This window comes from Halobacillus sp. Nhm2S1, assembly GCF_019599545.1.
GTDB lineage: Bacteria > Bacillota > Bacilli > Bacillales > Halobacillaceae > Halobacillus.
This window is the reverse complement of sequence record NZ_JAIEZV010000003.1, coordinates 1-230,686: the sequence shown is the minus strand read 5'-3', so window position 1 is coordinate 230,686 and position 230,686 is coordinate 1. Positions and strand designations below refer to the sequence as shown.

The 230,686-nt window shown below is 42.0% G+C and carries 260 protein-coding genes, 3 pseudogenes and 2 riboswitches (1 of these 265 cut by a window edge); of the genes and pseudogenes, 214 read left to right on the top strand and 49 right to left on the bottom strand.

Going from position 1 to position 230,686, the window contains the following annotated elements:
• From K2225_RS12985 to K2225_RS12945, 9 genes and pseudogenes are all read left to right on the top strand, one after another.
• A pseudogene (locus K2225_RS12985) lies at nt 1–579 on the top strand (long-chain-fatty-acid--CoA ligase); it begins 996 nt to the left of the window's first position.
• Nucleotides 580–874: 295 nt separating this feature from the next.
• Nucleotides 875–1,258, top strand: a complete 384-nt coding sequence (locus K2225_RS12980) for a rhodanese-like domain-containing protein (RefSeq protein WP_220585154.1) — start codon at nt 875–877, stop codon at nt 1,256–1,258.
• A 12-nt stretch (nt 1,259–1,270) separates the two neighbouring features.
• Nucleotides 1,271–1,633, top strand: a complete 363-nt coding sequence (locus K2225_RS12975; protein ID WP_220585153.1) for a rhodanese-like domain-containing protein — start codon at nt 1,271–1,273, stop codon at nt 1,631–1,633.
• A gap of 101 nt (nt 1,634–1,734) precedes the next feature.
• Nucleotides 1,735–2,031 (top strand): hypothetical protein, encoded by a 297-nt coding sequence (locus K2225_RS12970; protein WP_255574523.1) that lies wholly within the window; start codon nt 1,735–1,737, stop codon nt 2,029–2,031.
• Nucleotides 2,032–2,150: 119 nt separating this feature from the next.
• Nucleotides 2,151–2,906, top strand: a complete 756-nt coding sequence (locus K2225_RS12965) for a polysaccharide deacetylase family protein (protein WP_220585152.1) — start codon at nt 2,151–2,153, stop codon at nt 2,904–2,906.
• Nucleotides 2,907–3,102: 196 nt separating this feature from the next.
• Nucleotides 3,103–4,368, top strand: coding sequence for an ammonium transporter (locus K2225_RS12960; protein WP_146812953.1), 1,266 nt, complete (start codon nt 3,103–3,105; stop codon nt 4,366–4,368).
• 26 nt (nt 4,369–4,394) lie between these two features.
• On the top strand, nt 4,395–5,360 hold the full coding sequence (locus tag K2225_RS12955; RefSeq protein WP_220585151.1) for a DUF294 nucleotidyltransferase-like domain-containing protein: 966 nt from the start codon (nt 4,395–4,397) through the stop codon (nt 5,358–5,360).
• On the top strand, nt 5,357–6,079 hold the full coding sequence (locus K2225_RS12950; RefSeq protein WP_220585150.1) for an exonuclease domain-containing protein: 723 nt from the start codon (nt 5,357–5,359) through the stop codon (nt 6,077–6,079). Before K2225_RS12955 ends, K2225_RS12950 begins: the two co-directional genes overlap by 4 nt.
• A gap of 77 nt (nt 6,080–6,156) precedes the next feature.
• Nucleotides 6,157–7,203, top strand: coding sequence for a PLL family lectin (locus K2225_RS12945; protein ID WP_220585149.1), 1,047 nt, complete (start codon nt 6,157–6,159; stop codon nt 7,201–7,203).
• Between the two features lie 45 nt (nt 7,204–7,248).
• On the opposite strand, the gene K2225_RS12940 is transcribed toward K2225_RS12945, so the two are convergent.
• The gene (locus tag K2225_RS12940; RefSeq protein ID WP_167356029.1) at nt 7,249–7,386 is read right to left on the bottom strand and encodes a hypothetical protein; all 138 of its coding nucleotides are present in this window, start codon (nt 7,384–7,386) and stop codon (nt 7,249–7,251) included.
• Between the two features lie 124 nt (nt 7,387–7,510).
• On the opposite strand from K2225_RS12940, the gene K2225_RS12935 reads away from it, so the two are divergent.
• The 5 genes from K2225_RS12935 to K2225_RS12915 all read left to right on the top strand — a co-directional run bounded on the left by K2225_RS12935 (nt 7,511) and on the right by K2225_RS12915 (nt 9,147).
• Nucleotides 7,511–7,705 (top strand): hypothetical protein, encoded by a 195-nt coding sequence (locus K2225_RS12935; protein ID WP_220585148.1) that lies wholly within the window; start codon nt 7,511–7,513, stop codon nt 7,703–7,705.
• A gap of 70 nt (nt 7,706–7,775) precedes the next feature.
• Entirely contained in the window at nt 7,776–8,252 is a 477-nt protein-coding gene (locus tag K2225_RS12930; RefSeq protein WP_220585147.1) for an HIT family protein, read from the top strand.
• Entirely contained in the window at nt 8,245–8,703 is a 459-nt protein-coding gene (locus tag K2225_RS12925) for a hypothetical protein (protein WP_220585146.1), read from the top strand. Before K2225_RS12930 ends, K2225_RS12925 begins: the two co-directional genes overlap by 8 nt.
• 11 nt (nt 8,704–8,714) lie before the next feature.
• Nucleotides 8,715–8,876 (top strand): hypothetical protein, encoded by a 162-nt coding sequence (locus tag K2225_RS12920; RefSeq protein WP_220585145.1) that lies wholly within the window; start codon nt 8,715–8,717, stop codon nt 8,874–8,876.
• A gap of 7 nt (nt 8,877–8,883) precedes the next feature.
• Complete coding sequence (locus tag K2225_RS12915; RefSeq protein ID WP_220585144.1) at nt 8,884–9,147, top strand: hypothetical protein; 264 nt, start codon at nt 8,884–8,886, stop codon at nt 9,145–9,147.
• A 56-nt stretch (nt 9,148–9,203) separates the two neighbouring features.
• Here the strand turns inward: K2225_RS12915 and K2225_RS12910 are convergent, their stop codons facing one another.
• Complete coding sequence (locus tag K2225_RS12910) at nt 9,204–10,202, bottom strand: LLM class flavin-dependent oxidoreductase (RefSeq protein ID WP_220585143.1); 999 nt, start codon at nt 10,200–10,202, stop codon at nt 9,204–9,206.
• 157 nt (nt 10,203–10,359) lie between these two features.
• Between K2225_RS12910 and K2225_RS12905 the strand changes: the two genes are divergently transcribed.
• From K2225_RS12905 to K2225_RS12880, 6 genes are all read left to right on the top strand, one after another.
• A complete protein-coding gene (locus tag K2225_RS12905) occupies nt 10,360–10,842 on the top strand; it encodes a hypothetical protein (protein WP_220585142.1) in 483 nt (160 codons plus the stop codon).
• Nucleotides 10,843–11,169: 327 nt separating this feature from the next.
• Entirely contained in the window at nt 11,170–11,862 is a 693-nt protein-coding gene (locus tag K2225_RS12900; RefSeq protein ID WP_220585141.1) for a DUF1538 domain-containing protein, read from the top strand.
• A complete protein-coding gene (locus K2225_RS12895; protein WP_220585140.1) occupies nt 11,859–12,629 on the top strand; it encodes a DUF1538 domain-containing protein in 771 nt (256 codons plus the stop codon). The genes K2225_RS12900 and K2225_RS12895 overlap by 4 nt, the downstream gene beginning before the upstream one ends.
• Nucleotides 12,583–13,311: a P-II family nitrogen regulator gene (locus tag K2225_RS12890; RefSeq protein WP_220585139.1), complete on the top strand. Its 729-nt coding sequence runs from the start codon at nt 12,583–12,585 to the stop codon at nt 13,309–13,311. Before K2225_RS12895 ends, K2225_RS12890 begins: the two co-directional genes overlap by 47 nt.
• A 4-nt stretch (nt 13,312–13,315) precedes the next feature.
• Complete coding sequence (locus K2225_RS12885) at nt 13,316–13,843, top strand: GNAT family N-acetyltransferase (RefSeq protein ID WP_220585138.1); 528 nt, start codon at nt 13,316–13,318, stop codon at nt 13,841–13,843.
• 69 nt (nt 13,844–13,912) lie between these two features.
• A complete protein-coding gene (locus K2225_RS12880) occupies nt 13,913–14,311 on the top strand; it encodes a hypothetical protein (protein WP_220585137.1) in 399 nt (132 codons plus the stop codon).
• A gap of 37 nt (nt 14,312–14,348) precedes the next feature.
• Here the strand turns inward: K2225_RS12880 and K2225_RS12875 are convergent, their stop codons facing one another.
• Nucleotides 14,349–14,534, bottom strand: coding sequence for a hypothetical protein (locus K2225_RS12875; RefSeq protein WP_146812968.1), 186 nt, complete (start codon nt 14,532–14,534; stop codon nt 14,349–14,351).
• Nucleotides 14,535–14,855: 321 nt separating this feature from the next.
• On the opposite strand from K2225_RS12875, the gene K2225_RS12870 reads away from it, so the two are divergent.
• From K2225_RS12870 to K2225_RS12830, 9 genes and pseudogenes are all read left to right on the top strand, one after another.
• Nucleotides 14,856–16,136, top strand: coding sequence for an ABC transporter substrate-binding protein (locus K2225_RS12870; protein WP_220585136.1), 1,281 nt, complete (start codon nt 14,856–14,858; stop codon nt 16,134–16,136).
• Between the two features lie 114 nt (nt 16,137–16,250).
• A complete protein-coding gene (locus tag K2225_RS12865; protein WP_220585555.1) occupies nt 16,251–17,159 on the top strand; it encodes a carbohydrate ABC transporter permease in 909 nt (302 codons plus the stop codon).
• On the top strand, nt 17,156–17,989 hold the full coding sequence (locus K2225_RS12860) for a carbohydrate ABC transporter permease (protein WP_220585135.1): 834 nt from the start codon (nt 17,156–17,158) through the stop codon (nt 17,987–17,989). The genes K2225_RS12865 and K2225_RS12860 overlap by 4 nt, the downstream gene beginning before the upstream one ends.
• Nucleotides 17,990–18,065: 76 nt before the next feature.
• A pseudogene (locus tag K2225_RS12855) lies at nt 18,066–19,082 on the top strand (LacI family DNA-binding transcriptional regulator); the annotation flags it as partial.
• A gap of 30 nt (nt 19,083–19,112) precedes the next feature.
• Complete coding sequence (locus tag K2225_RS12850) at nt 19,113–20,459, top strand: GH1 family beta-glucosidase (protein WP_220585133.1); 1,347 nt, start codon at nt 19,113–19,115, stop codon at nt 20,457–20,459.
• Between the two features lie 148 nt (nt 20,460–20,607).
• Entirely contained in the window at nt 20,608–23,571 is a 2,964-nt protein-coding gene (locus K2225_RS12845) for a carbohydrate binding domain-containing protein (protein WP_370632757.1), read from the top strand.
• Between the two features lie 226 nt (nt 23,572–23,797).
• Nucleotides 23,798–24,814, top strand: a complete 1,017-nt coding sequence (locus K2225_RS12840; RefSeq protein ID WP_220585132.1) for an acyl-CoA dehydrogenase family protein — start codon at nt 23,798–23,800, stop codon at nt 24,812–24,814.
• Between the two features lie 75 nt (nt 24,815–24,889).
• Complete coding sequence (locus K2225_RS12835) at nt 24,890–25,243, top strand: hypothetical protein (protein ID WP_220585131.1); 354 nt, start codon at nt 24,890–24,892, stop codon at nt 25,241–25,243.
• Nucleotides 25,240–25,557, top strand: a complete 318-nt coding sequence (locus tag K2225_RS12830; RefSeq protein ID WP_220585130.1) for a hypothetical protein — start codon at nt 25,240–25,242, stop codon at nt 25,555–25,557. The genes K2225_RS12835 and K2225_RS12830 overlap by 4 nt, the downstream gene beginning before the upstream one ends.
• Nucleotides 25,558–25,596: 39 nt before the next feature.
• On the opposite strand, the gene K2225_RS12825 is transcribed toward K2225_RS12830, so the two are convergent.
• Both K2225_RS12825 and K2225_RS12820 read right to left on the bottom strand, forming a co-directional pair.
• Nucleotides 25,597–26,103, bottom strand: coding sequence for a GNAT family N-acetyltransferase (locus tag K2225_RS12825; protein ID WP_220585129.1), 507 nt, complete (start codon nt 26,101–26,103; stop codon nt 25,597–25,599).
• Nucleotides 26,104–26,114: 11 nt separating this feature from the next.
• Complete coding sequence (locus K2225_RS12820; protein WP_220585128.1) at nt 26,115–27,089, bottom strand: glutathione S-transferase family protein; 975 nt, start codon at nt 27,087–27,089, stop codon at nt 26,115–26,117.
• A 209-nt stretch (nt 27,090–27,298) separates the two neighbouring features.
• Here K2225_RS12820 and K2225_RS12815 point away from each other — a divergent pair, with 209 nt between their 5' ends.
• The gene (locus K2225_RS12815) at nt 27,299–27,865 is read left to right on the top strand and encodes an RNA polymerase sigma factor (protein ID WP_220585127.1); all 567 of its coding nucleotides are present in this window, start codon (nt 27,299–27,301) and stop codon (nt 27,863–27,865) included.
• Nucleotides 27,858–28,661, top strand: a complete 804-nt coding sequence (locus K2225_RS12810) for an anti-sigma factor (protein ID WP_220585553.1) — start codon at nt 27,858–27,860, stop codon at nt 28,659–28,661. The genes K2225_RS12815 and K2225_RS12810 overlap by 8 nt, the downstream gene beginning before the upstream one ends.
• A gap of 50 nt (nt 28,662–28,711) precedes the next feature.
• Here K2225_RS12810 and K2225_RS12805 read toward each other — a convergent pair whose 3' ends face one another.
• On the bottom strand, nt 28,712–29,314 hold the full coding sequence (locus tag K2225_RS12805) for a hypothetical protein (protein WP_220585126.1): 603 nt from the start codon (nt 29,312–29,314) through the stop codon (nt 28,712–28,714).
• Between the two features lie 288 nt (nt 29,315–29,602).
• On the opposite strand from K2225_RS12805, the gene K2225_RS12800 reads away from it, so the two are divergent.
• The 4 genes from K2225_RS12800 (at nt 29,603) to K2225_RS12785 (ending at nt 32,510) form a co-directional block, all read left to right on the top strand.
• Nucleotides 29,603–30,346 carry a L,D-transpeptidase family protein gene (locus K2225_RS12800; RefSeq protein ID WP_220585125.1) on the top strand — a complete coding sequence of 248 codons (744 nt, stop codon included), beginning with the start codon at nt 29,603–29,605 and terminating at the stop codon, nt 30,344–30,346.
• A gap of 293 nt (nt 30,347–30,639) precedes the next feature.
• Nucleotides 30,640–31,140 (top strand): GNAT family N-acetyltransferase, encoded by a 501-nt coding sequence (locus K2225_RS12795; protein WP_255574518.1) that lies wholly within the window; start codon nt 30,640–30,642, stop codon nt 31,138–31,140.
• A gap of 78 nt (nt 31,141–31,218) precedes the next feature.
• Nucleotides 31,219–31,920: a hypothetical protein gene (locus K2225_RS12790; RefSeq protein WP_220585124.1), complete on the top strand. Its 702-nt coding sequence runs from the start codon at nt 31,219–31,221 to the stop codon at nt 31,918–31,920.
• A gap of 50 nt (nt 31,921–31,970) precedes the next feature.
• A complete protein-coding gene (locus tag K2225_RS12785; protein ID WP_220585123.1) occupies nt 31,971–32,510 on the top strand; it encodes a GNAT family N-acetyltransferase in 540 nt (179 codons plus the stop codon).
• 129 nt (nt 32,511–32,639) lie between these two features.
• On the opposite strand, the gene K2225_RS12780 is transcribed toward K2225_RS12785, so the two are convergent.
• On the bottom strand, nt 32,640–34,598 hold the full coding sequence (locus tag K2225_RS12780) for an alkyl/aryl-sulfatase (RefSeq protein ID WP_220585122.1): 1,959 nt from the start codon (nt 34,596–34,598) through the stop codon (nt 32,640–32,642).
• 261 nt (nt 34,599–34,859) lie between these two features.
• On the opposite strand from K2225_RS12780, the gene asd reads away from it, so the two are divergent.
• Entirely contained in the window at nt 34,860–35,645 is a 786-nt protein-coding gene (gene asd, locus K2225_RS12775) for an archaetidylserine decarboxylase (RefSeq protein WP_220585121.1), read from the top strand.
• A gap of 21 nt (nt 35,646–35,666) precedes the next feature.
• On the opposite strand, the gene K2225_RS12770 is transcribed toward asd, so the two are convergent.
• Complete coding sequence (locus K2225_RS12770) at nt 35,667–35,843, bottom strand: hypothetical protein (protein WP_220585120.1); 177 nt, start codon at nt 35,841–35,843, stop codon at nt 35,667–35,669.
• A gap of 334 nt (nt 35,844–36,177) precedes the next feature.
• On the opposite strand from K2225_RS12770, the gene K2225_RS12765 reads away from it, so the two are divergent.
• A complete protein-coding gene (locus K2225_RS12765; RefSeq protein ID WP_220585119.1) occupies nt 36,178–36,762 on the top strand; it encodes a Crp/Fnr family transcriptional regulator in 585 nt (194 codons plus the stop codon).
• Here the strand turns inward: K2225_RS12765 and K2225_RS12760 are convergent.
• Together K2225_RS12760 and K2225_RS20210 are read right to left on the bottom strand one after the other, a co-directional pair.
• A complete protein-coding gene (locus K2225_RS12760; protein WP_370632764.1) occupies nt 36,742–37,137 on the bottom strand; it encodes a DUF4386 domain-containing protein in 396 nt (131 codons plus the stop codon). The two genes, K2225_RS12765 and K2225_RS12760, sit on opposite strands and share 21 nt — an antisense overlap.
• Nucleotides 37,046–37,462, bottom strand: coding sequence for a DUF4386 domain-containing protein (locus tag K2225_RS20210; RefSeq protein ID WP_220585118.1), 417 nt, complete (start codon nt 37,460–37,462; stop codon nt 37,046–37,048). Before K2225_RS20210 ends, K2225_RS12760 begins: the two co-directional genes overlap by 92 nt.
• Before the next feature lie 247 nt (nt 37,463–37,709).
• Between K2225_RS20210 and K2225_RS12750 the strand changes: the two genes are divergently transcribed.
• The 16 genes from K2225_RS12750 (at nt 37,710) to K2225_RS12675 (ending at nt 52,185) form a co-directional block, all read left to right on the top strand.
• The gene (locus K2225_RS12750) at nt 37,710–38,207 is read left to right on the top strand and encodes a GyrI-like domain-containing protein (RefSeq protein ID WP_220585117.1); all 498 of its coding nucleotides are present in this window, start codon (nt 37,710–37,712) and stop codon (nt 38,205–38,207) included.
• 123 nt (nt 38,208–38,330) lie between these two features.
• Nucleotides 38,331–39,146: a lipid II flippase Amj family protein gene (locus K2225_RS12745; RefSeq protein ID WP_220585116.1), complete on the top strand. Its 816-nt coding sequence runs from the start codon at nt 38,331–38,333 to the stop codon at nt 39,144–39,146.
• Nucleotides 39,147–39,165: 19 nt separating this feature from the next.
• Nucleotides 39,166–39,708, top strand: coding sequence for a P-loop NTPase family protein (locus tag K2225_RS12740; RefSeq protein WP_370632756.1), 543 nt, complete (start codon nt 39,166–39,168; stop codon nt 39,706–39,708).
• 197 nt (nt 39,709–39,905) lie between these two features.
• Entirely contained in the window at nt 39,906–41,267 is a 1,362-nt protein-coding gene (locus K2225_RS12735; protein ID WP_220585551.1) for a copper amine oxidase, read from the top strand.
• Nucleotides 41,268–41,348: 81 nt separating this feature from the next.
• Nucleotides 41,349–42,008 carry a class F sortase gene (locus tag K2225_RS12730; RefSeq protein ID WP_220585114.1) on the top strand — a complete coding sequence of 220 codons (660 nt, stop codon included), beginning with the start codon at nt 41,349–41,351 and terminating at the stop codon, nt 42,006–42,008.
• A 237-nt stretch (nt 42,009–42,245) separates the two neighbouring features.
• Entirely contained in the window at nt 42,246–42,899 is a 654-nt protein-coding gene (locus K2225_RS12725; RefSeq protein WP_220585113.1) for a DUF429 domain-containing protein, read from the top strand.
• A gap of 108 nt (nt 42,900–43,007) precedes the next feature.
• The gene (locus K2225_RS12720) at nt 43,008–43,778 is read left to right on the top strand and encodes a putative hydro-lyase (protein WP_220585112.1); all 771 of its coding nucleotides are present in this window, start codon (nt 43,008–43,010) and stop codon (nt 43,776–43,778) included.
• A gap of 91 nt (nt 43,779–43,869) precedes the next feature.
• A complete protein-coding gene (locus tag K2225_RS12715) occupies nt 43,870–44,814 on the top strand; it encodes a ribose-phosphate diphosphokinase (RefSeq protein ID WP_220585111.1) in 945 nt (314 codons plus the stop codon).
• A 153-nt stretch (nt 44,815–44,967) separates the two neighbouring features.
• The gene (locus K2225_RS12710; RefSeq protein WP_220585110.1) at nt 44,968–45,312 is read left to right on the top strand and encodes a PadR family transcriptional regulator; all 345 of its coding nucleotides are present in this window, start codon (nt 44,968–44,970) and stop codon (nt 45,310–45,312) included.
• Nucleotides 45,299–46,333 (top strand): HAAS signaling domain-containing protein, encoded by a 1,035-nt coding sequence (locus K2225_RS12705; RefSeq protein ID WP_220585109.1) that lies wholly within the window; start codon nt 45,299–45,301, stop codon nt 46,331–46,333. The genes K2225_RS12710 and K2225_RS12705 overlap by 14 nt, the downstream gene beginning before the upstream one ends.
• 737 nt (nt 46,334–47,070) lie before the next feature.
• Nucleotides 47,071–48,654, top strand: coding sequence for a BCCT family transporter (locus K2225_RS12700; protein WP_220585108.1), 1,584 nt, complete (start codon nt 47,071–47,073; stop codon nt 48,652–48,654).
• A gap of 354 nt (nt 48,655–49,008) precedes the next feature.
• Entirely contained in the window at nt 49,009–49,596 is a 588-nt protein-coding gene (locus K2225_RS12695) for a hypothetical protein (protein WP_220585107.1), read from the top strand.
• A gap of 190 nt (nt 49,597–49,786) precedes the next feature.
• Entirely contained in the window at nt 49,787–50,131 is a 345-nt protein-coding gene (locus K2225_RS12690; protein WP_220585106.1) for a hypothetical protein, read from the top strand.
• A gap of 160 nt (nt 50,132–50,291) precedes the next feature.
• Nucleotides 50,292–50,960, top strand: coding sequence for a type 1 glutamine amidotransferase domain-containing protein (locus K2225_RS12685; protein WP_220585105.1), 669 nt, complete (start codon nt 50,292–50,294; stop codon nt 50,958–50,960).
• Nucleotides 50,961–51,021: 61 nt separating this feature from the next.
• Nucleotides 51,022–51,303 carry a putative quinol monooxygenase gene (locus K2225_RS12680; protein ID WP_220585104.1) on the top strand — a complete coding sequence of 94 codons (282 nt, stop codon included), beginning with the start codon at nt 51,022–51,024 and terminating at the stop codon, nt 51,301–51,303.
• Between the two features lie 15 nt (nt 51,304–51,318).
• Nucleotides 51,319–52,185 carry a LysR family transcriptional regulator gene (locus K2225_RS12675; protein ID WP_220585103.1) on the top strand — a complete coding sequence of 289 codons (867 nt, stop codon included), beginning with the start codon at nt 51,319–51,321 and terminating at the stop codon, nt 52,183–52,185.
• 46 nt (nt 52,186–52,231) lie between these two features.
• Here the strand turns inward: K2225_RS12675 and K2225_RS12670 are convergent, their stop codons facing one another.
• Entirely contained in the window at nt 52,232–52,801 is a 570-nt protein-coding gene (locus tag K2225_RS12670; RefSeq protein WP_220585102.1) for a DJ-1/PfpI family protein, read from the bottom strand.
• Between the two features lie 186 nt (nt 52,802–52,987).
• Nucleotides 52,988–53,482 (bottom strand): GNAT family N-acetyltransferase, encoded by a 495-nt coding sequence (locus tag K2225_RS12665; protein WP_220585101.1) that lies wholly within the window; start codon nt 53,480–53,482, stop codon nt 52,988–52,990.
• A gap of 212 nt (nt 53,483–53,694) precedes the next feature.
• Between K2225_RS12665 and K2225_RS12660 the strand changes: the two genes are divergently transcribed.
• The 11 genes from K2225_RS12660 to K2225_RS12610 all read left to right on the top strand — a co-directional run bounded on the left by K2225_RS12660 (nt 53,695) and on the right by K2225_RS12610 (nt 60,671).
• Nucleotides 53,695–54,558, top strand: coding sequence for an AraC family transcriptional regulator (locus K2225_RS12660; RefSeq protein ID WP_220585100.1), 864 nt, complete (start codon nt 53,695–53,697; stop codon nt 54,556–54,558).
• Between the two features lie 112 nt (nt 54,559–54,670).
• Entirely contained in the window at nt 54,671–55,045 is a 375-nt protein-coding gene (locus K2225_RS12655; protein WP_220585099.1) for a YhfM domain-containing protein, read from the top strand.
• Entirely contained in the window at nt 55,042–55,431 is a 390-nt protein-coding gene (locus tag K2225_RS12650) for a VOC family protein (RefSeq protein WP_220585098.1), read from the top strand. The genes K2225_RS12655 and K2225_RS12650 overlap by 4 nt, the downstream gene beginning before the upstream one ends.
• A gap of 12 nt (nt 55,432–55,443) precedes the next feature.
• A complete protein-coding gene (locus K2225_RS12645; protein ID WP_220585097.1) occupies nt 55,444–55,944 on the top strand; it encodes an NUDIX hydrolase in 501 nt (166 codons plus the stop codon).
• Complete coding sequence (locus K2225_RS12640) at nt 55,928–56,437, top strand: GNAT family N-acetyltransferase (RefSeq protein WP_220585096.1); 510 nt, start codon at nt 55,928–55,930, stop codon at nt 56,435–56,437. Before K2225_RS12645 ends, K2225_RS12640 begins: the two co-directional genes overlap by 17 nt.
• On the top strand, nt 56,430–56,855 hold the full coding sequence (locus K2225_RS12635; RefSeq protein ID WP_220585095.1) for an NUDIX hydrolase: 426 nt from the start codon (nt 56,430–56,432) through the stop codon (nt 56,853–56,855). The genes K2225_RS12640 and K2225_RS12635 overlap by 8 nt, the downstream gene beginning before the upstream one ends.
• Entirely contained in the window at nt 56,852–57,856 is a 1,005-nt protein-coding gene (locus tag K2225_RS12630) for an SDR family oxidoreductase (RefSeq protein ID WP_220585094.1), read from the top strand. The genes K2225_RS12635 and K2225_RS12630 overlap by 4 nt, the downstream gene beginning before the upstream one ends.
• A gap of 92 nt (nt 57,857–57,948) precedes the next feature.
• On the top strand, nt 57,949–58,782 hold the full coding sequence (locus K2225_RS12625) for an alpha/beta fold hydrolase (protein ID WP_220585093.1): 834 nt from the start codon (nt 57,949–57,951) through the stop codon (nt 58,780–58,782).
• Between the two features lie 8 nt (nt 58,783–58,790).
• Nucleotides 58,791–59,573 (top strand): SDR family oxidoreductase, encoded by a 783-nt coding sequence (locus K2225_RS12620; RefSeq protein ID WP_220585092.1) that lies wholly within the window; start codon nt 58,791–58,793, stop codon nt 59,571–59,573.
• Nucleotides 59,574–59,593: 20 nt separating this feature from the next.
• A complete protein-coding gene (locus K2225_RS12615) occupies nt 59,594–59,947 on the top strand; it encodes a VOC family protein (protein WP_220585091.1) in 354 nt (117 codons plus the stop codon).
• A 10-nt stretch (nt 59,948–59,957) separates the two neighbouring features.
• The gene (locus K2225_RS12610) at nt 59,958–60,671 is read left to right on the top strand and encodes an alpha/beta fold hydrolase (protein WP_220585090.1); all 714 of its coding nucleotides are present in this window, start codon (nt 59,958–59,960) and stop codon (nt 60,669–60,671) included.
• 122 nt (nt 60,672–60,793) lie between these two features.
• Here K2225_RS12610 and K2225_RS20080 read toward each other — a convergent pair whose 3' ends face one another.
• Complete coding sequence (locus tag K2225_RS20080) at nt 60,794–60,925, bottom strand: hypothetical protein (RefSeq protein ID WP_255574507.1); 132 nt, start codon at nt 60,923–60,925, stop codon at nt 60,794–60,796.
• A 107-nt stretch (nt 60,926–61,032) separates the two neighbouring features.
• Here K2225_RS20080 and K2225_RS12605 point away from each other — a divergent pair, with 107 nt between their 5' ends.
• Entirely contained in the window at nt 61,033–61,836 is an 804-nt protein-coding gene (locus K2225_RS12605; RefSeq protein WP_220585089.1) for a metallophosphoesterase family protein, read from the top strand.
• Entirely contained in the window at nt 61,778–62,185 is a 408-nt protein-coding gene (locus tag K2225_RS12600) for an NUDIX hydrolase (protein ID WP_220585088.1), read from the top strand. The genes K2225_RS12605 and K2225_RS12600 overlap by 59 nt, the downstream gene beginning before the upstream one ends.
• Nucleotides 62,186–62,234: 49 nt before the next feature.
• Here K2225_RS12600 and K2225_RS12595 read toward each other — a convergent pair whose 3' ends face one another.
• The 3 genes from K2225_RS12595 to K2225_RS12585 all read right to left on the bottom strand — a co-directional run bounded on the left by K2225_RS12595 (nt 62,235) and on the right by K2225_RS12585 (nt 65,327).
• Nucleotides 62,235–62,912 carry an NAD(P)H-dependent oxidoreductase gene (locus K2225_RS12595; RefSeq protein WP_220585087.1) on the bottom strand — a complete coding sequence of 226 codons (678 nt, stop codon included), beginning with the start codon at nt 62,910–62,912 and terminating at the stop codon, nt 62,235–62,237.
• 73 nt (nt 62,913–62,985) lie between these two features.
• On the bottom strand, nt 62,986–63,624 hold the full coding sequence (locus K2225_RS12590; RefSeq protein WP_220585086.1) for a YczE/YyaS/YitT family protein: 639 nt from the start codon (nt 63,622–63,624) through the stop codon (nt 62,986–62,988).
• Between the two features lie 146 nt (nt 63,625–63,770).
• On the bottom strand, nt 63,771–65,327 hold the full coding sequence (locus tag K2225_RS12585; protein ID WP_146813018.1) for an ABC-F family ATP-binding cassette domain-containing protein: 1,557 nt from the start codon (nt 65,325–65,327) through the stop codon (nt 63,771–63,773).
• 104 nt (nt 65,328–65,431) lie between these two features.
• Here K2225_RS12585 and K2225_RS12580 point away from each other — a divergent pair, with 104 nt between their 5' ends.
• The 5 genes from K2225_RS12580 (at nt 65,432) to K2225_RS12560 (ending at nt 70,198) form a co-directional block, all read left to right on the top strand.
• Nucleotides 65,432–66,328 carry an NAD(P)/FAD-dependent oxidoreductase gene (locus tag K2225_RS12580; RefSeq protein WP_220585085.1) on the top strand — a complete coding sequence of 299 codons (897 nt, stop codon included), beginning with the start codon at nt 65,432–65,434 and terminating at the stop codon, nt 66,326–66,328.
• 173 nt (nt 66,329–66,501) lie between these two features.
• Nucleotides 66,502–68,016: a potassium/proton antiporter gene (locus K2225_RS12575; protein WP_220585084.1), complete on the top strand. Its 1,515-nt coding sequence runs from the start codon at nt 66,502–66,504 to the stop codon at nt 68,014–68,016.
• Nucleotides 68,017–68,572: 556 nt separating this feature from the next.
• Nucleotides 68,573–68,998 (top strand): DMT family transporter, encoded by a 426-nt coding sequence (locus tag K2225_RS12570; RefSeq protein ID WP_146813021.1) that lies wholly within the window; start codon nt 68,573–68,575, stop codon nt 68,996–68,998.
• Between the two features lie 16 nt (nt 68,999–69,014).
• Nucleotides 69,015–69,710 (top strand): Crp/Fnr family transcriptional regulator, encoded by a 696-nt coding sequence (locus tag K2225_RS12565; protein ID WP_220585083.1) that lies wholly within the window; start codon nt 69,015–69,017, stop codon nt 69,708–69,710.
• An 11-nt stretch (nt 69,711–69,721) separates the two neighbouring features.
• Nucleotides 69,722–70,198 (top strand): DMT family transporter, encoded by a 477-nt coding sequence (locus tag K2225_RS12560; RefSeq protein WP_220585082.1) that lies wholly within the window; start codon nt 69,722–69,724, stop codon nt 70,196–70,198.
• A gap of 31 nt (nt 70,199–70,229) precedes the next feature.
• On the opposite strand, the gene K2225_RS12555 is transcribed toward K2225_RS12560, so the two are convergent.
• The 4 genes from K2225_RS12555 to K2225_RS12540 all read right to left on the bottom strand — a co-directional run bounded on the left by K2225_RS12555 (nt 70,230) and on the right by K2225_RS12540 (nt 74,057).
• A complete protein-coding gene (locus tag K2225_RS12555; RefSeq protein WP_220585081.1) occupies nt 70,230–71,120 on the bottom strand; it encodes a manganese catalase family protein in 891 nt (296 codons plus the stop codon).
• A gap of 12 nt (nt 71,121–71,132) precedes the next feature.
• Nucleotides 71,133–71,360: a YuzF family protein gene (locus tag K2225_RS12550; protein WP_146813025.1), complete on the bottom strand. Its 228-nt coding sequence runs from the start codon at nt 71,358–71,360 to the stop codon at nt 71,133–71,135.
• Nucleotides 71,361–71,599: 239 nt separating this feature from the next.
• Nucleotides 71,600–73,441 carry a terpene cyclase/mutase family protein gene (locus K2225_RS12545; RefSeq protein WP_220585080.1) on the bottom strand — a complete coding sequence of 614 codons (1,842 nt, stop codon included), beginning with the start codon at nt 73,439–73,441 and terminating at the stop codon, nt 71,600–71,602.
• A gap of 115 nt (nt 73,442–73,556) precedes the next feature.
• Nucleotides 73,557–74,057 (bottom strand): peroxiredoxin family protein, encoded by a 501-nt coding sequence (locus K2225_RS12540; protein ID WP_220585079.1) that lies wholly within the window; start codon nt 74,055–74,057, stop codon nt 73,557–73,559.
• A gap of 260 nt (nt 74,058–74,317) precedes the next feature.
• On the opposite strand from K2225_RS12540, the gene K2225_RS12535 reads away from it, so the two are divergent.
• From K2225_RS12535 to K2225_RS12515, 5 genes are all read left to right on the top strand, one after another.
• Nucleotides 74,318–74,929 (top strand): hypothetical protein, encoded by a 612-nt coding sequence (locus tag K2225_RS12535; RefSeq protein ID WP_220585078.1) that lies wholly within the window; start codon nt 74,318–74,320, stop codon nt 74,927–74,929.
• Between the two features lie 69 nt (nt 74,930–74,998).
• Complete coding sequence (locus tag K2225_RS12530) at nt 74,999–75,424, top strand: DUF4871 domain-containing protein (protein ID WP_220585077.1); 426 nt, start codon at nt 74,999–75,001, stop codon at nt 75,422–75,424.
• Between the two features lie 13 nt (nt 75,425–75,437).
• Nucleotides 75,438–75,617 (top strand): hypothetical protein, encoded by a 180-nt coding sequence (locus tag K2225_RS12525; RefSeq protein WP_220585076.1) that lies wholly within the window; start codon nt 75,438–75,440, stop codon nt 75,615–75,617.
• Nucleotides 75,618–75,640: 23 nt separating this feature from the next.
• Nucleotides 75,641–75,940, top strand: a complete 300-nt coding sequence (locus tag K2225_RS12520) for a hypothetical protein (protein WP_220585075.1) — start codon at nt 75,641–75,643, stop codon at nt 75,938–75,940.
• Between the two features lie 13 nt (nt 75,941–75,953).
• Nucleotides 75,954–76,397 (top strand): GNAT family N-acetyltransferase, encoded by a 444-nt coding sequence (locus K2225_RS12515; RefSeq protein ID WP_220585074.1) that lies wholly within the window; start codon nt 75,954–75,956, stop codon nt 76,395–76,397.
• A 162-nt stretch (nt 76,398–76,559) separates the two neighbouring features.
• Here K2225_RS12515 and K2225_RS12510 read toward each other — a convergent pair whose 3' ends face one another.
• Nucleotides 76,560–76,922: a VOC family protein gene (locus K2225_RS12510; RefSeq protein ID WP_220585073.1), complete on the bottom strand. Its 363-nt coding sequence runs from the start codon at nt 76,920–76,922 to the stop codon at nt 76,560–76,562.
• A 346-nt stretch (nt 76,923–77,268) separates the two neighbouring features.
• Here K2225_RS12510 and K2225_RS12505 point away from each other — a divergent pair, with 346 nt between their 5' ends.
• From K2225_RS12505 to K2225_RS12475, 7 genes are all read left to right on the top strand, one after another.
• Nucleotides 77,269–77,613 (top strand): MerR family transcriptional regulator, encoded by a 345-nt coding sequence (locus K2225_RS12505; RefSeq protein ID WP_220585072.1) that lies wholly within the window; start codon nt 77,269–77,271, stop codon nt 77,611–77,613.
• Nucleotides 77,610–78,068, top strand: coding sequence for an SRPBCC family protein (locus K2225_RS12500; protein ID WP_220585071.1), 459 nt, complete (start codon nt 77,610–77,612; stop codon nt 78,066–78,068). Before K2225_RS12505 ends, K2225_RS12500 begins: the two co-directional genes overlap by 4 nt.
• A gap of 120 nt (nt 78,069–78,188) precedes the next feature.
• Complete coding sequence (locus K2225_RS12495) at nt 78,189–79,055, top strand: cupin domain-containing protein (RefSeq protein ID WP_220585070.1); 867 nt, start codon at nt 78,189–78,191, stop codon at nt 79,053–79,055.
• Between the two features lie 237 nt (nt 79,056–79,292).
• Complete coding sequence (locus K2225_RS12490) at nt 79,293–79,670, top strand: hypothetical protein (RefSeq protein ID WP_220585069.1); 378 nt, start codon at nt 79,293–79,295, stop codon at nt 79,668–79,670.
• Between the two features lie 233 nt (nt 79,671–79,903).
• Complete coding sequence (locus K2225_RS12485; protein WP_220585068.1) at nt 79,904–80,953, top strand: HEAT repeat domain-containing protein; 1,050 nt, start codon at nt 79,904–79,906, stop codon at nt 80,951–80,953.
• Nucleotides 80,950–82,371, top strand: coding sequence for a glycosyltransferase family 2 protein (locus K2225_RS12480; protein ID WP_174787799.1), 1,422 nt, complete (start codon nt 80,950–80,952; stop codon nt 82,369–82,371). The genes K2225_RS12485 and K2225_RS12480 overlap by 4 nt, the downstream gene beginning before the upstream one ends.
• Nucleotides 82,372–82,467: 96 nt before the next feature.
• Nucleotides 82,468–82,938 carry a GyrI-like domain-containing protein gene (locus K2225_RS12475; RefSeq protein ID WP_220585067.1) on the top strand — a complete coding sequence of 157 codons (471 nt, stop codon included), beginning with the start codon at nt 82,468–82,470 and terminating at the stop codon, nt 82,936–82,938.
• Nucleotides 82,939–82,967: 29 nt separating this feature from the next.
• Here the strand turns inward: K2225_RS12475 and guaC are convergent, their stop codons facing one another.
• Nucleotides 82,968–83,951: a GMP reductase gene (gene guaC / locus K2225_RS12470; RefSeq protein ID WP_146813040.1), complete on the bottom strand. Its 984-nt coding sequence runs from the start codon at nt 83,949–83,951 to the stop codon at nt 82,968–82,970.
• A gap of 129 nt (nt 83,952–84,080) precedes the next feature.
• On the opposite strand from guaC, the gene K2225_RS12465 reads away from it, so the two are divergent.
• Nucleotides 84,081–84,623 (top strand): GNAT family N-acetyltransferase, encoded by a 543-nt coding sequence (locus tag K2225_RS12465; protein WP_220585066.1) that lies wholly within the window; start codon nt 84,081–84,083, stop codon nt 84,621–84,623.
• Between the two features lie 40 nt (nt 84,624–84,663).
• On the top strand, nt 84,664–86,100 hold the full coding sequence (locus K2225_RS12460; RefSeq protein WP_220585065.1) for an MDR family MFS transporter: 1,437 nt from the start codon (nt 84,664–84,666) through the stop codon (nt 86,098–86,100).
• Nucleotides 86,101–86,138: 38 nt separating this feature from the next.
• Here the strand turns inward: K2225_RS12460 and K2225_RS12455 are convergent, their stop codons facing one another.
• Nucleotides 86,139–86,777: a FusB/FusC family EF-G-binding protein gene (locus K2225_RS12455; protein ID WP_220585064.1), complete on the bottom strand. Its 639-nt coding sequence runs from the start codon at nt 86,775–86,777 to the stop codon at nt 86,139–86,141.
• A gap of 268 nt (nt 86,778–87,045) precedes the next feature.
• On the opposite strand from K2225_RS12455, the gene K2225_RS12450 reads away from it, so the two are divergent.
• From K2225_RS12450 to uvsE, 8 genes are all read left to right on the top strand, one after another.
• Complete coding sequence (locus tag K2225_RS12450) at nt 87,046–87,882, top strand: alpha/beta fold hydrolase (RefSeq protein WP_220585063.1); 837 nt, start codon at nt 87,046–87,048, stop codon at nt 87,880–87,882.
• 63 nt (nt 87,883–87,945) lie between these two features.
• Nucleotides 87,946–88,230, top strand: coding sequence for a hypothetical protein (locus K2225_RS12445; RefSeq protein ID WP_146813045.1), 285 nt, complete (start codon nt 87,946–87,948; stop codon nt 88,228–88,230).
• 204 nt (nt 88,231–88,434) lie between these two features.
• Nucleotides 88,435–88,884: an NUDIX hydrolase gene (locus tag K2225_RS12440; RefSeq protein ID WP_146813046.1), complete on the top strand. Its 450-nt coding sequence runs from the start codon at nt 88,435–88,437 to the stop codon at nt 88,882–88,884.
• Nucleotides 88,885–88,895: 11 nt separating this feature from the next.
• A complete protein-coding gene (locus tag K2225_RS12435) occupies nt 88,896–89,159 on the top strand; it encodes a hypothetical protein (RefSeq protein ID WP_220585062.1) in 264 nt (87 codons plus the stop codon).
• A gap of 109 nt (nt 89,160–89,268) precedes the next feature.
• Nucleotides 89,269–89,949 carry a DUF421 domain-containing protein gene (locus tag K2225_RS12430; protein ID WP_220585061.1) on the top strand — a complete coding sequence of 227 codons (681 nt, stop codon included), beginning with the start codon at nt 89,269–89,271 and terminating at the stop codon, nt 89,947–89,949.
• A gap of 362 nt (nt 89,950–90,311) precedes the next feature.
• Complete coding sequence (locus K2225_RS12425; RefSeq protein WP_220585060.1) at nt 90,312–91,220, top strand: DUF6612 family protein; 909 nt, start codon at nt 90,312–90,314, stop codon at nt 91,218–91,220.
• Nucleotides 91,221–91,277: 57 nt separating this feature from the next.
• Nucleotides 91,278–91,916, top strand: coding sequence for a class D sortase (locus K2225_RS12420; protein WP_220585059.1), 639 nt, complete (start codon nt 91,278–91,280; stop codon nt 91,914–91,916).
• 465 nt (nt 91,917–92,381) lie between these two features.
• Nucleotides 92,382–93,350, top strand: coding sequence for a UV DNA damage repair endonuclease UvsE (gene uvsE, locus K2225_RS12415; protein WP_220585550.1), 969 nt, complete (start codon nt 92,382–92,384; stop codon nt 93,348–93,350).
• 18 nt (nt 93,351–93,368) lie between these two features.
• Here the strand turns inward: uvsE and K2225_RS12410 are convergent, their stop codons facing one another.
• Nucleotides 93,369–93,572, bottom strand: a complete 204-nt coding sequence (locus K2225_RS12410) for a hypothetical protein (RefSeq protein ID WP_220585058.1) — start codon at nt 93,570–93,572, stop codon at nt 93,369–93,371.
• Nucleotides 93,573–93,828: 256 nt separating this feature from the next.
• Entirely contained in the window at nt 93,829–94,176 is a 348-nt protein-coding gene (locus K2225_RS12405) for a hypothetical protein (protein WP_220585057.1), read from the bottom strand.
• Between the two features lie 307 nt (nt 94,177–94,483).
• Here K2225_RS12405 and K2225_RS12400 point away from each other — a divergent pair, with 307 nt between their 5' ends.
• Nucleotides 94,484–95,095, top strand: a complete 612-nt coding sequence (locus K2225_RS12400; RefSeq protein ID WP_220585056.1) for a hypothetical protein — start codon at nt 94,484–94,486, stop codon at nt 95,093–95,095.
• 107 nt (nt 95,096–95,202) lie between these two features.
• Nucleotides 95,203–95,631 carry a hypothetical protein gene (locus K2225_RS12395; RefSeq protein WP_220585055.1) on the top strand — a complete coding sequence of 143 codons (429 nt, stop codon included), beginning with the start codon at nt 95,203–95,205 and terminating at the stop codon, nt 95,629–95,631.
• Nucleotides 95,632–95,746: 115 nt separating this feature from the next.
• Here the strand turns inward: K2225_RS12395 and K2225_RS12390 are convergent, their stop codons facing one another.
• Nucleotides 95,747–96,934 carry an acyl-CoA dehydrogenase family protein gene (locus tag K2225_RS12390; RefSeq protein ID WP_146813056.1) on the bottom strand — a complete coding sequence of 396 codons (1,188 nt, stop codon included), beginning with the start codon at nt 96,932–96,934 and terminating at the stop codon, nt 95,747–95,749.
• Nucleotides 96,935–96,946: 12 nt separating this feature from the next.
• Nucleotides 96,947–98,134 carry a CaiB/BaiF CoA transferase family protein gene (locus tag K2225_RS12385; protein WP_220585054.1) on the bottom strand — a complete coding sequence of 396 codons (1,188 nt, stop codon included), beginning with the start codon at nt 98,132–98,134 and terminating at the stop codon, nt 96,947–96,949.
• Nucleotides 98,135–98,370: 236 nt separating this feature from the next.
• Here K2225_RS12385 and K2225_RS12380 point away from each other — a divergent pair, with 236 nt between their 5' ends.
• From K2225_RS12380 to K2225_RS12335, 10 genes are all read left to right on the top strand, one after another.
• Entirely contained in the window at nt 98,371–99,540 is a 1,170-nt protein-coding gene (locus tag K2225_RS12380; RefSeq protein WP_220585053.1) for an aminotransferase class I/II-fold pyridoxal phosphate-dependent enzyme, read from the top strand.
• A 5-nt stretch (nt 99,541–99,545) separates the two neighbouring features.
• Nucleotides 99,546–101,192: a thiamine pyrophosphate-dependent enzyme gene (locus tag K2225_RS12375; protein WP_220585052.1), complete on the top strand. Its 1,647-nt coding sequence runs from the start codon at nt 99,546–99,548 to the stop codon at nt 101,190–101,192.
• Complete coding sequence (locus K2225_RS12370; protein ID WP_220585051.1) at nt 101,189–102,685, top strand: aldehyde dehydrogenase family protein; 1,497 nt, start codon at nt 101,189–101,191, stop codon at nt 102,683–102,685. The genes K2225_RS12375 and K2225_RS12370 overlap by 4 nt, the downstream gene beginning before the upstream one ends.
• 18 nt (nt 102,686–102,703) lie before the next feature.
• Nucleotides 102,704–103,858: a saccharopine dehydrogenase family protein gene (locus K2225_RS12365; protein WP_370632754.1), complete on the top strand. Its 1,155-nt coding sequence runs from the start codon at nt 102,704–102,706 to the stop codon at nt 103,856–103,858.
• A 300-nt stretch (nt 103,859–104,158) separates the two neighbouring features.
• The gene (locus K2225_RS12360; protein WP_255574502.1) at nt 104,159–104,461 is read left to right on the top strand and encodes a hypothetical protein; all 303 of its coding nucleotides are present in this window, start codon (nt 104,159–104,161) and stop codon (nt 104,459–104,461) included.
• Between the two features lie 674 nt (nt 104,462–105,135).
• On the top strand, nt 105,136–105,351 hold the full coding sequence (locus K2225_RS12355; protein ID WP_220585049.1) for a hypothetical protein: 216 nt from the start codon (nt 105,136–105,138) through the stop codon (nt 105,349–105,351).
• A gap of 7 nt (nt 105,352–105,358) precedes the next feature.
• Nucleotides 105,359–106,336, top strand: coding sequence for a hypothetical protein (locus K2225_RS12350; protein WP_220585048.1), 978 nt, complete (start codon nt 105,359–105,361; stop codon nt 106,334–106,336).
• Nucleotides 106,323–107,048, top strand: a complete 726-nt coding sequence (locus K2225_RS12345; RefSeq protein WP_220585047.1) for a hypothetical protein — start codon at nt 106,323–106,325, stop codon at nt 107,046–107,048. The genes K2225_RS12350 and K2225_RS12345 overlap by 14 nt, the downstream gene beginning before the upstream one ends.
• A 508-nt stretch (nt 107,049–107,556) precedes the next feature.
• A complete protein-coding gene (locus K2225_RS12340; RefSeq protein WP_220585548.1) occupies nt 107,557–108,411 on the top strand; it encodes a protein kinase family protein in 855 nt (284 codons plus the stop codon).
• Between the two features lie 871 nt (nt 108,412–109,282).
• Nucleotides 109,283–109,834 carry a hypothetical protein gene (locus K2225_RS12335; protein WP_220585046.1) on the top strand — a complete coding sequence of 184 codons (552 nt, stop codon included), beginning with the start codon at nt 109,283–109,285 and terminating at the stop codon, nt 109,832–109,834.
• 582 nt (nt 109,835–110,416) lie between these two features.
• Here the strand turns inward: K2225_RS12335 and K2225_RS12330 are convergent.
• A complete protein-coding gene (locus K2225_RS12330; protein WP_220585045.1) occupies nt 110,417–110,668 on the bottom strand; it encodes a PH domain-containing protein in 252 nt (83 codons plus the stop codon).
• Between the two features lie 293 nt (nt 110,669–110,961).
• Here K2225_RS12330 and K2225_RS12325 point away from each other — a divergent pair, with 293 nt between their 5' ends.
• From K2225_RS12325 to K2225_RS12080, 50 genes are all read left to right on the top strand, one after another.
• Nucleotides 110,962–111,540, top strand: coding sequence for an NUMOD4 domain-containing protein (locus K2225_RS12325; RefSeq protein ID WP_255574500.1), 579 nt, complete (start codon nt 110,962–110,964; stop codon nt 111,538–111,540).
• A gap of 267 nt (nt 111,541–111,807) precedes the next feature.
• The gene (locus K2225_RS12320) at nt 111,808–112,638 is read left to right on the top strand and encodes a GNAT family N-acetyltransferase (RefSeq protein WP_220585044.1); all 831 of its coding nucleotides are present in this window, start codon (nt 111,808–111,810) and stop codon (nt 112,636–112,638) included.
• 146 nt (nt 112,639–112,784) lie between these two features.
• Nucleotides 112,785–112,973, top strand: a complete 189-nt coding sequence (locus K2225_RS12315) for a hypothetical protein (protein ID WP_220585043.1) — start codon at nt 112,785–112,787, stop codon at nt 112,971–112,973.
• Between the two features lie 133 nt (nt 112,974–113,106).
• Nucleotides 113,107–113,265, top strand: a complete 159-nt coding sequence (locus tag K2225_RS12310; protein ID WP_220585042.1) for a hypothetical protein — start codon at nt 113,107–113,109, stop codon at nt 113,263–113,265.
• 244 nt (nt 113,266–113,509) lie between these two features.
• On the top strand, nt 113,510–114,553 hold the full coding sequence (locus tag K2225_RS12305; protein ID WP_220585041.1) for a DUF2332 domain-containing protein: 1,044 nt from the start codon (nt 113,510–113,512) through the stop codon (nt 114,551–114,553).
• A 171-nt stretch (nt 114,554–114,724) separates the two neighbouring features.
• Nucleotides 114,725–115,216 carry an NUDIX hydrolase gene (locus tag K2225_RS12300; RefSeq protein ID WP_220585040.1) on the top strand — a complete coding sequence of 164 codons (492 nt, stop codon included), beginning with the start codon at nt 114,725–114,727 and terminating at the stop codon, nt 115,214–115,216.
• 200 nt (nt 115,217–115,416) lie between these two features.
• Nucleotides 115,417–115,884, top strand: a complete 468-nt coding sequence (locus K2225_RS12295) for a GNAT family N-acetyltransferase (RefSeq protein WP_220585039.1) — start codon at nt 115,417–115,419, stop codon at nt 115,882–115,884.
• Between the two features lie 620 nt (nt 115,885–116,504).
• Complete coding sequence (locus K2225_RS20075) at nt 116,505–116,723, top strand: NUDIX domain-containing protein (protein ID WP_255574499.1); 219 nt, start codon at nt 116,505–116,507, stop codon at nt 116,721–116,723.
• Between the two features lie 353 nt (nt 116,724–117,076).
• The gene (locus K2225_RS12285) at nt 117,077–117,565 is read left to right on the top strand and encodes an RNA polymerase sigma factor (RefSeq protein WP_220585038.1); all 489 of its coding nucleotides are present in this window, start codon (nt 117,077–117,079) and stop codon (nt 117,563–117,565) included.
• Nucleotides 117,562–118,470 (top strand): zf-HC2 domain-containing protein, encoded by a 909-nt coding sequence (locus tag K2225_RS12280; protein ID WP_220585037.1) that lies wholly within the window; start codon nt 117,562–117,564, stop codon nt 118,468–118,470. The genes K2225_RS12285 and K2225_RS12280 overlap by 4 nt, the downstream gene beginning before the upstream one ends.
• A 366-nt stretch (nt 118,471–118,836) precedes the next feature.
• The gene (locus K2225_RS12275; RefSeq protein WP_220585036.1) at nt 118,837–119,460 is read left to right on the top strand and encodes an NUDIX hydrolase; all 624 of its coding nucleotides are present in this window, start codon (nt 118,837–118,839) and stop codon (nt 119,458–119,460) included.
• 363 nt (nt 119,461–119,823) lie between these two features.
• Nucleotides 119,824–120,375, top strand: coding sequence for a uridine kinase family protein (locus K2225_RS12270; protein WP_220585546.1), 552 nt, complete (start codon nt 119,824–119,826; stop codon nt 120,373–120,375).
• A gap of 697 nt (nt 120,376–121,072) precedes the next feature.
• Nucleotides 121,073–121,429, top strand: coding sequence for a hypothetical protein (locus tag K2225_RS12265; protein WP_220585035.1), 357 nt, complete (start codon nt 121,073–121,075; stop codon nt 121,427–121,429).
• A gap of 174 nt (nt 121,430–121,603) precedes the next feature.
• Nucleotides 121,604–122,362 carry a class I SAM-dependent methyltransferase gene (locus tag K2225_RS12260; protein WP_370632763.1) on the top strand — a complete coding sequence of 253 codons (759 nt, stop codon included), beginning with the start codon at nt 121,604–121,606 and terminating at the stop codon, nt 122,360–122,362.
• Nucleotides 122,363–122,479: 117 nt separating this feature from the next.
• Nucleotides 122,480–123,271, top strand: coding sequence for a class I SAM-dependent methyltransferase (locus tag K2225_RS12255; RefSeq protein ID WP_220585033.1), 792 nt, complete (start codon nt 122,480–122,482; stop codon nt 123,269–123,271).
• A gap of 92 nt (nt 123,272–123,363) precedes the next feature.
• The gene (locus tag K2225_RS12250; protein ID WP_220585032.1) at nt 123,364–123,915 is read left to right on the top strand and encodes a GNAT family N-acetyltransferase; all 552 of its coding nucleotides are present in this window, start codon (nt 123,364–123,366) and stop codon (nt 123,913–123,915) included.
• A 155-nt stretch (nt 123,916–124,070) separates the two neighbouring features.
• The gene (locus tag K2225_RS12245) at nt 124,071–124,625 is read left to right on the top strand and encodes a class I SAM-dependent methyltransferase (RefSeq protein ID WP_220585031.1); all 555 of its coding nucleotides are present in this window, start codon (nt 124,071–124,073) and stop codon (nt 124,623–124,625) included.
• 142 nt (nt 124,626–124,767) lie between these two features.
• Nucleotides 124,768–125,178, top strand: a complete 411-nt coding sequence (locus K2225_RS12240) for a GNAT family N-acetyltransferase (RefSeq protein ID WP_220585030.1) — start codon at nt 124,768–124,770, stop codon at nt 125,176–125,178.
• 2,431 nt (nt 125,179–127,609) lie between these two features.
• Complete coding sequence (locus tag K2225_RS12235) at nt 127,610–127,837, top strand: DUF3953 domain-containing protein (protein ID WP_220585029.1); 228 nt, start codon at nt 127,610–127,612, stop codon at nt 127,835–127,837.
• Nucleotides 127,838–128,189: 352 nt separating this feature from the next.
• The gene (locus tag K2225_RS12230; protein ID WP_220585028.1) at nt 128,190–128,693 is read left to right on the top strand and encodes a hypothetical protein; all 504 of its coding nucleotides are present in this window, start codon (nt 128,190–128,192) and stop codon (nt 128,691–128,693) included.
• Between the two features lie 253 nt (nt 128,694–128,946).
• Nucleotides 128,947–129,222, top strand: a complete 276-nt coding sequence (locus K2225_RS12225) for a hypothetical protein (RefSeq protein WP_220585027.1) — start codon at nt 128,947–128,949, stop codon at nt 129,220–129,222.
• Nucleotides 129,223–129,348: 126 nt separating this feature from the next.
• A complete protein-coding gene (locus K2225_RS12220; RefSeq protein ID WP_220585026.1) occupies nt 129,349–130,080 on the top strand; it encodes an alpha/beta fold hydrolase in 732 nt (243 codons plus the stop codon).
• 166 nt (nt 130,081–130,246) lie between these two features.
• The gene (locus tag K2225_RS12215; RefSeq protein ID WP_220585025.1) at nt 130,247–130,471 is read left to right on the top strand and encodes a hypothetical protein; all 225 of its coding nucleotides are present in this window, start codon (nt 130,247–130,249) and stop codon (nt 130,469–130,471) included.
• 236 nt (nt 130,472–130,707) lie between these two features.
• Nucleotides 130,708–131,535, top strand: a complete 828-nt coding sequence (locus K2225_RS12210; protein ID WP_220585024.1) for a CPBP family intramembrane glutamic endopeptidase — start codon at nt 130,708–130,710, stop codon at nt 131,533–131,535.
• A gap of 213 nt (nt 131,536–131,748) precedes the next feature.
• Nucleotides 131,749–132,357 (top strand): ArsR family transcriptional regulator, encoded by a 609-nt coding sequence (locus tag K2225_RS12205; protein WP_220585023.1) that lies wholly within the window; start codon nt 131,749–131,751, stop codon nt 132,355–132,357.
• Nucleotides 132,358–132,431: 74 nt separating this feature from the next.
• Entirely contained in the window at nt 132,432–133,685 is a 1,254-nt protein-coding gene (locus tag K2225_RS12200; RefSeq protein ID WP_220585022.1) for an MFS transporter, read from the top strand.
• A gap of 139 nt (nt 133,686–133,824) precedes the next feature.
• Entirely contained in the window at nt 133,825–133,980 is a 156-nt protein-coding gene (locus tag K2225_RS12195; protein ID WP_220585021.1) for a hypothetical protein, read from the top strand.
• Between the two features lie 666 nt (nt 133,981–134,646).
• Nucleotides 134,647–135,192, top strand: coding sequence for a sigma-70 family RNA polymerase sigma factor (locus tag K2225_RS12190; protein ID WP_255574496.1), 546 nt, complete (start codon nt 134,647–134,649; stop codon nt 135,190–135,192).
• Nucleotides 135,185–136,519, top strand: a complete 1,335-nt coding sequence (locus tag K2225_RS12185; RefSeq protein WP_220585020.1) for a hypothetical protein — start codon at nt 135,185–135,187, stop codon at nt 136,517–136,519. The genes K2225_RS12190 and K2225_RS12185 overlap by 8 nt, the downstream gene beginning before the upstream one ends.
• A 353-nt stretch (nt 136,520–136,872) precedes the next feature.
• Complete coding sequence (locus tag K2225_RS12180) at nt 136,873–137,346, top strand: hypothetical protein (protein ID WP_220585019.1); 474 nt, start codon at nt 136,873–136,875, stop codon at nt 137,344–137,346.
• 270 nt (nt 137,347–137,616) lie between these two features.
• Nucleotides 137,617–138,243: a DJ-1/PfpI family protein gene (locus K2225_RS12175; protein ID WP_220585018.1), complete on the top strand. Its 627-nt coding sequence runs from the start codon at nt 137,617–137,619 to the stop codon at nt 138,241–138,243.
• 356 nt (nt 138,244–138,599) lie between these two features.
• Entirely contained in the window at nt 138,600–139,058 is a 459-nt protein-coding gene (locus K2225_RS12170) for a hypothetical protein (RefSeq protein WP_220585017.1), read from the top strand.
• Nucleotides 139,059–139,410: 352 nt separating this feature from the next.
• The gene (locus tag K2225_RS12165) at nt 139,411–139,938 is read left to right on the top strand and encodes a hypothetical protein (RefSeq protein ID WP_220585016.1); all 528 of its coding nucleotides are present in this window, start codon (nt 139,411–139,413) and stop codon (nt 139,936–139,938) included.
• 244 nt (nt 139,939–140,182) lie between these two features.
• The gene (locus K2225_RS12160; protein WP_220585015.1) at nt 140,183–140,365 is read left to right on the top strand and encodes a hypothetical protein; all 183 of its coding nucleotides are present in this window, start codon (nt 140,183–140,185) and stop codon (nt 140,363–140,365) included.
• A gap of 177 nt (nt 140,366–140,542) precedes the next feature.
• The gene (locus K2225_RS12155; RefSeq protein WP_220585014.1) at nt 140,543–141,052 is read left to right on the top strand and encodes a GNAT family N-acetyltransferase; all 510 of its coding nucleotides are present in this window, start codon (nt 140,543–140,545) and stop codon (nt 141,050–141,052) included.
• A gap of 383 nt (nt 141,053–141,435) precedes the next feature.
• Nucleotides 141,436–141,711 (top strand): hypothetical protein, encoded by a 276-nt coding sequence (locus K2225_RS12150; RefSeq protein WP_220585013.1) that lies wholly within the window; start codon nt 141,436–141,438, stop codon nt 141,709–141,711.
• A 112-nt stretch (nt 141,712–141,823) separates the two neighbouring features.
• A complete protein-coding gene (locus tag K2225_RS12145) occupies nt 141,824–142,267 on the top strand; it encodes a pyridoxamine 5'-phosphate oxidase family protein (RefSeq protein ID WP_220585012.1) in 444 nt (147 codons plus the stop codon).
• A gap of 288 nt (nt 142,268–142,555) precedes the next feature.
• The gene (locus tag K2225_RS12140) at nt 142,556–142,870 is read left to right on the top strand and encodes a Rossmann-fold NAD(P)-binding domain-containing protein (RefSeq protein ID WP_220585011.1); all 315 of its coding nucleotides are present in this window, start codon (nt 142,556–142,558) and stop codon (nt 142,868–142,870) included.
• Between the two features lie 11 nt (nt 142,871–142,881).
• Entirely contained in the window at nt 142,882–143,535 is a 654-nt protein-coding gene (locus K2225_RS12135; protein ID WP_220585010.1) for a hypothetical protein, read from the top strand.
• A 124-nt stretch (nt 143,536–143,659) separates the two neighbouring features.
• Complete coding sequence (locus K2225_RS12130; RefSeq protein WP_370632753.1) at nt 143,660–144,406, top strand: metallophosphoesterase family protein; 747 nt, start codon at nt 143,660–143,662, stop codon at nt 144,404–144,406.
• A 265-nt stretch (nt 144,407–144,671) separates the two neighbouring features.
• Nucleotides 144,672–145,253, top strand: coding sequence for a hypothetical protein (locus K2225_RS12125; RefSeq protein ID WP_220585008.1), 582 nt, complete (start codon nt 144,672–144,674; stop codon nt 145,251–145,253).
• Between the two features lie 141 nt (nt 145,254–145,394).
• Nucleotides 145,395–145,940, top strand: coding sequence for a hypothetical protein (locus K2225_RS12120; protein ID WP_220585007.1), 546 nt, complete (start codon nt 145,395–145,397; stop codon nt 145,938–145,940).
• A gap of 301 nt (nt 145,941–146,241) precedes the next feature.
• On the top strand, nt 146,242–146,493 hold the full coding sequence (locus K2225_RS12115; RefSeq protein ID WP_146813070.1) for an ATP F0F1 synthase subunit C: 252 nt from the start codon (nt 146,242–146,244) through the stop codon (nt 146,491–146,493).
• Between the two features lie 209 nt (nt 146,494–146,702).
• Entirely contained in the window at nt 146,703–147,008 is a 306-nt protein-coding gene (locus K2225_RS12110) for a hypothetical protein (protein WP_220585006.1), read from the top strand.
• A 303-nt stretch (nt 147,009–147,311) separates the two neighbouring features.
• The gene (locus K2225_RS12105; protein ID WP_220585005.1) at nt 147,312–148,070 is read left to right on the top strand and encodes a DUF4397 domain-containing protein; all 759 of its coding nucleotides are present in this window, start codon (nt 147,312–147,314) and stop codon (nt 148,068–148,070) included.
• A 368-nt stretch (nt 148,071–148,438) separates the two neighbouring features.
• On the top strand, nt 148,439–148,942 hold the full coding sequence (locus K2225_RS12100; protein ID WP_255574493.1) for a hypothetical protein: 504 nt from the start codon (nt 148,439–148,441) through the stop codon (nt 148,940–148,942).
• A 201-nt stretch (nt 148,943–149,143) separates the two neighbouring features.
• Nucleotides 149,144–149,998: an MBL fold metallo-hydrolase gene (locus tag K2225_RS12095; RefSeq protein ID WP_220585004.1), complete on the top strand. Its 855-nt coding sequence runs from the start codon at nt 149,144–149,146 to the stop codon at nt 149,996–149,998.
• Nucleotides 149,999–150,101: 103 nt separating this feature from the next.
• Nucleotides 150,102–150,470: a YobA family protein gene (locus K2225_RS12090; protein ID WP_220585003.1), complete on the top strand. Its 369-nt coding sequence runs from the start codon at nt 150,102–150,104 to the stop codon at nt 150,468–150,470.
• A 64-nt stretch (nt 150,471–150,534) separates the two neighbouring features.
• Nucleotides 150,535–150,837 carry a hypothetical protein gene (locus K2225_RS12085; RefSeq protein WP_220585002.1) on the top strand — a complete coding sequence of 101 codons (303 nt, stop codon included), beginning with the start codon at nt 150,535–150,537 and terminating at the stop codon, nt 150,835–150,837.
• Between the two features lie 317 nt (nt 150,838–151,154).
• Complete coding sequence (locus K2225_RS12080) at nt 151,155–151,673, top strand: hypothetical protein (protein WP_220585001.1); 519 nt, start codon at nt 151,155–151,157, stop codon at nt 151,671–151,673.
• A gap of 152 nt (nt 151,674–151,825) precedes the next feature.
• Here the strand turns inward: K2225_RS12080 and K2225_RS12075 are convergent, their stop codons facing one another.
• Complete coding sequence (locus K2225_RS12075) at nt 151,826–152,959, bottom strand: S8 family peptidase (protein ID WP_220585000.1); 1,134 nt, start codon at nt 152,957–152,959, stop codon at nt 151,826–151,828.
• A gap of 452 nt (nt 152,960–153,411) precedes the next feature.
• Here K2225_RS12075 and K2225_RS12070 point away from each other — a divergent pair, with 452 nt between their 5' ends.
• Both K2225_RS12070 and K2225_RS12065 read left to right on the top strand, forming a co-directional pair.
• Entirely contained in the window at nt 153,412–155,814 is a 2,403-nt protein-coding gene (locus tag K2225_RS12070) for a M14 family zinc carboxypeptidase (protein ID WP_220584999.1), read from the top strand.
• A 203-nt stretch (nt 155,815–156,017) separates the two neighbouring features.
• Nucleotides 156,018–156,497 carry a GyrI-like domain-containing protein gene (locus tag K2225_RS12065; RefSeq protein ID WP_255574490.1) on the top strand — a complete coding sequence of 160 codons (480 nt, stop codon included), beginning with the start codon at nt 156,018–156,020 and terminating at the stop codon, nt 156,495–156,497.
• Nucleotides 156,498–156,576: 79 nt separating this feature from the next.
• Here the strand turns inward: K2225_RS12065 and K2225_RS12060 are convergent, their stop codons facing one another.
• Nucleotides 156,577–157,626: a homocysteine S-methyltransferase family protein gene (locus K2225_RS12060; RefSeq protein WP_220584998.1), complete on the bottom strand. Its 1,050-nt coding sequence runs from the start codon at nt 157,624–157,626 to the stop codon at nt 156,577–156,579.
• Nucleotides 157,627–157,812: 186 nt separating this feature from the next.
• Nucleotides 157,813–157,917: riboswitch (SAM riboswitch) on the bottom strand.
• A 411-nt stretch (nt 157,918–158,328) separates the two neighbouring features.
• On the opposite strand from K2225_RS12060, the gene K2225_RS12055 reads away from it, so the two are divergent.
• The 3 genes from K2225_RS12055 to K2225_RS12045 all read left to right on the top strand — a co-directional run bounded on the left by K2225_RS12055 (nt 158,329) and on the right by K2225_RS12045 (nt 160,107).
• Nucleotides 158,329–158,805: a hypothetical protein gene (locus K2225_RS12055; RefSeq protein WP_220584997.1), complete on the top strand. Its 477-nt coding sequence runs from the start codon at nt 158,329–158,331 to the stop codon at nt 158,803–158,805.
• 162 nt (nt 158,806–158,967) lie between these two features.
• Entirely contained in the window at nt 158,968–159,231 is a 264-nt protein-coding gene (locus tag K2225_RS12050) for a hypothetical protein (protein ID WP_220584996.1), read from the top strand.
• A gap of 168 nt (nt 159,232–159,399) precedes the next feature.
• Entirely contained in the window at nt 159,400–160,107 is a 708-nt protein-coding gene (locus K2225_RS12045) for a GDSL-type esterase/lipase family protein (protein ID WP_220584995.1), read from the top strand.
• Between the two features lie 40 nt (nt 160,108–160,147).
• On the opposite strand, the gene crcB (K2225_RS12040) is transcribed toward K2225_RS12045, so the two are convergent.
• Both crcB (K2225_RS12040) and crcB (K2225_RS12035) read right to left on the bottom strand, forming a co-directional pair.
• Nucleotides 160,148–160,510 (bottom strand): fluoride efflux transporter CrcB, encoded by a 363-nt coding sequence (gene crcB, locus K2225_RS12040; RefSeq protein ID WP_220584994.1) that lies wholly within the window; start codon nt 160,508–160,510, stop codon nt 160,148–160,150.
• The gene (gene crcB / locus K2225_RS12035) at nt 160,510–160,884 is read right to left on the bottom strand and encodes a fluoride efflux transporter CrcB (RefSeq protein ID WP_220584993.1); all 375 of its coding nucleotides are present in this window, start codon (nt 160,882–160,884) and stop codon (nt 160,510–160,512) included. Before crcB (K2225_RS12035) ends, crcB (K2225_RS12040) begins: the two co-directional genes overlap by 1 nt.
• A gap of 128 nt (nt 160,885–161,012) precedes the next feature.
• Here crcB (K2225_RS12035) and K2225_RS12030 point away from each other — a divergent pair, with 128 nt between their 5' ends.
• The 4 genes from K2225_RS12030 (at nt 161,013) to K2225_RS12015 (ending at nt 165,120) form a co-directional block, all read left to right on the top strand.
• Nucleotides 161,013–162,152, top strand: coding sequence for an FtsW/RodA/SpoVE family cell cycle protein (locus K2225_RS12030; RefSeq protein WP_220584992.1), 1,140 nt, complete (start codon nt 161,013–161,015; stop codon nt 162,150–162,152).
• A gap of 546 nt (nt 162,153–162,698) precedes the next feature.
• Complete coding sequence (locus K2225_RS12025) at nt 162,699–162,995, top strand: hypothetical protein (RefSeq protein WP_220584991.1); 297 nt, start codon at nt 162,699–162,701, stop codon at nt 162,993–162,995.
• 362 nt (nt 162,996–163,357) lie between these two features.
• Nucleotides 163,358–163,864, top strand: coding sequence for a GNAT family N-acetyltransferase (locus K2225_RS12020; protein WP_220584990.1), 507 nt, complete (start codon nt 163,358–163,360; stop codon nt 163,862–163,864).
• 356 nt (nt 163,865–164,220) lie between these two features.
• On the top strand, nt 164,221–165,120 hold the full coding sequence (locus K2225_RS12015; RefSeq protein WP_370632752.1) for a metallophosphoesterase: 900 nt from the start codon (nt 164,221–164,223) through the stop codon (nt 165,118–165,120).
• Between the two features lie 154 nt (nt 165,121–165,274).
• On the opposite strand, the gene K2225_RS12010 is transcribed toward K2225_RS12015, so the two are convergent.
• On the bottom strand, nt 165,275–165,664 hold the full coding sequence (locus tag K2225_RS12010; protein ID WP_220584989.1) for a sporulation protein: 390 nt from the start codon (nt 165,662–165,664) through the stop codon (nt 165,275–165,277).
• A 467-nt stretch (nt 165,665–166,131) separates the two neighbouring features.
• On the opposite strand from K2225_RS12010, the gene K2225_RS12005 reads away from it, so the two are divergent.
• The gene (locus K2225_RS12005) at nt 166,132–166,386 is read left to right on the top strand and encodes a hypothetical protein (protein WP_220584988.1); all 255 of its coding nucleotides are present in this window, start codon (nt 166,132–166,134) and stop codon (nt 166,384–166,386) included.
• Between the two features lie 30 nt (nt 166,387–166,416).
• On the opposite strand, the gene K2225_RS12000 is transcribed toward K2225_RS12005, so the two are convergent.
• Complete coding sequence (locus K2225_RS12000; protein WP_220584987.1) at nt 166,417–167,034, bottom strand: acetate uptake transporter; 618 nt, start codon at nt 167,032–167,034, stop codon at nt 166,417–166,419.
• A 121-nt stretch (nt 167,035–167,155) separates the two neighbouring features.
• Between K2225_RS12000 and K2225_RS11995 the strand changes: the two genes are divergently transcribed.
• From K2225_RS11995 to K2225_RS11970, 6 genes are read left to right on the top strand one after another with little or no spacing between them, the layout of a single operon-like run.
• A complete protein-coding gene (locus K2225_RS11995) occupies nt 167,156–167,779 on the top strand; it encodes a pyridoxamine 5'-phosphate oxidase family protein (RefSeq protein ID WP_220584986.1) in 624 nt (207 codons plus the stop codon).
• Between the two features lie 14 nt (nt 167,780–167,793).
• Entirely contained in the window at nt 167,794–168,345 is a 552-nt protein-coding gene (locus K2225_RS11990; RefSeq protein WP_220584985.1) for a GNAT family N-acetyltransferase, read from the top strand.
• Entirely contained in the window at nt 168,345–168,527 is a 183-nt protein-coding gene (locus K2225_RS11985) for a hypothetical protein (protein WP_220584984.1), read from the top strand. Before K2225_RS11990 ends, K2225_RS11985 begins: the two co-directional genes overlap by 1 nt.
• Nucleotides 168,528–168,536: 9 nt before the next feature.
• The gene (locus tag K2225_RS11980) at nt 168,537–168,971 is read left to right on the top strand and encodes a hypothetical protein (RefSeq protein ID WP_220584983.1); all 435 of its coding nucleotides are present in this window, start codon (nt 168,537–168,539) and stop codon (nt 168,969–168,971) included.
• Between the two features lies 1 nt (nt 168,972).
• Nucleotides 168,973–169,209 (top strand): hypothetical protein, encoded by a 237-nt coding sequence (locus tag K2225_RS11975; protein ID WP_220584982.1) that lies wholly within the window; start codon nt 168,973–168,975, stop codon nt 169,207–169,209.
• A 17-nt stretch (nt 169,210–169,226) separates the two neighbouring features.
• The gene (locus tag K2225_RS11970; protein WP_220584981.1) at nt 169,227–169,484 is read left to right on the top strand and encodes a hypothetical protein; all 258 of its coding nucleotides are present in this window, start codon (nt 169,227–169,229) and stop codon (nt 169,482–169,484) included.
• 135 nt (nt 169,485–169,619) lie between these two features.
• Here the strand turns inward: K2225_RS11970 and K2225_RS11965 are convergent, their stop codons facing one another.
• Nucleotides 169,620–169,913, bottom strand: coding sequence for a hypothetical protein (locus K2225_RS11965; protein ID WP_220584980.1), 294 nt, complete (start codon nt 169,911–169,913; stop codon nt 169,620–169,622).
• Nucleotides 169,914–170,121: 208 nt separating this feature from the next.
• Here K2225_RS11965 and K2225_RS11960 point away from each other — a divergent pair, with 208 nt between their 5' ends.
• The 4 genes from K2225_RS11960 to K2225_RS11945 all read left to right on the top strand — a co-directional run bounded on the left by K2225_RS11960 (nt 170,122) and on the right by K2225_RS11945 (nt 173,705).
• Nucleotides 170,122–170,661 (top strand): GNAT family N-acetyltransferase, encoded by a 540-nt coding sequence (locus tag K2225_RS11960; protein WP_255574488.1) that lies wholly within the window; start codon nt 170,122–170,124, stop codon nt 170,659–170,661.
• Between the two features lie 210 nt (nt 170,662–170,871).
• Entirely contained in the window at nt 170,872–171,141 is a 270-nt protein-coding gene (gene rpsN / locus K2225_RS11955; RefSeq protein ID WP_220584979.1) for a 30S ribosomal protein S14, read from the top strand.
• Between the two features lie 228 nt (nt 171,142–171,369).
• Nucleotides 171,370–172,509, top strand: a complete 1,140-nt coding sequence (locus K2225_RS11950) for an NAD(P)-binding domain-containing protein (protein ID WP_220584978.1) — start codon at nt 171,370–171,372, stop codon at nt 172,507–172,509.
• 11 nt (nt 172,510–172,520) lie between these two features.
• A complete protein-coding gene (locus tag K2225_RS11945; protein WP_220584977.1) occupies nt 172,521–173,705 on the top strand; it encodes a GTP-binding protein in 1,185 nt (394 codons plus the stop codon).
• Between the two features lie 38 nt (nt 173,706–173,743).
• Here K2225_RS11945 and K2225_RS11940 read toward each other — a convergent pair whose 3' ends face one another.
• Nucleotides 173,744–174,355, bottom strand: a complete 612-nt coding sequence (locus K2225_RS11940) for a class I SAM-dependent methyltransferase (RefSeq protein ID WP_220585540.1) — start codon at nt 174,353–174,355, stop codon at nt 173,744–173,746.
• Nucleotides 174,356–174,446: 91 nt separating this feature from the next.
• Nucleotides 174,447–174,959, bottom strand: a complete 513-nt coding sequence (locus tag K2225_RS11935) for a peroxiredoxin family protein (RefSeq protein ID WP_220584976.1) — start codon at nt 174,957–174,959, stop codon at nt 174,447–174,449.
• A 239-nt stretch (nt 174,960–175,198) separates the two neighbouring features.
• Between K2225_RS11935 and K2225_RS11930 the strand changes: the two genes are divergently transcribed.
• The 9 genes from K2225_RS11930 to K2225_RS11890 all read left to right on the top strand — a co-directional run bounded on the left by K2225_RS11930 (nt 175,199) and on the right by K2225_RS11890 (nt 180,483).
• Nucleotides 175,199–175,621, top strand: coding sequence for a cytidine deaminase (locus K2225_RS11930; RefSeq protein WP_220584975.1), 423 nt, complete (start codon nt 175,199–175,201; stop codon nt 175,619–175,621).
• A gap of 64 nt (nt 175,622–175,685) precedes the next feature.
• Nucleotides 175,686–175,892, top strand: a complete 207-nt coding sequence (locus tag K2225_RS11925) for a hypothetical protein (RefSeq protein ID WP_220584974.1) — start codon at nt 175,686–175,688, stop codon at nt 175,890–175,892.
• A 361-nt stretch (nt 175,893–176,253) separates the two neighbouring features.
• Nucleotides 176,254–176,622, top strand: a complete 369-nt coding sequence (locus tag K2225_RS11920) for a hypothetical protein (RefSeq protein ID WP_220584973.1) — start codon at nt 176,254–176,256, stop codon at nt 176,620–176,622.
• Between the two features lie 30 nt (nt 176,623–176,652).
• Nucleotides 176,653–177,069, top strand: a complete 417-nt coding sequence (locus tag K2225_RS11915) for a hypothetical protein (protein ID WP_220584972.1) — start codon at nt 176,653–176,655, stop codon at nt 177,067–177,069.
• Complete coding sequence (locus K2225_RS11910) at nt 177,066–177,407, top strand: hypothetical protein (protein ID WP_255574487.1); 342 nt, start codon at nt 177,066–177,068, stop codon at nt 177,405–177,407. Before K2225_RS11915 ends, K2225_RS11910 begins: the two co-directional genes overlap by 4 nt.
• Nucleotides 177,408–177,426: 19 nt before the next feature.
• The gene (locus K2225_RS11905) at nt 177,427–178,176 is read left to right on the top strand and encodes an SDR family NAD(P)-dependent oxidoreductase (RefSeq protein WP_220584971.1); all 750 of its coding nucleotides are present in this window, start codon (nt 177,427–177,429) and stop codon (nt 178,174–178,176) included.
• Between the two features lie 17 nt (nt 178,177–178,193).
• Nucleotides 178,194–179,129, top strand: coding sequence for a hypothetical protein (locus K2225_RS11900; protein WP_255574486.1), 936 nt, complete (start codon nt 178,194–178,196; stop codon nt 179,127–179,129).
• Nucleotides 179,130–179,158: 29 nt separating this feature from the next.
• A complete protein-coding gene (locus K2225_RS11895) occupies nt 179,159–179,632 on the top strand; it encodes a GNAT family N-acetyltransferase (RefSeq protein WP_220584970.1) in 474 nt (157 codons plus the stop codon).
• Nucleotides 179,633–179,961: 329 nt separating this feature from the next.
• The gene (locus tag K2225_RS11890; RefSeq protein ID WP_220584969.1) at nt 179,962–180,483 is read left to right on the top strand and encodes a GNAT family N-acetyltransferase; all 522 of its coding nucleotides are present in this window, start codon (nt 179,962–179,964) and stop codon (nt 180,481–180,483) included.
• Between the two features lie 144 nt (nt 180,484–180,627).
• Here the strand turns inward: K2225_RS11890 and K2225_RS11885 are convergent, their stop codons facing one another.
• Nucleotides 180,628–181,170, bottom strand: a complete 543-nt coding sequence (locus K2225_RS11885) for a hypothetical protein (RefSeq protein ID WP_220584968.1) — start codon at nt 181,168–181,170, stop codon at nt 180,628–180,630.
• A 226-nt stretch (nt 181,171–181,396) separates the two neighbouring features.
• Between K2225_RS11885 and K2225_RS11880 the strand changes: the two genes are divergently transcribed.
• Entirely contained in the window at nt 181,397–181,759 is a 363-nt protein-coding gene (locus K2225_RS11880) for an ASCH domain-containing protein (protein ID WP_220584967.1), read from the top strand.
• A gap of 52 nt (nt 181,760–181,811) precedes the next feature.
• Here K2225_RS11880 and K2225_RS11875 read toward each other — a convergent pair whose 3' ends face one another.
• Nucleotides 181,812–183,575: an ABC transporter substrate-binding protein gene (locus K2225_RS11875; RefSeq protein ID WP_220584966.1), complete on the bottom strand. Its 1,764-nt coding sequence runs from the start codon at nt 183,573–183,575 to the stop codon at nt 181,812–181,814.
• Nucleotides 183,576–183,672: 97 nt separating this feature from the next.
• Here K2225_RS11875 and K2225_RS11870 point away from each other — a divergent pair, with 97 nt between their 5' ends.
• The gene (locus K2225_RS11870) at nt 183,673–184,938 is read left to right on the top strand and encodes an MDR family MFS transporter (RefSeq protein WP_220584965.1); all 1,266 of its coding nucleotides are present in this window, start codon (nt 183,673–183,675) and stop codon (nt 184,936–184,938) included.
• Nucleotides 184,939–185,049: 111 nt separating this feature from the next.
• Here K2225_RS11870 and K2225_RS11865 read toward each other — a convergent pair whose 3' ends face one another.
• From K2225_RS11865 to K2225_RS11840, 6 genes are all read right to left on the bottom strand, one after another.
• Nucleotides 185,050–185,829: an energy-coupling factor transporter transmembrane component T family protein gene (locus K2225_RS11865; RefSeq protein WP_220584964.1), complete on the bottom strand. Its 780-nt coding sequence runs from the start codon at nt 185,827–185,829 to the stop codon at nt 185,050–185,052.
• A complete protein-coding gene (locus K2225_RS11860) occupies nt 185,816–187,438 on the bottom strand; it encodes an ABC transporter ATP-binding protein (protein ID WP_220584963.1) in 1,623 nt (540 codons plus the stop codon). The genes K2225_RS11865 and K2225_RS11860 overlap by 14 nt, the downstream gene beginning before the upstream one ends.
• Entirely contained in the window at nt 187,435–188,013 is a 579-nt protein-coding gene (locus K2225_RS11855) for an ECF transporter S component (protein WP_220584962.1), read from the bottom strand. Before K2225_RS11855 ends, K2225_RS11860 begins: the two co-directional genes overlap by 4 nt.
• Nucleotides 188,010–188,612, bottom strand: a complete 603-nt coding sequence (locus K2225_RS11850; RefSeq protein ID WP_220584961.1) for a YkoF family thiamine/hydroxymethylpyrimidine-binding protein — start codon at nt 188,610–188,612, stop codon at nt 188,010–188,012. Before K2225_RS11850 ends, K2225_RS11855 begins: the two co-directional genes overlap by 4 nt.
• A gap of 91 nt (nt 188,613–188,703) precedes the next feature.
• A riboswitch (TPP riboswitch) is annotated at nt 188,704–188,806 on the bottom strand.
• 117 nt (nt 188,807–188,923) lie between these two features.
• Nucleotides 188,924–189,154 (bottom strand): hypothetical protein, encoded by a 231-nt coding sequence (locus K2225_RS11845; protein ID WP_220584960.1) that lies wholly within the window; start codon nt 189,152–189,154, stop codon nt 188,924–188,926.
• A 181-nt stretch (nt 189,155–189,335) separates the two neighbouring features.
• Entirely contained in the window at nt 189,336–189,857 is a 522-nt protein-coding gene (locus K2225_RS11840) for a DUF420 domain-containing protein (protein ID WP_220584959.1), read from the bottom strand.
• 274 nt (nt 189,858–190,131) lie between these two features.
• Here K2225_RS11840 and K2225_RS11835 point away from each other — a divergent pair, with 274 nt between their 5' ends.
• Nucleotides 190,132–190,557, top strand: coding sequence for an RDD family protein (locus tag K2225_RS11835; protein ID WP_220584958.1), 426 nt, complete (start codon nt 190,132–190,134; stop codon nt 190,555–190,557).
• 5 nt (nt 190,558–190,562) lie between these two features.
• Here K2225_RS11835 and K2225_RS11830 read toward each other — a convergent pair whose 3' ends face one another.
• Together K2225_RS11830 and K2225_RS20070 are read right to left on the bottom strand one after the other, a co-directional pair.
• Nucleotides 190,563–190,859 carry a hypothetical protein gene (locus K2225_RS11830; RefSeq protein WP_220584957.1) on the bottom strand — a complete coding sequence of 99 codons (297 nt, stop codon included), beginning with the start codon at nt 190,857–190,859 and terminating at the stop codon, nt 190,563–190,565.
• Nucleotides 190,856–191,014: a hypothetical protein gene (locus K2225_RS20070; RefSeq protein ID WP_255574483.1), complete on the bottom strand. Its 159-nt coding sequence runs from the start codon at nt 191,012–191,014 to the stop codon at nt 190,856–190,858. Before K2225_RS20070 ends, K2225_RS11830 begins: the two co-directional genes overlap by 4 nt.
• 183 nt (nt 191,015–191,197) lie before the next feature.
• Between K2225_RS20070 and K2225_RS11820 the strand changes: the two genes are divergently transcribed.
• The 3 genes from K2225_RS11820 (at nt 191,198) to K2225_RS11810 (ending at nt 193,149) form a co-directional block, all read left to right on the top strand.
• Entirely contained in the window at nt 191,198–191,857 is a 660-nt protein-coding gene (locus K2225_RS11820; protein ID WP_220584956.1) for a carboxymuconolactone decarboxylase family protein, read from the top strand.
• A 458-nt stretch (nt 191,858–192,315) separates the two neighbouring features.
• Nucleotides 192,316–192,612 (top strand): hypothetical protein, encoded by a 297-nt coding sequence (locus K2225_RS11815; RefSeq protein ID WP_220584955.1) that lies wholly within the window; start codon nt 192,316–192,318, stop codon nt 192,610–192,612.
• 309 nt (nt 192,613–192,921) lie between these two features.
• Nucleotides 192,922–193,149: a WYL domain-containing protein gene (locus K2225_RS11810; RefSeq protein ID WP_220584954.1), complete on the top strand. Its 228-nt coding sequence runs from the start codon at nt 192,922–192,924 to the stop codon at nt 193,147–193,149.
• 94 nt (nt 193,150–193,243) lie between these two features.
• Here the strand turns inward: K2225_RS11810 and K2225_RS11805 are convergent, their stop codons facing one another.
• Nucleotides 193,244–193,432: a hypothetical protein gene (locus tag K2225_RS11805; RefSeq protein ID WP_220585579.1), complete on the bottom strand. Its 189-nt coding sequence runs from the start codon at nt 193,430–193,432 to the stop codon at nt 193,244–193,246.
• Between the two features lie 443 nt (nt 193,433–193,875).
• On the opposite strand from K2225_RS11805, the gene K2225_RS11800 reads away from it, so the two are divergent.
• From K2225_RS11800 to K2225_RS11760, 9 genes are all read left to right on the top strand, one after another.
• Nucleotides 193,876–194,094 carry a hypothetical protein gene (locus K2225_RS11800; RefSeq protein ID WP_220584953.1) on the top strand — a complete coding sequence of 73 codons (219 nt, stop codon included), beginning with the start codon at nt 193,876–193,878 and terminating at the stop codon, nt 194,092–194,094.
• 388 nt (nt 194,095–194,482) lie between these two features.
• On the top strand, nt 194,483–195,208 hold the full coding sequence (locus K2225_RS11795; RefSeq protein WP_220584952.1) for a DnaD domain protein: 726 nt from the start codon (nt 194,483–194,485) through the stop codon (nt 195,206–195,208).
• Nucleotides 195,205–195,537 (top strand): hypothetical protein, encoded by a 333-nt coding sequence (locus K2225_RS11790; RefSeq protein ID WP_220584951.1) that lies wholly within the window; start codon nt 195,205–195,207, stop codon nt 195,535–195,537. Before K2225_RS11795 ends, K2225_RS11790 begins: the two co-directional genes overlap by 4 nt.
• On the top strand, nt 195,527–196,765 hold the full coding sequence (gene dnaB, locus K2225_RS11785) for a replicative DNA helicase (protein WP_220584950.1): 1,239 nt from the start codon (nt 195,527–195,529) through the stop codon (nt 196,763–196,765). Before K2225_RS11790 ends, dnaB begins: the two co-directional genes overlap by 11 nt.
• A 197-nt stretch (nt 196,766–196,962) precedes the next feature.
• Nucleotides 196,963–197,949 (top strand): helix-turn-helix transcriptional regulator, encoded by a 987-nt coding sequence (locus K2225_RS11780; RefSeq protein ID WP_220584949.1) that lies wholly within the window; start codon nt 196,963–196,965, stop codon nt 197,947–197,949.
• An 81-nt stretch (nt 197,950–198,030) separates the two neighbouring features.
• A complete protein-coding gene (locus tag K2225_RS11775; RefSeq protein WP_220584948.1) occupies nt 198,031–198,768 on the top strand; it encodes an Rv1352/Rv1906c domain-containing protein in 738 nt (245 codons plus the stop codon).
• A gap of 95 nt (nt 198,769–198,863) precedes the next feature.
• Nucleotides 198,864–200,345, top strand: a complete 1,482-nt coding sequence (locus K2225_RS11770; RefSeq protein ID WP_220584947.1) for a type I restriction-modification system subunit M — start codon at nt 198,864–198,866, stop codon at nt 200,343–200,345.
• Nucleotides 200,338–201,672 (top strand): restriction endonuclease subunit S, encoded by a 1,335-nt coding sequence (locus tag K2225_RS11765; RefSeq protein ID WP_220584946.1) that lies wholly within the window; start codon nt 200,338–200,340, stop codon nt 201,670–201,672. Before K2225_RS11770 ends, K2225_RS11765 begins: the two co-directional genes overlap by 8 nt.
• Nucleotides 201,669–204,617: a type I restriction endonuclease subunit R gene (locus tag K2225_RS11760; RefSeq protein ID WP_220584945.1), complete on the top strand. Its 2,949-nt coding sequence runs from the start codon at nt 201,669–201,671 to the stop codon at nt 204,615–204,617. Before K2225_RS11765 ends, K2225_RS11760 begins: the two co-directional genes overlap by 4 nt.
• Nucleotides 204,618–204,657: 40 nt before the next feature.
• On the opposite strand, the gene K2225_RS11755 is transcribed toward K2225_RS11760, so the two are convergent.
• A complete protein-coding gene (locus tag K2225_RS11755) occupies nt 204,658–205,389 on the bottom strand; it encodes a M48 family metallopeptidase (protein WP_220584944.1) in 732 nt (243 codons plus the stop codon).
• Between the two features lie 196 nt (nt 205,390–205,585).
• Here K2225_RS11755 and K2225_RS11750 point away from each other — a divergent pair, with 196 nt between their 5' ends.
• The 15 genes and pseudogenes from K2225_RS11750 (at nt 205,586) to K2225_RS20065 (ending at nt 230,229) form a co-directional block, all read left to right on the top strand.
• Nucleotides 205,586–205,837 carry a helix-turn-helix domain-containing protein gene (locus tag K2225_RS11750; protein ID WP_220584943.1) on the top strand — a complete coding sequence of 84 codons (252 nt, stop codon included), beginning with the start codon at nt 205,586–205,588 and terminating at the stop codon, nt 205,835–205,837.
• Between the two features lie 525 nt (nt 205,838–206,362).
• Nucleotides 206,363–210,625, top strand: a complete 4,263-nt coding sequence (locus K2225_RS11745; protein WP_220584942.1) for a hypothetical protein — start codon at nt 206,363–206,365, stop codon at nt 210,623–210,625.
• Nucleotides 210,615–210,803, top strand: a complete 189-nt coding sequence (locus K2225_RS11740) for a hypothetical protein (protein ID WP_220584941.1) — start codon at nt 210,615–210,617, stop codon at nt 210,801–210,803. The genes K2225_RS11745 and K2225_RS11740 overlap by 11 nt, the downstream gene beginning before the upstream one ends.
• Nucleotides 210,803–212,806 carry an AAA family ATPase gene (locus K2225_RS11735; RefSeq protein WP_255574480.1) on the top strand — a complete coding sequence of 668 codons (2,004 nt, stop codon included), beginning with the start codon at nt 210,803–210,805 and terminating at the stop codon, nt 212,804–212,806. Before K2225_RS11740 ends, K2225_RS11735 begins: the two co-directional genes overlap by 1 nt.
• Complete coding sequence (locus tag K2225_RS11730) at nt 212,803–213,246, top strand: hypothetical protein (RefSeq protein ID WP_220584939.1); 444 nt, start codon at nt 212,803–212,805, stop codon at nt 213,244–213,246. The genes K2225_RS11735 and K2225_RS11730 overlap by 4 nt, the downstream gene beginning before the upstream one ends.
• Before the next feature lie 36 nt (nt 213,247–213,282).
• Nucleotides 213,283–213,606, top strand: a complete 324-nt coding sequence (locus tag K2225_RS11725) for a nucleoside triphosphate pyrophosphohydrolase (protein WP_220584938.1) — start codon at nt 213,283–213,285, stop codon at nt 213,604–213,606.
• Nucleotides 213,593–216,043: a DEAD/DEAH box helicase family protein gene (locus K2225_RS11720; RefSeq protein ID WP_220584937.1), complete on the top strand. Its 2,451-nt coding sequence runs from the start codon at nt 213,593–213,595 to the stop codon at nt 216,041–216,043. The genes K2225_RS11725 and K2225_RS11720 overlap by 14 nt, the downstream gene beginning before the upstream one ends.
• Before the next feature lie 258 nt (nt 216,044–216,301).
• Nucleotides 216,302–220,639: an AAA domain-containing protein gene (locus K2225_RS11715; protein ID WP_220584936.1), complete on the top strand. Its 4,338-nt coding sequence runs from the start codon at nt 216,302–216,304 to the stop codon at nt 220,637–220,639.
• Between the two features lie 715 nt (nt 220,640–221,354).
• Nucleotides 221,355–222,638 (top strand): sigma-70 family RNA polymerase sigma factor, encoded by a 1,284-nt coding sequence (locus tag K2225_RS11710; RefSeq protein ID WP_220584935.1) that lies wholly within the window; start codon nt 221,355–221,357, stop codon nt 222,636–222,638.
• Nucleotides 222,628–225,921: a DEAD/DEAH box helicase gene (locus tag K2225_RS11705; RefSeq protein ID WP_220584934.1), complete on the top strand. Its 3,294-nt coding sequence runs from the start codon at nt 222,628–222,630 to the stop codon at nt 225,919–225,921. Before K2225_RS11710 ends, K2225_RS11705 begins: the two co-directional genes overlap by 11 nt.
• Before the next feature lie 873 nt (nt 225,922–226,794).
• Nucleotides 226,795–227,007 (top strand): hypothetical protein, encoded by a 213-nt coding sequence (locus tag K2225_RS20205; RefSeq protein WP_370632751.1) that lies wholly within the window; start codon nt 226,795–226,797, stop codon nt 227,005–227,007.
• 285 nt (nt 227,008–227,292) lie between these two features.
• A complete protein-coding gene (locus tag K2225_RS11695) occupies nt 227,293–227,565 on the top strand; it encodes a hypothetical protein (protein ID WP_220584933.1) in 273 nt (90 codons plus the stop codon).
• A 142-nt stretch (nt 227,566–227,707) separates the two neighbouring features.
• Nucleotides 227,708–229,042: a D-serine ammonia-lyase gene (locus K2225_RS11690; RefSeq protein WP_220584932.1), complete on the top strand. Its 1,335-nt coding sequence runs from the start codon at nt 227,708–227,710 to the stop codon at nt 229,040–229,042.
• A gap of 668 nt (nt 229,043–229,710) precedes the next feature.
• A pseudogene (locus tag K2225_RS11685) lies at nt 229,711–230,094 on the top strand (DUF4260 domain-containing protein).
• 12 nt (nt 230,095–230,106) lie between these two features.
• Nucleotides 230,107–230,229, top strand: coding sequence for a hypothetical protein (locus tag K2225_RS20065; RefSeq protein ID WP_255574478.1), 123 nt, complete (start codon nt 230,107–230,109; stop codon nt 230,227–230,229).
• Nucleotides 230,230–230,686 lie beyond the last annotated feature (457 nt).

The window sequence follows — 230,686 nt, the reverse complement described above, 5'->3', positions numbered from 1 at the left end:
TATCGCTTGAAAGCGAAAGCTGGTTACAGCATGATCGGCAGCCAAGTGAAGGTGGTAGATGAGTTAGGAGAAGAAGTTCCGAGCGACGGATCTTCTATAGGGGAAATCGTAACAAGATCAAACAACGTGATGGAAGGGTATTATAAGAATGTGGAAGCTACCAATGAAGCGATTAGAGACGGGTGGCTCCATACAGGAGATATGGCAGTGGTTGATGATGGTGGGAATATTGAAATTGTCGACCGTAAAAAAGATGTGATCATCAGTGGAGGAGAAAACATTTCTTCCATTGAAGTTGAAGCGGCACTGTATGAACACCCGGCGATTCTTGAAGCGGCTGTAGTTGCCGTTCCAGATGAAAAGTGGGGAGAGGTACCCCATGCGGTAGTTGTGGTGAAGGAAGGAGAAACCCTCTCAGAAGAAGAGGTGATCCTGTTTTGCCGGGAAAAGCTGGCTCATTTCAAAGCACCAAAAAGCGTTTCTTTCATTGAAGAACTTCCGAAGACAGCATCTGGAAAGATTCAGAAAGTCGTCATTCGGAAAAAGTTTTGGAAAGACCAAAATCGAATGGTCAATTAAATAAGACTTCTCTTAGCCTGAAGCCGGCGAGCTTCAGGCTTTTTTTGTTCAGGAAAGGATAAAAAGGATTACCTGGTCCACTAACTGGGATCTCTGGACTCTACGTTTGAAAAAGATAGTGCCTTTCCTTCGTTATCTTGCGGTTTTGTTGTTTGCTAAAAGATCACGAAGTCTTTGTTCTGGAAAATAGGCTTATTCTCTGATTAAATATTCTGTGGAAACAGAGACCTTAATGTTGACACATATACCTTGTAGGGTATAAAATGTTTTTAGTTCAAGACAAAGGAGGAACATCATGTCATTAGTGATGATCGTAACGTTAATCGTCGGAACGGGGCTTTTTATGCTTCACCGTTATCTCCCGGTCTCTCACGTGAAAAAGATGGACATGTCCGAAATAACTGCTGAAAATGATGACATGGTCGTTCCTGTTGATACGAGGGATTATCAAACGTCATCTCATGATAAAATGGAGCATGCGGTTTGTCTGCCGCTGGCTTATTTAGAAAGACATCACCAAGATATACCACAACGCCCGATTGTTTTAATTTGTTCAGATGAAGTCGAAAAGAACTTGGCAGCGAGACTGCTTAAGAGAAAAGGTCATGAAGTGATCGGTTATACCATCCCGGTTAAACACCAGGAGTGTCGAGCGATGCCGTGCATGATCGAAAAATAAGGGGGGAACCACATGGAAGCGATTCTCCCTTGGGGGATTGGATTGTTCCTCGGATGGTTGGTAATCAAGAAACTTTTACCCGTAAAAGGTGTTCAACATACAACCGTCCAGGAAGTACAGACGCGTTTAAAAGATAAAAATGTGCAATGGATTGACGTCCGGACGCCAGGTGAATTCCGAGCGTATCACAAAAAGCCATTTAAAAACCTCCCTCTTTCCGATCTTTCAAAACGAACGGCGGAATTGGACCGCGATAAAGAAGTCGTCTTGATTTGTCAAAGCGGAATGAGGAGTATGAACGCAGCGAAAGTATTGAAAAAACAAGGTTTCGAAAAAATCACCAATGTAAAAGGCGGAATGAGTGCCTGGGGTTAAGGAAGCATTTGAGGAAAAGATCAGAAGAAATCTGGTCTTTTTTTATTTTTCTGAAACTTCCTCCTCAGGTCCCTCGTAGACGTAGGTAGTGGGGTGAGGATATGTTTTGGATGTATATAATACTTGGTACCGCTGTGGGTGTCGGCATGTTTTTATTCTTCAATTGGTTGATGGGTTACCGGAAAGGCCATATCCAAATTGATTTTGATGAACGCTATATGGATCACCAAGAGTATATTCAGGCGATTGGTGAGGAACTAAGTGAAAGAGGGCACAAGGTACACTATAAAGGGGATCATGTTTTTATGGTGGACGGAAAACCGTATGTTTTCTTTGAAAGAAATGTTCCCATGGGTGGCGTTCCTTTGCAGCGGACGATATTAAAACCTAAAAAATAACACCTTTAAACCAGTTCCTTCAGGGGACTGGTTTTCCTGTGGGTGGACTTTCCGTTTTTTAGCTGGGATAAGACAGCTATTAACCCACAAACTAATCAAAAAGGAAAGGGGTGTTTCACTTGAAGGCATTCACCCTGTATCTTTTCATCCTTCTATGTATTTTTCATGTGAGTGTTGTAAGCGTTTACGCGAAAAACCATCCTAGGAATTATTATGAAGAACAAGGGACGGCGATTTGGGATGTGCCTATTTCATCGAAGTATATAGCCCTTACTTTTGATGATGGTCCCAGCTCAGAGTACACGCCTGAAATTTTGGATATTTTACAAGAGCATAATGCGAAAGCTACCTTTTTCGTAGTAGGCTCAAGAGCTCAGGAGAATCCTTCGATCATCAAGTCGATGGTGAAAAGTGGTCACGAACTTGCCAATCATAGCTTTCACCACCCGGATTTTACAGGCATAACGAAAGAAGAGCTGATTCATGAAATGGACAACACGTCAGAAGTTCTGGAAAGTTTGACAGGGGCTCCGCCAAGGTTGTTTCGTCCACCTGGAGGCGTGTATAACGATATTATTGTGAATACAGCTAATGAAGAAGGTTATATGGTCGTCATGTGGTCCTGGCACCAAGATACAAGGGATTGGAAAAGTCCCGGCGTCCATAATATTGTAAAAACCGTAGTTAACAACACGAGGAACGGGGATATTGTCCTTTTTCACGATTTTGGAGGCGATCGTTCACAAACGATCGAGGCGTTAAAGCAGATTCTCCCTAAACTGAAAGAGGAAGGCTATCAATTCGTTACCGTCTCCGAATTACTTCAAAAACATACAAAGTATAACCTCCTTCATGGAGTTAATGGTGTAGAATGATTGACGATCCCAAAATATTGGGATCTTTTTTTGTCTTAAGAATGCGATGGTGGAGGGGTTTTAATCAACTTCGGAAATTTTGATCATACCTTATGTTAAGAAACCTGACATTTATAGTTGTGTAAATATTGCGACTTTGATACAATGCTTAATAACATAAAATGTTATAAAATCTAACATAAGGGGAGTTAAGAGAATGGATGCTACTTTTTTGATGAACAATCTTTGGATCATCGTATGTACGATCCTGGTTTTATTAATGCAAGGGGGCTTCATACTACTTGAAGCAGGATCGACACGAATGAAAAACGCCGGCCATATTGCAGGGAAAACGGTTTTTACAGTCGGTATTGTTTCCGTTGTATTCTGGGCATTGGGATACGGACTGATCTATGGGGAAGGAAATGGATTTATTGGCTTTTCTAATTTCTTTTATGGGGATGCAACGACGATGGGAGAAGGGTTAGCGGGATCCACAGACTTCCTTTTCCAGTTAGCGTTTGCGGCAATTGCCATGACAATTGCTTTTGGTGGTTTTGCTGAGAGGGCCAAACTTGTTGCCTACGTTATTTTCGCTATTTTATTCTCTATTCTGGTTTATCCTGTTATTGCTCACTGGATTTGGGGAGGCGGCTGGTTAGGTGAACATGGAAAGCAGGACTTTGCCGGTTCAACGGTTGTCCACTTAACAGGTGCTATGGCAGCATTAGCGGCTACGATTATCCTGAAGCCTCGTATCGGAAAATACAATAAAGATGGTTCTTCTAATGAAATTGCTGGCCATAACCAGGTATTTACTGCCTTAGGTGTTCTTCTCTTGTGGGTCGGCTGGTTCGGTTTTAATGCAGGAAGTACATTCGGAGTAGCGGATGCATTCTTTGGTTATGTAGCTCTTAACACCCAATTGGCTGCTGGTGCTGGTGCAATCGGCGCGATGCTGATGGTTTGGGCAGTGACTGGTAAAGCAGATGTACCGACAACGTTGAATGGTGCCCTTGCAGGTCTTGTTGCGATTACAGCCTCTTGTGCATTCGTTGAACCTTGGGCAGCCGTTTTAATTGGCTTGATCGGTGGTGGAATTGTATTCTTCAGCATGCGTTTCTTCGATAAAAGAAGAATTGATGACCCGATTTTCGCTCTCTCTGTCCACGGTGTCGTAGGTGTATGGGGAACGTTGTCCAATGGTTTGTTTGCCACGCCAGAACTTGCTTCTGTAGGTCGTCCTGGGTTGTTTTACGGTGGTGGATTAGAACAGCTTTGGGTACAAACGATGGGGGTTGTGAGTAGTGGATTGTATGCGTTTATCGTGTCATTCATTATCTTGAAAATTATGGATAAAGCAATGGGTGGTCTTCGTGTATCTGAAGAGGAAGAAATCATGGGTCTTGACTTAAGTGAACACGGCGGTTATGGCTATCCGGAAAATTTGACGCCTCCAAAAAAGACAAAATCAGGAGCGTAAAGACGTAATCATAAAGGATGGAATCGATGTTTAAGACATATGAAGAAATCAGAGTATGGCGGGAAGACATGATTGAATCTGTGAGTGATGATCATTTGCAGTTGAATGCTTTTCACGATCAATTGATCCACCATACTTTCCATCTGGCAAAAGAAAAGGTTGAACGTGAGCAGGGGCCGACCCCTGCTCCTTTTGCATTTTTTCTGATGGGAAGTGCAGGAAGATACGAGCAGTCGTTATGGAGTGACCAGGATCACGGAATTCTGTTTGATGGGGAAGAAAAACATCAGGATTATTTTTTATTACTGGGAGAAGAAATCAGAGAAGGGATGGCTATCGTCGGTTATGAAAGGTGTGAAGGGAATGTAATGGCTTCCAATCCTCTATGGTGCCAACCCGTGGACATATTCACCCGGCAGATCTCGGAATGGTTAAGAGAAGCAGAGTGGCAGTCCCTCAGGCATTTTCTTATTTTCTTCGATTCTCGCGTGTTGGTGGGGGAATCAGAACTCTTGCTCAATGTCAAAGAGGCTTCTTTTGCAGTGATTGATGAAGAGCCGGAGCTTTTGAAAAGGTTGATGGAAAATGTCAACTATGTAAAAAAAGGTGTAGGAGTTTTTGGACAGTTGCTGCCGGATTACAGTGGCGAGAAGAAAGGTCATTTCAACTTGAAACAAACGGTCTACTTTCCATACATTAATGCTTTAAGAATCCTGTCCCTTTTTCAACATGTTACAAATTCTTCAACGATATCAAGATTCGGGGTGCTGCGTTCCCTCTACCCCTCTCTTTCTGAATATGAAAATGGTTTCCGGCAGTTCCTTCAGCAAAGATTGGAATTGAAAAAAGATGCTGAAAATTATCAAAATGTCCACGTAGTTAAAGTGGAACAATTATCAAAAGAGGAAAAACAGCAGTTGAAAAAGCAGGTCAAGAGCGCTCAAAAGCTGTATCAAATGGCGAAATCCATCATTAAAGAGGATCGCACATGAATCCGTTTGTACAATTTGTAAAGGACTTGTCCGGGAAAATCGGTGGTGGCCTTTCTTCATTGAATCAAAATGATCCATCAAATATGGCCTATTTAAGGAACTTGGAAAGAGAGATGAAGAATGAGAACACTCTCGCCCTCCCTTTTGATGATTTGAGTATTACGGTTTTTGATTTGGAGACGACCGGCTTTTATCCATACAATGGCGATCAGATTTTATCCATAGGAGCTGTGAAAGTAAAAGGAGACCAAATTGTTGATAACCGGACCTTCTATACTTTGGTTGGGACAGATGCTGAGCCATCCAAGGAAATCGCAGCCTTGACGGGAATTACAAGGGAAATGGTTGAAGGTGCTCCTCCTCTGCGTGATGCTTTAAAGAGCTTTTTCGATTATGTGAAGGCAGATTTACTTGTCGCTCATCATGCCAATCATGAAAAGCAATTTATGAATCATGCGACATGGATCGCTTTGAGAAAAAGGTTCCAGCATAGAATTGTTGATACAGCCTTTTTGACAAAGGTTCTTCATAAAGAGGAAGCGTTGACGACTTTAGATGAATGTTGTGAGCATTATGGAATTGATATAAAAAAACGCCACCATGCGCTTTATGATAGTTTGGCAACCGCTGAGTTATGGGTGGCCTGTACAAAAGAATTAAAGAAAGAAGGATTCTCTAATTTGAACGAAATTTATGCAAGGCTCGCCACGATGGAATGAGTGCCTGGACCTCTTCATGTTCTTCTTTTTTTCAGCATAAGATTGAGAGGACACCATGAAGGGGGGATCACAGCATTATGTATCCATATGGACCTTATTATTATGGTTATGGAGGACCGCAGGATTATTATGGTTACCGGAGTTATCCTGAGGAAGGTTATGCTCTATATCCATACGTTCCTTATCAGCAAGGCTATTACGGCCAATCCGCGTTCCAAGCATATCCTTATCAAGGAAACAGGTCATTCCATCAATGGAGGGACAATTGGAAGAGGTGGGAAGACCTCGGTTCACCTCCAAGAGGGTTCAGAGGTTCCCCTTCTGTATCTTCCTGGCAGACGAATCGGCTGGATTGCTTTGTGAGGGGAAGCGATAACCGTCTCTGGCATAAATGGTGGGATGGATCGAGGTGGCAGGAGTGGGAAGACTTAGGCGCTCCGCGTGGAGGCGTAAGAAGCTCGCCTGGGGCTGTGTCGTGGGGGCCGAACCGAATTGATTGTTTCGTAAGAGGGACGAACGATCGGATGTGGCACAAATGGTGGGATGGGTCCAGATGGAGAGAATGGGAGGATCTCGGATCACCGCCTCCTGGATTTGATGGATCCCCAGCTGTATCTTCCTGGCAGAGGAATCGTCTCGACTGTTTTGTCCAGGGAGACGATAACAATCTCTGGCATAAATGGTGGGATGGATCCAGGTGGAGAGACTGGGAAAACCTTGGTTCGCCGAGGGGCGGGGTCCGGAGTTCTCCGGCGGTTGTATCATGGGGGCCGAATCGGATTGATTGTTTTGTCAGAGGAAGAAATGATGTCATGTGGCACAAGTGGTGGGACGGGGTACGCTGGAGTGAATGGGAAGATCTAGGTTCACCAAGAGGTGGGTTTGATGGAGCTCCTGGGGTATCATCTTGGGCGCAAAACCGTCTGGACTGCTTTGTGCGTGGAGATAATAATCAGCTATGGCATAAATGGTGGGACGGTAGACGCTGGAGAAATTGGGAGAATCTCGGCGCGCCAAGAGGTGGTGTACGTTCCTCGCCAGCAGCTGTCTCATGGGGAAGGAACCGGATTGACTGCTTCGTGCGTGGGGCGAATGATCACATGTGGCACAAGTGGTATTCATAATAAAACAAGCAAAAACCTGAGGAATGTTCCTCAGGTTTTTGCTGTTTATTCATTCGCTCCAGGACCTTGCTTGGGCCGGTTCTTATTGGTGCGGTGACCGACTTCTTCTTCAATTGGCAGGCTTTCTTTCGGTGTTTTATTGTTCGTTTTCGCTGCGTTCATTTGTGATGTTCTTTTTCCCATCAACATCTACCTCCTCTTATGAGCATAGTTTGTATATAATGGAGAGAGGTAAAACGAGGAAATTTTTTCATCCATGAAACCTTCTAATAGAAAGAATCGTAGGATAGACAGGGAGGCGGCACCATTGAGCCATTGGTTGAAAAGTAAGAAACAAATGTTGAAAAGGCGTAGGCAAAAAGCGGAGGAATCCAGGATTTTCGACGTGCTGTTTGAATTATTGATTTGGTTCCTTGAGCTGATCATTTCCCCAATACGACTGGTCGTTTGGTTCATGAAAGGGATCGGAAGGTTCATCGGGCTTATTTTCGATATTCATTAATAAAACTTTGGTTATCTCGATTTCGAGCCTTTCATATTCGGAATTTAAGATAAAAAATTAGGGGGATGACATGCGTACAATTACATTATCGAATGGAGAAACCGTGGAAGTGGACTGTCTTAGTTGTGCTTTGACCAGTGGCAAGGTCGAACCTGAAGGGGGAGTCATTGCTGAAACGGAACATTTTCACGCACATCAGGATGTAGCTTATCCAATTAGAGGATTAGTCATAGTCGCTTCCAAACGGCATATCAAGGGCTTGGATGAATTGACAGAAGAAGAACAACACGATTATATTACTTTCATTGCAAAGATCAGGAAGGCGCAAAGGGAAGTTTTAGGGATTGAATCTGTGTACTACTTTTATAACGAGGACACGACTCACCACTTCCATTTATGGATGGTGCCCCGTTATGATTGGATGTATGAATTCGGACGTTCGGTGGAATCTGTCCGTCCAGTTTTGCTTCATGCGAGGAAGAACGAAAAGGATCATACAAACGTGTTGGAAGGCATTCGCATGTTAACAGAGGTATTGAATGAGTAAGGTGATCTTCATGCTCTTCAGCGCTCTCCTTTTTTCAAACACAATGGCCCATGCTTCCGGTCCATTTGTTATCAGTGAGGAAGGCGCAGCCGGCTATTATTATCAAGTGACTAAAGAGGAAAATACATTCACATGGTTGATTGGCGGGAAGGACGATTTAATGACTGTAATAGAAACAGAAGAAAATGAAGGTCGTCTTCATTCATTCCGGACAGGTGTAGAAAATGCAAACAGTCAGTTGTCTATTCTCTGGATTACGGGCGTGTTTTTTGTCGTCGGCTCAACTCTCACCCTTTATTCATTTAATAAGGAAAGGCGTATGATTAAGGAAGCTTTACCTGTGATCATCGCAGCTCTGTGTATTCCTATTTACATATTGTTTACCGCTTCCATTGATTTAGGGCATGCATTGCATGAAACGGAGTATTATTTTCAATCGCTTTTGAAATAGGGGGGAACGGCATGGACAGTATTTTTATGGTGTTCGTTGCTTTTGTCATCTGTTTTAGTATCAGTTCAGTCCTCAATGTATTATTGAAGACGACGAAAAAAAGAGATTGGGCTGTATCGACCTTGTTGAGTTTTGCATTAGCTCTATTTCTTGGAGGGTTTATGGGAGGTTGATGTGAAGGTGGATTGGATAAGAGGCACGGGGCGTCTGCGAATACTAACGGTGTTACGATTAATAGTCGGCCTGCTTGTCATAGGTTTGAGTGTGTATGGATTATGGACAGAGGATTTTCGAGCCCTGCCTTTCATGCTGTTGATGTTAGGGTTCTTAATGTTTGTTACAGGAATGGTAGAAATCGAAAAGCGTAGAGGAGCCTATTCAATTCCCCACTTTCTCACTGCTACAGGAGTTTTTGTCTTTCTATTTTATACTTATGTCATGTAAAGGAAGTCCCTCTGTATGGCAGAGGGACTTCTCTTTAATAACAAATTTTTCAACCATTATTCACTCATAATCTCAGATACAATTTCATAGGAATGCAAACGTGCGCTGTGGTCATAGATTTGGGAAATGACCATGAGTTCGTCAGCCTCGGTTTCCGCCTGGAATTTCTCCAATTGGTCTCTCACCGTTTCTTTACTGCCGATAATGGATGCGCCCAGTTGCTGTCTTAGAGCAGCTTTCTCTTGTGCTGTCCATACTTCGTCCATGTCATCAACCGGTGGCTGGAGTAAGTGATTCGTATTTCGTACGAGATTCAGGAATTGTTGCTGCAGGGACGTCGCCAATCTTTCAGCTTCTTCATCCGTATCTGCGGCAATAACATTGACACCTACCATGACGTAGGGTTCATCAAGCACCTCTGAAGGCTGGAAACTGGAACGATACAGATTCAAGGCGCCGCGTGTATTGTTCGGTGAAAAGTGGCTGGCAAAAGAAAACGGCAGACCAAGTTGACCTGCAAGTTGTGCGCTGAATCCACTCGAACCGAGCAGCCATACCGGGATGTCCAGTCCTTCTCCTGGAATTGCGCGAATATGGTGATCGCCGGCAAAATAGCCTCGTAATTCATCTAGCATAGCAGGGAACTCATTAGGATCGGAGTCCAAGTTTCTCCGTAAAGCCCGTGCGGTCATCCCGTCCGTTCCTGGAGCACGTCCAAGACCTAGATCCACACGTCCGGGAAACAGGGTTTCCAGTGTGCCGAATTGTTCTGCGACGATGAGTGGTGCGTGATTCGGAAGCATCACTCCACCTGAACCGACTCGGATAGAATCCGTATTGTGCAGCACATGACTGATGGCAACGGATGTTGCGGAACTTGCGATGAAAGGCATGTTGTGGTGTTCAGCCATCCAGTACCTTGTGAACCCCCACTTTTCCACATGTTGAGCAAGGTCCACCGTATTTCGGAAAGAATCCGCAGGCGTACTCCCCTCGATCACAGGGGCAAGGTCGAGAACTGAGAATTTTGTATTTGTTAATGCTTTTACAGACATAGGATAACCTCTTTTCTAATTCGCTTATAATAGACGGGCATGATTACCCTTCTCTTCTATAACAACACTTATCATATCAAGTGTATTTCGTGACTCAAAATAATTTGTTTGAAACATATTCCAGAATCAGACGTCTACTTTCATAAGGAGGGAGACGATGCGGGTATTGATTGTACTCTGTTGTTTACTTTTCCCATTTTTCTATTTATCTACAACGGCTTCAGCCACATCATGGGCCTACCCTTTTGTCGTCTATGATGGTTTCATTTATGTTGTGGAAGAAGAAGCGGCAGAGGTGAAAGTGGGGAAGAGGATTGGCGAGGTGACCGCTTATTCGGATATGCGCCAGTATGATGGGAATTTCTCTAATGTTTTTGAAACAGGAACGGGCTATTTTAAAGTTCTAGGCTATCCCACCACACAAGTGATTGCTGTTAAGGTACGTAAGGGCGTGTTTAGAAAAGCAGAACGAGAAGCTGCTTACACCTACGTGAGTGAAGGACAGGAAGTGGAGAGCTCTTTTCTGGAAAAAGGGAAACCTGTGGAGCAGAACGACCTCATCTTCGGTACGGTCGTGTTTGTAAGCTTTCTCGCCTTCATTGCTGGTGCGCTCTATCTTTTTCAACGTAAAGGGGCGTGAGGATTTAACGCCGGCATGTAGTTATGCTGAACCCATGAAGGAGGATAACTTTGCTGAAAAAACTGAAGAACTTATTTTCACGAAAGTCTTGTGCGATCTGTAAGAAGAAGCCTGTGGACCCGAAGTCGTATTACAATGACGAGGGGGAAGCGGTGCTCGTCTGCAGGTCATGTGTTCCTTATGCTGAACGAAGGGCTATGAGAAAAAGGTAAGTCTATGAACTTTATCATCATTGCATGATTTTGATGATATAATAAATACAGAAAAACTTTCCAGAAACGGAACATCTATATACAAGCTCCTCAACTATTCCGAAGGAGGCTTTAGATGGACAATATTAAAGAGACGTTTCTTGAAGTCGTCCTCTCCATACTTCCCATCACCATCGTCATTACCATCCTTCAATTCACTCTTGTCTGGCTTCCCTTGGACATGTTCTTTCAATTCCTCATCGGTGTTGGGATGGTGGGAGCCGGCCTGGTGTTGTTTTTACTCGGTGTTAATGTCGGTTTGTTACCCATTGGTGAAATGATCGGTTCTGCGTTGTCTAAAACGAAGAGAGTCTGGCTGATTGTTTTTTTCGGATTTCTTCTCGGTCTTGTTGTGACCATAGCAGAACCTGACGTCCGTGTGCTTTCTTCCCAGGTCGATCAGGTCTCAGGCGGACAGATTCCTATGGACATTCTTATCCTTTCCGTTGCGATCGGGGTAGGTGTGTTCGTCGCCCTTGCTATGTTCAGGATTATCTTCAGTATCAACATCGTTTACCTGCTAGCGGGAGGATATGCGCTTGTCTTTCTCCTGGCGGCCTTTACACCAGATGTTTTCGTCCCGATCTCTTTTGATGCTGGGGGAGTAACCACAGGCCCATTGACAGTGCCGTTTATCCTTTCTCTCGGTGTGGGTGTGGCTGCGGTCATGCGGGGAAAATCTTCATCGGGTGATGGATTTGGACTTGTCGCCTTAGCTTCGATCGGCCCGATCTTATCTGTTCTCCTTTTAGGGGTGATTTATGGGTGAACATTAAAATCTTCGATGGTTTCTGGAATGTCCTGTTTGATGTCGCGACAGCACTCATTCCACTATTCTTCTTATTCCTTCTCTTTCAATTTGCTTTTCTTAAGCTCCCATGGAAAAAATTACAGGACATCCTGATTGGCTTCTTTTTGACCTATGCAGGGCTTTCCCTCTTTTTGCAAGGGGTTCATATCGGTTTCTTGCCTGTCGGAAGCATGATGGGAGAGAAGCTTGGGACGATTGAACATACGTGGCTGCTGGTTCCGATTGGCTTTGTCCTTGGTTTTGTAGCCATTTATGCAGAGCCTGCGGTCAGTGTGCTTACCCATCAAGTTGAAAAAGTCTCAGGCGGCTATATCCCTCAGAAATTATTACTTTACACCCTCTCATTCGGGGTCGGTCTATCGATCGCTCTATCCATGGTGCGCATTTTAATAGGTATCCCGATTTGGTACTTTGTGGTCCCTGGTTACCTGTTCGCCCTGATCATCGTCCGCTTTTCTAATAAAACATTTACATCGGTCGCTTTTGACTCTGGAGGGGTCGCTACAGGCCCGATGACCGCCACATTTATACTGAGTCTATTCGTAGGCATTGCCTCTGTTACAGAAGGGCGTGATCCACTGTTGGACGGGTTTGGTATGGTGGCTCTGGTGGCTTTGGCACCGATTATTTCTGTCCTTACACTAGGTGTGATTTACAGGAGAAAGGAGCAGGAACAATATGACAAAGAACAAATCCGGACAAAAGCTCATAGTAACGATCGTTAAAAAAGAAAAAGCTAAAAAAGTCGTCCATGCCTCGACTCTTGCAGGTGCCCAGGGAGGGACCACTTTTTTTGGTAAAGGCTTTAGAATGGATGAAAAGAAACGTTTTCTTGGCATACCTGTGGAACGGGAACGGGAAGTGATCTTAACTCTCGTTTCTAATTCTATCTTCGAGTCGGTCATGGATGCGATCACGCAAGCAGCAAAATTGAACCGACCGAGGCATGGCATAGGCTTTGTGATCGATACGAAGAACATTAGTGGCATCAATCATATGCTCGGCCTGGGACTTGAACCAGAACAAAACGCAAGTGAGGGTGTGATGCAGGTGGAGAAGCAGAAATTGTCCTATGATCTTATTGTGACAATTGTTAATAAAGGGGATGCGGAAAAAGTCGTAGATGCTTCTAAAGAAGCAGGCGCTGAGGGCGGTACCATCATTACAGGGAGAGGGACAGGTATACATGAAAAGGCGAAGCTTTTCAATATCCTCATTGAACCTGAAAAAGAAGTGGTGCTGACATTGATTGTCAAAGATAAATGTGATGGAGTTCTGCGTGCCATTGAACGTGGAGCCAGACTGGATGAGCCAGGCAGAGGAATTGCCTTTGTGCTGGATGTCGAACGAACGGTAGGGATCAACCATCTATTAAACCAACAGTGGAGTGAGGAAATGAAGGAGTGAGAGCATGCAGGTTAGACCGGAGAAGAAAGAGGACTTCCAAGCAATCGAACAAGTCATTATGGCAGCATTTGAAAACGAGGAGATGAGTGATCAAACCGAACATCAACTAGTAAGGAGGCTGAGGAATTCGGATGCCTATGTCCCTGAACTTTCCATTGTAGCTGTAGAAAAAGGTGAAATCATAGGTCACCTCATGCTGACAAAAGTAACGATTGGGGAAAATGATTCTTTGAGATCCTTGGCCCTCGCCCCTGTGTCTGTTTATCCTTCTTATCAAAATCAAGGGATCGGTAAAGCATTAATCGAACACGCATTGAAAAAATCGGGGGAGAAGGATTATGAATCTGTCATCGTCCTTGGACATCCAGGTTATTACTCTAGATTCGGTTTTCAACCAGCCTCCCAGTACGGCATAGTGCCCCCTTTTGAAGTTCCTGATGAAGCATTCATGGCCTTTGAACTTAAAAGAAGCGCTTTGACGAAAGTTTTTGGGACCGTTCATTATTCCAACGAATTTTTTAAACAATCATGAGCCTTACGAAAAAAAGAAGTTTCCATTTTGGATGATGGAGAGAATGCAGGGGACCAAGGAGGAGAGAGCTTGAAGGGAAAGTTTCTCATCTTTATGTTTGTCGCGTTTGTCCTTCTTGCCGGATGTAATTCAGAAAAAGAAGAGCTGATGGAAGAAATAACTTCAGGGGTGGAAGGACGTTATAGTGTGCTGGCTTTCAAAAGTGAAAACGGGTCCAGCGAGGCGTTTCAAAATGAGATCAATCAAATATTCAATGATCCTGAAGTATGGGAGAACCGGCTTTATTCATTCAACATTCTAGAGGAAGTGCCGGAAGAACCTTATGATTATAAGAAACTTCTGAATATCAACGAGTTGCCGCAATATATCGTTTTAGATACGAAAGAAGTGGTTTTCCGTACGACCCACATCAAGGATTTGGAAAGTTTTTTATTGGAGGGAGTCCAACAATCATCTCACGAGCATTAGAAAACGGAAGCTCCTCCGCTTCCGTTTTTTTGTGCTTTTAAAAAGGCTTCGTATGTTTAGGGTCTGCTGATTTTTTGGCAGCTCCTTGATCATAATACATTTCTTCATAGGCTTCTTTGTTTTCATTTGCCATATTGACTTGAGGCTGAGCTTTTCTTTTTCTGTCGAAATAGATGGAAAGGGCAATCAATACGATCGGGATTAAAAGTAAGAGCCATAACATGTTTCGTTCCTCCTCAATGTTTTTGGCTTACAGTCACCCTATTCCCCTTCTATCAGCTTTCATGCTGTTTATGACAAGAAATGCGTCTAAGGAACTGCTCCATGTAATAAATGAAATATATCCTTTATAAGAAATATTAGGAAACCGGTTTACAAAAAACGTGTTTAATTGTGAAAAAATTTGAAAAAAAGTATTGAAAACGGATACATTAGTGGTTTATAATCAAGCTAACCTAATAAATCAATTGATTTTTTTTAAACATTAACGAAACCGGTTTCGTTAATGTAGGGGGAAGAGAAATTAGGCAGGAATACGAAAGGAATGGTGAAAGTGAAAAAGAATTTATTCGTCGTTATGATGTTGGTCTTATCGATGTTCCTTTATGCGTGTAGTAGTGGCGAGGAAGAATCTGCTTCAGGTGAAGGCAAAGTCACTCTTGACTTCTGGGTTTTCGGAGCTACCAACTATGAAGATTTAGCGAAAGAATATGAAAAAGAAAATCCAAATGTCAAAATCAATATCAAGAACTCTGAGCTTGGCGATCACCACGATAGTTTGTTCACATCGATTTCAGCTGGAACAGGCGCTCCGGATTTGACGATGATCGAGGTCGATCAATTGGACCGCTACCGCGAAGCGCAAGATCGTTTTGTTAACTTGTACGACTTAGGTGCAGATGAGATTCAGGATCAATACTTAGATTGGAAATGGCAAATGGCTGAAAATGGAGAAGGAGATTTCTTGTTCGGTTTACCGACAGACATAGGTCCGAAAGCGATGTACTTCCACACAGAAGTGTTTGAAGAAGCTGGACTACCAACTGATCCTGATAAAGTCAGTGAAATGATTTCAACTCCTGATCAATTTGCAGATGCAGCGACAACGGTTTTAGAAAAGACTGGAAAACCAATGGTCGACAGTATGGAAATGGCGTTCCGTGCAAACATGGATGCTCTTGAAGTCAGCTACTTCAACCGTGATGGTGAACTATTGATCGGTGAAGCAGATAACGGAGTAAAAGAAGCTTATGACTATGCGGTTGAACTACATGATAAAGGTGTCGTAGGTTCATTCGAAATGTGGACACCAGAGTGGGCGAATGCCTTGAACCAAGGTGGGTTTGCTGTTGAGATGGCTCCTGCTTGGTTGAAAGGTTACATGACTGAAAACGCTCCTGAAGGCGCAGGTAAGTGGAGAGTAACGACGCTTCCAACAGACTTCGCAGGAAACTGGGGAGGTTCTTATGTAGCGATTCCTTCTGAGACGAAACATAGTGAAGAAGCGTACAAGTTTGCTAAATGGATGCTTTCTCCTGAAAACCAATTGGAGTCCTTCGTGGAAAGTGGTTTGTTCCCATCTGCTCCAGAAGTGTATGAAATGGAAGAATTTGTGAACAATTCTGATGAGTATTTCGGCGGACAGAACACAGCTGCTTACTTTGCAGAAGCGGCAAAAGAAATTCCTGAAGTTTACAAAGGACCAAAATATGTAACTGTAAACAATGAAGTATTGACAGCTCTACGAAATGTTCAAGAAGGCGCAGATCCTAAAGAAGAATGGGAAGCTGCCGTTAAACGTATTGAAGGTTTAGTGAGCCGCTAAAGGTTTTAAGGGCTGGATGGATTCCATCCGGCCCTCCTACATAAAGGAGGGAATCATGTGGAGAGTGTACAAAAACGTCAGCAAGCTTCAAAAGTGAAAAAATCCACTACCCAAATGTCTGAAAAGAAAAAAGATATGCTGTCCGGATATTTATACATTGCACCGTTTTTCATCATATTTGGCATCATCGGTCTTTATCCAGCTGTTTTTAGTATCGTACTAGCTTTCCAGGATTGGAATGGACTTGGAGAAATGGACTTCGTAGGGTTGAGCAACTTTGTTGTCGTCCTTCAGGATCCTTTGTTTTGGAAATCACTATATAACACCGTCATTATCGGTTTGATGGGGACAGCTCCCCAATTGGTCGTCGGAATTATTCTAGCCTACTTCCTGAACATGGCCGTCATTCGTTTTACGAACTTCTTCCGTGTGACGATCTTTATGCCTTATATCACATCGATGGTAGCCGTTGCTTTAGTGTTCGGTGTATTTTTCAGTAGTAGTGAGACAGCTTTAGCTAACTATGTCATCGGTCTATTCGGAATGGATCCTGTCAGTTGGAAAACGTCTGAATGGGGAGCGAAAATCGCGATTTCCTTAATGGTTTTCTGGCGATGGGTTGGATATAACACGATCATCTATTTAGCAGGATTGCAAAGTATTCCGAAAGACTTGTATGAAGCAGCAACGATTGACGGTGCTGGTAAGGTTCAGCAATTCCTTCACATTACGATTCCAATGCTGAAGCCTTTCATTATCCTTACAGTTTTCATGTCCACCGTAGGAGCTCTTCAATTGTTCGCAGAACCAGCGGTATTCTTAGGTTCTTCTGCATTCAACCGAGATGAAGCCATGACCGTTGTTATGTATCTTTATCGTGATGCCTTTAACTTAGGTTCATTTGGAACAGCTTCAGCAACAGCTGTATTACTACTCATCATTATTGTGGGTGCAGCAGCATTGAATACGTGGTTGACTTCTGGAGTCGGTCGTAAGCAGAAAAGGAGGGCCTTTACAAAATGAGAAAATCTAAAGGGTTGAAAAAAGGGACGCTTCCCGTTTATATCATCTTATGGATCGCCTCTATTTTATCCATTTTTCCTTTCTATTGGATGTTTGTCATGGCGACCAGGCCGAGTGCTGCTTACAATTCCATTCCGCCGACACTCCTGCCAGGTGATCAACTTGTAGAAAACTTCATGAAAGTCCTGGATACGATTCCATTCTTTCAGGCGATGTGGAATACCATCCTTTTATGTACCACGGTAACCCTCGCTGTATTATTGATCAGCTCTTTGGCTGGATTCGCATTCGCGAAGTTTGAGTTCCCAGGTAAAAACTTTTTCTTCATCCTAATTCTATTGACTATGGTGATCCCTCCTCAGTTGGGATTGATTCCACAGTTCTACCTCGTTTCCCAATTAGGATGGTTGGATACGTTACTTGGGGCAGGGGTTCTGTTCTTGCTGAACCCATTGGGCATCTTCTTAATGCGCCAATACATCAGTGAATCTGTACCTGATGAACTGATGGAAGCAGCAAAACTTGATGGATGTTCAAACTTCAGAATTTTCCGGAGTATCGTGCTTCCAATTATCAAGCCTGCTTTCGCAACTCTAGGAATCATCGTGTTCACGCTTGTGTGGGGAGAATTCTTATGGCAGTTTACCGTATTGCGTGACCCAGCGTCCTACACATTGCAAGTAGCGCTTGCATCATTGAATAACGCGTTCCGTGTTGACTTTGGTATGTTGCTTTCAGGTGTATTCTGGGCAACTGTTCCATTGATCATCATCTTCTTGATTTTCAATCGCTGGTTCATTTCAAGTATTACAGAAGGGTCGATCAAGTAAATCTATGCCATCCACTCGTAATTGTTGATACAATAGATGGTAATCACAGAGCGGCTAGCTTTTAAGGAGAGAACAAGAGATGGATTTAACAATTCGTGACATAGCAAAAATGGCAGGTGTTTCTCCAGCCACTGTTTCTAAAATCATCAACAATTATGGAGGCATCAGTGAATCGACACGAAAGAAAGTCTATAAGATTATCGAAGATACAAAATATCAACCTACGTTTTCAGCCAAATCTCTGGCTACGAAAAAATCGAACCTGATCGGTTTGATTTATGCGGGTAAGATCAATGTTGATTTTACTCACCCCTTTTTCAACGAAGTTGTCAATTCATTCAAAAGAGCTGTAGGGGCTTTAGGTTATGACTTGCTATTGTTCTCTAACGAAAAATTCTATAAAGGAGAAAGCAAGTATTTAGAAAGGTGCAAGCATTTCCATGTTGATGGATGCCTGGTCATCGCCGGTGATGAAATTGAAGAGGCTGTCCATGACATTGCGAAAAGCGAGATTCCTTGTATCGGAATTGACTTGAAGCTGGAAGGTCCAAGGTCCAGCTATATTATGACAGACAACGCAAAGATCGGGGCGAAAGTCGTCGAGTACCTGTATTTGAATAAAGTGCGCAATATTGCGTACATCGGCGGGAAGCAGGATTCTCTTGTTTCGAGTATCCGGAACATCGGCTTTATTGATGCCATGAACCAATTCGGACTGACGATCAGCAAAGACTGGATCTATTACGGCGACTTTTTCGAAGACAGTGGATATGAAGGAATGAAAGAAATTCTAAAAGGGGACCGACTTCCAGAAGCGGTTTTCGCAGCTTCCGATATGATGGCTCTTGGAGCATTAAAAGCATTGAAGGAAGTAGGATTGTCTGTTCCTGAAGATATCCAATTGATCGGTTGCGATGATATCGAAGCTTGCCGATACAGTGATCCACCATTGACGACTGTAAAACAAGACAAACAAAAACTAGGAAAACTAGCGGCGTATATGCTTGAAGATTTGATCAAGGACGATCACGACATCCAGGATGTCAAAGTGGACCCAGAGTTGGTGCCACGAGCTTCTACCATAGAACGCTAGACTCCTAAAGATTAACTGGAGGTAAAGGCAATGACAACGATTCAATTTCCTGACAAATTAAAATGGGGCGCAGCGACTGCATCCTACCAGATTGAAGGAGCTGCAAACGAAGGGGGACGCACCGCATCTATTTGGGACGTGTTCTCCCACACCCCTGGTAATGTGAAGAACGGGGATCATGGTGATCGCGCGTGTAACAGTTACCATATGTATAAAGAAGATGTGCAGCACTTGAAGGACCTCGGTGTCGACTTGTATCGCTTCTCGATTTCATGGTCACGCGTCATTCCTGATGGGACTGGAGAACTGAACCCAGAGGGTGTCGAGTACTATCGCAACTTGATTCAGGAGCTGATTGACAACGGAATTGAACCGATGATCACGCTCTACCACTGGGATCTTCCTCAAGTGCTGCAGGAAAAAGGCGGATGGGAGAATCGCGAAACGACAGAAGCATTCTTGGCCTATGCGAATGCGATGTTCCAAGAGTTCGGCGGTCAAGTGAAAAAATGGCTGACGATCAATGAACCTTGGTGTGCATCCTTCTTATCAAACTATCTAGGTATCCATGCCCCAGGAAAAACAAGTTTGCAAGCGGCCGTAGATGTTTCCCATCACCTGTTGCTCGCTCACGGAAAAGCGGTTCAGTCTTTCCGCGACCTTGTACCGGATGGAGAAATCGGATACGCACCAAATGTCGGTTGGCTTGAGCCTTACAGCCCGAATCAAGAAGATATCGATGCATGTAAACGTGGAATGATGTGGCAGAAAGAATGGTTTATGGACCCCGTGTTCAAAGGTACATACCCAGAAACTTTGGTGAAGTTGTTTGCGGAACACGACGCGACCTTGAACATGGAAGAAGGCGACCTTGAAATCATTTCCCAACCGATCGATATGATGGGAATCAACTATTATACAGGAAGTCTCGGCCGCTACAAGGAAGACGGAGGGTTGTTCCAAGTCGAAGAAATCGCTCTGGATGAACGACGCACCGATATCGACTGGCCGATCTATTCGGAAGGTTTTTATAAAACCCTTACGGACCTTCATCAGACTTACGGAGATGTCCCGATTTACATCACAGAAAACGGCGCCTGCTATAACCATGGCGTAGAGGAAGATGGAAAGGTGCACGACAAAGAACGTGTGGACTATCTTAAACAACACTTGACCGCTTTGAACCGCGCAATGGAAGCAGGCGTACCGATCGTCGGGTATATCGTCTGGTCCCTTCTTGACAACTTTGAATGGGCGGAAGGATATGAGAAGAGATTCGGAATTATCCATGTGAATTTCGAGACATTCGAGCGTACGAGAAAAGACAGTTATTACTGGTACAAAGACACCGTAGAGAACCACAAGTTTGAAAGATAAAATTTTTTGACCTTTAGGGAAACCGGTTTCGTTCTATTTATTATAGAAAGATACTCGTTTCCCTTTTCTTTTTTAAGACCTATGTCTTTATGAACCGATACTTCTTAGATTGACTACATACAGCTCAAAATTTAAAGGAGGAAACAGAGTGAAAAACACTTTTTATTGTTTGATCGTCCTGTTCATCGTTTTAGGAAGTTTTACCCCTGTTCATGCTGAAAAGTCAGATGGGAAAAAGGAAGAAGGAATGCAGTGGTATGAAGAAGGGCTATTTGACGGGTTGAACAACAAGAAAAATGAAAGCGCATCCATGAGTTATCAAGAATATGCCGTTGTGTTAAGTCATTTGTTTGGCGTGGATGAGAAAGAAGTCATCCAAAAAACAAAAGAAGCAACGGATGATGCGGTCAATCTGCGTTCTGCCACTAAACAAGAAACTGCGAAGAATATTTTTGCCGAATTTCTCCCTAACCAGTTGGAAGAACCACTTGATCAATGGGAAGGTTCGGACAAACCGCTGAAGCGTAAAGACCTCCTACGATTGGTAGATGGTTTCGTTGATGCCTATTATAACGAGACCGGAGAATTCAAAGGGCAAGAGGTCAAAGGGGATGCATGGATTAATGCTTCAGGCGTTACAATCTCTGGGTCTACCATTGATGGAGATTTGGTGATTGCCAGTGGCAAGGGCATCCGTTTAAATGAAGTCACTGTGTCCGGCACGGTTTATATCAATGAAGAGATTCAGAATCAAGTGTCCACTGTGAATTCAGATTTGAATCGTATTCTTGTCTATGATGCTTCTGAAAAAGCTTCCGATTGGTCGCTCGTTTGGAACGATGAATTTTTAGCGAATGAAATTGATCCAGATAAATGGACTTACGATATTGGAAACTGGATTGTTGATGAAAACGGAGATGGTGTCGCTGCTGGCTGGGGAAACAATGAGAAAGAATATTATACGGATTCCAGCGAAAACTCCTATACCGAAGATGGTCACTTAGTCATCAAAGCTAAAAAGGAAGAAGAACCGGTTACAGATAAGTTTGGAAGCTATGATTATACATCTGCGAAATTGAAAACCAAAGGTCTTTTCAGTAAGAAGTATGGAAAATTCGAAGCTAAAATGAAACTTCCTGAAGGTCAAGGGTTCTGGCCGGCATTCTGGATGATGCCGGAGGAGGATGTGTATGGACCGTGGCCGACTTCCGGAGAAATCGATATCATGGAAGCCGCTGGAGGCGACACGAGTAACATCGGAGGAGCAATTCACTACGGAGAAGAATGGCCCAATAACACGTACACAGCGAAAGATTATCACTTCCCTGAAGGAGAAGACTTTACAGACTATCATACGTATTCCGTCGAATGGGAACCTGGTGAGATTCGCTGGTATGTGGATGGCGAACTTTATCAAACCTTGAACGATTGGTTCAGTAAAGGGACAAATCAAGGAGATCAGTATGCGTATCCTGCTCCATTTGATCAGGAATTCTATATGATCCTGAACCTTGCCGTCGGCGGATGGTACGGTGGTGATCCAGATGAAACGACAGAATTTCCAGGCAAAATGGAAGTCGACTATGTGCGAGTATATGAATTGACGGGAAGAGATTACAGAGAGCCGGTCGAACCTGTCGTGGAAGAAGAGACACTTCCGGAAGATGCTAAGCAGCCACTAGAAGATGGGAACCTTATTTATGATCAGAATTATGAAAAAGAAATCAATGTCGTGGATGCTCCAGAAAAAACACTAGATCCAACCTATTGGAATTTCCTTAAGCTCCCTCAATTCGAAGGTGTAGGAAATCTAACCATTGAAGATGTAGATGGAGAAAATTTTGCGAAAACGGAAATTACAAATCCGGGGAATGCGCTGTGGTCTTTGCAGCAAATCCAAAAGCTTCCGGTTCTAAAAGGACACACGTACAAGGTATCGTTTGATGCAAAATCCAATACGACCCGGAACATCATGACAAAAGTATCCGGTGGAGCCGAAAGAGGCTATGCGAATTACTCCGGTGAACAAACGTTGGGATTGACGGAGAACCTTCAGTCTTATGACTACACATTTACGTTCAAACAGGATACAGATTTAGCCGCGCGTCTGGAATTCAATCTGGGTGGCAATGGAACAGCACCGGTATGGATTGGCAACGTACGTGTGGAGGATATTACCGATCAAGTCGGTGAGGACACTTCAAAGCCTGCATTGGGTGATGGCAACCTCATTTATAACGGTACATTCGACCAGGGGGATATGACTCGTTTGAACTATTGGGAACTGTCCTCGCAAAATAGTGCGGATGCGAGTGTAGTCGTACCGGAATCTTCTCGAAAAGCTGAAATCACCGTTGAAGAAGAAGGTCAGCAGCCCGGAGACATTCTTTTCTCTCAAGGCGGCATTCCGTTTGCAGAAAACCAGGAATATGAATTGACATTCGATGCGAATGCATCAGAATCAAGAGATATTCAAGTGGAAGTGGTCAGCGAAGATGGCTCTGTCCAGTACTTCAGTGAAGAAGCGGTTTCATTGACGAAAGAGGTGGCGGAGCATACGTTAGAATTCCAACTTCCTGAGGAGCTCTCTGGTGAAGTTGGCCAGCTGAGATTTCTTCTAGGTGGAGATAACGGGGATGTGACGTTAGATAACATTCGTATGATTCAAACGTCCGTCATCGTTGCTCCGATCAATTTCCAAAATGGTGACTTTTCACAAGGAATGGAACCATGGGGAAGTTATATACACTCTGATGCGAATGCGGATGTTAGCGTTGTTGATGAAGAACTGAAAATAGCGATCGAGAATGGCGGCAATGAAACTTGGAGTGTTTTAGCAGAGCAGGCAGGTCTTTCCCTTAGCAAAGGGGCTGCCTACACCTTATCTTTTGATGCTAAATCAACCTTAGCCAGGGACATCGAGGTTACTCTCGAAAACGCGGCTTATACGCGTTACCTCAGTGAGAAGGTTTCCTTAAATGAAGACATGGAACATTATGAGTTCGAGTTTGAGATGGTTAAAAATGATGTTACTTCTTTGAAATTCTTGATGGGACAAGTGGCAGATGCCCATGACATCTATATTGATAATGTAGAACTTGAAGTAAAGTGAAAATAGTAGACACGCTCTTCTTTAGAGGAGCGTGTCTTTTTTATGCGGGGATTGAGGTGGTCTTGATATGTAAAGAGGAGGGAATGACGAGGTCGAAGGAGAAAGTATACGATAAACGGCAGCCCTCCTGCTGGCGGAGGACCTGGCGAATCGAATCAAGGAGGCTGATTCTATCCCTGTCATAAGTGAAGATCTATTAAAGCTTGTTGAAAAGGATTCGAAGTTGATGGAGAAGAGGGGAAGTCTTGCACCCGAAATAATGGAGGAATTGTATCGTCAAAGCTCTTTTCAATTGTTGGTGCCAAAGCAACTTGGAGGAAGGATCTCAACTTTACCTGAAACATTGAAAATATATGAACAGGCCTCATTTATTGATGGGAATCTTGGCTGGTTATTGGCGGTATGTACAGGGAATATGTACCTTCTAAAATCGCTGAGAGAAGACATTTACAGGAAGTATTTATCGAATGATGACACCGTGCTATCAGGAAGCGGTTTTCCAACAGGATCTGCGAAACCTGTTCCTGGGGGCTATCAGATCAATGGAGAATGGAAGTTTTGTAGCGGGTCTGCCATCGCTTCGTATTTTATGATGAATGCAAAGGTAGACAATGGGGAAGGGGACACATCGACAGAAATTCGTAGTTTTATCTTTAAAAAGGAACAAGTAAAGGTCATGGATGATTGGAATGCCTTCGGCTTGAAAGCGACCAATAGCCACACCCTTATCGTTGAAGATGCATTTGTCAAAGATGAGTGGACGATGGCGTTTCATTTGTATGGATCCAATTATGAAGACCCGCTCTTGCGTTACCCATTTTTTCAATTCGCCAAATCCCAATTTGCGTCGATCAGTTTAGGCATTGCTGGAAAATTTATTTTAGAATCAAAAGTGATAGCAGAGAAATTTAAAGATGAGTGGAGGGAAAGCGGTCGCTATGATTTTGTCCTGAACAAAATTCAGGCGGCGGAAAAGAGACTGACCGATACGAAAAACTCGTTTGATCGAGTCATTTCTCGAACCTGGAATCTGCATATCCAAGGGGAAGAGCTTCCTGAAGTTCATTTGAAAGAAGTCAGTCAAGTATGTGAAAATGCAGCAAAAGAAGCCTTGAAATCAGCACAGTCAATCTATAATTACTTAGGCATCACAGCTGTGTTAGAAGATACAGTCATTAATAAAACCTACAGAGACTTGCATACGGCCTGCCAACACGGGTTAATTGTATCTTTTAGAGATTGATAATTAATAAGAGCAGCTGCCCATACCCTCATTAACGCCTGCACATAGGCTAAGGATAATGAAGGAAAGGGGCGATTGATTTGGATCGAGTCTATCATCACGGTCATGGCACCTTTATTCCAGGGTACGGGTACCATCATGGCCATGGTACGTACATCCCGGGGTACGGATATCACCATGGTCAAGGGATATATTCTCCAGGGTATGGATATGAACACGGGCACAGCTCCTACTCACCCGGATATGGTTACCACCAGGGCCATGGAAGTTATCATCCATGGCATGGTGGATATCATCACAGTTATGGTGGATTTTATTAGTCAATATTATAGAAAAAAGGAACTTTCCATGCAGGAGAGTTCCTTTTTTTATCGTCTTCTGCATAAGATGCTTGTACCTGGACTTTTGTGGAAGGTGGTGATGGTATGAGAAAGTTTTATCCCTTCGTTCTGCTTTTAGGTGTTTTTGCTTTTATCGGTTATATGGAATCTCCCAAGATGAAACCAGACGATTCCTTACATTACCCTGTCAGTACGGAAAAGAATGAAACAGAAGCGGTGACGACAGATGTGGAAGATAATTCGAAGCTGAGCATGGAGTTGGAAATGGTCCACGAGGGGACGAAAGTGGTGGATGGGGCGAAAGTAGAAGCCTATCGGGAATACGAAATCTATAAGGATCTCGAGGGGAATATTGTAAAAGAAGTCCCAACGGAATATTATAATTATGTAAGATATGAATGAAAAAAAGGTCACCTCGACATGGGAGGTGACCTTTTGGTTTCATATGGATCGCCAGAAAGCTTTCACGATAATCCCGTCATTGGCAGGTTCGAAGTCGTGTTGCGGCAGCCGCTCGAAGCCATAACGTTCATACAAAGCGATGGCATCTTTCATGAAAGATCCTGTATGCAGGCCGATTCCAGAATATCCTTTTGCTTTTGCTCTTTGGATACATTCTTCTATCAAAGCAGAAGCGATCCCTTTTCCGCGCGCTTGTGGGATGACCGCAAGAACACGGATTTCAGGATAATCCAGTTCATCCACATACCCCTCATAAGCGTCTGTCTTAGCTGGAAAAAGGGCGACGCTTCCTAGAATGTTTCCATTCACTTCTGCAACGATTAAATCCACGCCTGTTTTTTGATCAGCTTCAGAAGAGATCGCCTTCTTCAAAGCTTTCCAATGTTCTTCCGGAATAGAACTGATATGGTCTTCATAAGCCACAAGTCTTAGTTTTCGGACCTCAAGAAGATCCTCTTTTTTAGCATTTCGAATCGTAATGTGCATGTCGTTCTCCTTTAGTAGCGAAACTTATCTTTTGTCTTGCTTAATTTTTCACGATGATGAGGGGTTTCCCACCCGGACAAGTCAGGACCTTTAGGGAGGATCTTTTCTTCTGTTCGGTCTGGATTGATGGTGATTGATAAATGATAATGCTGCTTGATGGCATGAAAATCTGTGGTATCACCAAACCCTTCTGTCTGATACAGGTCACGGGCATACCCCCAAAGGTTGGGAAATTCACGAATCAGATTTCGATTTGTATTAAATCCATTGTAATAAGCCACATCAAAACGTGCAAGAGTTGTATAAAAGCGTACGTCCGCATCCGTAATATAGTCTCCTAGGAGAAAGCGATTTACAGATAAATGTTTTTCAAGCTCATCGAGGCGTGCAAAAAGCTGATCATATGCTTGTTCATAAGCATCCTGGGATTGAGCGAAGCCACATTTGTACACACCATTATTGATGTCATGGAAAATGACCTCGCTCCACTGGTCGATTGCTTCCCGCCATTCTTCTGGATAAAGATCAGGAGCCTCTTCTTTATGTAAAGGAGCCCAGACCGTTTCGAAATATGTGGTCAAGTTGAAATAATCATTGTTGACGGCTTTTTTCTTGTCAATATCGACCATCACGGGTACTGTGGGGCGCCCGTTATAGTCTGCATCTGCACGGAAGTAGACTTCACTTACATATTGAATTCCTAGTACTGGGTCTTTATGGTTCTCATCTAAAGAAAACTCCCAATCCACACGGTCAATTTGCGGGCGAAGAGGGCTTGCGGTTCCTAGACTGATTGAAGAATCAAGTCCAAGGATTTTCCGGACGATGACTGCACGGTGGGCCCATGGACAAGCAGGAGACCAAAGGAGACGGTATTTGCCGGATTGTACGGGAAGCTCTTCACCGAAAGGAGCAGTGAAGCGGTTCACCTGGCGTTTGAAGGAACCGTCCTGATCGATTTCTGCAGGTTTATTGTTCGAACTCATGGTACATCCCTCACTTTCAAGATCATGGATCGTTATCTTGTTTATCGCATGTTCTTCTTCAAGAATCAATAAAAATGCTTTGGTATTAGAAAATTTCAAAGGATAGGGTGATCCGATTGTTCATTTCTTTCGTATGCTTTGTGAAACGTGAAAGATCTCCTTTGAAAAGATATACTAGAGAGACATGGCAAAAATAAAGGGGAATTTGAATGAGCAAACCCACGGACTATGAGTTATACGAACAAATCCGTAATAAAGATAAAGCTGCTCTCGAAACCCTCTACAACCGATATGAGAAGTTATTATATTCATTTGCTTATCGAATGATGAAGGATCAGCAAGCTGCAGAAGAAGTGATGCAGGATGTTTTCATCAAGTTGTGGAGAGGGAGAGGAGCAGGTCAATACATGAAGGAGCGCGGCAAGTTTTCAAGCTGGTTGCTGACCATCACCCGAAATGCCTCCATCGACTTGATCAGAAAAAAGAAAGTCCAGGAAGTGGAGTGGGATCAGAGGGATTCAATGAATGAAGAAATGCCCGGTGTCGAGGAGGTCGTCACAAATAAAGAAGAACGCGACCAATTGCGTAAAGCCATCGATACTTTGCCTGATGAACAACAACGCATGATCTGCCTTTTTTATTTCCAAGGATTATCGCAACGGGAAATCGCTGAAAGATGTGACATTCCCCTTGGTACAGTCAAAGGACGGGTCCGGCTCGCATTGAAAAAATTGCGCGAGCATTTGGATGAGAAAGGGGGGACCACCGATGAATGACAAACAGTGCGAGAATGTTCTTGATTACTTGAATGACCAGTTGAGAGAAAAAGAGCAAAAAGAGTTCGAACAGCATTTACGGGAGTGTCCCGAATGTCAGAAAGAAGTTCAGGAATTAGAAAACCTGATGGGAGATCTTCCTACCTATATGAAAGAAGCGACACCTCCGGCTGGCATGAGAGAACGTATATTAGATGGTGTCTTCAATGATGAAGAAGAAAATGGATATGAAGCGGAAGAAAAACAGACGCCGGTCCTCTCACCTAAAAAGCCGAACAAATGGAAAGTTTGGACTGGTGCGCTGGCGGCAGGTCTTCTTTTATCCGTAGGTGGAAATATATTCGCTGGCCTCCAACTTCAGCAGCTTTCTTCACAAAATGAAGATTTGGAGTCGAATCTTTCTGACCTTCAAGTGGCTTTATCTGAACTTGAAGATCGTGAAAGTGAGGAGGGTGATACGGTGACACCGACCAAGCGGACGCAGCTTGCATCAACAGGTGAAGCCGGATCCGGAGTTGCGACTTTAGTGGATCGAAACATCGGTTCTGAACTGCTTGTCCAAGTGGAAGAATTGAGTCAGCTTGAAGGGGAGCAGGTCTATCAAGTCTGGCTGATCGAAGGTGAGAATCCTGAACCAGCAGGTGCATTTACGACAGATGGCGAAGGGAATGGTGCGGTGACTTTCCGGATTGATGAAGAAAATCAGAAATCTTGGGATGCCATCGCCATCACCAAAGAACCACAACCCAATAACCAGCTTCCTGAGGGAGAAGTTGTACTACAAGCAGAACTATAGGGAGTTTTAAAGAGGCCGGCTCATGGAGCCGGTCTCTTTGTTTTAATGATTTATTCTGGTTTTCTTGCCCATATATTCACTTGTAAATGAGTAACCATCACTTTTATAGTGGGTTCTTCTTTCCCATTGATTTTCTTTGTATGTTTTGGAATGGGTAAATGAAAACCGAATTGGTCCCCATCCTGATTATCGAATCCAGAAGAGCCAGAAGGAGACCCCTCAATAGTCTTTCCATTATACATGGCTTCAGCTTTTGCTTTGAAATGAGAGGTAAGGCCGTTGTTACTCCGAGCATGTTCCAAACCAGAAACTAATGTCGCGCCATCCGCATCATAACTCCCATTTGAACTGAAAATGACTTCGTATCCTGAATCACTACGTGTTACTTTCGTTACATGAATTTGATTCTCACTATCCTCAAACAGCACTTTTCCTTCGTTACTTTCTAAATCATCCACATTGATTTCAACTGTATATTCCCCCTCCAGAGGAAAGGTCTTATGATAGAAATCATTCATGTTTCTCGTTACATAGCTGATTCCTTTAGATTGTAAATGGAAGCCTTCGATGAACCGTGGAACCAGCAGGATGCCGACGGCGATGATGGCAATGAGGATGTATAGCGTATTCAACTGAAATAGTCTTCTTATCAAGGGTCTTCCTCCTCATAAAACGGAATGATCGTCCAGTAAGACAAAACAATCCGGAATTCTTGTGTCTATTTTACCATAAAATTACAATTTATTTATTTCAAGTAGGGAAATCGGTTACGTTTTGGGATTACGTCTTCCTTTACTATTTTCAGTTTGTTGAACCCCTGAATAAGTCGCTTATGCTACTTGAAAATTTATATATTTCGACAGCCGAGTTCGACAATGATTTCCTCAATCTCCGGAGTATAATGTTTCCATATCAACGAAGGAATTGATGGAGGAAAGAGGATGCTGTTAAAAAAACTTGTATTTGTCCTGGGGATTGTATTGTTGAGTTCTTTTTTGATGACAAGACCGGCAGAGGCTGCTGAGAAGGAAGCCATCATTATTAACAAAAGTAATAATCAACTGGCTTTTTATGAAAATGGGAAACTGCAGAAAGTCTTTCCTGTAGCAACAGGAAGAACGAGAAATATGACACCGGAAGGAAAATTTACTCTTGTAAATAAAGTTAAAAACAGGCCATGGTATAAAGAAGGAATCCCCGGGGGCGATCCAAGGAATCCTCTAGGCGCAAGATGGCTTGGGATCAAAGTACCTGGCGACTGGGGTCATACCTCAGGGAATGTTTACGGAGTCCATGGAACCAATCAACCTTCTTCCATTGGAACTTATGCGTCCAGTGGCTGTATTCGAATGTATAATGAAGATGTCATATGGCTCTTTGACCGTGCGGATAAGAATATTCCCGTTTATATCACAAGTTCTTCCGCATCATTTACGGCATTGGCGCAAAATTATGGAGTGGGATCCACTAAAGCAGTCGCAGGATATGAATTCTTCAATGAAACGCTAAGGTATGGGAGTAAAGGAGATTCAGTGGCTATACTTCAAAGAAAACTCAATATTACAGATGATGGGATGTTTGGTCCGCAGACCTTAAGAGCAGTGAAGAAGTTCCAAGCATCGAAAGGATTAGTAACTGATGGGATTGTTGGTCCAAAAACAAGAAAAGCGTTATTCAATAAATAGTTGAGAGAGTCTTTTTAGTAAGGAGCATCCTAGACTTTCAATCACATAGGCAGGAACTTTTCCATTAATCAACTATATTCACTACCCTTTTCAGAAGCTAAGTATTCCTTGGAATGCTTAGCTTCTTTCTTTATGAACAGCGGCGATAGGACCGAACAGCCGAGAGAGCAGGAGAGGGAGCTTAAATCATTGCTTTTTCATTTTTTTGTAACTTTTTACATAATAAGGTCGTCTTATATTGGAGAGGGACGGTAATTACGCTTTCTTAACAGAAGTAATATTAGGAAGGGGAGATGGATTTGTTATCTACAGACCGGACAATGATGAAAGAAATTCAAAGCATGGATTATGAAGAGGTCAAAGAACTCTATTTGAATCCAGTGGTTAGGAAGTACCTTGGAGGACCGCGGGAAGAGGATTGCTTGGATGCACTCTTCGAAGGGATGCAGACATCTGATGTAAACGCTCTCTATTTAGTGGTTCGTGAAAAAGGAACTAATCATTTTATTGGGTTCGTTTCACTTGATCCTTATCATGACGGGGATAATATCGAGCTTTCTTATCAATTCCTGCCTGTTTGGTGGGGGAAAGGATATGGTTCTGAGGTTGTGGAAGAAGTCGTAGACTATGCTTTTAGTGAGCTGAAACTTCACAAAATCACCGCCGAAACGCAGATGGCCAATGTGTATTCCTGCAGGCTTTTAGAAAAAACAGGGATGAAACTGGACAAGACCCTCGTCCGCTTTGGTGAAACACAATGTTTATACTCTTTAAGTCGAAGTGACAGGCGTTGATCTACATAGACTTTTGAACGATGGTGAACGAAATAAATCGTGGCACCTTATGAGTTGATAAAAGAAAGGAATGACAATATGAAGAGTTCAAAAAAACACTTATATATTCATCTGATTTTAACCTTCATTGTAATCGTGACTGTTGGATGTCAAGACATAAAGGGAAAAGAAACAACTTTAATTACCAGTGATGATGAGTCTGGTGTCGACCAAGGAGCAGCAGAGACGGAGTCAACGATAAACGATAGTGATCAAACAAAATCGACCGAAGAAAAGGGTGCATCTTCAAAAGGGTCCGGGGAAGACGGTGCAAATACTGTCACCTCAAGTGAAGAGAATTCTAATCAACAACCAGGAGTGGAGAAGGTGGATTTGAGTTCCTACACATCCAGTGAAATAGAATGGGCAAGAGTTTGGCATCAACTAGCTCCACACCAACAGATCGACAAGATGTATGTTAGAAAGATTCCTGCTGGCAGTCTAATTAATCCTAACCACGAAGAGAGTGCTGTCTATCCTGAGGATGTGGTTCAGTTAGAAGGGACTCGCTTAGTCGATGGAGCCGTCACTTATAGTGGTAATGGAGATGGTACTGTGAATGTCTACAATGTACCTGCCCGGTGGAATGAGAAGCTGAATGGGGAAGTGGATATAGTGGAGATTGAAAAAGTGACGGAAGATGTAATCAAAAGCACCAAGCAAGTGGAGATCGAGCCTGTTTCCAATGAGGACATCATAGAGCTGATTAAAAAGATAGAAACCGTCCCTCCAGGACAGTGAATTGCGATAAGGATCTTGCTAAGAAGAGTATAAGAGAAAGGGGGGATTTCATGCTATTTGAAAATGATGATTTAATCGTCAGGAAACTAGTGAAAGAAGATTGTTATATATTATCAAAGTGGCTTTCAGACCCTCGAGTACTTCAATATTATGAAGGGAGAGATCAGCCTTTTAATCTGAGTAGAATGGAGAGTGAATTTATATCCTCCGGGGATGAAAAGACTCAGGACCTTGTCCTTTATCAAGGGGTGAAAATAGGATATATCCAATTTTATAAGTTAGATAAAGAAATGAAAGATCAATATGGGTACACGGATCAAATCATCTATGGAATGGATCTATTTATTGGAGAAGTGATGTATTGGAACAAGGGGATCGGCTCTTTGCTTGTTACGTCAATGGCTGGTTATTTACTTGAGAATCAATGTGCCGACAGAGTGGTCATGGATCCGCAGGTAAGAAACGAGCGGGCTTTAACCTGTTATGAAAAATGTGGTTTTAGAAAAGTAGAGCGACTTCCAGGCCATGAGCTTCATGAAGGGAAGTTGGAAGATTGTTGGTTAATGGAAATCCAAAAGGAAAGTATCTGATAAATTAGGGAAGTTAAAAGTGAAAAAAATAAGAATCGTGCAATGAACGTATCCTTTATCAAGCGTTCCAGAACCGGAACTAAAAGAGGCAGGTTCTTTTGGAACTGCCCCTATTTCCTGTGTGAATGTCTAACAATCACTGATTCTTTTTCTATTCAGAGGCGTCATAATCGGGAAGTCTGTGTCTATTTGATCTAAAGCCCATAAGAACTGATGCCATTTCTGAATATCTCCTATGACTTTGATGGAAGAAGGGGAAGGTCGGTTGTTCGTGGTCGCTAACTCATATAGGGTTTCTTTGCTCATGATGACCTTCACTTGGCCCTCTTTTAATTCGTTAGATAAGTAACGGAAAATACCTCTTTTGATTTCCGTTAAGGCTTCTGCCTTTCGATCAGGAATAATGAAGTTTAATTTGAAATCATACTCTCCGGCAATCAACCCGTTTATACGGATACTTAACATGTTCAACACTTGTTCAAGGGTCATCATATCGAGAACTTCTGTTGTGATGGTAGACTGCTGAATTGGAATGATTCCGTACCGCAGTTCTTGTGCTCCCATCAGGTATTCATTGCGCCAGGGACCAGATTCTGCGATGTAGCCAAGCTGCTCCAGAGCGTCCGCACAGAGGTATTTGGCTTTCTTATTAGAAGGGTTTGCGAAGATGACGTGCTTGGTGACTTCAGCCACCCATTGGTAATCGCCTTCTCTAAAGCTTTCTTTTGCTTTTTTGATGACTTCATCCTCTCCACCCATGAAATCCACATATTTTTTTGAGGACTCTTCAGGGAGGAGCTTGTTCAAATCAACAGGATTTCCGTTATACCATCCCATATACTTTTGGTACACTGCTTTAGAGTTATGGTTGACCGTTCCGTAAAAAGAGCTGTTAAACCACTCGTCTTTTAAACTTTCAGGAAAAGTTACCATTCTTCCTACTTGATCGATGGTGTAGCCTTGATTGATCAACCTTAGTGTCTGATCATTAATATATTGATACATATCCCGCTGTTTTTCCATATAATCGATGCAGTATTCTTTACCGTGCCTTGGCCAATTATGGACTTCAAAAACAGATGTCATCGTGTCTCCAAATAGTTCAATGGCCTGCTGAATGTATTTAGCCCAGGCGACGGGATCCCGCACTTCAGCTCCGCGTAATGTATAGATATTATGAAGCGAAGCTGTACAGTTCTCTGCAATACACAGGCTCTTTTCTTCAGGAATATAAGTGTTCATTTCAGCGGGTGCTTCTGTATCCGGGGTAAGTTGGAATTGCATTCTTACACCATCAATGACTTTCTCGACATAGGGTTCATTCTCTAGAGGTGAAATTTCTTCAGCAGAATTAACCAAAGTCACAACACCAGTAGACACATACTTTCCGATGCCACTGTCTACTTGACCTTTTTCCCCTCGGGGCAGCACCTCGCCATACATGTAAAACCCTCGTCTCGACATGGCAACACCTGCGGTTACATTCTCTTCCAGGGCTGCACTTAAAAATCCGCTTGGTGCATAAATTTTCACATCATCCGTGGTGCCGCTATTAAGGACGCCATCCACACCGCCATAATGATCGACGTGTGAATGAGAAAAGATGATGGCACTAACCGGAATTTCACCAAAATAGCTGTCAATCAATTCAAAAGCGGCTTCTGCTGTTTCTCTGCTGGTAAGACAGTCAATTACAATCCAGCCAGTCTTTCCGCGGATGATACTCAAATTAGCTAGATCGTATCCTCTCACCTGATAAATGTTTTCTGTCACCTGAAAAAGGCCGGCGTTTAAATTCAGCTTTCCCTGATACCATAGTTTTGGGTTTACGGATGGAGGAAGTTTGTCTTTCAGCAGGAATTCATAGCGTTTTAAATCCCAAACAGGAAGGAGCGAGTCATCTGGTTTGATTACGGGGAGGGAGACGGTCTTCAATGCATTTCGTGCCGCCCACTCTTGTTCAATCTTCAGTTTTTCCCAGGGGATGTTCTTTTTTATTAATTCATTGATTTTCTGGGTCTTTCTCGTGGCATCCTTGCGTAAAGGGGTGAATATTGGCCCCTTCTTCTCCTTATCGTTTTGTTCCATGAGATGTCACCTCCATGACCTATAGTATTCAGGTGGAAATTCCTCCATTCATGGTTATGTAGGCTGGTGCAGATGTAGACAACCTTTTAAAAGATGGGGTACTGATTATTGTTAATGTTATCGCACTCATCATGTAAATGTTAATTTCTGTTATGTGGTTTAAAATAGCATGCCATTAAGTGGACGTTTTCCAGATGTATGAAAATGGGAATGATAGATGGTATCGAATGAAGACAGTTGAAGTTGTGTGGAGGGAGTTTAGTGAGAAAACATTTGTATCGAGGGATCATAAGGTTGCTTAATTCAAGAAGGGTGGGCAAGTTTATTGAGGGAGCCAGTCGTGCTTCAGTCACGAGGTGGTTGGTGCCTTTTTATGTGAGAATGTTTGGAATTAGAACGGATGAACTGGAAAAACAACTGAGAGAGTACAATTCATTGCAAGAGTTTTTCGTCAGAAGACTAAGGGCAGAGGCACGACCAGTTCGGGGTGGTGAGGATGAAATGATCAGTCCTGTTGATGCGAAGGTGGAACAGTTTGGTGAGGTACAGGATACGTTGATAAAAGTGAAGGGCCTTACTTATTCCATCCAGGACCTGCTGCAAAATCAGGAGATGATCATGAGATATCAGAAAGGTTCGTTTCTTGTATTGTACCTCAGCCCGAAAGATTATCACCGGATTCACTCTCCCGCCCATTCTGTTGTAGAAAAACAGTTTGAACTTGGAGGAACCTCTACTCCTGTAAACAAGTGGGGGTTGACTCTAGGGAAATCCCCGCTAACGACTAATTATCGAATTGTCACCGAATTAAAACAGAAGGATGGGACGTATCTCGCTCTTGTGAAAGTAGGGGCGATGTGGATCAATACCATTGAATTGACTCACCCCCACTCCCGCCTCAGTAAAGGAGAAGAAGTCGGCTTTTTCAGCTTCGGGTCAACCGTGGTGCTCTTGTTCGAAAACGGGAAAGTAAACCTTCACCCAGATTTGAAAAGACAGGGTTTCGTTAAAGTGGGAGAACCAGTGGCCAGAAAAAACATAGTATAGATGGGAATTTTTGAATGGGAGTCACTGCTTTTCTTCCTGTTCTTGTTGCTTTTTCTGTAATTCTAACTTTTTCTCTTCCAGTTCCAGCTTTTTTTCTTCAAGCTCCAAAGTCTTCTTTTTCAAATCGTAACGGATGACAAAATATAAAAAAATAAATGTCATTCCAACAATAACTGAAATAAATAGAAACAGGTCCAAACTTAGCTCCTCCTATATGAAAAATTTCACAGCATCGAGCTTGTATCTTCGCTTAATAAAATATACGTAAGAGTCGTTGTATCATACTCATTGTATTAAACGAAACCTTTCCGTAAGTTGGATGGGGAACTGTAAGCGTCAAAAGTCACCGTCCACTTGAAGAAGAAGGAGGGATAGAACCTACACAATTCCATCCCAACGTTGTTTTCCACTAATGATCCACCTTAACACAGCCTTCCTTTCAGAGCCAAAGCAGATGGAGCATCTTCCTATAAGAGTCTGAACTTGCTATATTCTTAATATGGAAGAAAAAATGACGGAGAGGAAAGGTTTTATGAAACAGATCCTCATCAACTATATGAAAAAGTATTCTGATCTGAGTGAAGCAGAATTAAATAAAATGGCTTCTGATGTCACCATCGTTCCTTACCAGAAAGGGACTGTATTATTACAGCAAGGAGAAATCCCTGCTCAATGTTACTTTATTTTAAAAGGCTGTATCCGGAAGTACACCGTGAACGAATCAGGAAAAGAAACGACCGTCAATTTTTATACAGAGGAACAGAGTGTGACCATCTTCAATCAGCATGCCGCGGATCAGGTTTCCAAGTATTCATTAGGGTGTGTAGAGGATTGTGTCTTGGTCGTTGGGGACTTATCAATGCAACAAGCTGTGTACGACGAAACCCCTGGCCTGGAAACCATGATCCTTAAAATGATAGAAGGCGATATGGGGGCCATGCATGATGATTATGCTGCGTTCATATCTTCCACTCCCGAAGAACGGTATCAATCCCTTCGTGAAAGAAGGCCGAATTTATTAAAAAGGGTACCGCAGCACCAGCTGGCAAGCTACCTAGGGATGACCCCTGAATCCTTGAGCCGAATCAAAAAGCGATTAGGAAGCTCCCAAATATGATGGCCGAGTGCTGGATTTGACTTTGATCCCTTTGACTAACAGCCACATCCCGAATCCTAATTCGCCCATCATCATCGGAAGGCTAAGGATGGTCTCGATGGCGGCTGTTGAAGTTTCATACTGAGGAAATGCCTGGTACATGGAGTGGATCAGTAGGTAGCTCACACCAGCTAAGATCAATAAGCCACTCAGCACCTTCGGAATGAAACAAGCTTTGGAGGCTGCAATCCCCGCCATGATTAAATGGATCCCGAATACGATTAACCCGAGGGACCATATTCTCTCAAAACGAAGAATGTTGTCCATCACCTGTACGGCTGCCCCTGAATCGCTTTGAATGACTTGGCTGACCTTCCATAAGTGGAAAACAGCTATGGCAAGAATGATGGTATAGAGGAGGCGGAGAACTCCTGCCAATAAGGCATAAAAAGGGATGGACAGGTTTTAAAACCTTGTAAAAAGCCCAGGTTACAATAAGGTCTGTGAAGATAATCACCAACCAGCCTCCAATTCCTAAATGAAGTAAGGAAAGAGAGGACTGTAAAAGGTCATACGTTCGATTAGCATCTTCCTGGATCACCAACGAGCTATGGACGTAACCATAGGAGAAGAAAGCGGCAAGGGTCATGAAAATCAAACTTACTCCAGCGATGATGGCTGGTTGTCGTTGGAAATCTTCATTTTTATTCAGTTTTTTCATCAGAATCAGGATCCTCCTTGTTCGTTTGATTGTATTTTACCTTCTCCTAAGAAACATCACATTGATTTAAGTCAATGAAGTTATGAATTCTAAAGTTTTCATTTAGAGTCTTATTGAAGGTTTGGTCTCAACATGCAGGAATATAAAGATGCTTGGAGAAAAAGTTTTATGAGGAAAGATTTCCTAAGGAACATTGTCTATATCTTTCATGGAGTTAATCATGTTGTCACTATTGGAGGTGAAAAAAATGGATCCGAAAATTATAGCACTAGAGGAAAAGAAGTTGATCGGAAAATCGAAGCGGATGTCGTTAGAAGAAGACTCCACTCAAGAACTTTGGAAAAGTTTTATGCCGCACCGTCAGTCGATTTCCCATCGAACTGATGAAATGCTCTACAATCTTAAGGTTTTCGATCAGGGGTTTGGCCCTAATAGTTTTAGTTCTTCCACAACTTTTGTTAAATGGGCGGCTGTGGAGGTTGATCGAATAGACCCTGAAGAACGGCCGGCGATGGAAACCCACCTTTTGAGTGGTGGTCTTTATGCGGTCTTTCTGCATGAGGGGCCCGCCAGTGAATTCAACCATACCCTGCAATACATATTCAAAGAGTGGCTGCCCTCTTCATCGTACGTCTTGGATGATCGGGAGCACTTTGAACGATTTACGGAAGATTATCGTCCAGCTGACCCTGAAGCTGTGGAGGAAGTATGGATACCTGTTAAATATCAGGGTGCAGAGCATTAAGAAGCACAGCACAAGGAAGTGCAGGAGAAGAGTGTCATTATACTAGTGAAGCCGGATTGGAAATCTCAATTCACGTCTTCCTCTTAGGGAAGACTCTCATGCGTAAGGATAGGGAGTCGTTGTATGGAATTCATAACAGAGAAAGTCCTCTATATCGCTTTGTTTATTCTGGTCATTCATACCATTGAAACACTGGCCTATGCGGTAAGACTGTCCGGAGCTAGAGTAGGTTTAATCGCTTCCGCATTATCTCTATTCAATTTGATGGTCATCGTCTCAAGAATGGCCAATATGATGCAGCAGCCGTTTACGGGGAGTTTGATTGACACCGCTCCCGCGGCAGATCCTCTCTCCTTTGTAGAAAGTCAATACAGGGTCATTTTGGGAGCCTCCACGGTGGGGACGATTCTCGGGATGATTCTACTTCCGACCTTTGTGGCCTTGTTTTCACGGTCAATCATTCGTTTATCAGAAAAAGGGGGATCGATCCCTTCCTTGTTTCGGATGCTTTTTTCCATCGAATACATAAAAAGAGGGTTGCACCAAATCCACCTTCCCAACAGAAAGTACCTGAAGGGTTTTTCATTGGACCATATCCCGAAGCGGTTGTTTTTCATCAATATGATTGTGACATCGATTTATACCGTGGGTGTTTTGTCAGCATTGTACGCGGCCCTGCTGGTTCCAGAAAGAGCCTCTACAGCCATCATGGCTTCTGGTTTGATTAACGGAATCGCCACTATTCTATTAGTCATTTTCGTTGATCCTAAAATCTCCGTCATGGCCGATGATGTTATTAATAAAAAGGGAGATTATAGCAAACTGAAAAATGTATCGCTTATGATGATCACATCCAGACTGTTCGGAACGCTTTTGGCGCAGCTCGTTTTCATCCCGGGTGCAAAATACATTGCCTGGTTCACAAAGTTTATCGTGTAATGGGAAAAGGGGGAGTTTGGTGGGAGACATAAAGAAAATACATATCATCGGTTCGGTTGCGAGTGGGAAGACGACATTGGCAAGAAAGCTATCTGGAGAATTGAACCTTCCTTATCATGAGCTGGATAATGTCGTTTGGAAAAGGCACCAGTCGGGCGATATTCGAAGAACAGAAGAGGAGAGGTCCGAGTACTTGAAGGGTATTGTCGGGATGGAAGGATGGATCATGGAAGGTGTCCACAATGAGTGGTGGGTGGAAGAAAGTTTCCGTCATGCGGATGTCATCATTTTCCTCGATACGAACTACAATGTCCGGACTTACCGGATTATCAAGCGGTTCATTTTACAAAAGTTACGTTTGGAGAACGCTCATTATACACCTACCTTCCGAATCTTCCTTAAGATGTTCAAGTGGAATAAGTATTTTGAAGAAAACGGGAAACCACACTTTTTTCAAGCTTTTGAGGAAGTTCAAGATAAAGTGCTCAAGGTGAGTACAATTAAAGAGTTGGATCAGAGACTAACTTCTCTTCGATCGAATTCTTCCGTAGAAAATAAGTGATGCAGCTTTTGAAAGCGCCTATGGAAAGCCACAGGAAAATGGTGGTTTTCTTTTTTTATGAAGAAATATTTGTTGATATAACAAGGGTTGTAGCCTTTTTAAAAACTTTTTTTGTTTTTTTGTGATCCAAAATGAATCTCCTCTCGTTAGCTTAGTGAAATCAAAATTAAGAGGAGTGGTTGGAAATGAAAAAACAAATCAATTGGAAAAAGTCTTTGATCGCTTTGCCGATGTCCGCAGCACTTATGTTGCCGACAGCCACGGTTACGTTTGCAGATGATCATGGAGATCACAATCAAAAAATGTCAGATGTAACGGTATCAACGCCGGCTGCTGATTTACGCGCAACCCTTGATCAGTCCCTTTCCGAGCACGCCTACCTTGCCGTAGTGACCATGCAGAAAGGAATAGAGGGAGCTGAGGATTTTGATGCAGCAGCGGCTGCCCTTGAAGGTAATACACAAGATCTGACCGCAGCGATTGCTTCCGTTTATGGAGATGAAGCAGGACAGCAATTCGAATCCATGTGGTCGGAACATATCGGATACTTTGTTGATTACGTAAAAGCGACAGCGGAAGAAGATGAAGCTGGACGTGAAGAAGCGTTAAGCAATTTGGACAACTATCGTGAAGATTTCTCCATGTTCTTGGAGACAGCAACTGATGAGCGTTTAGAAGCATCCGCGTTGGCTGAAGGCCTTCAAATGCACGTGAATCAGCTTGTCGGTGCTTTTGACAATTATGAAGAAGGGGACTTTGATGAAGCCTATCAAAAACTTCGTACAAGTATCGATCACATGTACGGAGTAGGAAAAGGTCTATCCACAGCCATCACCGACCAATTCCCGGATAAATTCGAAAACACGAACCCGGCGACACCAGCCGCTGACCTTCGTGCAGACTTGAACCATTTGCTATCTGAACACGCAGCTCTTGCCGTTCTTGCCATGCAGAAAGGCGGAGATGGTGCGGAAGACTTTGAAAATGCCGCAGCTGCGCTCAGCAATAACACCGAAGATCTTTCTGCAGCCATCACCTCTGTCTATGGAGAAGAAGCGGGACAGCAGTTTGAGGAAATGTGGTCTGAACACATCGGGTACTTCGTCGATTATGTAGAAGCGACAGGTGCAGGAGACGAAGAAGCAAAAGAACAGGCCCTGACCGCTTTGGACGGCTACCGAGCAGATTTCTCCCAGTTCCTTGATACGGCGACAGAAGGTGGACTAGAAGCAGAAGCGACAGCAGAAGGTCTTCAAATGCATGTCAACCAATTGACTGGGTCTTTCGACAGCTATGTAGAAGGTGATTTTGATGCAGCCTACGACCAGCTTCGTGAAGCCTATGCTCATATGTATGGAGTAGGTGAAGGACTATCAGGTGCCATCGTAGCGCAAAACCCTGAAATGTTCGCTTCCAACATGCCTTCTGAAATGCCTAAAACCGGTCTTGGTGGAACAGCTGATGATGGAATGAATGCTTGGATGATTGCGTTCGCAAGTATGGCCGCCGTCTTATTCGCCACAGCGATCGGAATACGCAAAAGCAAAAACAATGCCTAAGAGGTAATTACCAAATATTCCTACCCCTGGTCATACAGATATTTCCAGGGGTAGTTCATTATAGAGGAAAGGTGAATGGAGATGTACAAGTGGATGTCACTGTTGTTGCTCTGTTTCTTGTTTGCATGTTCCAGTGCTCAAGAGTCTGAAGCAAGTATGGACGCTGAACAAAAGGAAGCAAATGCTTCAGAGCAGACACAAGAAAAGGAAAGTTTAAGAGAAACGTATGATTCGCAGAAAATAAATGCATCCTCTACAGCTGAAACAACCGATAAAACAGCCATTACACCGAAGACAGTGATCATACCTGCCATTAATGTTGAAGCGAATATCGAAAAGGTAGGCCGTTATACGAATGGGCAGATGGGAGAGCCGGAGAGTGTGGATGGTGTGGGGTGGTACAAAGATGGCTATCAGCCAGGAGCGAAAGGAAGTGCCGTCCTTGCCGGCCACGTAGACAGCCGCACGGGTCCTGCGGTATTTTACAATCTGGAAGATTTGCAAGAAGGTGATGAGATCATCGTCACTGATGAAGAAGGAACAGAACAAACCTTTATCGTACAAAAATCAGAGGCCTATGATCGGAAAAACGCTCCACTGAACAAGATTTTTGGGTTTTCTTACCGAAGACAGCTGAACCTCATCACTTGCACAGGGGAATTCAATAAAGAAGCAGGAACACATGATGAACGGTTGGTCGTCTATGCCGTTCATGAAGATGATGTGAATCCTGCAGGTTAAACAGGTATCTATTATTATAGATACCTGTTTTTTCTGAATGAGTTTTCATTGTAGCGGATTGCTTTCTTAAATACTGATATAATGGCTTAAATGCTGATCTACAGCTAGAGATACTGATATATAGCTAGAAATACTGATATGACCCTGGAGATGATAGTGATAATCATAAGCTCCGATATTCATTCTGCTGATATCAGATGGGCTGATCGATCAGCTACCGTTAAAGGAGATAAGCAGATGCAATACATAGGAATTGATTTATCCGGACCCAGCAACACTAAGGACACCGTACTCGTTCATTTTCAAAAGCAGAGAGACGAGCTCCATTTCAAAAAATATGAGACGCCGATGAATGACCATGGGTTAATGACTTACATAGAATTTCTAGCGAATAACGATTCCGTCACCATCGGCATGGACGCTCCTTTATCCTATGAAGACGGGGGAGGGGATCGGGAAAGCGACCGGTCTTTGAGAGCTTTCGTAACGAAGCTCGGCATGAAGGGAGCATCCATCATGCCGCCAACGATGATGCGCATGGTGTACTTATCATTGAGAGGGATACGTTTGACAAGGGAAATCGAACGCCTTGCAACCAAACACGAGGTTCATATCGTAGAAGTTCATCCGGGAGCTGCCCTTGGTGCAAGGATGGAAAGGATCGATGATGTTCTTCACTACAAGCAGGACCGCCCTACCCGGAAAAGGATATGGAGTTGGTTCGTAACACAACAATTAATTGGTATTCCGGAAGAAATGGCCGAGGAATCCCACACCATCGATGCCTGCGCTGCCGCACTTGCTGCCTGGCATTGGCAGGATCCGAATCTTGAGCCGGCTTGGCTGTGTAAAGCTTGTTTACCTCTTCATCCTTATGATTTTTGTTGTTAACCTTTTGGTAATGAACGTTTGGAAACTCTAACGGGAGGGTCATGTATAATAGAACTTAAGATGCTGCAAGAATAGACAAGGTTAGATAGAAAAGGAGACTAGATCATAATGGAACCCTATAAAGTAAGAACGGCGATACGAAAAGAAGAAAACTCCGGTACAACATCCGGCTTCTGTGAAGGATATATTCAAACCAATATGGTGACTCTTCCGAAAGAATATGCCTTCGACTTCCTATTGTTCTGCATGAGGAACCCGAAACCGTGTCCCCTGGTGGAAGTGATGGAAGCAGGGCAGACAGCACCCCAAGTGGCGGATGCAGATATCCGGACAGACTTGCCGCGTTATCGGATTTACCGGGATGGAAAATTTTCTGAAGAGGTCTTGAATATCTCAGACGTGTGGAGGGAGGATTTTGTCACTTTTCTGATCGGGTGCAGTTTCACTTTTGAAAAGGCGCTCCTTGATGGCGGCATTCCTTTATTTCATCAAGAACAGGAAAAAGTCGTCCCGATGTTCGATACCACTATTCCTTTATATCCGGCCGGTATCTTCCAAGGGAATATGGTCGTCAGTATGCGAGCGATCCCGAATCATCTAATTGATCAAGCGCTCACTATTTCCGAGCGGTTTGAGCAGTCTCACGGAAGCCCTGTCCATATCGGGTCACCTGAAGAGATCGGCATCACCGATCTGCACAACCCGGATTATGGGGAAGCGGTCGATTTTGACCCTGCAGAAGCCACTCCCGTGTTTTGGGCATGTGGAGTTACACCACAAAATGCTGCACTCCAAGCGAAACCATCCATTATGATTACCCATGCACCAGGTCATATGCTGATTACCGACCAATTGGACCCGAACTATAAAAATGGGTAACTCTTACCAAACGAGGTTTCGAACTTGCAACAAAGCCCCTCTAGTGATAAGTTTTTCTTAACGAAACCTTTACAAAACAGGAGCGATACATATGGATACACAATCACAGATGAAGCTTTTTACATTAAACTCCAATGAACCATTGGCTCAGGAAATGTCAGAGATCCTGGAGGTCCCTATAGGGAAAAGCAAAGTCGTCCGTTTCAGCGATGGAGAAGTCCAAATCAACATCGAAGAAAGTGTCCGTGGGGACGATATCTATTTGATCCAATCTACATCCCAGCCTGTCAATGAGCATGTGATGGAAATGTTGATCATGGTCGATGCCTTGAAGCGGGCTTCTGCCAAAACCATCAATGTCGTCATTCCTTATTACGGATATGCCCGTCAGGATCGGAAAGCACGGTCTCGTGAACCGATCACAGCCAAGCTGATTGCCAACCTTCTGGAAAAAGCAGGCGCGGACAGAGTCATCTCTCTGGACTTACACGCACCGCAGATTCAAGGCTTTTTTAATATTCCGGTCGATCAGCTGCAGGGAATTCCGATTCTTGGGGAATACTTCAATACGAAAAACATTGAAGACCTTGTCGTTGTCGCACCTAATACAAGCGGCTTGAACCGGGTAAGGAAAATGGCCAACATCCTTGATGCCCCGCTTGCATTCATCGATAAGCGGAAAGCAGAGCCTGGTGAACCAGAAATCCGTGATGTCGTTGGAGATGTGGAAGGCAAAAATGTCCTTATCGTTGACGATATGATGGATACAGCGGACACCGTAACCGTGGCAGCCGATATCCTCCACGAAAATGGAGTCAATGACATTTATGCCTGCGGAACACATGCGGTCTTATCCGATCCGGCCGTCATCAAAATTGAGCAGTCACCGATCAAAGAATTGGTCATTACCAATTCCATCTTCCAGCCAGAAGAAAAACAGATTGATAAAATGACGATTCTTTCTGTCGCTCCTTTATTATCAGATGCCCTGCTGCGCGTTCAACGCGAAGATTCTGTGAGTGTATTGTTCGACTAATAAAAATAATTCAAAACACCTCTTACAAAAGAGGTGTTTTTTTGTGAGCCATTTTATTCAGCATTTTATATATACAGTTGCACATATAATACTGTATGACATACACTAAGTATAGATAGTGTTTGTCGTACAGTATATGGAGGAGTGAATATTTTGAGTCAACTACTGAACTCACTGCTGACCGAACAGCGGAGGGGGAATTTGACATTAGCGGTTTTAAGTCAGCTGCGTACCCCACAATATGGCTATTCCCTCGTCAAACGATTGGAAGATTCGGGCATCACCATCGAACAAAGTACGTTGTATCCTTTGCTCCGCAGGTTGGAAAAAAAGGATCTGGTCACGAGCAGCTGGGATACTTCAGAGTCTCGTCCTCGGAAGTATTATGTTTTGAGTGATTATGGGGAAGGTGTTTTTCAAACATTGAAGGAAGAATGGAAACAAGCCACGAATGAATTGTTCCGTTTATTGGAGGAGGAGAACAATGAAATGGATTGATGTCTACTTACAAGAGGTCGAACGCCGGCTTCCGGAAAAGAACCGGGAAGACATCCTACTTGAAATCCGGTCTACCATCGAGGATATGCTCCCGGAGAATTCTACAGAGGAGGAGGTCAAAGGTGTCCTTCAGGAATTGGGCGATCCTGTAAAACTTGCGCAGGGATATAGTGAAAAACCCATGCATCTTATTGGGCCGCGCTATTATGATACGTATATTTCCCTTATCAAAATGATCCTGCCTATTGCGATTACGATTTCTTTAATCACGCTCGTCGCTGAGAATATTATAGGATCTGTCGATGAAGGCAGCTTGATCATGATGATTCTTGCCATTGTCGGGGAAGGCGTCTGGCGGGTGATTTCTGTCGGCGTGCAAGTCTTTTTCTGGATTACGATTATTTTCGCCCTGATTGAACGTGTGGACCTCGGCATAGATGACGAAGATCTAAGGTCTCAACGTAAAAAGTGGAGAGCAGAAGATTTGAAAAAAGTCGCTCATGTCCCTAAAAAACGTGCGATCTCCCAATGGGAAGTGTATGGTGCTTTTCTATGGACAGCGATCTGGGGCACCGTTTACTTCCACGCCGACCAATTGCTGGGGATCTATGAAAACCAAGGCGCAGGACTCACCTTCGTCACCCCGGCTCTGAATCAAGATACCCTGCTCAGCTATTGGCCTGGAGTCGTCCTGGTCATTGGCCTGGAAATCGCTTTGAGCCTTTATAAATTATTGAAAAAAGAATGGACCAAAGGCCTCGTATGGTTCAATACCGTTCAGGAATTCCTATCCATAGGGATTTTCGTTTGGATCATTACAAATGAGAGGCTGTTTCAACCAGCGTTCATCAACTATATCGCAGACCTTTTCGGGGTGAATGCAGCGCAAGTCGAAAGCGGCCTCACTTGGAGGATCGCTGCGATCTTTATCATTTTCGCTGTGTGGAATATCATTGACGGTTGGGTGAAATATAAAAAAGGAACGAAGAAGACGAAGGTGAGCCATGAACTTGTTAAATGAGACGGATAAAAAGGTGACCCGGGATCCGGGGTCATCTTTTTTGTGTGACAACCAAAATATTCCAGTGAATGATAATGGTAAAAGAGGTTGATATGTTGGGTCTATGGCTAATGATCGAGAGGAGTGGGGGCTTTGAACGATCGAACAAAATGGATGGTATTAACATTATGTACGTTAACGATTATTATCGGGATTTTTTTTAGTAGGGACGCAGTCTTATTTCAATATCAAAGAAATCAATAATGCCAGTGATCAATGTTATGAAATCGGCGGGACTCCAGAAGTTGAAAGTGATTTTATGGCTATGAATGATTCATTTGAATGTCATACCGCGGATGGCTCAGAGTAAATAAGGCTTTTATGGAAGTGCAACAATCTTTACTTCCCTTTTTGGTGGGATGGAATACATACTTCTAAACAGTTCATGTTAAGACATGGTCTGTTTTTTTGTGTTTTTCATTCTTTTACTATAAAAGGCTGCCAGCTCATATATTTAATGCTCACAGTTAACTAGAGTCCCACAGCTTTCAAATGCTTACGAATCCTATCCATCCTTGCTCTCCTTCGATTTGACGAGTTGTACGAACATCTCTATAATTAGTCCCTATGTGTTAAAAGGTCTCAAAACAAGAGGAGTATTCGTTTTCTGAACGTCTAAAGAACAAAGCCATTATATATTCGTCATTGATATAAAAATATATTAACTATCACAGGTTAGAAAACCTAGGAGGAAAATAATGAACGAAAAAACGAATAGGAGAACGAGAATTGACTGGGTCACATTCACGATCAGCGGAGGCTTTCTCGTCTTATTTTTACTATTGTCTCTTTTAAACAAAGATCTGATGGGAGAATGGATTTCAAGCTCGTTCAACTTTTCTGTTACATTCTTTGGTGCCTTTTGGCAACTGCTGCTGCTTGCGACATTTGTAGTAGGCGTGGCGCTTGCCCTATCGAAATATGGAAAAGTGAAATTAGGAAAAAAAGATTCACCGGAAAACGGCTGGTTCCGCTGGGTTTCCATGATCCTTTGTACATTACTAGCAAGTGGGGGCGTTTTTTGGGCAGCCGGAGAACCAATCTATCATTTCTTAACGACACCACCGCTTTTTGCAGATGAGGGGATGACAAGTGCACAGGCTGTGGTCCCTGGTTTAGCCCAAAGCTTTTTCCACTGGGGCTTTACCGCATGGGCTTGTTTAGGAACAGTAGCTACAATTGTACTGATGTATGCGCATTATCATAAAGGGTATCCGTTAAAACCACGGGCGATTTTGTATCCGATGGTAGGAGAGAAAATTTTCAATAAGAAAAGTGTTATCGGAGCTACAGCGGATATTGTTTCTGTCATTGCTGTAGCAGCAGGAACCATTGGGCCGATCGGCTTCTTAGGTTTACAAGTCGGTTATGCTCTCAATTATTTATTCAATATCCCGGATACCCTGTTCACTCAGTCACTCGTGATCATTTTCCTTGTGACCATCGCTGCCATTTCTGCAGCTTCAGGTGTGGATAAAGGGATTCAACTGCTCAGTCGTCTGAACGTAGGATTTGCTGTTGTTCTGATGATCGGCATGCTCATTCTAGGACCCACTATGTTTATCATCGATTCATTCATCGCCGCAGAAGCTTTTCAACTTCAGAACTTTCTGCGTATGAGTCTTTACAGAGGCGATAGTGGCTGGCTCGGTTATTGGACCGTCTTCTTCTGGGGCTGGTTCCTCGGTTTCGGCCCAGCGATGGCGATGTTCATCAGCCGTATTTCCAGAGGTCGTACAATTCGAGAGCTGATTCTTGCCGTAGCGATCCTCGCTCCGATCGTAAGTAACTTCTGGTTTGCCGTTGTCGGAGGATCTGGATTGTTTTACGAGCTGGAATCACCGGGTGCTGTTTCTACAGCCTTGAATGAAACAGGCATGCCTGCCGCTGTCATGGCGATTATGGAACAAGTACCGTTCGGCATGGTCATGGCTGCTGGATTCTTAATTGTTACGATCATCTTCGTCGCAACCACAGCCGATTCAATGTCGTATTCCGTCGCTGTTACAATTACAGGAGATACCCATCCGCCGCGTGTCCTTCGCGTCTTCTGGGCCCTGTTGTTTGGAGGGATCGCAGCAGCTCTACTCGGTATTGGTGAAAGCAGTATCCAAACACTGCAAAACTTTATCGTTGTTACCGCTGTTCCAGTTTCCCTTCTATTGCTTCCACCTGTCTGGCTGGCACCGAAAGTCGCGAAGCAGATGGCGAAGGAACAAGGACTGATTACGGAAAGAAGTGTACCTGTCTCTGTTGAGGAAAAAGAACGTAAAACATCATAAATGAAGCCAAGCCGCTATTCTATCGTTTGTCTCAGATAGAATAGCGGTTTTTTTTGCAAACCTGTTCGACATGATGGTTCCAAATGGTTGTGTGACTTGTGTTTAATTTTTCTCCAGACCTTTGGGCAGGGGGGAGGTCTGCGGATGATTTAGATACATACGCTAATTAGTGGAGATGGAGTATCTTTTTCTGACTAAGTTTGTGGGTCAGGCTTTTATTTCTATTTTTCTAAGGTAGACCGTTTTACCCTATGATCTTCATTACTTCTTGGAATATGGTACAAGGAAGTGATAACTTTTAAGAATACTAACAAAGTAAGATTATTATTATGGATAATAGTTGGAGTTATTATTTTGGTTCTCCCTATTTTAACCAACCAACTTATGACGTTCCGTTGGTTCAAAGTTGTCGGTGATGAAGAAACCTGGATCGCTTTCTACGGGAGTTACATTGGTGGAATCATTGGAGGACTAATGACTCTCGCAGGTGTTCTGCTCACATTCAATTACCAAAGACATAATAAACAACAGGAAGATGAAGTGAATGAACATAAAGCGCTTCTCATGCTCTATCCGAAATTTCTTTTGATCAGATCAAATTTAAAAAACATTCGATTTTCTTTGGAAACCAATCATCAAATGATCGAAAAAGGACACGAGTGGAATCAGCTCGAACGCGACATGTTCAAATGGAGAATAAGCAGGCTGGCAGAAAAGCTTAACTTTCTGGAAGAAATAGATTCTAGTAAGCTTCTCCCAGAAACCATTGTAAAACTCATGGATTTGAACAGAGAATTGGAAAATATATATGTTGCCGTCTCCGTATTAGAGGGGAATTTTGAAAGTGGGTTTCCACCTGAAACATGGGAGGAATATTCTCGTGGAGTTCAGGGTGTTATGGACCTGTTGGATTTAACCATTAAGGACTTGATTATTCGTTAAAGAGTCGGTTCCACCGAATTAGAAATGGATGAGTGATCTCCTAACCAGGGTGTCTTACAAAGAATTCCTTCCTATTCTTTCTCAAGAGATATGTTCTTAACTTGAGTGATACGGGAAGTCGTATCGTAGGTTTCTGCCTTTTCCTATTAGGGAAAATGATTTTTATAAAACCTACTCAGGAGGAATCACAATGCCCAACGAAACCAAACAAACCTTTCACATCACAGATTACAGCGACTTTAACCGTGTCTGTGTAGAAAATGACGGACTCGCTTTCCCAGAACTTAAAAAAATGATGGAAGACTACATACTAAGTCAGGCCACCATGGAGTTCAAAGAATGCTGGATCCAGGATCAGCAGGTGGAAGAAGGGGAAGTCAGAACGGTCCAGGTCAATTTTGTGGATACGAACTCTAATAACTTTATCCGCCTTTGGGGTTCGAAAAACAATGAAACCGAAGAAGTGTTGAATATGAAAGTGGATGCGATTGATTTGAATACGGAAGAGCTTGTCTATGAGCGTCAATTGGTATAAAGGATAGAGGAGGCTGACCGTTGAGGCCTCCTCTTTTTTATGAAAGTAAAGTATAAATATATTTATACATAACCCTATATTTACTAATTTGTATTATACCTGAAGCCGCTCTACAATTAGACTCGTAAACAAATTCACTTTCTCAGGAGGAATGAACAAAATGAGTAAACATATACTGATGGTCGTTACGACGGCGGATAAAATGAATGAGGAGTTGGACACGGGTCTTTGGCTTTCTGAATTTGGGGAAGCTTACGTAGAATTTGCGAATAAAGGGTATGATATTACTGTCGCAAGCCCGAAAGGTGGAAAAGCACCGGTGGATGATCGTAGCCTGGAAGGTGGCGAAACGCCCCAGGAAATTCTCGATACGGCGAAGTATTTGGAAGATACCGTGAAAATCGATGACGTGAAAGACGTTTCCAAGTTTGATGCGATCTTCTTGCCTGGTGGTCATGGGACGATGTTCGATCTACCGGATAACAAGAAACTGCATGAAACCATCCGTGATCTTTATGAAGCGGACAAAGTGGTGGCGGCGGTTTGTCATGGTCCGGCAGGTCTTGTCGGTGTGACGCTATCCGATGGTTCTCCGATCGTAAAAGGCCAAACGGTTACGGCGTTCACGGATGAAGAGGAGCGTGCAACGACATTGGATGCGTATATGCCTTTCTTGTTGGAAACACGTTTGCGTGAGTTGGGTGCAGGCTTCGTAGGTGAAGATAACTGGGCAGACCACGTGCAAGTATCCGGCCACCTGATTACAGGCCAGAACCCTCAGTCAACGATCAGCGTTGCAAAAGAAGTCATCAACAAGCTTGAAAGTTAAAAGAATACGGGGAGCCTGTGAGTTTAACTTGCAGGTTCTTTCGTGCTAAAGGAGAAGAGTAATGATTACAATCAATGCAATAATTAAAGCAAAACAAGGTCAGGAACAAGCGCTTTTTGAGGAAATGAAAAAAGCTGTTGAACCATCACAATCAGAAGAGGGTTGTATGGAATATACTCTTCATCGATCGTTGGATGATGAAGGCACCTTTGTTTTTTATGAAACGTGGAAAGATGAAACAGCCTTGAAGGCACACATCGAATCGGATCATTATCAAGCCTATCGAAAGGCGACAGCTGACTTGACCGACTCACGGGCCGTTCATAAACTTCAAAAAGTGTAAGAGGTATCTGAATCCATGATTGATTTTGAATGGTATCGCAGTTTCATCAGTATTTACAAGCACGGTTCCGTGTCCGCGGCTGCCAAAGCGCGCTTCATGACCCAACCGGCGATGAGTCAGCATTTAGCCGCACTGGAGTCAGAAGTCGGAGAACCTCTCTTTACTAGGGCACCAAGAAAAATGGTTCCGACGGATCGAGGAAAGGAATTGTACACGAAACTCGTGCCACTCATTGAGAATCTGGAAAGCACCACACAGGAAATTAAACAGACATCTAATCATCCGTCCGAGATGCCGCTCCTCAAGCTGGGTTCACCGGTAGAGTTTTTTACAGGGAGAGTTCTGGAGAGAATCAGGTCCCTGGATATCCGCTACCTTGTCCATTTTGGTACGGCGCCTACGCTCTTGAACCAGCTGATTAACGAAGAAGTTGATCTAATCATGACACCGCAGAAACAGACTGTTACAGGAATTGAATACACTCCATTGGAACTGGAGACATTCGTTGTCGTGGCACCGAAAAATATGAAGGTGGAGGAAGAATGGAGTGACATCGAATCCTGGCTGCACGAACAGGCCTGGCTGAGTTATGGACTGGATCTTCCAATCATTCGGCGATATTGGCGTGAACATTTCAACAAACGGCCGGATATTAAAGCGAAACATATCATTCCCAACCTCCAGTCGATTCTGAAGGCGATTGAAAAAGGGATGGGGATCAGTGTGCTGCCGTTGTACTTGATTGAAGAAGCGGTAAAAGAAGGGAAGGTACAGATTCTCTTTCCTGAAGTATCTGTAGAAAATGCTCTTTACGCTGCTTACCGGATTGACCAGCGTGATGAGCCGACGATCAAGACTATGATCCAACAATGGAAAAAATAAGACCGTGTCCTCCTCATGCTAGAGAAGACACGGTCTTTGCGTTGTTTTATGAGTTGACGGTTGATCCTTTAACCTGCTTCACGAACTCTTTCATAATCGAAGGCAGGTCTGGCCATGCGTGTCCGGAAATGAGGTTGTCATCGACATAACTCATTTCATCCATGTATTCGGCACCGATACTCTCTACTTCAGGTCGACATGCGTGATAGGCGGTCATCTTACGTCCTTCAACAACATCAGCGATTGTCGTCAAAACAAGGCTGCCATGGCACATGACGGCAATCGGTTTTTCGGCTATGAAGAAATGGCTGACGATTCCCGGAAGATCATCGTGCATGCGAATATGTTCAGGAGCGCGTCCTCCAGGAATGATCAGCGCATCATAATCATTCGGGTCGACTTGTTCGAAAGTCATGTTTGAGTCAATCATGTATCCTTTTTTCTCGGTGTACGTTTCCCAGTCTTCAAAATCGTGGATAACCGTATTTAATTTCTTCTGGTGAGGTGCGGCAATATCGACATCAAAACCTTCTTCCAAGCAGCGGAAATAAGGATAGTACACTTCTAAAGCCTCGACAGCATCTCCGGTGACGATCAACACTTTCTTTGCAGTCATCTTTCACCCTCCTAAAGTAGATTTACATAAGGTGTAGTACCCTTATTTTCATCTTTGATAACCACATTTTTACATCAATCCCAAGCACATGGTGAGGCTTCATGGCTTGCTTGTGATAGTCGGAGCGTTCCCTGTTAGGAGAGGAAAAGCATCCTTATTTTGATGTTTGAGTCACTGTATTTCGGATTAATTTAATGCATACTGATAAAACTTTTTGTCAACTTGTAATAGAGGGAAATTCTCAGGTAATTCCTCAGGACTTATACTCGTAAAACCATTCTTTTCGTAAAATCGATGGGCCGTTAGAAATTGTGGAGTCGTTCCAAGAAACACTGATTTTATGGAGTTCTCCTTCATCCATGTGATGGCACGGTCCAATAATAGATGTGCCGTATTATATCTTTTTCCTCTGAAATCTTTATCTACAAACATTTTCCTTAATGCGACTTGGTTATTTCCTATATCTAATAGACTAATGGTACCAACAACCTGATCGTTAAAAACAGCCACCCAAAAGTTTCCATGACCCGTTTGATAAAAATTTTCTATATCAAACAAATCCGGCTGCTCTTCCTTTGTGATCGGAATGTTATATTCCTGCTGTTGAATTTGAAGAATTAAATCCACGACTTGAGCTTGATGCTCATTAGAATATGGTTTCACAACGGGGAACTTATCCATAAAATACACCGCCTCTATAATAAACTCCTTTTTATTCTACTATAGAATACTTACTTAAAACGCACTGGATCCAACTAAACTTTATAAAGAAGATGAACCTGATCTTCGTTTTTTTCCAATACCTTAGGTGAAAAAAACTGACACAAGGAAGCACTCGCTGTCAAGTTTTCATGGTAATGTATGGATAGAATGAAACGGAGGGAGGAGACGCCATGACTTGGATCCAGTCGATGCAGAAAGCGATTGACTTCATGGAGCAGCACTTATTGGAAGACATCTCTATGGAAGAAATCGCACAGACTGCTCATACATCACCCTTCCATTTCCAGCGCATTTTCAGCCTGCTTACAGATACGACGGTCGTGGAATATTTGCGCAGGCGGAGATTGACGCTCGCAGCGCAGGAATTGAGAAAAGGGGGGTGTAAAATCATCGATGTCGCTTACACATATGGCTATGAAACTCCCGAGTCTTTTTCCCGGGCGTTCCGGAAGCAGCATGGCATCTCACCACGAGAAGCGCGTAGTTACCGAGGGAAAATGACCGCATACAACCGCCTCGTCATTCAGGTGAATTTAAAAGGAGCTGATCCGATGGAGTATGAAGTGGTAGAAAAAAATGCGTTTCAAGTTGTCGGTGTGAAGGAGCAGTTTTGTTGTGTTGGAGAAGAGGAGAATGTGAAAGGGATTCCTGAGATGTGGGATAGAGTGAATGGGGATGGCACAGACCTGAAGTTGTTGAAGCATAACAATGGTCCGGTTAAAGGTCTGCTTGGTGTCTGTGAAGATAAGAATGAGGATAAACCGAACCATATCGATTATTGGATCGCGGTCGCTCATGAAGGCGGAGAAGTCGAGGGCCTGGAATCTTTAGATGTTCCAAAAGCAAAGTGGGCGGTTTTCGGTGTTCGTGGTGCCATGCCGCATGCTATGCAGGAAACGTGGAAGAAGATCTATTCGGAATGGTTTCCATCGAGCGGCTATGAAAATGCCGGTGGTCCAGAACTTGAAGTCTATCACGATGGGAACCCGAACAGTGAAGATTATTACTCGGAAATATGGATTCCAGTCAAATAAGTAGGAAGAGCACAGTCCTTTGTCGCACTGTGCTTTTTCTTATAGAATAAAGGATTTTATTGCCAAAATGTAGAAGATAAAAAGTATCAATCCTATCAAATGGAGGGAAGTCGTGAGATCATTTTTTCTGTTTCTCGCTGTTTTCCTAACCTCATGTTCCCCACTTTCTGCACGCATGCCTGGGGAAGTGACCATTCATGAGATGGAAAGTTTTGAAGAAGAGAAACAAGGCGAAGCATTCGTCATCTCTGATAAAGTAGATATTCGCAAATTTCAAGCGGGAATCTGGGGTGCAGGCAAGGAAACCGGGGCTGTTGACCTTCCGCATCCTGAGTTTTCTTTTACATTAGGGAAAGAGTCTTATTTATTATGGTTGGAGTCAGGATTCATCATGAACCAAAAGAATACCCATATCCTTTACAGGTTAAAGGAACGGGATCGTGGAAATTTAAAAAGGGTCATTGTGGAGAGGAAGGGCAGACCGTGAGCTTTTTTACAGGAGTCTATCAAATCAATGTGAGAGTAAAAGAAATCAAAAAGGCTGTGGAATGGTACGAGGACATCCTTGGTTTACGTGTTTTGAAAGATCACGGAAAGACCGTTGTTCTGGAGCATGATGGGGGGGTACCTGTTTGCCTAATTGAAAAGCCTCCGCATATAGAACTTCCTGACAACCTGGAAGGAACACATCCTGTATTCAGCATTTCTCCAGGCAACGTAGAAGATTGCAAAACAGCCCTGCAGGATCGTGGTGTCGTGGTCTTAGAGGGTGGCAGTAAAGGCCATTTCAAATTCAGAGATTTGGATGGAAATCTATTAGAAGCTTATTTACCGGGGCTTTATGAGGAAGACCGGTTCAAGCCGTATCGTTGAGGAGGGGAAGGTTTGGAAGTCGGATATACCATATGTTTCATCAAGCGTGAAGATGAATTGCTGCTGTTGAATAGAAACTCGCCTCCCGTTCAGGGGATGTGGAACGGTGTAGGAGGAAAAATAGAGGATGGAGAGACGCCCCTTTCCTGTGTGCAGCGTGAAGTGGCAGAAGAAACAAATCTGTTCCTTGAAGAACATCTATTCGAATATAAAGGGACCATTTCCTGGGCAATAGATGGGGAGAGATCAGGCGGAATGGAGGCGTTTATCGTGACGGTCCATGATGATGACCTCTATCCTGTGCCTGTCGAAATCGATGAAGGCATTTTAAGTTGGAAAAAAGTGTCCTGGATCCTTTCAGGAGACAATCATGGGATTAGTCCGATGATCCCTTATTATTTACATACAGTATTGAATGAGAATCAAGAAGTTCATCACCATTTTACAGTAGATCATGGAAAAATCGTTGAATACGTCAAAGGGGAGGAGAGATGGCATGTTGTTGTTCCGTGAGCTGAAACAAGAAGACTGGAAAAAGATCCATACCTATGCATCAAAACCGGAGGTCTCCCAATATCAGCCGTGGGGACCGAACTCTGAAAAGGATACACAGGACTATGTCCAGCACTTGGTCCATGAAATCAGGCAGCCCGAACCCCAAAAACATGCGTGGGCCATTTTACGTGAGGTGGATGAAGAGCTCGTAGGTGTTGCGGAATTGACGATTTTGGATACCTATCATCAAGTCGGCGAAATAGCTTACATCCTACATCCCGACGAATGGGGCCGGGGCATGGGGACAGAAGTAGCGAAGAAGTTGATTGGCGACGGATTCCGAACTTTCCAGCTAAAGCGGATCCAGGCGACTTGTCATCCTGAAAACAAAGGTTCGATCAGGGTGTTGGAGAAGTGCGGCATGGAGATGGAAGGGCGTTTGCGAGGGCACTTGAAAATGAAAGAGGGGCGTCGCGATTCCCTGCTCTATAGTGTGTTGACCGATGGATAAGTGGCGAGGGGCGGCAGCTGTCTGTATCAATGATAAGAACGATCTTTTGATGGTCCTTCAGGGTAAGCCGGAAGAAAAGAAAACCTGGACCGTGCCTTCCGGAGGGGTGTTTGAAGGGGAAAGTTTGGAACAGTGCTGCGAGAGGGAGACGTTTGAAGAAACAGGGTATTTCATCCGTGTGGGTGAAAGGCTGCAAACGAAAACAGGAAGGATCGGGAAGACGGATATCCATGTCGAATACTTTTTCTGCAGGGTCATTGGCGGAGCTATGCAGATCCAGGACCCAGATCATTTGATCCATGAGATTCGCTGGGTTTCAAAAGAAGAGCTGACTGAATTGCACCTTTCTTTTCCTGAAGACCAGCCCTTTTTAAATCAGATGCTGCAAAAACAGAAGGAAGGAGTGGATCGAACATGAAGCTGCTTGTCATTGGCGGGACGAAATTTCTCGGAAGGCATATCGTTGAATCAGCTTTGGACGAGGGTCATGAGGTGACGTTATTTCATAGAGGGAAGACCAATCCGGGTTTATTTGAAGAGGTGACCAATATTTTCGGAGACAGGGAAAAACGAGAGGACCTGGAAAAGCTGGGCGAGCAGAAATGGGATGCGGTCATAGATACGTGCGGGTATAAACCTTCCACCGTATCGAAGAGTCTGGATGTCCTTGCCGCCTGCACGAAGAAGTACGTGTTCATCTCCACGATATCTGTTTATCCGGATTTGACCGCTGTTCATAATTTGGAAGAGACGGTGGAACCGATGACATTGACTCAGGAAGAACTGGAACGAGCGGAACAAACAGAAGCGTTTGAACCAGCCTTATATGGGCCTTTGAAAGCACATTGTGAGCAGGAAGTCCAAAACCGGATCAAAGATAAAGGAATCATCATCCGCCCGGGATTGATTGTCGGTCCTCATGATCCGACTGATCGTTTTACATACTGGCCTTCAAGGATTGCGGAGGGAGGGGAAGTGCTTGCTCCTGGTAGAAAGGATCAACAGATTCAGTTCATTGATGTAAGAGATTTAGCAGATTGGATGGTCCATCTGTCTTCTACTGAACAAACAGGTGTCTTCAATGCCAACGGGCCTGAAACCAAGCTGACGATGCAACATTTACTGGAAACGTGTGCCTCGACGCTTAATAAAGAGGTGACTTTGACATGGGTACCCGCACAGTTTTTGATAGATGAAGGCCTACAGCCGTGGAAAGACCTTCCCGTCTGGATTCCGACAGAAAAAGATTTCAGTCAGTATGTGTCGAAAGCGATTCAGTGTGGGTTGGAATTCCTTCCGTTAAAAGAAACCATCTTGGACACGTACCACTGGGACCAGCAAAGAGTGGATGGTGTTAAAGGTGCAGGATTGACAAGGAATCAAGAAGCCGCCGTTTTGAAAAAGTGGCATAGACAATGAATTAGTCCATGGACTTTCAATTAAATCGTAGAAGGCTATTATAGAGAAAGTAAAAGTATGGAACCCATGAGCAAAACATTTAGGAGGACCGTATGGAACGTTATTTTATAAAAGTACGGGACAAAAAAGTCCGTGTTACCGAATGGGGAGAAAAAAGTCATCCCGTCATTTTCTGTTTACATGGACTAGGATCGACGAGTCTCAGCTTTATCGAGATTGCGGAAGCCTTGCAGAACGAATACCATGTCATCTCTATAGACGTCCCTGGACATGGGCAGTCAGACCCTTTTGACACAGGGGAAGAGTATGAAATGAAAGCAATGGTTACCTGGTTGAAGGACGTACTCCATGAGTTGAACCTTGAAAAATTCTATTTTCTATCTCATTCATGGGGATGTTTCCTCGCTTTATTCTACGTTGATGCTTATCCAAACGATGTGTTAGGAAACATCCTTCTGGATGGTGGATATCAGACGAAGCGTTTGGGAAATCAAACCGTCGAAGAGGAAGTGGCTTTTTATGAAGAAGACTTCGAAGAATCGGTGGAAAGTTGGGAAGCGTTTTTAGATCACGCCGTCTTCGCACCGGGTGCCCGACGGTCAGATTCATTGAAGCTCGCTGCAGAGGACCTCGCTTTGAAAAAAGGTGGCAGGTTTTATTGGCATGCCAGAGGCCGAACCGCGGCGGCGATGGTACGAGCGATACACAAAGATGAAACTGCAGACCTTTATCACCGACTGCCTTCGGACTTGCTTTTATTACGAGCCACTCAACCGGAGAGTATGGAGACGCAAAGGAAGAAAACCGCTTCTATTTTTGAAAAAGAAACTGGGGCGGAAGTCGTGGAGGTGCCGGAAGTTTCTCACATGCTGCACTGGGATCGTCCCCAACTGGTCGTGCAATACATAAGAAATCAATGGAGTTGAAACATCTTATGAAAAATCTAAAGAGGAAAGTTGCCATTGTCACAGGCGTGAGTCGTGAGAATGGAATTGGAACAAGTACGTGCTCTAGACTCGCTGAAGCAGGAGCGGATATCTTTTTTACTCATTATCGTTCCTATGATGAAACAGATGGAGAAGGAGTAGAAGAGCATTGGCCGGAAACGCTTGCGAAACAGCTGGATGAAAAAGGGGTTCGAGTCGCTCACATGGAAGCGGATTTGAGGGATGAAGACCTACCGCAGAAGTTATTAGAAAAGGTAGTAAAAGAAATTGGCGTGCCCTCGATTCTCGTCCATAATGCTACATACAGTGTGAACTCGAACTACAAGGATTTGACTTCAGACCTGCTGGATCATCACTATGAAATCAATAATAAAGGACCGATCCTGCTGACACAGGCCTTCGCCAAATTATATGAGAAAACGTTCCAATCTGATGAAGAAGAAGGAAGCATCGTCTTTTTAGTATCTGGAGGTCCGGACCCTGATCATCTTGCTTATATAGCTACAAAGGGTGCTTTGAAAGCGATCACCCCGCCTTTAGCCACAGGACTCGCGCCCATCGGAATCACTGTGAATGCCGTCGATCCTGGCCCGACGGATACGGGTTGGATGGATCAGGAAACGAAAGAAGGTCTTCTGCCCTTATTCCCTAAAGGGCGTCTCGGAACAGCGGATGATGCGGCCAAGCTGATTCGATTCCTGGTGAGCCCGGATGCTTCGTGGGTCACAGGGCAGGTTATCCATTCGGACGGTGGATTTTTAGGTCGATAAGAATAAAGGAGGACAATCCGATGAAAAGTCCGATTCAAAACGAAGTAGGAGCCATTTTTGTACCAGTCAAGGACATTGAAAAAGCACGTGACTGGTATTGCGATTTGCTTGGTGTGCCAGCGGAAGAGGACTTTCCAGGCGGTCACCTTTACGTTTTACCCATGAAACATGCAAGGGTCGTGCTGGATAGCAAGATTTATTCAAAAGAAGCGGTGTTTAAAGCCCCGGCCTTTCATTTCAACACAGCAGACATCGAGGCTGCTTATACGTATATGAAAGAAAAAGGAATCAATGTGGTTTCTGACATTCAATTCGGCCATTTTTTCAATTTCAAGGACCCAGATGGCAATCTACTGATGATTTGTAAATGCTAGGAGGAGAACGATGATTTTACATACAGATGTGGTCGGAGACGGGGAACCACTCGTCTTTCTGCACACCGGCTTACAAACGGGTAAAACGGACTTTGATAAGCAGGGGGAGTATTTCTCCTCGAAATACCAGGTAATTTCGCCTGATTTACGGGGGCATGGGGAATCTCCGTCTGAAGATTCGGATAACTATTTTAATCAGGCAGCTGATGATCTGGCAGCAACGTTAAGTTCTTTAGGAATCAACCATGCTCATATCACTGGGTGTTCATTAGGAGCACTCTTAGCCATCTTTCTAGCAAAAAGACACCCTGAATTTGTGCGGACTTTGGCGATTTCAGGAGTGACTCCACTCAAGCCGGAAAATTGGAAATCTATGAATGAAGAAGAGTCAAAGTTCCGCCTGAACCTATTAAAAGACGAAGAGACATGTGCCTATTTCGATTCTCTCCACGGAGAAGGGTGGCAACGGTTTATTCATATGGGGCAGGACGACGATTGGTACCCATTTGAAGCCATCCGTTCCATACAGACACTGACCATGCCCATCCTGTATGTAATCGGAGAAGGGCTAGAGCATGAGGTTCACGGCTTGATGGATTACAAAGAACAATCGGATTCTGTTCATACAGCCGTTCTACCTTTTGCATCTCACTTGGTCCATACAGAACAACCTGATTTATACAATAAGACGTTGGAAGTGTTCCTTTCCAATTACGAATCCTAGTGGCGTTTACGGCATAGAATGAAGAAAAACCGAACGGTCAATGTTCGGGTTCAAATGGTAATTATGTGATTCTTCTAATGTTAATCGTACGAATATCCGTCATGTGGGTGGACTGGTCTTTATCATTGATCCATAAAAAGGAAATCATTGTTCAGGTCGAGTGCTGCATTGTCTGAAGTGAACTGGACGAAAACGCCTGTGCCAATGGACCTTCCTGCTGAAAACACTTCAATGCGGTCTCCTGTGCGAAACATATCGATCACCTCCTTCCATCAAAGAAGGATATCCTATGAAAATTTATCGTTCATAGCTTGGACGGGTGTGTACAATTCTCTGTTAAATAAGGAAGGAGGTTCTAGGGATGAAACGGCTGGCTGTAATGACGGATGTGCATGGAAACATCTATGCCTTGCAGGCCGTCCTCCGCGACTTAAAAAAACAGCGTATAGATAGCACATTTTGTACGGGTGACCTGATCGGGATCGGGCCTTTTTCCAATCAAGTGTGTGAAAGGCTGTATTCTTTGAAGGACATGTATATTGTCAGAGGGAATCATGACGAAGCTGTGCTTGCTTTAATGAAAGGTGACCCTTATCCTGAAAGTAGGATTGATGTGCAAGAGCATCATCAGTGGGTGGCCGATCATTTGTATAAAAGATATGCGAAGTGGATCGAAAGCCTGCCAAGACAGATGGTGAAAGAGATCGAAGGACGGTCGTTTCAGTTTACTCATTATCCGATGGACGCGAAGTCGAGTGTGCTTCCCATCAGTGAAGACCCGTTTGACCAACTGGTACCACCGAATGGAGAAAACTTTTCGCAGTTGGAAGAGTTAGAAGCAGAGACGGTGCTATGCTTTGGTCATGACCATGATGTCCACCATTTTTCCATGAACGATCGAGTATTTTTCAATCCAGGGGCTTTGGGTTGTAACAACGTACCTTATGCACGCTATGGAATCATTGAAGTAGAGGATGGAAATGTCCGATTCATCAAGCGTCAAGTGCCTTATCCCATGGCTACATATTTAGAACACTTAAATCGGATCGACTTCCCGCGTAAGGAAGTGATTCTGAAGCTTTTTCAAAAAAATAGGAGGACCCATCATGACCCCACCGAAACATATCGTATCAGCAGCGACCATTATAACGAATCAAGAAAATGAAGTGCTTCTAATCAAAGGACCGAAGCGGGGCTGGGAGATGCCTGGAGGTCAAGTGGAAGAAGGCGAATCTTTAAAAGCGGCCGCGATCAGAGAAACGAAGGAAGAATGCGGATTGGAAGTTGAAGTCACAAGGTTTTGCGGTGTATTCCAAAACGTCGATCGCTCCATCTGCAACACGCTGTTCTTAGGAAAAGCGGTAGGAGGAACGCTCAGGACGACAGATGAAGCGTTGGAAGTCGGTTTCTTTCCCTTGGAGGAAGCACGTGAAATGGTGACATGGGGCAACTTCTGGGAGAGAATTGAACTCTGTTTAGATGAAAGCCGTCAGCCATTTTTAGTGGATTTTTGATAGTTCAGTTGAAAAAAAGGAACTTCCTTCGAGGAAGTTCCTTTTTTATTTATTCCACCCATTTCACGACATCGTCGAAAGAACGGCGTGATTTTTCAGGCTGCTCCTGGGCACGGTAGCCGAACGCACACATAACGGAGATCTGGAAGCTTCCGTCTTCGAGAAGGCCTTCATTTTCCAGGAGTTCATTCATTTTGTCCATATTGAAACCTTCAATCGGGCAGGAGTCGATGCCGATTTCGGCTGCAGCTGTCATCATGTTGGATAGAGCAATATACGTTTGTTTTCCAGCCCAGTCATAAAGAGGGCGGTCGCCTTCAAGAAGGTCGAAATCTTCTTTTTGGAACTCTTCGATCCGGCTCAAATATTTTTCCAGGAAATCATCGGGCAGCTGTTTGACGTTCTTAAAGTGATTTTGCAAGTATTCGGAATCATACTGAGTATCTTTCCTCGTCCTTGCGAGGAAAATGACGAAGTGACTCGCATCTGGAAGTTTCCCATACGCTCCCCAGGCTGTGTCTTTGATTTTTTGTCTCAGTTCAGGATTCTGAACGACGACAAAACGCCACGGTTCAAAACCGAAAGAGCTCGGAGATAATCGGCCGACTTCAAGGATGAATTTGAAATCATCTTCTGGAATGGTCTGATCCGGGTCGAATTGCTTGGTCGCATGTCTGAACTTGGCTGCGTCTAGTATTTCCTGCTTTTTTGTTTCTTTGTCACTCATCTTTCTTTCCCTCCTCGTTTCGTTTACAAAAGTAATATACCACGGAGGAGAGGGAAGATTCATGAATTTTGCTTTAGACAGATTCCTGGTAAGCAACTTCTCCGCCAGGGTGCAAGCGATAATAGATCGGATACGCTCTCGTGTAGAAATATTGAATCACGGGCCCAAGAAAGAGCATCGGAGCAAGGGTCCCGAGTCCGACCGGTCCACCAATGGCTAAGGCGAGGCTTGTCATGATCACAGCTACCAAAGTTTGACCTGTCTGAAGACTCAATTGAAACCGTGAACTTACCGCAAGGAACAACTGATCAACCGGAGCCCTCGGAAATTGAGGCAGGATGTAGATCGCGACTCCCAATCCGATGAATCCGACTCCAGCAAGCAGGGTCAGTACTTGCAAAGCGTATGGGGCGGTGGATAAGTTGACCGGAGCAAAAACAAATTCCAACCAAAAGTCCAAAATCAAGCTTTCCAGAAACACAGGTACGACCGCCCTCGATTCAGGCAGAGAGTTCATCAATTTGGCATTGATGAAAATGATGATCAGTTGAAAAGCCCCGTACCAAAAACCGACGGTATAACCGAAGTGATCGGATACCCCGATGAAGAACGAGGTCCAGAAACCAGCCCCGAGCGTCGCGTTGATGAGAAGGGCCACCCCGAAGAAATTGATGAGCATGCCGACAAGGTAAACGGTGGCACGATAAAGCATGAAATATGCCTCCTTTCCATAAAAAAAGTGGTCACGAGTAGAGGAATTCTCTAAATCGTGACCACATTTTATTAGCGATTATTTTATAGGTCAAACAAAAAATTTTGGAAAGAAAATCGAGTCCCGTCTCGGAGGAATTACGACTTTTAAAAGACTTTCGTCGTCCAATCTTCGCAGTTCCATACGTCTGTGACGACATCTTCGTAGAATTCAGGTTCGTGTGAGATGAGAAGGACACTTCCTTTGTACTCTTTCAACGCACGCTTCAATTCAGCCTTGGCATCCACATCTAGGTGGTTCGTCGGCTCATCGAGTACGAGCAGGTTCGTTTCTTTATTGATCAATTTGCAAAGACGCACCTTCGCTTTTTCACCACCGCTCAATACTTGGACCTTGCTCTCGATATGTTTCCGAGTCAGTCCGCATTTTGCAAGTGCCGCGCGCACCTCGTATTGGGTGAAGTGACGGAACTCTTCCCATACTTCCTCGATACACGTGTTGTCTCCGATCTCCTTCAATTCTTGTTCAAAGTAACCGATGTGCAAATGCTCGCCAAGCTCGACGGAACCTGAAACCGGCTGGATCTCACCAAGAATACTTTTCAGCAAGGTCGTTTTACCGATGCCGTTCGCTCCGGACAAGGCGATTTTCTGCCCGCGTTCCATCGATAGGTTGAGGGGCCTGGAGAGAGGCTCATCGTAACCGATGACAAGGTCTTTCGTTTCAAACAAATATTTTCCCGGAGTCCGGGCCTGCTTGAAATTGAATTGCGGTTTCGGCTTTTCGGCATCGAGTTCGATGACGTCCATTTTATCCAATTTCTTCTGACGGCTCATCGCCATCTTACTTGTCGCTGCATTCGCTTTGTTTCGGGCGACGAAGTCCTTCAAATTGGCGATTTCTTTCTGTTGCTTTTTGTAGGCGGCTTCCAACTGCTGTTTCTTCATGTCATAGACGCGAAGGAATTCATCATAATCTCCAGGGTAGCGGCTCAGCTCCTGGTTTTCCATATGATAGATCAAGTTGACGACGCTGTTTAGGAATGGGATGTCGTGGGAAATGAGGATGAAGGCATTCTCATATTCCTGCAGATACGTTCTCAGCCATTCGATGTGTTCGACATCGAGGTAGTTGGTCGGCTCATCGAGAAGTAGAATTTCCGGCTTTTCCAGTAACAGTTTCGCAAGCAGGACTTTCGTCCGCTGTCCGCCACTGAGGTCATGGACATCACGGTCAAGTCCGATTTCGTTCAGACCGAGTCCGTTCGCGACTTCTTCCACTTTGGCATCAATCGTATAAAAGTCGTTATTTGTCAGCATATCCTGAAGGACGCCGGTCTCTTCCAATAGGTCCTGGAGTTCATCCGGATCGACTTCCCCCATCTTGGCAAAAAGGTCGTTCATCTCCTGCTCCATGTCGAACAAGTATTGGAAAGCTGTCCGCAAAACATCGCGGATCGTCATGCCCTGTTTTAAATCGGCATGCTGATCAAGGTACCCGATACGGATCCGTTTCGACCAGGTGATCTTTCCTGCATCCGGTTCAAGTTTTCCTGTAATGATATTCATGAAAGTCGACTTGCCTTCACCATTCGCTCCGATCAAGCCGATGTGTTCTCCTTTTAACAAACGAAAAGACACGTCATCAAAGATCGCACGATCCCCGAAGCCGTGGCTCAAGTTTTTCACTGTGAGTAAGCTCATTGTCGTTAACACCTTTTCTATCGTTAGATTCGTCCTTCTATATTATAAAGGGGAATGAGGGGAAACGATAGGGGAAAAGTAGGAAGAGTTGAGGAAAGGAGTGGATGGACTTGTCTTATGATTGTGTCATCATCGGTGGAGGCATCGCCGGTTTGCAGGCAGGTATCATGCTTGGAAGGTATCGGCACCGAGTGTTAATGATCGATAGTGGCCGGGGGCGTTCCAGTCTTTGTCATAGGTATAACAATATTGTCGGGTTTCCGGATGGAGTCAGCGGCCGACAGCTTCGCCAGGACGGGATCAAACAAGCACAATCCTCTGGGGCGGAAATAATGGAAGGAAAAGTCATCGATGTCCATTCAAATTTCATCGTTGAAACGGAAGAAGGAAAACCCTTTCCTACTCGGTCGATTTTGTTTGCAACGGGGATTGAAGAAAAGTTTCCTCCTATACCCGGGATCAAAGAGTGTCTGGGTTTATCTGTATATGTTTGTCCGGATTGTGATGGATATGAAATCACAGGCAAAAAGACGGCTGTCGTAGGAAATGGAGAAGCGGGTGCGCAAATGGCGGTCACTTTGAAAGACTGGAGTGAGGAGATCATTTACTTCAATCACGGCGGGGCACCTCTATCTCTTGAGACACAGGGGAAGCTTCGAGAACACAGGGTCCTTGTGCAGCAGGCAAAAGTCATTGAGTTCGAGCATCACAGAGGTGTACTGGAAGCGATTCATGCGGAAGGTGGTCACCGCTTGGAGATAGGTAAAGCTTTTCTTGCTTTCGGTGGAAATCGGATTCAATCGGATTTAGCGGTAAAGCTTGGGGCTGAAGCAAACGATAAAGGCCACCTCCTTGTGCATCCCAGGACGAAAATGACCAATATCGAAGGAGTATGGGCCGCAGGTGATGTGGTGGACCATACTCAATTCGTCACGACAGCCATGGGAGATGGGGCACAGGCGGCGGTCTGGATACACAAATGGCTGAAAGGCGCAAGGTGATATCTTTGATTTCAGGCTATGGATATAGGATAATGATGGATATATCATGGACGCTTCCTATCCTAAACATTCTACTTCTTATCCATTGATCCACGCTCCATCTACTGTATTTCCAAGACATCAATCCAAAACATTCAAAACAAATTGAGTGCATAAGGAGAATCGAAACCTACATGTTTTTTGACGCTTTTGGGACGGATTCATTTTTATTACTTACTGCATTATTATTATTCAGCGGTGTGCTTGTAGCGAAGTTTTCCAGCCGTTGGGGTATTCCTGCATTGATTTTGTTCATCATGGTCGGCATGGCTTTTGGCAGCGAAGGTCTCGGAATCGTGTATTTCAGTGATGCCGGAACCGCCCAGGTCATCGGCGTATTTGCCCTCGTCATCATTTTGTTCGAAGGTGGTCTACATACGAAATGGGGAACGGTGCGCGCCGTTGCCGTACCTTCGTTATCTCTTGCAACTTTAGGGGTGCTGATCACCTCGCTTATCGTAGGACTTGCCGCTTATCTATTGTTTGAACTCAGCTGGCTGGAATCGTTCCTATTCGGTGCGATCGTTGGCTCCACCGACGCAGCGGCCGTTTTTGCGGCACTGAAAGAAAGAAACATCAAGGCGAAAATGGGAGCGACCCTTGAGGCGGAGTCTGGAACCAACGACCCGATGGCCGTCTTTTTGACATTATCTCTCATTGAATTGATCACGGCAGAACAATCATCGTTCTGGATGCTCATCCCGACGTTCTTCCTCCAGATGGGGCTTGGTCTTATCATCGGTCTGGGGTTAGGAAAATTAGCATCCCTGTCTATTAATCGCATCAAACTGGACTCCAGCGCCCTTTATCCGATTTTTTCCGTAGCCTTTGCTTTAGCTACCTACAGCATAACCGCATTCAGTGGAGGAAGTGGATTTTTGGGCGTGTACGTAGCGGCATTGGTGATCGGAAATAGTGAACTGACGTATCGATATTCGATCTTCCAGTTCAATGAAGGATTCGCCTGGATGGCACAGATTCTTATGTTCGTGATCCTCGGTCTTTATGTTTTTCCGAGTGAATTGTTTACCGCAGCTATTATGGCTAACGGTATACTTCTATCAATCGTGCTGATCTTAATTGCAAGACCAATGGCTGTTTTCTTATCGTTGATCAAGATGAACTATTCAACGAAAGAAAAGTTGTTCATATCCTGGGCAGGTTTGCGCGGGGCGGTACCAATCGTACTCGCTACCTTTCCGATTGTGGAAGGACTGCAAAACAGCCAGGCCCTATTCAATCTCGTCTTCTTCGTCGTTCTGACCTCAGCGCTGGTGCAGGGATCGACGATATCGTTGGTCGCGAAAAAAATGAACCTTGTCGGACCGAAAAAAGACATTCCGCACCACAGCATCGAATTGATATCTATGGGGAAAGCCAAAGCGGAAATGATTCAATACCAAACCAATGCTGAATCAGCCGTTGTCGGGAAGAAGCTCCATGAAGTCAGCTTCCCTAACCGTGCTAACATCAGTGCCATCATTCGGAACAACGAAGTCATCACACCTTACGGGGAGACGGAAATCAAAGCTGGAGACTTCCTGTACATCCTTGTGGAAGATAAGTATAAGGAGCAGCTGAAGAAGACGTTAGAGCAGCGCGTGCAGAAAAGTGAACAGCTCATGAAAGAAAAAGACGCTTCCTCCTAAAGCGTCTTTTTCTTATGGATACATATTTTCCTAAAGCTTCCTTTTGTGAAGGGGCAGTTTCGAGACTTTTGTATGAGGATAGAGTGGTTGGGAAAACGACTCGCTTTCCGTGGGCGAGTGCTGAGCCTCCTCGAGCTGACGCTCTGCGGGGTCTCATCTACCACGCATTTCCCACAGGAGTCTCCTCGTTTTCCCAACCACCATCGATAATGAGATGCTCGAAACACCCTTCAGTTCAGAGAGCTATAGAGTGTGGAGAATCCGATAAAAACAGTATTAGAGGGTGTTTATGCTACTATCATGGGCAGACCCTTAGCTGAATGACTTCAAGATGAATTAATCGCAAGGGCGGATATCTAGGAGGAAAAAAGTGCATGTTGAGACCCCGGAAGGCATGAGCCTGAGGAGGCTCAACGCGCTCCCGCGGAAAGCGAGTTATTCCCCTCCGCCCTCGCCATATTGTTGAATATGTGATAAATTTAAGGCTTTAGGACATATGTCCTTTCCGGAATTGGCGTCATCCTTTTAAATGGAATTCAGAATAGGAGGATGAACGATGAAAGGTGCTTTATTTTCACTACTCGGAGGCTTGTGCATCACGATGCAGGGCATCTTCAATGCGAGGATGAGTGATTCCATAGGCGGCTGGCATACCACTTCGATGGTCCATCTGGTCGCCTTCACGATATCCATTCTCGTATATTTTTATGTCAGAGACGGAAAAGGGAAAAGCTTTAAAAGAGTACCCTTCCTTTATTTGATCGGAGGGACGTTCGGAGTGGTCGTCGTATTTGCAGAATTGACGGCCATCAAAATGATCGGGCCGGCCAGTGCCATCGCGATTTTACTCGTCGCACAAATCGGCACGGCTTTTGTGATCGAATCGAAAGGCTGGTTCGGGGAGAACAAAGTTCCAGTGACGAAAAGGCAGGGAATCGGAATCGCTATGATGCTCGTGGGTGTCATCCTTTTCCAGTTGTAAAAAGGAGTTCGTTTTTATGAAAGAAAACAAAAAAATCAATCCACACCCTTATATCGAGAGGTACGATCTTGAGCGGATCTTTCCCGAAGAATTCATTCCAAAGGTCACCGTGTACACGTTCACGAAAGGTGACGTTTTATTTGCTCCAGGTGAAACGTTGAACGATATGTATTTGCTCGTTGAGGGGAAGATTAAAATTTTCACCCTGACACCGGAAGGGAAGTCTCTCATCAACCGTTTCAAACGGCCGCTCGGAGTGGTCGGGGATGTGGAATATGTCAAAGGGAATTCGGTCATCAATTCTGTCGAGGCTGTATCTGATGGCGTGATGCTAGCTGCATCCTTTGAAGACTTGAAGGTTCTTGAAAGGAATCATCCGCCATTCATTCGTTTTTTACTGGAGACGGTGGCGCACAAGTTTTATTCTGAATCCCAGGCGTCGAGCCTGCATATGCTCTATCCTGTCGAAGTGCGGCTGGCCAGTTATTTCTTATCCATCTCCTCCGATGGGGAAGGGACACTTTTTCATCAGGAGATGCGGACGGCGAATTTGACTGAGCTTGCAGAATGGGTGGGGACGAGTTACCGCCATTTAAACAGGGTGCTGAAAAAAATGGTATCGGATGAGATTATCGAACGAGCGAATGGATCGATTAAGATTAAAGATTTGGAAAAACTTCGGGACCTTGCGAACGGAAACATCTATGAATAAGGAGGGATACAATGCTTGGTATATTATTTTCAGTCGTGGCAGGCATTTTGATCAGTATGCAAAATGTCTTCAATGCACGTGTCAGTGAAAAAACAGGAGCATGGGCGACGACATCACTCGTGCTCGGCTTAGGGCTTGTCTGTTCACTGCCCGTCTTTTATGCTATGGAACAAAGGAGCCTGTTTGAATTCGGAGATGTGAACAAAATCTTTTTGTTCAGTGGTGTTTTCGGAGTAGGAATCGTGTTCTGCCTGATGCGCGGGGTTACCTTGATCGGACCTGCCTACGCGATTTCCATCGCCCTCATATCTCAAATCGTCATCGCTTTTGCCATCAATACGGGAGGATGGTTCGGCTTCGATGCTTCCCCTCTTTCTGTGACAAAGCTTGTAGGTATCGCTTTGTTAATCGGCGGAGTGCTGGTGTATAAATTGGAAAAGCCTTCTTTGGAAGAAGAGCAAGAGGAAGTCGAACGACTGAGAGCGTGACCTCACATGGAGGATCACGCTCTTTTTTTCTTTACATATTCTCCATTAATTTCTTGGCAATTCGTTCGTAATCATCCCGATCGATGCCAGGTGCGAATTCTTCCGGCAGGTCATCGAGGTCAGGAATCGGAGCTCCTTTTGGTGTTCCTTGGATGACTTGCAGCGGTTGTCCGTTTTCGGGGTTCGTCCCTTTCCAGATCTTCTTGATTTCCTGATAGTCATAATCGCTCCATGTGTACAGAATGTTATCCAGTCCCTGGTCGAGATAAGGGCGGGCATAATCGAACTTAGAGTTGTCGAGGTCAGGAACAGGAAGCATTTTTTTCACATCAACCCCTGTAGCGATCTCCAATGCTTTCGCATAAGCAAGGGCATGCGTGCCCCCTCGAACAAGTAAGTAGCCGATCATTTCACGTGCCGTGGGGTGATCGGTCATTTCATAGACCCGCATCTTATGTGTTCGTGCACCGAGTTCGAGAAAGAAGTTGTGTAAAAGATCAAGCACCAGGTTGCCACTGGAAAAAACGTTATCGCCCGTCCAGGCACGTCCCATGGAATCGCCTGGGAGTGCCGTTTGGGCTGTGGCGATGAATTGATAGGTATTCCTTTTGTTCAACCCATTCTGAAGCGGGGTGATATTAGGGTCCCCGGTGAATGTCACTCCTCGAGTGAGCAGGTTGATCGAATTGTTCACGAGTTCGACATGCCCGAACTCTTCTGCTGTAATACTTGCCACTAGATCGTAGAATGGACGGTGTTTTTTCTTTTGGCGAAAAGCGAAGGACTGAAACATGTAATTATTCAACGTGGACATTTCGCCGAACTTTCCACCTAAAAGTTCTTGAACAGCAGCAGCGGCATTCGCGTCGCCGTGTTCAGGAATGGTCAGAGCAATCTGCATCCGGTCGAGTCGCTTAAACATGACATCCTCCTTTTACTTGTATCGTTGATCAGGAAACACCCAGACGATCTGCTGGGTCCTTACGAAAAATGGAGTCCCACTCACCTCGACGACGATATGGTCCGGCATGACCGTCTTCAACCCGCCACGTACGGACCCTTGTGTCGTCTGGACGACGACAGGTGCGCCTTGAATGGACAAGAGCGTCTGGTACACATAGGGATCGATAGCGGAATTCATGGACACGTTTTGAGAATTCATTCGTTCTGCTCCCTTCACAGGTAGTCTCACTTATTGATGTATATGTACAAACCTCCTTTTTAGGCATTCTTGGCTGGAAAAAAGAGGGGGGAGGTTTTGTATTTGACACTGTGGATTTCGGTATATTAGCGGGTTTTTGAATTTTATTAGGAACTTTCTCGCTTTTATTAGCAGGTTTCGGAGTTTTATTAGCGACTTCCCCGATTATATTAGCAACTGTCCGTTATGTTACGTTTCTTCTAAGAACTGAGCGATGAATATTTTTTCAATACGAGGAGAGGCCAAATATAGTTGTAGCTGTGATAGTAGATGTAAAAGTTCCCTGGAAGGCCTGCACCTGTCGGGTATTCATAGGTCCAATCCTTCGCCTCCAGTTTTCGAAGCAAGCAAGCGATGCCTTTTTCAATGCTCGGCGTCCGTTTTTCATACACCATCATCAAAGCATCCAGCGCCCAGGAGGTTTGCGAAAGAGTACTCTCTCCTAAAGGAATGTAGGTCTTCTCTTGATCACTTTTACACGATTCTCCCCATCCACCGTCTTCATTTTGAATGCTCTCAATAAATCGGACGCCTTTTTTGATAAAACGATCATCCTTGCTTACTCCTACGGCCCGCATACCTGTGATGGCAGCCCAGGTTCCGTAAATGTAGGTGATGCCCCAGCGTCCATACCATGACCCATCGGTTTTCTGATGAGAGCGCAGCCAGCTCAAAGCTTTTTGAATGCGAGGATCCGTCAAGGGGAAACGTGCATCGGTACCAAGGAATTCGAGAGTACGTCCCGTCAAGTCCGCTGTGGAAGGGTCGATGCTTGCCGATTCCGCCCCATCCATGGGAACAAACGTCATGAGAGGGTTCGTTTTCCCTCTCTCGAAGGCAGGCCACCCTCCGTCTACATTCTGCATCGCGAGCACCCACTTCAAGCCCCTTGTGTAATGGCTTTGGAGAGAGGGGTCTTTTCGCAGGGCCCGTAAAGCAGCGGTCGTATCATCGACGTCGGGGTGAATACTGTTGCTTTTGGAAAATCCCCATCCCCCTGGTTCTGTATGGCTGGTCGTTACCATCCAGTCTCCGAATTTGGCCTGTTGGTGTTTCAAGAGAAATTGTTCGGCTTCATGTAGAGGGACATCCGATGCGGGACGCACTTGAAGGGCATGACTCAACAGGGCCGTATCCCATATATCGGAAGGTGAGTTTTGGATATGGAGGCCGCGCTCTGTGGAACAGGCATGCCGGATCAGCCCCTGGATGGCTTTTTTGATGATGGGATCGTGTTTTTGATACCCACAGCTCACTAGGGCATAAATCATATAAAAAGTGGAAGTGAAATAGCTGTATAAGGTTCCATCCTTCTCGATCCGCTGCAGCATGTAGGTGAGCAGACGCTGCCTTGCAAGCAGATAGAGTTTGTGAGGAAGGCCGGTCAGGGATTTGACCGCTTCCTGGACACTTGTCAATAAGGACCGGCTTTCCTCAGGGATCAGCTCTTGATCTTCTCGAATGAAACAGTCACTCATATCGGAAATGCTTTTGTTTTTCATTACGAAAGGTTGATCGGATAAGAGAAGGAGCGGTGCCATGTGCACACGGGCGTAACTACTGAAATCAAAAAAAGATATGGGAGAGGAAGGGGGCAGCAATATGACGTGAACAGGCAAGTGGAAAAGATTCGGCCATGGATACTGTCCGTGGATAGCCAATGTGATCTTGGTTAGAGAATGTGCACGATTCAGCCCGCCGTGCTTTCGTATGAATGTTTTGGCTTTCTGGATCGGGAGGTCGTCATTTGAATAGTATCCAGCATAAAGAAGGGCGAATACCGCTTCGATCGTTGCAGAAAGGTCTCCTTCATCGTCGGCGTAGAGTTTCCAGTACCCCTGTTCGTTTTGAAGAGAAGAGAGCCGCTCACACAACTGGTTGGTCAGCTCTTTTTCCTTTGTAAAAGCTTGAAGCAAAAGAATCATACTAGTATCGGTGATCAGACTGTTTTCAAAACAAAAATGAAAACGCCCGTCAACAGTCTGGTGTGCGTGAATCTCAGCTGTCAGTTGGGCTATGGCTTCATTAACCCTTTCGTTCACAATGATTCACCTTCTTTTCATTCATCCTACTTTTTTTATATGAAGCGGCTGCTTCATTCAGAAGAAGCTCTTTTCGCATAAAAAACGAGCTTCCAAGATAGAAGCTCGCTTTCCGTTATTTTAAATTTTCTCGGATATACTTGATGATTTTTCTGATTTCATCAGGATGTGGACGGCCGAACGGACTTGTTTGTCGCTGCTGATAAAGGACACGACCCTGCTCATCGGTCAAAAAGTAAGCAGGTTCACCGTGCGTTCCATGGTCTTCGTAAGGAGCATGCTCATCATGATAATGAACATGGTAGTTGGAAAGGAACTCCAGGTTCTCATCCATCAAGATAGGGAAGGTGAAGTCATGCTCACCCACCATTTTTTCTAAACTGTCCTTGCTTTCATGAGTAATCGCAGCGAATTTGATGTCGTGTTCCTCAAAGTAACTCAACGTGTTTTGGAATTCATCCAGCTCACTCATGCAGACAGGACACCACGAACCGCGGAAATACACGAATAAGTACCAGTGGTTATTTCCTTTGAGGTCTTCGGAAAAATGAAACTCTTCTCCCTGTACGGAAGACAGTTTAAAGTCAGGCGCATGTTGATTTAATTTAAAGCTCATTAAATGACACTCCCTTTTCTTTTTTTATCGCTCATACAGTCCCATACCCTTTTCTAGGCAAAAGTAATTATTTTTTCAACCCTCCACCAATCTGGATGTGTTAATCCGATGAGGGACATTTCATTTGAGGATTCACAGGTGTGGGATCGAATTAGGTAGAGTGGTTGATCCGTCTTCAGGGGTAAAGCCTACAGCTGTATAGGTTATTTAGAGAATAAATACCCATATTTTGGTACAATGGAGCAAAGGGTGATGACAAGATGAAAGCAGTTCTTTGGATCATTGGAAGTATTGGGGTAATCGTTGTAGCCATGGTTTTACTTTTCATTTATGAGATGACGCCAAATGCAAAGATGGAAACGAAAGCCAGAGAAATAGGGGAGGATTACATACATAAGCATTTTGATGGGCAGGCGGAAGTCTATGATGTGCTCTATGACAATATGGGGAACTTCGAGTTCGATTATGCGGCGAAAGTTACGCACACGTCGACAGGGGTCGATTTTCTTATCTATGAAACAGGGGATTCCCGCGTTGTGAAAGATACGTATGCGAGCAGTTATTATGAAAGTCAAATAGAGAGAGGTCTAGAGCCATTTGTCAAGAATATGGAAGGTGTGGTTTCCCATATGGTTCATATCTCAGATGTTCCGGGGAAGTATCAGGGGACGGATGTGCTGCCGGAACTCAATGACTTGAATCTTGTTCCCAATATCATTATAGATTTGGAACGAGGGGCGAAGGCGGATGATCAAGAAACGATGGAAGATCTCTTCGTGTTTATGAAAGAAAAACTGCAGATTGAACATGGAGGTGGTCGCTTTGTGTACGATCCGTCTTCGGGAGATGAGATGCTCCAAATGGGTTATTAAGGATAGGGATGGAAGGAATTTTAAAGGTTATTCGTTTGCATACTTAGGAAAGCTGGATAGGAGGATGTTATGAAAAAAGTGGTTTGGATTGTTTTCTTCATCATTTGTGCAGGGTGTCAGGCGACAGAAAATGAGGAGCCCGCTGTCCCTACGAAAACCGAGGAGTTTGAAGTTGGTTCCTACACAATGAGAGGAATCCCTGACAAAGTTGCGTTTATCGATGCCCCGTGGATGGAAGGGGCGGTGCAGAAGTTCATGTGGCATTTTTGGGGAAGCGAAGATGAACTGACAGGACCGTTCAAAGTCACAGGTACTCATATTAACACGGGTGAAACAGTAACCGTTTTTGAGGCCGCAGAGATTGCTGGCCCGGTGAATGGCGCAGATGCGTCTCTTCCATCAAATATGTCTTTACCTAAGAGTGGGGACTGGAAATTGCAAACGAGTATGGACGGGGAACCGTTTGGGACGATTCTTGTAGAAGTGAAGCAATAAGGGAGGGGTCCAGGTGGAAACAGCAGCCATCGTAATCGTGATCGCCATCGCCGTTGTTCTAGATTATTTTTGGTTCGATTATGATCGTAAGCGTTGGGGATGGATGAAAAGTTGGACGCGCATTCAAAAAGGTTTATTCCTGACGAGCTTCTTCGTAGCGGCTATGGTCATTTATATCGGTATGAGTTTATAAGTTTGATAGAAAGGTTTTTACTAATGAGAATCTTATTAGAGTGGTTACGAATCGTGTTTCTATTCATTTTCGGAGGTGCGCTGGTCTGGGTGATCCTTGGTCCTTTCTACAACGTTCATCCTTCATCTGGAGAGTACCAATGGCTCGGAGCGCTCGGCGTGTTTGGATTCCTATTCGTGATGTATAGAAATCGCTGGCAGTTCTCCGGCTGGTACAAGGGAAAAAGAAAAAACAAACTTTCCAGAAGGATGACCAGAATCATTGTGACGGGGTCGTCGGTGCTTTTAGCATCTCCATGGGTAATCGCGGTCTTCTATCATTGAGGAGGGAAAAGATATGACAATTAACCGTTTGATTGAATTGCAGTCCACAAAGGAAATTCAGTCTGCGTATCCTGTTATGAAGGAGTTGAGGTCTCATTTAAGTGAAGAGCAGTTTGTGGAATTGGTCGAAGAGGCCATGGATGTGGATCGCTATCATCTTTTTGCTCTATATGCGGGGGAAGAAATTGTTGCCGTGACAGGGTTCAAAGAAATGACGACCCTGTATTATGGCCGTTTCGTCTGGGTTTGTGATTTGGTGACATCATCTCATCATCGGTCGCAAGGCTATGGCGAGGAGCTCCTGTCTTTTGTTGAAGATTGGGCACAAGAACACGGGCTGGGGAGTGTCGCTCTTTCTTCTGGAATCAGTCGTCTGATGGCCCATCGATTTTATGAAAATAAAATGGATTATGAGCGGGTCAGTTATGTATTCAAAAAGTCCTTCGCGGAAGGTTAAGGCAGGTGCAGCTGGTGCTCATGGTTTACTGACTGCTTCTCCGTACACCTGTCGAGACCTGCATCAGAAGTGCCGTGAACGAGAAGAATTCCCTTTATGACCTCTGCTGCGTTCTGCTCCTTGTTCTCCGGTTGGCTTTCATTTGTTTACGGATCAGACGTTTTATCCTGTGCAAATCATCACGATATTTCCGTCAGGGTCCTGGATATTAAAAAAAGAGACATCCTCAAACCTTTGAATATCACTCTTGATGGTGTATCCGAGTTGTTCCACGAAGCGGTAGGAGGCATCGATATCTTCCGTATGAAAATTGAATAAGGGATGGGACGATGGTGTAACGTGTTCCAAGCCGGCATCAAGAGTGACGCCCGTAGGAGTGGTCATCGGCAGATTGTAAACAGGGGGATGGACATTTTCTTCCGTAAAAGGTTCCCCAATCAGCTCACTGTACCACCGGGCGGAGCGTTTGAGATCAGTGACAGGAATGAAAGTCGTATGAAGGCGGTTCACAATGGGACTTTTCAAATCGTTCCCTCCTATAAATTTATATTTCTACCATAACATGAAAAGGTATCATTTCTCTGGCTTATGTCACAGGCGTCTTAGAAGATGTGTACCTATGGAAGAAAACGTACCTATGCGCTGACTACATATGATTAAGGAACAAACCAGAAAATAAAGGAAGCATATGTCTCTCTGCACGAATGGAAGGAGTGGAAGGGGGATCCAAGGACTTGGAGTCGTGACATCTCAGGAAGACTACCATTTGTGGAAGGATCAGGTTCCACTTCCTTTGGAACTTTGGGAAACGGTACGGACTTGACTCTGTGGTGCACCCCACGGTTTACTATAAGAAGTGGGAGGACACACCGTGTATAAAATCAGCGAATTTTCACAACTGACCGGGCTCAGTAAAGAAACGCTCCGGTACTATGCAGAAGTCGGCCTGCTTGAGCCTGCCTACATCCAGCCGGATAATCACTACAGGTATTATGATGATGGCAGTTATTTTTTAGCGCTCCTGCTGGGCAAACTCCGGGGACTTGGTTTCACCATTCAGGAGATGAAAAAAGTGATGGAGGATGAATCCTTCTTACAACTGGAAGCATTGCTACTTGAAAAACGGAAAAAGATTCATGATGAAATGCAGGTGCTGCAAGAAAGACTGGCGGACATTGATGCATTTTTAGAATCTGGCAGGGAGGAAAAAGAATGATCCAATGGGAAAACGATAGAGTGATTGCCGCACCGATTGACGAAGTGTGGGAGCTTTTCAGAGATGACAACATTAAACGGATCATGCCTAAAGTCGAAGAGCATGAATTGATCGAGAAAACGGAAAAGGAAGTAGGGGCCAAACACCGCCAAACCTACCGGGAAGGGAAGCGTTTGGAAACTTACACGGTTGAGACGCTCGCTTATGAAGAGTCACCGGAACGTAAGCATAAAAAAATCGCTTTCGTCATAGGGAAAGCGTTTGAAGTGACGGCTTCCTTTTTATTGGAGAGAGTGGATGAAGAACACACAAGGCTCACTTATTCCGGACAAAACAAAGGGGTGAACTTCGTCGGTAAGGCTATGATGAAACTGGCCAACAAAAAAGGGAATGAGCGTGTCGTCGAAGAATTTCTGGATCGTGTTGAAAAAGAAGCCACGCATACGAACGTTTAAAAGCACCCGTCGAACGACGGGTTTTGTTTTGTCTTTTTCACCATATGGAAATGTGTACACGTATGATTTTCTCTCATCCTGCATAGAAATGGTTATAGTTTGGAGAAGGGGATGAGGTGTATGAGTCACATTCCATATGGCTATGGGTACCCGCAAGCAAGGGCGTTTAGAAGTGCTGAGCAAAACACCGAAGACATTTTGGAAGGAATCAAAAAGAAGGACGCGGCCGTTCAAATTTTTCGTCAGTTGGCTGAAGTTGCTCCGGATGAGTCCTATCAGAACGAAATCCATCAAGCGTTAGAGAATGAGCAGAGGCATTTGAATCATTTCAAGAATTTATATACATCATGGACGGGTGAGCAGCCGGAATATGAAAAAGAAGAAGCGGATTTCCGCACGTTTGAAGAAGGATTAAGAGCGGGCTACGACCATGGGGTGGAAGAATTTGAAATATACCAGAAAGCGTACTTAGAAAACCAGGGAAATCAGTTGGGGGACGTATTCTACAGAGCCTGTCATGATAAAGCTGTCACGACCAACCGAATCGTGGCTTTTTACCGGGGGGAAGGCCGGATTGTCATCAAAGATTATGGCGGTCAGCCATTCGTCCTCAATATTGAAGAAGCGACGAAGCAAAACCGTACTTTCCGGACAGCTTTATGGACGGGAGACCACCTCCAGGTGACTCTGATGAGTATAGCGGTAGGGGATGATATCGGTTTGGAAGTCCACCCTGATGTGGATCAATTTTTGAGAATTGAGCAAGGGCAGGGACTCGTTCAAATGGGGGATACGAAAGATCAGTTGAATTTCCAGCAGCAAGTCTCGGATGACTTTGCCATCATGGTACCTGCAGGGAAATGGCATAACCTGACCAATACAGGTCAGCAGCCTTTAAAACTGTATTCCATCTATGCACCGCCAGAGCACCCTTTCGGAACCGTTCACAAAACGAAAGCAGATGCGATGGCTGCTGAGGAATCATAAGCAAGTTAGGGGCGTACGGTTTTAGTCGAGCCACCTACGTCTTCATATATGGCCGGTAGACCAAATTGTAGTTGATTTGGTCTTTTTCTTTTTTTATATGGCAATTCATGATTATGGGAAGAGAGTGGGGAGGGCTTTATGAATCTTGATGAATCAAAAGGATAGTGATCATTTGATGGTGAAAAGTTGTGTTGATCAAGAAAGGGAAAAAATATGGGATAACGGGGTGGTGCTTAAATGATCACAGCATGGATAGGAAGTATCACGTTATTGGGCGTGGCCATTTTATACGGGTTGTTAGCTTTAGGGATGCCCTATGGAGAGTTTGCTATGGGTGGAAAATATCAAACCTTACCGAAAAAGATGCGCCTCGCCTGTGTGCTATCCCTATTGATTCAATTGGCTGCCATCCTGTTTCTTTTGCAAATGGGAAATGTCTTATCCATCGTTTTCTTAGCCCCCATGGCAAAAGAAGTGTGTTATTTCTTCGCGCTCTATTTATTCCTGAATACAGTCCTGAATGCTTTTTCTAAAAGTAGGAAGGAAACGTTTGTCATGACACCTTTATCTTTCATTGCAGCGGTCTGCTTTCTCCTCACGGCGTGGAATGGGTAGTGTGGCTGTTTCCTGTTCACGCAGAGACTTTTAAGGTCCAAGTTTGCTGATCTGTTTTTACGTCCCGTTTCACATCCAACCGCCTGTATTGTGCAACTCCTTGTAATTCTCCACGTTTATAGATAGAAAAAAATGTGCGCCCCTGTCATACTAAGGATAACGAATATTTTCAGGGGATTTACGGGCAAAGTGTTCATTATAATCGCCCGTGAACGTTGGAGGAGGGATTGGTATTGGTATCAATTGTCATCTGGACGGTGATTTTTTTATTCATCGTGCAATTATGTCTTTTAGGTGCGCTGGTCGTTTCAAAGATACAAAATTTGAAAGAAGAAAAGCTCATTTCGAGATACGTGGAAGAATACGAAGAGCCGTTTTTTCATTATTTGGAAAGGGAGACAGAAGAATGTCCGGATCTCCCCCGCGACATCCGTGATCGTGTGCTGATTGTTGAGCAGTTGTTGAATCGTTTCGTGGATCAGACTAGAGTGGAGATCGAATATACGAGACTTCAAGAAACGGCCCATACATACCTCGCTCGTTCATACCGTCTTTTTTTGAAAAATGGGAGTTGGGCCCAGCGGGTGAACACCCTCTATTATATAGAGGATTTTGATATGGTTGATTTAAAACAAGAGGTTTGGCAGTATTTCAATCGGCTCTCTGTACTGGACGAAGAATACAGACAGGCGGTGAGGGTGCTTGCTTCCTTTCAGGACGAACGTGTCATTCGTGTGCTGCTGGATACGGAAACGATTCCGCAGCGTCTTGTCAAACAAGTCCTGCGCCGGTTCAAAGACGATCTTTTCCAACAGATGGTGATGGTGATCGAGGATGAACCAGGGCGAGTTCCCAGTCAGGTGCATCTGGCTGTTGTTGCTTACTGTGGGGAAAGAGGGTCGTTGGATGACCTACCTTTCATTGAGCGTATGCTCCAATTTCCATCCAAAGAAATCCGTCTTAAAGCCCTTCGGAGCTTAATGGAATTGAAAGCCTGTACCGATCCGGAAAAGCTGACTAGGTTCTACCTGTCAGATATTTGGGAAGAGCGGATGTATGCGGCAAAAATAGCGGGTCGTCTGAAGTGGGAATCTGCCCAGGATCCTCTGCTCAAACTTGCTGGAGACTCTCACTGGTGGGTAAGGTATGCGGCTTGTGAAGCGATGAAGAACCTGCCGGATGGGCATCGTTTGCTTGAATATACATACAACCATCATGAGGATAAATTTGCCCGATCGATGGCAAGGCAGCATTTGACAGTGAAAGTGGGTGAAGCCATATGAGTGTGGATTTTTTGTATAACACGTTAGAAATGATGGGGTATCTCGTCATTATTTACATGATTGTCGTAGCCGTTGTCTATCTTACGTTATTTTTAATCGCAAGTCCCCATATCCGGAAAGAGAAGGGCCTTCATAGAGAAGAACTTATTGAAGATACGGCTGTCAATACAGATACATTTCCAGTTTCCGTCCTCGTCCCCGCCTATAATGAAGAGGTCGGTGTCGTGAGCACAGCCCGGTCGATGCTGGCCTTGAATTACCCTCAGTCCGAGGTCATCGTCATTGACGATGGTTCGAAGGATGAAACGGCTGCGCGCATGATCGATACGTTCGCCATGGAACCAATGGAACTCGCCGTCCGTCGTCACTTCAAAACCCAGGACATTCTAGAAGGGTATCAGTCGACGACCCACCCGAACCTCTATCTACTGAGAAAAGAGAATGGAGGAAAAGCGGATGCTCTCAATGCAGGAATCAATTTTTCCAAGTATCCTTATTTCGCAGCGATCGATGGCGATTCCATTCTGGACCGTGATGCACTGTTGAAGACGATGAAACCGATCATCGATTCCAATGGGACCGTTACAGCGACTGGCGGGACGGTGAGAATCGCAAATGGTTCCAAAATCATTAAAGGGGTCGTCAAGCGAATCGGTTTACCGAAGCAGCCGATGCTTCTCATGCAAATCGTAGAATATTTCCGAGCTTTCTTAATTGGAAGACTGGGTCTTTCCAAATTGAACATTCTTTTAATCATCTCAGGAGCCTTCGGTGTTTTTGAGAAAAATCGCGTCATTAAAGCGGGAGGCTATGATCCGAATACGGTCGGTGAGGATATGGAGCTCATTGTGCGGATCCACCGGTCGCTCAAAGATGAAAAGTCACGCCAGAGGATCGAGTATATCCAGGATCCGGTCTGTTGGACAGAAGCTCCTTCGACCTTTTCTTCTCTGAGAGCGCAGAGGAAGAGATGGCAGAAAGGACTTGCGGAAACTCTGTGGAAACACAAAGAAATGATCTTTAACCCCCGGTACAAGGGGATCGGCATGTTTTCACTTCCTTATTATCTATTTGTTGAATTACTGAGTGCGATTTTTGAAGTCATCGGATACTTCATCATCATTTCAGGTGTTTTCTTTTCTTTTGTATCGATCGAAATCACCATTGTCGTCGGTTTGTTGACGGTCTTTTATGGTTCGATGATTTCCTCTCTCGCCGTCTTATTAGAAGAGTGGACCTATCATAAAAACCCTGATCCTAAGAGCGTCATTCTCTTGTATCTATGGGCTCTCTCGGAAAGTTTCTGGTACCGGCCTCTTTTGGTTTGGTGGAGATGTGAAGGGTTGTTCCTGTTTCTCACAAAAAGGAAAAGCTCGTGGGGGAATATGAATAGAAAAGGTCTATCGCAGGAATATTAGGTTCTCTTGGAATCTTCAAATCTAGAATAAGTGCACAGGTTCCTAGAGGAAATGACTTCTGGTATGGAGAATCTATACACGAAAGGAGGTCATGTCATGGAAGTGAATATTGTTACTTTACCCGCTTTCAAGGTAAGAGGGCGAAAATGGGAAGGAACTTGTGAACAAGTCCCTGGATTAAAAGAAGTGATTAAAAAGGTGGAAACTGAAAAAGAAGAAATAAATCCTATGGACCCGGATTATCAATGGGGGTTATCGGTTCATACGATTGAAAATGGCTTTGTCCATTTCAGCGGCTTCGAGGTGGAAGATGCGAACACTCAAGAAGATTATGATGAAATGAACGTACAGTTCCATACATATATGAACGTTCATCATCCGAAAGGCAGAGATATTGGTGAAACCTATGCATCGATCTACCAATGGTTCAGAGATGGAAATGCGAAGCCCTACCTTGAGCCGGCAACGAACTATTATGATGGGCTGCCATTAAAATTCGAAAAGTATCCCGTCGACCGGGATTTTGATGATCCTCATTTTGATATTTACATTCCTATACAAGCGTAAAATAAAAAGAGCCCGCTCGGGGCTCTTTTTTAATAGACTTTATCTCCATTGAAGATGGAATTTTTAACGATGACATAGTCGACGTGCCGGATACTGTCAAGGTCTGTGCCACCAGCGTAACTGATTGCGGACTGCAGGTCCTGTTCCATTTCTGTCAGTGTATCTTGAAGGGCACCTTTATGTTCGACAAACATTTTCTTGCCTTCTACGTTCTTCTTTTCTCCTTTTTGGAACTCAGAAGCAGAGCCGAAGTATTCCTTGTAAAGCTTGCCGTCTCTTTCAACTGTGTCACCAGGAGACTCTTCGTGACCGGCGAAAAGAGAGCCAATCATGACCATCGTCGCGCCAAAACGGATGGATTTGGCGATGTCGCCATGAGTGCGGATACCGCCATCAGCGATGACAGGTTTGCTTGCCGCTTTCGCACACCAGCGCAGTGCGGCCAACTGCCAGCCTCCTGTACCGAATCCGGTTTTGATTTTCGTGATGCACACTTTTCCTGGTCCGATTCCTACCTTGGTTGCGTCCGCTCCTGCGTTTTCCAGTTCACGGACGGCTTCAGGTGTTCCGACATTTCCAGCGATCACAAACGTTTCCGGTAAATGTTGTTTGATGTGTTGAATCATTTCAATGACAGCGGTGGAATGGCCGTGGGCGATATCGATCGTGATGTATTCAGGGACCAGTTCCTTCGTCGCCAACATCTGAACAAACTCGTATTCCTCCGGCTTCACCCCAACACTGATGGAAGCGATCAATCCTTGTGCGTGCATCTTTTCGACAAAAGACAAACGAGTTTCCGGCTCAAAGCGGTGCATGACATAGAAATAACCTTCTTGTGCTAATTGAGTTGCGATCGTTTCATCGATGATCGTCTGCATGTTGGCAGGGACGACAGGAAGTTTGAATGTATGGTTGCCGAGCTTTACGGACGGATCACAGGCCGAACGGCTGTTTACGACACATTTTGCGGGAATCAGTTGAATATCTTCATAATCAAATACGTTTTCCATGGATTTCACTCCTAAAAACCGAATATTTTAAGGTTAGTTAATTTTATTGTTCGTACATTTGTAATTTACCTTATCTTTGTTCCGTTGTCAAAGGTTCATGGTAAAATGATGAAAAAAGGGGGAGAAAGTATGTTTGTACATAAGATTGATCATGAGCTATCACTTAAACTTGCAGGTCCAGAGGATGCGGAAGCACTATTTCAACTGACAGACGGTTCACGATCATATTTGCGTGAGTGGCTTCCATGGCTTGATTCTACGAAAACAGTGGAAGATACGAAATCATTCATTCAATCTGGGAGGCGAGGATTTTCAGAAAACAAAAGCATGACGACTATGGTAATCTATAATAGCGTCATTGTTGGTACCGCAGGGTTTAATGAAATCGACCACACCAATAAAATCGTCAAAATCGGTTACTGGCTCGGGCAGGAATTCCAGGGGAAAGGAATCATGACCCGGGTGGTGAAAGCTTTGACGGATTATGCCTTATTGGAAATGAACATGAACCGAGTGGAGATCGGTGTGGCCGAAGGCAATGAAAAGAGCGCGGCCATTCCTAAGCGTCTTGGGTTCAAGGAGGAAGGAAGAATCAGGTGTGCAGAATGGTTGTATGACCATTATGTCGATCACACGATTTACGGAATCTTAGCGGATGAATGGCAGAAGTAGAATATTCGGATTTTAAATAAAGAGAAGTAGAGGGATAGAGATGGAAAAGCACTACAATAGAAAAATCATACTCGTTACATTCATGATCGGCGCATTTTTTGCCGTTCTGAATGAGACGCTGCTTAATATTGCACTCACAGAACTGATGGAAGTGTTCGGGCTGGATGCGCCTACGGTCCAATGGATGGCGACCGGGTTCATGCTGGTGATGGGGGTGTTGATGCCGGTTTCTGCGTTACTGATTCAATGGTTCACGACGAGACAAATGTTCATCGGGGTCATGACGGTGTTCTTAGCAGGAACGATCATCGCAGCATCGGCTATGAATTTCCCGATGCTTTTGACAGGACGGATGATTCAAGCGGTGGGAACCGGTTTATTGATTCCAGTCATTATGAACGCATTATTACTGCTTTATGAACCGGCAGTCCGTGGCCGGGTCATGGGGACGTTTGGTCTTGTCATCATGTTCGCCCCAGCCATCGGCCCTACGCTTTCCGGTGTCATCGTAGACTTCCTGGGCTGGAGATGGTTGTTCATCACCGTCATTCCGTTTGCCGTGTTTTCCATATTATTTGCTGTTAAGTTTTTGGAGAATGTAGGAGAAGTGACTCGTCCGAAAGCGGACATCATTTCAATCGTACTATCATCCGTTGGAATCGGCGGGATCGTCTACGGGTTCAGCAGCGCTGGGGAAAGTGGAGAAGGATTCTCTTCGATCAATATCATCATCATTTTAAGCATCGCTTTTCTCAGTTTAATTTTATTTGTCCTTAGACAATTGAAATTAGAAGAACCGTTATTGGACGTTCGAGTGTTTACGTATAAAAGCTATGCGAGAGGAATTACGATTTTCGTCATCGTCATCATGGCGATGTTCGCGTCGGAAATCGTCATGCCGATGTATTTGCAGGGGCCACTAGGATTCTCAGCCAAGACCGCGGGGTTATTGCTGCTTCCTGGTGCTTTACTCAATGGCTTGATGTCGCCGGTCATGGGTACACTTTTTGATAAGTTCGGTCCAAGGAAGTTGATCATTCCAGGTACATTGGTCCTTGTCGGTGTTATGATTTTCTTCAGCAATATCAATCCTTCCATTCCGGTTTGGTCCTTTATTCTTGCTTATGTGTTACTGATGCTTGCGGTGTCAGCGGTTCTTATGCCGTCACAGACCAATGCGTTGAATGAGCTGCCTAAGCATTTGTATCCACACGGGACGGCGATTGCCAATACGCTGCAGCCGATTGGAGGAGCGCTTGGCGTTTCCATTTTCGTAAGCATTATGAGTCAGGGCGAGAGAAGCTATTTGAATAATGTCTCAGGTGACGTGACAGGCGAAGTCATGGATCGTGCCATGACTGTTGGAGTTCATCACGCCTATTGGTTTGCTTTAGGTCTTGCGATTCTCACATTCGTCGTTGCTTTGTTCATTAGAAAAGCCGTGGCTCCGGATTATTCACCAGAACAGCAATCATAGAGAAGCAGGACCTTTCCGCTGGAAAAGGTCCTGCTTTTTTATGCTTTCATGCGTTTGATAAAGGATTCGAGCGGCTCACGAGACTGGATGTTTTCATTGCATTTTTTACTGTTATGACAGATATAATTGCCGCGGCTGATCGTTTCTTCATCATTTTTCCCTTTAAAGGTAGCCGTGAACATGCCCACCTTTTCATGCTCGTGGCAAATTGAACAAATACTCTTTTGTTGAAACGGTTTGTAGTGGCCGTACACCCCTGTTAACTCACCATCCACTGTCGTAATGATGTATTTTCTGTTTGCTGACGCATCGTTCCATCCAATATAGGAGAGCTCTGCCCATTCTTCGTCAGGGATTGTAGGCACTCTCAGTTTTTTCACTTTAGGGAACAACGTTTTGATATCGGATTCAGAGAGCTTTGGAAAAGGCACAACATACTGCTTTAAGCGGGAGAAGTAAAGGATCGCATCGGTTTCATCTTTGACATCACTCGCTTGGGCAATCAGTTGTTCCTGCTCTGGTGAAAGCTCTGTAAACAAATCCAACACTTTTTCGTTCGTGATCGATTGCAGGGCCTGGGTGACAGAGGCGTCATTTGTTGTCATATGACCATTCAACAGGCTGTGCGCCTGATTCTTTATAAAATGATATTGATCAGAGCGGATAAATCGTTCCATAAGTAAACCCCCGTTTTTTTTTATTCTTATTATTTCAGAGCACGTCTTTTCTATCAAACGTTATGCCTTCCCTGTTCTTGTTCATGACTGAGCGGCAAACCGGGCACCCGAACGATTCGGCTTTGTTCCAGGTACACACTCCTTATGTTGAGATACCATTTATGGTCGCTCGGAAGTCGGTACCAGGTACCAAAAAACGGTGAAAAAATGAAACGCTCTCAAGTGTGCGATCGTAAAGGTACTTGTAAGATCGGGGAGGGATAGAAAGATGTCGTGGAAACAGACAATGGTGGAAACAGCCCGTGGAACCTTTGAAGTTTTTGAAAAGGGACAAGAATCTCCGCTTGCTGTCACCCATTTGTATTCAGAGTTCAACGTAACGGGGGACTATTTTGCAGAAGCTTTTGTGGAGAGTCATACGGTCTATTTAATCAACTTGAAAGAGTGTGGTCGGACAGACAAGGCATCATCGCCTCATGAATTGACGATGCTTGAGAGTGTCTTAGATCTTGAAGCGATCCGAAAAGCATTGGGTTTTGAGTGTTGGAGTTTTGCGGGTCATTCTACTGGCGGGATGTTAGCGGTCGTTTACGGGATCTATTTTTCAGAAAGCCTGGAAACTCTAGTTATTGCCAATGCCGCCGCGCGAGAGTATATGACTTTTTCAGAGGATTGTATCTACAATGAAGCTCACCCGGAATTTGATCATATGCAATCGCTGATCGAGCAGTTGAAAAATCAGGATCTCTCTGAGGAAAGAAGAAGAGAACTAACGGTCGAACGGACAAAACTTTCTTTGTGGAAACCACAACATTATGAGCACTATTTTAACCGACCGATTGTAAAGAAGATGTCAGCGGTCCGAATGAACTTCTTTGCCCGGGAGCTTCATACGTTTGATGTGACAAGGAAGTTAGGTCTCATCACTGTAAAAACGCTGGTCATATCCGGAAAGCACGATGTTCAATGCCCGCCCTCTTATTCTGAGGAAATCGTGGAGAGTGTACCAGGTGCTATTCATCTCCGGTTCCATCAAAGCAATCACTACCCACACCTGGAAGAGGAGCAGAAGTTTAACCAAGTCATCCGTGCCCACTTTGACTAGTCTGATTGGGGAGTGGTAAAGTTACTTTTGATGATAGCGTTTTAACAAGGAAGGAGATTACGAATGCATCAGGAAAAACAACAGAGAAAAAGTGATTTTGCAAAGTTCAAAGAACTATGGTTTCTTTTGTTTATGCTGTTGTTCACTCTTTTTCATAACACGATGGTCATCCTCGTTGGTGAGGGATGGAGCTTCATTGGTTACAGCATCCTGTTTCTAGTGATGTATGCTTTGTTCCGCTGGCTGCGGAAAGTCGTCGTGTTCATGAGAAAACCACTGTCATGGGGGTCTCTGATCGGCTTTTACATTGCCGGTGTCTTCGTGCTCGGGGCATTATTGATCCCATGAATGAAAAGGGAGAGGGGATCATGGGGATATTCAAAGTGGTCCAGTGAAGTTCAGGAATATCTCTACACTTCGACACTTGAATGATGGGGGAACAACATTCACCCAGGTTACATAGGAAAGGGCATCACCTTACATAGATCGATATCAAGACTTTTTTAATAGAGTAAAGGGTTTGTATCTATTCCTTAAGGAGAGGATTTGTAGATGGATTACGTCAAAGAGCTTCGAAAAGAAGTCGGAACAAGACCGTTGATTCTACCTGGGGCTGTCGTCATCATCGAGAATGATCGACAGGAAATTCTTCTGCAACACCGCAAGGACGGTGGGTGGGGGCTTCCGGGTGGTTTAATGGAGCTTGGAGAAAGCTTGGAGGAAACCGCACGCAGGGAAGTGAAAGAGGAAACAGGCCTCAAAATCGGTGAGCTTGAACTTTTGGATATCTTCTCAGGTAAGGACTATTTCTTTAAGGTTTCCAATGGGGATGAACTGTACTCTGTGACTGCTGTCTACAAAACGGATGAATATGAAGGGGTGATAGAGGTGGATGGAGAAGAATCACGGGAAGCCACCTTCTTTCCCATGAACCAGATGCCCGTAGGCTTAACAAAGGAATACCATGAATATCTACAACCATACTTGAAAAAACATGAATGACGGGGGATTATATGCTGGAATTTTTCATGCTGATGATCACAGCGGTTTTGGTAGCTGGATATATTTATGTGATTTATAAGAAGAGGAAAAATCTGAAAGGAGATTATGGATGGAAGAGCTATGTCACACCAGGGGCTTTTGTTGTTGCACCGATTGTGGCTCTAGGATCCTATTTGTTTGAGTTTGGAGGTATCATCACCTGGTTCATTCTCGGGATCTGCTTTATGACCGGTGCTTTCTTTACAAAATACCTGCCTGAACCAAAAGAAGGCTGACGGATAGAAACAGCAACCTTACAAGGGTTGCTGTTTTTTTATGATCCCAAAGCATATGAACATAAATGGGACAGGAAAAGAAATAATAAAAGAGAGGAGGAATACGCTTATGAATGAGTGGTTGGAGTTCATCGGAACAGGAGTCACCGTTTTTATAACCCTATACGTTTTAGCAAGAATCCTAAGCAAAAAGTTAATTTCACAAATGACGCTTTTTGACTTTATCGCCGGCATCACCCTTGGCTCCATGACAGCAACGACTTTCCTCTCTGATAATGTGACGCTTGCGAGAGGCGCACTTGGACTGCTTACCTTCGCTGCCCTTGTCCTTCTCATCGACTATCTCACACTTAAAAGTCTGACAATCAGGAAACTTGTGAATAGTCAACCCACTGTATTAATGGACAATGGGAAAATCCTAATAAAAAATATGAAAAAAGTACGTTTCAACGTCGATGAACTTATTGCTGAATTAAGGAAAGCGGGGGTGTTCCAATTCAGTGACGTGCAGACTGCCATTTTGGAAACGGACGGATCCGTAAGCGTTTTAAGAAAAGCGCAGTTTTCCTCTATCACACCCCTTGATTTGAAGCTTGACCCTCATCCGGTGACGTTTTCACATGTCGTCATGGTGCAGGGGAAAGTACTTCCTGATCAGTTGAATGCAAGTGGATACAGTGAAGCCTGGTTGGAAGATCGGTTGCAGTCCCATGGCGTGTCTAACCGGAAAGACGTCCTCGTTGCCCAGGTCAATTCGGACGGAACTTTATTTATTGAAACAATGAAATAAAGCAATGGTTATTAGACGAATTTGTTTGAGGAGAATGCGGCCTACACGTTTTCTTGCTCAAGATTAGGCAGAAGATCCGTGATTCCGTGCAGACTTTAATTGTCTAACTGGGGATGAAAGAGAAAACTACAAAAAGAGAGAGCAGACAACGCCAGCATTCATTGTCTGCTTTTTTATGTGATTCTTTCAGGTATGGAAGAGAAGCATCGGAAATTCCACCAAGAAATATGGAAAAAAGTGTTTATTTTTGAGGACTGAAGGATATAGAGGGTTAGGTGGAAAATAGTGGGATGTAAAAGTCAGCTTTTGTCGCTACATAGAAAAGCCTCTTTTTTTACCGAATAAAATTCGGGAGTGTTTGGATGTTGAAAAAGTGTAACCTGCTGCTATTGAGTGCTCTGGTGTTGTTCCTGTTTCCTCTTCAAGTATTCGCTGCGGATATGTCGGCAGAGGAAGTGTTAAAGAAATCGAATGAAGCGATGATGAACCTGGATAGTTATTCAATGGAACAAGTCGCGATGATGGAAATGCCGATGATGAATGAAGGAGAGGGGATGGAAACAAAAACCATGGCGGATATCACCATGGATCCGTTCGCCTTCTATATGAAGACAGAATTGGCAGGAGAGACGACGGAGTCTTACTTTACAGAAGAAGGCTATTACAGTGAACTTCCAGGGCAAGGATGGGTGAAGCTCTCTGATGATTCCAGCCAGGAAGTGATGCAATCGATGCTTGCTGAAGGTCAAATGGCACAGGCAACTCCTCTGGCCGGTGATATGAGTGTGGAAGAAAAGGACGGATCCTATGTCCTTCAATATGAGGGTGACGGGGAGAAGCTCCTGAAGATGTCGATGAAAATGCTTCAGCAGGGAATGGGTTCAGGTGAAGGTGAGAGTGGTTTAAAGGAATTGGGTGAAGAACTCCTTGATAAAATCACAATCAAAGATGTGACTTATAAAATGACGATTGACAAAGAGAACCATTATTTGACGTCCAGCTACGTTCATTTGGAAATGGAAATAGAAACAGAAGAAGGACAGCCGATGCCTGTTACTCAAGAGACAGAAATGACACTGGATAACTTTAACGGTGTTGGAGAAATCCAAATCCCTCAAGAGGTGCTGGATAATGCTCAGCCGATTGAGGATGCTGTCGGAGGCGAACTTCCGGATACAGCAAGCCCGAACCTAATGTATGCTTTACTTGGTGCGACAATGGTGCTGCTTGCTGGAAGTGTCCTATTCATCAGAAAGAGATCTGTGCAGTAAGAGAAGAGCTGGGCTTCGGCCTGGCTCTTTCATCCTTCATTTTACGAGGAGGTCATTATGCTTAACAAAATTCTGTTTCTGCTTGTCGTTATTGGGTTTTCGTGTACAGCTTACTTCACATTTCAATGGTGGGACTCCACCCAGGCGGTTGAAAAAGTGACAGAAGCGGAAATAAACGAATGGCAGTTCCATGATCAGGCAGAAAAAACGAGTCCCGTGGTGGTGAAACACGTGGATGAAACGAAACCACCGAGATATTCGAATGAAATTCAAAAGTTTGACAATGGTGAGAAAGTGGGCCGTTTGGTCATCCCTTTTTTAAATAAAGGCTATTCTACCTATTGGGGTACCGATGAAGAATCACTCCATCAAGGGGTGGGTATGTTCATTAGTCAATGGACCACAACACCTGATGAGAAGCGTCATACCGTCTTGAGCGGTCACCGAGAGACCGTTTTTACACAGCTTGGGGAAATTGAAAAAGGCGCACCGCTGTTTTATGAATATGAAGGAAAACGGTACAAGTATGAAGTAGAGAAAACGTGGGTGACGGAAGAAGACGATCGATCTGTTATCGTCGATCACGAGGATCCTACGCTGACACTCACGACATGTTACCCTTTCGATTTCATAGGAAGTGCTCCGGAAAGGTTTATTGTACAGGCGGAATTAGTCGATGTGCAGGAAATCAATTAAAACGAACCTCGCACATTTGTTATCATCAAATCCCGAACGAATCTGACCTTTTCTTGACTAGGATCCACAAGCGGTTCCTAAAAGGTTCTTGAGTAACGAAGACGTACGTAAAACCTGATCATTCGACTTGTGAAGAAAGAGGGTTTATGAATGTCTGTTTTATTTCTTGTCATAGGAATACTAGGCTTAATCGCCTTCATTTATTTTACAAGAAAAAGCTTTTTTCTGATGAGCGGAATGTGAAATTGTGGATTATGCTATTTGTCTTCCTACCTTTACTTGTGATGGGATTATGTATTTCCTTATCCTTTTGAAAGATGGGGACGAACATCAGTATTTGGTGAACGGAGATTGTTCAAAAAGACCATGCAGATCAAGCCTGTTCCCATCCGTAAAGTACTCCATCCCTACATAATGAAAGAAGCTCTTGGCAAAACTATGGGAAAACAGGGAGCAGGTGAAATTATGACCTTGTACCGGCTCGGTTATGTAGCCATGAGTGTCCATTTACAGAACGCTTCCCCATCTCAAACGATGACCTATAAGCGATTTTCTGAAATTCGAGATGTAGAGGCAGCCAAACGGAAGCTGGAACGGATCGCGAAATCAAACCTTCACAACTGTCTCCGATTACTGAAACATAATAAAGCTCATGACATCCATTTCTTCAGACTAAGTTCACGACTTGTGCCACTTGCCACGCATGAACAATTGCAAGGGTGGGATTATTTGAATCCGATCAAGGAGGAACTTGCAGAATTAGGCGGTTTTGCGAAGGAGAACAACATGCGAATTGATTTTCATCCCGATCACTTTGTGGTCATCAATTCTCCGGATCAAGGGATTTTCAAAACTTCGATGGGCGTGCTCAAGTATCATTATCTACTTCTCCATCATATGGGAGTCGACCCTACACACCGGTGTGTTTTCCATCTTGGAGGCAGGTATAAGGATAAAGAAAAGTCGCTGGAGCGGTTCATTGAAAATTGGGCACTGGTCCCAACCGGTATTCAAAAGACCGTCATGATTGAAAATGATGATACGTCCTACACGTTAGCGGATGGTCTTTACGTCTGTGAAAAATTGAACATCCCACTCGTCTTTGATATCCACCACCACTATGCAAACCATGACGGGGAGAAGTGGGAGGAGCAATGGCCGCGGGTCGTGGATACGTGGCGTCATTCACCACTTCCTGTGAAAATGCATATTTCAAGCCCTAAGAGCGAAAAGGACTTTAAAAGTCACGCCGATTTTGTTGACCTTGATATGTTCCTGGAATTTGTAAAGAAAACGGATGGCTCTACAGAGCAAATCGACTGCATGATTGAAGCGAAACAAAAAGATGAAGCCTTGTTCCGTCTCGTAGAAGAGCTGAAGCAGCACCCGAGCATAGAGATGCAGGATGATAGTTCGTTCATCTGGAAAGGGTAGGGTTGTAAGGAGACCCCTTCATTTTTTGAACTCTCCTCTGTTCGCACGTTCAAGGCCTTTTTTGATCAATTTCTTTAGACGACGTTTGATTCTGAGAAAAGGAATGAGCCTGTCTTCTTTCATCAGTTCATAAGTCAGGTGAGCGAATTCCTCTCTTTCTTCCGGCGTCAGAACGATGACTTCTGCAGGTTCTTTCTTAGGAAAAGGAATCAAATCTCCCACACGCATCGCCTCCTTCTTAAACGTTTATGCAGAAGGATCTATAAAATGCGCTCATACGTGTTTTTATGATTAGGATTTCTGCTTCCTATATAGCTAAGTTTAAAGATGGTGGAAGGTTCTGGTGTATGTCAAACGTTCTGGATGAAGGGGAGAAGGCCACCGTTCATCGATTGGAAAGAAGCACACGGAAGTAGTTCCATGTGCTTCTTTCCGTGTGTTAAAAAAACATACGTCTAAATTCAGGGGAATCTTACGTTCAGGAAAGTTTCCAAGCTGGGATCAAAGAATGGAAATGGAAAAAATAGCTCATCGGTATATGGATAACCGTGTAGATCGTGAGCGTAATGATATAGGTTAGAAACCATAGGGGAACGGCAACGTTTAGAAAAGAGTAAAGTAAAAACATGCCTACCGGGAAGGGCACAAGGACGATCAACCACATGGGACTTCCGACGGCTTCTGTTAGCGCTCCGAGGGAAACCACTGTAAAACCAATGATGAATGCCTGCCAATAAGGCAGTCCGTTACTAAGAATCAGGCTGGCTACATAATAGGAAAAGCCATTTAAAGAGACAGCCAGCATAAAATCAAGCGTATATTTCACTCGTTCGTTCCCCTCTCCCTTTGGAGTCCTCCTATTTTACAAGGAGATATGATTGAAAATATTGCTTCTTTTATCATTTTAGCATAATTTTCCTTATGTATATGGCGAAAGTCGGGGGTGGTTTCTATCTCATCCTTATGATAGATGGGACGTGGATCACATCGCCAGGATGCTTGCGGGGAGAATCGAATCCTACACTTTCCATCTATTTGGTGGACCAGAATCAACGTGTTATATTGGAATGGAAATGAATGGTTCTCTATAAAAGAAGGCGGCGTGAACCATCAAGAAGGAGAGGGAGGTTGCCATGTCTGATTTGAAGTTAACCATAGAGATTCGAAAACCCTCTTACGCGCAGCATAGAACGGTCAGGGGTTCAATTCCCCGCACGTTATGGAATCGTGTGCGTGATCATGTCCTTAAGGAAAACAATGATCAATGCCAAATATGTGGCAGGCAGGATGAAAAGAAACTTCATGCCCATGAAGTCTGGGACTATGATGAAGACAAGTTCCTTTTGATTCTAAAGGAGATCCAGCCTTTGTGCCGATCCTGCCACGATTTAAAACATATTCACCATGTTGGACATCGAGGAAACGGAAATAAGACCAGTAATGATGTGATGCGGAACTTGAAGAAACATTTCATGAAGGTCAATGGATGTACAGAGAAAGATTTTGTCAGACATTACCGGAATCAATTAGCTAAGAGCTCCTTAGAACCAGAGAAACGTTCCATGGAAGACTTAATAGAATTAAGAAATCTGCGGGAAAGGGAAGAGTTTCTTAACGAACAAGATTGGAAGTTTGTGATTGGGAAGGGGATTCCATTCACGTATGAGATCGAAGCGCAGCTCCTTCGTAAAGGTCTACTCTATGTTGGGGAGGAACATGCTTCTTCTCTATCTGTTGAAAAGTGAAGGAAGGATCGGCGTGGCGCGTCAGGAAACGGTTACGAAGAATTGTTTACAGTCATGCTGAAGATATGAGAACCTATATGAGGTTTTAAGAATGGAGGTTCTCTTACTTGAAGGCTAAACATGCGATCTATATAATCATTACCCTATTGATCATTAGTGCGACACTGTTCTCTTCTTATTCTTTTTACAAAAATAAAGCGAAGCAAGATATCATCTACAACTTAAGAGTTTATCGCGACTCTGTGGATGAAGTTCAGAGTCGTGTTCACAATTTAGGAGAGGGTGAACTCAGTCCTAAAGAAAAAGAAACTGTTTCTTTAGCGAGTTCATTGTTAACCAAACAGTCTTTTATGATTAGTACTCAACTATTCAAAGATCATAAGGAATACCACCCACGTTTCCGTGATCTTTATATCGAGTTCAATGAGCAGTTAGAATCAGCCATCTCAAATGGGGATGCTGAAGAGGTTCATATACAGCTCCTGGACTATAAAAGTAAGATGAACAGTTTTCGAGAGGAAATCGAATCTTCATGAAGTCAGCACCCAAGTGGCTGGCTTTTTCTTTTGTTTGAGGAGATTAGGAGGAGAGAGAAAATAAACGTGCGTAGGTGATCTACGCACGTTTGTACTTTCAGAAATCTTCTATGTTTTATCCTTCCCAAGCCGGAAGCATCTGACTGAGCGGTTTGTCTTTCCGGTAACCAAGTACATATTCCGCCTGCATAATCGTGTGGATTTCCCTCGTCCCTTCATAGATCACAGGAGCTTTGGAATTCCGTAAATACCTCTCCACAGGATATTCATTGGAATAACCGTAGGCCCCGTGAATCTGCACGGCATCGTCCGCCGCCTGGTTGGCAAAATCACACGCCTGCCATTTCGCGAGCGAGGTTTCTCTTGTATTTCTCATCCCTTTGTTTTTCAACGCACCAGCCCGGTAGACGAGGAGGCGGCTCATCTGTAAGCCTGCTTCCATTTTTGCAATCATCTGCTGGACGAGCTGGTGCTTTCCGATCTCTTTTCCAAATGTCTCTCTTTCATGACAATAGTCCACGCTCGCTTCAAGACAAGCCATAATCTGTCCGCATGCGCCTGCAGCTACGGTGAACCGTCCGCTATCCAGGGCAGACATCGCGATTTTGAAACCATCCCCTTCGTTGCCGAGCAGGTTTTCTTTCGGTACCTTCATCCCGTCAAAAAACAATTCTCCCGTATTGCCCGCGCGAATCCCAAGCTTTCCTTTGGTCGCTTTGGAGGAAAAGCCTTCATAGGTTCTCTCTACAATAAAACAGGAGATGCCGTGATGTTTCTTGCTCTTATCTGTATAAGCAAACACTAAAAAGTGATCAGCCACATCACAGAGGGAGATCCATGTTTTCTGGCCGTTCAGTACATAATGGTCTCCGTCGAGAGTCGCGGTCGTCTGCAATGCGGCCACATCAGAGCCCGCCGCAGGTTCCGTTAACCCGAAAGCTCCAATTTTTTCGCCTTTCGCTTGCGGAACTAAGTATTTCTGCTTCTGTGACTCTGTCGCCCACTGTAGGAGTGTCATGCTGTTCAGGCCGGTGTGGACGCTGACAGCTGTACGGAAGGCCGTGTCTCCGCGTTCGAGTTCTTCACAGACAATCGCGAGCGAATTGTAATCCATCCCGCTTCCACCATAAGTTTCAGGAATGCATACCCCCATCAGTCCGAGCTCTGCAAGCTTCTTCAACGTCTGCTGATCAAAATGTCCTTTCGCATCCCATTCCCCGATATAGGGCATGATTTCATGGTCGACGAAACTCCGGACCGCTTTTCTTAACATCACTTGCTCATCACTGAAATCGAAGTTCATTTCATTCACTCCTTACACCTTGTGATCCTTCTTCCATTGATGGATCGTATTTTTGTCATACCCGAGTCTTGTAAGAATTTCTTCTGTATGTTCACCCGGTTCCGGTGGATGCTGCTTGTAATCCACCGGCGTTCGGGATAGCTTCAGTGGACTGCCGATCATTTTTACATCACCTGCTTTTGGATGCTCGCAGGTGAGAAACATCTCACGGGCTTTCAGCTGTTCATCTTTACAAACCTCTTCGAGCGATTGAATCGGGCCGAAGGGGATGTGTTTTTCCTGGCACCGACTTTTCCAAAAAGCCGTATCTTCCTTTAAAAACCGTTCCTGTAAAATCCTCGAGAGCTCCTCTCTATTTTCCACCCTGCCTGCATTCTGAGAAAAGCGAGCGTCCGCAGCAAGCCAAGGTTGTCCGACAATCGCGCATAATTGAGTGAATTGACGGTCATTCCCGACAGCGATAACCATATCCCCATCACGGGATCGAAACGTCTGGTACGGCACGATATTGGCGTGATGATTTCCGAGCCGCTCAGGTACTTTTCCAGTCATTAAAAAATTGCTCCCGATGTTGATGAGGGAACTGACGGCAGAATCGTATAAGGATAGATCGATTTTCTGACCTTCTCCAGATCGTTCACGTTCTAAAAGCGCGGTTTGGATTCCGATGCAGGCATACAGGCCTGTGAGAATGTCCGTAATCGCCACACCAAGCTTCTGCGGGCCCGAATGGTCGTCACCCGTAATGCTCATCAAACCGCTCATTGCCTGGATGATGAAGTCATAGCCGGGAAGGTGCTTGTAAGGGCCTGTCTCTCCAAAACCCGTAATTGAGCAGAACACGATTTGTGGGTTGATCTCTTTTAAATGGTCATACCCGATCCCGAGCCGGTCCATTGTTCCCGTCTTGAAGTTGTTGATGACAACATCACTTTCTTGGACCAGTTTTTCCAACACTTCTTTTCCTTCAGGAGATTTCAAATCGAGCGTCAAACTTTTTTTATTCCGATTGGCACAAAGATAATAGGCACTTACCCCTTCTTTAAAGGGCGGTCCCCATGTACGGGTATCATCACTACCTCCGGGAGCTTCCACTTTAATGACCTCAGCTCCAAGATCTCCAAGGATCATAGAACAATAAGGGCCGGCGAGAACCCGGGTCAAATCGAGGACGCGGATGCCTTCCAATGCGGCGGTCACCTTGCATCACACCCTTTCACATTAGAAAAAGCCAGAAGAACCCATACGACGTATGAATCCAACTGGCTTGGGAAACACGGATCAATTTCAGATAGGGGAGTTGTCCTTGACGGGCTATATCACACTATATGCGGCTATTTGGAAAAGATGACCTGGAAACTTTGTTTCATAGAATGAGGGATGGATTAATAGGATAGAGCGATGGGACAACCAGAATGTTTGAAGGGGGTCTTTCTATGATACAAAGCTCGAAGCAGGTGCGAAGCCTGCCACCCTACCTGTTTTCCATTTTTCATAAAAAGAAAGTCGCGTTGACCGCTCAAGGGGTTGATGTCATTGACCTCGGTATCGGGGCCCCGGATTTGCCGACACCACCATTCATCATCGATCGTTTGGCAGAAGAGGTACGTAAACCGAAGAATCATAAATATTCCCCGTATGGCGGCTGCCGGGAGTTCCGTCAAGCCGTTGCGGATTTCTATAGATCTCATTATGACGTGGAATTGGACCCAGATACGGAAGTGTTGACACTGATTGGATCCAAAGAGGGCATCGCTCATCTGATCAGCGCTGTCCTTGACCCGGGAGACGGGGTTTTAGCTCCGGATCCGGGCTATCCGGTTTATCAATCGGCGATCCACCTCGCCCATGGAAGCACGATCCGTTTTCCCCTTGATGAAGAAAACGGCTATGCCCCTCTGTTCGATCAAATCTCGCCAAGGGATATTTCCAGATCGAAAATGATGCTGCTTAACTATCCGAATAACCCGACAGGCGGAACCGTAGAATTGGATACTTTTGAAGAAGCGGTCCGTTTTGCTAAAGAACATAAACTCTCCCTCATCCATGATGCCGCCTACGATCTCGTAACGTTCGGTGACTATAAAGCTCCAAGTCTCTTACAGGTGCCGGGGGCGAAAGAAGCAGCCGTCGAATTCGGATCGCTTTCGAAAACGTTCAACATGTCCGGCTGGCGGCTTGGTTATGTTGTCGGCAATAAGGAGCTGATCCGCTCTCTCAGTGTGTACAAAAGTAATATGGATACGAGTCAGTTTTTACCGATTCAATTGGCGGGGGTCACAGCCTTACGAAGTGATTTTTCATCGGTCCGAGCGAACAACCGGACGTACGAGCAGCGTCTCGATTTGATGATGAATGCTTTCAGTGGAATGAATATACACGCAGAAAAACCGAAGGGGACCTTTTTTTTATGGGCGCGGGTGCCTGAAGGCTATACGTCTCAAGGGTTCTCTGAAAAGATGCTCGACGAAGCAGGCATCATCCTTACGCCGGGAACAGCGTTCGGTCAGAAAGGGGAGGGTTATTTCCGGATGAGCCTGTCTGTTCCGATTGAGCGGCTGCATGAAGCTTCGATCCGCATGAAAAAAGCGATGAAAGGAGGCTGACGTCTATGGACGAACGCCAGATGACGAGCGCTGAAGCGATTGTCTCCTGTCTAAAGAGACAAGGCATTTCCAAAGTGTTCTGCGTACCAGGGGAAAGCTATCTCCCTGTGATGGATGCCATTTTGAAAGAGCCGGACATGGAGCTCATCTCGGCCAGGCACGAAGGCGGGGCCGCTTTCATGGCGGAAGGGTACGCAAAAGCGAGTGGAACTCCAGGTGTTGTGATGGCGACGAGGGGCGTTGGTGCGAGCAACCTTGCGATCGGTGTTCATACGGCCTACCAGGACTCCACACCCATGGTCGTCCTCCTCGGTCAGGTGCACACGAACTTCAGTGGACGTGAAGGCTTCCAGGAAGTCGACCTTGAAGCTTTCTTCCGACCCATCGCTAAATGGGTGGCTGAAATCCGCGAACCGCCCCGGACTCCGGAACTCATCCAACGGGCGCTTCGGATCGCCATGTCGGGAAGGCCTGGACCTGTCGTCATTGCTCTGCCTGAAGATGTTTTGAAAAAAGAAGCGCTCATGTCGTTCGGCCCTGTGGTGAAAAGGCCGGCACCAAAGCCTTCGGATCAAGAGGTCATTGAGGTGGTCGACCGCCTCCGTCTGGCTGAACGTCCGCTGATTTTAGCGGGTGGGGGAGTGAAGCTTGCGGGTGCAGAAATGGCTTTGAAACGGCTCGCTTACAAATGGGGAGCGCCGATTGTGAGTGCATTCCGACGTCATGATGTTTTTCCGAACGACGACATCCACTATTGTGGTCATCTCGGGCTCGGCACCCATCCGAACATTCTGGAGACGATCTCTCAGGCGGATACGGTGCTCGCTGTTGGGACAAGACTTTCGGAAGTGACGACCCAGGACTATTCGCTTTTAAAAGGGCAGACCTTAATCCACTGTGACATCGATGACCGTGTCCTTGGCAAAGTCTATCCTCCTGCAGTAGGCATTGTAGCGGATGCAGGGGAAATGCTTGAAGCACTAGCTGATGCCGCCTACGGAAGGGATTTAATTTCGTGGACAAGCGCGCGGCGGAAAGCATATGAAGCGACGCTCGTTACCGATGGTCGCAAAAACTTGAACGGGGAAGTGATTTCGCTTCTTCAAGAAAACCTGCCGGAAGACAGTATCCTGACGAACGATGCGGGGAATTTCGCCGGCTGGCTGCATACGTATTTTCAATTTAAGAAACATCGATATATAGGACCCACGTCCGGCGCAATGGGGTACGGCATGCCGGCAGCTCTGGGGGCGAAACTTGCGAAACCTGAAAAGAAGGTCGTTTCCCTTTCGGGCGATGGTGGCTTCATGATGACGATTCAGGAGCTTGAGACGGCGGTCCGCTATGACATTCCAATCATCAGCATCGTTTTCAATAACCGGATGTACGGAACGATCCGCATGCATCAGGAAATCCATTATCCGGGCGAAGTCATCGGTACGGATTTAGGGGAGGTCGCCTTTTCGAAAGTGGCGGAAAATGTAGGCGCTGCCGGTTTTCTAGTGAAAACGGCGGGAGAGTTCAGACAAGCCCTGGATCAGGCACTGGTCCTGGACAAGCCTGTGGTGATTGAAGTAGAGACCGATCCAGAACAAATATCCTTATCCAAAACGATCAGCCAATTAAGAAAAAAAGGGGGAGAATCAAAGTGACATTGATTCATGAAGAGCAGTTAAAGAATTTCATAGATGGAAAATGGGAGGAGCCGTCTTCCGGCAAGGCGACAGCCGTCATCAATCCGGCGACATCGGAAACGTTGGTGAACGTCCCGTTATCGGCAGCTTCTGATGTAGAAAAGGCGACAAGTGCTGCAAAAAAAGCACAGAAAAGCTGGGCCCTCGTACCGGCACCGCAGAGAGCAGAAGTATTGTACCGGGTCGGCTCGATCATGAAAGAACGAAAAGAGCGTCTCTCCCAGTTGTTGACGATGGAGAACGGAAAAGTCATTGAAGAAGCACGGGGAGAAGTGCAGGAAGGGATCGATATGGCCTTCTACATGGCCGGGGAAGGACGCCGATTGTTCGGGCAGACGACACCTTCAGAGTTGAAGGATAAATTCGCGATGAGCGTCCGGGCCCCTGTCGGCGTCGTCGGCATCATCACGCCATGGAACTTTCCAATCGCAATTGCCACATGGAAGTCCTTCCCTGCAATCGTTGCCGGGAACGCGGTCGTGTGGAAGCCAGCCACAGAAACCCCGATCATGGCGTATGAACTTGCGAAAATTTTTGAAGAAGCCGGGTTGCCGAAAGGCGTTATCAACGTTGTGTTCGGCTCGGGATCCACGGTAGGCGAAGCGATGATTGAGCAGGACGACATCCGGGTCATTTCTTTTACAGGCTCCAATGAAGTCGGTCGCGGCATCGCAGCGAAATGCGGCCAGCGGCTGAAGAAAGTTTCCCTAGAAATGGGCGGGAAAAACGGCGTAATCGTCATGGATGATGCCGACTTGTCCCTTGCCGTCGAAGGGATTCTGTGGAGTGCCTATGGGACTAGCGGCCAGCGCTGCACCGCATGCAGCCGTGTGATGGTCCACGAAAAAGTCAAAGATGAACTGGAAGAACGCCTGCAGAGGGAGATCGCTAAACTTTCCATCGGAAATGGCCTTGATGAATCGATCAAAGTCGGACCGATCATCAACCGTGCGGGCCTTGAAAAAGTGAAAAGCTACATTAGTGTCGGGAAAGAAGAAGGAGCCAAACTTCTGACCGGTGGCTACATTATGGAAAACGGGGATCACAAAAAAGGGAACTACTTCGCTCCGACGTTATTCACGGACGTGAAACCGGATATGCGCATCGCCCAGGAAGAGATCTTCGGGCCGGTCGTTTCCTTGATTCCTGTGAAAAGTTTTGAAGAAGCCGTCGAAATTAACAACGGTGTAGAATTCGGCTTGTCGAGCTCGATTTTCACTCAAAATGTGAACCAAGTATTCGCTGCTCAGCGGGATTTAGATACAGGCATCGTGTACGTGAATGCAGGGACGACAGGAGCTGAAATCCATCTGCCGTTCGGCGGTACGAAGGGGACCGGAAACGGCCACAGAGATTCTGGCGTGGTTGCCCTCGATGTGTTCACCGAATGGAAAGCGGTGTACGTCGATTTCAGCGGGAAATTGCAGCGTGCCCAAATTGATGTCGAGTAATTTTATAGAGAAAAAGGAGTGCGGACTATGAAAGTAGCTGTTCTAGGGTCTGGATTGATGGGAAAAGAAGCGGCGCGCGATCTCGTCCACAGTTCGGGAGTGGAGAAAGTCGGACTCGCCGATATCGATCTCGACCGTGCGCAACGGGTTTCTGATTCATTGAACTCTTCCAAAATACAAGGATTCAAAGTGGATGCCGGAAATAAGGCCGAACTTGCAGAGTTCATAAGAAACTATGATGTGGTCATCAATGCCCTTTTCTACTCCTTCAATGAAATTGTCGCAAAAACAGCGATCCAAGTCGGGTGCCATTCTGTTGATTTGGGTGGACACATCGGTCACATTACCGACAAAGTACTGGAGCTCGATGCACAGGCAAAAGAAGCCGGAGTGACGGTCATCCCGGATTTAGGTGTCGCTCCTGGTATGATCAATATTTTATCAGGATACGGCGCAGGCAAGCTTGATAAACTAGAATCGATCCGACTGTTCGTAGGCGGCATTCCGGTAAGGCCGGACCCGCCGCTTGAGTACAACCACGTGTTTTCCATGGAAGGGCTGCTGGATCATTACTCCGATCCTTCAACGATCATCAGAGATGGAAAACTCAGGGAAGTCGAGTCGTTGACGGAAATTGAAAACATCTATTTTGAACGCTTCGGACCACTCGAAGCTTTCCATACCTCTGGCGGGACGTCGACCTTGTTAAAGTCGTACCCGCACATCGACAGTCTCGAATACAAGACGATCCGCTATCCCGGTCACGCAGAGAAAATGAAACTGCTCGTGGATCTCAACCTGACGGGCGCTGATCAAGTCGTCAATATCCGCGGAACGGAAATCAAGACGAGGGAAGTGCTGCTGAAGAGCATCGATCCCCTTCTTGAACTGAAGGATAAAGACGATGCCGTATTGCTCCGTGTGATCGTTGGTGGTGAGAAGGACGGAGTGCGTAAAGCTTGTGAATACGAAATGGTCACTTATAAAGACAGGGCGACGAACGTCACAGCAATGGCCCGCGCTACAGCGAACACCATCTCTGTCGTCGCGCAAATGATCGGCGACGGAACAATCACGAAACGGGGGGTATGCCCACCGGAAACGATCGTGCCCGGCGATGTGTATATTGATGAAATGATGAGACGCGGGGTTGTGATTAGAGAACAGGCGTAGGTTAGATAAAGACTGGACTTTTGTCCGGTCTTTTTGTTTTTTGTAACCAGGGATGAAGAAGTTTATTCCTGTACCTGGTACTAACAGACAAACTCCTTGTACCAGGTGTGATGCTCAATACTTCACATATCTGTAGAAATTTTTACATGGAGTTTAGGAACGAAAGAATGAAAACGGTTATCCTAGGTGTAAGCTGGACGGTTTGTTAAAGCTTTGTGAATAAAGCAACAAACGACAGATAATGAGTTTAAAAGAACGTATGATTAGGTATGTATAATGAAAAACGGGGAGTGCGTATAGTTGCAAATAAATGGGATTGAGAACCTGAAGTTTCATAGTCAGTTGAGTTTAAAGCAAGTGGAGGATCGTGTCATCATAACGGCAGAGTTTCCGAAAGAATTACGGGTAGAACTAGGGATGAGAGAACCATTTCTATACGTTACCCTTTATGTCAGGGGCGGCGAACGCATTAAAATTATCGATGAAGACAATGCTACGTTACACATTCCATCCAAAAAGGATTTTGAACAAAAAACTTACAATAAAATCATCAAGTTTGCCAAAGAGCACGCGAAGCAATTCCGTTCTGAAAGGATTCAATAGCTTAGTATTTTATGTTATGGTCAACCACTACTTTTCTACACAGTTAAACCAAAAAATAACCAAAGATATTTCAAGTAAACAAACCAGTACTGTTCCCCTGATAAAAGAGGAGAACAATACTGGTTTTTAATTTATCTCGAAACTGAGTCTTCCGTTAACGGGCAGGTTAGTTGAAGACTCAGTTTCGAGATAATTAATGGAACAAGGTATGAAAAAATTAAATGAAAGAATAGTTTTTATTGGAAAAATTAGTATAATGAACATATCCAAATGAATTAAGAGCTGATTGATATTCAGAGTATTATCTTTTACAAACGGTGTAGATTCCTTAAGGCAATCTTATCTATGTTTAGAAAAAATTAAAGGAGGGTGTAGAACATAATGTAAAAGATTCTATTCTGCATTTAATTATGCTTTTGAAACCTTATATAAAAATATCTTAATGAATGAAAGTTAGTATTTAATATTACTAACAGGATACCTTTATGAAAGCTAAAGAAGTAATGCAACAACGGATAATACTGTTAGGTTAAGTGAAGCATTAAGAAGGTTGGATTTACTTTTTGATTATGAGATAAGTAGCGAGTTAAGAGAAGGAGTAAATTACCTTATAGAAATGAGAAATAAGATGCAGCACTATGAATTAAACAGTGAAGTGAATATAGGAGGTAAATATGAATCATTTATTGTTAAAGAAAGCGTTCATATTCAAAGATGAAAGACAAGACCTTTCGCCTAGTGGATGTTTTTATGATTTTGAAAAAGGCGCATGGTTGAAACAGGAAGATAACGGCTATGAATTTTTAGTGAATTCAAATGACCCTAATAAGCCTATAGCAGGTACGAAAAAAGCAGATAGAGAAACTGGTGAAGACCAAAAGGGGATGTAATTAAAAGGTGTCAGTAATAAAACCAGAAGTCTTAATTATTTCCAATAGACATGATTTTGCATGTGATTATATTTCTGCTTGTTTATATGAGAAAAGAAAGAAGTACTTACGATTAAATACGGATGATTTATCTAAACTTAATTTAATTATGGACCCAATTAAGGCGAGTTTAGAAATAAAATTTAATGGAAATCATTATATGATTTCAGAAGATTCTTTGAACACAATATATTATAGAGGCCCTACATATCTTAGAGAAACTTCGATGTATGGGATGTCTGTTGAAGATACACTTTCACAATCACAATGGACTGCATTTATTCGATCATTGATGATATTTGAACAGTGTAAATGGATAAATCATCCCAGGTCTATTTATTTTGCTGAAAATAAATCAGTACAGTTGAAAAAGGCCAGTCAAGTTGGGTTTATTATTCCAAAGACACAAGTAACTAATACAGGTGAATACCTAAATTTAGTTGAACCAAAAAATGAGAATGTAATCGTTAAAGGGATAGATACAGTTTATTTAAATAATGGAGACCATCAATCCTTTACCTATACAAACGTAATAACTAAAGCTGAAATACAACATGAAGATCTTTCTAAAGCACCCGTCTTCTTTCAAGAATATTTATTTCCTAAAACTGATATCAGGGTAACTATAATTGATAATTTAGTATTTGCCGTTAGTATATTAGAGGATATGAAAGGTATTCAAGGTGATTGGAGATTAAGAAAGGATAATGTTACGTATAATCCTATAAAGTTGCCAAGGGAAATCGAGAAAAAATGCATAAAGTTAGTAAAGGAACTAGATTTAATTTATGGAGCAATTGACTTAGTTTTTATAAGAAATAAATATGTATTTATAGAAATAAATCCAACGGGTGAATGGGCATGGCTTGTTGAACAAGCCAATCTTAGGATAGATAAGGCACTAGTAAGTGTTATTCTGGAGAGCTCAGAATATGTTCAAAAATAAGAAATTTAGAATGTATATCTTAAATAACTGCGTACTATATTGGGTTGTGTCCAAATTAATTCCAAATTTAGAATCAAAAATAATAATGATGAACCTTCTAGAACATAAAAGAGAGATAAACTCTCAACCTGACACTGAGTTTTATAATCCTGATCTAACAGTTGAACAAATAGAAAAACTGCAAATCAAAGAATTAGAAAGAAATAAAGGAATTGAAGATAAAGCTAAGATAACAATTGCAGGTATCACTATAGCTATAGCTTTCCTTTCGTCAGGTTTTACGATTTTTAACTTTTTAGATTCTTCAGGCTTCTTCAATAATAAACTTCTATCAATAGGGCTATTAACATTATATATTCTTTCATTTTCATATTTTGTTTTAAGTGGCATTAATGCCTTATCAGCTCTGAGTTTAAAGGAAGTACATGATATTTATTTGGATGATGAAATAGAATTATCAGTAAAACCGGAAAGTGCAAGAATTTCTAAAATGGTAAAGAATTTACGTTTAAATTATTCTACTATACCACAAAGAGAAATATATCTTAATGCTAGTTATCAATGTATTAAAAATGCAATTCTATTATTAATGCTTGGTGTATTGATAATTGGTGGGGGCTATATATATGGTGAATTGTTTAAAGATAAAGTCAATACTCAAGAACCAAAGCTGATTGCGGTGCATTTAGTTAAAAAGGAAGATATGAATTAAGAATTCTAATTGATTGGTCATCCATTTGGTGGTTTATACATTCAATGATTATCAACTAGAGAGATCGGGATGGGAGCTTAATTATTTTCTAATATAAAGGGAAATAAAACAAAAAGATTTGATGGGTATTTCTAAAAAAACTCTGCAGTGTACTACTTCATTATATATTTAAGGTACCACCAATAAACGAGTTGAAGGAAAACATGATAGAAGTCTCGAACTCGAGGATTCAACTAACGGGGGCGATTACCTAACTGGGTAATCGCTTTTTTATTATCTAAGTAGGGTCGAGTAATGAAGCAGTCATATGAGTGTTTCAAATACTTGTAATAAAATGGTACAATTATCTGTAGATTCTGAAAGGAGGCGTTGTTTTATGAAAATCACAATAGCAGCAAACGGGGTACAATTAACCTAAGGGAAGCGTATAAGTCCCCTATAAACTACGTGATCCCTGCTTATAAAATAGGAGGATCATAATTTGGAACAACAATCGACCTTAACCACTATGACAATTGATAAAGAGGATTTTCAATTACAAGAAGAACATAATTTCGAATGGTTAAAGCAACTAGGTACAGTATTTTGCGTATTTGACCAGCAAGATTCAGGTAATATAAGTTTCGGCGTTGAAAAAGATGGAAGAAAGTACTTTGTAAAATACGCTGGAGCAAAACCCATAGACTTTTCTGGAAGCCCGGTGGATGCTATAGAACGATTGAAAGAGGCTGTACCTGGATATCAGTCGTTGGAACATCCGTACTTAATTCAATTGATAGATTACTTTTCCACTGAAAATGGGTATGCGGTAGTATTTGATTGGTTCGATGGTGAATGTCTGCATGCACACTGGTCATTCGGTGGTATTGCCAAATATACAAACCCTGACTCACCATTTTACCGATTTAAGGAATTAGATGTAGAAAAAAGGTTAAGAGCTTTAGATGCAATCTTTACTTTTCATACTCATGCCGAATCCCAAAACTATGTAGCCGTTGACTTTTATGATGGAAGTATCCTATACAATTTCAAAAATGATGAAACCAAAATATGCGATATTGATTTTTATAGAAATGCACCTTCCATAAATGATTTAGGTGAAAATTTTTGGGGTGCAGATCGTTCCAAGGCACCTGAAGAATATGAGCTTGGTGCTCCAATCGATTCCATTACAAATGTTTATAATCTTGGCTCGATAGCTTTTGGTCTACTAGGTGGTGAAATGGACCGTTCCTTTTCAAAATGGGAGGCAAATCAAGAGCTTTATGAAGTTGCAATAAGAGCAGTCGAAGAAGACCGTAATAAAAGGTATTCAACTATAAAAGATTTCTACGATGCGTGGAAGTCTGCATTGCCACTTTAAGCTATCAAAGATAAAAGGATGACTGAATTCAGTCATCCTTTAAATTTGTTAGTCAGTGAAAGTACACAGGGTCAGAAAAATGATAAGGCTGGATTGCTGAAACTTCTATCGATTACAATCATTGAAAGTGGTAGTTATCTTGAATTCAAGTCTTCCTGTATTGGGGGCAATTCTGAAATAAAAGAATTCTTCTCTTTTTAATGTTTATGGCAGAATACATGTATAGAGTCTAGCCAGTTACATAAAGAATCGGTATCCCTAATGTTTAACATTTAATTTTATGTTAGTGTTTTCAATGACATTATTCATTGTAATGGTTTAGGGGGATATGAATTGTATAATCGGGGTTTGGGAATCTTGTTAATTGGGTTGTCCTTATTAACTGGAGTCATAACATACTCATTGGGAGAGTTAATTACTGCAATAAAAACATCAGCTGCACATGTATCTGCTTCGATCTCTGGAGCAGACGGACCAGGTATTAGTTGGGGAGGTAATGCACTTCTAACAACTACTCCAATGCTTATCATTGTAATTTGCATATTGCTGGGATTGGTTCTTTTTAATCGTAAATGATTTCCATATTGTCCATAATTAACAGCCAGCATTGGAAGGATGTTGGCTGTTAATTATGCGAAGATACCTTGAATTTAAGTCTTAAAGAAACGGGGGCGATTGTTAAATAAAGACAATCGCTTCCTTTTTTGTGTGGGTGGCAAGATCCTCGAGGGCTCCCATTCAATATCAAAGTACATTTAAGAACACAAGGACGATGGTAATGACAGTACTCTTCATTCCTTGCATCTATTTCTATTTACAACTTATGGTAAGATTAAAAGTGAATTTCTAAGTGGAAAAGGAAGTGAGTTAGGTGAAAGTAAGGGTTTTAGTAACAATATCCTCATTTTTCTTATTAGGGGCGATCATTGGTATTATTCTCCCAAAGAATACTGAAACCACTCAGGGTGTAGGGTTGGGTGTTTCTGCAGAGGAAGAGTTTATGTCATTAAAGAAGAACGCCGACTTAATAATACATGGGACAATTAATGGTGAATACAAAATAAGAACTCAGGTTGCCGATGCAGAGAATGATGTTTATCAATTCGATAGAGTATATACAATAAGTGTTTTGAATAGCTTAAAGGATTTCGATGGTGAAGTTTATGGAAAAGGCGATACAATAAAGGTCTTTTATCCTGTAGGTTTCAAACAGAAAGAGGATGGAAAGTTTAAAGATCATACCCTATCACTGTCCGATGAAATAATTCCTATAGAATCAGGAGAATACATACTGTTTTTAGATGATTTGAAAGGGGATTTTTTCTTTTCAAATATAAATCATGTGTACAAAAAAGGGAAGTATGAAGAATTTAATAACATTTCGACAGAGAGTATCCCGGTGATTACAGAAGGTAACTTCTAACGTTATAGCTGAAGAATGTCTCGAATTCAAGTCTTCAACTAACGGGGGCTTTAATTAAATAATGTCTATCGCAAATTATGTCTTAAATGGTAGTGAAAGGAGGATTTTATGAGCTTTTGGACCTGGATAGCAATTGCTATCGCCTTGATCAGTGGAATACTTTTTTCTAACTCTTCTAAGAAAAAGACTGAAAGAAAACATATAGTTGCACTTACTTGGTTTATCATCGCAGTAATCTTATTTTTTGTATGGTGGTTTACACGTTGACTTAATACAGTTAATTAGTACATAGCTCTATTTGAAGACATCTCGACACTGAGTCTTCAAGTAACGGGGGCTTTTCTTTAATAAGCAACTTTCTGAAAACATTCTTCTGCAAGTGGACATGAAGAAAGACGTCTCCTGCTGAGGAAAACGTCTAAAAGATCATTATTGAAATTTAGCAAAAGTGCTTTTTCTTGTGTAAAGGGTAAGTAAGGTGAGGCATAAAAAGATGGCTCTTGTATGTTTCATGACCCACCTTATAAGTAATGTATCTCAATATTTTCTATGAGTATGATGGTAGAATATTTTAATTTGGATTTAGTTATTGTTTAGTTTTTCTAGAATGCTCGCACCATTATTGGTATAAATAAGATATTTAGCGTCTTTTGTTTGAATAATTACTCTATCTGCTCTTGCATAAGGTTGACCAATATGGTGCGTGACAGAAGAGTCACCCCCATATTCGCTACTTTCATAAACATTTACTATATCTTTTTTGGGAATTTCAATTTTTGATAAAAACCACCTTATTGAAATTAAATCTCCCTTCTCTTTCACTCTTACTTCCATAGAGAAAACCACCTTCTTAAAAAAATTGCTACAACCAGATATTAACATAAATTCTAAATAATTGGTGGTTTAACTAGAAATGATTGGTAAAAGGTGAAATTTTAATATGTAGTTGTTTCTTAACTATTGAAGATTATTATCTTGAAATCGAGTCTTAAGCAAATGGGGGCGTTAGTTCAACAAAAAGCAATCACATTTTTCAGAGATTGTGTAAGCAGATGAATAGAAATTAAAACAACTTTAAAAAGCCTTACTACAACCTATTTAGGCAAAAGTCCCTAAGGATGTGACACATGGATACACAAATATCAAATAAAATAAAGGCTATTACATCGGTTGGTGATTGGAAAGAAGTTGACGGTTTTCCGAATTACCTGGTAAGTACAGAAGGCGAGGTTATCAATAAAACGACTGTTAAACGAATGAACCAGCATGTGAACCACGGAGGTTATAAGTATGTAAACTTAAGTCACAAGGGCAAAGCGCAACAACAATTAGTGCATCGTCTGGTCGCAACAGCGTTTATCCCGAATCCTGACAACAAAGCCGTGGTGAACCATATCGATGCCGATCGTGGGAATCCGAAAAAAAGTAATTTGGAATGGGTGACCCACAAAGAGAATTCGGAACATATGGTAAATAGTTTTCGCAGCCCGAATCAAATGATGGCGATTTTGTTGAATAAAAAGGAGGAGGAGATAGCTTTATTTCCTTCGAATAAGCGATGTATAGAATACATTTTCAATCGTTACCGCATGCAACATGGCTATTACGAGGATGAGCCGATCTTCGAAGATATCGAGTTTTATGAAGAGTTATCCCCTGTAATGAGAAATGGAAGAGTAGCTAGACGCATGAAACTTAATTTCTAATAAAAAGCCCTGTCACTAAAAAACTTATCGCGTGTTGGAGTACATAAACTAAAATCGTCATATAAAAAAGTTCTACAAAAAGCCCAATTATTCAAGAATACAGGGGTTTTAGTACACTTCTAGTACTGGTTAAAATAGGGTTTATGAAGAAATGTAGTTAAACTAACTGCACAGTGGAGGTCACTACTTGTGATAGCCAAACAGTAAGATTATAAAAGACTAAATAACAATATTGGCGATGATGTTATTCCAGTAGGAGGGCTACATATGATTCGTGAACTTGATAAATCTGAATTCTATAAATGTGAAAAGTTGATAAATGGGGAAGGTCATTTAGAAGTTAAAGCAGTAATTGAAGGAAATAACCCAGGTCGAATTTTTGTAGATCATATTGATTCTCCAAAGACAGGAATTATCTGGTTGGGTAATAATGATGGTTTTTTCTTTATTGGAGATGAAGAAAATGAGGGATTTAATAACCACATAAACGATTTTATTGATAAAGTAATTTTTCCTGAAGCTCAGAAGCTGAGGTTAAATAACTTTATAGCAATTGGTAATCATCCAGGGTGGGAAAAAATCATAGAAAGAGTTTTTAAACATCGTCAAATGCAGAAATCGAATCAAAAGGTTTATACAATGTGGGAAAATCATTATAAAGATAATAATGAACCTTCGATTAGTCAAGATTATACCGTATTAAAAATCGATAATGAGCTTATTGAGGATAAGAACAATTCCCTTGAAAATATAGGATTTTTACGCTCTAAAATATCAGAATTCTGGTCTTCTCCTGAGGATTTTTATCAAAAAGGAATCGGTTATTGCATTGTCTACAAAAATAAGGTTGCGAGTTTATGTTTTTCGGGGTTTGTAGCTGAAAAAGTCCACGGGATAGATATAGAAACAATAGAAGTCCATCAAGGCAATAAACTAGGTCAAAAGGCAGCTCATTGTGTTTTGAAAGATTCTTTGAGTAAGGGTATGATTCCGTACTGGGATTGTGAAGAGGCAAATAAGCCTTCTAATATAATTGCTCAAAATATCGGATTAGAGAATTATTTTAATTATACAGTGTACATATTTCCGTTTGATTAAGGTAAATGTGCTATGCAACTTATGGGAGTTTAGTATAATACCTGCTTTAATATCTTGAAATCAAGTCTTACGGAAACGGGGGCGTTACTCTAATAAGTGGTCTTTTTATTCCAATGTTTGAATATGAAATGTGGGGTGGGTTAATTATGCTTTTATTGTCAACAATCGGCGGTTTAATTATTGGTGATGTAATTGTTCAATTGGTTTTCTTTCTTATTTTGGCTGCTGTAATCGTAGGGGTATTTACACTTGTTGTGAATGCTAGAAATAGAAATAAACAATTAAGTCGAATGGAAGAAAAAATAGACAAGCTTTCCCAAGGAGATAAAAAGTGATCTGAACTACATAAGGTATTAGGATTTATTTTTATCGTTTTTTCTCAATATCGAGTCTTCAACTAACGGGGCGATTGTTGTACAATGACTATCGGTTATTAAATGAAAGAAAAATTTTTAGGAGGAATATTTAATGGATGTACTTGTGCCAACTTTATTAATGTTTTTCCCTATTATAGTATTGGCTTTCCTAATAAGGTGGGTACGCTTAATAAAAAATAATAGTGACATTCAGGTTGAACAAAATAAAAAGATCATATCACTTTTAGATAAAGCAGAAAATGAAAAGTAATTGTTGCTTCACGAACGGATGCTGAAGGATTTACTCTACGGCTTTAATATTATCTCGAAATCAAGTCTTATAGAGAAGGGGGCGATTATTCAATAAGAATAATCGCTCTTTTTTATAACAGTCTTTTGGAGATTCAGTTTTGAGTTAACTCTGCTGCAATTCATATTCACTTGAATTTACATAATATTGGTAATAGTTTAGAGTTAAATATGATAGCGTTATCAATGAAGGGAGATAAATGGTCATGAATAAAAATAGTTTGACGGAAAGATTTAATAACTTTGCTGTCTTAGAATGTGAAGGATCTAGTGAACTTTATAAACGGTTAGCCTCAGAGATAGCTAATGATGATGACATATTAACATTATGTTTAGAAGCAAGAGAAGGACAACCTATTCCAAATTTACTTTTGGGTGCGGTTCACTATTTACTTCTCCAAGGTAGTGATCATCAACTCAAAGAATACTACCCAAGCATAGTAAATGAACCCAAAAAGGACAGTCATTTGTTTGAGACATTTAAAGACTTTTGCATAGAGAACTCAAGCAAAATAAAATCTATTCTAAAAAATAAACTTGTACAAACGAATGAAGTCCGCCGATGTGCTTATTTGTTTCCAGTATGCGGCTACATCCATCAACAAACCAATAAACCTCTTTCCCTTATTGAAATAGGTACAAGCGCTGGTCTTCAGCTTTTATGGGATCAGTATTCTTATTCCTATGGAAATGAAGAACTTTATGGAAACAAAGATTCTTATGTACATCTAACATCTACAGTCCGGGAAGGAGAGGTTCCACGAGACTTAATATCTTCAACACCTCCTGTAAATGATCGACGAGGTTTGGACTTACATGTTAGTGATCTTACCAGCGAAGAAGACTACCTATGGTTAAAAGCTTTAATATGGCCAGAACATGAAGACCGAATTGCAAACTTTGAGGATTCTGTAAAGCAACTAAGGTTACAACCTCCTCACCTCATTGAAGGGGATGGTGTCGGCCTATTAACAGAAGTCATAAAAGAAATACCTGCTGATACAACCCTGTGTATTTTCCATACTCATGTAGCTAATCAGATGCCAGAACAAGTTAAAGAAAATTTGTTACAAAAAATAAAAGAAGTAGGTAGACAAAGAAACGTTTTTCATATTTACAATAATATTGAAGACAGGAAATTGCATGTGGATTCAATTGTAAAAGGAGTAACTAAAAGAGAAACTGTTGGTGAAACCGATGGACATGGTCGATGGTTTGATTGGAAACTGTCTAATGAGGTCTTGACATAAACTATTCCATATTGGGCGTATCACGAGAGTGTTCGCCCTTGATACATAAACAAAAAAGTTGATCTTAATGGGTTACTTACTTCAGAGTATCTCGAATTCGAGTCTTAAACTAACGGGGGCAATCCTTTAATATTTGTTTTATTTTGCCATGACTTGCAAAGGAGAGTGGTTATGACAACTAAATACGTTAATTGGGGAGAAGCACTAGTTAAGTTAACGTGGAAGTATAATAAAGTGCTTCCTCCGAAAAGACTTATTACGAGCGTCCATGGATTTTGTTTTAAAGATGATAGGTTACTGTTAGTGAATTTAGATCACAGAGGATGGGACTTTCCAGGAGGTCATATAGAATTTAAAGAATCTCCAGAAGAATGCATGGAGCGTGAAGCGTATGAAGAAGGATATGTTACTGGAAGGTGTTCTCTTTTAGGGTATATTGAAGTAGACCACAGTGAAAACCAATGCTGGGATGAAGATAGTCCTTACCCTAAGGTAGGTTATCAGGTCTTTTATCGTATGGACATCGAACAACTACATAACTTTCAAGCAAAATATGAATCGACAGAAAGGATATTTATTAATCCAGATGAGTTCAATGAATATCATCATGATTGGAATGAACTGCACCAAGAAATATTAGATTTTGCTTCAAACCAAACTTAGTTATTGTCTTGAGCAAAATATGGAATCACTTAAGATATCTCGAAATCGAGTCTTAAACAAACAGGGGCGTTTTTGAGCAGAGGGATGCTTCCTTTTGATGTGTTAGTCAGGATAGTTGAAGGCTCAAATTCGTGATAACACATAGTGTTACTATTCATATTAGGGAAGTTGAGAATCAATAAGAATAAGGAGCTGATCAAATGGTTTCTTTGCAGAAGGTTCAAGCTACTGAAGAGGCGAAATTACATAACCTAATGCAATTTTACATTTATGAATTTAGCAGATATATACCGGAAATAAAGTTAGAAAATAACGGATCTTACAAACCTTTTGATTTAGGAAAGTACTGGACTAACGATTATTATCACGCTTATTTTATTTTATTAGATGGTGAATTAATTGGATTTGCGCTTGTAGAAAGTGCTACTACTTCAACTCCTAATTCAATTCAGGAGTACTTTATCATGACTAAGCATAATGGGAAGGGTTATGGGAAAGTGATAGCCAAAGAACTGTTCAAGATGTTCCCAGGTGAATGGGAGATTACCCAGATAGAAGATAACGAACGTGCACATGCTTTTTGGAAAGGACTGATTGACGAAGTAAGTGGAGGCGATTTCATGGAACGTTATGAGGACGGAGTTTTTATACAGTTGTTTAATACATAGAATTAATTGAAATATAGGGTTATCTCGATTTCAAGTCTTCAAGTAACGGGGACTATGGTTGCAAAGTGGGTATGGCTTACAAATGGCATATCAACAACTTGAGAGGATGGTTCTATTGGATAGAAATTATAAAGTAGGCAGATCTTTATTTTTTATTGGTACAATTGCACTTGCGATTGGGATAGCCTTTGAGTTTGTTGAAAATACCCCTGTGCCTTTCTCTTCATTCTCCATACCCTTAATGATTACCGGATGGATTTTACTAACTGTATCTAGGTTTTTTAGGTTAAGCAGGAATAAATGATTTTTGTTTTAAAGTTCAATTATAGAGATTGCGTGGTTAAAATGCTTTAGATTTTAATATCTCTCGAAATCAAGTCTTCAACTAACGGGGGCAATTCTGTCACAAACGAATTGCTCCCTTCTTAACGTTTTGGGTAGGTTTGTGTAAGAGTCAGTTTCGAGATAATTGACTATTTTATGTAAAATGTTTGAGTAATTAGTATGTTTTTGAAATAATTGGAATTATGCTGAGTTTAAGGTCAGTAAAATATATATTAGCCTTAGAGAATTATAATTTTCAAAATTTAATACAAGTTAAATTGGGAGGTCTCAAGTAAATGGATTTAGAGGTACCGCTAAGGTGTACAGGTGTGGCTGCAGTTTTAATAAAGAGAACTGACTCAGACTATAAAGTTCTATTACTTAAACGTGATACATCTGTTTTAAGAGATGTTTGGTGTTACATAGGTGGAGGAATCGAAGAAGGGGAAAAAGCCTGGGAAGCTGCTCTCAGAGAAGTTAAAGAAGAAACAGGAATTACAGATCTCTCGCTTTAAAGCTCCAATCAATTTGACCAGATCTATTCACCTAAAGAGAACTATATTTATATTGCACCGGTATTCGTAGGTTACGTTGATGAGTCACAAAAGGTAAATTTAAACTACGAGCATAGTGATTATAAATGGGTTTCCTTTAAAGAAGCATTTGATACAGTTTCAATACCAGGCAACGAGGAAGTCCTTCTTTCTATCGAGAAACACTTTGTTAATCGTCCACCACTACATTATCTACGTGTACAATAAGATATTTAATTCCATTTATAAAAAGAACCGGGCGTACTTTGTTCGGTTTTTTTTATATTTTTTGTAAGATATTTGAGTTTATCGCGTCTTATATGTAAGGAGGTGAGATGGTGACACAGCTTGAGGATATTTATCATACATACTTTAAAGATGTGTTTTTATATGTGTATAGTTTATCCGGCGATAAGAATATCTCTGAAGATATCACTTCGGAAACTTTTATGAAGGCATTAAGATCGTTAGACAGTTTCAAAGGGGATAGTGATATCCGTGTTTGGTTATGCCAAATTGCCAAAAACAGTTATTACTCTTATTTGCGTAAGAAAAAAAGCTTTGTAGATTTTGAGTCGGTTCCAGAACCAGCTAGTGAAAACAATGTAGAACATGAAATAGCCACTTCAGAAGCGTCTGTGAAGGTACATGAAGTTATCCAAAATTTAAAAGAGCCATACAAAAAGGTCTTTAAGCTCCGTGTATTTGGAGAACTCTCATTTAAGCAAATTGGCAAATTGTATGCAAAAAGTGATAACTGGGCTTGTGTTACTTATCACCGCGCTAGAGAAAAGATTAAAGCGCGATTGGGGGATTATCGATGAAAATCAGCTGTAATGTGATCAGGGATATACTGCCGTTATATGCCGAGGATATGGCAAGTCAAGATACGAGAGATCTAGTCGAAGACCATATAGCTTCTTGTGAAAACTGCAAAAAACGCCTTGAAGAAATGCGGAATTTTGAAGAACCGCCAGTAGATACAGATATAGCTCCATTAAGAAACATACAAAATACATTGCGAAGGAAAAAGCTGCAGACGATTATATTTTCAGTCATGGTAACCTTGGTTTTTGCAGTGGTTACAATCGCTTATCTGACAACGCCCGCATACATTTCTTATAATGAAGATGCGGTTTCAATCATTGAAAAGGATGACGGAACTGTACTTTTGAATTTTAGTGAAGATGTCGCTGGATTTGATGTAACCGAATATCCAGCAGAAGGCAATTCAGGAAATGTCTATGATATAACGACGTGGGAAACGATTTGGCACCAGAAAATAAGTAGAAACAACGTAGAAAATACGGTCTTAAACCCGAATGGGGAAACGGTCGCTTCCATCTACTATTACAATACCGATGGAAGTGAAAATACTTTAATTTATGGAGATCCCATAACAGATGGTTCTGTCATGACGTTACCTCGGCTTGTTTTAAGTTATTATCTGTTGTTTGCTGTAGGATTTTCACTTATTTGTGGAATTGGATTGATCATATTCCGTAAGAACGAAAAAATAAGAAATGGACTAGAAAAAATGATTCTATTGCCTATCTCCTATGTGTTCGCTCACTTCCTAATAAAAGGTCTTCACTCTGCCACTTACCTTGCTGGACGAGACTTTTATCTAATATTACTAGTCACCATTTCTTTATATTTTGCGTTGTTAGCTGGAAGGAACATATTAAAAAAATTATTAATAAAGAAGCCGAAAAGCTTTTTACAATAGTTACTGATTTCACTGGTTTATAATAGACTCACCGATCAGCGACTCTTATTTCAGTACTATATTACTTGATACCGAAGGGTCCCCCATTTATGGATTTTTATAAAAAGAGAAAATATAGTTCTTATCTACAATCGTCATGGGGGGGAGCCTGTTTTTTGTCCTTTACTACAACTTATTCTATTAAAAGAATACCTTATAACGGTTGAATTTATGGTGCTTGGCTTCATCCAGATAGCCCTAGGTTTATCCTGCTTGTTTTCATCTAACGAACAGTAAAAGGTAGGTGAAGTCATAAGATATCTTGAGTTCCGAATGCTTGGTAATTAACATGTATCCAAAAATAATAAATACTAGCAGGTGGTTTAAATGAATACAGAGATGCTAAAGGTTTTTAACAAAGAGAAAGAACAAATGGGAGTAGCTTCAAGGGACGTAGTTCATGCCAAGGGCTTATGGCATGAGACTTTCCACTGTTGGTTTTTGAGTCAAGAAGCCAATCAATACTATATTCATTTTCAGTTGAGAAGTAAGAAAAAAAAAGATTACCCAAACATGTTGGATATTTCTGCTGCAGGACACATAAATGCAAACGAAAGAGTTTGTGATGGGATCAGGGAAGTGCATGAAGAGTTAGGTGTAAATGTAACCTATAGTGATTTAATTTCTTTAGGAACCATACCTGATGAAATCATACAAGATAACTTTATTGATAGAGAGCTTGGTCATGTTTTTCTTTACATAATTCCTAATATTAGAGACATCATATATAATTTTGAAGTTGAAGAAGTATCCGGTGTTTTTAAAATTAGATTAGAAGAATTTGAGCGTTTGTGGTTTAAGGAAACAAAAAGCGTTCTAACAAAAGGCATAGTCCTCGATAAGGAGTTAAGACATGTTGAAGAAGAGAGGTTAGTAAGTAAGGGTGATTTCCTACCCCATGCCAATGATTACATTTCTAAAGTTATAAAGGCGCTAAAAAATAAATTATAAAAATTATTCTGGAGAGAGTATGTAATTAGGTTCAACGGGAAGCATTTGTTTGTTAATATTGAATTCGTTTCTTTAAATCAAGCACGGATTCTGTGAACTTACATATGGAATTCAAGGACAAGTAATTGGTTAATGTTGAAAGAATATGGGAGAAACCCTGAATATCATGATGTTAAGTCTCAACTTCAGGATCAAGATTAACTCGGAGATATCTCAGTTTCGAGTCTTAATGTAACGGGGGCTTTACTTCAATAAAATGACTGTGATGCAGTGTATGAACAACTAATACTAAAGGTGGTAATAAGATTGAGAGTCAAAACTAAAAAAGGTGAATTTCATAATTTCGACGAATTTGTTAGCTCAATTAATTCAATTCCAAGAAAACAATCAACCTTATTAATTGGAATAGATGGTTGTGGTGGGTCTGGAAAAAGCACGTTCGCAAATGAGTTTAAAGAAAAATGTTCTAATGTAACCGTTGTACATATGGATGATTTTTATTTATCCTCCTCAGAACTTATAGAAGCAGATCCAAGGCAAAAACCTATCGGTGCAGACTTTGATTGGAAACGTGTCTTAAATCAAGTTCTTGAACCAATTAGCCAAGATCAAGAAGGATACTATCAAAATTATGATTGGGACACTGACCAATTAGCGGAGTGGCACACTGTCCCTGTAGGAGGAATTGTAGTAATAGAAGGTGTTTATTCAATTCGTAATGAATTAGCAAATGAATACGATATTACAATATGGTTTGATTGTCCAAGAGAAACTAGGCTATCACGAGGTCTTGAAAGAGATGGGGAAGACGCCCGCGATATGTGGGAAAATAATTGGATGATTTCAGAAGACATTTATGTGGAAGAACAAAGACCATATGAAAGAGCTGACCTCATTGTTAATGGTACAAATTGAATATCCACCAGCTAACGGATCAAAAATTAAGGAATGTTGAGAATTGTCTCGAATCTGAGTCTTCCTGTAATGGGGGCGATTGTTCAATAGAGCATTAGACCTTTATTACATAAGCACAAGTAATATCAGTGGTTTAACCTATTTAACTGACGGATCGGAGTACTTCAAGTATAAAAGGGGAAATATGGGTTTTGAAATTTAAGGAAGGTGCAATACATTGAGTTATGTGATTTTTTTCTTATACAGCTTTTTCTTACACGTTATTTTTCAATTAATTTTCTTTTATGCGGATGACAATTTCCGAAAACCTTTAAACGACTTTAGTAATTCAGATATTGTACGGGCAATAATACTGTTAATTATTTTCTTTTCCTATTATCGTCTTATTCATAATTTGTTTGAAAGATTTAAAGAGATTTCAACAAAACCTAAAGTTTTAATTACTGTTCTTTCCTTTATTATATCAATTTTTGTAATTGGTTTTTTGCTAGCTGTTTATTTTGAAGGGTAATTTAGATTTCTTGAAGTAACTGGTGCTAAAGTAAAAGAACAGTAAGAGATATCTCGAATCCGAGTCTTACATAAACGGGGGGAAATCAGGAATAATGGTTTGTTCCTTATTGATCTAACTGAGCAGAATATTTATTTGAGAAGGGGAAAGTAAATTGAAAAAATAGGTAATGGAGCGGTTTTTATTATGGACAATGAATTTTTGGTCTTTTTATTGTTTTTTATTTTTATTAATCTAATTTCTATTCTATGTTCCACTTTTTTTGTAAAACGAAGAGGATTAAATGAAAAAAAGGTATGGGTTACCTTTGCAACCATTACTGGAGTTATTGCTGGGGGAACATTGGGCATTTGGTTATCATGGTTTAACCCTAATCCCAATTCTGACATGACTTTATTAGAAAAATTTCTTTCGACAATTATTATGATTGTATTGTTTGCCTTAATGTTTTCTGGCAGTATGTTAGGTTTTTTTCGGCAAAGGAAACTATTTAAACCGATTCGAAAAACTATATTATCCACTTTTATTAAACGTAAAAAATAGAGGGTAATTCAATAAAGTTATTCCAGAAACGGGTACTAAAGAATAGAGCAGTCAGAGATATCTCGAACTCAAGTCTTCACGTAATGGGGGCGATTCTTTACTAAGTATTTAGCACCTTTTTCTCCATTTATTGACGAGCTAGTACATAAATAAGAATGTATATTGGAGTGATAAATAATTCTAAATTTAGATGGCACTGAAGAAGAATATTTAAAGTATAGGCACGGATATCCCCAGGCCTTGTTAGAGAAGTTAAAGCAATACGGTATAGGAATAGAAAATCAGCATGTGCTTGATATTGGCACAGCTAACGGCTTGTTCGCAAGGGATATAGCTCGACAAGGAAGCAGGGTGACAGGTATTGATTTATCTTCTGATCTAATAAACCAAGCTCGGGAAGTAAACATAAAGGAGCGACTCCCTATTGAGTATATGAAGGGCAATGCTGAAGATCTTCCTTTTGACAACACATCAGTTGAGGCTGTGACAGCTGTATATTGTTGGCATTGGTTCAATAGACCAAATGTAGCTAATGAAGTTTATCGTGTACTGGAAGATGGTGGACGGATGGCTATTGTTAATTACGATTGGCTTCCTTCTAGAAGCGATATTGCGTTATCCACTCAAACACTCATAGAGGAGTTTAACCCTCAAGCGAATAAATCAAACAAGTTAAAAATATATCCCGAATGGATTGAGGATTTATATACGGCGGGTTTTTCTGATGTTGAAACTTTTTCCTTTGATGTTAACATTCAATATACCTTAGAGCACTGGATAGGACGTATACAAGCTAGTCCTGAAATTGGAGGTGCTCTTGATGAAGCAAAAATTATCGAATTTAATAAAAAACTAAATGCATTTCTGGAAGAATATAATAGCAAAGCATTTAGTATCCCTTATAGGGCATTCGGGATCATAGGTTTAAAGTAATTATAAGGAGTGAAACATTCTAAGTTTTAGTCTTATTCATATGAGAAATATTTTTGAACTTAGAAGGTTGTGTACAAGTAGTTGATACATAAAAGATTGTTACGGGAGGGACATTGATTGAAGGAATATGGAACAGATTTGTTTAAGGGTGCTGCAAGCTATTATTCAAGATACAGACCAATGTATCCAGCTTCTCTTATAAGGTTTTTAGTAGAAAGGTTTTCGCTTAATGGAGAACAAAATCTCCTTGATTTAGGTTGTGGTACAGGGCAACTTACAATAAGGTTCTCGGATTGGACTAATAAAATAGTAGGTATAGATACAGATCCTGAAATGATTAATGAAGCAAAGCGTCTTCACCAACAGATGAGGGTAGGGAAAATTCAGTGGTATAACGGAACACTAGAACAATATAAAGAATCACATAATGACAATTTCAACCTTGTGACAATAGCAAAAGCTTTTCATTGGATGGACAGACCTAGGGTTTTAGAGGAGCTATACGACTTAATTCCTGTCGGTGGTGGAGTGGCTATTATTGATAATTATGACCCTAATAAATCACTTAAACCTTGGCAAGTAAAACTAAATGAACTCATAGAAAAATGGTATGGAAAAGAACGCAGAGCTGGTAAATCCACCTATACTCATCCACTTATTAGTCACGAAGAAGTGATATCTAATTCAAAATTTGAAGTTGAAGTACATACTTTACCTACAAATGAGATCAATTGGACACTTGAGTCAATACTTGGAAACTTATATTCCACTTCCTATGGGGCAAGACGGTTTTTAGGTAATAAAGTTGAGGAGTTTGAAAAAGAGGTCAAAGAGTCATTATCGAATTATTCCACCTCTGATGAGTTTAGAGAGAGTGTTAATGTATCTGTTAAGCTCGGGAGAAAGTAAGGAATTTGTTATTTATCTTGGAATCGAGTCTTCAAGTAATGGGGGGAATTCTGTAATATTTAAAAAGAAGAAATTTATTTGGAGGGTTTTAATTGATTCAAATTAATGGGGAAAAAGTTTTTTTAAAGGAAGCAGCAGATATTGATATTGACGAGTTATACTTTTGGAAATATGAGGATGAAGAACAAGAAGCCAAAAAATGGAATGGACCGTACATAACAGAAGAAAAAATATCGAGGGCTGAATACAGAAGTCAATGGACAGAAGAAATTTACCCTGGTATGCCTTCTTCTTTAGCTATATTAGTAGATGGTAAAACGATTGGCTATGTTGGTTCTTATTGGGTAGATAAAAGTACGGATTGGTTAGAGACAGGTATTGTTATTTATGATAAGAATTATTGGAATGGTGGCTACGGCAGTGAGTCCTATAAGCTTTGGATTCAACATATTTTCGAAAATACAAAATTACACCGACTGGGAATGTCTACTTGGTCAGGAAATAGAAGAATGATTAAAGTTGCTGAAAAGTTAGGGATGAAAGAAGAGGCAAGAATTAGAGAATCCAGGAAAGTAAATGGCAATTATTATGATGCTGTGAAAATGGGGATATTACGTAAAGAGTGGGATTTAAATGGAAGCTAATAACTTTTTCTGAATGCAAAAGTGTCTCGATTTCAAGTCTTCCGTAATAGGGGGCGATTGCTTAATAGAGTGTTCGCTATATTACATAAGTTCAGGTGGGAATTCAGCTGTTCCAACTAAAGAACCCGGAAACTCATATAAGGAGTGTATTATAAATGCAGGGGAAAAATATTAAGCTTGTGATTGGCGCAGGAGAACATAACAATAATCCGGGTTGGATTCATACCCAGGAAGACGAAGTGAATTTACTTGATGAAGCTACCTGGGAAGCTAACTTTAAGATAAATTCAATTGAAGCCATTTTAGCAGAACACGTCTGGGAACATCTGACCTTCGAAGAGGGGATACGAGCTGCTGAGATATGTATTAAATATTTAAGAGAAGGTGGCTACGTCCGTTGTGCGGTTCCCGATGGATATTTTCCTGATGAAAAGTATCAACAAATCGTACAAGTTGGAGGTCCAGGACCAGCCGATCATCCCGCAGCGAGTCATAAAATAGTACATAATTATAATTCAATATCCAACATGTTCAAGAACGTAGGATTTGAAGTGAAATTACTTGAATATTGTGATGAAGAAGGGCAATTTCATGCGAACTCATGGAGTGGAAAAGATGGAGTTATCTTTCGCTCTAAACAATTTGATCCTAGAAACCAAGGGGAAGAATTAGCATTTCCATCGCTTATTATTGATGCCGTAAAGCCTTAATTATTTAATTAATTGCGAGCAATAAACGTAGTCTTTCCTTTTAAATATCTCGACTTCGAATCTTCAAGTGAAGGGGGCGTTTATCCAATACGGCCGATCGTTTCTATAATTAAATCAGTTTATTTCCGTAGGGAGTGACTTTGTGAAAGAAGTAAAATCAATGGAAATACACCCTGATATATGGAACCTCTTATCACTTGCTACCTCAGAGAAAAATATTAACCAAGAATATAATTCGTATATGAAATTGCAAACCAGAAAACTTTATAGTTATTACCTTGCAGATGAGAATGTGGGATGTATCGGAATTGAATTATTTAGGCCAAGGCAATGTGAGATAAAGCATATTGCAGTATCGCCAAAACACAGAAACAATAATGTAGGAACTAAAATGATTAACTTCATTCTAGAAAAATATGCGTTCGAAACTGTTTTGGCTGAAACTGATATTGATGCTGTGAATTTCTATAAGAATTATGGCTTTCAAATAACAAGCTTAGGAGAAAAATATCCTGGAGTTGAACGGTTCCGGTGTATTTTAATCAATGAATAAACAATTCTTTCTGAGAATATCTTGAAACTGAGTCTTAAGCTAACGGGGGCAATTCTGCAACATCAGAATTGTCCCCGTTTTTATGTGTAGGGCAGGGTAGAAGGCTCAGTTTAAAGACAAATAGAATAGTTCGCTAAGTTTTGAAACTTTATCCAGTTTTATCCGTAACTAATTTAACAAGGGATAATTTTGAAAAACATACATAAATGCGCGTTGCAATTGCTATAAAACATCTGCAAAATAGTTTTTTTGGTATGTAGAAATTGTAAGAAAGAGGGGGTGCTGAATTGAAGAATAAAGAAATTTTACTGGGGGTTTATATACTGATACTAAGCGTAGTCCCTATCTCCGGGTTTCTATCATTACTTTTTCTACCGGGTTCAAAAGATATCATAGTCATATGGACGTTTCTGATTATAGCCACGATATTATCCATACTTTCTTTTAAGAGACAAAAGTTTTTTGCAACTTTATCAATTATTATTTTATTGGGAACGGCTACCCTTATAATGTTTGCTGCAATGATGGCCGGGATGTCTCCTAACTCTTAAGTTAAGTCTTTTAAAGTAATGTGTCGGACTTTAATAAAAGGTTGAATAGGGTATCTCGACTTCGAGTCTTCCTGTATCGGGGGCGATGGTTGCAAAGTGGGTATGGCTTACAAATGTCATATCAACAACTTGAGAGGATGGTTCTATTGGATAGAAATTATAAAGTAGGCAGATCTTTATTTTTTATTGGTACAATTGCACTTGCGATTGGGATAGCGTTTGAGTTTGTTGAAAATCCCCCTGTACCTTTCTCTTCATTCTCCATACTATTAATGATTACCGGATGGATTTTACTAACTGTATCTAGGTTTTTTAAGTTAAGCAGGAATAAATGATTTTTGTTTTAAAGTTCAATTATAGAGCTTGAATGGATAAAGCGCTTTAGATTTTAATATCTCTCAAAATCAAGTCTTCAACTAACGGGGGCAATTCTATAATAATGGAATTGTCCTCTTAGTATTGTTTGCACAGGGGTTGTTATAGACACAGTTTCGATATAACAGTCATTTTGAAACTAAAATCTTTTTGTCTCGTACATAAGTTATAGCGGATTTATAAATATCTTTGAAAGGGGCTTCACGTTGAGTGATGTAATGAATTATAGAAAAAAAGACGAAGTATTTCATTATTTGATAGCGTCTATAGCCTTGATTTCTTGGCTGCTATATTTTTTATTTTATTCTCACCTATATACTATTGATGAAATAAAATCTGGAATATCTTTTATTAGTTTGGCTGTCCCCTTTTATGCACTATGTGTGTTCTTTTATTATAAAATCTCCTAGAGTAGAGATAGAGGGGCTAATGAATTTATCTTGAAACTGAGTCTTCAAGAATTGGGTCAGGAGTATATGCGGTTTTTATATCACTTTATGAAGACGAGGGAATTCATTCAAACGACAGGGTGAAAAGTATTTAAAAGAGGTGTTGAAATGGAATACATAGCATATTTCTTATTTGGATTTTCAGTATGCTTTATCATAAGTTCTACAATTAACTTTTTGTTTAATATGAGAAGCAAGAGAGACTGGATTATTACTTGTTTATTGAGCATTGTATTAGGTGTGATTTTCTTGCCTTTCATGGCAGGTTAGCTCAACTGAATACTAATAACCATGGAGTTATCTACGAGTGATTAGCTTTTTCGATTAAGTAAATGAAATTTCAAAAATTAAATTGATTGAGAGGGAATTATTATTAGAACAAGTATAATTTATATTGTAGGGGTTTTTCTTCTTACTGCCTGGTTAGTTATAGCGGATTATATTAGACATGACAATTTAAATTGGGGGACAAATATTGCACAGTCATTTTTTGTTGTGACATTTATTATTGTAGCAATTTTATTAGAGAAAAAGTTCCGGAAAAATTAGTAATATAATTGGATGTAGAGTGTTAGAAAATGGCATATTACCTGTAATGTTCATATAACTAAGTCAATTAATATCTAAGGATATAAGACGATCCCTTTTGTTAAGCAATCACTTTATCGAAGAATAGACAAGCTTTCCCAATTAGAAAAAAGTAATCTGAACTACATAAGTTATTATGACTCATTTTTAATCGATATATATTCAAGTCTTATACAAATGGGGGGAATTGTTCTATGGGAAAATTGGCTTTTTTACTAAGTAAACAAAATTATTAGAGAGGGGGGCTATATTGGGTAATAAATTAAGTAGGGGTATTGGATTGTTGTGTTTAGGTTATTTCTTCATAGTTTTATTTTTTGAAGTAAATATCCAGAGCTGGATTACTGCATTGGTTGGACTGTTATCATGGTCATTGTATTTTTTTGTTACATACATAGATAAAAGCAGAACAAAAAACCATCAGTAACATCTATTATATTAATAGTTATAAGAGGAAGGAGGGTCCTGATGAAAGCAATTAGAATTGTAGCAGCCTTTATAGCAATTTCCTTAATAGTTCTTAGTGTTATAACTGATAACAAACAAATCTTATACTATACTCAGTTTTTTATTGGGGCCATGCTTTTAATATACAGTATTTCAGAGTTCCAAAATAAACGGAAAGCTCGTGCAGTGTATTTATTGTTTCTAGCTGGAATTATTGTTTTAATGGGGGCATTATCTCTATCAAATTGATTAGGATGGCCATCTGAATGGTTCGAGTAATGCGAGAAGGTAGTAGATTACATAAAATATCTCGAAATCAAGTCTTACGGAAACGGGGGCAATACTTTTATATGGTTATTCGCTTTTTTAGTCGTTACTTTTAAAATCATATGGTACGCTACTTTTTCCCAGTAAATTCTCAAGGAAAGGTTAGGGGCTTTATTTATTTGTATAAGACCATTGGAATGATCATGATTATAACGATATTTTTAACAGGAGGTATCATCAACGATACTATTTCTGTAGAGCTTGAAATACTTGAGGTGATTATTTGAAAAGCGTTTTTTTAAAACTCATTCCTTTCGTGATAATGGGTGGAGCCTTGGCCTATCTTGTCACATCCGTAAATCATGATATCGATGATAACGAGAAGGCAGTGCAGGAAGCCATAACAGAAAAACTGGAAGGGATGGATGACCCGGAAGCGTCAGGCGAAATAGAAAACGTGAAAATCACAAACATCGGGGAGAGTGACTTATCCATCACCACCTTCCTGTTAAATGGAACCATGGATTATGCTCTTCTTGAACGAGCGTGGACGGGCAACTACTCATTGGAAACCATAGATCTCGGCACTTCAGCTATATCCTATCGAGGTGTTAAAACGGATAATGGATCTTATGGAGTGGTCTTCGGTAAAAAATTCGGGAGAAACATCGAATCCATCGATGTGAAAATCCAGAAAATTGGTCACAGCTTTTCTCTTAATGTATTGGATGAAGAAACATTTGTCCGTTATGAAAAATTGCCGGAGGCGAAATCCCACCGTTTCTATGGCCATCTCACTTATAAGGACGAAAACAACGAGCGGGTGGAATTGAATTGACCTCTGACGCGCCGCTTTTCATCCCTGCGTTTTTTTTGGTGCTTCCATCATTCTTCTATCTGCCAATAATTTTCCCAGTATGTTACTAAATATCTTGAGTTCGAGTCTTCAAGAAACGGGGGCTTATCTGCAGTAATGATAAGTCTCTTTTTAGTGAGAAAGGATTGAGTTCCTCGCTCCCATTTGAAATAATTGGAATTATGTAAAAGCTAAATGTATTAATCAACACACTAGCATTAATTAAGGAGGTACTATGAAGAAAACATTATTAGCAATATCAGTAATTGTTAACCTGATTTACTTAATTAACGTACTTGTTGGTTCCGGAATCAGACTGTCTAATGTAATGAATGTTATCTTGGGATTGATATTTGTAGTAAGTATTTTGGGGGCAATATATTTCTTAGTACGATCAAAACAAGATTCGGGCTATCACCCTTACCTGTCACTTGCTGTGCTTACATTAAGTATAGCTTCCTTGGGATGGTTTGCTTTTATAAATTATTTATCTTTAATAATGGGAGGGTAGGTTTCGTATAATGTCTACATCTCGAAATCGAGTCTTTAAGTAACGGGGGCGATTGTGGAAATCAGCTTTAATAAAGCTCTGATCTTAATTTAAAAAAATACAAATTATCGAAGGAGTTATGCTCACATGATATTACATTCTATCCGTAAAGGGAGCGGGGGTCCGGTCTTATTTTTACACACCGGTCTTGAGACAAGCTCTACAGATTTCGAGTATCAACAGAACTACTTTGCAAGCAATTTTGAAGTCATTGCACCAGATCTGCGTGGACATGGGAAATCTCATTCGAATGATTTTGATGATTATTTTTCCAAAAGCGCAGAAGACTTGCGAGAAACTTTAGATGAAATGCAAATTACAAACGTTCACTTGGTCGGTTGTTCATTAGGTGCAATTGTAGCCTTGTTTTTTGTTAGACAGTATCCCGAATATATTAAGAGTCTAACTTTATCTGGACTAATGCCTGTCAAACCTCAAAATTGGAACGCAATGCATGAAGAGAGCATTAACATGCAAAACGTGATGTTAGAGAAAGAAGAGGTTCGTGAAGAATTAGACAACAAACATCACTCTGATTGGCAAACATTACTTAGCATATCTAGAGACTCTGAGTGGTATCCCTTTGAAGAAACCGAAGATTTAAGTGATCTTAATGTACCTGTACTTTACATAGTGGGAGAAGGGAACCATCATGAAGTAACTGGTGCTTCCATCTATCCTAAGCAGAACAAAATGATTAATGTTTCTGTGTTGCCTTTCGCCGCTCACTTAGTTCATGATCAACAACCAGAAGTGTATTCACAACTCTTAACTCAATTCATAAATAATGTACAAAATAAGTCTGAATCTACTGTGTAAAAAGCTTTATGATATTCAAGATTACTTTGAATTCAAGTTTTCCACAAACGGGGGCTATTGTGAAAAAGTTACAAAGAAGATACTGAGACTAATGTGATTGTTATTAAATCTTAGGTTTTATTAAGTCTCAAGACGTGACGTTAAATACGGTTAGGAGGAGCAAAGTATGCCTTCCATAATTTCAGGAATTATTTTTGTTGTTGGATTACTGTCTTATTATTGGTTTTTCTTTGTGGATTACGGAGCAATAGTCACTTTGATTATTACTTTTATTTGTGGTTTGTTTGGAGGAGCGATTGCATTTGGTACTAGTAATCGAAAACTAATTACCATGCATGTACTACTAATTCTTAGCCCACATCTCCTGTTGCTAGCTATCAATATATTTTAAAAGTTACTTGTCAAAACTGCTACAATTTTATTTATCTCAGTACTGAGTCTTCCACTAGCGGGGGCGATTATCTAATATAAGATAGTCGTCTTTTCTTTATTTTCGAGAATTAGAAAAGCTTGGCTAGGGAGAATCAAACGTTACTATAATCCTTTAATCTTACCTTGAGTATATCAAGGGGTTTTGAAATAATAAGCATTAGTCTATATAATTTGTAGATTTGAAAGGAGGAACAAATGAATCAAAAGAAGATAGGTTTTAGAAATGTAAAACTATGGCCAATCATACCTTTCGTATTAGTTTGGGAAATATCTTACGCGCTATTTTCAATTGGTTTTAATCCCAGTGAATCAACTACTGAGATAGCAGATATTACTTTATACATATTTATTTTTTTATGGATTTGCCTTGAGCTATCCAAAAGAGGGATGAGGTTTTCAAAATTAAGCACTAAAAATGATGTCAAGATTCCTTGGATTAGAATGCTTTCCTTTGTCCCATTAGTAAAAATAACCGCAGCAGCCTTATTTATGACTCTTGGAGTTTCCATTCTTTTTGCATTTCCTGACATAGGTGATGTCCCTTTAGCAGATCAAAGACTGCAGAACCAAGCTTTGCCTTCTAATATTCTGTTGAAAATTACTTTAGCTGTTGTATTAGCTCCAGTTATAGAAGAGCTATTTTTTAGGGGGATGATGCTTAACAAGTTTGTTATAAAATACGGCCGTATCAAGGGTGTGGTATTTACTGCAATCTTATTTACAATTGGTCACCCCTTCAGTTTCTTTAGTGCTTTCTTGATGTCTATATTGTTCTCAATTGCTTATCTGAAAACGGGGAAAATATATGTTCCGATTATCTTACACTCTTTTGGGAATCTCTTAGCTTTAATGAATGAACTCTACCTTTCACCTATGTTAATGGGGAGTGAGGAAACCCAATCATTACCTACCCAAATGGATTTGATTGTAATTGTTATCATTGCTGCTATATTACTTTTTGCGACAGTGTTTGGTTTAATCAAACTTTATCCAAGGGAAAAAGGATACCACCTTCAACCCTAGGAGAGTTTTTTTAGAGTACTGAATAATAAAGTTTAAGAACGTTTCTAAGTCCAATTTATCTTGAAACCGAGTCTTAAACAAACGGGGGCGATTGCTTAACAAAAAGTGATTGCCTTTCTTAATTAATTTCATCCAGTTAATTGACAATATTAAAGGCTTCCTACATACTATTGTTAAAATAATTTTACCGAGTAAATGGAGTGAACAGTATAGATGAAAGATATAAAGTTATTGACTACTCATGAACAGCTTAAAGCTTTAGCTGACCCGTTTAGGTCCGAATTACTTCTGCGCCTAATGGAAAAACCTAAAACCGGGCAACAACTTTCAGAAGTATTTGATCTATCTAGAGCTCGTATTCACTACCACTTAAAAGAATTAGAGAAAAATGAATTAGTAGAAATTGTACATAAAGAAGAGAAAAATGGGATTGTACAAAAATTTTATCAAGCTGTTGCAGGTGGCTTCGTACCTGATCAGTCTTTAATTCCGTATTCTGATATGACAGAAACAGTTAGACGAATGATGGTAAGTATGTTGGAGCAATCAAAGAGACGTATTCTAGCTGCACCTGAAGAATCTCTACAAGACGAGTCTGGTTCAAAGGATCCAGCCATGTGGAAGTATAGATCTAGTGCATATGAGATTCATGCTAAAGAAGAAGATTTTTTAGCTTGGCAGCAGAAGTTTTCAACATTGATGGAGGAGCTTGCGGAAATCCAAAGACCAGAACCTTCGTCAGATTCTAAACTTTATTATTTCCATATCCTTGGCTTGGAAGTGGAAGAAGGCCTCTATGAAAAGAAGAAAGGAGAATCTTAAAAAGTTCTCTTTTTTTTGGGCTAACAGTAAAATTAATTTTACCGTGTAAAAATATTTATTATGGGAGAGGTTTTATGGAAAGTGTAAAGCAATTGAAAAGAGAAGTAACGGTTCCTTTATCAAAATCAAAGTCTTTTATTTTGCTGTGGTTTACAACTGTCGTTTCAAGTTTAAGTCTCTCAATGTTTATGTTTATCCAATCCTGGTATGTAGTAGAAAGTCTTGGTATGGAAGCTTCTCTTGGTATTGTATTGGTTTGCTTAACGACCATGCGGATGGTTTCTATGGTGATAGGAGGGGTCGTTGCTGATAGAAGCAGACAAACGAAAATCATGTCCTTTTCTGATCTATCGTTAGCATGTCTGGTCATTATCCTTGCAGGACTTTTTGTATTATTGCCAGAAGTTCCAATATGGGTGCTCGCCATTAATGCAACTTTCTTTGGAGCATGCGGAGGGTTATTTGAGCCATCCAGGGATGCCCTGATACCTAGAGTAGTTAGGGAAAATCAACTAACAAGAGCGAACTCTTTACTCCAAGGGGCTATTCAAATTGCTTTATTCACTGGTCCTTTACTCGCAGGAATTTTAATTAACATCTTCAGCTATAGCGCTGTTTTAATTTTGATTGGTTTATTTTTAATCATATCTGGAATCGGTGTTTTATTCATAAAATGGACTGACAAACATCAAAGCAAACAAGGTAACATTAATCAGCAATCTTTTAAGGCCCAGTTAAGAGAGGGATTCACCTATACATGGAATTCTTCATTGTTGAGGGCTTTGTTTATCATTACAATTATTGTAAACTTTTTTATATCTGGCCCTTTGATGATGGGACTACCGATATTCGTAGATGGAGTACTCAATGGAAGTTCTGTGGACTTTAGTTTTGTACAAGGTGGATTTACGTTTGGAATGGTCCTTGGTTCAGTCCTTATAGGGGTTATGAACATACAAAGTAAGAGAGGGACTTATGCACTGTATCTAATCGGTCTTCAAGGTTTAGGCATGCTTATTTTTAGTCAAGTAAATTCTATCGTGGTTGCTGTAAGTATTATTATTTTCATCGGTATGCTTAATCCCGGAGTTAACATTCCATTAATTTCATTGGTCCAGTCGTATGCGAGCCAAGAAAAAGTAGGGCGCGTAATGAGTTTGATTCGAACTGGATCATTAGGGTTAATTCCACTTTCATATGCAGTCACATCCATTTTTTTAGGAATGGGAATAAAAATTCAAACCTTGATGGCGTGGAGTTCCTTTCCATTAATACTTAGTGTAGTATTATTGTTCTTTTTAAACCCTATATTGAGGACTGCAGACTAATACTTAAATGAGAGTCCATTGGATGAATATTGTTAATATATCAGTGTTCTCAGCAGTAATATCTTGATACTGAGTCTTAAAGAAAAGGGGCGATTGTTCAATAGAGCATTTGAATAAGGTATTTTCAGGGAGGGGTATAGTGGGTAATGTTGCTTGGATTATAAGTTTAATTTTCTTCATTTTAATTTTAGTTAGTACGATAGAAGTGCTTTCAATAAGTAAACGACAAAGGAAATTAGAAGAAAAGGTAGATGAAATGAACAAAAATTTAAATGATCTAATGAAAAATTTATAGAGTAGTTGGTTTTTATATAACGGGTGCGTTAGTTAAAGATCTGCTTCAATATATCTCGAAATCAAGTCTTAAAGAAACGGGGGCGATTGCTTAATAGAGTATTCGCCCTTATTACATAACCATAGGGCAAAATAAAAGTTAATTTAAAATGACAATGCAGGTTTACTAGTTATTTCAATAAGAACGCTAAGATGAAGGTGGTGTAACTGACGATGGACGATGTTGCAAGGTGTCCTGAATGTGGTAACGTGTTGAAGCAAGGAATATATTCTCTCCTCGAAAAATTTGCTGGTCAGACTCGCCTGATTCCATCTTTGCGGATTTTGGAAGGGAAACATTAATAGGTGATGCATGGTTAAAAGTCTAAAAAGTTCCAGCGTTAATGTGTGAAGAGTGTAGTGTAGTTATTTTCAAACATAAGGAAAACAATGATATTAAATAGCAGTAATTTTGAACTTAACTTATTAAACAATCGGGGCTATTGCTCAATAACAAGATTAAGTTATGTTAATATTAATCCACAATGGCGCATTCCTTAATGCGTCTTTTTTTTTGGAAGAACTAATTACGATAAATTCCTTTCACTTAACATTTTTGAAAAACATGGGACCTTTCTATAGAGTGGCTCGTCTTAAGGTAAAGCAATGAGGAAAGTAGTGATAACTTTTGGAAAAGGAAGAATTAGAGAAGGATGAGGTTATTCTCAATGAATCAATCGAAGAGGTAATGAATTATATCATTGATCAGTATGGTGAAGAGATAAAGCGTCTTATTTTTACATATGTGAAGAATTATGCAACTACAGATGACATTTTTCAGGAATTTTTGATAAAGGTTTATAAAAATATAAGTGGTTTTAAAAGGGAAGCAAAACTAAGGTCTTGGCTTTATCGGATTGCTATTAACACTTGTAAAGATTATTTGCGTTCACCCATAAACCGTATATTTAGCTTGAACGATGCTATATTTTCTGAAAAGGAGAAGTCTGCAGAAGACATGGTTATTCTAAAGGAAAATAATGTTCAGCTTGCTAAGGCTGTTCTATCACTCCCCATTAAATATCGAGAAATTTTTGTACTACGATTTTATCAATCATTTAGTTTGCAACAAATTAGTGAAGCTCTAAATATGAAAGAATCAACGGTCAAGACAAGAATTTCCAGAGGAAAATCTAAACTCCGACAGAAACTGGGGGGAGATATTTATGAATAATCGCTTAAAGAAAGAGTTAGATCAGTATATAGGGGAATTTCCTCTATTGAAGGAAGAGGACAGGGTCAAATTTTTCACAAGTATTCATAATGGAGGAAAGTATAGAAAGAAAAGAAGTTTAAAAAAGTGGATGTCTTCCATTTTAGTATCCTTAGTGATCCTTTTTTCTGCTGGAGTTGCCACGGCCTATACTCCTTTTATCAACAATTTAGTATCATTAGTCAGTCCTGAGGCCGCCTTACTATTGAAGCCTATTGAAGAAACGAGTGTTTATAACGACATCAAGATGGAGACAGTTGCTGCTGTAAACGATGGTGAAATGGCTGTTATCTATGTAACACTACAAGATTTGTCTGGAGATCGTATTGACTCTACCCTTGACCTTTATGATTTCTCACTGAGTGGGGCTCAAATGTTCAACAGCCAGGTTATTGCTTTTGATGAAACTACGAAAACAGCCACACTCAGAATCCAGGCGAATGGCGGAGAGGAACTCAACGGAGAAAAGGTTAAGTTTCAAATTGAGTCATTCTTAAGTAACAAAGATACACATGAATTTGAAACTCGAGAACTCGCCTCCATCTTAAATGAGGATGCACAAAATACAGTTACACTGGATATGAACAATATACCTGGTGGGGGAGGCGAGTTGTATCGCTCTTTAAAGAACCAAGAAACGATACAGGTTCTCCAACCTAAATCCTCGAATACTACCATTTATGAAACAGAATTTATGGAAGTAACGAATATTGGGTTAATTGAAGATCGTTTACATGTTCAAGTTCGATGGAACGGTGAGTATGTTGATAGTCATGGACAATTCACACTTACAGATCAAACGGGAAGTAGTATAAAATCCTCCAGTGTTAATTTTGGGTTTGATGGAAGCAATACGACTTATGGTAGAGAATACACTGAATATATTTTCAAGGTGGAAGGTAGTAGCCATCTGAGTTATGAACTAAGCGGGAATTTTGTGACTTCAGGTTTATATGAAGAAGGAAAATGGAGCACGACTTTCAAATTACAAGCCGAAGAAACATCAATGTTAGAAACGAAATTCGAAATGAACATGGGTGGATGGACATCCAATAAATTAACAATTCATCCATTGGGAGTAACTCTTAAGGGAGAAGGATCTTACGCTGAAGGAAACAAACCAAATGTAGATGTTAAGCTTAAAAACGGTGAAGTTATTACGCTTCATTCAAGTAAATCCATTAACAAAAACGGAGAAGTTATAATGAAGTTTGAATCTGATATACCTTTGAATCTTATAGAAATTGAGTCAGTGATTATTAATGGCACTGAAAAAACTATCAAATAGTAAGATCTAAGAAAGGTTTTCTCTTTTATAAGATAAATTTTGAGGGTGTGTTTTACTGGGAGAAGGGCTAAAAGGAATGACAAAAGTAATAATAAAATTTGTTTTACTTTTTTCCTTATATCTCTAATTATCTCGAAACTAAGTCTTCTAGAAAAGGGGGCGATTCTATAAGAGAGAATTGCCTCCTTTTTTTGGTTTGGGTATGATAGTTGAAGATTTAGGTTCGTGGTAATAATATTTGAAACTTCAATAATTCTGAATCGTATGTGAAATATGAGACCTTTTGCATGTATATGCTGTAGACTACACTTTTAACATGCAATCAACAACATGTTCTTAGAAGGAGAGATAGTATGAAGAAATTATTACTAATGATAACTTTACCATTGATTTTAGTGGCGTGTAATTCGACAAGTGGATTACAAAAATTCAATAATGATGAGCTGAGCAATAAAACGGAAGATTTGGCTTTTAACCCCCAACTTCCGACAGAACTTCCATTTGAAGTAGAACGAGCTGAATTTAGTCATCCTCCTAAGGTACAGCAACCATATAAAACCTTAACTTTTGATTTTTATGGAGAAACTAAGGAGCACCTTAGTTTATTAACTGTAAACGGAGGTGACGTTTCTTCTACTTCTCAAGAAGATTATCAAGATGTACAAATAGAGGATAAATCTGGAAAATACTTTGTCGATAGTTCAGGAACTAAGACTTTGAGATGGAAAGAAGGAAAGATTCATTATGTTTTAAAATATTTTGCTGAACAGTCGGAAACTAAAGTTGAAAAAAATGATTTAATTGAGGCAGCAGAGTCTTTTAAATAATATCAAGAAGGAAATTATTTTACCTTGGCCTAAAAATTGTATCTTAAAATTAATTCTTGAAGAATTGAGGGCGATTGTTCAGTATGAGCAATCGCTCTAAAAGGGCAAGTTAGTTGGCTCAGTTTCGAGATTATAGGGGAAGAATGCTAAATTCTGAAACTCTATATTGATTTATTCGTAATAAACAAATGGATAAAAAAAGAAAGGACTAGCATTTCAAAACACTTTGCAGGCTAGTTGGATTCAAAGTAATTTTATTGGAGGGGTAATATGATTAATGTCTACATATATGCACTGGACACTTTAGCAGACTGGGAGCTTGGATATGTGACGTCAGAATTAAATTCGGGTCAATACTTTAAGGAAAATAGCGATAATGTTTCTGTTAAGATCGTTGGGGCTGACAGGGATTCCATCGTAACCAAGGGAGGGATGAGAGTTATACCAGAGATAACCACTGACGAAATCGTTTCTTCTCCAACGTCAGTTTTGTTGCTGCCAGGTGCAGATACGTGGAATGACTTAAAACATAAACCGATTATAGAAAAGGCAACTGAACTGTTAGAATGTGGAGCAATTGTTGCTGCGATTTGCGGTGCTACAACTGTACTCGCAGAAGCTGGTGTTTTTAATAAACGTGTACATACTAGCAACAGTCTTGATTATCTCAAGATGGTAAGCCCGAGTTATAAAGGAGAATCCTATTATAGAGATGTTAAAGCTATTTCGGACGAAAACTTGATAACAGCTAGTTCTGCAGGTGCGCTGCCATTTGCTCAAATTATACTAGCAAAGTTAGATGTGTTCTCTGAGGAGACACTTGAAGCGTGGTATAGCTACTTCAATACGGGTGACCCTAAATATTTCTACGATTTAATGCAGACACTGCCTTCTTAATTGAACTGAATGAACAAATGTTTATAAAGTAAATTAAAATATCTTGAATTCGAGTCTTCCGTTAACGGGGACGTTAGCTGCATATTTAATATCGTTTGTGTTTATGGATCAGTAGTATGGAGGAAAGGCGGGAATGTTTTTGGAGAAGTTTAAGGTCTTCTTTTTATCTGTTATAGCACTTACTTTACTGTACATTGCATTTATGGTTACTGACTTAGTAATGTATTCTAATTAAACTGCCAGGGCTTTTCTTCTAAAAGTAGTTCGAACATTTCTTAGTTGAGGTGATAGATCAGGTTTATTGAACAGGTTTACATTTCTCTATTAAAATAAACATAAAAGGTAAGGATAGATAAGTGGAAAAATTTATAACTATTATTTTAATGTTATTTTTAATTGCTGGGTGTTCAAATGAAGGGATGAAAACTATAAACGCAAATGAAATTTCATTTGGATCGCTTAAAATTCATAAAGATGGCACTTTGGTGAAAGATATCAGATTGATGAAAAAGGAAAAATTATTGAAGGAAGCTATTGAGACCTATAATAACGCAAAATTTCTTTCAGTTGAAAAAGAAGAAAAAGAAAATCATGTAAATATTGACCCTATCCCCACGGATGGACCCTTAGAGGAAGAATTGACAGCATCCTACTTTACCATCATTGTAGGATCCACCGGGAACGATTATTATATAGGCTACAAAGGAGATAATACTTTTAAGGTAATCGCTTCTGGAGATAGTTTTAAGGATAGACCTCTTGAATACTTCGTTGAAAGCAGTAAGTTAAAGAAAATCATTACTGAAAATCAATAAATATTTTCTTTCGCTAAGGGTGCGTTAGGTGAAAATATGCTTTATTTATCTTGAAATCAAGTCTTCCACAAACGAGGGGATTGCTTAAAAAGGTACTTGCCTTATTACATGAAACAAAGTCACTGGATAAATGGAAATTTTCAAACGACGGAGTAGGATTGTTGATTAAAGGTGGAAATTGTTATGGAGAAATTTAAGATCTTTTTATTATGTGTTATAGCAATTACTTTACTGTATATTGCCTTCATGGTTTCTGATTTGGTGATGTATTCCAATTAAACTAAAGGGTGTGTTAGTTGAAAATATGATTCAATTGTCTCAGAATCAAGTCTTATAGAAACGGGGGACAAAAGTGAAAAAAGCAATTATAGGTTTTCTTGTATTAGGGATTATAGTAAGTTCAATTTATCTTTTTGTTCCTGAAAAAAATAACTTTCAAGACCAAAATTCTATCTCCGATTCTGATATAGAAAAGTTTATCGATGAACGTGGGATAGAACCCTTGGCAATCGAGAAAAGAAATGGATTGGTTTACATATTAGAAGAGGGCAGTAAGTACACACTCTACAAATCAAAAGAAGAACTCTCCTCTGCATATACAGGGTGGAGCAATAGTACGCCTCAAGCTTTATCGATAGGGATGAGTGGTGGAGATAATGCGCACGTCTATATTATTATCAATGATAAAAAGTTAATCAATCAAGGAGATTCAATTGAAGTTACGTTCTCTGATGAATCTAAAGTTACCAAAGATGTGAATGGTGAAACAGGTTTTATCTTTTTCCACGAAAGTAACGAAGCCCCTAGGCTAACCGGTCAATGGTCTGTAAAAATTTTTGATAAAGGTGGGGAAGTGATATACCAAAGAGAACTTAGTTAAAGAAAGGATACAATGCGCTATTTTATTCCATTTCCTTTTGGTGACGGAGCCTCCGTCCTACAAACTTCCAAAACACCCCATCGAGAAAAGAACAGTTTCTTGTGAAATTAAGTTCATAGCAGAAAAATGAAGAATAGTTGTAGTTTAGAGATCCATGTTATAAAGGAAATCATTATGGTATCTCGAAACTGAGTCTTCAACTATCGGGGGCGTTTCTGCAATAAGTAGAAGGAGGGGTTATACCTTGAGTCGAACATTAGGTAGGTTTTTAATTTATTTTGTAGTATTTTTTATTTTGATAATGATTTTTGGATCAATATTCAAACCTTCTGATCTAGGTGTTGATGGAATAGTTCGAGCATTAGTTATCTCTTCTGCCTCTGCTATTGGATGGACCTTAGTAGAAAAGAACTTTGGAAAGAAATGAATTAGAAAAAAACACGGAATTTAATTTTTATATAGAGATATCTTGACTTCAATTCTTTAGCTAACGGAGGCGATTGTTCAATAGAGCAATCGCCCTTTATAACATACAAACGATGAAGTTCGGTACCGTTCACATTGATAGATTATTTATATAATGTACGAAAGGCTGGAATAAATCATGGCAAAAAAAGAAGCACCGAAAATTCAAACAGAACGATTGGTTTTACGTCCGAGAGCGGAAAAAGACATTCCCAATATGCTTAAAATGTTTAACAATGATGAAGTAAGAGAATTTCTTGGAATTAATCCCCCTCGTGATGAACACTCAATGTTAAAAATGGTTAGGAGTCGTACTGAAACAAAATGGACGGTCGCATTAAAAGATACAGATGAGTTCATCGGTGATGTAATGATTCCAGAAATAGCAGAAGGTTATCTTGGCGAAATTGGTTTTCGCTTCATGAGGGAGCATTGGGGAGGCGGTTTTGCGTATGAAGCGGTTTCCGCGATCATTGAGCATAGTAAAAGCACATTAAACCTTAAACGCCTATTTGCTACTATAGATAATAAAAATATGCCATCAAAAAAGTTAATTGAAAAACTAGGATTTACGTTGGTAGCGGTGTTGCCTGAATCGCATTTACACGGCAGAGTTGCCGATGTAGCTTATTATTCTCGTATTGTATAAGCATTTTATTTTAGTTGGAATAGTATAATTAATCCTAGAATTCATATATTACCCTTTACCGTGATATTTACTAATAAATATATTAAAGGGTTTTATTGAGTTTATCTTGAATTCAAGTCTTCAACTATCGGGGGCAATTCTTTAACAAAAGAATTGCCCCCTTCTTAATGTTATGGGCAGGTTAGTGGGAGACTCAGTTTCGAGATAATAGACGTACTGAAACTATTGCAGTCATTTATCGTATATGTAGTAGAGTTAAAAGAAACGGTGGTAGGTGGTAGTGGACAAGTTTATTGTGCTAACGGAAGAACAGAATAAAACAAGAAAAATAGAATGTTGTTTATTGTACCCTCATAATAAATGATAGCGAGGAGTGGTGTTTGTTGAAAAAAAATTTAGCTTTAGTCTCTTTATTATTAATAGTCGCTTCAATAGTTGTATTTTTGGTTTATGTATGGCTATTAAATCTGGTACTTGGACCTTTGTCACTTTTATTATTGGGTTCTCTTTTACTGGGCTCTTTTATTACTGCACTGAAAAGCGAGAAAGGTTTTTTGAAAATAATTGCTTTAATTAATTCTTCTATTGCTATGGTCTTTTTTGTGTGCATAGTGATGTATATTGTTTTAATGATTTTTTCCGGTAATTTCGGTACATAAAGCATGTGTTTAATGAACATCCACGGCTGTTAAAGTAAAAGAAAAGTAAGAGGTATCTCGAAACCGAGTCTTACGATAATGGGGGCAATTATGATAGAGAGGATTATAACAAATGAAAATTATAAAGGGTAAAAGCAGCTTTGATTTGGATGAATTCTTAATGAAGCCTTTGTTTGCACATCTATCCACGTCTTCAACCGAAGGTCCGAGGGATTCACCGGTATGGTTCCTTTGGGAAGATGGATATCTCTGGATTATAGGGACACCTGGAGATACTTTTCCATTACGTATTAATACAGAACCCAATTGCGCTATCGGTATAGTGGATTTTGACTCTCGAACAGGAAAAGTACTCCACGCAGGTTTTAGAGGAAAAGCAACTGTAGAACCATTCGATATTAACTTAGCTAAGCGGTTATTCACGAAGTATTTAGGTTCTAATGAGAATATGTGGGATTCTAGATTTAAGGATCAAGACCCTAACAATGTCCTCCTTCGATTTGTGCCTGAAACTGTAGTAGTTAGAGATCAATCGTATGTAGTCATGGGAGAATGAACTAGAATATCTTGATATCGAGTCTTCCGTTAAAGGGGGCGTTAGTTCAATAAGTCTGATCTAAATCTAATCCTTAATATTCAAATATATGTAGAAACATCTATAATCACTATTAATAGAGCCTCAAGAAATAAAAGTCTCCTTCAAAAGAAGTAGGTGCTCTTCGACCAATATCCGATTCGTTTAGTTCAACTCTGCTGTATTCTTATTGCAAGGAAGATAACTATGAGCAGCAAACATGCACTGATCATCGTTTGAACAGGAATGTTGAGTGATGTTTCATTGTGGATGAACCGTCAAGGATATGTGGTTTCCGTTATAGGAAGAAGTCTAACCAAACAAGAGGATTTAAAGGCGAAGACGTCTACTCCTGAACGAATTCATAATTTGAGAGTGGACTATAAGGAACAGTACTTACTTGAAGCGGAGCCAGCAAACTGCAGCAAGCGAAGTATTTATCTTGGCTTTGTAATTGAGGGTGATGAATCTAGGAGGTTAACGAATGAAGAAATCTCTGGCGGTGTCATCAGAAGTATAGATGCAGATACGGAAGAGTCTATCAGCGGCGTTTTTCATCCTTATGAAGCGCAATCGAAACAATAAGGAGGAATTGGATGCAGTTATTTCACTACCATTGGTGGACGGAACGTGTGGAACAGATGGAAGAGTTCTATCAGCAGCAGGGTTTCGAGACGGTATTGCGAGTCGGTAGACACGAAGGAGAGATGCAAACGTTCAATCCGCCGCTGGAATGGGACGAGTTCAGGGATAAAGGGATTGCGTTCCGAATCATCGAAATGGTGAAAGGGAAGACGAATATTACTTTCGGACATGGAATAGGGGATAGGTTTGACCATATCGGTCTGCTTGTGAATGAAGCAGAGTACGAACGGATCATCGAAAAGGCGAAGGGCCTGGACCTGAATATCAACGAAAGGGAACGGCGAACGTTTCTTTCGACTCCGTGGAAATTCAGAATTGAACTGCAAAAAAGAAAGGATGTTGTTCATGACCAGGGGACACACATCATGGCCATGGACATCGGGTTGTCTTTTCAAGAGAATCCAAAAATGATAGGAAATTTACTAGATCTCGACTTGTATGTTGAAAGTGACTCGCACATCCGGGTGGGAAACCACGAATGGAGTCTGAATTTCTATGAGGAGGATTCTACACGGTTGTGCTCGGTTCACTTTTCCCAAGGCCCCATGCATTCTGTCGATCCTGTCGGGACGAAATTGACTACAGCATCAGATGATGAAAGTTGAAAATCGTAGTCCATACCTTACTTTCAATCCTTCTACATTCGGGAGCTCAATTCGGACAATCACTTTTTCACTAACGAGGCATAAGAGCTGAATAAGATGAAACACTTTTTTTTCAAGGATGGATGTGATTGAAATAGGTACTAATATTGCGATTATCGCTGATATACATGGGAATAGCACTGCATTAAAAGTTGTTTTAGATAGCATTGATAAAGATAAGCAAATAGAACATATTTATTGTCTTGGTGATTTAATAGGTATCGGTCACGAAACAAATGAGGTTCTTGACTTGTTGTTTTCACGTAATGATATAACTTTTGTTAAAGGAAATCATGATGAAGCCATTTTAAACATAATTGATGGGAAAGAACCAGGAAGTGTCGGTGAGGAAAGAGATCATCATAAATGGATTGCATCTGAATTAGACAAGAAGTTCATCCCTAAATTGTTAAACATGCCAGATATGCGATTTGAGAAGATCAACGGGAAAAACTTTTTGTTTGTTCATTATCATTTAGATGTACAAAATAAGTTTTTACCTATTGATCACCATCCGACAACTGAAAATCTTGATGCAACATATGAAAATTCCAAAGCAGACGTTATCAGTTTTGGGCACCATCATATCGTTCATCATTTTAGGTCTAACAGAAGGCTTTATCTTAATCCAAGTTCATTAGGTTGTAATCACAAACCTGTTGCGCCATACGTTAAATTGCATGTCGGATCAAATGAACAGATGGATGTTTCTTTTATTGAAGTACCATATGATAATAAAGACTTTTTACTTTCTTATGAAAAGTTAGATGTGCCCGCTAGAGATACTATATTAAAGGTATTTCATGGAGAACAGCATTTACGATTTGTCTAAGCCTTTACTAAGGAAACAGGTGTGTTAAACAAAGGAAACTGTTAAATTCAAGTTTTAAAAAAACGGGGGCGTTTCTCTATTATAGAGAAGCGTCTTTTTGGTCGTTACCATTTCACTCATATGATACGCTAACAATGCTACATTTTTTGGAATGTAAAGGGGCTTTGTATGATGTAAAACCGTCGGAATAATCATGATTATAGCTATATTTTTATCCGGTTGTATCAACAACGATAAAGTTTCTATAGAGGGTGTAATATATGAGGTGAACCAAGAGAAAGGTACGTTTGTTGTTTTTGTTGAAAATGAGTTTAAAGGTCAAGAGATAAATCAAAACAAACAACAGAACGCCATTGAAGCCTTTCAAGTAAAGCCAGATAAAAGTGTTGAAGTAAAAGGTGAAGTGAAGTCGTTTAACGATTTAAAGCGTGGACAAAAAGTGTCCGTGGAAATTGGGAATTACGAGAAAAGACAGGTTACAAAGGATACTTTGATTAAAGGAAAAAATAAACTACCTTTGTATGAAGCCAAGGCAGTAACAGTAAAACCCTATACTAAACAAGATATTGTCCAAGAGATGAGAGTAGAAAACGGTTATGGGCTTTATATCTATAATCCTGAACCTAACAAAGACGGGGGTTACGATGCCTATCCTAGTTCTGAAGCAAAGAACTTTCCTTTTCGGATCATACAAGTAACTCATACTGTCAGCGATATAAAAAATACCGAGAAGCTATTAGGGCTATACCATGGTTTTCCTACGTATATCATTACTGATCAAACAGGAATCGTATTCAAAACCAAAAAGATAACTGAACTTAATGAATTCATCAGAAATCTAGAGTGAAAAAGATGATATTCCTATATTTTAATGGAACGGGCTCTATCATTCGATGCCTTGAGTATATGAAATACTTCATGTCCAGAGGGGCGCTAAATCTAATAACTGATCGTTAGTCTGACCATTAAAGAGGAGAGGTGACAACTGGTGAAAAATAAAATACAAATAACTAAATATTCCCTTTTAATTATACTAGTTTTTATACTTACAGGGTGTATCAATCAATCACCTGAAGAAGCAATAAAACATGGTTGGTCCCATGAGATAAAAGTAAATGATATCATCTCTAGACAAGAAACAGATGGTGGAACAGTATTTCTTTTTAGTGCCCAAGATGTAGAGGAGAGTGGCCGATTTCAAAAGGTAGGATACGCGGTACTCACTGGTCAGAATGATAAAGATTGGGAATTTAATGTTTCTGATATGACAAACATCACTGACGACTCATTTAGTGCAAGACACAGTGTATTACACTATGAAACGGAAGAAGGAAATGTAAAAGAGATGCCTATTGTATTCGGGTACTTAAAAAATGATAATATTTCTGCCGTAACAGCAGATGTGAGCGACCAGGAAAAAGAAATAGAAATAATAAGTACAGACTCAGGTCGTTACTTCTATCAAGTGAATGCATGGGGTCCGATAAAATTCTTAAATGATAACGGAGAAGTTATTGATCGTTACGGAATTTGAATTACAATTTTAACGTTTTTAAATTTGAGATTAGTACTAAAACATTTTAATTTCGAGTCTTCCTGTAAAGTGGGCAGTTGTTTACTATAGACGGTTGCTTTTTGACTAACAAAGCAGGTGAGTGAGGGTGAGGAGGTAGTGGGAATTCTTAAAGGTAAAAGTGTAAATCTAATGATCACTCCTCTTAAAGAAGCAATATAATTAGAAAACGCCTGTTTTCTTCTTGGTCTGTCCAACTGACTATAACAATTCTATTCCACTGAATATATTTATTGTTTAAGCATATTGGAGGTGAACTAGATTGGGACGTTTTTCACAATGTTGTTTTGCAGCAGCGTTGGCCCTTATTAGCTTTGGAGGGATCGGACTTGGAATAGGAATGGCTGGATCTTTAGCGGTTGAGGGAATTGCCAGACAACCAGAAGCTGCAGGATTAATTTCAGAGTTTATGCTTAACTATGTATTAATACCACAGTTAAGTCTAGCATTTGTATTAACTGTGATATCACTGTTAATGCTGCATAATAAGAGGAAGCATATGCACTGCGATTAATAGAAAGTCAAGGAGTAGGAGTCTTTTCTGATCTTTACTCCTTATTTATCATTAATAACCACTTTTATAGTGATAGGTTTTATTGTTCCACAAGTATTGAATCCGTCATTACAATAATCGTGAAGTTGACTGGATGCAGGAATGACTCAAGAAACGGTCTTTTATTGGAGTCGTTTTTTACAGCACTATTTAGCGTGAGAGGCTATGGGATGGCAGATGTAACATTCAAAAAAGGGGGGTACTTAATGAACAAAACATTTTCCATATTATTCCTATCGCTTTCGTTCGTCTTCATTTCTTGTAGTACCAATGAATCAGGTATTTCGGAAAAAGAAGCGAAAGCAATAGTTATAGAACATCATACTTCTGAGTTTGGAGAGGTTGAAGTAACGTCGGTAACTACTAAATTTAACAAATACATAGTTGAATGGGAAAACAAAGATAATTGTGAGTCAGGTACCGACACTGTAAATGGAAATGGTGAAGTCAAGACAAGAGAAGTAACAATCTGCTAGTTAACCGATCAAGGACAGCATTTAAGTATCCGTATTATGATATCTTGATTTCGAGTCTTCAACTAACGGCGGTTTTACACCCCTTGGAAGAGTGAAGTTATTAGAGTGAAATTATGTCTTGGAATTCCAGCACTCCCATTGGATAAAGGTTTTTGTAGGTGGATCTACAATCAACGTTAATAACACCCATAATAAAGAATTCCCCCCCCCACCCTCCCCCATTAGGGAAGATGTGTTTTTAGTTCTTCTCCTCTCATAGGTGAATAAGCTTAAGTTGGGGAATCTTTGAAAGGGGTGGGTGTGATGTACCAACATGGAAACCGGGATATGTTGGCATGGCAGGCGGCAAAATATGATATGCTCGCCAACTATTATAAGTATCTGGATCCGCAAAAACATGTCCATTATTACCACATGCATCTGCAATGTATGCAGCAGTGGTTGATGGGTGAGCGGAATGATCAAATGATGGGGATGAACGGCTCACCGGCAAAAGTGAGAGTTCTCCACGCGTCTCCAGATGCACCAGCTGTCGATGTGTACGTGAATGGTCAGAAGGTCTTAGAAAACGTTTCTTATAAGCAGCAAAGCGACTATTTAGAAGTTCCAGGCGGCCAGTATCAAGTCGATATTTATCCAGCCGGTAACACCAATCAGCCCGTACTTTCGCAAAACGTCGGCGTAGAGGGAGAGAACATGTACACAGTTGCTGCGGCTGGAAAACTCAATAACCTCCAACTGATTGCAGTTATGGATAATAACGCAGTGTCTAATGGTAAAGCCAAGGTTCGTTTCTGGCATTTATCCCCGAATGCACCTGCTGTTGACATTGCCGTCAAAGGAGGAGACGTTCTCTTTAGAAACGTTCCTTTTGGCAAGGCGACCCGTTATTTGACACTGCCGCCAACAACTGTCGATTTGGAAGTCCGCGTGGCAGGAACCAATCAAACGGCATTAGAAGTACCTGGAGTAACAGTAAGCCCGAATCAAGTCTATACAGCTGCAGCGTTAGGCTTAGCTGGTGGGCAACCGCCGCTGGAAGCTATGTTTCTACAACCTTAAAAAACAGGCATGGTTTGTGCCTGTTTTTTATTTGTACATTTTTTAGAATTTGGCTCCGTTCCGAGATAGTTTTAACATTTTGACAATGTATATTTTACTTGTCGAGATAATTACAAAAATATGGATAATGTGGTACGGTAAATTTAATATAGTTCAAGATAATAGTTGTCTATCCACGGTGTACTAGATCTATTTGATGGAGTTTCTTTGATTTACCGCTTAATTAATTTAAGCTTTTTACTGCTTATTGCTGTTGGAGTCCATATATTATCAACAACAACTGAGCACTGAGGAAAGTTTGCTATCGAGCAGTAATTTTAAGCAAGGATTTTTGAATTTATGGTTAATAATCATATAAGGAGTGATGTATGGTAATGAACAAAACTCTGAAATTTTTTGCAGGATTGCTTTTTATTTCGGCACTGGCAGGATGTATTGGCGAAGATTATGATGTTGGAGTTCCAACTGCTCATTTAAATATAGATGCTCACGTGCTGAGTCAATCAGTACAATTATCAGAAGCGAATATCAGTTGGTATTCATCCAGTGGAGAAGTAGAAGAAAAGATAGATGATATCGAAGAATATGGACAATCACAAGGAGAAATCAAGGTTTTTCCAGGGCAAGATGCTTCTTTAGATTTTAAAGAGAATAAAGAAAATGGTGGAGATATTTGGACCGACCCAACCATCACAGCTGTGCTATGGAGTAATGGAGAAAAAATCAAACTCGATTTGAATCAGTATAAAGAATTTCGGTTCCCGACTGAAGAAGGGAACTATATTTTAGAAGCTACATTTGAAGATGAAAGTAACACGGCTCAATATGTAGGGAATATTATTATTATCGATGATACACAATCTTCTCGTTAAGCTATTAATAACAACGTTCAATAAAGATGATCATGAGTATTTATCTCAGTTTTGAGTCTTAAACAGACGGAGGATTTAGGTGAAAAGCCAAAATATCCAATAATAATTTCTACAAGAACCTTAAGTCATTGTTTAGGAAGATGACCACTGAAACTACATAAATGTTATACTTTGGAAAATGTTTAAGGGGGAGTGTTCAAGATGGAAATTGAATTTCTTGGAACAGGTGGTGCGATCACTATACCAAGACCACTTTGTCATTGTAACGTTTGTTCAGAAGCAAGAAATAAAGGGGTACCGTACAGTAGAATGGGGCCAAGCATCTTTGTACATGGGCCTGATTTATTGATCGATACACCGGAAGATATTTACAATCAAATCAACCGTTCTACTGTCGATGATGTCAAGGGGATACTATACTCTCATTGGCACCCAGACCATGTCATGGGAAGAAGAATCATTGAATCTTTAAGTGCGGACTGGATTAACCATCCCCCTCAACATAAGAAAATAGATGTTTATATACCAGAACAAGTAGATATAGATTTCAAAACATTTTTGGGGAGTAGCGACCATTTAAACTTTTTTGAGTCCCAGGATTTTGCTAAACTCAATCGATTAACAGATGGAGAAAGTTTTACCTTGAATGATACAAAAGTTTTTCCGTTTCGGTTGGCGGAGGATTATGTTTATGCTTTCTTAATGGAGAGCGATCATAAAAAAGTACTTATTGCTATGGATGAGTTGAATAATTGGGTGCCACCAAAAGAAGTATTAGGTGTTGACCTCGCTATATTACCAGTAGGTATATTCGAATTTCACCCCTTAAGTGGCGAAAGAATATTACCTGAAGATCATCCTGTTTTTCAAGAGGAAGCAACCTTTAATCAAACTATGGAGATCGTCAAAGATCTTGAAGCCAAACGTGTAATCTTAACACACATCGAAGAACCAAATGGATTAGGGTTTGATGACTTTAAAGAGTTAGAAAATAAGGTGAAACGTTCTGGACTGAATATAGAGTTTGCCTATGATACACAAATGGTGAAAGTATAATTGATATGGATAACGGTATGCCGGTTAATCTCGATTTCATGTTTTACAGAAACGGGAGGCTATCGCTTGGTGTGCAACTGAACTAGAGAATAGAGGGTGAATAATGAAAAGAATATTAGTCCTTTTTGTCCTTTCTCTTTTTGTCACAGCAGGCTGTAATAGTGAAGAACAAGATTATACAGGTGACCCAACCATCGAAGGCTATTTAGTTCGTGTTAAAGATAAAGAGATTTTAGTCGTTCATGGAATTACAAAGGACCAAGCTGTGACTATGAGTTGGAATGAACTTTCTAGAGTAGATGGTAAGCCGTACGAGGCACATATTTTTCATATCAATTTTAATATTGATGGTTTTTTTGAATCATTTTCTGATTTTAAAAAAGGAGACAAAGTAAGAGTATGGGGCAAGGGTGGTGCAAATGAATCTTATCCCGCCCAGTCCGAATTAGGGAAGATCGAACTTATAGAATAAATGCAGGAAGGTTAAATGATCATGTGTAGAAAACTCATGATACATATTTTGTTGGAGGTATAATATGTTAAAGTTTATATGCTGCTTTTTAGCAAATATATTCGTTTTAATCTCTCCTTTCTTTTCCACAGAAACGGTATCAAATGATCAGGAATTAGAGAAAGTTACGCTAGGGTTTCCTTTTGAATTTGTCATTCAGGATCAGACGTATTTCACACCACCTTTTCCATACGAGACAGGTCTTGCGACTCCTTTAGAACACCCCACAACGTTTAACCCCTTGCTTTTGCTAGCATCACTACTTATCGCAAATGGGTTTGTCTATGTCGCATTCTTTATTAAAAAGTTAATGACGTCACAACAATAAACAGCCTATTTGTTTTCTCTTTGATACATAAGTCTTAGAGTAAGACAGGAAAGTGTCTAATGAATAATTGGAGTGCAAATCTTGTTGGTAAGAAATTGATCCAATTAACAGTGAACAAGAAACGGGGATATTCAAATACGGGAAGATCAATGGAGAAAATCTTATAAGTAGGTGGTCAAATATGAGAGACGTCTCTTCTGACAACGAGCCTATAGCTCATAAAAAGCTATCGCTTATGGCTGTACCAGAAAAAGATTCTTTAAGAAGCGGTGAGATTTTAAATCATTAATCATACAGCCTATAAAAGGAGAAGATCAGTGAAAAAAATAACACTTGGGTTCGTCGTTTGTTTAGTAATAGTGGTGGTTCCTCTCATTTATTTAGATATTAAAAAGAATAATTCACATGCAACCCCAGAAGATGCATTAAGTTATGTGAAAAATCCTAAACATGCAGTCTTAGAAGTCATTGATAAAAAGTTCTTTGATGGGGTTGCGTATGTATTTTACTATTCGCAAGTCGGAGAAACTCCTAAGAATTACTTAGCAGCAGCAAGGTTACAAAAGAATATGTATGGTTGGCAGTTTGACGAAATTCTCGGAGTAGGAAATATAGAGGTTAGTAATGTTGGAATGGCTTCTGGGAAGGATGATTACATCGTAGGGCTGGCCCCGAAACAAGTACACAAAGTAATCATTGATAAATATGAGGCTGAGATGATAACGATCGATAGGGAAAATATAAGAGCTTTTTTATTTCACGAAGTAGAAGCTGATTTAATGGGGCAGACTGAATTCCAGTACTTTGATGAAGAAGGGAACAAACTCTATTATTGAATGGATGGTTGTCTTGCCAGAGATCTAGAAGAGATTACTCGAAGTCGGTTTTTTTCCAAGGGGCTTTAATATAACAATACCAACCTAATAAAAGAAAAGCGTATGAAATCAAGAAAACAACTGATTTCATACGCTTTTTTCATTTTTAAACCTTACTGAACAGCAGCCTGAACGTCGATCACTCCGTTTCCATAATAGAAAGAGTCACCAAGAGAAACAGCTGTGTCAATCAATGTTTGACGGATCTGATCATTCGTCAAAGTTGGATCATCGGCTAAGATTAGAGCAGCTGCGCCTGCAACATGCGGGCTTGCCATGGAAGTACCATTATAGCGATCATAATTGTTACCTGGTACAGAACTTAGAATATCAACACCAGGTGCCATGACTTCAAGTTCATCCCCGACACTTGAAAATGAGGCTCTATTATTGGCACTGTCTACAGCACCGACAGCCATGGCTGCTGCGTATTTCGCAGGATAACCAATAGTGTTTTTCTTCCCTTTAGATCCATCATTTCCAGCAGCAGCTACGACTAATACGCCTTGAGCATCTGCATTGTTTACCGCTTGTTCTAGAGTGGCCGAACCACGGCTTCCTCCAAGACTCATGTTAATGATGTCCATGTCATTGCTGATGGCCCACTCAATTCCTTGAGCAATTCCACTGTAAGAACCGCTGCCTGAACTGCTTAACACTTTAACAGCGTAGAGCTCAGTGGATGGTGCTACACCAAGAACACCTAATGTGTTATTGACACCTGCAACCGTTCCAGCTACGTGGGTACCGTGACCATTCCCGTCAACTAAGGCGTTAGGTTCACCACTGACAAAACTCTCTCCGCCAGCTACGTTCAAGTCTTCATGTGCTCCATCAATACCAGAGTCAAGAATCGCTACCTTTACCCCAGTCCCAGTCGTTCCTTGAGCTTGGACATCATCTGCATTAATTTGGGAGATCCCATAGGGCGTTGTTTGACTCGTTGCCTGTGCCGTATGATCTTTCTCTACATAAGCGACATTAGGGTTATTGGATAAGGCTTTTACTGCTTGTTCCGGCAGCTTCGCATGTACGACATTCATATATTTATATTCATGAAGTACTTTTCCTCCCACACCATTAATAGCTTTTTGGTTCACTTTTGATTTGAAACCAATTAAGTATTCTTCTACCTGTGCCTTTTGCTCAGCCGCTTTTTCAACGGAAGCTTGGGCTATGTTATTGAATGAAAAGACTAAAGCAAACACTAACATAATCCCGGCAACTTTCCACATGTGTTTACGCATCGTATTCCTCCTTTAATTTTCTACCCAGAATTAAATTTAAATTCTGAATAGTGTTAATATTACGATAACATATGTGAGATGACTCATGTTTGGGAAATGCATGTGTGAAAAAGTCCTCTTAGAGGGGGGGAGAAGGATCGACTTGGGCAAGTTTGATCCTGGGGTTTCCTTAAAGGGTTTTTCTTTGAGAGAAGTCGGTCGATGAAAAAGAGAATCTTCCTACAGTTCTGATAAGGTAAAAATTTCTATGAAAGCTTGTGGACAGACCTAGCGATTTCAGCGTGGTTTGTTTATTTTTGTTATATATTGCAAGGTAAAGGGGGATGGACTAAAACTTTAATGGATTAACGTAGTACAAAAGCACTCCCTTTAATCAGTAGAATCTATTCATACAGTTTATGTTACTAATGGTATAAACTAGTAATTATATCTTTTCGTCTAGGAGGTCAATAATGAAAAAGACAGTCATGACTGGAATGGCGGCCATTACGATGCTTGCAGCGCCTTTAACGGCCGCAGCGGAGTCACCGAACTGGCACAATGTCAATGTGAATGAAACACTGCAGGAGGAGGATGGCAGTCCTTTTAACAGTGAAAACTATGATTTCTTGAAGTACTCGAAGGTGAATGACAAACTACAGGAAATCGCGAAACAAAGTAACCGGATCACAGTGGAGAGTTCGGCGGAATCTTCCGGCGGCCACGACCTTTATACGGTAACCATCTCCGATCCAACGGCCAAAGGTAACTATGGATACCAAAAATCATTGCGACAGAAGATGTTCAAAAACCCTGAAAAAGCGCAGGCTTTCATTGAAAAACATCCGGACTTCAAAGTTCCCGTAATGATTAATGCGTCGATTCATGGCACGGAGTTTGTCGGTTCAGATGCTGCACTGCAATTGATTGAGCGTTTTGCGACAGCTGATGATCAGGAAACGAAGGAGCTGCTTGAAAATCATATTCTAATTTTTAATGTAGTGGCGAATCCTGACGGCCGGATCGATGCGACACGTTTTAATAGCAATGGCATTGACTTGAACCGGGATTTTATTACACAGTCTCAAGCAGAAACCAAGCATACTGTGGAGTTGATTAAAGAGTGGAACCCTATGGTCTTCCTTGATCTGCATGGCTATGTGAAAGGCTATGGTGGGAAAGATCATCCTGGTTTAATTGAGCCTTGTACCCCGCCGCACAATCCGAACTACGAATATGATCTATTTTCGAAGTGGGCCCTAGATCAGGCTGAAGCTATGGAAGGAAGTATTGTAGACAATCGTGCAGACTATGAAAATACAAATACAGAGGATTCGGGCGTGGACTATCAATCGATGAAAGGTACATATATTCCACAGCGGGATGATGATGCCGGCTGGGATGATTATCCACCGATCTTTACACCGATGTATGCCATGTACCACGGGGCTTATGGCTATACCCTTGAAGCACCGACGAATGATTGGGATGGCGTCCAATGGCATTATGATGCGGTTATGGGAGCCCTTGAATTTTCCAATGATAACAAAGAACAAATGATCAAAGACCAAATCGAAGTATTCAAGCGTGGCATCCAATTTGATCACCCTTACCATACGGAAGGATTCTTCCCGCAGGCATACATTTTACCCGTAGATGAAATAGACCCCACGGCCACTGAAAAAGCCGTCGAGCATCTGATGTTCAATGATATTGATGTTTCTGAGTCGAAGAAAGCATTAGAATATGACGGTGTTTCGTACCCGGCGGGAACGTACATCGTAGACATGAGCCAGGCGAAAGCTGGACTTGCGAACACGATGCTGTGGGATGGAGAGGATATTACCGACATCACACCATCGATGTATGATATTTCTGCCTGGAATTTACCAGAATTGTGGGGTTTTGAAGCGGTAGAGGTGGAAGCAGACAGCTCCTTCCATGTGAAGACGAACGACGTGAAGAAAGTAAGAGCGGATGGGGAGTTAACAGGAAACGGTCCTTATGTGATTCCTAACTCTTCTGTAAAAGCGGTTCATCTAGTGAATACTTTGGTGGAGAACGGTTTTAAAGTGACGATGGATGGGGAGCAATTCTACGTGGATGCGGACAAGTCGCCTGAATTGAGAAAACTTGTGGAAGCGTCTGGCATTACTGTCCAATCGACCGAAACTGTTGATGGTGAACCCTTAACTTCTCAAAAAGTAACGATTCTAAAAGACGGCGGTATGAACAAAGCCCAATCCCATGCAGGGACTCTTCTAGCTTTAGAGCGATTAGGATTTGAAGTACAAGAGATCACACCAAGAGAACTGGCAGAACAAGGATTAGGAGATACCGATGTCTTTTTCTACAGTGGCACATCCAGCTTGATTTCCTATAATAATTGGGCTCCGAATGCTGAATTCGGACTCGGAAATGAAGCACAGTATCAGGCCTTTAAAGAAAACATCCACTCTTATGTTGAGGATGGAGGAAAATATATCGCTGTTGGAGCTGGCGCTTCCGATGCCGCGAAGCAGCTGGGACTGACGGATGTGTCTGTTCATAAAGGTGACTATAATAGTAATGGGATCGTCCGAGTGAATTACGATTCTGGTTCCGTGACTTCTGGTTATGGAGCAAACGATTATGGTTTCGTCTACCGCCCTGTATGGTACACGGATGTGGAAGGAACAGATGTCCATGCCACTTTTGAGGACAGCAGTAACTTCTTTATGGCGGGACACTGGGAAGATCGTGCGGATGCCCAAGGACAGCCGGTCATCATTAAAGAAAAGGACCAGGACGTAACGCTTATTGGACTTGAAGCGGGCTTCCGTGATCATACGGATTACTTATTCCGCCTGTTCTCTAACGCCATTTACACTAAGTAGCCATGTGATCGATTCACCACCTTCAGTCAACCAGGTTCTAGATGACTGAAGGTGTTTTTTGTAACAGATTGAATGTATGGGATCGGTTTCTTATGGATTATACCTTTATAGATTGGTAGATAGAAAACTAATAAAAGAGGAAAAAATATCCTTTTGAAGAATGGGATAGGTAAGAGCGAAAAATCCCCAAAGGAGATTAAAGAATGGAAAAAATGAATGCGATCACTCTAGAAGGTGTCAAAGAGTTTGGGAATAAAAAGTTAGTTGGCTTTCGTGTCGTTTGTAATGATATGAAGGGTTATGGGAAAGAGATCCCTGAAGCCTCTATGGCACTGGAGCGACGTAAATCGGAAATCAAACAACTGTTGGAGCCGGTTAAACTCATCGGGGCTTTTAAAGCGGGAGAGATTTCCGAAGGAGACGATGGATACTGGGTGTGTTTCGAGGTGCATGAATTTGAAGATCTTCCTGAGGATATGGTTCGTTTAGTTGTTCCTGCCCAGAAATATGCCACTTTAAATTTCAACGGGCATGCTTCAGAAATCTTTCACGTTTATACTCATTTGCACCAATGGATTAATGAAAATGGGTATAAGAGAGTTCCTGATCAGTGGTCATTAGAAATCTATTCAAAATGGACGGCAAATGAAGATAAGGTGGACCTATGTGATCCAGTCCTTTAGTTGAAGTGAATTTGTAAAGGTGGAGAAGGGAAGACTGTTTGATTAGCGCCTGTCCGTAGTTTGGGACAGGCGCTATGTTTTAGGCTTTCGTCTTATAAGAGGTCACATGATCCTGCAGTGTATCGTCACTGCCGAACAGGAAGTGTTTCTCCATGTCCGGGGAATACTTCGAGTTCACTGCTTTACGACCGACAGTTTCTGCCACTTCACGAAGCATAGCCGGAGAAGCACCGCAGCAGAGTCCGAGGTAGTTTACCCCTATACCGTGCGCTTCTTTGGCCCACTCGGCAAGCTCGTAACGGTTGGTGTATAGCGGATCCAGGGACGTTGGGAACGTGGTTTCCGTTGGGATGGTACAGGCACAGCCTCCGTCCGGCAGGTTGAAGAAGGTCGGGTGTTCTTCTGTCGTGCGGTAAGGAATAGGCAGGGCACCTACATATCCGTCGACCGTATTGCGGATTTTCTCTACATACGGCTGCATCGTCGCTGGTCCACGGAAGCAGTTCATCCCCACGACAAGGGCCCCTTTTTCTTGTAACAAGCGGCAGGCTTCTTCAACTTCATAGCCGTCCCGCAGAATATTTTCACCCATCAGACCAAAGGTGATCACAGCAGGGAGGTCTTGTTTTTGAATTTCTTCCAAGGCAATCAAAGCTTCTTCATAATAATAGAACGTTTCACCGTTCACAAAATCTACGCCTTCTTCCTTACACCAGCCGATCATCTCTGCAAACATGCTCCTTGTTTTTTCAACAGCTTCAGGATCATCCGGATTGAACAGGTTCGTGTTGGAAATGTTCCCGGCAACGAGGGCTTCTTCCTGAGGGTGCTCTTGAGCGACTTCTTTGGCCAGGCGGATGGCCTGACGGTTAAGCGGTTCTAATAAATCCTCCTTGCCGATGATTCTCATTTTTTCACGGTGGCCATTATAGGTAAAGGCCAAGACGACGTCGGAGCCTGCGAGCATAAAGTCTCGATAGGTCTGTTTCAGTGCCTGTGGGTGATCGAGAGCTACTTCAGGTACAAAGGAACCGGCCTGTAAATACCCCCGTCGCTCCAGCTCGAATAAATATCCTTCTCCACAAATCACGGGTCCATCCTGTAATCTCTGTTCTAATGATCGTTTCATTTCATTCCACAACCTTTCCATTTTGTATGAGACTTTTATTAGAAAGCGAGTCCTTTTTCAGGGACACGCTGACTTTCTGCCATGCATGGGCTGAAAAGATTTAAACGCTGTTCAGCGCCAAGAATCATTTTCTTCAAAAATAAAAGGACCTCCCTGGATAAGGGGGTCCTTTACGTATAAAGAGTCTCCTTATCTTCAAGGTATAACGAATACCTTCTGGATTTAGCACCGTGCCATTGGCTGGTTGCTGAGGTATCAAAGGGCCAGTCCCTACACCTCTCTGGATAAGTTCTATTATTATGTAGTTTTTGAAAAACAGGTGAACACCTTACGTAAAACGCTGGCTTAAATAGAAATCACATGGAACATTAATAAATTCTTGATTTTTAGTTTCGCTTGCGATTTACAATACAGGAAAATGCTTTGAGAATCAATGGAATCTTCAGAAAAATTTTCATTACATCAATCTTAAGGATCTACAGGAGTGCTGATGAATCCTTCATGCCTTTGCTGACTTGCGTTCAAGGGATGTGCACAAATGTGAGTTAAAGGAGGGTCAAATCAACATTGACCATGGTCTCTATTTCATCACTTACAACTTATGGTAATATGTAATGAGAATTTATAAGAGAAAGGAGAGTGGAGCAGGTGAAAGCTAGGGCTTTAGTCATCATATGCTCAGTTGTCCTTTAAGGAGCGATCATGGGAATTAACGTTTCACAAAATACGGAGACGGCTGAGGGTGTTGGGTTATCCGTTTCTGCAGAGGAAGAATTGATGTCATTAAAAAAGAACGCGGATGTGATCATTCATGGAACACTTGATGAAGACTATGAAACGAGGACACAGGTGGCAGATGCGGAGAATAATGTCTATCAAATCGATCGAGTTTATACAATCACTGTTATGAATAACTATAAAGGTATGGATGGTGCCCATGATGAAGTAGGCGATAAAATAGATGTCGTTTATCCAGTAGGCTTCAAACAGAAAGAGGATGGAAGTTTTAAGGATCATCTCCTTTCTCTATCCGATGAAATCATTCCTATAGATTCAGGGGAATACATATTATTTCTAGATGATTTGGACGGGGATTTTTACTTTTCCAACATCAATCATGTGTACAAAAAAAGGAGAATGAAGAATTTAATAACATCTCAACTGAGAGTATCCCAGTGATTACTGAAAGGAACTTTTAACAAGGTAGCCCCGGATTTTTAACAAATCCTTTTAGTCGTCTGCGCATTAGGATCGTTCCCTGAGGGGGTGTGCCCTTCCCTACTAAGCATTTATATAATTTTGCCGATTGGAATAAACTATCTCCATAAAGGAGTTGGTAGCGTGGATGTTAACGGGAAAATCATTCAGGGAGAGTTTGATCGGATCAACGACGAATTCGTATTAAATCAAGTGAAGCACTTTACGACTCAATCCACTCTAAATAAAGACCAATTGGATTCCATTTATGATTATTTGATGAATCATAAAGATGAAGAAGATGGTCAGATCCTTACGTTGAATGAACAGATGCTTGTCCGGTTGAGTCAGGAAGAGTCGAGTCAATTTATCGAAGACTTAAACCAGATTCGCGATTTGTACCAATAAATTCGCTAAGGGTTTTCACCAAACCAAACAAAGAACCATTAAACTTTACTTATAAAAAAGCACGAGGGACGGACTGTGTCTGATCCTCGTGCTTTTGTTCTATTTATCGCAATGATGTTTGGTCCCACCTTTCCCAGGGAAGAAGGGGCGTATTCGGAGGTGCAGCTTATGACAACACAACGGAAATGGTGGATCGGAGTGGTCATTTTGGCCGCTATCGGTCTTGGTGTGTTCGGATTTCAATCATCCATGTCCCATCAAAAAGAAGAACAAATCGTCGCTCTCGGGGATTCATTGACCTACGGGGTGGGGGATGAAAGTGGCCATGGATATGTTGAGAATCTAGAGCAATGGTTGGATAAAAATCACGACGATCCCGTAACCGTCGACAATTATGCCATTCCGGGCCAGCAAAGTGATGGAATGCTCGGACAGATGAATGAGGCAGCGGTCATGAAGTCAATCGAACATGCGGATTACATTCTATTTTTTATTGGAATGAACGATATCATTAAAAGTAATGGAGGAGACCTTTCTCCATTACATGAAGATAAAATTGCCATGGGGAAAAAGGATTATGAGCAGAACGTTCAAAGGATCCTGGATCAGATCCGTGAGAAAAATCCGGAGGCACCGATTTTATTTCTCGGTTTTTACAACCCTTATCCGGACAAACCAGAAATCGGTCAAATCATCAAAGACTGGAACGCAACGAGCCAGTCGCTCATCGAGCCTTATGAGAATGTTACGTTTATCCCAACAAACGATTTGTATGAAGAGAAGTCCTCCCGTTATTTCAGTGATGAAGTCCATTTGAACGAACAAGGTTATGAGAAACTGACGATGCGCATCATCAAAGCTTATGACTTCGAATAGGTGAAAAAGGGCTTCCTTGTGAGGAAGTCCTTTTTGATGGTTAGAATAATTTTCCCAAATGGAAGCCGCTCCAGGCTAATGCAATCCCGAGCGTGTAACTGAGGACGGTGTACAAGACGAAGGTTTTCCAGTTCTTTTTAAAATGAAGCTGGACTGATTCCAGCTTGAAGGTAGAAAAGGTTGTAAAAGCACCGAGGATGCCTGTGCCGGCGAAGAGCACCCAGAGTGTTGAGAGATCGAGTCCTGTAATCAGGCCGAGGACGAATGAACCAAGGATGTTGACAAAAAGGGTAGCGACCGGGAGAGCGGAAGCTGTACGTTTGTTGATCCACTGACTGATTCCGTAGCGGAGGATCGCTCCGATGAATCCTCCCGCGCCAACTAGTAACAGTTTTGAAAGCATCAGGCAGCTCTCCTTTTTCCAAGGGTGAATCCGAGCATAGAGAAGGCTAAGCCACCGAATATGCTGATGGCTATGTAAAGGAGGCTCAGAATCATGTCTCCACGTTCATAGAGCGAAACGGCGTCCATGCTCAAGGTGGAGAATGTCGTATACGACCCGACAAGTCCTGTTCCAAGAGCGGCTTTCCATTTGGGAGAAAGGGAAAACTTCTCAACGATCCCCATCGTGAACCACGCGAGGAAGAAGCTCCCGGTCAAATTGACGGTCAACGTGGAATAGGGGAACCACTGGTCAGGGTTCTTCAGCCACTCACCGATCAGAAACCTAAGGGATGCGCCAATCATCCCACCGATTCCGACATAAAAATAAATCATTCCACAAACCTCCTACAAATCTAATCGTTATTATATAGACTTTCGAAGTAATTTAAAAGGAATGCTTTTTTTACGAGACAAGAAGCCTTATAATTTACATAATAGTACCAAACGAAAGAGGGTTACGCATGATACGCAGAATATTGAAGAACATTGATTTTACCATCTTATTCGCTGTATTGGCTTTGTCCGCGTTCGGTACGGTGATGGTGTACAGCGCCAGTATGGTCAGTGGTGTCATGGTTTACGAAGTAACCCCTGATTACTTTTTCAACAGGCAGTTGATGTCATGGGGACTTGGCTTGGTCGCCCTTTTTCTGGGGATCATCTTTCCTTACAAAAACTATCGACGCTTATTTAAGCTGATTCTGCTTGGAACGGTCATCCTTCTTGCGGCAGTCTTTGTATTCGGACATACGTCCAACAATGCCCAATCATGGCTACCGATTCCTGGTCTTGGAAAATTCCAGCCGGCTGAATTAGCCAAAATGTCTTTGATCATTTATATGGCGACCATTTTTACGAAAAAGAGTGGGTATATTGAAGATTTCACGCGAGCGTTATTGCCGCCAATCATTTTGATGATGCTTGTGGTCGCGATGATCTTGAAACAGCCGGATTTGGGGACAGCCCTGATTGCCCTCGCGGTATCCGGATTGATCATCATGTCGAGTGGACTAAAGAAAGTTCACCTCTTTTCCATGATCGGGATTGCTCTTGCAGGGGCCGTTTTCATGTACAATTTCGGTCTCAGTGAAGAACAGCTTTCCCGTTTCGACGGAGCTTATCAACCCTTTGAATACGCCGATGATGCCGGGTACCAACTGATCAATTCTTACCTCGCCATCCATAACGGAGGTTTGTTCGGCACCGGACTTGGGGCCGGCGTACAAAAGCTCGGATACTTACCAGAAGCTCATACCGACTTCATCATGGCTGTCATCGCCGAAGAATTAGGCGTGGTCGGTGTCGGTGTCGTGTTGTTGTTACTTGGTTTGATCGTACTGCGTGGGTTCTATGTCAGTATGGAGAGCCACGACACGTTCGGCCGTCTGCTTGCCATCGGTGTGTCCGGTTTGATCGGCATCCAGGCAGTCATCAACCTCGGTGGTTTGACCGGTCTTCTTCCTTTAACCGGTGTTCCACTGCCGTTCGTCAGCTATGGCGGAACATCCCTGCTCATGATGATGTTCTCTGCCGGAATCCTGATCAACATCCATGCCATATCAAAAATTAAAAAAGCCCAGGAACAAAAAGTAGCCGCATAAGCGATAAACGCCACCGATTTAAGGTGGCGTTTTTTTGTTGTGGTTGAGCGGGTTATCTAGTGGTTGAAGGATAGGTGGAGTCGCGCCAAAGAGAGGTGGAATCGCGCCAAAGAGAGGTGTAGTCGCGCCAAAGAGGGTTGGAGTCGCGCCAAAGAGGGTTGGAGTCGCGCCAAAGAGGGCTGGAGTCGCGCCAAAGAGGGCTGGAGTCGCGCCAAAGAGAGGTGTAGTCGCGCCAAAGAGGGTTGGAGTCGCGCCAAAGAGGGTTGGAGTCGCGCCAATGGGAGGATGAATCGCCCCAAAGAGGGGTCGAACCGCGCAAAAAAGGTGCCTAATCGCGCCAAAGGGCAGATGGACCGCCTCAAAGAGGAGAAGTAAGTCTCAAAGCTAAGATTCTAAAAATCACTGAAACGTAACCCCACTCTCATTCGTTAGTATAGTAATAGGAATTTTAAGAATTTTATAAATGGTCGCATGGATTCGGGGAAATCTTAAATAGTGATAAGTAGTTAGATGTTTTTCAAACCATAAAGGGAAGGAGATGCGCCGGTGGAGATCCTGATTTTAATCTTATTTTTTACTCCATTTTTACTAATTGGATATTTTGCATACAAATCTTCCGGTTATCAGAAAGGCAATATCGTCATGCATTTGGATGAATGGTACAAAGATCATCATCAATATGTGAAAGCTATTGAAAATGAATTGAATAAACAAGGGAGAAAGGTGGTTTTCCGTGGACGATACAATTTTGAAATTGATGGAAAGTCATACACCTTGCATCCGCAAATTGTCACAGTTGCCCGCGTTCCGACTCAACGAACAATATTGATACCTGATAAATAATCCATCACTTTTGCTTTAGGAAAACAAAAGGAAGGATCATGGACCCTACCTAATGCAAGATAGGAACCTATTGATTAGGATCGTTAGTTAAAGCACGAAAGTTTTTAAAATAGGAAGGAGTGATTCTGTGAACGTGTTGAATCTGATTATAGCTATAGCGATGATCGTGACTCCCGCCATGTTTTTAATTTACTGGGGAAAATCAGGGTACGATTTTGATGGGAGAAAGGACGAATAGTAGGGGGCATTTTTCTCCAAATGTAGTAAGCGGTTCAGTCTCTGTCGCGCAGAATTTCGTTTGTAGACCGTAAAGACGGCGACAGCATGTTTGATAAGCTTTAAGTCAGATATGGAGGTGGGTCATGAATATACGAAAGGCTGAACCGGAAGATGTTCCAGCCATTGCTAGAGTTCATGTGGATGCCTGGCTGGAGACCTATCGAGGTCTGGTCCCAGACACTTACCTGGATCGCCTCACCTATGAAAAAAGAGAGTCTCTATGGGAAGAGAATATCCAATCTTCCGAAATCATCTTAGTGGAAAATGACGAAGGAGTAGTCGGGTTTGCCACATGGAACTATTCTTCTACTTATGGGAACTATGATGCGGAGCTGAGTTCCATATACATACTCCAAAGGTTTCAACGCCGCGGGGCAGGAAAAGCTTTGTTTTCTTTCATTCTGAATGATGTGAAGGAGAAGGGATCCCAAACGATGATGGTTAAAGTATTGTCTGATAATCCTTCCTGTCAGTTTTATGAAGGGATGGGCGGCAAAAAAGTTGAAGAGGTTACGATTACGATTGATGGAAACAGCCTGGTGGAGTCGATTTACTCCTGGACTTTGGATGAGATGAGCGCGGAATTTTAGTCATTGATGTGTCTATGGAATGAATCATTTTGGAAGAGCCCTGACTTCTCAGGGCTCTTTTTATGGTTATATAAAAGAATGTTTTGGATTATGAACATTCTGGGAAAGGAATGGAAATGGTGACGTTTAGAAATGGTTGGGAAAAGGTATGACCTTTATACAAACAAAAGCTCCTTTGGAAGGGTGGCGTACATAAAGATGCCGGCCTTTTTTTCTTTGTCATTCGCGCTTTTAGGAGTTGGAAGCAATAGCATTAGCTGTATCAAAATGTCCGGCGAGAAGTGGACCAAATTCTGTTCCATTTATTTAACGTCTTTAAAAAATTAAACAAAATGCAGAAGAAAGAGGGGAGAATGGTGAAATCAAAAAAACGGATGATTTTATATATCGCATTAACCGTCCTTGTGATCTTATTCACTTGGGGTTTGGTGGAACCTTACACCATGGAGGTAGAAGAAGAACAAGCTGTGATTCCTAATCTCCCGGAAGGTTGGGAAGATAAGAAAATCATAGCGATCGGTGATTTTCAAGTAGGGATGTGGTTGGACAACGATGGACAAATCGAAGATGTCGTGGACCGGATCATCGAACGGTCCCCGGATGCCGTGGTTCTGCTTGGGGACTATGTCTACCATTCTGTGAATGACCACCAGAGCGAAATGGAAAAGGTCCAGGCCTATCTAAAGCCTTTAACAGAGGAAGGCATTCCTGTTTATGCGGTGCTCGGGAATCATGATTACAACATGAGCAGCCGCAAGGTAGACCCAAGCGAAGAGACAGCTGAACGGGTGAGAAAGGAACTGGAGGAAATCGATATTGAGATTCTGCACAATCGCTCCGTGGCATTAGAGAACGAGCGCGCAGATGAACCTCTTTATCTCACTGGAATTGGTGCCAGATGGCCCGAGAATGATGAGGTTTCCCGTGCGTTTACGGACATTGAAGTAGAGGACGCACGTTTTGTCGTCATGCATAATCCGGAATCATTTGATGAAATTCCAGAGGGAGCAGCATCAACGGCGGTGGCTGGACACACGCACGGTGGTCAAATACGGATTCCGTTTACACCCCATTGGTCATGGAAAGATTTAGTTGCAAAAGGGAAAGCGCGAGTAGATGGCTGGACGAAAGAGGAATATGGCAACGAGGAAAACAGTCTGTACGTGAATCGTGGGATTGGATTGAGTATCATTCCGGTAAGGTTGAATAATCCACCTGAAATTACAGAATTCCATTTGACTTCGCCTGAGGAATAAATTTAGAAGGAAGCAGCATGGATGGAAACTGATATCCATTGCTTTCTGCCAATAATTCATAGAATTCCCACTCTAATAAACGGTAATTTTATTATGTAAACAATATAGCTGAATAAAAGCGGTACTCAAAAAGGAGTACCGCTTTTTGGGGTTTTTAACGGATTACAATGTGAATCTCATCCATGTCTGATGTTTTCGCATCATTGTGCAGCACCAGTTTGGTTTGAAGGAAATAGGTCGTCTCTGCATCATCCAAATCCAGCGTCTCTGGGAGAATGAAATGAAACGGATATTCACTTTCTTCTTTTGGTTCAAGTTCACGGTTCATCAGAACGGTTGTAATCGGTTGTAAGAGGCTCAGTTTGTTTCCTGGACTTTTCTTCATCAAGTCACATTCCAGGCGCTGAATGGTCTGCTGGTTCATTCCGCCAATCAAATGGAAAGATCCGGTCACTTTTTCTCCGGGAGCATATTCTGTTTTCGATAGGACCAAATCGACCTTGGGCATGCCTGGGCCGAACCAATTGAATAGCTTCGCTAACATCGTCAAAGCCTCCTTATCTCCTTCGTTCAAGACTGCTGGTAAAGCCAAGCCTGGAACTCTATCATTTGAATTTATAGTTGTATCATATTCGAGCGTGTACATCTCGTCAATCTTTTTTCGAAAATTCAGCCATCGACTATAAAACGCTTTCTTAGAGGTTAATCTTGGAAAAAATCTATGGTAAAGTAATCAAGGAGGAACCAAATGGATGGTCTGATCAATAGGATTGATATTTTTTCCAATAAAAAACACTCATTTATACAACATTCATGCAAAATGAATATCATAAGGTAGCATCGAAGTGGTCTGCAGAAGGCTTGGCGTACCGGGTCGCGACCGTCAGCACCACGTCATCAGTAGGTTCACCCGTTTTTAACAATTGTGACAGCGTAAAATTTAAGTTTTATGTAAGAGAAGTCGACCGTCACCGAGCGCAGGAAGCAATCCATAGTTAGGAGAAAAGTAGAATGGCGAAAAAATATTGGGCCGGTATTTTATTTTTTATCAGTGGCGTGATCCTTTATGGTTTCACATCGGTAGGGGCGGTTGTTTATTTGTCCTTTATCGAGGAATGGAGCAATCCTCCGGGGAAATATTGGAGTGCCGTGCTTCAGGGAGGCCTTCTGTTTCCGATGATTTTCAGCTGGGTTCTCATCGTGCTCGGCATCCTCTTCATGTTTTCAAAAGAATTGAAGAAGGGGTACAACCGATTGAGCAATTAAAAAAAGCCGGGAGAAACTCCCGGCCCGCTTTTATTTGAAAATGCCGAACGGTTTTCCGACAGGCAGGGTGACTTTTCCGAAATGGACATTCAAGACACTTGCGGCTGAACCGTAAAAGCTCATGATCGCAATCATTAGTTCAGCTACCGCTGCTAGCATATGCGTCGCGTGCGGGGCAATTCCGAGCGTAGATAAGGAAAGGCCGATGAACAAGAAGTCGATCAAAACAAAAATGATGAACAGCACTTTGTGCGTTTCCATTGCGCCGATCGTCATGAATATGGAAAAGATCAGATAACCGATGTAAGCGATGCCCAGTTGATGGGGGTCGACCGCTTGCGCCGCTGCTTCTCCGAAGACTCCAAAGTCGATGAGCCAGGACGTTCCGACACCGAACCAGAAGAGTCCGAAAGCGGCAAACGCCGTCGTTCCAAATGTGTTGTCATGCTTTGCATCCTGAATGGCTGCGAACAGCTGGGCAAGCCCTCCGAGGAAAATCGCCCAAGGAAGAACGAAAGATACCCCGTCTGTCCACCCAAGCTTGGCTGAAGAAGCCACCAGTGTAACCATAGCGAGTCCAAAAAGTCCGATCGCGGAAGGGTCTGCCGTTGTCATTTTTACCCGTTGCGTCGTTGTTGATTGATTCATAGATGATCCCTCCTAAAAAACATACTTGTCTAATTTACATAAAAAATAGAGGGCATGCAATGAGTTTTTTCATGTAAGCGAAACTTTCATAGAATCCAAAGGGTTGGAGAGGAAGTGGAAGATGTTCCAGCATGTCATTAAGAATGAAGAGGAGCTTCGAGCGATCATCGGCGAACCGAGTGAACTCGTGAAGAATAAGGTGATCCATCACTTGGACGAAAACTGTAAAGAGTACATCAAACAATCGCCATTCTTGACGCTCGCGACGTCTGATGCAGATGGGAATTGCGATGTGTCACCACGCGGGGATGAAAAAGGTTTCGTTCATATCTTGAATGATAGCACTCTCATTATCCCTGAGAGACCTGGAAACAAGCGTGTGGATTCAATGAAGAATCTGTTATCAAATCCCCATGCAGGGTTGATTTTTTTCATACCAGGAATGGAGGAGACGCTGAGGGTCAATGGCCGGGCGTGCCTCTTAGCGGATGAGGATCTTCTTGAAAAAATGGCACATAAAGGAAAAGTTCCTACCCTCGGAATCGCTGTAGAAGTCGAAGAATGCTTCCTCCACTGTGCCAAAGCCTTCAATCGTTCAGGTTTATGGGATAAGGGCACGTGGCTTGAAAAAGAAGAACGTCCATCCGCTACAAAAATTCTAACGGAGCACGCCAGACTTCCTGATCTGGATGAGGAAGCGGTAACCAAGCGTCTAAATGAAAGTTACAGAGAACGACTTTATTGAGAGGTGTGGGGAATATGGATTTTCAAGAATTAGAAACCGATCGTTTGAAGCTCGTTGAAATTACGGACGAATATATTGAGAGCTACTATAGCATCATGTCGAAGGATGAGGTCACCAAGTATTATGGGATGCCTTCCCTGACCAATCGCTATCAAGCGGAAAATATCGTCCATTCTTTCAGAGATAACTTTGCGGTGGAAAAGAGCATCCGCTGGGGGATCATTTGGAAAGAGACAAACGCATTCATCGGAACCGTCGGACTGAACAATTGGAGTCCCTTCAGCAGAAAGGCCGAAGTGGGCTATGAACTCGACCCGTCCTTCTGGCGCAAAAGAATCACTTCCGAAGCTGTATCTGCTGTCGTTGACTATGCGTTTCGTGAGTTGGGACTGTACAGGCTCGGGGCCGTGACTTTCCCTCAAAATGAGGCTTCCTCAGGCTTGCTGAGAAGACTGGGATTCAAAGAGGAAGGGGTTTTGAGAGGATACCTATTCCAGGATGATCAAAATCATGATGCCCTTATGTTTTCCCGCTTGCAGAAAGAGTACCTGAAGGAAGAATTCTGATGGAAATCAATCGTTTCTTCCTCATGTTCGCTACGACGATGATCCTGATTTTCGGAGGCGTTTTCTTTCTTCGCTACCTTCGCAGTGGCGAATACCTTGTCGATCATCTGCTGGGTGCACTGGCAGGTTTGCTTATTCTTATCCTTGGCCTCATTTGGAGGCAAAAGCACAAAGAAAGGTGATTTTTACATATGTGGAAGTTTCTTTTTTGGGTTTTAGGTGTGGGTCTTGTTTTCGGTGGAGGGTATATCGTCGGTGTCGTCACCTCGGATGAACCTTCTTATCAAATCATGATTCAGGAAGAGGGGGGAGAAAGCCAACCACCCGACGGAGCGGTTCTCACAGATGTCGACCACCCGGCGAAATTGGATTCCCTGCTTGGCATTCTCCTGCATAAACAACCGGCTGAAGGTGTGTCGGTGAACATAGATGACCCCGATGCCTTTCTTAAACTGATGAGCCCGCAAAGATCGATCGGATTGACAGATCACAGGATTTGGTTCACAGACAATGGGGCTGTCCTGGCAGAGGAGCACAACGGTACATGGCAGGATGCTGTCTTTTTCACGATTACAGAAAGGGATGCATCGTATATACAATCCATTATAGAGGGAGAGGAAGAATAGCTTGGAAATGGAAAAGCTGCGCGGACCCATCTATTTCCTCGGCATCTGTATCCTGTTCGCCGGTTGTGCTGCATTAAATGGGAGTAGTGGTCCTTCGATACAGCAGCAGGATCATTCCTATGAGCTGGAAGGCATCCAACAGGAACTTCAGATGCTGAGGCAGGAAGTCGAAGTATTGAATGAACAATTGTCAGAGGACGAGTCAAGTGAACGCACAGGAACAAAGCGAACGTATTAAAGATGGAGGGATCTGACATGAAGAGCGAGTTCAAGCGATATTTTTGGAAACGGTTCTGGTTGATTTTTGTTCCTCTTTATCTCATGGCCATTGGAAACGAAAGCTACATTGTCTCGAATCCCCTCATGCAATTAGAGGATTATGGCTCCTTTTTATTTTTCATGGTTTTTTATTTTATCGGTTATGGAGCGATTACGGCAGGCATCCTTCATTTATTATGGCGGGGTGGCAGAAGAATGGGAGCTTTGAGTCATGACGAGAAAGTTAGGGAGTAGAGCCGGGATGGAAAATCCCTTTTTACTCCTTTATTCATCTTGTGTTTATCATATTTTATTAGTTATATAGAATGTGAAATGGTTAAATAGAATCTCTTCTATCGCAATATAAGCCCCTGAATATCCTGTTTTCTGTCATTTCTTTCCACGGTAAGACAGAAAGGCTTTTCTCTTTCTAATAAGTGATAAGGAATGTCCTAAAGAAATAACTACTAATACTGCTATTACGACCAATGACTCCAAAAATGAACCGTTCGCCATAATGCTTATCACAACACCAATAGCTGCGGCAAAGGTTATGTTCGGAATGATTAAAATACTTTTCTTATCCACATAATCTTTATTTCTACTATATTTAAGCGAGATTAACGTGATCACTCCAAAGATTACAAAGCAGGAAGATACAAAAATAATGGCATCCGTTCTCATTTACATTTCCTCCAAAACATTTTTCACTTAATATCTATTGTTATTTCTTGGTTAGCTGAACATGAGATATTATTCAAATCGTATCATTGACTTTGATAACCGTATCATATTTTTAGCCATTTGAAATTACCAAACCTTTCAAATATAGAGATTAGACTTAAACAGAGCTTAACTATAAAAACTCGAAATTAGAGAGGAGGGGAAAGGCTTGTATTTTCCACCGGTAGAAACCGATCGTCTCCATCTGGTGAACATTAGCCAGAAGCACACGAACTTCATTTTCAAACACTTCAGTAACAACAAAGTTTGTGAGTATTTATATGATGAAGAAGACTTGGAGAATTATAACCAGGCCCTAGCACTTGTCGAATGGTTCTCTAAGCCCGAAGAAAAAGGATACAATCGCTGGGTGATGGAAAGTAAAGATCTAGGAGGCGTTCCAATTGGGACCTGCGGGTTTCACTTATGGGACCGTCAAAATCATATGGCCGAGATCGGCTATGACCTCTATCCTGACTATTGGGGCAAAGGATTGATGACAGAGGCTTTGGTGGCCTGTCTCAACAGCGGTTTTCAACAGATGAATCTGAACCGTATCCATGCGTATGTGGCGGTGGAGAATCAGCGTTCCTCCGCTTTGTTAAAACGATTAGGTTTCACTTGTGAAGGCATATTCCGGGATAAACATTATTATCAAGGACACTATTACGACCATTATACCTATTCCCTGCTCCGTAGAGAATGGTAGATTAACTGGGGTACAAGACGATAATGGCAGGAGAGGGGAGAGTTGGAAAAAATAAAAACTTCTCCCTTTACAAAATCAACGTCCTGTTATAAGATTTAATTCGTAATCGTTACTATTTGAGTGTTGAGGCCTCGCTCTTAAAAAAAGAGCGTCTATTTTTTTACTTGTTTTTAAATCGTAATCATTACTGATATAGAAAGGTGTGAAGATATGGCTAAAAAGTCAAAGGTAGCCAAAGAAAAGAAACGACAGGCTATGGTCCAGAAATATGCTGCCCTGCGCCAGGAGTTGAAGGAAAAAGGCGACTACGAGGCATTAAGAAAATTACCGAGAGATTCCTCACCCACACGCCTGACCGGCCGCTGTGAAGTCACAGGAAGGCCCCGAGGATACATGCGCAAATTCAACATGTCCCGCATCGCCTTCCGAGAATACGCCCACAAAGGCCAAATCCCAGGCGTGAAAAAATCCAGTTGGTAATGTTAAGTGTGGAGACACCCCGGGAGATGCGACAAGCATAAGCAAAATCACGTCGTGGCGTTCTTTGCCACAGAGTGAGGTTGCTTATGTCTCGAGCATCTGGGTGTCGGAACCGGATAACTACAAAAGCGCAGAGGCCTTGCTCAGCCCCGACAAGCATAAGAGGTTCGGCGGAAGTGTTTCTTTCTTCCGCTGTCTCTTACATAAAAAGAAAGAGGAGGTGGCTCGTTGTATAAATGGGTCATCATTGGTGGAGGAATCCAAGGTTGTACGGTTGCCTCCTACCTTTTACATTCAAAAAAAGCAGACACGACGAGCTTGAGAGTGATTGATCCGTACGAGGAACCTCTTCACAGGTGGAAGACACTCACCAAACGCGTAGGAATGAAATACCTGCGTTCCACTTCCGTCCACCATTTGGATCCTGACCCTCACTGCCTTAGGAAATTCAGCAAGAAAGAGGGGTATGCTCAACCCTTCATAGGACGGTATGACCGCCCAAGGCTTGATTTGTTTAACGAGTACCATGAAGGTCTTTTCCAGCAGTATGAATGGAACGATTTTTGGATGCCGGAGACGGTGACCGGCTTGGAGAAGAGACTCGATGGGTGGGTAGTCAAGACAGATCGATCAACGATAGCTGCTGAAAAGGTCATCCTCGCGATCGGGGTCAATGATCGCCCTCATTTTCCTGAATGGGCCGATCCGTCCCATGAACGTATGGGACATCTGTTTTCTGCTGGTGAAGTTAAGAAGGGTGGCTCGTTGGTCATTGTGGGTGGAGGGATTTCTGCCGCTCATTTGGCTAACACGTATGCAAAGGAGTGGGAAGGAGAGGTCACCCTCCTGAAGAGACACCCGTTCAGGATCAAAGATTTTGATAGTGACCCAGGGTGGCTGGGTCCAAAGTACATGAATGATTTTCATAAAGTGACGTGTTACGAAAAACGGCGAGAAATAATCAAAGCGGCGCGTCACCGAGGGTCCATTACGAGCGGGCTTTCGGTGAAATTGAACCGTCATGTTCGTGATGGAAGGTTAACGATTAAAACTGATCAAGTGGAAGCGGCTGTGTACAATAAGGATCATATCCATCTTCGTTTAAAAGATAATGAAGGGATCAAGGCGCAGACCGTACTGCTCGCTACCGGTGCTGAAAACGGTGTGCCAGGAATGGAGTGGCTGAACACAGTAGTTGATTCTTGCGCGTTACGAACAGCTCCATGCGGGTTTCCTGTTGTGGACGCCCAATTAGAGTGGGGGCCTGGTTTGTATGTCGCAGGAGCACTTGCCGAACTTGAAATCGGTCCTTCGGCGCGAAATATCGCGGGAGCAAGAAGAGCAGCTGAAAGAATTACTGCCATTTAGGAGGAGAACATATGAACAGAAAAATACCAGTCACCGTGTTGAGTGGATACTTAGGTTCTGGAAAGACCACATTACTGAATCATCTTCTTCATAATAAAGAAGACCGCAGGATTGCGGTGATTGTGAATGATATGAGTGAAGTGAACATTGATGCATCGATGGTCAAACAAGGAGGTTTCGCAAGGACGGAAGAAAAACTTGTGGAGCTCCAAAACGGCTGCATCTGTTGTACATTGAGGGAAGACCTGATCAAAGAGGTAGAAAAACTTTCTAGTATGGATATCGACCATATCGTCATCGAATCAACAGGAATTTCTGAACCGATCCCCGTCGCTCAAAGCTTCACCTATATCGATGAGGTACTCGGCATCAACCTCAGTGAATCGTGCCGCTTGGATACGATGGTCACCGTTGTGGATGCGAATCGCTTCTGGGACGATTACGCTTCTGGAGAATCGCTGCTGGACAGGGAGGAGGCCGCGGACGGCACCGATGAAAGGGAAGTCATTGACCTTTTGATCGATCAGATCGAGTTCGCCAATGTTTTGGTATTGAATAAAACCGACCTCGTGGATGAAATCGATCGAAAAGAACTGAAAGCTGTCCTTCAGCAACTGAACCCGGAAGCGCGTATCATCGAAACATCGTTCAGTCAGGTTCCCCTGCAAGAGGTGTTGGACACGTCGTTGTTTGATTTCGAAAAAGCGAGCCAGGGAGCAGGTTGGATCAAAGAACTGAACAATGAACACGTCCCTGAAACAGAGGAATATGGGATTGGGTCTTTCGTTTATCGTAGAAAAAGACCCTTCCATCCGGAGCGTTTCATGCACTGGTTGGAAAACTGGCCGCCTGGCATCATCCGGTCGAAAGGCTTTTTCTGGCTCGCCACAAGGAACGATGATGCCGGACTCCTTTCACAAGCTGGATCCTCCCTGATGATTCAAGGGGCCGGAAATTGGATCGCCACATTCCCTGAAAAGGAGAGGCTTGAGCTTTTTGAAGAAGATCCACAGCTTCAGGAAACATGGGATGCCCGCTACGGGGATCGTCAGACAGAGCTCGTGTTCATTGGAATCGATATGGACCGTAAGGATATCATCCAAACGTTGGATCGTTGTTTGCTGACCGATGAAGAAATGGAGAGGAGCTGGGAAGGATTACATGATCCGTTGCCAGCGTTTATGGAACAAGAATAGAACCATCATAAAAAAGTAGGGAAGCTCAAAAAGAGTCCCTACTTTTTACAAACAGCCACACCCAAAGGATAATAGACGCCTTCTCTCGGTGGCTCAATCGTGACGCCGCGCTGATAAAAGATTTCTTTTTCAGAAAAGCCCTCGAACAAACCCTCAAATTCCTCAGGTGTCAATTGAAAGTAATGGAAAGGCTGCCCGCATTCGTAATCCCTTCCTTCACCGAATGGAGTGGAGAGGACAAGGGTGCCGCCTGGTTTCAGTAAATCATACATTCGCTTCACGAATAATCGGTCATCTCTCACATGCTCGATCGTTTCAAAACTGAGAATCGTATCAAAGGTCCCGATCTCCTGAGGCAGGGCCGCGTCCATCGCATCTCCTTGTTTGAAAGTGAGCAAAGGATGATAATAGTTGTGAACCGCGTACTGCAATGTTTCCTCACAAATATCCATGCCTATGATTTCATCAATCTTCTTTTTCGTATCTTTCGCTATTTTAAGACTTCCATAACCGGTGCCACACGCGAGATCCAGTACCCTTCCATTTACATAAGGGGTGGAAAACACATACCTTGCGATGTGCTCGAGTAGGCTGTTGTTCATCGGGTCCATTTGTTTCGGGATGACCCGTTCACCCGTATCTTCTAACATATCCAGTTCACCGCTTTGTCTGATTTTTCTTACTTCAAACCAGTATAACATAGTCTATTCTCATGGATGGATCATCAGAAAAAGGGGAGCGCTAAGAGGCGCTGCCCTTGGTGTGCTGCTGATTTTTAAGATGACGGATCGTCTCCAACAAATCCCTCGCACAAGCCCTGCCATAAGGACCGGTCTGTTTTTGTTGATAAAGCAATTCACCATCGTGATTGATTAGAAAGCAAGCGGGCTCTCCGAACGAACCGACCCCTTCTTGGGAAGCGGTGAATACGCCGAACGCTTCATTAATGGAAAGGAATTCATCGGATAAGAGAGGGAATGTAAGGCTTTCTTTTTCCGACATCTGCTTCAACTCTGCAGCGTTTTCCGCCGCAATGGCCATGACCGTCACGTGCTCATTGGTCAATTTTTCAAGATGGTCCTCCATCTCTTTCAAGGCACGTACGCAGGCGGGTGACCATGACCCTCGGAAGAAAACGATCATATGCCAACAATCCCGGTGGCTTTCCTGATGCTCCTCTAATAAAAACTGTTCACCGGTGACGGTAGGTAAAATAAAATTCGGAACCCGCTCCCCAAGCCTCAACTCAGACATAGCTGCTCCTCCTTTCCTGATGGTACTTCTTCAAGATAATCCCTAAGCTCGTTAGATGTGACTGTACATTTCATTCATGAACGCTTTTATTATACGGTTCACGAAGGGTTTAAAACGGTCTTTTACTATAGATTAACCAAATTTTAAGATAATTATAATTATTGTCTGGGTGCTTATGAAACTTTTACTCCTTCCAGTCGTATAGACAAAGAGACGGAAATAGGAAAGAGGGATAGGAAATGAATAGAGAAAGAGATTTGTATGAGGAAGCAAAAGCACTGATCCAACATAGATATCCAAGCGGGTGGGGAGGAGCAGCTGCCCTAAGGTTGGAAGGTGGAACGATCCTAACCAGTGTCGCCCCGGATGTTATCAATGATGCTGTGAATCTCTGCATGGAAACAGGGGCGATCCTTGAAGCGCACAAACGGAACATGAAGGTGACTCATTCCCTTTGCATCGCCCGTGACGATGAAAGTTCTTCATTTAAAGTTTTATCGCCGTGCGGGGTGTGTCAGGAACGATTGTTTTACTGGGGTGATGAGGTGAAGGTCGCCGTGACTCATCCTGGAGACGAGCTGATGTTCAAGACACTTGCGGAAGTTCAGCCCTATCATTGGTCACGGGCTTATAAGGAAGAACTTGAAACATCGAATGAGTAGGCGTCACGCGCTGGTCGTTTCCTTTTAATAGGCAGAATTTTTCAGGGTGGGGGAGGTAGACTTTGTGGGGATGTTGATCTCTTTAATCATCATCGGAATTCTCATAGGATTGAGCTTCAATTTCGGTATTTTGTCAGTGAATAGAATCAAAGTCGGCTTCAAAGGGTTGATCGCACCCGACTCCTCTACCATTACCTGCCACCATTGCGGGAAAAGGGTGAAAAGGGGGCGGACTCAGACGGTCTGCACGAATTGTTATCAGCCCTTGTAACTTGTCTGTGTTTATCGGATGAGAGGGGCATTTTATTAGCAGGTTTACCACTTTTATTAGTAGCTTCTGTGCTTTTATTAGCAGGTTTTGTATTTTTATTAGCGACTTTTCGACTTTTATTAGCAACGTCCACTTTATAAGCCTGGAACTAAATATCACGCACTCGAAAGAAGTTTATATCTTATAGAACCCTGCTAAATTCCTAACAAAGTGAATCTTAAATCCTAACAACCTTTAACAAAATATGACTATAAACCCATGTCAGTATTTTCAAACTATTCCATACATGGTACGCTTTTAGTAAGAATACAACGGAGAGCGCTGTCATTGCGTGCTCGAATTTGCAGAAAGGTGAGACATCTTGAAGAAATTACTTGTCGTTCTTTTACTCTTAGTCGTGGGTTGCAGTGTAGCAGGGAAAGACGTCAATGCCTTTGAAGGTCATGTGACAGAAGTCAAAGTCGGCGGTCTGGAAGTCGAGTGCTCATCGGCAGTCAAGGATGGAGAGATGACGGGCACAGAAGAGGGATGGCCTTGTCTCGTACTCGTTCCTCATGACATCCCGGTTCATACCAATGATGGCGAGAACTTAAAAATGGACACGTTCAGAGAGCAAGCGAGAGAGGAAGAACTCCTCAAGATCCGAGTGAAGCTCAGCGAAAGCACAGAGATCACGGAAGATCCAGAAAGCAGGAAAGTGACAGCAGAGGAAATCACAGTCCTTGAATAGTGGTCATACATATAGGTTTGAGGTGTTTTCATGAAAAGACTTTTGTTTCATCTGGGGTTTGCTGTCTTTCTCATCGCCACGATGATGGGGCTGTTGAGCATTCGCCGAGGACTTGTAGATCAGGCGGAGATGGAATTCGACGTGCTGCCTCTGATGATTTTTGATTTTACCTTCCCGGTGGTCTTCGGGATGTTATTCGCTCTTCCTTTTTTATGGCGGAGATATAAAGAAGGCAGGCTGAAAGGTTTCCAATGGGCAGAATTGATCGGCATCGGTGTACCGAGCCTTTTCGTAACCTTATCGCACTGGTTGTTTTACACGAACTTCCCGATGAACCCGGTGACGAAATTTTTTGCGACGCATTCGTTCAACGGATCCATTCTTTTCGCCTTCATTTTCGGCTTTACCTTGATTCATAGCATTAGAAAAAGGGAAGATGCAGAATGAAAGGCATTTTTCTAGTTATGCTTGTGGCTATATTCCTCCTCTCAGCCTGTTCTCCCGGAGCAGGCGAGGGAGGACTTTTGAGCCTGAGGCAGGTGCTCAGCATGAATCCTGATGCGGACTATGTAGAATTGGAGAACGGAGACGTCTATACCCACGGAACAGAGTGGATCGAAGAGAAGAACCTGACCAAAGGCAAGAAAATTGCAACCGTTGAAAAAGGAATGGCCAGCGATCTTCCTGCAGGTACCATCCTATATGAATCGGAAGAGATCCCGGCCGTATTGATTGCAGAGTATGGAGATATAGAAAAACGTTATCACCTGGCCATGGGAGAATAAAAAGGGGGAGGTCGAAATCATGTCCACAAAGGAGAAAGTGGCTTTAGTGACAGGAGGCTCGAAAGGACTGGGGAAAAGCATCGCCCAAAATCTGGCAGCTTGCGGTGTGACAGTCATCATCAATTATCATCGCGATCAGGAGGCGGCTGATGCGGTCGTTCAAACCATCCGTGAAAATGGCGGAGACGCTTTCGCAATCCAGGCCGATGTGACGAACGAGGAAGAAGTGGACCGGCTGGTGGGAGAAGCGGAACAACAAACGGGCCGTTCCGTCAATATCGTCGTCAATAACGCGACAGGTCCACAGCCGGAATATTCTCTTGAAGAAGTGACATGGGAGGATTATCTCGATCAATTGCTGTTTACGACGAAGGCTCCGTTATTGCTGACAAAAGCCGTTATTCCTTCGATGAAGGAGGAAAAGTGGGGACGGATCATCAACATCGGAAGTGAAGTCGTCGAACTCGGCAATGCGCATTTTTCCAATTATGTAACGGCAAAGTCAGCGGTCGTCGGCATGACACGTTCATGGGCCAGTGAACTCGGAGAACATGGCATTACGGTCAACGCGGTCCATCCTGGTTTTACACCGGTGGAACGTCACGGAGAAGTATCAGAAGAGACAAAAGCTTCTTACCTTAAGGATGTGCCTTTGAAAAGAATGGGAGAACCGCACGACATAGCGAATACTGTCCGGTTCTTAAGCAGCGATGATGCATCATTCATTACAGGTCAGAACATCAGCGTCAATGGAGGGAAAACATTTTAGAGGGGTGTGTGATTGGGATGAACAAAGAGACGATGACACGCACGAGCAAATGGATCAAAAGGAACGCACGACCACTGGAAGCAGCCCGTTGGCATGCGTTGATGGAGGGCGGTTTGAAGAGTGAAGTGATCCATTACATACGCGCCTTCCAAAACGAGGATGGAGGTTTCGGTCACGGCATCGAACCGGACTTTTGGCTGCCGGCATCTTCTCCGATGGCGACATGGGCCGCCGGACAGTACTTGTTCGAATTGGATGTCGCTTCTAAAGAACGCGTCGTCCTTGATATGCTCTCGTATCTGCTTGAAACCTATGATGAAGAGACAGGGATGTGGCCATCGGTCCTTCCTGAACACAACGATCATCCACACGCCCCTTGGTGGCACTGGAAAGAAGGTGTCCAGGAAAATTGGATGTTCAACCCCGCAGCAGAACTCGCCGGTTTTCTCATTCATTGGTCGTATGAAGACAGTGAAGGTGCGAAAACGGGTTGGAGTAGTGTGGAAAAAGCTGTCGCCCATTTGATGGCCATCGATTTGATGGACTTTCATGAAGTCAACTGTTTTCAACGGTTGATGAATGTCTTGTTCCGTCATAAGGATAAAGTCGCTGACTATACCCCTTTTACATTCGAAGAAGTGAATGCCAAAACGGTTCTCCTTGCTGAAAGGTGCATAGAGAAAGACCCGCAGAGTTGGGGCAACAGCTACAAACCGCTTCCGCTCGACCTCATCCATACACCGAAACATATCCTTGCTGAAAAGCACCCGAGACTGCTGAAGGAAAACCTGGACTTTTACTTGGAGACGATGAATGAGGAGGGCGTCTGGGATCTCACATGGGATTGGGGAGATGATTCGGAGGCTTTCGCCGTCAGCAAAAGGCAGTGGCAGGGGATTTTGGCCGTGGACCGCTATCAGAAATTGAAAGCGTTCGGCCGTTTGCCTGTGTAATGAGCGCGAGGGAAAGAAGGAGAAAAGAAATGAAAATCTTAAATTTGGAGCACCTATCCACCGCAGACAAGGTGGATTTTTTTCATACCCATTGGGGTGGAACGAAGATGGTCATCTCCAGCGGTGTTTATGAATGCACAAATTTAGACGGCTTTGCAGCACTGGAAAATGAAAGAATTCTAGGGTTGATCACCTATATCAAGAAGGAGAGGGAGTGTGAGATCATCTCCCTCGACAGTTTGGCAGAAAATAAAGGCATCGGAACAGCGCTCATCCAGGCGGTAGAAGCTGAAGCAAAGCGGCTGGGCTGTTCTGTCCTTCGAGTCATTACAACGAACGACAATATAAGAGCTCTCGCTTTCTATCAAAAACGTGGATTCCGTATGACTGAAATCTTACACGATGCTGTTCAGCGCGCGCGGGAAATCAAACCGGAGATCCCGGCCATCGGTAATCATGGCATCCCGATCGTGGATGAACTTTTGTTAAAAAAGGAGATTTGATGGTATGCGGAAGTGGCAGATCCTAGGTTCGCTTCTCGTTGTAACCGGGCCTTTGCTCCTCCTCTCTGGCATTCAGGATACCTCCCTCGTGATTTCCCTGATGGTTTCGGGGGTTCTGATTCTCATCATCCATGCTCTCATAGATAAGGATGATAGTAGCAAAAGGTGCAGGCTGGGCCTCCATACATATAAACGCGTGAGTTGGAAAGAAGATGGCCCCGGGGAAATTATAGAATGCCAGCGATGCAAAAAAAGAAAAGAAGTGATGAGAGGCTTCTAATCTTATAGTCTTGCGAAATACATCACATTAGAAATAAGGAGGCTTAAAAATGAGTCCATTGAAGCTGATTGAACCTACCATAGAACTCGAGGAATCCTACCTTTGTTTTTATAAAGAATGGAAAGACAGTGGAGAAGCGATGATTCCATGGGTGATTGAAAAAGATCCAACGAACTTTCAAGCCATGGTCCAGGGCTTACATAATGATGCCAAAGGGATCGACCTGCCTGTAGGGTTCATACCCGGTTCGACCTACTGGCTCGTCAATCAAGAAAATAAAATCATCGGTGCCGTGAATATCCGTCACGCCCTGACCGAACCACTAAGAAATGCCGGCGGCCACATCGGCTACGGCATCCGTCCGTCGGAGCGCAGGAAAGGCTATGCGACGGAGCTGTTGCGCTTGTCCTTAGAAAAGTCCAATGAACTCGGCATTTCGAGTGCGCTCGTCGTCTGTGATGAAATCAACATCGGATCGATGAAGACGATTCTGAACAATGGTGGGATAGAGGACCATGATTTCATCGAGGACGATGGGAATGTCGTCAAAAGGTACTGGATTGAAACATGAAAGCCGGTGAATTCAGTCCGTTACTCTAAGGATAATCTTTTTAATTTCCCGAGTTTAAAAGGGTCCAACTAAAAAGAAACTTCCATGGTGTGTGGAAGTTTCTTTTGTCACTGTCTGAAAGTGGATTTTTTAAAGTAAGGAATGTTAACGGATGTATTCGACGGATTTTGATGGCAGGTCCTCGAGATCTTCTTCAGAAACCTCACTCATTTCAGAGAAGTGAATCCAGTACTTCACTTCCACGGAATAATCATCCGTCAATTCCTGGGTCAATTGAATCCGCTTGGCATACTCACCTGCGATCTTTACATCTTTGATTGCCGGGTCATCTGCGAATGCAATAGTAACAATTGGGGAGGCCTCGTCCTCTCCACGATAACCGAAAGAAGCCGTGTCCCCGATGGCTTTTTCCCCCATGAGCCATTCCAGAGACTCAGGGTTGTGCTTAAGGAGAGCTAAACTTAATCCATTCAGCTGTGAATGCATGAAGACGTAAATATAATCATCTTTGATTTCGTAATCCACGATATCTTCGGGCGGGAAGAAGTCATTCTCTTCCAACACTTCAATGATTTGTTCTTCCAGTGGTTTTTCGTCTTCTTGTTCAGGAGTGGCATCGACATTTTCGTCATTGGAACACCCAATCATAAAAAATAAAACAGCAACAGTCATGAAGATTTTCTTCAACGGACATCCTCCCTCTGCGAACGACGCTTTAAAAGATTTCAAAAATGGAATTTACATCCATTTGTAGTTCTTTTTCCCTAAAGCATTTAGGGGAAACCTTCCAATTGTTTTACTTATGTATGATTTGTACTTTTTAGAGTTGTAAAAGAGGATAGAGTGCCCTGTGTTGATTTGAAAAGAATGATCACATCCTTCGGTAAGCACATATTTAAAAAGGAGGGATAAAATGAAAGGTTTGTTAATTAAAGAACCATGGATCGATAGGATCTTGAATGGAGAAAAGACGTGGGAAATCCGTGGCACTCATACGAAGCAGCGAGGGACGATTGGATTGATTAAAAGTGGAACCGGTCAAGTTTTCGGAACGGTAGAGATTGTCGACAGCCTGCCTTTGACGAAATCAGTGTACGAGAAGGCTACCTGCAGGCATGGCATACCGGAAGAAGACTGTCAGCAGATGCCGTATAAACGGACCTATGCCTGGGTGCTTCAGAACCCGGTCCTTTATGAAGAACCGATTCCCTATACTCATCCGCTTGGAGCCGTCATCTGGGTCGACTTGGAGAAAGCGATGAAGGAAGAAGTTTGAATACCTACATAACCCAAAAGCCCATCCCTCGCAACGAGAGATGGGCTTTCGCTTATCGCGGAATCCATATTTTTGAAAAATCAAAGTGACCGAACGACTGAAACCGTACGTCCTGAATCATCGGGTGGAACGTGCGGACTTTCACGGGATGGTATTGGAAAATCAACAGGTGCTGTTCTCGTATGTACGTTTCAATCTCATCCATAACGCGCTCTCGTCCTTCATACGATTCCTGTCTTTTGAAATCCTCGAGTTTGTCATGGATCCACTGCAATCCCCATTCCGGGAAAAAGCGCCGGAAGAAGAGGTTCTTGTTGTAAAAAGCTCCTAAAAAGGAGAGGTGCGGGTCGAGCGATGACACTTCTCCCATGAAAATCAAATCCACATCTCTGCCCATGTCTTCCGTATAGAAATTGGAAAAGTTGAAGGGATGACGTTCAAAATGGATGCCGTATTCCGCTCCTCTTTCCTCGAGCCACTCCGCTTCTTTCACTGCACTCGGAAATTCAAGGTGAAACAGCTTCAACGGTTCTCCCGCATAGCCGGATTTTTTCAACAACTCTGGAATCCATGCGCTCTTTTTCTCCAAGTGGGTGGATCGTTTCGGCACGAAGCTGCTGGCTTCCACGTACTGATGATCACTGGGCGATTCAGGCGCATCGCCAAAGGCGCGCCAACCGAAAGAGTCCGCCACCCTTTCGATATCCAGAAGGTGATAGACGGCTTCCCGGAAATAAGGATCCTGCACGATGTTCTTTTTATGAAAATTGAACGTCAGGAAGCGGAACCCGGTTTCGATTTCGTGCTTCTGAGCGGGGTTCACGTCATCGCCGTCTGCCACCGTGAAATTGATAATACTCGCCGCTTCCTGGGAAACTTTGAAAAATTGGACCTCGTCAAGCAATGGCCGCTCTTTAAAATATCCATCAAAGGCAGCGAGGACGAGCTTGTTCTCCGTACGTTCCTTCAAATAAAAAGGTCCAGTTCCGATCCACTCCTGTTCATCGAACGGTATCCCGGAAGGGAGGATGCACAGGTTCGATGCTGCCATGTATCTTGGGAAAAATGGATTTGGTTTGTCTAAATGGATGATGACTTTATAACGGCTCGGACAATCGATGCTCCGGATCCCTTCCGTCAGCCAGGAGGTGGAGGCTTCCGTGTTCATCGCTCTCCATAACGTCGATTGGACATCCTCGCTCGTCAGCTCTTCATCATTATGGAACCGCACCCCTTTTCGTAAATGGAATGTCCACGTCCGGGACGAGTCGTCAACTTCTACATGGTGGGCGATGTGGGGGCGGACTTCATCTTTTTCCGCATCATATTTCAGCAGCGGATCCCCGAGCTGTTCAATCATATGGGCTTCGAATGTGATCGAAACTTCCAGCGGGTCGAGGGTCGTCAGCGATCGTGCAATGAAAGCATGGAGCACGTCTTTCGGACTGCTCTGCTCCCTGTAGCTGAACATTTTGCGGATATCATAGGATGCTTTGGCAATCCAGGACTTCGGGATTGGCAGTCGCAGCAGATGGGCCGCTTCATCCAGTTCGTCCCGCTCGACACACGCGGTGACGAAGTCCTCCACTTCCTTTTGGAACGGTTTCGGAAAAAGGAGGGTCGACCGTTTCCCGCGTCCTTTTCCGGGAATGTACGTCAGCTTTCCATTCGCTTCCAGTTCTTTTAAAATTCTCTTCGCATTTTTTTGAGAGCAGTACCAAATGGCTTCAAGCTCCTGCAGCTTGAACGCGATCGTTTGGGCTTCTTCCCGTTCATATAGATGAGCCCTCAATGAAAAATACCGTTCATCAAGCATCGATACACCTCCTAAAAGGGGACAGATTTTTCTAAATTGTACCCTTTTTACCCCTTTTTGGAAAGTTCATAATAGAGGGAGCAAAGGGGGAGGTCACATGTTCAAAGAATTGCACCCAAACATCCGGGTCCGCATTTATACATCCTTTCTAAGCCGGGTCGTAGGGGCAGCTGTGTTTCCATTCATGGCCATTTATTTTACAAAAGAAATCAATGCGACGGTGGCGGGCGTTCTGCTGCTGATTCAAGTCGCTGCCCAGTTCCTGACGGGTCTTTATGGTGGGTACTTGGCGGATATCATTGGCCGGAAACGCTTGATGGTGACAGGGGAGATCTTGAAGCTTGTCGCTTTCATCGGCATGTTCCTCGCAAACTCTCCGTGGTTCCAATCCGCCTGGGTGACGTTTTTCATGCTGCTGCTCATCGGTATAGCCGGAGGACTCGTGAACCCAGCGGCCGAGGCGATGCTCATCGATGTCAGTACGAAAGATTCACGGGCGTTCATGTATGCGATCAACTACTGGGCGATCAACATGTCGATGATGATCGGACTCATGATCGGCGGCTGGTTTTTCGAGAGGAACCTGTTCGAATTGATCGCCGTCCTGTTAGCCATCAGCTTGTTGACGCTCTGGATGACAAGTACAAAGATCACCGACACATATGTCGTGAGCGAAGAGAAAGTGAGGGAAGGGTACGGGCTGAAGCCGGTGTTGAAAAATTACAGCCTCGTCATGAAAGATGTCCCGTTCCTCGCGTTCACGATTGGCGGGATCGCGATCTTAGGGATCGAATTCCAGCTCAACAATTTCATTTCTGTCCGTTTAGAGCAGGACATCGCATCAAGCATGATGGATCTTTTCGGTCTATTTTCATTTGAACTGGACGGCATCCGGCTGCTCAGCCTGCTGACGGTTGCGAATACCTTATTTATCGTCCTGTTTACATCCCTATTCTCAAAATGGATCAAAGGGAAAAAAGAAGAACCGATCATGTATGCCGGCTTCGCCTTGTTCGGTCTGGGCTATGCGTTCCTCGCGTTCAGCAATCATATCCCAGGACTTTTCATCGCTGTCATCGTCCTTTCGGTTGGGGAATTGCTGTATGTTCCGACAAGGCAGTCCATCCTGGCTGATATCGTCGATGACACGCGGCGGGGAGCCTATATGGCTTTCAACGGACTCGTCTTTCAGTTCGGAAAAGTTCTCGGTGCTCTAGGGATCATCATAGGAAATGTCATCGGAGGATACGGCATGGCTGTGCTTTATGTCGGGCTCGTGTTCGCAGGCGTCCATTTTTCCAGAATGGCGATCCGGCGCAGGAAATCACCGGAAGAAATCGTTCTTGAGGCGAGTGGGTCATAAGGGTTAACGCAATCGTACTCCAACCACTAACCTCAATCGCATTTTCCTGAAGGGAACAGAATAGTGGAATGGCGAACAGCCCCCGGCTTAATAACCGGGGGCTGTTTCATGTTAAAGTTGTCCATCATACCAGGAGAAGTAACCAAAATAGAGTAAGACCGCGATCGTCACCCCAAGCATCCCGAACATCATCACAGGAAAAAGCCAATCCTTCCACTGTACTCTCATCGGACGGTAAAACGTGCGTGCCTTCGCACCGGTGAATCCTTTCGATTCCATCGCGATCGCCGTCCGCTCCGCTTTCCGTATCGCGCCGGCCAGGAGGGGAATCGCGAACCGCTGGTACTGAAGCAGTTTTTCCTTCCACGAATCCGGTCGGTTGACTCCTCGGATGCGGTGCGCCGCACGGATCTGTTGGAATTCCGTCTTCAACATCGGCAAAAAACGATACCCGGCCAGCACCCCGTAAGCGATTTTCGGTGGCAGCTTCAACTGTTGGATCAGGCTCAATATGAAATGGACCATGTTCGTCGTGAACAAAAACAGCAGCGACAAACTGGCAAACGCAAGCACCCTTAGACCGAGAGCCGCCGCCGTCCATATGTCTTCCGTTGGAAACTCCATCCCGAGGAATGAAACGGTTTCGGAAGTCGCGGAGGCGGTGTCCGAAAAGACGATCGTCGTCCAAAACATCCCGAAGGCGAACAGGGTGAACGGAATGAAATAATACAGGTAGTATCTTTTTTTGAACGTCCCGAACAGGAAGGTGACAAGAACGGTCCACACGATGTAGAGCAAAGGCGTGACCGGATCGAATACGAAAGCGAGGAGGAAGACGGCCCCGATGATCGTCAGCGCTTTGACCGTCGGATTCAGGTCATGAAGAAACATACGCAGGCTCCTCTCGCTTCCAAACGGCACGCTTCCATTGTTCTCTTGGAGGCAGTTCCAGATGATGGTCGACCAAATCAGGAAGGGCCCAAAGTTCCTTCGGCTGATCATCAAAGCTGAGTTCGCCTTCGTTCATGACAAGCACTCTTGTCGCGTATTTGTCCACGAGCTCCATGTCATGCGTGATCATCACGATTGTCGTCCCGTTTTCGTGTTTTTCTTTTAAGAGGGACATCAAATCTGAGGTCGACTTTTCATCCTGTCCGAACGTCGGTTCATCAAGGAAAAGCATCTGCTGATCCTCCACGATCATCGTCGCGACACTCAAGCGCCGCTTCTGTCCCTGACTGAGAAGGAAGGGATGTTGCTCCTCCAGTCCGTCCAACCGGCAGAACTTCAATGTTTCTTCGACGATCTTTGTCCATTCCGCTTCCTTCATGCCGGCATGCCGGAGACTGAAGGCGACTTCCTCATACACCGTATCTGTAATGAACTGGTGTTCCGGGTTTTGAAAGACATACCCGACCTCTTTGCGCATCTCATTCTCTTTCCATTTCTTCAGGGAGCGTCCGTGCAGGGAAACTGTCCCTTTGCTCGGTGACTGGATGCCAGCAAGGATTCTCGATAAGGAAGATTTCCCGCTTCCGTTTTCCCCGACGATCGCCACCCATTCCCCTTCATGAAAAGTGATATGGATGTTTCGCAAAATAGACTTCCAGTGCACATCCTCTGCTTTCAACAACACCTTCCCGGCAGATTTTGCAGGAGGATTCTCTGGGAAAGCAACGGCCGGCATTTCTCCGATGTGCAGCGGGTAGGGAGGCGTCCATTCCTGTTCCAGAGCTCTCCTTGTGGCGTAAGGGAGCTGGATCCCCATCTCATGAATGTCCAGGGCATAGGTTTTTAAATGATCGTGCAGTGGACCATCGTAGGCAAGTTCCCCATCTTCATGAATGATGAGGACTCGTTCCAACAAGTCCAGCCAGCCTTCCAACTTATGCTCAATGACAACCAAGGTGAAAGCCAATTCCTTTTTCAATCTCTTTAAAAGCTGTATGAATTCTTTTCGCGCCACCGGATCCAAATTCGCTGTCGGTTCATCGAGGATCAGCACCTCAGGCTCCATCGCGAGGATGCAGGCGAGGGCGACTTTCTGCTTCTGCCCGCCGGAAAGCTCGGAGATGTTCGCCGTTTTGTATGCTTCCATCCCGACGGAGCGTAAGGCCGTATCCACTTTTTCCACCATCAATTCATAAGGGGTATTCAAGTTCTCAAGCCCGAAGGCCACTTCATCCTCAACCGTGATCATGCAGAACTGCGTCTCCGGATCCTGGAAAACGACGCCGACGTTCTGTGCCATTTCACCCGCGGGATAGGAGTCCGTCCTCCGGCCTTTTACATAGACTTCTCCCTTCATGGAACCGTCCAGTTCCCTCGGGTAGAGGCCATTCAGGCAGTGGGTGAGGGAGCTTTTCCCCGACCCGCTTGGACCGAGGATCAGCACGTTTTCTCCTTCATCGATGGAAAAATTCAGATGGGACAGCACAGGCTTCTGTCTTTCCTCATAATGGAGGGTGAGGTCCTCGACGCGTATCACTTCCTGACTCATGCCGCATGCTTCCTTCGATGTTCTTTTCCGAGAGCGAAGCTTGACAGGACACCCGTCTTCGCCAAGGCGTCACTGAGCGCTTTTCCTGCGACACCTGAAATGATGGCACCGCTGATGATGCGGGCGATGAACATGGCTGCGACGTACCCGGTGCTGAGGGCTGCATATCCGGATAGGAAGTAGCCCCACACGAAGCTGAACACGGCAGCCATCACGCCGGCAAGCATGAGGGTGAACAGGTCATAACGCTTGTACCTCGTCATCGCGAAGGCGGATTCTGCGCCGAGCCCCTGGATCATCCCTGAAACGAGGAGCATGGGACCGACCGCATTGCCGAGCAGGACCTCAACCGCTGCGGCAATCGTTTCGGATAAAAACGCGGCGCCGGGTTTGCGGATGATGTAAGCCGCGATGATCGATACGATGAACCAGATGCCGAAGATGAGGTCATAGCCGATTGGTCCGAAAAAGCCGACGAGGATTTTTCCGACCGGAAGGAACGCCAGATACACGACCGCAAAAACGACAGAAAGGACGGACATGACGACGATTTCTTTCAGTTTCCAGCTGTTCATGAGCGATCATCCTTATGGGAAGGGCTGTTGGCGGAGACGGTCACGGTCATCACCGTATGAGAAGAGCCGCTTGCTTCCGTTTCACTGAAGACATCCTCAAGTCCTGTGAAAATGTCGCGTGTATCCCCGTCGAGACGGGTGGAGTAGTGGGCGGGCGTGACTTCGACGCCTTTTTCTTTCATCGCTTGTATTTGACGGTAGATCGTGTCCATATAATCCCCGCCACCCATCGGATACAGGGAGAACTTCGCCGCGATCCGCTGTTCGATGTTCTTGGAATGAGGCTTGTTCAACCGTTCCTCGGATTCATCCATATGGACATCCCCGGACGAATCTCCCGGGCAGCCGATGGAAAACGTCCCTTGAAAAGCGACATGGACGCCCGTTTTCGCGATATGTAATAGAATCGCTTCCATGACATCGAAGACGTGCTCCATCCGGCCACGCACGGTTGTCGTAACGTCATCCGTCTTCATCCACACTTTCGAACTGTCCACCTCACGTAAGCTCGCCTTGATATAATCCACGAAGTTGTCTGCCATCGGGTGCACCGAAAACGAGCACCCCGCGATTCTTGAAGTTCCACAGTTGTTTTTCATGTCTAATTCCTCCTTTTTTTGAGCACAAAAAAACTGCATCCCACGGGAATGCAGTCTACCAATCATAAAGGAAGAACCAGTCTGGTCCTTGTGAATGACGACCGCACTTCCCCACGCTAGTATTATCTAGTTCGGGTTCCAAGGGTCGGAAGGTCTCCTCTCAGCCGCTTCAAGCAGCTCCCCTAGTGCAAAACGCGTATGCAGTTCTTGTACGTTGCTCTTATCGTAGCGAAGAGTCATAGATTTGTAAACCATCTTTTTCTAGAAAATAAAAAGACCAGATTGCCCTGGGGGCGAATCCGATCCATGCCTTATGCTTTCGACAAGCGCAGCTTCATCACGTTCTGATCTATGAAACAATCGATATACGGTACGCGTTCATAAGGATAATAAGTGACAGAGGTCGGCGTCACATCCATGAGTCGATACAGGTCCTCGGTTGAAGCCACATCATTCAACACCAATTGGACATCTTCACCAGTCAAAGAGGAGAACTTGGCCGAAGTGTAACCTTCATTTTTCATAAATTGGAGTAAATCCATAGTAGTCTCCTTATAATATGACCTTGAACAGTAAATTTTCCCTGAATAACAAAATTTGAAACATCAATCGTTGAAATAACTTGGCGACTTTCTTCTAACTGTTATTCTACTATAATAAGAGTCAGAAAGGAAACAAAGAATTTCGAAAAAAAACAGGCGCATCGCCGCGCCTGGTCTTTCATCAATAATAAGGGGAAATCATCAAGTAGACGATGACTCCAGTGAGACTGACATACAGCCATAAAGGCATCGTCCACCGCGCAATTTTCCGGTGCTTATCCACCTTCATCGCAAGCCCGCGGAACAAAGTAAGCAGCGCGAGAGGCACAATCAGTGCAGCCAGTACGATATGGGTGATCAAAATGAAATAATAGATGCCGGCAACGATCCCTTCACCACCGAAAGACGTCGACTCCGCCATCGAATGGTACGTCAGGTACGAAACAAGGAAAAGCGCCGTCGACGTGAAAGCAGCGAAGATGAAGCGCTTGTGCCACTTGACGTTTTTCCTGATGATCATGAACAGCGCAGCCAGCAGGAAAACGAACGTAAAGGAATTCAAGACGGCATTCAGGAGGGGAAGGAGTTTGATGTTGAATCCGAGATCCCCGTCAACTTTCGGTAAAAACAATAAGGCCACAACGATGAGGTTGATGGCGATGGAAAGTCCCACGACCCATGGGACGTAATTGAATTTTTTCATGGTATCGATCCTTTCTCAAAGCTCTTTATATAGAATCCTAGTTAAGTATAAAGAATGTGAGGGAAGAATGCTATGACAGAAAACGCACAATTTGTCGAACGAGCATATTGGAATTGAAATCTAAGGGTAAACCCACATATAACCAAGACAATTATGAAAGGCATGGAAAAAGAGATGGGGCAAAAGCTCCATCTCTTTTTCGTCGTCCTGGGTGAATAGGCAAACCGATGACGACGAAAACCCATAGGATATTACACAGAAAGGAGGGACTTCGATGTCTGAAAGAAACTTGTTCCTCAGATTCATAGGCACAGGACTTGAACTCATCCTATCCGGATTCCTCGCCATCCTCTATACAGAAACACAGAACACAGGGCGCGGCTTCGATCCGAACCCCGTCTTTTGGAAATCCTTCATCATCATCCATGTCTCGCTGCTCATTCTCATCCCGCTGTTTGCGAAAGGGAGGACGCTCGGCATGCTGTTGACAAACCTCACCATCGAAACGAATGCAGGGAAGCCGCCGACCATCATGCAGATTTTCATCCGTGTCATCCTGGGGTTCGGCCCGGTCATCCTTACACAGGGAATGTGGTATTGGATTTCCTTCGTCACCGGTTTGATGGATTCGAAAGGGAGAGGGTGGAGTGAGATCGTCTCGTTTACGACGATTAAATGGAAAGAGCCTCCGTTGGAATAAGAGGCTCAGGCTATCACTGCTTTCCGGTATTGGAACAGGCTTGCCCCTATAGCAATGAATGTGATCAACACAAGAATCCACATCGCATCTCGGTAAGCAGAAAAGGATAGGGACTGGATCCAGTCATGATAAAGTTCGATGGCGAGCCAGCCGATCGGGAAGATGGGTGCCGCTTTTGCATAGGAAGCGTTCAGCACGGCCTTTCCTTCCTCCGTTTTTCCCTTCTTCCCCCAGGTAAAGCGTAATAGATAAACGAGCGCTACTAAAAAGATCGGGGTCAAAAAAAGTCCTACAAACATCATTTTTCTTCCCTCTTTTTTGTATGTTCGCTAATGGTTTGATCCAAGTACTCATCCATGGGATTTCTTTGTCCAAAATTTTTTAATCCGTTTCCGATGAAGTAGCCGGCTAAGGCGATTCCTGCAGCCGGGATGACGGCGTCCAGTGAAAAATCCATCTTTAACATCCTCCGATTCGTTTATTTTCTCTACTCTATACGTTTAAAAATGAGCAAGGTTTCAGCGTTAAGATCTCTTTTTCAGAATAAGACAGAAAATTCACTCACTTTATTTACGAAGCAACCTTGGAATGGTAAAATTTATCATTGTAATGAATAAAAGAATACAAAGGAGAGAGGACAATGGGGAACGATCTACTCTATGCTAAATCATATTTTGAGAGACTGCCGGAACTTGGGGATTTGGCACCAGATGCGTTCAAAGCTTTTGTAGCGTTCGATAAAAAAGCGCTTGAACCAGGAAAACTGGGGGGTAAATTAAAAGAATTGATCGCTGTAGCGGTTGCTCATGTGACGGGATGCCCATATTGTATCGATGTGCATGTGAAGAATGTGAAGAAGCAGGAAGCGACAAAAGAAGAGGTGTCAGAAGCGATCCTTGTGGCGACAGCGCTGAAAGCCGGTTCATCGATCGCACACAGTGTCAATGCATTGAATACATACGACGAAAAAGGCGACGATGCTTTATACAAAGCCTCTTACTTCAGCCGTCTTAAAGAACTTTCCAATCTTCATGAAGGTGCGTTTCATGCATTTGTCGATTTTGATCAACAATCGATGAAAGAGGGAGCGATTTCTGCTAAAGATAAAGAACTCATTGCCGTAGCGGTCGCCCATACCACAGGCTGTCCGTACTGCATCGATGTTCATACGAAAGGTGCGAAGAAGCAGGGAGCTTCGAAAGAGGAGGTAGCTGAAGCCATTTTTGTTGCTACGGCATTGAAAGCAGGTTCGGCTATTGCTCACAGTGTGAATGCTTTAAATGCATATGATGATGAATAAAGAGATTGTAAAAGTGCATAACCCCAACGACGCTTAAGTGTTAAGTAGATGTGTGCAGGCACTATAACTCCATTAACGTATAGAATGTTGGGTTCTTTTTTTAGTCAACCTTAGTAAGGCTAAATGGAGAAAGGCGAAAAGGTTTAACCCACTCTGGTCCATTTGAAATTTATAAATTATGAATGCCTTAAAATAACTGCTAAATATGTAACCGTTCTGTCAATATAATTGAAACTAATTCACTAATGAGTGTTCATAAAGAGCAATCCCCGCCTTACTTAAGGGTGGGGATTTTTTTATTCCATAAATCTTAGTGAATATTTTCCTCTTAAGCCATATTCATTTGAAGTGGATTTAATAAAAGAGTCCACGATTATTTTACCTTTAGAAAAGCAATTTATCATGGTTTATTTTATGGCTTTTAGTAAATATTAGGGGGTGAAACAGGAGGTGAATGCATGAAAATCAAAGGACCGATTTTATTAGGCATATTAATTGCAGCTGTTTTGAACGGTTGCGTAGCCAACGAACCAAATGAACCGGAAGATGTGAATTACCAACCCACCCGCTATGACCAGGACGATCAAAGAAACCGTTTGGATAGGGATAACGGCGAGGAAACGAGGCCTGACGTAGATTATCCAATCATCGATCATGAGGAACAGGAAATCGATTTTGGTAACCGGGAAATTGATCTTGAGGGACCTTTTGAAAAAAGGGGCAGTAATGACGATAACGGAGAAATGGATGAATAACTGATAAAAAGCACAGATCTGAAAAAGACCCTGGCTTTGCCAGGGCGTATATATCAAAGTATTAGCCCTCTTCACAGAACTCCACAGGTCATCACCTCAAATTTTGCGAATTCAGTTTAGGACCTGTTCACATTATCTGTCCCAGAAAATCTTATTTACAGCAGGAATACTCTAAAAGATGGCGATTTCTAACCCTTGGATGTTCTCACTTATAAGACCTTCATTTACCAGTTTACTTCTAAAACAGTTGTGGTAACATATACATAATTAGAACAAGTGTTCGCGTTTATGTTTAGGGAGTGATCATCAATGAATGGAGTATTGAGAAGGGCTTTAGAGGAGAAGCAACAACTGGAACTCATCTACATGGCTGACAAAGGGAAAATCTCGCAGAGGGTCATCCGCGTTGTGTCCATCAAAGAGGAGACCGTCCTTGCTTATTGCTATACTCGTAAGACTGTCCGCTCATTTAAACTTGCAAATATTTTGTCTGTAACCCCTTATAAAAAGAGGGGACAGTATAAAAAGACGCCTTGAAATCAAGTCATCGAAATATGGTGAATGTCCTTGTACTCTAATGAAAGGGTGAGAGGTATCTTTATAGAAAAAGAACCACAAGAATAGTGGTTCTTTAGTCTTTCATGGATCCCGCCTCACGCGAGGTCATTGCACCTATCCCTTCGCTTACATCCTTTTGGATTTCCTGCTTTACTTTATTGGGGTCTGTGCCGGAATGACCTGGCTCAACCATTGAATTCGGATTCTGCTCCATTCTTCCTTGTCCATCCCCAGTCCCTGCCTCTGTGCGGTTCTTTGCCATTAAAAATCACCTCCATACCTGTAGGTTTAGCCATAACTCAAATATTAAACGATTTTATAGCCTTGATAAAAGTGAGTCTTTTTTGAGGCTCTATTCGCCAGATAGAGGAAACAAACCGAATGTTTCAACGTTTGGTGTGTGTCCTTATTTCTACTTTAGGAAGGAATTGGTTTTGTTGTTATAGAATCGAACGAAAGAATAAAAATTAAACCCTTTTCAAAGGAAGTGAAAATCCAAGAAAAATAGAAGGAAATACAACATTATTAAAGAATTAGATGTAAAACCGGAAGTGATTTTTGAGGTAGAGGAGTTGCATGTTATGGAGAGGAACCAGGGTGAAAACCACAATCTCAAAGAACACATTAAAAACAAATATAGCCACCCCAAGAAAAAAGGATTCCCACAGATCGGACCTCCACCCAAATTGCGAAGGAGGGTTATTGATGAATTCAAGACAAGAACCCGAAGAGAAAATTATTGAAAGCCAGAAAGAAATCATAAAACAGCAGGAAAAAATTATTGAAGAACTAAAACACAAGAAACACGTCGTTACCGATGAAAACAGATATGTATTTGAAAAATATAATCTTGTAAAATCTAATAGACCGAAAAAAGAATATATCTCACCTTCAGAACGAATAAGACGAATGAAGAATCTTTAACTCTTTCATAAATAAATCTAGCATTTGCGTAATAAAGCAGCTCAAAGAAGAAGGAATAATTGAGGTTGAGACAACCAAAGGACATTATGGAGCAAGTACATTTGAGTTAGTATCAGCCGATTCTAACTCAAATGACAACACATCTGTATTATACCCACTTCAACTAACTCTAAATTGGGCTCAAAAAATTTAAATTCAATTCCTTTTTAAATGAAAAAATCCTTTCCAGTTCAACAACAAACCCTTGAAGAGACAAATCGTTCCAAAGAAATTAAAAAAACTTTCAAATTCATAGACACCAAACACACACTTCCTTCGATTATAGAATTGAGGAAGTGTTTTTCTATGCACAAATCCTCCATCTTTCCATAAGAATAGGAGAATCCAAATGAACTATATCAAAGCGATCAACGCCTTCTACGATCACCAGGAATTCAACCCTCTAACTTCTGCCGCCATCAACCTTTGGCACAGCCTCATGCATGTGAATAACAAATCCCGCTGGAAAAAAGAATTCACGGCTTCGATGACCGTCCTTTGTCTGAAATCCAACTTGAGCGAAAGCAGCATTCGGAAAGCACGCAAGGAACTCGTGGAGAAAGGGTATGTGACGTTCACTTCGAGACCAGGAAACCAGGCTCCCATCTATCGGATCCTCCCTCTTTATGAAGAAATGGACAATGAGAACGACAGGTTGGAGGAGAACAGTGACGGCAAGTCGAACGGCAGCGATAGCGGCAAGTCGAACACATTAAGTAAACAAAACGAAACGAAAGAAAAAGAAGAAGTAGTAGAAACGCCAGCTGTGAATCCCCATCACTTTTACGAAAACAACATCGGGACGTTGTCGCCGTTCATCGCAGAGAAAATAACCCTGTGGTGTGAAGAGTTGTCTGATGAACTTGTCATCCAATCGATGAAGCTTGCGGTCGAGAGCAACAAGCGTTTCTTCAGCTATTGTGAAGGCATTCTGAAACAGTGGCAGGAAGCGGGCGTCCGCACTCTGAAAGGAGCGGAACGAGCGCAGGAGAATCACAAGAAAAAGAGGACAGGTTCGAAGCAAGAGAAAAACAAATCAGTGTTCGATAAGTTGAGAGAGGAGTTGCAGGTATGAAGAGAGAAGAAGCCATCGAGGTGCTCGAGACGATCAGTGAATTATATCCGCAGAAATTCGATATCACCGAGCGTGTCGCTAATATGCTGATTCCGAAGCTTTTGGAAATGGATTATCAAGGGGTGATGGCCAAGCTTTCCGATTTCGCCGTCCGCAGTCCGTTCCCGCCGACCCTCGGGGAAATCGCAGTCTATGAACCTGAAGAAAATCTTCACTTGGAGCAGATGAAAGTGTGGGAGGCGGAAGCAGCGGAAGTTTCTGATGAGATCCGCCAGCGGTTCATGGACAAGCTCCGTTCACTGGCAGAGGATAAGTCCCATGAGTCATAATCTACAGACGGAACAGGCCGTGTTAGGAATCTTTCTTGTAGACGGGGAGAAAATCAAGCAGACGACGCTCGCCCCTGAGCATTTCTCCCGACACGACCTTCGCCGCATTTTCCTTGCGATACAGCAGGTGGACAACGACGGTACACCGGTGGATATGGTGACGGTCACAACGAGTCTTGGAGATGAGATCGCCCAGGTGGGGGGAGTGAGCTACTTGCTCGGGCTGGCCGAAGCCGTGCCGACGACTGAGAACTTCCACTTCTATGAAAAGCTCCTCATCGAATCCTACACGAACCAGCAAATGAGACAGTCGGCGATCAAGTACATCGAAAATCCGAGTGCTGATGCGCTGCTCAGCTTGAAGCAGCAGTTGCACCTGATGGATCAGGACCCGGAAGCGGATGAGCAGACGGTGAAAGAGCAGCTCAATGACATCGCCATGGAGATGATCTCCTCCCCCGTACAGACGGGTTTAGCCACAGGATTCGAAGACTATGACAAAATGACCGGAGGAGCGCAGCGTGGCGATTTGATCATCGTCGCTGCCAGGCCTTCGATGGGGAAGACCGCTTTCGCTTTGAATATAGCCATGAACCATTGCAAGAACGGAGGAGCCGTCGACCTGTTCAGTCTGGAAATGGGGTCCAAGCAATTGCTGCAGCGGATGATTTCTTCCGAAGCACGCATCGACGGACAGAAGTGGCGCTCGATGTGTTTCTCCGCCGAAGACTACAAACGTTCCTTCCACGCCATCGGGGAAATCGCCGAGTGGAACTTGTCCATCCATGAGCGCCAACAAACCGTCCAGAACATCACCTCAAAAATCAGAGCGTCCGTAGCTTCTGACCCGGACCATGATCACCTCATCATCATTGATTACTTGCAGTTGATTAACGTAAAAGGCCGCTATGAGCGCCGAGACCTCGAAGTCGGTGCCATCACCCGCGAACTGAAACTCCTCGCCCGTGAACTCAACATCCCGATCATCCTCCTCTCCCAACTCTCCCGAAGTGTTGAACAACGCCAGGACAAACGCCCGATGATGTCTGATTTGAGGGAATCTGGAAACATCGAACAGGACGCTGATGTCATCAGCTTTTTGTACCGCGATGATTACTATTCGCAGGAAGGCAGTGATGTGGTGGAGGTGATTTTGAGGAAGCAAAGGAATGGTCCGGTGGGGACAGTGATGTTGGGGTTTGAGAAACAGTTCGGACGTTTTGCCTGATTTGGATTCGGTGAGTTATAAAATGAAACGACTAACATGTACAAATGACCGGATGCACTGATCTTCGAGAGGAAATTCCATTTGTTGTATCCTCCGTTCAATCCTTCACTGTTCTATACATATCAAGAAAACTCCATTTATTCCGGCTGCTTCCTGTATTATACTAGAAGGAGATTCGAAATAGGGGAGGCCGTATCATGGAATTGAACAACAACACACGACTACTCAAACTGAGGGATATCCTTTTCGAAGAGACGGATGAACATCATGAACTGAGCATCCAGGAAATCTGTGAAAAACTGAAGCTCTACTTCGGACCGGAAGCGAAATTCGATGCCCGTACACTCAAGCGTGATATGGACGTGCTCGAAGATGCGGGGATCGAAATCATCCGAAATACCGGACGTTTCGGTAAAGTGTATTACAGTTATCAAGACCGCGTATTCGAGACTTATCAGTTGCGGCTCATCAATGACGCCATCCTATCCGCGAAATTCATCACCGAAAAAGAGAAGAAGGATCTGATCGAACGGAACAAGCAGCTGACGAGCAGACATATCGCAAAGACGCTTCCGGACCCGCTGCTGTACTCCCAGTCAGCGAATGACGATTATGAACTGGTCAAATTGAGCATCGACAATGTCCACAGGGCGATTTCAGAACAGAAGGTGCTCCGTTACCAGTACGGAAAATACAATATGGACAAGGAATACGAATACCACCGGAATGGGGATACATATCATGTCGAGCCCTATGCGCTCATCTGGCAGAACGATTTTTATTATCTGATCGGAAGGTTCCGCGGAAATGGGGAGATGCGTCACTACCGTTTAGACCGCATGCGGAACATCGAAATATCGGGAGAGCGTTTCAAACGGAAACAAGATTTCCTTGTCAAAGAATACGTCGACCAAAGCTTCCACATGTTCGCAGGGGAGGACGCCTGGATCAAAATCGAATTCGATGCAAGTCTCCTGAACGTCGTCCTCGACCGTTTCGGAAAAGACGCCTCCATAAATGCAATCAGTGACGACCGGTTCCTCCTATCAACGAAGGCAAAGATGAGTATCGGACTCATCGGTTGGATTCTCACCTGGGGTTACAAAGCGAAAGTCGTCTCGCCCGAATCCCTCGTGGCACAAGTGAAAGAAGAAGTGCAAAAGATGTCCAAGCAGTATGAATAGAGAACGTGTGTTGGGAGTGCAAATTTTTGATCACCCCACCCGTTATCCTTGAGTTAACACAAATCAAGGAGGAACAAACACATGGCAAAACAAAAGAAAAGCTTCATCAAAAAATGGTGGTTCTGGGGAGTCGTGATTCTCGTCGTTTTCGCTGCAGCTCAAGGCGGAGGAGAAGAACAGGACCAGGCAGAAGCAGAACCGGAAGAGACGCCGGTCGAGGAAGTGGAAGCGGCTAGCACAGAGACCGAAGAAATCTCAACAGAAGAAAGTGAAGCACCAGCTGAAGAGGAAGTTGAAGAACCGACCGTGGAAGAGAAGGAAGAAGAAGCACCTCCAGAAGATGATACCGTAAAAGTCTCTACAGGCATGCACGAAGTCGGAACGGACATCGAACCAGGCCTCTATAAATCAGAAGGATCCGTGTACTACTGGGAACGCCTTGCAGGATTCAGCGGTGAATTCGACGACATCATCGCGAACGGCAACCCACAAGGCCAGGAATACGTCGAAGTGAAAGAATCTGACACCGCCTTCAGCACTCAGGGTACAGGCAGCTGGACGTTGATTGATGACAGCTATGCTCCGGAAAAACAAACGAGTTTCGGTGATGGCACTTACCTGGTTGGAAAAGACATCGAACCAGGCACATACAAGAGTGAGAGTGGGGGAGGCTACTGGGCTCGTTTGAGCGGGTTCAGTGGAGAGCTTGATACCATCATCGCGAATGATAACCCTGGTGGTTCTTCGATTGTAGAGATACAAGAATCTGATCGTGGTTTCCAAACGTGGGGGAACGGTGAGTGGACAAAGGTGGAATAAAGAAAAGGAGGCGGTTGAGCCTCCTTTTTCCATTGGTCTATTGTAATATTTTTGATATATTTGAAGGTAGAGAAAAATAAAAGGGGTTAAATTATATGACTAAATTGACATTGCCACAATTAGAGTCCCACTTATGGGAATCTGCAAATATCCTACGAGGGAGCATTGACTCCTCTGATTATAAGAACTATATCTTCGGACTACTTTTCCTCAAACGATTGAACGATGTGTTCGTTGAAACAGCTGTAACTATAGAAAAAGAAGAAGGCGACGATTACGGCTGGTATGACCGCGATGAACACCAATTCTTCGTACCTGAACGAGCGCGTTGGGCACATGTCCAGGAACAAACGCAAGACATTGGTAATACGATCAACAAAGCGTTTGAAGCGTTAGAAGAAGAAAACAAAGCGTTGGAAGGTGTTCTTGCAAGTATTGACTTCAATGATAAAGAAAAGCTTCCTGACAAACTTCTCATTCAACTGATTCAACATTTCTCTTCATTAAATCTAGGAAACCAAAACCTTTCTGAACCTGACATGCTAGGTCGTGCTTACGAATACTTAATCAAGCAATTCGCCGATGATGCAGGTAAAAAAGGCGGCGAGTTTTATACACCAAGCAAAGTCGTAGAACTCATCGTTAAATTAATCAAGCCAGAAGAAGGGATGCGTGTTTGTGATCCGACCGTTGGATCCGGCGGGATGCTCGTTCAATCCGTCGACTATATTAAAGCCAATGGTGGAAACCCACGTAATCTATCCTTGCACGGACAGGAGCGTAACTTGAATACATGGGCGATTTGTAAAATGAACCTCTTGCTTCACGGGTTAAGTGACCACCGTATCGAGCGTGGAGATACGATTCGTGAACCGAAGCTGACAGAAGGTGGAGAACCACTTCGCTATGATCGTGTTATTGCTAATCCACCATTCTCCTTGAAAAACTGGGGACGGGAAGAAGCGGAAAGTGATGAATTCGGACGCTTCCGTTTTGGTCTCCCTCCAAAAAACGCAGGTGACTATGCTTTTGTACAGCATATGGTTGCTACACTGAACCATGAAGGGAAAGCAGGCGTCGTTATGCCTCACGGAGTACTTTTCCGAGGAGGGGCGGAAGGGAAAATTCGTCAAGGTCTATTAGAAGAAGACTTAGTAGAAGCAATTATTGGACTGCCTTCTAACCTTTTCTATGGAACAAGTATCCCGGCAGCCATTCTCATCTTAAACCGTAACAAAGATGAGTATAAAAAAGGTAAAGTACTTATCCTTGATGGATCGAAGGATTATCAAGAAGGTAAAAATCAGAATATTCTTCGAGAAGAGGATATTACAAAGATGGTTGAAACTTATGATCAATGGAAAGATCACGAGAAGTATTGTCGTTTGGTGGAGCTGGAGGAAATCGAAGAGAATGAGTACAACCTGAACATTGCGAGGTATATTGATACTACTGAAGAGGAAGAAGAAATAAATGTTCAATTTGAATTAGCCCAATTAAGAAAAATTGAATCTGAACGTAAAATTACCGAACAAAAGATGGACGGGTTTTTAAAGGAGTTAGGGTATTATGAGTGACTACAAAAGAACTGAGTATGGTAATATTCCAACTGATTGGAACTTGGAAACAATACTCGATATAGCTAGCAATGATGTAGAGAACTCTTTTGTGGACGGGGATTGGGTTGAATCCAAATATATTGAAAATCAAGGAATCCGTTTGATTCAAACTGGTAATATAGGACTAGGTTCATTTAAAGAAAAAAACATAAAAAAGTATGTCTCTGAAGAATCATTTGATTCTCTAAAATGTAAAGAAGTAGTAGAAGGAGATATTCTTATATGCAGGCTCGCTGATCCTATAGGGAGGTCTTGTATAGTACCGAATTTAGGTACTAAGAACATAACTTCTGTCGATGTAGCAATTTTTCGACCGGAAGAAGCTAAGTATGATAAAAGATTTATTAATTATTTATTAAACTCATACAAGGTATTATCGAAGGTTCAAGCTTTTGCGTCAGGTACAACCAGGCAGAGAGTTAGTAGAAAGAACCTAGGCACTGTAAGACTTCCTATTCCCCCGATTAAAAAACAACAGAAAATCACAGCAATCATCTCCTCCGTCGATGAAGCGATCGAGAAGACCGAACAAATCATCACCCAGACCGAGAAAGTGAAAAAAGGGTTGATGCAACAGCTGTTGACCAAAGGTATCGGGCATAAGAAATTTAAGAAGACGGCTGTTGGGGAAATTCCTGAAAGTTGGGAAATAACAGATTTGACAGATATAGCCAAGGGAGATAAATACTCATTTACAGGTGGACCTTTCGGATCTGATTTGACATCGAAAGAATACCAGAGTGAAGGAGTTAGAATAATTCAACTTCAGAATATTGGTGAGGGAGATTTTTTTAACAGTTATAAAATATATACAAGCGAAGAGAAGGCTGATCAACTCTATAAGTGCAATATATATCCTGGAGATATAATTATTGCTAAAATGGCAGAACCGGTAGCTAGAGCTTGTTTAATTCCTGATTTTAATGAGAGATATTTAATGGCTTCAGACGGAATACGACTAGCTGTAGATGAGAAGAAATATGATAAATATTTCATTATGAATGCAATTAATTCACCATATTTCCGTAAACAGGCAGAGAATAATAGTACAGGTACGACTAGATTGCGTATAGGTCTAAAAACTCTCCGCAAATTAAAGTTAGCAATTCCTTCTTTTGAAGAACAACAAGAAATAGCAAAAATATTAATTAGTTTTAATGAAAAAATTAAACTTGAAGAAAATCAACTGCAAGCATTACAAAAACTTAAAAAAGGTCTTATGCAACAACTTCTCACAGGTAAAGTACGTGTACCTGTTGACGATGAAGAGGTGATCACATCTTGAACATTACTCAAGACTGGAATGAGAAAAAGCTAGTCGAAGATCGTGCCATCAATCAGTTGAAGTCGCTCGGATACACCCATGTAATAGGAACCAAGCTAGATCAGGAAAGAGATACCCAAGCAGAAGTTACTCTGAAGACCCGGTTGTCAAAAGTCATTCAAAGGCTGAATCCCTGGATCAATGAAAACAATCTGAATAAAGTTGTTCGTCACATTACGCATTTAGATTTCACAAACCTCATGGAAGCAAATCAATACTTTCATGAGGTTTTGATTAACCAAATGTCTGTCAATCAGGACCTGGGAAAAGGACGAAAAAATCAGACCGTTCAGCTCATCGACTTTGAAGATCTGGGAAACAACGAATTTCTCGTTGTTGATCAGTTTTCGATTACGAATGCAAAAGGTACCATTCGTCCTGACTTATTAATTTTTGTAAACGGTCTACCTCTAGTAGTCATTGAATGCAAAAGTCCGACACTCCCACCTGATGAACAGATCGGACAAGGGGTGAAACAGCTGATTCGCTATCAAAAGGATAGTGAAAATCTCTTTTATTACAACCAGTTCGTGATTTCCACAAGTAATGATCGTGCTAGAGTGGGAACAATTGGGGCGAAGGTGCAACATTATAGTTCATGGAAAGATCCCTATCCTCGTACAGTATCGGAAATTGGGCCGAATCCTTCGGCGCAGGATGTCCTCCTTACAGGTGTGTTAGTAAAAGAGCGCTTGATGGATCTGATACAGAACTTTATCGTTTATGAGCCTGAAGAGGGGAAAGTCATTAAGAAACTTGCTCGGTACCAGCAACATCGGGCGGTCAATCGTGCAGTTAACCGTATCCTTCATGAAAACACTCCCCAAGATCGCGGAGGTGTCGTCTGGGCGACCCAAGGTTCTGGAAAATCATTATCGATGGTTTTCCTTGCGACGAAGTTACGCCGAATCTCCGAATTGAAAAACCCGACTATTGTGATCGTGACAGACCGTCAAGATTTGGACCAGCAGATTACGAACACGTTCCGGCGCTGTGAGTTTCCGAACCCGCAACAGGCAGGTTCCGTTTCTGAATTGAGGGACTATTTAAGGCAGGGGCCTGGATCGACGATTATGACACTCGTCCAAAAGTTTCAGGAAGCTGAAGGAGAAGACAGTTTTCCGGAAATGACAAAGTCGGAAAATGTTATCGTAATGGTTGATGAAAGTCACCGCAGTCAGTACAGTTCTTTAGCGTTAAACATGCGGATGGCACTACCGAATGCCACGTATATAGGTTTTACCGGCACACCTATTGATAAAAAAGATAAAAGCACAAGACGTACGTTTGGAAACTATATTGATAAATACACCATTGAACAGGCGGTAGAAGATGGCGCAACGGTGCCGATTTTCTATGAATCTCGTCTTGTTGACCTTCATGTCCAAGGAGAAAGTGTTGATCAATTGTTCGATCGATTTTTCCGAGATTACTCAGAGAAAGATCGGGAACGGATCAAGAAGAAATTTGCGACAGAAGAAGCGATTACAGCTTCACCGAAACGGGTCCGGCAAATTGTGCTTGATATCATTCAACATTTTGAAGATCATATTAAACCGAATGGTTTCAAAGCCCAAATTGTTGCAATATCAAGGGAAGCTGCCGTTCTTTACAAAAACATCCTGGATGAATTGAGTGATTACGAGTCAAAAGTAATTATATCAGCTGGTCATAATGATAAAGAAGAAATGCAAAAACATTACCTCTCTAGACAAGAGGAAAAAGACGTCATTCAGCGCTTTAAAAAGCCGATGGAAGAAGACTCACTAAGCTTCCTGATCGTTTGTGATAAATTGCTGACAGGCTTTGATGCACCAATAGAGCAGGTGATGTACTTGGACAAACCATTAAAGGAGCATAACCTACTGCAGGCCATCGCCCGTACAAACCGGACGTATGATAAAAAAACATATGGTCTAATTGTCGACTATTTTGGGGTATCACGTTTCCTTGAAGAAGCGCTAGGTATATTCCATGAAGAGGATATTAAAGGGGCTATGAGTGACGTAGACGCTGAAATTCCGCGCTTGCAAACACGGCATCGAAAAGCCATGCGATTTTTTGACTATAAAAGTAAAGAAGATCTGGATGGTTGTTTAGCTGTTCTCGAACAGGAAGATATCCGTAATGAGTTCGATACGGCGTTCAAACATTTTTCCGAAAGTATGGACATGATTATGCCGAGTCCAAAAGCGAAGCCTTACTTGGACGATTTGAAATGGTTAGGGAAAATACGTGTCTTAGCAAAGTCCCGTTATCATGATGAAGATGGCGCGGATATCTCCGATTGTGGTGAAAAAGTCCGTCAGATAATTGAGGAATATGTCTATGCTTCCACACCACACATCTTGTTTGAACCAATAGATATTTTATCGAACCGTTTTGAGGATAAAATAGATGAAATCAAAACACCTGAAGCGAAAGCGGCAGAAATGGAACACGCCATTAAGCATGAAATACGTATCAAATTGGAAGAAAACCCTGTGCTCTACACTTCCCTAAAAGAGCGATTGGAAGACTTGATCGAACGCCGCAAAGAAAGACAAATGACGATTGAAGAGTTGCTAGAAGAGTATCGGGAAATGATTCATGAGATGAGAAACAACGCAGAGGAAAGTAAAGATCATGGATTTGAACCGGAACAATACCCTTTCTTCCAATTGCTTAGTAGAGAACTGGAAGACCATGAAGAAGAAAATCTCAAAGCTTTAACCCATTTGATTACAGGAGTGGTTCAAGAGCATGCGGTCATCGACTGGACAGAAAAAGAAGATGTCCAACGCCAGATGAGAAGAAGTATAAAAAATCAATTACGAGCAAGTAACTGTCCAAAGGATCGAGTAGAAAACGTTGCCCACCAAATGATGAAGCTTGCAGAAGTCCATTATAAACAAATCGCTTACTAATAACAAAAGGCAAGGTCCCAAGTTTGGGTACCTTGCCTTTTTATGAACCTATTGTGTGTAGTTCCATTCCTTGAACTCGTAACCACTCTTTGCTTTTTTCATAATCAAAAAGAACCGACTGGACGACATTCCAAAACTTTTCATTATGCTCGGGAACAATCAAATGAGCAAGTTCATGGACGATCACGTAGTCGATGACGGAAACAGGAGCCATGACAATTCGCCAGTTCAAGTAAATATCCCCGTTAGGTGTACATGTTCCCCAACGTTTATGTTGCGTACGTAATTGTAGAGAGTTCGGGGATACACCGAGAATTTCTTTATAAATCTCCGCGCGTTCTTTTACTTTTACTATGCCATGATCGCGATACCATTGAATGAGCTTTGCTTCGAGAACCTTTTCCACTTGTTCGTATTCCCAATCGCGTGGAACAATTGCAATAAACTTCCCCTGGTGAAACTTCAATACTGGTGTAGGAACAGCCTCTTTATGAACTTTCAACCGATAGTGACGACCTAGATAGGGAAACTTCTCCCCACTCACATATTCCTTCTTAAAAGAAGGGGTGTGGACTTGCTCAATCTCCCGCAATTTACTTGTAATCCAGGAAGCTCTTTGTTTGATGGCTTTTTCTATCGTTTCCAAACTGGTCTCTTCTGGAGCTGCTACTTGCACGCCGTTCACTAGATCCACAGTGATTTTCAAGTCTTTTCGTTTCATGTTTAGTAATTCATAGTCTATGGTGGTTGTGCCGTATTGGACTTGGGGCATCTAGATCACATACCTTTATGTTTTTTCTTTAGATAGGATAACACGTAACGAACGAAAAAAGAATATAAACCAGAACATTTGTTGGGTATGAATTCTTTTTACTTAATGATTAATGTGATATGAAGATTTTTGGAAACTTATTACATGTGACTCCCCGTACGTGGTGGTCTTCTTCATTCAATTAGAAGATTTCACTATGGGAAAAGATTATGATGTTAAAGTACGAAAAGCTGTCGGGAAACAAATTAAGCACTTGCGAGAAGGAAGAGGAATATCACAGGAAGAGTTCGCTTATTTAGTTGGTATTGATCGGACATATATCAGTTTTATCGAGCGAGGTCTCAGAGCCCCGAGACTACCTATGCTATATAGGATTGCTTATGTCCTTGAGGTACCCGCTAGTTCATTGGTCGTAGAAGTCAATGATACACCGGATAATAATCGTTAGGAGGGAACATACATATTTTATAAAGAGTATTTGTACCTTGAAGTTAAGCGTGTTCCGTTATTTATTGAGATTTATCAAGCGGATCAATGTATTGCTATGACCAAATTTTACAACCGTCACTACAAAGTGGAGGCTGCAAATAAGGTTGAAGCAGTTCAGGGTATACTAACATCAATTAAGGAATGTGATTTAAACGAATATTAGGATGTAGACCTATATGAAAGAAGTCAATTACAACTTCTTTCATATAGGTCTTATTTTTTTGACTTTTTCTTTAACTATTAAGCAAAACCACAGAAGGGAACAAACAAAAAAGCAGACCCAGCCCTTACATATCTCGTTCGGTAAAGTCTCGAACGTTTGTTGGGTATGCATATTTTTGTATTCCCACATCGTTATACTAAAAATATAAAAATTGCCAAAAGAAATGTAAACGATCCCCTAAATCTAACGAGTTTTCTATGATAAAATAAATGAAGAATTTGTAACAACTTTGTAATACTGTGTAAAAAAGGAGTAAATAAAATGAATTCTATCTTTTCATTTATGAAAGATGTGGCTCCAGAATTTGTGGAAATCGGAGAAAAAGTTGAAGCTTTATTATATGAACAACCGAATAGTGCGCTCGTTCAGGCACGCTTATATGGCGAACACCTAGGGAAGTTAGTAGCCAAACAAGAAGGAACCGAACAGGTGTATGAAACGAAACATGTCGATCGTTTACATAAGCTTCTGCGAAAAGAAGCGATTGAAGTAGATATCTTCAAGAAGTTTGATTGGTTACGTAAGTCAGGAAACAAAGCGGCCCATGAACCAAACTTTGGAGATGTCGAACATGCGATTCGTGCTCATAGACATATGTATGATCTCTCTGTGTGGTATGTCCAGCTTTACGTGAGTTTTGACTATCAAACTCCTATCTATGAACTGCCCAAACCAAAAAAAGACGCATCATTAGATAAAGAGGAATTGACTAATGTACTTCAGCCTTTGCTAAATGAATCCCTGGAATCTGTCGTGGGTAAGCAGTGGCAAGAAATGAAAAAGGAAATTGAAGAGCTGAAAAAAATAAAGGACCATGTGCCTGCACCTCAAGAACCGAACGAGGGTAAGATGGATTCCGAACCTAAATTAGAAAAGCAAGAGAACGGGGAATCAAATGTCCCTTATGCCTTATTTCAATACTTAGAAGAGGAACATGGGCTTGAGGTATTAGACAAACGGCCAAATAACGGAGCCATATGGGTGATTGGCGGATGGGAATTGAAGGATGTTCTCTTTCAATTAAAGAAATATAACGTTTATTTCCGTTTTGCGAAACGGGGATCTAAATCTACAAACAAGAAGCCGGCATGGTTCATGTTAAATAAATGGCCTGAGAATAAGGAAGAGGAAAGAGAACGGCTGAAAAAGCAGCCTGATACAAATCAGGAACCTCAAAGTCCAAAAGCAACTTCAGATACAGATGAAAAAGTAATTGAGCAACCTGAAACGGAAGTAACACCTGAACAAGAGAAAGATAAAGCGGAACAAGAAGAAAAGACAGTGGAGAAGGTTCTCTCCGTTGAATTCTTTTGTAAAAATAACATGACCTTTGAAGAAAATGGTCAGCTGTACTATCCAGAGAATATAAAGGCTGTAGATCTAGCAACCTTTGAAAATACACCGCTAGAGCAGTTGAAAACACAAAAAGAAGTGCAAAGAGTTTCAGATTTGTCTGATCAACTTCTTCGAGATATCTATATGAATGATCGCGAATGGTTTTATCAACTTGTACATCAGCTCTACCTGATAGGTGTACGTTTCACGGGGAGATTGAACCAGTTTCAGCCAGTTAATGAAATTGATGAAGAGTATTGGTTAAACCTGTCTCATTTAAAAGACAGACCGTTAAAGGCATGGTTGCCACAAACGTACGCGCAACGTTTGGAAGAAGCAGGGGTTATAACGATGCACCAACTAAATGGTCTTTCTTTATCTTCTCTCCAATGGTTGTTTAAAGATTTATATAAGGATCTGTTGACATTCCTACAAACCTATGAGGAAACAGAAGTAAAGAAGGGCGATTTCTCAGGAGAAAAGGTTGTCACGAATAAACTAAATTTTAGCAAAGAGACCATTCAATTAAGCGAGAAGACAGCTAACCTCGAACTGAATCATGAGAACTTTTTAGGTGTAAACAATCTTTTGAGTCAAATGCAAAGTCAAGGGTTGGAGCAAGTCGGTGATTTACCATCTTCTATGGATGGTCTCCATCTAAACTACAAGCATGTAGGTCCTGGAGCCATTAAGAAATTGTGGCAGCAAATTGTAGAAAAAGAAGATCAAACTCCAGTTAAAGAGGATTCCATCTCCTATGAAAAGCAAGGAGAAGTGATCATCTTTGATAAAGAAAGTATAGATATTCCAGGAGTATTACGCGATGTCCCAATTGACAAATCTAAATTTTCAGCAGTCAATCCAATTATCAATCAACTTTCTGATAATGGCGTGAATACGTATGGAGATTTGCCTGTGGACTTCCTTAGTATTGTTCAATGGAAAGGTGCAGGGAGAGGAAAAGTTAAAAAGTTCTTCCAGCAGTTGGCACAGGTATTTAAAGAGTTGGAAAATGAATTACAACAGCAAGCGCTACTCAGCCAGATGGATGAGGAAGAACGCTTGCAGTATTTCTTTCAACAATCAGAACGTTTGTTAGAAGATCTTTTCCACTCGGATACTCTGCAGAAAGAATATAAAATTCAACCGAGATATATTGAGTTAATGAAGAAGAAACATGAAAGTTTCCAACTCGGGGAGCATCTAACTTTAGAAAGAATGGGTTCTGAAGTAGGGGTGACAAGGGAACGTATCCGTCAGGTCTTACAAAAGAACAACGAACGACTCCTTCAACTACTCAACGATTGGCTCAGCCGCTTTAAAGAGAAGTTCAAAAGCGAACCAATCATAAATAATCAGTGGTTTTATCTTGAGAGGTTGTCCCATTATGTCATGACAGAAATTTTAGAGTTGGAAGATATTACTCTACGTATGGATGAACTCTATCTGACGCTATATAAGTCTGAGCCTTTCTTGAAGATAGTGGACAACGTGGTTAAAGAATTCAAGCAATCTTTTTATGCGAAGTTATTTTCCAAAGAAGATCTGAAGCAATGGTCTGAGAAACAAGCAGATGTACAAACTCTTCCAATAGGGTTTGTTGAGGATTGTATCAAAGAGGAAATACAATGGGTGAATCAGGGAAGTGCCCTACTAAGATCTATTGGAAAGAAAGAAATTGTTCAATTGGTCATGCGTGAATATCCCGAAGGTGTGGAGATTTTCAAAAAGGAAGAAGAGCTTATCCAAAAAGCTAATCAGTATCTACAAAATAGCTTTCGCGGAGAACGATCCTTTACTTCGATCGTGGGCCGAGAAGATCTAATGGATACTCACCTCTTGTGGGGAAGAGGGACCTACATTCATAGAGACCATGTAAACGAAGATATTGCTTGGCTTAAAGAAGTCCAAAACCAGTCACTTCAATGGCTTGAGCATACGAACACCATAAATATTCAAAAGATCTATCAGTCTGTAAAAGAAGTGGCTCATGAAAAAGGGATTCCGAACGAGTATGCGTTATACTCTCTCCTTAGAAAGCACCCAATCGAAGAACTCTCCTATCAGAAATTCCCTAAAGTATCCCTGCAGGGTGTTGATATAGGACAGAACAAGGATTGGATTCGTAAACTATTAACTGAGCATAAAGATCCTGTTCCATACGGTGAGCTACGTGAGGAATTTGTTCATAAAAGAGGGTGGAAGGAATTCACCCTGCAATATAACTTATCTAGTGATGATGAGGTTATTCAATATAAACACGGGTTCTATACGCTGCTTTCCTACTATGATCACATTACAAAGGAAACATACCAACCAGTCATTGATCGTGTAGAAGAGTTGCTGGAGGATCAGCCAATTATACAGATTGGGAGGATCTTCGAGGAATTACAGACCTTCCTTGCGGGATATGGAGTCCATTCTTCTTACCTTCTTTATCACACGTTGAAGCGAGTGTATAAAGATGTCAGATATCCAAGGCACCCTTATATAACGAAAGAAGATATCAATAAAGACGAGTTGTCCATGGTTTCCCTTGTTGAAGAGTATGTGAAGTCGTGGGAAAGCGAAGTCCCTCGAGAAGAGTTACATGATTGGATTACAAGTGAATTAGGTGGACATGGCCGGCTTTTAGATAACGTCTTGCAAAGATCAGAAAACATCTTTTATTACACAAGCGGACGATCCGGTGAATACATTCATCGTGACGTCATTGGTTGGAATGAAGAGAAGAAAGAAGAACTTCATCGCTATTGTCTTCAGCGAGTAAAAGATTTAATGGAAGTAAGGGAAATGCTAGTCTTCACCATTGATGATTTGTTCTCACCTACAGACCTTCCAATTCTAAAGGACGACATGATCTGGACAGAAGACCTTTTGATTGATTGTTTAAAGAAAGATGAGCGCTGGTCATTGCTTGGTTCTTACAACTGTCTAGTCGTCAGTGATGATTTGTCATTGCCTTATGCTACAAATGTACAATTCATCACCTATATTCTTGATGCAAGGTTTGATAAAGCGGCAAAACTCTCAGACTTTAACAAAGAGTTGCGCAATCTATCTTACTCCCAAGATGGCGACATCTTGCAGGAGGTAGAAGAAGCAATGACCAGAGGGGAAACAGACTTCCTCATAGAGGGAGACGAAATTTTGATGAAAAGTTTAAAGGAGTTTACGTATGAGTCATGAAAATGAATTAACTCTAAAATTAAAACAACTGGTCGAGGGGGAGGATCCCCTCGTTCAGCAAGTGGTGTCCATCACTTTAGATGAAGTGAATCAACGTTCTTTATCCATTGAAGCAACGGGTAAACGAGTGGAACGAAAAATTGACCAATTGTTAAAGAAAGAAGGTGACCGCTTATGATGATCAAGGAATTAACAATGCATCATTTTCGTCAATTTTATGGAACGCAGACGATTAATTTTGCATACGAAAACGATCAGATGGTCACCGTTATTCTAGGTGAAAATGGCCGAGGGAAAACGGGACTTTATAGAGCTGTCCTATACGCCATGTTCGGAGATCGTTTTTTGGAACAAGATGACCAAGGCAAAGGATTGCTTCTTGCAAACAGTAAAGCTTTACAGGAAGATGCTGAGAGCGAACATAAAGGCGTAGAAACTTACGTTCAAATCACCTTTAGTCATGAAGGGAAAACGTACACCCTTTATCGAAGTCAGATTGCTCGGAAGAAAGCTAACAAAGTAGACGAAGCTGCTTTTGACTTACACCTCTATGATTATGCTAGTGGAGTGAAAATCACAAAGAAAGAAGAGATTGATGCTTTTATCTACGGCATACTGGATGAACGGGTGAAGCACTACTTCTTCTTTGACGGTGAAAGGATTGAAAGGCTTACAAGAACCAATCAAGAACAAAAGCTAGAGATCTCTCAGGGCATTAGAAACCTTTTGAAAATTGATCAAGCCATTAAATCTAGAGATGTGTTAAAGCACCTATTGAAGAAAACAACGAAGGAATTACAAAAGAACTCAACAGGAGAATATAAGAAAGCCCTCAAGCAAAGAGATGAAATTTCAAAGGAAGAGGAAAAGGTAAAAGAAGAGATCGCTTCGTTGGTAAACCTCATAGATCATTCCACTTCCAGGTTAGAAGAAATCGACTTTACTCTTCAACGTTTTGAAAAAGAGAAGGAATTGATTCAAAGACGCAGCCAGTTGGAGAGTCAAATGAGTCAAATACAGGAACGAGTGCAAGAAGCCAAAGAAGCATTTACTTCTTTTCACTCCACTATGTCTCTTCTCCTTGCCAAAGATGTCTTATTAGAAGTGAAAAAGCAGCTGGATCTTTACCTGGGAGAAGATCGTCAAGAAGATACCATGAGTTCAAAAGGGATAGAGGAGCTGTTGCATGACTTAACCTGTATTTGTGGACGAGATTTCCAAGAGAATTCACCTGAATATGTAAGACTTCAGGCGTTGTATAACGCCGTGCAAAATCAGGAAGCCAATCAGAATTACCATCATCTAAGAGCGGAAATCATGCAACTAAATGGGTTTCTTCAGGAAAAGGAGACTGAATTACAGCAACATCTAAACACCGTGAAAAAGGAAGAGCAGAAGTTAGAGGAAGTCACTCATCAACTGGAAAGATTAAATCAACAGTTAAGCGGTTCAAGTGAGTCCAAGCTGATGGATTTAAATAAGGAGAGAGAGAAATTAACAGAGGAAAAATCTACAGCTCAGTATCAATTGCAACAATGGAGAGATAAACTCTCTGAGTTAGACGCTGAAAGCAAGAAGTTGGACCTCAAAATTCGTGATCTAAAAGTGAAAAGCGGTGTCCATCAGCAGCTGATCAAAAAAGAAGAAACTCTTTCATCATCCATCGGAGCGATGAATAAAATGATCGACACGTTTGAAAAGGATGTTATTGAAGACTTAGAAATGGCTTCCACCCAGAACCTGGAATATTTGTTAGATGAAAGTGGTCAGGCCATGTTAAAAGAAGTAAAAGTCAATGAGGATTATTCCTTGGAAGTTCTCAATTGTTTTGGCCAAGCATTTCTTGCTAACATCTCCCAAGGGCAAAGACAAGTGCTGTCTCTAAGCTTTATTACAGCCTTAGCCCAAGTAGCAGGTGGTACGAGAACACTTGAAATGCCATTGTTTATGGATACACCCTTTGGACGTCTTTCTTCCAAACACCAAGAGAATCTAATGAGCTTTATTCCTCAAATTACATCCCAGTGGGTGCTACTTGTAACAGATCGGGAGTATGACGAAGAGGCTAAGAGGAAATTTGAACAATTAGGATACATCGGGCGCTACTATCGCTTGGAAAGTACCGAAGCAGGCGTCACACAAATTCGAGAACAGCAGTTAGAAAGAGGTGGGAGAATATGATTGGAGATATTGGACCTCTAAGGGCAAGAGTTCGCCCCTCTTATTTACCTATCTACAAGCAATTACTCAAAGGGAATTATATCGGGCAACATAGTGAACTATTTACCTTATGTTGTTTTATCCCTTCCAATAACGTAATGGAAGATTCGGTTAAGCTTGTTGAATTATGTCAAGCAAGCTCATTCACTCAATATCAACTGACCTCATTATCAGCCCAGGTATATAAAAACAACCAGAAGTTTATCAGTTATAAAGACCTTTTCGCTGAGATGGAGCAGTCCGCAGATAAAGGAATGAGCTTTCTTATCGAAAATGTTTGGAATGATGTCACTACGGAGAGCGAGGCTGGTGATATGACGATTATTCCAGGACGTGAATTTGAGGCGCAATACTTGTTAGCTTCATATATAAATGAAAAATTAACGGAAGTGCCTTTTTAATATAGCTGTTCATTAACCTTGAGATGGAGTGATTGGATGCCAGTTTATAATAAATTAGTACGTGATCTTATACCAAAAATTATTGAAGATCAAGGCAAGTTTCTTAAAACTAAAATTCTTTCAGATGAAGCATTCCGTAAGGAGCTCAGAACAAAGTTAAAAGAAGAAATGAACGAATATTTAGAAGCAGACAATGATAAAGACGCAGTTGAAGAATTGGCCGATCTTTTAGAATTAATGAATGCTTTAGCCAAACAACACGGCTCATCCATACAAGAGGTGGAAGAGATTCGAAAGAGAAAAGCAGAGAAACGAGGAGCTTTTGAAGAGAAGGTGTTCCTAGTACATGTCGAAGAATAATCTTCAAGATACAAAGTTAATTACAAACCAATTGGTGGATGAAGTCCTTGACTACATTCACCAGTCCAATACGATCTACATCTTAAGTGCTTTCATTATGAAATCTGGAGTTCAAATGCTACTTCCGACTTTAAAGGAAGCAGCTTTCCGTGGAGCCGATATAAAAATTCTCACAGGAGATTATTTGTACGTGACGCAACCGGAAGCTCTGGATTTATTATCAGAACTTCCAGGGGAGACTGTAGAAATAAGACTTTGGCAAAGCCGTGGACGTTCATTTCATCCGAAAGCTTTTATGTTTAATGCAGAGGAGGATGGAGCGTTAATTGTTGGGTCCTCCAACTTATCAAATTCCGCGTTGACAAACGGAGTAGAATGGAACCTTTACATGCAAAGTTTCGTCTCTGAGGATACATATGAAGACGCTAGGAATCACTTCATTAAACTATTTAGTGATGATACGACAATGAAAGTTAACAAGGAAACGATAAAAAAATACGAAGAGAAGCATACAGAGTTTCATAGAAATCATCCCGAGCTTGTTCATCATTGGACCAAGCAAGAAGAAGTAGAGATGACCATTGGAAGGGATGAATCTAGCACAATTAACGAAAAAGAAGAAGAATACCAGGCTTCCAATGAGAAACCGGAGCCAAGGTTTGCTCAGCCAGCGGCACTGGATGCTCTCCTGACCACACGTGAGGAAGGTTATGATAAAGCGATGGTCGTTATGGCTACTGGTCTCGGTAAAACATACCTCGCCGCTTTTTTAGCTGAGCATTTTGAGCGGGTTCTTTTCGTAGCTCACCGTGAAGAAATACTCTACCAAGCAAAAGCATCGTTCGAACATGTGCAGCCTGACAAAACAGGAGGCATTTATAACGGAAAAGTAAAAGATATGGATCATCCTATGATCTTTGCATCTATCTTCACACTAAGTATCAATGATCACTTGAAAAAATTTGATCCATCGCATTTTGATTTGATAGTGATTGATGAATTCCATCATGCTTCAAGTAAATCGTATCAAAATATACTGCGCTATTTTGCGCCACAGTTTCTAATGGGGATTACCGCCACTCCTGAGCGGACGGATGGGCAAGATATATTTGCTTTGTGTGACGGAAACGTTGCCTATGAAATGAACTTTATTCAGGCTATTCAAAAAGACTGGCTTTCTCCTTTCCATTACTATGGAGTTTATGATGACATTGATTATTCTCAAATCACCTGGTTAGGGAACCGGTACGATGAAGAAGAACTCATTCAAGCTCAATTACAAGAGTCTACAGCAAAAAACATTATACAAAATTGGAAAAAGCATAAGCAGACACGGACATTATGCTTTTGTTCCAACATTAAGCAAGCAGAATTTCTCTCTAATTATTTTCAAACGAATGGTTACCAGACCATTGCTTTACATTCAAAGACAACGAATATAAGTAGGAAAGGCGCTATTGAAAAGCTTGAAAATGGAGAGATCGATGCGATTTTCACTGTGGATTTATTTAATGAAGGAACAGATATTCCTTCTGTAGATACGATATTGTTTGTGCGCCCGACAGAATCTTTGGTTGTGTTCACCCAACAGATTGGGCGGGGCTTGCGAAAACACCATCAAAAATCGCACTGTACAATTATTGATATGATCGGGAATTACCGAAATGCTGATGTGAAATTGAAGCTATTTGATACAAGGGATAAGGAAGAAACGAAAAAAGGCAAACACATTAAGCCTATCGTACCAGCGGGTTGTCAAGTTGAGATTGATACAAAAGCCGTACAACTCCTTAAAGAACTTTTAAGAAAGCGCAGTCCAAGGAAAGAACGAGTGAAGACATCTTATGACAAAGTGAAGGAAGAATTAGGAAGAAGGCCGACTTATGAAGAAATGCACCTAAGAGGTTCAGTGAACAGTAAAGAATTCAAGCAAATATGGAAAAGTTATGTAGGCTTTTTGTCAGCTTTCGATGAGCTTTCTCATGAAGAAGAGAACGTTTATTCATTATATAGGGATTGGATTGAAGAAGTCGAACTTACATCGATGACAAAAAGCTACAAAATGGTCGTTCTCCAATACATGTTAAGTCGAGGCGAGTTAAAGTGGACGGAAACTATAACTCCAGAGGAAGTCGCGCCTTATTTTCATGGGTTCTTTATGGAATATAAATACCGTAGGGACACGGACTTTAGTAGCAAGAATACTAAAGCCCTTTGGAAATATGACAAGCAAAAAGTAGCGAAGCTCATAGCAGATATGCCTCTAACGAAGTGGTCAGGGTCCAGCAAAGGCTTAGTTCAATTCGATAATGGTTTTTTCTCTTTATCCTTTAACGTTTCAACTGAACATAAAGCCTTATTATATAAAATGACGGAAGGAATTTGTAACTATAGATTACATAGTTACTTTGAGAAAAAGCAAGAAACATTGAACTAGAAAAAACGGGTATGTTTTCCTTTTTTCCCTTTTCCTCCTAACCATACTATGCTACTTAACCTCAAATTCATGGGAGGTTTGGTAGATAATGTGTACAAAGGAAAAGGAGAATCGATTTGAAAAGTTCATTTTATCTATACATGGAAAGCGTGAGTGAAGTGAGCCAAAACTACATTTGGAATACTTTGCCAATGGGAGCGTTTATCTATAAAATGAGAAATATGTAAAACCAGGAAGAATTATAGCGAGGTGTTCGTTGTGCAGACTGTACAAAATGATAAAGGTGCACGCTTTTTTAAGTATTTGTTAGAACTGAATAACTTAGTTGGAAAAGTGGATAGAGATTATAAAAAATTTGAAAAATCGTGGGAGCTCGACGCGTTGAATAACTTGGAAGGATGTCGAGTCTTAGAAGATTGTGAAGAGGAGAAGAACTTTCTGGAGATAAAAAAGCCGCAGATAACAGATCAAGATAAAAGGCCACCTCAACCTCCGGAAGAAATCAGGGAATGGATCAATGGTTCCTACAAAAATGAGAATAAAGAACCGGTCCACTATATGGAACGTAGCATCAAAAATGAGGAAGGCGATGAAGAAACCATTTCTTTTAATGCAGAAGCTGATCGGGTCAAGCGTTTCACGGCATGGAAGGAAGAGTGGAAAGCATGGGCGGAACAACTGAAAGAAAAGAAAGTTGTATCGGAAATATATAATGATTTCTTTCACTTAATCTCCCGCTTCGAACGTGAAGGTGACACGATTGAATTCATTTATGGACGAGGTATATTGACTTGGCAACATAGTGATCAGAAAATCGGTACGATCCGTCACCCGTTAATTACGAGTAAACTAGAGCTCAATCTTATTGCAGAAAAGAGCTTGATCGTCGCAGAAGTGGTCAATGATAACGTTAAGATAGAAAGAGATATGCTTTCAAGTATCAGTTTACCAAATCTTCAGCAGTTAGATCATGTCATTGATGAGATGAAGGAAAGGGAAATACGCGATGATTTCTCTGATTTGTTCCATAATTATATGTCTTTGATTCACCCTGACGGTAGTTACGAGGGGAATTCTGAGGCAACCTTGGACATTAAACCCACCCCTGTCCTATATGAACAAGAAATCTTTTCTCTAAGAGGTAAAAAGGTGCGCGTTCTGCGTGAAGATTTAGAGCAAATCATCAGCGGGATTGAGAATGGTTCGATTGAGATGACAGAGGCTGTGACTTCTATCTTTGAAGGGGAATCAGAAGAAAAAGAAGAACAGTCGATATCACCAGGAGATGAATCGACTCCTTTACCGAAGGATCATCTTTATTTCCCTCTTCCTGCGAATGAACAGCAAAAAGATATTGTGAACCGTATTGACCGTAACTTTGGGGTTACCGTACAGGGGCCTCCAGGGACGGGGAAGACGCATACAATTGCAAACTTAGTGTCCCATTTCTTGGCGCAAGGAAAGCGTATACTTATCACTTCTCAAAAGGAAAACGCTTTGAAGGTACTTAAGGATAAAATTCCTGAATCCATCCGCGATTTATGTGTACCTGTCCTGGGCGGAGGTAGAGAATCAATGGAGGGAATCGAACGATCCATCCGAACCTTAAGTGAAAAATTGGGCGAATTAGACACCGATTCCTTAGAAAAAACAATAAAACGTAATTTGGAATCCCTCGACCAGAGCAACCGTGAAGAAGCTCGTTTGACCAATGAATTGAAAACATATGCCAAAGAAGAAGGGACACCTCTAACGTACAACGGTGAAAAACTCTATAAATATGATGTAGCTAAGAAACTTTCAAAGACTGATACAAATTATAAATGGATTAAAGATGACGTGAAATTGAATACTAGCTTTCCATTGCAACAGGAAGATTGGACAGAGCTTTGGAAATTGCGAGGACGCTTAGCTCTCGATGATTTGCCTCTGTATGGAAAGAGATTACCGAAATTGGAAAAAGAGATCATGAGTGTTCCGACCTTTGACGAATTGGTTCAAGAAGGAGATTTCTTGAACGATTACGAGGTGGAAGGAAAGTCGATCCTTGAAACTTATCAACTGAATAAGAATAAAGAAACGATACTTGAAATGAAAGGGCAGTTGCAAGAGATTCTTAACCTCCAAGCGACGATGGAAAAAGAGTCATCCGAGATGATTACAGAAGATCTCAAAGCAGGAGGAGTCCGAGAAGAACGTTGGAAGAAGTTGCTTTCAGAACAACAGGATAGCATTCAGCAGCTTTTTGCTATGTATAATGATCTCATCACTCATGAAATTAACCTTCCAAAAACAGACCTTCAGGAAATTGAGTCAGATGCAGAGACAGCTAGAGAACATTTAGCGGCAGGTAAGAAAGCATCGATGTTCTTTTTCATGTTCAAGGGAAAGAATACCAAATACCTATTTGAAGAAAAAGTGTTGAATGGTAAGCCAGTCGATCGGCTGGAAGATTTGGAGATCATTAATAAATACACAAAATATGAAAAAATGAAAGATGAAACAACGAGAATCTTAAACGGCAATATGCAGGAAGTGAACGGAAAGACAGTCGACAGAAGTTCTAGTCGATTTCCTCATGAAGCTGAAGAAGTGCTGAAAGAGGTCAACGATATCATCCGTTTTGCTGATGAAGTCAAAAAAGGCGAAAGTTATTTCCCTGCAGAGGCAGAAATCGATTTCTATTCCTTTGATCAAGTCGAAAGGGTAAAAGAAGAACTGACCATCGCTGAAAAATACATGAGTCTCAATCATTGGAAAATCAAGCAGGAAGAAGAAGTGTCTAAGCTCCGAGAAATAAGCAATGAAAAAGAGATGCATCCCGTCATTTTCGACTTTATCCAAGCGATGGAAACAAACGATAAAGAAAAATGGTCGGAAACCACAGAAAAGCTGCTAGCATTTGGTGAAAAGAAGAAACTTGTTCATCAATTTTATGATCTTCTCCATAAGCTGAAAGATGTGCTTCCAGCAACAGCCGCCTCCATCGAATCATCCGTAGGCAGAGAGTGGACCTATATTGATGATTACAAAGAAGCCTTGGAGTTAAGGAAACTTCAGACTTGGTTGGATGAAACCAAAGACATGAACGTAGCTAGGCTCAAAGATAAATTAGAAGAAGAACATAAAGTGCAGAAAAGATTAATTAGTGAAGTTGTCACAGCTTCCACATGGAAATCACAGTTGGAAAGAATCACTCAATCAGAAAAACGAGCCCTATCTTCATGGAAGTCTTATATTAAACGATATGGGAAGGGAAGCGGCAAATCTGCACAGACGAACTTGAAAGGTGCAAGAGAGTCTATGAAGACGGCGCAAGGAGCAATCCCAGTGTGGGTCATGCCAATCAACCAAGTTCTTGAAAATTTCCCTGTAACCAATGATAAATTCGACGTCATCATATTTGATGAAAGCAGCCAGTGTGACCTCTTTTCTGCCAATGTCTTACTTCGTGGTAAGAAAATGATTGTCGTCGGAGACGAAGAACAAATCAGTCCACAATCAATCGGAATCAAACACGATGAAGTCAATGAGCTTGTCCGTCGCTATTTACAAGATGTCCCTAACGCTAATTTGTTTGACGGGAACATCTCCTTGTATGAAATCGCTGAACAAACGTTTCCGAAAGAGGGCAAGTTGATGTTAAGAGAACACTTCAGGTGTGTACCAGAAATTATTCAATTTTCTAACGATTTGAGTTACGGTGGGGAGATGATCCCTCTTCGTCTACCTGTGGAGGAGGAAAAGTTGGACCCGCCGGTAACCGCTATTAAAGTCGAAGACGGGTACAACAATGAGAGGGAAAAGGATCTCAACGTTCCTGAAGCAGAAAAGATTGTATCAGACATCGAACAAATGATTGATGATCCAAGATACAATGACCAGACCTTCGGCGTCATTGCTTTACAAGGGAAGAAACAATCCTCCTTAATTGAAACGAAAATCAGAGAAGCCATCGGAGACGAAGAGTTTGTTCGAAGGAAAGTAATCTGTGGAGACGCTTATACTTTGCAAGGGGACGAAAGAGATGTCATCTTCCTATCCATGGTCGTTGCTCCAGAGCGCAACTTCAGGGCGTTGACCAAAAATAGTGAGAAACAGCGAATCAACGTGGCGGCCAGCCGTGCCAAAAACCAAATGAGACTCTACCACTCCGTTGATTCACAAGACTTGAAAACTGATGATTTGCGCTATCGCCTACTAAGTTATTGTAAAGAACCGAACAGAGTAAATAACGAAGTGGAGGATTTGGAAAAGTTATGTGATTCACCGTTTGAAGTGGATGTATTGCGTATGATTTTAGCTCAAGGATATAAAGTGACCCCTCAAGTAAAAGTTGGTCGCTATCGAATCGACCTAGTTGTTGAAGGTATGCGAAACCGACTAGCGGTCGAATGCGACGGCGAAGCTTGGCACGGTCCAGAAAAATTTGAAGAAGACATGATTCGTCAGGAATCTCTCGAAAGAGCTGGCTGGGAGTTCTGGCGTGTACGTGGGAGAGACTTTTATCTGGACCGCAAAAATGCACTTGAGAGTTTGTGGGAGAAGTTGGACCGCATGGGAATTGAACCAAGTAGGGAAAGTGCAGAAGTATAGTGAAGTGATAAGGTAAGAGTTTTAGAAAATTTAAAGGAGTTAAATACTAAACGAATGAAAAATTAACCACGGTGATGAGTTCGGGCCAGCGCAAGGAATCTGATATGGTTTTAAATGTAAGATTTTCTTTTATCTATCCTGGGGAAAACATAGAGGGATAGATAAAAGGTCAGAGGAACTTGCAGATTTATTTATCTATCTTATTAATATCACTTAAACATTCTCTTCCAACACATTCAAAGAATCCTAAGATACAGTTAAACAAAACCCAGCCTAAATTTCGAATATCTGAAGTTTAGGCTGGGTTTTAAAGTAGTACTATTACTATGAGTTAACTTAACCTCTATGAATACGAAAAAGGATATAAGGTTTTCCAAATAAATAATGTATAATATGGTAAAATAGACTTAGGAAGTATCGAAGTAATTCCAATTAATATTTCTGTTCGTTCCATGGTTGAGAGTTGAGATATTATTGCTAGTCGTGGAACAGCTCACAAATGGCAATCATTCTCGAACATTTTGAACCTCGAATACTATCAAATATGTTTTTAGCCCTACTGTTTACTAGAACGATAATTTTAATTAAAACTTCCTTGTTAACGATAATAATTCCATTTCGGTTAAATATAAATTTTTCTACAAAGTTAATTGTAAGCGGTTAAAGATTACAAGCTTACTAAAAAACAAGTTTAGTAAGTAAAGGATTGATGTAAATGGATAAAATGCTAGATGATCTACTTTCTCATATTAATGATAATTTTCGTTTTGGTAGTAAAATAAAGCAGAATATTATTGACCAGTGGTTTAATGATTATACCCTGGATATCGAAGAAAGGTTTATCGTTTATGATGAACTAGATTCTTTGCAAATAGAAATCATTGATTACCCCAAAACTGTATTAAAGGCAAAATTACTGAAGTTTTTTAAATGTATTGAGCGAGAAAATGAAATTAATAAAAGTATTCTTATAAAATGGTTCAATCAAAATAATATAGATGAAAGTATCAAAGAGAATATTCTAAGCGATCTAACGAGAGAAAAATATATTATTATTGACGATACACTCCAAGATGAAAATGAAATTGACTTTGATTTTGATATACCTGATGATTTACTAGAGAATGATTTAGATACTTTATTGAATGACGACAGCTTCACTGATCATGTTGATTCACTCGAAGATGTTATAGATAAGTCCTGGAATATTCAATATTTAAATCAAATACATTTAGGTGATGAATTAAAACGAAATAAGTCACTTAGCAATCTAGTTGAAGCGAATAGAAAATTAGTTTGGAAGGTTGTAAAACGGTATTCAGGCATAGCTACAGTGGGGTTCGATGAGAATGATATGTATCAAGTTGGCGTTATTGGACTACTGAAGGCTGCAAAGAAATTTGATGTTTCCTTGGGCTACCAGTTTTCAACTTATGCAACTTGGTGGATAAGACAAGCAATTACTAGAGGGATTGCGGATTATTCAACATTAATACGAATCCCTGTTCATTATCGAGAGAAAATGAATAAATTCATAAGAATTGAGAATGAATTGTGGAATGAATTGGCTAGACCTGCCACAACATTTGAGATATCCAAAGCAATGGAAGAACCAATTGAAGTTATAGAAGAATTACGTTTTTATATTTCACAAAGTAACTTGGACAGTCTTGACCGCCTTGTTGGAGGGGATGAAACCACACCATTAGGAGAACTTGTGTTTGATGAGAATACAGATATGCCTGATGAGGAATATTTTAAAATTGAATTAAAGAATATTATTCGTGAGATCCTTCAATCGAATTTATCGAAGAGAGAAGTGCAAGTTTTATATTATCGTTTTGGATGTAAAAACGAAAAACCAAAGACATTGGAGGATATTGGACAAATATTTAATGTTACAAGAGAAAGAATTCGGCAAATAGAAGCAAAAGCACTTTTAAAACTTCAAAAACCAAAAACTACTACAGTGTTAAAGGAGTATTTGTATGAGTGTTGAAAAAAGAATTGAGGAAATCGTAGAACAAAATGGACCTTCAATTGTTGTTTTAAAGGGTTTTGACACAATCGAATTAAAAAGAGAGAAAAAGTACTTTTCGTTTAATATAGACTACTTCGATACAGTAGATTTGTCAACGTTAAAAGAACTGGTAATAGAGGATATTATCAAACATCGTACTTTTACAGATGCTTACTTATGGATGACAATTGAGGAGTATCAATTATTTAAGGATCAAGAAGCTATTAATAAAATGCCTGTATTGGTAATTGAAAATAATTTGTTTAATAAACAGTATCCATACAGAGGTTCACTGTCAAATGTTGATAGCATTTATCATTATTTATATTATCAGGAAGATAATGAATTAGAAAATGATCAGTTAAAAATATTAGAAAGAGTCTCGAAATTTTATGGGCAAATAGATTATTCGAAGTACAGCGGAAATTATTATGTGACGTATCCAGAATTTGATGAAAAACCATTGACGTTCAAATATTATGATGAGAAAGATTATGACTTTAAATTTAGCGAAGATTACCCAACCGAAAACATTTTGCAAATTGAATTATCGGATAATGAACTTCCATTTTTAGATCTTATTATGAACATTATAATAAAAGAAGATATCGATAATGTTTTATTTGTTTTATCAGGTACAAGGGATCTGCTACCTAATAACTATTTAGCACGTATTAATATTCTCGCTAATATATCTGATATAAATATCTATTTTACAACATTATCAATAAGAAGAAAGGTAATAGCTAATGAAGATGACTATGTAAAAATATTGAATGAAGTTTATGGGTACGATGATTACAAAGAAATTGAGTTTTATAAATATATAGAGAATCAATCTAAAGAGACGATAAATATTTCGCAAGCTCAAATTATTGATGATATAGTCATTCAGGCAGAAAAGGCAATGCATGGCGATGATTTTCGAGATATATATATAACTGCAGCAACTGGAGCGGGAAAATCAGTTATGTTCCAAATTCCGTCGTTATATTTAGCAGATAAATATACAGATGATAAGCCTTTAACTTTAGTAATCTCACCATTAATTGGTCTTATGAATGATCAAGTTGACAGTATGCAAAGAAAGGGAATTGAAAATTCGGCAACAATAAATGGAAATACACCACCTTATGAAAAGGAACGTATACTTAGAGAAATTATAAATCAGCAAGTTGATATACTATACTTATCTCCAGAAACGCTTCAAGCTCGATCCGATATTAAAATGCTGATTGGTAATAGAAATATTGGTGTGGTAATTATCGATGAGGCTCATATTGTAACTACTTGGGGAAAATCATTTCGCTCTGACTATTGGTATTTAGGTATCTACCTAGCTAAATTAAGAAAGGAGTATAAATTCCCAATTGTTACATTTACTGCAACTGCTATATATGGTGGACGTGAAGATATGTATTTAGATACGAGAAATAGTCTTAATATGATTAGTCCTATTTCATACTTTGGAAAAGTTCGTCGTGATGAATTAATTATGGTTGTTCAAAGTAGTGAAAAAGATTTAGAAAAAGAAGGGAGAGATTATCGAAAAACGAAGCACGCTTTAGCGTTGAAACATTTAAAAAGTGCTCGTAAAAATAAACAAAAATCATTAGTTTATTTCCCGACAGTAAAATTGTTAACAGATTTCAATAACTTTTTAACGCAAAATGCACCAGACTTTGCTGAAGCGACAGGAAAATATCATGGAAGCCTTACTAAAGAGGAAAAAGATGAGGTCTTAGAACAGTATGTAAGTGGAGATTTACAATTTGTTTTAGCAACAAAAGCCTTTGGAATGGGAATAGATATCCCGGATATTACAAATGTTTATCATTATGCTCCTACTGGTAATGTGGTTGATTATATTCAAGAAATAGGAAGGGCAGCTCGAGATAAAAATAAAGTTGCTAATGGATTTGGTTTAATTGATTTTTTAAACCGTGACATGAATGAGGTTAAACAGCTATATGGGATGTCAGCGATTAGAAAAAGTCAAATAATAGAGGTTATGAAAAAGGTTTTATCGGTATATAAAGAAAAGAACTATAACCGTAATTTAATTATTAGTCCAGAGGATTTTAAATATATCTTTGTTCAGACTAAACGCGATGAAGATTCATTAGACAATAAAGTGAAAACAGTTTTATTAATGATAGAGAAAGATTTTTCTTCACCAAATAAGTTAGGATATTCGCCATTTGTCGCAAGACCAAGAAGCCTATTTGGAAATGATTTAATATTCGTGACCCCTGAATTAGAAAAAACATTTATTCGTTCGAATTTAGGAGGATATTTTAGCAAGCAATACGAAATACAGAGTGAAAGTTTTTCTGCTATATATCAGGTCAACTTGAGTGGAATATGGGAGAAGTATTATAGAAGTATGTCTTTTCCTAGTTTCAAGTTTGCATTGTACTCAGCGGAAGAAAGAGGGAAACTAAAGCATAAATCTATTTTTGAAAAGTTTATATATGTATCAGGTGTAGAAGTAGGGTTGAATAACAATGAATCAGTTGAGTCAATCGTATCCCAGTATAACTTAATCTTACAGGCATTTGAAACATTCGTTAATAGTTATAAAATGTCTGGAAAACACTTTTCGGTTGATGATCTTGGACACCATTTTATGAAAGCATTAAAAATATCTGATAAGTTCGAATCAATGACGTTTGCACAAACAGTTATTAATGCAGCATTTGAATATTCAAAGATAAAAGAGATTAAATTCATATCCGAACGTCAGAACAGTAGAGATTCTAAACCAAAGTATATCATTCACAATGATGGAGATTTATTCACGACATTCATTAAGAGAGGTTTGTTAGCAACATTGAAGCCGAGTGATAACTTCGTTGAGAATGATGGAAATATACTTACATTTTGCATGAGGGCAAATAGTGTAGAATTAGATGCGAAAATAGCAGCACTTGGAATTGGGGAAAGTCGAAAGTTACTAAATTATCAAGTGGTGGGTGGAAACAACCCACAAATATATTTAAGAATGAACTCTATTTATCCATTAGAGAAAGCAATTAAACAAGGTGACTTTTATCAAAATAGCATTTTGAAAGATGTACAAGATAAACATTATACAAGCGTTGAAATGTTGAAATATCTTTTTACAAAAGAACAAAAAGGAAACTCACAAAAAGAGAAAATTCTAAATTACTCCAAATGGTTTTGGGATAATATAGAAGACTATTTTATGGGAATTCTACCGAGCGAAGTAAAGAACGCTTTAAGTAAACCGAAAAAATAAAGTCTATCATCTTTAAAAGCTAAGCGTTAAACTATTTACACTTTCTAAGAAACAGGAATTGTAAATTCAACAGGTGTAACTTGGAGAAAGCCAAATGCGTCTGCAGCACTGTTGATTATCAATCTCCAATTTAATCATCTCTTCTTTTGATGGCAGTGTACTAGTGTACCTTGTAAAAAGATCCACTGAATTTCTTAGACGAATTTTCGTGTGAATGCAAAAAAGTTTAGTGAAGCAAACAGGCACCACTTGCTTTCTGTGGCGTTATAGAGCCAACATAAAATCATATAGGCAATTAAGGTGCCGAAGACTTGTTTATAATTGAAAGTGCCTGATCCTCCCTGCACAAAAGTGTTAACGTGGTGGTGTCAGGCACTGACAGAAGGAACGATTCCGCTTCAACGGATATGTTCTTACGTTTATGAGAAAATATCAGCGGCTGCTGGTGGATCTCGTCAACTACAATATGGCGAAAATGATCGAGCAGCTAAATGCAGTGCCCGATATCAACTATCTCTGGGAAAAATCGAAAGCATCGCAAAGCGCTCCACCTTGAAACCGTTCGAGCGGGTGCTGATGCAGTATTTTAAGAAGAGATGTTTCTAATGCAAAAAGTCTCTGGACAAGGAGAACGTGCAGACCCATTACGAGCACTTCATCTCTTAGTCGTTCGTACAGTCCGATCACCTGTGGAACGTCTTCTTATCCTGTAGCGCATGTAATACGTCGAAGAACGACAAGCTGCCGGTCCGAGAATTCCTGGATGATGTGGTTGTGAGGAATTAAAAGCTGCTCGATTACGAGGAACTCATCCTACAATGGAAGATACTCAGAAACCAACCACGTAAAAATTACGGCATTTCTCAATCAGACATGTATCAAATGTACGCTTATTCAAAAAAATATAATACTCCAGAGATATGGTTGCTTTATCCATTAACAGATGAAATGGATAGTGGTTATATCAGTTTTTATTCTAATAAAAATGAGGACATCGAAACTATAGTCCGAGTATTTTTTGTAGATGTAAGTAATATTGAGGAAAGCCTTGAAGTTTTGAAAGAAAAGTTGATATTAGGAAAATAATCATTATATGAGCTTAGATATAGTGCCATATAGTGCCTGACCCCCACTGCGAGTGGTAACTTGGTAGGGGATAGGCACTTTTTTTATAACTCTTGTAATGTTATGTGAAAGAGGAGAAGGGTTGGGGCTGCCAGAGAACTTCTAAGGGAGCTTCCATAGTTACATCATATCAGTTGTCCAAAAACTTTCACTTCAACTTTTCACCTGACGAATGAGAAAAGTCGTGAGTAGGAATACCTGGCATGTAAGTTATATATTGTAAATTAAGGATTTGAGGTGAGACAAATGTTTCCGAATGAGGGAGGTCCTTTCTTGTTTCTCGGTTTATCTATTGCTTGTGCTCTTATCATAGCTATGATCCCTACAACACTACCAGAGGAAGAAGATGGAGAAGGAGAAAGGGAAGATACACTATTACTAAAGAAAACGATGCACCACGCTAAAAGTTTCGTACTAGCTATATATTTGCTGGCCATATTAGTTTGCTTGCTGGAAATTACAGGTTTTTTGCAATACATAGTCGGCGGAGAATTCAGAAAATTGTTGGGGTTCTTATAATATTAAGAATGGGGCAGATATAGCAGCCGCTCTTTTGACCCACGTTATAATTTAATTGCATTAACTTCCTTTAATAGGTAATCATGTTAAATATTCTCTATATTTTGTTACCTTAATTATAAATGAACTAAAGGAGGATTTTATGAATTATGAAAGTACTTATAGGAGCAAAGAAGAATTGATTGAGCAGTTAAGGAACAAGAAGGAAACGTTTTGGTTTAATGAAACACTTAAACCTTATCACACGCTGAATAAAAATCTGCCTATCCCTACCAAAGACCTTCATGAAGCGGAAATGCTCCTTCAAAGGTTTGCTCCATATTTAGCTAAAGTATTTCCAGAAACCAACAAGATGAACGGAATCATTGAATCTCCCATTCGTAGCATACCTTCTATGCAGCAGGAATTGGAAAAGCGGTTCCAACAATCCATTCCCGGCCATTTGTATGTAAAATGTGATCATGATCTTCCGATAGCTGGGTCCATAAAAGCGCGTGGAGGTATTTATGAAGTATTAAAATACGCGGAAGGGCTGGCCATAAAACATGGAAAGCTTACAAAAGATGACGACTATTCCAAGTTAGCTAATCCCGAATTCAAGCAGTTCTTTTCCAACTTTTCGATCGCTGTAGGATCCACAGGGAATCTGGCTCTAAGTATAGGCATCATGAGTGCTGTTTTAGGTTTTCAGGTAACGGTTCATATGTCCGTGGACGCGAAAGAATGGAAGAAAGAGTTACTCAGAGATAAAGGTGTAGTGGTGGTGGAGCATGATGAGGATTTTTCTTTTGCCGTAAATGAAGGACGGAGACAATGTCAGGAGCAAAAGAACTGTTATTTTATTGATGACGAAAATTCCAAGGATTTATTTTTAGGCTATGCCGTGGCGGCTTTGCGACTTAAAGAGCAATTGAAACAGGAGAATATAACGGTTGATGCGGACAATCCTCTGGTGGTTTATTTACCTTGCGGTGTAGGAGGGGGTCCTGCGGGGATCACTTATGGACTGAAGTATGTTTTCGGGGATCATGTGCACTGTTATTTTGCAGAGCCGACCAGCTCTCCTTGCATGATGCTTGGACTTGCCACAGGAAAACATGAGGACATTTCTGTTCAGGATATTGGGCTTGATAATAAGACGGAAGCTGATGGATTAGCTGTTGGACGACCATCAGCTTTGGCTGGCCGGCTGGTAGAAAATATGGTGAACGGCATTTATACGGTCAACGACGAAAACTTGTACAAGCTATTAGCCCTTTTGCATGAATCAGAAGGTATTTCCCTCGAGCCATCGGCACTTGCAGGCATGTACGGTCCTTCTTTCGTTGACATCCAACAACAGTTAAACCCCATGTATGGCTCCCATTTAAGTCATGCGACTCATTTAGTCTGGGCAACTGGTGGAAGTTTGGTGCCAAAAGATATTATGGAAGGCTTTGTTTCTAAAGGCACATCATTTCTTCGTAAGGAGGGATAGAAGAAACGAACCTGTTGGAGTGATCCTGTGAATTCAGATAGAGGGAATTTTGCCCCATGGTTCTAGGGTGGGGTGCGAATATACAAGTTATTAAAAGACTTAGAATCTCATGGGGAGCTCCTGACGAACATAATTAAATGCATATAAAGCTACAGGTCTGGGATCAAACTCAGTCTATGAAACCAAGAAGAACCCTACGAACCAAGATAGTTTGTAGGGTTCTTCTGTTTTTTCATTATAAGGAGGGAATTGATTTTGGCTTTGGCGTATTAGCTACAATTAAGATTATTTTTAAAGAGGTGAAAAAGTGTCTTTACCATCAAAGTGTAGATATTGGCATGCTCATGAAAATATAAATGCAGGCTTGGGATGCAAGTAAAGAGTATAGCGAAAGACCCAGAGTGTCTAAAATAGCACCCTAATCCAAATGTAGGCGAAAAAGACCGTTATATATTGGATGTTGTGAATGATTCGGACTTACTTTTATACGCATCGGGAGAATGACATAGCTCTATTAAAAAAAAGAAATAAGGAAGTTCAATCCATTTTATCTCCGTGTTAACCTTATTGCTCAAAAAAACAACTACAGGAAACCACCTAAGACATCCTTTGTATCTGAAAAAGAATTTAAAACTGATTTCTTACTAAACGAGTAATTCGGTTGTGTAATGATAAAACATATGAGCCATAGACGAGATGATAGTATGCCAAAACTTTTCCTCCATTTAGATGGCACGGTTATTTTTATCACAAGTTTGTATTTCTATCAGCAAAACAATTTCAGCTGGATCGCCCTCATTTTTCTATTGTTCGTTTTCGATGTGTCCATGGTCGGCTAGGTCATCAATGAAAGAGTGGGGGCCATTGTTTACAATATCTTTCATAGTTACATCCTTCCGGTCATGCTCATACTTGTTTCTACCATTATAACGGTAGATTCGTTATTGATGGTCAGCCTTATTTGGACGGCTCATATCTGGATGGATAGGATGTTTGGTTACGGTTTGAAGTATCATAGTGGCTTCAGAGATACACATTTTCAAAAGGTTTAGGAGGAAGGAGAGGTGATCGAATCTTTTCTCGAAGAATGTAACAAACAAATCCGTGAAATCATAGGAGATCATTTGGTTGGCGTATTTCTGCATGGTTCCCTTGTATTTGGGGCGTCCCTCAAAATAGAGGTGTGACCTTATCGTCGTGACTGAAAAGCACATGACAAGGGAACAAGCAGAGTAACTCACAGCTTTTTAACTCCATAAATAAAAATCTCCATTTTTGATGGAGTTATCAATCCTGTGTCGGAATCAATTGAACCAATGACAGCATCCCTGTCTCTATGACCATATTTTTTATAATAACCTATTGCATCATTTCGAATCGCATGATATATTATTACTTGTCGCTTTAAGAGAGGGGCTAACCGCAAACGGCTTAACAAAATAAATCATAAAAAAGTTGTTGACGAAAACAGCAGGAAATGATACATTTATTAAGTCGCTTTTTTGAAGCAGCAAACAAAACATTTGATCTTTGAAAACTGAACGAACCAACCAGTACGTCAAAACATTTCTTCTTTATAGAAGAGATTTAAAACAAGCACATTCGGTGTGCAAATGAGCAAGTCAAACTTAACTTTTATGGAGA

Excerpts from the sequence above, each read along its gene's own strand:
- K2225_RS12980 (WP_220585154.1), top strand. The coding sequence starts at position 875 with ATGTCATTAGTGATGATCGTAACGTTAATCGTCGGAACGGGGCTTTTT.
- K2225_RS12975 (WP_220585153.1), top strand. The coding sequence starts at position 1,271 with ATGGAAGCGATTCTCCCTTGGGGGATTGGATTGTTCCTCGGATGGTTG.
- K2225_RS12970 (WP_255574523.1), top strand. The coding sequence starts at position 1,735 with ATGTTTTGGATGTATATAATACTTGGTACCGCTGTGGGTGTCGGCATG.
- K2225_RS12960 (WP_146812953.1), top strand. The coding sequence starts at position 3,103 with ATGGATGCTACTTTTTTGATGAACAATCTTTGGATCATCGTATGTACG.
- K2225_RS12955 (WP_220585151.1), top strand. The coding sequence starts at position 4,395 with ATGTTTAAGACATATGAAGAAATCAGAGTATGGCGGGAAGACATGATT.
- K2225_RS12950 (WP_220585150.1), top strand. The coding sequence starts at position 5,357 with ATGAATCCGTTTGTACAATTTGTAAAGGACTTGTCCGGGAAAATCGGT.
- K2225_RS12945 (WP_220585149.1), top strand. The coding sequence starts at position 6,157 with ATGTATCCATATGGACCTTATTATTATGGTTATGGAGGACCGCAGGAT.
- K2225_RS12940 (WP_167356029.1), bottom strand. The coding sequence starts at position 7,386 with ATGGGAAAAAGAACATCACAAATGAACGCAGCGAAAACGAACAATAAA.
- K2225_RS12930 (WP_220585147.1), top strand. The coding sequence starts at position 7,776 with ATGCGTACAATTACATTATCGAATGGAGAAACCGTGGAAGTGGACTGT.
- K2225_RS12925 (WP_220585146.1), top strand. The coding sequence starts at position 8,245 with ATGAGTAAGGTGATCTTCATGCTCTTCAGCGCTCTCCTTTTTTCAAAC.
- K2225_RS12920 (WP_220585145.1), top strand. The coding sequence starts at position 8,715 with ATGGACAGTATTTTTATGGTGTTCGTTGCTTTTGTCATCTGTTTTAGT.
- K2225_RS12910 (WP_220585143.1), bottom strand. The coding sequence starts at position 10,202 with ATGTCTGTAAAAGCATTAACAAATACAAAATTCTCAGTTCTCGACCTT.
- K2225_RS12905 (WP_220585142.1), top strand. The coding sequence starts at position 10,360 with ATGCGGGTATTGATTGTACTCTGTTGTTTACTTTTCCCATTTTTCTAT.
- K2225_RS12900 (WP_220585141.1), top strand. The coding sequence starts at position 11,170 with ATGGACAATATTAAAGAGACGTTTCTTGAAGTCGTCCTCTCCATACTT.
- K2225_RS12890 (WP_220585139.1), top strand. The coding sequence starts at position 12,583 with ATGACAAAGAACAAATCCGGACAAAAGCTCATAGTAACGATCGTTAAA.
- K2225_RS12885 (WP_220585138.1), top strand. The coding sequence starts at position 13,316 with ATGCAGGTTAGACCGGAGAAGAAAGAGGACTTCCAAGCAATCGAACAA.
- K2225_RS12875 (WP_146812968.1), bottom strand. The coding sequence starts at position 14,534 with ATGTTATGGCTCTTACTTTTAATCCCGATCGTATTGATTGCCCTTTCC.
- K2225_RS12870 (WP_220585136.1), top strand. The coding sequence starts at position 14,856 with ATGGTGAAAGTGAAAAAGAATTTATTCGTCGTTATGATGTTGGTCTTA.
- K2225_RS12865 (WP_220585555.1), top strand. The coding sequence starts at position 16,251 with ATGTCTGAAAAGAAAAAAGATATGCTGTCCGGATATTTATACATTGCA.
- K2225_RS12860 (WP_220585135.1), top strand. The coding sequence starts at position 17,156 with ATGAGAAAATCTAAAGGGTTGAAAAAAGGGACGCTTCCCGTTTATATC.
- K2225_RS12850 (WP_220585133.1), top strand. The coding sequence starts at position 19,113 with ATGACAACGATTCAATTTCCTGACAAATTAAAATGGGGCGCAGCGACT.
- K2225_RS12840 (WP_220585132.1), top strand. The coding sequence starts at position 23,798 with ATGGAGAAGAGGGGAAGTCTTGCACCCGAAATAATGGAGGAATTGTAT.
- K2225_RS12830 (WP_220585130.1), top strand. The coding sequence starts at position 25,240 with ATGAGAAAGTTTTATCCCTTCGTTCTGCTTTTAGGTGTTTTTGCTTTT.
- K2225_RS12825 (WP_220585129.1), bottom strand. The coding sequence starts at position 26,103 with ATGCACATTACGATTCGAAATGCTAAAAAAGAGGATCTTCTTGAGGTC.
- K2225_RS12820 (WP_220585128.1), bottom strand. The coding sequence starts at position 27,089 with ATGAGTTCGAACAATAAACCTGCAGAAATCGATCAGGACGGTTCCTTC.
- K2225_RS12815 (WP_220585127.1), top strand. The coding sequence starts at position 27,299 with ATGAGCAAACCCACGGACTATGAGTTATACGAACAAATCCGTAATAAA.
- K2225_RS12810 (WP_220585553.1), top strand. The coding sequence starts at position 27,858 with ATGAATGACAAACAGTGCGAGAATGTTCTTGATTACTTGAATGACCAG.
- K2225_RS12800 (WP_220585125.1), top strand. The coding sequence starts at position 29,603 with ATGCTGTTAAAAAAACTTGTATTTGTCCTGGGGATTGTATTGTTGAGT.
- K2225_RS12795 (WP_255574518.1), top strand. The coding sequence starts at position 30,640 with ATGGATTTGTTATCTACAGACCGGACAATGATGAAAGAAATTCAAAGC.
- K2225_RS12790 (WP_220585124.1), top strand. The coding sequence starts at position 31,219 with ATGAAGAGTTCAAAAAAACACTTATATATTCATCTGATTTTAACCTTC.
- K2225_RS12785 (WP_220585123.1), top strand. The coding sequence starts at position 31,971 with ATGCTATTTGAAAATGATGATTTAATCGTCAGGAAACTAGTGAAAGAA.
- K2225_RS12780 (WP_220585122.1), bottom strand. The coding sequence starts at position 34,598 with ATGGAACAAAACGATAAGGAGAAGAAGGGGCCAATATTCACCCCTTTA.
- K2225_RS12765 (WP_220585119.1), top strand. The coding sequence starts at position 36,178 with ATGAAACAGATCCTCATCAACTATATGAAAAAGTATTCTGATCTGAGT.
- K2225_RS20210 (WP_220585118.1), bottom strand. The coding sequence starts at position 37,462 with ATGAAAAAACTGAATAAAAATGAAGATTTCCAACGACAACCAGCCATC.
- K2225_RS12750 (WP_220585117.1), top strand. The coding sequence starts at position 37,710 with ATGGATCCGAAAATTATAGCACTAGAGGAAAAGAAGTTGATCGGAAAA.
- K2225_RS12745 (WP_220585116.1), top strand. The coding sequence starts at position 38,331 with ATGGAATTCATAACAGAGAAAGTCCTCTATATCGCTTTGTTTATTCTG.
- K2225_RS12730 (WP_220585114.1), top strand. The coding sequence starts at position 41,349 with ATGTACAAGTGGATGTCACTGTTGTTGCTCTGTTTCTTGTTTGCATGT.
- K2225_RS12725 (WP_220585113.1), top strand. The coding sequence starts at position 42,246 with ATGCAATACATAGGAATTGATTTATCCGGACCCAGCAACACTAAGGAC.
- K2225_RS12720 (WP_220585112.1), top strand. The coding sequence starts at position 43,008 with ATGGAACCCTATAAAGTAAGAACGGCGATACGAAAAGAAGAAAACTCC.
- K2225_RS12715 (WP_220585111.1), top strand. The coding sequence starts at position 43,870 with ATGGATACACAATCACAGATGAAGCTTTTTACATTAAACTCCAATGAA.
- K2225_RS12705 (WP_220585109.1), top strand. The coding sequence starts at position 45,299 with ATGAAATGGATTGATGTCTACTTACAAGAGGTCGAACGCCGGCTTCCG.
- K2225_RS12700 (WP_220585108.1), top strand. The coding sequence starts at position 47,071 with ATGAACGAAAAAACGAATAGGAGAACGAGAATTGACTGGGTCACATTC.
- K2225_RS12690 (WP_220585106.1), top strand. The coding sequence starts at position 49,787 with ATGCCCAACGAAACCAAACAAACCTTTCACATCACAGATTACAGCGAC.
- K2225_RS12685 (WP_220585105.1), top strand. The coding sequence starts at position 50,292 with ATGAGTAAACATATACTGATGGTCGTTACGACGGCGGATAAAATGAAT.
- K2225_RS12680 (WP_220585104.1), top strand. The coding sequence starts at position 51,022 with ATGATTACAATCAATGCAATAATTAAAGCAAAACAAGGTCAGGAACAA.
- K2225_RS12675 (WP_220585103.1), top strand. The coding sequence starts at position 51,319 with ATGATTGATTTTGAATGGTATCGCAGTTTCATCAGTATTTACAAGCAC.
- K2225_RS12670 (WP_220585102.1), bottom strand. The coding sequence starts at position 52,801 with ATGACTGCAAAGAAAGTGTTGATCGTCACCGGAGATGCTGTCGAGGCT.
- K2225_RS12665 (WP_220585101.1), bottom strand. The coding sequence starts at position 53,482 with ATGGATAAGTTCCCCGTTGTGAAACCATATTCTAATGAGCATCAAGCT.
- K2225_RS12660 (WP_220585100.1), top strand. The coding sequence starts at position 53,695 with ATGACTTGGATCCAGTCGATGCAGAAAGCGATTGACTTCATGGAGCAG.
- K2225_RS12640 (WP_220585096.1), top strand. The coding sequence starts at position 55,928 with ATGTTGTTGTTCCGTGAGCTGAAACAAGAAGACTGGAAAAAGATCCAT.
- K2225_RS12635 (WP_220585095.1), top strand. The coding sequence starts at position 56,430 with ATGGATAAGTGGCGAGGGGCGGCAGCTGTCTGTATCAATGATAAGAAC.
- K2225_RS12630 (WP_220585094.1), top strand. The coding sequence starts at position 56,852 with ATGAAGCTGCTTGTCATTGGCGGGACGAAATTTCTCGGAAGGCATATC.
- K2225_RS12625 (WP_220585093.1), top strand. The coding sequence starts at position 57,949 with ATGGAACGTTATTTTATAAAAGTACGGGACAAAAAAGTCCGTGTTACC.
- K2225_RS12620 (WP_220585092.1), top strand. The coding sequence starts at position 58,791 with ATGAAAAATCTAAAGAGGAAAGTTGCCATTGTCACAGGCGTGAGTCGT.
- K2225_RS12615 (WP_220585091.1), top strand. The coding sequence starts at position 59,594 with ATGAAAAGTCCGATTCAAAACGAAGTAGGAGCCATTTTTGTACCAGTC.
- K2225_RS12610 (WP_220585090.1), top strand. The coding sequence starts at position 59,958 with ATGATTTTACATACAGATGTGGTCGGAGACGGGGAACCACTCGTCTTT.
- K2225_RS20080 (WP_255574507.1), bottom strand. The coding sequence starts at position 60,925 with ATGTTTCGCACAGGAGACCGCATTGAAGTGTTTTCAGCAGGAAGGTCC.
- K2225_RS12605 (WP_220585089.1), top strand. The coding sequence starts at position 61,033 with ATGAAACGGCTGGCTGTAATGACGGATGTGCATGGAAACATCTATGCC.
- K2225_RS12600 (WP_220585088.1), top strand. The coding sequence starts at position 61,778 with ATGACCCCACCGAAACATATCGTATCAGCAGCGACCATTATAACGAAT.
- K2225_RS12595 (WP_220585087.1), bottom strand. The coding sequence starts at position 62,912 with ATGAGTGACAAAGAAACAAAAAAGCAGGAAATACTAGACGCAGCCAAG.
- K2225_RS12590 (WP_220585086.1), bottom strand. The coding sequence starts at position 63,624 with ATGCTTTATCGTGCCACCGTTTACCTTGTCGGCATGCTCATCAATTTC.
- K2225_RS12585 (WP_146813018.1), bottom strand. The coding sequence starts at position 65,327 with ATGAGCTTACTCACAGTGAAAAACTTGAGCCACGGCTTCGGGGATCGT.
- K2225_RS12580 (WP_220585085.1), top strand. The coding sequence starts at position 65,432 with ATGGACTTGTCTTATGATTGTGTCATCATCGGTGGAGGCATCGCCGGT.
- K2225_RS12575 (WP_220585084.1), top strand. The coding sequence starts at position 66,502 with ATGTTTTTTGACGCTTTTGGGACGGATTCATTTTTATTACTTACTGCA.
- K2225_RS12570 (WP_146813021.1), top strand. The coding sequence starts at position 68,573 with ATGAAAGGTGCTTTATTTTCACTACTCGGAGGCTTGTGCATCACGATG.
- K2225_RS12565 (WP_220585083.1), top strand. The coding sequence starts at position 69,015 with ATGAAAGAAAACAAAAAAATCAATCCACACCCTTATATCGAGAGGTAC.
- K2225_RS12560 (WP_220585082.1), top strand. The coding sequence starts at position 69,722 with ATGCTTGGTATATTATTTTCAGTCGTGGCAGGCATTTTGATCAGTATG.
- K2225_RS12555 (WP_220585081.1), bottom strand. The coding sequence starts at position 71,120 with ATGTTTAAGCGACTCGACCGGATGCAGATTGCTCTGACCATTCCTGAA.
- K2225_RS12550 (WP_146813025.1), bottom strand. The coding sequence starts at position 71,360 with ATGAATTCTCAAAACGTGTCCATGAATTCCGCTATCGATCCCTATGTG.
- K2225_RS12540 (WP_220585079.1), bottom strand. The coding sequence starts at position 74,057 with ATGAGCTTTAAATTAAATCAACATGCGCCTGACTTTAAACTGTCTTCC.
- K2225_RS12535 (WP_220585078.1), top strand. The coding sequence starts at position 74,318 with ATGAAAGCAGTTCTTTGGATCATTGGAAGTATTGGGGTAATCGTTGTA.
- K2225_RS12530 (WP_220585077.1), top strand. The coding sequence starts at position 74,999 with ATGAAAAAAGTGGTTTGGATTGTTTTCTTCATCATTTGTGCAGGGTGT.
- K2225_RS12520 (WP_220585075.1), top strand. The coding sequence starts at position 75,641 with ATGAGAATCTTATTAGAGTGGTTACGAATCGTGTTTCTATTCATTTTC.
- K2225_RS12515 (WP_220585074.1), top strand. The coding sequence starts at position 75,954 with ATGACAATTAACCGTTTGATTGAATTGCAGTCCACAAAGGAAATTCAG.
- K2225_RS12500 (WP_220585071.1), top strand. The coding sequence starts at position 77,610 with ATGATCCAATGGGAAAACGATAGAGTGATTGCCGCACCGATTGACGAA.
- K2225_RS12495 (WP_220585070.1), top strand. The coding sequence starts at position 78,189 with ATGAGTCACATTCCATATGGCTATGGGTACCCGCAAGCAAGGGCGTTT.
- K2225_RS12490 (WP_220585069.1), top strand. The coding sequence starts at position 79,293 with ATGATCACAGCATGGATAGGAAGTATCACGTTATTGGGCGTGGCCATT.
- K2225_RS12480 (WP_174787799.1), top strand. The coding sequence starts at position 80,950 with ATGAGTGTGGATTTTTTGTATAACACGTTAGAAATGATGGGGTATCTC.
- K2225_RS12475 (WP_220585067.1), top strand. The coding sequence starts at position 82,468 with ATGGAAGTGAATATTGTTACTTTACCCGCTTTCAAGGTAAGAGGGCGA.
- guaC (WP_146813040.1), bottom strand. The coding sequence starts at position 83,951 with ATGGAAAACGTATTTGATTATGAAGATATTCAACTGATTCCCGCAAAA.
- K2225_RS12465 (WP_220585066.1), top strand. The coding sequence starts at position 84,081 with ATGTTTGTACATAAGATTGATCATGAGCTATCACTTAAACTTGCAGGT.
- K2225_RS12460 (WP_220585065.1), top strand. The coding sequence starts at position 84,664 with ATGGAAAAGCACTACAATAGAAAAATCATACTCGTTACATTCATGATC.
- K2225_RS12455 (WP_220585064.1), bottom strand. The coding sequence starts at position 86,777 with ATGGAACGATTTATCCGCTCTGATCAATATCATTTTATAAAGAATCAG.
- K2225_RS12450 (WP_220585063.1), top strand. The coding sequence starts at position 87,046 with ATGTCGTGGAAACAGACAATGGTGGAAACAGCCCGTGGAACCTTTGAA.
- K2225_RS12445 (WP_146813045.1), top strand. The coding sequence starts at position 87,946 with ATGCATCAGGAAAAACAACAGAGAAAAAGTGATTTTGCAAAGTTCAAA.
- K2225_RS12440 (WP_146813046.1), top strand. The coding sequence starts at position 88,435 with ATGGATTACGTCAAAGAGCTTCGAAAAGAAGTCGGAACAAGACCGTTG.
- K2225_RS12435 (WP_220585062.1), top strand. The coding sequence starts at position 88,896 with ATGCTGGAATTTTTCATGCTGATGATCACAGCGGTTTTGGTAGCTGGA.
- K2225_RS12430 (WP_220585061.1), top strand. The coding sequence starts at position 89,269 with ATGAATGAGTGGTTGGAGTTCATCGGAACAGGAGTCACCGTTTTTATA.
- K2225_RS12425 (WP_220585060.1), top strand. The coding sequence starts at position 90,312 with ATGTTGAAAAAGTGTAACCTGCTGCTATTGAGTGCTCTGGTGTTGTTC.
- K2225_RS12420 (WP_220585059.1), top strand. The coding sequence starts at position 91,278 with ATGCTTAACAAAATTCTGTTTCTGCTTGTCGTTATTGGGTTTTCGTGT.
- uvsE (WP_220585550.1), top strand. The coding sequence starts at position 92,382 with ATGACCTTGTACCGGCTCGGTTATGTAGCCATGAGTGTCCATTTACAG.
- K2225_RS12400 (WP_220585056.1), top strand. The coding sequence starts at position 94,484 with ATGTCTGATTTGAAGTTAACCATAGAGATTCGAAAACCCTCTTACGCG.
- K2225_RS12390 (WP_146813056.1), bottom strand. The coding sequence starts at position 96,934 with ATGAACTTCGATTTCAGTGATGAGCAAGTGATGTTAAGAAAAGCGGTC.
- K2225_RS12380 (WP_220585053.1), top strand. The coding sequence starts at position 98,371 with ATGATACAAAGCTCGAAGCAGGTGCGAAGCCTGCCACCCTACCTGTTT.
- K2225_RS12375 (WP_220585052.1), top strand. The coding sequence starts at position 99,546 with ATGGACGAACGCCAGATGACGAGCGCTGAAGCGATTGTCTCCTGTCTA.
- K2225_RS12355 (WP_220585049.1), top strand. The coding sequence starts at position 105,136 with ATGAATCATTTATTGTTAAAGAAAGCGTTCATATTCAAAGATGAAAGA.
- K2225_RS12345 (WP_220585047.1), top strand. The coding sequence starts at position 106,323 with ATGTTCAAAAATAAGAAATTTAGAATGTATATCTTAAATAACTGCGTA.
- K2225_RS12340 (WP_220585548.1), top strand. The coding sequence starts at position 107,557 with ATGACAATTGATAAAGAGGATTTTCAATTACAAGAAGAACATAATTTC.
- K2225_RS12330 (WP_220585045.1), bottom strand. The coding sequence starts at position 110,668 with ATGGAAGTAAGAGTGAAAGAGAAGGGAGATTTAATTTCAATAAGGTGG.
- K2225_RS12325 (WP_255574500.1), top strand. The coding sequence starts at position 110,962 with ATGGATACACAAATATCAAATAAAATAAAGGCTATTACATCGGTTGGT.
- K2225_RS12320 (WP_220585044.1), top strand. The coding sequence starts at position 111,808 with ATGATTCGTGAACTTGATAAATCTGAATTCTATAAATGTGAAAAGTTG.
- K2225_RS12315 (WP_220585043.1), top strand. The coding sequence starts at position 112,785 with ATGCTTTTATTGTCAACAATCGGCGGTTTAATTATTGGTGATGTAATT.
- K2225_RS12310 (WP_220585042.1), top strand. The coding sequence starts at position 113,107 with ATGGATGTACTTGTGCCAACTTTATTAATGTTTTTCCCTATTATAGTA.
- K2225_RS12305 (WP_220585041.1), top strand. The coding sequence starts at position 113,510 with ATGAATAAAAATAGTTTGACGGAAAGATTTAATAACTTTGCTGTCTTA.
- K2225_RS12300 (WP_220585040.1), top strand. The coding sequence starts at position 114,725 with ATGACAACTAAATACGTTAATTGGGGAGAAGCACTAGTTAAGTTAACG.
- K2225_RS12295 (WP_220585039.1), top strand. The coding sequence starts at position 115,417 with ATGGTTTCTTTGCAGAAGGTTCAAGCTACTGAAGAGGCGAAATTACAT.
- K2225_RS20075 (WP_255574499.1), top strand. The coding sequence starts at position 116,505 with ATGGATTTAGAGGTACCGCTAAGGTGTACAGGTGTGGCTGCAGTTTTA.
- K2225_RS12285 (WP_220585038.1), top strand. The coding sequence starts at position 117,077 with ATGGTGACACAGCTTGAGGATATTTATCATACATACTTTAAAGATGTG.
- K2225_RS12280 (WP_220585037.1), top strand. The coding sequence starts at position 117,562 with ATGAAAATCAGCTGTAATGTGATCAGGGATATACTGCCGTTATATGCC.
- K2225_RS12275 (WP_220585036.1), top strand. The coding sequence starts at position 118,837 with ATGAATACAGAGATGCTAAAGGTTTTTAACAAAGAGAAAGAACAAATG.
- K2225_RS12265 (WP_220585035.1), top strand. The coding sequence starts at position 121,073 with ATGGACAATGAATTTTTGGTCTTTTTATTGTTTTTTATTTTTATTAAT.
- K2225_RS12245 (WP_220585031.1), top strand. The coding sequence starts at position 124,071 with ATGCAGGGGAAAAATATTAAGCTTGTGATTGGCGCAGGAGAACATAAC.
- K2225_RS12235 (WP_220585029.1), top strand. The coding sequence starts at position 127,610 with ATGAAAGCAATTAGAATTGTAGCAGCCTTTATAGCAATTTCCTTAATA.
- K2225_RS12225 (WP_220585027.1), top strand. The coding sequence starts at position 128,947 with ATGAAGAAAACATTATTAGCAATATCAGTAATTGTTAACCTGATTTAC.
- K2225_RS12220 (WP_220585026.1), top strand. The coding sequence starts at position 129,349 with ATGATATTACATTCTATCCGTAAAGGGAGCGGGGGTCCGGTCTTATTT.
- K2225_RS12215 (WP_220585025.1), top strand. The coding sequence starts at position 130,247 with ATGCCTTCCATAATTTCAGGAATTATTTTTGTTGTTGGATTACTGTCT.
- K2225_RS12210 (WP_220585024.1), top strand. The coding sequence starts at position 130,708 with ATGAATCAAAAGAAGATAGGTTTTAGAAATGTAAAACTATGGCCAATC.
- K2225_RS12205 (WP_220585023.1), top strand. The coding sequence starts at position 131,749 with ATGAAAGATATAAAGTTATTGACTACTCATGAACAGCTTAAAGCTTTA.
- K2225_RS12200 (WP_220585022.1), top strand. The coding sequence starts at position 132,432 with ATGGAAAGTGTAAAGCAATTGAAAAGAGAAGTAACGGTTCCTTTATCA.
- K2225_RS12185 (WP_220585020.1), top strand. The coding sequence starts at position 135,185 with ATGAATAATCGCTTAAAGAAAGAGTTAGATCAGTATATAGGGGAATTT.
- K2225_RS12180 (WP_220585019.1), top strand. The coding sequence starts at position 136,873 with ATGAAGAAATTATTACTAATGATAACTTTACCATTGATTTTAGTGGCG.
- K2225_RS12175 (WP_220585018.1), top strand. The coding sequence starts at position 137,617 with ATGATTAATGTCTACATATATGCACTGGACACTTTAGCAGACTGGGAG.
- K2225_RS12155 (WP_220585014.1), top strand. The coding sequence starts at position 140,543 with ATGGCAAAAAAAGAAGCACCGAAAATTCAAACAGAACGATTGGTTTTA.
- K2225_RS12145 (WP_220585012.1), top strand. The coding sequence starts at position 141,824 with ATGAAAATTATAAAGGGTAAAAGCAGCTTTGATTTGGATGAATTCTTA.
- K2225_RS12140 (WP_220585011.1), top strand. The coding sequence starts at position 142,556 with ATGAACCGTCAAGGATATGTGGTTTCCGTTATAGGAAGAAGTCTAACC.
- K2225_RS12135 (WP_220585010.1), top strand. The coding sequence starts at position 142,882 with ATGCAGTTATTTCACTACCATTGGTGGACGGAACGTGTGGAACAGATG.
- K2225_RS12110 (WP_220585006.1), top strand. The coding sequence starts at position 146,703 with ATGGCAGATGTAACATTCAAAAAAGGGGGGTACTTAATGAACAAAACA.
- K2225_RS12105 (WP_220585005.1), top strand. The coding sequence starts at position 147,312 with ATGTACCAACATGGAAACCGGGATATGTTGGCATGGCAGGCGGCAAAA.
- K2225_RS12100 (WP_255574493.1), top strand. The coding sequence starts at position 148,439 with ATGGTAATGAACAAAACTCTGAAATTTTTTGCAGGATTGCTTTTTATT.
- K2225_RS12095 (WP_220585004.1), top strand. The coding sequence starts at position 149,144 with ATGGAAATTGAATTTCTTGGAACAGGTGGTGCGATCACTATACCAAGA.
- K2225_RS12090 (WP_220585003.1), top strand. The coding sequence starts at position 150,102 with ATGAAAAGAATATTAGTCCTTTTTGTCCTTTCTCTTTTTGTCACAGCA.
- K2225_RS12085 (WP_220585002.1), top strand. The coding sequence starts at position 150,535 with ATGTTAAAGTTTATATGCTGCTTTTTAGCAAATATATTCGTTTTAATC.
- K2225_RS12075 (WP_220585000.1), bottom strand. The coding sequence starts at position 152,959 with ATGCGTAAACACATGTGGAAAGTTGCCGGGATTATGTTAGTGTTTGCT.
- K2225_RS12070 (WP_220584999.1), top strand. The coding sequence starts at position 153,412 with ATGAAAAAGACAGTCATGACTGGAATGGCGGCCATTACGATGCTTGCA.
- K2225_RS12065 (WP_255574490.1), top strand. The coding sequence starts at position 156,018 with ATGGAAAAAATGAATGCGATCACTCTAGAAGGTGTCAAAGAGTTTGGG.
- K2225_RS12060 (WP_220584998.1), bottom strand. The coding sequence starts at position 157,626 with ATGAAACGATCATTAGAACAGAGATTACAGGATGGACCCGTGATTTGT.
- K2225_RS12055 (WP_220584997.1), top strand. The coding sequence starts at position 158,329 with ATGGGAATTAACGTTTCACAAAATACGGAGACGGCTGAGGGTGTTGGG.
- K2225_RS12045 (WP_220584995.1), top strand. The coding sequence starts at position 159,400 with ATGACAACACAACGGAAATGGTGGATCGGAGTGGTCATTTTGGCCGCT.
- crcB (WP_220584994.1), bottom strand. The coding sequence starts at position 160,510 with ATGCTTTCAAAACTGTTACTAGTTGGCGCGGGAGGATTCATCGGAGCG.
- crcB (WP_220584993.1), bottom strand. The coding sequence starts at position 160,884 with ATGATTTATTTTTATGTCGGAATCGGTGGGATGATTGGCGCATCCCTT.
- K2225_RS12030 (WP_220584992.1), top strand. The coding sequence starts at position 161,013 with ATGATACGCAGAATATTGAAGAACATTGATTTTACCATCTTATTCGCT.
- K2225_RS12020 (WP_220584990.1), top strand. The coding sequence starts at position 163,358 with ATGAATATACGAAAGGCTGAACCGGAAGATGTTCCAGCCATTGCTAGA.
- K2225_RS12010 (WP_220584989.1), bottom strand. The coding sequence starts at position 165,664 with ATGTTAGCGAAGCTATTCAATTGGTTCGGCCCAGGCATGCCCAAGGTC.
- K2225_RS12005 (WP_220584988.1), top strand. The coding sequence starts at position 166,132 with ATGGCGAAAAAATATTGGGCCGGTATTTTATTTTTTATCAGTGGCGTG.
- K2225_RS12000 (WP_220584987.1), bottom strand. The coding sequence starts at position 167,034 with ATGAATCAATCAACAACGACGCAACGGGTAAAAATGACAACGGCAGAC.
- K2225_RS11995 (WP_220584986.1), top strand. The coding sequence starts at position 167,156 with ATGTTCCAGCATGTCATTAAGAATGAAGAGGAGCTTCGAGCGATCATC.
- K2225_RS11990 (WP_220584985.1), top strand. The coding sequence starts at position 167,794 with ATGGATTTTCAAGAATTAGAAACCGATCGTTTGAAGCTCGTTGAAATT.
- K2225_RS11985 (WP_220584984.1), top strand. The coding sequence starts at position 168,345 with ATGGAAATCAATCGTTTCTTCCTCATGTTCGCTACGACGATGATCCTG.
- K2225_RS11980 (WP_220584983.1), top strand. The coding sequence starts at position 168,537 with ATGTGGAAGTTTCTTTTTTGGGTTTTAGGTGTGGGTCTTGTTTTCGGT.
- K2225_RS11970 (WP_220584981.1), top strand. The coding sequence starts at position 169,227 with ATGAAGAGCGAGTTCAAGCGATATTTTTGGAAACGGTTCTGGTTGATT.
- K2225_RS11965 (WP_220584980.1), bottom strand. The coding sequence starts at position 169,913 with ATGAGAACGGATGCCATTATTTTTGTATCTTCCTGCTTTGTAATCTTT.
- rpsN (WP_220584979.1), top strand. The coding sequence starts at position 170,872 with ATGGCTAAAAAGTCAAAGGTAGCCAAAGAAAAGAAACGACAGGCTATG.
- K2225_RS11945 (WP_220584977.1), top strand. The coding sequence starts at position 172,521 with ATGAACAGAAAAATACCAGTCACCGTGTTGAGTGGATACTTAGGTTCT.
- K2225_RS11940 (WP_220585540.1), bottom strand. The coding sequence starts at position 174,355 with ATGTTAGAAGATACGGGTGAACGGGTCATCCCGAAACAAATGGACCCG.
- K2225_RS11935 (WP_220584976.1), bottom strand. The coding sequence starts at position 174,959 with ATGTCTGAGTTGAGGCTTGGGGAGCGGGTTCCGAATTTTATTTTACCT.
- K2225_RS11930 (WP_220584975.1), top strand. The coding sequence starts at position 175,199 with ATGAATAGAGAAAGAGATTTGTATGAGGAAGCAAAAGCACTGATCCAA.
- K2225_RS11915 (WP_220584972.1), top strand. The coding sequence starts at position 176,653 with ATGAAAAGACTTTTGTTTCATCTGGGGTTTGCTGTCTTTCTCATCGCC.
- K2225_RS11910 (WP_255574487.1), top strand. The coding sequence starts at position 177,066 with ATGAAAGGCATTTTTCTAGTTATGCTTGTGGCTATATTCCTCCTCTCA.
- K2225_RS11905 (WP_220584971.1), top strand. The coding sequence starts at position 177,427 with ATGTCCACAAAGGAGAAAGTGGCTTTAGTGACAGGAGGCTCGAAAGGA.
- K2225_RS11900 (WP_255574486.1), top strand. The coding sequence starts at position 178,194 with ATGAACAAAGAGACGATGACACGCACGAGCAAATGGATCAAAAGGAAC.
- K2225_RS11895 (WP_220584970.1), top strand. The coding sequence starts at position 179,159 with ATGAAAATCTTAAATTTGGAGCACCTATCCACCGCAGACAAGGTGGAT.
- K2225_RS11890 (WP_220584969.1), top strand. The coding sequence starts at position 179,962 with ATGAGTCCATTGAAGCTGATTGAACCTACCATAGAACTCGAGGAATCC.
- K2225_RS11880 (WP_220584967.1), top strand. The coding sequence starts at position 181,397 with ATGAAAGGTTTGTTAATTAAAGAACCATGGATCGATAGGATCTTGAAT.
- K2225_RS11875 (WP_220584966.1), bottom strand. The coding sequence starts at position 183,575 with ATGCTTGATGAACGGTATTTTTCATTGAGGGCTCATCTATATGAACGG.
- K2225_RS11870 (WP_220584965.1), top strand. The coding sequence starts at position 183,673 with ATGTTCAAAGAATTGCACCCAAACATCCGGGTCCGCATTTATACATCC.
- K2225_RS11865 (WP_220584964.1), bottom strand. The coding sequence starts at position 185,829 with ATGTTTCTTCATGACCTGAATCCGACGGTCAAAGCGCTGACGATCATC.
- K2225_RS11860 (WP_220584963.1), bottom strand. The coding sequence starts at position 187,438 with ATGAGTCAGGAAGTGATACGCGTCGAGGACCTCACCCTCCATTATGAG.
- K2225_RS11855 (WP_220584962.1), bottom strand. The coding sequence starts at position 188,013 with ATGAACAGCTGGAAACTGAAAGAAATCGTCGTCATGTCCGTCCTTTCT.
- K2225_RS11850 (WP_220584961.1), bottom strand. The coding sequence starts at position 188,612 with ATGAAAAACAACTGTGGAACTTCAAGAATCGCGGGGTGCTCGTTTTCG.
- K2225_RS11845 (WP_220584960.1), bottom strand. The coding sequence starts at position 189,154 with ATGGATTTACTCCAATTTATGAAAAATGAAGGTTACACTTCGGCCAAG.
- K2225_RS11840 (WP_220584959.1), bottom strand. The coding sequence starts at position 189,857 with ATGAAAAAATTCAATTACGTCCCATGGGTCGTGGGACTTTCCATCGCC.
- K2225_RS11835 (WP_220584958.1), top strand. The coding sequence starts at position 190,132 with ATGTCTGAAAGAAACTTGTTCCTCAGATTCATAGGCACAGGACTTGAA.
- K2225_RS11830 (WP_220584957.1), bottom strand. The coding sequence starts at position 190,859 with ATGATGTTTGTAGGACTTTTTTTGACCCCGATCTTTTTAGTAGCGCTC.
- K2225_RS20070 (WP_255574483.1), bottom strand. The coding sequence starts at position 191,014 with ATGGATTTTTCACTGGACGCCGTCATCCCGGCTGCAGGAATCGCCTTA.
- K2225_RS11820 (WP_220584956.1), top strand. The coding sequence starts at position 191,198 with ATGGGGAACGATCTACTCTATGCTAAATCATATTTTGAGAGACTGCCG.
- K2225_RS11815 (WP_220584955.1), top strand. The coding sequence starts at position 192,316 with ATGAAAATCAAAGGACCGATTTTATTAGGCATATTAATTGCAGCTGTT.
- K2225_RS11810 (WP_220584954.1), top strand. The coding sequence starts at position 192,922 with ATGAATGGAGTATTGAGAAGGGCTTTAGAGGAGAAGCAACAACTGGAA.
- K2225_RS11805 (WP_220585579.1), bottom strand. The coding sequence starts at position 193,432 with ATGGCAAAGAACCGCACAGAGGCAGGGACTGGGGATGGACAAGGAAGA.
- K2225_RS11800 (WP_220584953.1), top strand. The coding sequence starts at position 193,876 with ATGAATTCAAGACAAGAACCCGAAGAGAAAATTATTGAAAGCCAGAAA.
- K2225_RS11795 (WP_220584952.1), top strand. The coding sequence starts at position 194,483 with ATGAACTATATCAAAGCGATCAACGCCTTCTACGATCACCAGGAATTC.
- K2225_RS11790 (WP_220584951.1), top strand. The coding sequence starts at position 195,205 with ATGAAGAGAGAAGAAGCCATCGAGGTGCTCGAGACGATCAGTGAATTA.
- dnaB (WP_220584950.1), top strand. The coding sequence starts at position 195,527 with ATGAGTCATAATCTACAGACGGAACAGGCCGTGTTAGGAATCTTTCTT.
- K2225_RS11780 (WP_220584949.1), top strand. The coding sequence starts at position 196,963 with ATGGAATTGAACAACAACACACGACTACTCAAACTGAGGGATATCCTT.
- K2225_RS11775 (WP_220584948.1), top strand. The coding sequence starts at position 198,031 with ATGGCAAAACAAAAGAAAAGCTTCATCAAAAAATGGTGGTTCTGGGGA.
- K2225_RS11770 (WP_220584947.1), top strand. The coding sequence starts at position 198,864 with ATGACTAAATTGACATTGCCACAATTAGAGTCCCACTTATGGGAATCT.
- K2225_RS11765 (WP_220584946.1), top strand. The coding sequence starts at position 200,338 with ATGAGTGACTACAAAAGAACTGAGTATGGTAATATTCCAACTGATTGG.
- K2225_RS11755 (WP_220584944.1), bottom strand. The coding sequence starts at position 205,389 with ATGCCCCAAGTCCAATACGGCACAACCACCATAGACTATGAATTACTA.
- K2225_RS11750 (WP_220584943.1), top strand. The coding sequence starts at position 205,586 with ATGGGAAAAGATTATGATGTTAAAGTACGAAAAGCTGTCGGGAAACAA.
- K2225_RS11745 (WP_220584942.1), top strand. The coding sequence starts at position 206,363 with ATGAATTCTATCTTTTCATTTATGAAAGATGTGGCTCCAGAATTTGTG.
- K2225_RS11740 (WP_220584941.1), top strand. The coding sequence starts at position 210,615 with ATGAGTCATGAAAATGAATTAACTCTAAAATTAAAACAACTGGTCGAG.
- K2225_RS11735 (WP_255574480.1), top strand. The coding sequence starts at position 210,803 with ATGATCAAGGAATTAACAATGCATCATTTTCGTCAATTTTATGGAACG.
- K2225_RS11730 (WP_220584939.1), top strand. The coding sequence starts at position 212,803 with ATGATTGGAGATATTGGACCTCTAAGGGCAAGAGTTCGCCCCTCTTAT.
- K2225_RS11725 (WP_220584938.1), top strand. The coding sequence starts at position 213,283 with ATGCCAGTTTATAATAAATTAGTACGTGATCTTATACCAAAAATTATT.
- K2225_RS11720 (WP_220584937.1), top strand. The coding sequence starts at position 213,593 with ATGTCGAAGAATAATCTTCAAGATACAAAGTTAATTACAAACCAATTG.
- K2225_RS11710 (WP_220584935.1), top strand. The coding sequence starts at position 221,355 with ATGGATAAAATGCTAGATGATCTACTTTCTCATATTAATGATAATTTT.
- K2225_RS11705 (WP_220584934.1), top strand. The coding sequence starts at position 222,628 with ATGAGTGTTGAAAAAAGAATTGAGGAAATCGTAGAACAAAATGGACCT.
- K2225_RS20205 (WP_370632751.1), top strand. The coding sequence starts at position 226,795 with ATGTATCAAATGTACGCTTATTCAAAAAAATATAATACTCCAGAGATA.
- K2225_RS11695 (WP_220584933.1), top strand. The coding sequence starts at position 227,293 with ATGTTTCCGAATGAGGGAGGTCCTTTCTTGTTTCTCGGTTTATCTATT.
- K2225_RS11690 (WP_220584932.1), top strand. The coding sequence starts at position 227,708 with ATGAATTATGAAAGTACTTATAGGAGCAAAGAAGAATTGATTGAGCAG.